The organism is Cryptocyanus atlanticus LEGE 06306 (assembly GCF_056633155.1).
This window is the reverse complement of sequence record NZ_JBSJOZ010000002.1, coordinates 1-222,048: the sequence shown is the minus strand read 5'-3', so window position 1 is coordinate 222,048 and position 222,048 is coordinate 1. Positions and strand designations below refer to the sequence as shown.

Annotated in this window: 213 protein-coding genes, 4 tRNA genes and 1 pseudogene (1 of these 218 only partly in view); 119 read left to right on the top strand and 99 right to left on the bottom strand. The window is 69.6% G+C overall.

Annotation, left to right across the window (positions count from 1 at the left end):
- From ACWJI7_RS03845 to ppc, 5 genes are all read left to right on the top strand, one after another.
- Positions 1–208: the 3' end of a sensor histidine kinase gene (locus tag ACWJI7_RS03845; RefSeq protein WP_479935512.1), read on the top strand. Its footprint begins 1,175 nt before the window's first position; the window shows 208 of its 1,383 coding nt (coding positions 1,176–1,383); the start codon falls outside the window, past its left edge; its stop codon occupies positions 206–208.
- Positions 209–324: 116 nt separating this feature from the next.
- Positions 325–756, top strand: a complete 432-nt coding sequence (gene psaD / locus ACWJI7_RS03840; RefSeq protein WP_479935510.1) for a photosystem I reaction center subunit II — start codon at positions 325–327, stop codon at positions 754–756.
- A gap of 121 nt (positions 757–877) precedes the next feature.
- Positions 878–2,401 carry an anthranilate synthase component I family protein gene (locus ACWJI7_RS03835; protein ID WP_479935508.1) on the top strand — a complete coding sequence of 508 codons (1,524 nt, stop codon included), beginning with the start codon at positions 878–880 and terminating at the stop codon, positions 2,399–2,401.
- Positions 2,398–3,549, top strand: a complete 1,152-nt coding sequence (gshA, locus tag ACWJI7_RS03830; RefSeq protein ID WP_479935506.1) for a glutamate--cysteine ligase — start codon at positions 2,398–2,400, stop codon at positions 3,547–3,549. The genes ACWJI7_RS03835 and gshA overlap by 4 nt, the downstream gene beginning before the upstream one ends.
- Entirely contained in the window at positions 3,546–6,581 is a 3,036-nt protein-coding gene (gene ppc, locus ACWJI7_RS03825; protein ID WP_479935504.1) for a phosphoenolpyruvate carboxylase, read from the top strand. The genes gshA and ppc overlap by 4 nt, the downstream gene beginning before the upstream one ends.
- Positions 6,582–7,066: 485 nt before the next feature.
- Here the strand turns inward: ppc and ACWJI7_RS03820 are convergent.
- Positions 7,067–7,140 (bottom strand) — tRNA-Arg (locus tag ACWJI7_RS03820).
- 76 nt (positions 7,141–7,216) lie between these two features.
- Between ACWJI7_RS03820 and recF the strand changes: the two genes are divergently transcribed.
- Together recF and speD are read left to right on the top strand one after the other, a co-directional pair.
- Positions 7,217–8,374, top strand: coding sequence for a DNA replication/repair protein RecF (gene recF / locus ACWJI7_RS03815; protein WP_479935632.1), 1,158 nt, complete (start codon positions 7,217–7,219; stop codon positions 8,372–8,374).
- A 26-nt stretch (positions 8,375–8,400) separates the two neighbouring features.
- Positions 8,401–8,889 carry an adenosylmethionine decarboxylase gene (gene speD, locus ACWJI7_RS03810; RefSeq protein ID WP_479935502.1) on the top strand — a complete coding sequence of 163 codons (489 nt, stop codon included), beginning with the start codon at positions 8,401–8,403 and terminating at the stop codon, positions 8,887–8,889.
- Positions 8,890–8,927: 38 nt separating this feature from the next.
- Here the strand turns inward: speD and larE are convergent, their stop codons facing one another.
- A complete protein-coding gene (larE, locus tag ACWJI7_RS03805) occupies positions 8,928–9,788 on the bottom strand; it encodes an ATP-dependent sacrificial sulfur transferase LarE (protein ID WP_479935500.1) in 861 nt (286 codons plus the stop codon).
- Positions 9,789–9,833: 45 nt separating this feature from the next.
- On the opposite strand from larE, the gene ACWJI7_RS03800 reads away from it, so the two are divergent.
- Positions 9,834–10,997 carry a cob(I)yrinic acid a,c-diamide adenosyltransferase gene (locus tag ACWJI7_RS03800; protein WP_479935498.1) on the top strand — a complete coding sequence of 388 codons (1,164 nt, stop codon included), beginning with the start codon at positions 9,834–9,836 and terminating at the stop codon, positions 10,995–10,997.
- An 18-nt stretch (positions 10,998–11,015) separates the two neighbouring features.
- Here the strand turns inward: ACWJI7_RS03800 and moeB are convergent, their stop codons facing one another.
- Together moeB and ACWJI7_RS03790 are read right to left on the bottom strand one after the other, a co-directional pair.
- A complete protein-coding gene (moeB, locus tag ACWJI7_RS03795; protein ID WP_479935496.1) occupies positions 11,016–12,185 on the bottom strand; it encodes a molybdopterin-synthase adenylyltransferase MoeB in 1,170 nt (389 codons plus the stop codon).
- A 49-nt stretch (positions 12,186–12,234) separates the two neighbouring features.
- Positions 12,235–12,747, bottom strand: a complete 513-nt coding sequence (locus tag ACWJI7_RS03790) for a M67 family metallopeptidase (RefSeq protein WP_479935495.1) — start codon at positions 12,745–12,747, stop codon at positions 12,235–12,237.
- Between the two features lie 46 nt (positions 12,748–12,793).
- On the opposite strand from ACWJI7_RS03790, the gene ACWJI7_RS03785 reads away from it, so the two are divergent.
- Entirely contained in the window at positions 12,794–13,177 is a 384-nt protein-coding gene (locus ACWJI7_RS03785) for a CAAD domain-containing protein (RefSeq protein ID WP_479935493.1), read from the top strand.
- Here ACWJI7_RS03785 and ACWJI7_RS03780 read toward each other — a convergent pair.
- The gene (locus ACWJI7_RS03780) at positions 13,174–14,088 is read right to left on the bottom strand and encodes a fructosamine kinase family protein (RefSeq protein ID WP_479935492.1); all 915 of its coding nucleotides are present in this window, start codon (positions 14,086–14,088) and stop codon (positions 13,174–13,176) included. The genes ACWJI7_RS03785 and ACWJI7_RS03780 overlap by 4 nt on opposite strands.
- Positions 14,089–14,123: 35 nt before the next feature.
- Here ACWJI7_RS03780 and crtD point away from each other — a divergent pair, with 35 nt between their 5' ends.
- Entirely contained in the window at positions 14,124–15,707 is a 1,584-nt protein-coding gene (crtD, locus tag ACWJI7_RS03775; protein WP_479935490.1) for a C-3',4' desaturase CrtD, read from the top strand.
- A 6-nt stretch (positions 15,708–15,713) separates the two neighbouring features.
- Here crtD and ACWJI7_RS03770 read toward each other — a convergent pair whose 3' ends face one another.
- Positions 15,714–16,577, bottom strand: a complete 864-nt coding sequence (locus ACWJI7_RS03770) for a prephenate/arogenate dehydrogenase (protein WP_479935488.1) — start codon at positions 16,575–16,577, stop codon at positions 15,714–15,716.
- A 42-nt stretch (positions 16,578–16,619) separates the two neighbouring features.
- Here ACWJI7_RS03770 and ACWJI7_RS03765 point away from each other — a divergent pair, with 42 nt between their 5' ends.
- From ACWJI7_RS03765 to ACWJI7_RS03755, 3 genes and pseudogenes are all read left to right on the top strand, one after another.
- A complete protein-coding gene (locus ACWJI7_RS03765; protein ID WP_479935487.1) occupies positions 16,620–18,050 on the top strand; it encodes a helicase in 1,431 nt (476 codons plus the stop codon).
- A gap of 51 nt (positions 18,051–18,101) precedes the next feature.
- Positions 18,102–18,350 (top strand): annotated as a pseudogene (locus ACWJI7_RS03760) (DUF2839 domain-containing protein); the annotation flags it as partial.
- Positions 18,351–18,475: 125 nt separating this feature from the next.
- Positions 18,476–18,844, top strand: coding sequence for a DUF1815 family protein (locus ACWJI7_RS03755; RefSeq protein WP_479935485.1), 369 nt, complete (start codon positions 18,476–18,478; stop codon positions 18,842–18,844).
- Positions 18,845–18,912: 68 nt separating this feature from the next.
- Here the strand turns inward: ACWJI7_RS03755 and recA are convergent, their stop codons facing one another.
- From recA to ACWJI7_RS03735, 4 genes are all read right to left on the bottom strand, one after another.
- Entirely contained in the window at positions 18,913–20,100 is a 1,188-nt protein-coding gene (gene recA, locus ACWJI7_RS03750) for a recombinase RecA (RefSeq protein WP_479935483.1), read from the bottom strand.
- A 217-nt stretch (positions 20,101–20,317) separates the two neighbouring features.
- Complete coding sequence (locus ACWJI7_RS03745; RefSeq protein ID WP_479935481.1) at positions 20,318–21,067, bottom strand: HAD family hydrolase; 750 nt, start codon at positions 21,065–21,067, stop codon at positions 20,318–20,320.
- 15 nt (positions 21,068–21,082) lie between these two features.
- Positions 21,083–21,154 (bottom strand) — tRNA-Gln (locus tag ACWJI7_RS03740).
- Between the two features lie 151 nt (positions 21,155–21,305).
- The gene (locus ACWJI7_RS03735) at positions 21,306–22,970 is read right to left on the bottom strand and encodes an AAA family ATPase (protein WP_479935479.1); all 1,665 of its coding nucleotides are present in this window, start codon (positions 22,968–22,970) and stop codon (positions 21,306–21,308) included.
- A gap of 189 nt (positions 22,971–23,159) precedes the next feature.
- Between ACWJI7_RS03735 and ACWJI7_RS03730 the strand changes: the two genes are divergently transcribed.
- Positions 23,160–25,511, top strand: a complete 2,352-nt coding sequence (locus ACWJI7_RS03730) for a fused MFS/spermidine synthase (protein ID WP_479935477.1) — start codon at positions 23,160–23,162, stop codon at positions 25,509–25,511.
- Here ACWJI7_RS03730 and ACWJI7_RS03725 read toward each other — a convergent pair.
- Both ACWJI7_RS03725 and ndhN read right to left on the bottom strand, forming a co-directional pair.
- Positions 25,485–26,564 (bottom strand): Light dependent period protein LdpA domain-containing protein, encoded by a 1,080-nt coding sequence (locus tag ACWJI7_RS03725; protein WP_479935475.1) that lies wholly within the window; start codon positions 26,562–26,564, stop codon positions 25,485–25,487. The genes ACWJI7_RS03730 and ACWJI7_RS03725 overlap by 27 nt on opposite strands.
- A complete protein-coding gene (gene ndhN / locus ACWJI7_RS03720; protein WP_479935473.1) occupies positions 26,554–27,018 on the bottom strand; it encodes an NAD(P)H-quinone oxidoreductase subunit N in 465 nt (154 codons plus the stop codon). Before ndhN ends, ACWJI7_RS03725 begins: the two co-directional genes overlap by 11 nt.
- A 431-nt stretch (positions 27,019–27,449) precedes the next feature.
- Here ndhN and rplC point away from each other — a divergent pair, with 431 nt between their 5' ends.
- From rplC to prfA, 30 genes are all read left to right on the top strand, one after another.
- Positions 27,450–28,097, top strand: coding sequence for a 50S ribosomal protein L3 (rplC, locus tag ACWJI7_RS03715; RefSeq protein ID WP_479935471.1), 648 nt, complete (start codon positions 27,450–27,452; stop codon positions 28,095–28,097).
- Between the two features lie 11 nt (positions 28,098–28,108).
- Positions 28,109–28,744, top strand: coding sequence for a 50S ribosomal protein L4 (gene rplD / locus ACWJI7_RS03710; RefSeq protein ID WP_479935470.1), 636 nt, complete (start codon positions 28,109–28,111; stop codon positions 28,742–28,744).
- Positions 28,737–29,039 carry a 50S ribosomal protein L23 gene (locus ACWJI7_RS03705; RefSeq protein ID WP_479935468.1) on the top strand — a complete coding sequence of 101 codons (303 nt, stop codon included), beginning with the start codon at positions 28,737–28,739 and terminating at the stop codon, positions 29,037–29,039. The genes rplD and ACWJI7_RS03705 overlap by 8 nt, the downstream gene beginning before the upstream one ends.
- Before the next feature lie 15 nt (positions 29,040–29,054).
- Entirely contained in the window at positions 29,055–29,918 is an 864-nt protein-coding gene (gene rplB, locus ACWJI7_RS03700) for a 50S ribosomal protein L2 (protein ID WP_479935466.1), read from the top strand.
- A 35-nt stretch (positions 29,919–29,953) separates the two neighbouring features.
- The gene (gene rpsS, locus ACWJI7_RS03695; RefSeq protein ID WP_479935464.1) at positions 29,954–30,229 is read left to right on the top strand and encodes a 30S ribosomal protein S19; all 276 of its coding nucleotides are present in this window, start codon (positions 29,954–29,956) and stop codon (positions 30,227–30,229) included.
- A 13-nt stretch (positions 30,230–30,242) separates the two neighbouring features.
- Positions 30,243–30,602: a 50S ribosomal protein L22 gene (gene rplV, locus ACWJI7_RS03690; protein ID WP_479935462.1), complete on the top strand. Its 360-nt coding sequence runs from the start codon at positions 30,243–30,245 to the stop codon at positions 30,600–30,602.
- Between the two features lie 19 nt (positions 30,603–30,621).
- Positions 30,622–31,350, top strand: coding sequence for a 30S ribosomal protein S3 (gene rpsC, locus ACWJI7_RS03685; RefSeq protein ID WP_479935460.1), 729 nt, complete (start codon positions 30,622–30,624; stop codon positions 31,348–31,350).
- Between the two features lie 16 nt (positions 31,351–31,366).
- Complete coding sequence (gene rplP, locus ACWJI7_RS03680) at positions 31,367–31,828, top strand: 50S ribosomal protein L16 (protein WP_479935458.1); 462 nt, start codon at positions 31,367–31,369, stop codon at positions 31,826–31,828.
- Positions 31,829–31,830: 2 nt separating this feature from the next.
- Entirely contained in the window at positions 31,831–32,046 is a 216-nt protein-coding gene (rpmC, locus tag ACWJI7_RS03675; protein WP_479935456.1) for a 50S ribosomal protein L29, read from the top strand.
- A gap of 15 nt (positions 32,047–32,061) precedes the next feature.
- On the top strand, positions 32,062–32,313 hold the full coding sequence (gene rpsQ, locus ACWJI7_RS03670) for a 30S ribosomal protein S17 (RefSeq protein ID WP_479935455.1): 252 nt from the start codon (positions 32,062–32,064) through the stop codon (positions 32,311–32,313).
- 12 nt (positions 32,314–32,325) lie between these two features.
- Positions 32,326–32,691 carry a 50S ribosomal protein L14 gene (gene rplN, locus ACWJI7_RS03665; protein ID WP_479935453.1) on the top strand — a complete coding sequence of 122 codons (366 nt, stop codon included), beginning with the start codon at positions 32,326–32,328 and terminating at the stop codon, positions 32,689–32,691.
- 1 nt (position 32,692) lies between these two features.
- Positions 32,693–33,049 carry a 50S ribosomal protein L24 gene (rplX, locus tag ACWJI7_RS03660; protein WP_479935452.1) on the top strand — a complete coding sequence of 119 codons (357 nt, stop codon included), beginning with the start codon at positions 32,693–32,695 and terminating at the stop codon, positions 33,047–33,049.
- Positions 33,050–33,132: 83 nt separating this feature from the next.
- Positions 33,133–33,672, top strand: coding sequence for a 50S ribosomal protein L5 (rplE, locus tag ACWJI7_RS03655; protein ID WP_479935450.1), 540 nt, complete (start codon positions 33,133–33,135; stop codon positions 33,670–33,672).
- Positions 33,673–33,691: 19 nt separating this feature from the next.
- Positions 33,692–34,093, top strand: coding sequence for a 30S ribosomal protein S8 (rpsH, locus tag ACWJI7_RS03650; protein ID WP_479935448.1), 402 nt, complete (start codon positions 33,692–33,694; stop codon positions 34,091–34,093).
- A 15-nt stretch (positions 34,094–34,108) separates the two neighbouring features.
- The gene (rplF, locus tag ACWJI7_RS03645) at positions 34,109–34,648 is read left to right on the top strand and encodes a 50S ribosomal protein L6 (RefSeq protein WP_479935446.1); all 540 of its coding nucleotides are present in this window, start codon (positions 34,109–34,111) and stop codon (positions 34,646–34,648) included.
- A 32-nt stretch (positions 34,649–34,680) separates the two neighbouring features.
- On the top strand, positions 34,681–35,046 hold the full coding sequence (gene rplR, locus ACWJI7_RS03640) for a 50S ribosomal protein L18 (protein ID WP_479935444.1): 366 nt from the start codon (positions 34,681–34,683) through the stop codon (positions 35,044–35,046).
- Positions 35,047–35,059: 13 nt separating this feature from the next.
- Entirely contained in the window at positions 35,060–35,722 is a 663-nt protein-coding gene (gene rpsE / locus ACWJI7_RS03635; protein ID WP_479935443.1) for a 30S ribosomal protein S5, read from the top strand.
- A gap of 8 nt (positions 35,723–35,730) precedes the next feature.
- Positions 35,731–36,183: a 50S ribosomal protein L15 gene (gene rplO / locus ACWJI7_RS03630; RefSeq protein ID WP_479935442.1), complete on the top strand. Its 453-nt coding sequence runs from the start codon at positions 35,731–35,733 to the stop codon at positions 36,181–36,183.
- 43 nt (positions 36,184–36,226) lie between these two features.
- Entirely contained in the window at positions 36,227–37,543 is a 1,317-nt protein-coding gene (secY, locus tag ACWJI7_RS03625) for a preprotein translocase subunit SecY (RefSeq protein WP_479935440.1), read from the top strand.
- 76 nt (positions 37,544–37,619) lie between these two features.
- Entirely contained in the window at positions 37,620–38,168 is a 549-nt protein-coding gene (locus tag ACWJI7_RS03620) for an adenylate kinase (RefSeq protein WP_479935438.1), read from the top strand.
- Between the two features lie 65 nt (positions 38,169–38,233).
- The gene (rpmJ, locus tag ACWJI7_RS03615; RefSeq protein ID WP_007100636.1) at positions 38,234–38,347 is read left to right on the top strand and encodes a 50S ribosomal protein L36; all 114 of its coding nucleotides are present in this window, start codon (positions 38,234–38,236) and stop codon (positions 38,345–38,347) included.
- A gap of 96 nt (positions 38,348–38,443) precedes the next feature.
- Positions 38,444–38,809, top strand: a complete 366-nt coding sequence (rpsM, locus tag ACWJI7_RS03610) for a 30S ribosomal protein S13 (protein ID WP_479935436.1) — start codon at positions 38,444–38,446, stop codon at positions 38,807–38,809.
- A gap of 72 nt (positions 38,810–38,881) precedes the next feature.
- Positions 38,882–39,274: a 30S ribosomal protein S11 gene (rpsK, locus tag ACWJI7_RS03605; protein ID WP_006173334.1), complete on the top strand. Its 393-nt coding sequence runs from the start codon at positions 38,882–38,884 to the stop codon at positions 39,272–39,274.
- Positions 39,275–39,330: 56 nt separating this feature from the next.
- Entirely contained in the window at positions 39,331–40,269 is a 939-nt protein-coding gene (locus tag ACWJI7_RS03600; RefSeq protein WP_479935434.1) for a DNA-directed RNA polymerase subunit alpha, read from the top strand.
- 40 nt (positions 40,270–40,309) lie between these two features.
- A complete protein-coding gene (rplQ, locus tag ACWJI7_RS03595; protein WP_479935432.1) occupies positions 40,310–40,660 on the top strand; it encodes a 50S ribosomal protein L17 in 351 nt (116 codons plus the stop codon).
- 37 nt (positions 40,661–40,697) lie between these two features.
- Positions 40,698–41,588, top strand: coding sequence for a tRNA pseudouridine(38-40) synthase TruA (truA, locus tag ACWJI7_RS03590; RefSeq protein ID WP_479935630.1), 891 nt, complete (start codon positions 40,698–40,700; stop codon positions 41,586–41,588).
- Between the two features lie 124 nt (positions 41,589–41,712).
- Positions 41,713–42,165, top strand: coding sequence for a 50S ribosomal protein L13 (gene rplM / locus ACWJI7_RS03585; RefSeq protein ID WP_479935430.1), 453 nt, complete (start codon positions 41,713–41,715; stop codon positions 42,163–42,165).
- Positions 42,162–42,569, top strand: a complete 408-nt coding sequence (gene rpsI, locus ACWJI7_RS03580) for a 30S ribosomal protein S9 (RefSeq protein ID WP_479935428.1) — start codon at positions 42,162–42,164, stop codon at positions 42,567–42,569. Before rplM ends, rpsI begins: the two co-directional genes overlap by 4 nt.
- 16 nt (positions 42,570–42,585) lie before the next feature.
- Complete coding sequence (rpmE, locus tag ACWJI7_RS03575) at positions 42,586–42,897, top strand: 50S ribosomal protein L31 (RefSeq protein WP_479935426.1); 312 nt, start codon at positions 42,586–42,588, stop codon at positions 42,895–42,897.
- Between the two features lie 135 nt (positions 42,898–43,032).
- Positions 43,033–44,133 carry a peptide chain release factor 1 gene (gene prfA / locus ACWJI7_RS03570; RefSeq protein WP_479935424.1) on the top strand — a complete coding sequence of 367 codons (1,101 nt, stop codon included), beginning with the start codon at positions 43,033–43,035 and terminating at the stop codon, positions 44,131–44,133.
- 19 nt (positions 44,134–44,152) lie between these two features.
- Here prfA and ACWJI7_RS03565 read toward each other — a convergent pair whose 3' ends face one another.
- A complete protein-coding gene (locus tag ACWJI7_RS03565) occupies positions 44,153–44,650 on the bottom strand; it encodes an HNH endonuclease (protein WP_479935422.1) in 498 nt (165 codons plus the stop codon).
- A 134-nt stretch (positions 44,651–44,784) separates the two neighbouring features.
- Between ACWJI7_RS03565 and alr the strand changes: the two genes are divergently transcribed.
- Positions 44,785–46,032 carry an alanine racemase gene (alr, locus tag ACWJI7_RS03560; protein WP_479935420.1) on the top strand — a complete coding sequence of 416 codons (1,248 nt, stop codon included), beginning with the start codon at positions 44,785–44,787 and terminating at the stop codon, positions 46,030–46,032.
- A gap of 19 nt (positions 46,033–46,051) precedes the next feature.
- A tRNA-Ser gene (locus ACWJI7_RS03555) sits at positions 46,052–46,140 on the top strand.
- A gap of 34 nt (positions 46,141–46,174) precedes the next feature.
- Here ACWJI7_RS03555 and ACWJI7_RS03550 read toward each other — a convergent pair.
- Positions 46,175–47,083, bottom strand: a complete 909-nt coding sequence (locus ACWJI7_RS03550) for a serine hydrolase (RefSeq protein WP_479935418.1) — start codon at positions 47,081–47,083, stop codon at positions 46,175–46,177.
- 17 nt (positions 47,084–47,100) lie between these two features.
- Here ACWJI7_RS03550 and ACWJI7_RS03545 point away from each other — a divergent pair, with 17 nt between their 5' ends.
- Both ACWJI7_RS03545 and ACWJI7_RS03540 read left to right on the top strand, forming a co-directional pair.
- Positions 47,101–47,838, top strand: coding sequence for a C40 family peptidase (locus ACWJI7_RS03545; protein ID WP_479935416.1), 738 nt, complete (start codon positions 47,101–47,103; stop codon positions 47,836–47,838).
- A 62-nt stretch (positions 47,839–47,900) separates the two neighbouring features.
- A complete protein-coding gene (locus tag ACWJI7_RS03540) occupies positions 47,901–48,872 on the top strand; it encodes a glycosyltransferase family 2 protein (RefSeq protein ID WP_479935414.1) in 972 nt (323 codons plus the stop codon).
- Here ACWJI7_RS03540 and ACWJI7_RS03535 read toward each other — a convergent pair.
- Positions 48,830–49,360, bottom strand: a complete 531-nt coding sequence (locus ACWJI7_RS03535; RefSeq protein ID WP_479935412.1) for a hypothetical protein — start codon at positions 49,358–49,360, stop codon at positions 48,830–48,832. The two genes, ACWJI7_RS03540 and ACWJI7_RS03535, sit on opposite strands and share 43 nt — an antisense overlap.
- Positions 49,361–49,453: 93 nt before the next feature.
- On the opposite strand from ACWJI7_RS03535, the gene ACWJI7_RS03530 reads away from it, so the two are divergent.
- The 3 genes from ACWJI7_RS03530 to ACWJI7_RS03520 all read left to right on the top strand — a co-directional run bounded on the left by ACWJI7_RS03530 (position 49,454) and on the right by ACWJI7_RS03520 (position 53,413).
- On the top strand, positions 49,454–49,570 hold the full coding sequence (locus ACWJI7_RS03530; protein ID WP_197162095.1) for a photosystem I reaction center subunit VIII: 117 nt from the start codon (positions 49,454–49,456) through the stop codon (positions 49,568–49,570).
- 50 nt (positions 49,571–49,620) lie between these two features.
- Entirely contained in the window at positions 49,621–50,112 is a 492-nt protein-coding gene (locus ACWJI7_RS03525; protein ID WP_479935410.1) for a photosystem I reaction center subunit XI, read from the top strand.
- A gap of 166 nt (positions 50,113–50,278) precedes the next feature.
- Positions 50,279–53,413 carry an efflux RND transporter permease subunit gene (locus tag ACWJI7_RS03520; protein WP_479935408.1) on the top strand — a complete coding sequence of 1,045 codons (3,135 nt, stop codon included), beginning with the start codon at positions 50,279–50,281 and terminating at the stop codon, positions 53,411–53,413.
- Between the two features lie 68 nt (positions 53,414–53,481).
- On the opposite strand, the gene psaB is transcribed toward ACWJI7_RS03520, so the two are convergent.
- Entirely contained in the window at positions 53,482–55,695 is a 2,214-nt protein-coding gene (psaB, locus tag ACWJI7_RS03515; RefSeq protein WP_479935406.1) for a photosystem I core protein PsaB, read from the bottom strand.
- 20 nt (positions 55,696–55,715) lie between these two features.
- Positions 55,716–58,019 (bottom strand): photosystem I core protein PsaA, encoded by a 2,304-nt coding sequence (psaA, locus tag ACWJI7_RS03510; RefSeq protein WP_479935404.1) that lies wholly within the window; start codon positions 58,017–58,019, stop codon positions 55,716–55,718.
- A gap of 439 nt (positions 58,020–58,458) precedes the next feature.
- Here psaA and ACWJI7_RS03505 point away from each other — a divergent pair, with 439 nt between their 5' ends.
- Together ACWJI7_RS03505 and cobJ are read left to right on the top strand one after the other, a co-directional pair.
- A complete protein-coding gene (locus tag ACWJI7_RS03505) occupies positions 58,459–59,916 on the top strand; it encodes a hypothetical protein (protein ID WP_479935403.1) in 1,458 nt (485 codons plus the stop codon).
- Positions 59,913–61,688 (top strand): precorrin-3B C(17)-methyltransferase, encoded by a 1,776-nt coding sequence (gene cobJ / locus ACWJI7_RS03500; protein WP_479935401.1) that lies wholly within the window; start codon positions 59,913–59,915, stop codon positions 61,686–61,688. The genes ACWJI7_RS03505 and cobJ overlap by 4 nt, the downstream gene beginning before the upstream one ends.
- A gap of 7 nt (positions 61,689–61,695) precedes the next feature.
- Here cobJ and ACWJI7_RS03495 read toward each other — a convergent pair.
- Positions 61,696–61,769: transfer RNA gene (locus tag ACWJI7_RS03495), tRNA-Pro, on the bottom strand.
- A gap of 83 nt (positions 61,770–61,852) precedes the next feature.
- On the opposite strand from ACWJI7_RS03495, the gene lipA reads away from it, so the two are divergent.
- Together lipA and ACWJI7_RS03485 are read left to right on the top strand one after the other, a co-directional pair.
- Complete coding sequence (gene lipA / locus ACWJI7_RS03490; protein WP_479935399.1) at positions 61,853–62,737, top strand: lipoyl synthase; 885 nt, start codon at positions 61,853–61,855, stop codon at positions 62,735–62,737.
- 150 nt (positions 62,738–62,887) lie between these two features.
- Complete coding sequence (locus ACWJI7_RS03485; RefSeq protein ID WP_479935397.1) at positions 62,888–63,517, top strand: hypothetical protein; 630 nt, start codon at positions 62,888–62,890, stop codon at positions 63,515–63,517.
- A 35-nt stretch (positions 63,518–63,552) separates the two neighbouring features.
- On the opposite strand, the gene ACWJI7_RS03480 is transcribed toward ACWJI7_RS03485, so the two are convergent.
- The 3 genes from ACWJI7_RS03480 to ACWJI7_RS03470 all read right to left on the bottom strand — a co-directional run bounded on the left by ACWJI7_RS03480 (position 63,553) and on the right by ACWJI7_RS03470 (position 66,035).
- Complete coding sequence (locus tag ACWJI7_RS03480) at positions 63,553–64,641, bottom strand: RluA family pseudouridine synthase (RefSeq protein WP_479935396.1); 1,089 nt, start codon at positions 64,639–64,641, stop codon at positions 63,553–63,555.
- Positions 64,634–65,404 carry a response regulator transcription factor gene (locus ACWJI7_RS03475; protein ID WP_479935394.1) on the bottom strand — a complete coding sequence of 257 codons (771 nt, stop codon included), beginning with the start codon at positions 65,402–65,404 and terminating at the stop codon, positions 64,634–64,636. The genes ACWJI7_RS03480 and ACWJI7_RS03475 overlap by 8 nt, the downstream gene beginning before the upstream one ends.
- Positions 65,405–65,471: 67 nt before the next feature.
- Positions 65,472–66,035 carry a hypothetical protein gene (locus ACWJI7_RS03470; protein ID WP_479935393.1) on the bottom strand — a complete coding sequence of 188 codons (564 nt, stop codon included), beginning with the start codon at positions 66,033–66,035 and terminating at the stop codon, positions 65,472–65,474.
- Positions 66,036–66,065: 30 nt separating this feature from the next.
- Here ACWJI7_RS03470 and ACWJI7_RS03465 point away from each other — a divergent pair, with 30 nt between their 5' ends.
- Entirely contained in the window at positions 66,066–67,208 is a 1,143-nt protein-coding gene (locus tag ACWJI7_RS03465; RefSeq protein ID WP_479935392.1) for a cysteine desulfurase family protein, read from the top strand.
- Here the strand turns inward: ACWJI7_RS03465 and ACWJI7_RS03460 are convergent.
- The gene (locus tag ACWJI7_RS03460; RefSeq protein ID WP_479935391.1) at positions 67,177–67,722 is read right to left on the bottom strand and encodes a DUF456 family protein; all 546 of its coding nucleotides are present in this window, start codon (positions 67,720–67,722) and stop codon (positions 67,177–67,179) included. The genes ACWJI7_RS03465 and ACWJI7_RS03460 overlap by 32 nt on opposite strands.
- Positions 67,723–67,726: 4 nt before the next feature.
- Complete coding sequence (gene rsmH / locus ACWJI7_RS03455; protein ID WP_479935389.1) at positions 67,727–68,644, bottom strand: 16S rRNA (cytosine(1402)-N(4))-methyltransferase RsmH; 918 nt, start codon at positions 68,642–68,644, stop codon at positions 67,727–67,729.
- Positions 68,645–68,690: 46 nt separating this feature from the next.
- Here rsmH and ACWJI7_RS03450 point away from each other — a divergent pair, with 46 nt between their 5' ends.
- Positions 68,691–69,875, top strand: coding sequence for an NAD(P)H-quinone oxidoreductase subunit H (locus ACWJI7_RS03450; RefSeq protein ID WP_479935388.1), 1,185 nt, complete (start codon positions 68,691–68,693; stop codon positions 69,873–69,875).
- Positions 69,876–69,888: 13 nt separating this feature from the next.
- Positions 69,889–70,332 carry a DUF2752 domain-containing protein gene (locus ACWJI7_RS03445; RefSeq protein ID WP_479935387.1) on the top strand — a complete coding sequence of 148 codons (444 nt, stop codon included), beginning with the start codon at positions 69,889–69,891 and terminating at the stop codon, positions 70,330–70,332.
- Here ACWJI7_RS03445 and ACWJI7_RS03440 read toward each other — a convergent pair.
- Positions 70,325–71,002: a hypothetical protein gene (locus ACWJI7_RS03440; RefSeq protein ID WP_479935628.1), complete on the bottom strand. Its 678-nt coding sequence runs from the start codon at positions 71,000–71,002 to the stop codon at positions 70,325–70,327. The genes ACWJI7_RS03445 and ACWJI7_RS03440 overlap by 8 nt on opposite strands.
- Positions 71,003–71,142: 140 nt before the next feature.
- Here ACWJI7_RS03440 and ACWJI7_RS03435 point away from each other — a divergent pair, with 140 nt between their 5' ends.
- Positions 71,143–71,619 (top strand): acyl-CoA thioesterase, encoded by a 477-nt coding sequence (locus ACWJI7_RS03435; protein WP_479935385.1) that lies wholly within the window; start codon positions 71,143–71,145, stop codon positions 71,617–71,619.
- Between the two features lie 135 nt (positions 71,620–71,754).
- Here the strand turns inward: ACWJI7_RS03435 and ACWJI7_RS03430 are convergent, their stop codons facing one another.
- From ACWJI7_RS03430 to menA, 5 genes are all read right to left on the bottom strand, one after another.
- A complete protein-coding gene (locus ACWJI7_RS03430) occupies positions 71,755–71,994 on the bottom strand; it encodes a TM2 domain-containing protein (protein WP_479935384.1) in 240 nt (79 codons plus the stop codon).
- Positions 71,995–72,099: 105 nt separating this feature from the next.
- The gene (locus ACWJI7_RS03425; RefSeq protein WP_479935382.1) at positions 72,100–73,353 is read right to left on the bottom strand and encodes an AMP-binding protein; all 1,254 of its coding nucleotides are present in this window, start codon (positions 73,351–73,353) and stop codon (positions 72,100–72,102) included.
- Between the two features lie 18 nt (positions 73,354–73,371).
- On the bottom strand, positions 73,372–73,677 hold the full coding sequence (locus tag ACWJI7_RS03420; RefSeq protein ID WP_479935381.1) for a hypothetical protein: 306 nt from the start codon (positions 73,675–73,677) through the stop codon (positions 73,372–73,374).
- Positions 73,674–74,708 (bottom strand): enolase C-terminal domain-like protein, encoded by a 1,035-nt coding sequence (locus tag ACWJI7_RS03415; RefSeq protein WP_479935379.1) that lies wholly within the window; start codon positions 74,706–74,708, stop codon positions 73,674–73,676. The genes ACWJI7_RS03420 and ACWJI7_RS03415 overlap by 4 nt, the downstream gene beginning before the upstream one ends.
- A 29-nt stretch (positions 74,709–74,737) precedes the next feature.
- Entirely contained in the window at positions 74,738–75,733 is a 996-nt protein-coding gene (menA, locus tag ACWJI7_RS03410) for a 2-carboxy-1,4-naphthoquinone phytyltransferase (protein WP_479935378.1), read from the bottom strand.
- A gap of 75 nt (positions 75,734–75,808) precedes the next feature.
- Here menA and ACWJI7_RS03405 point away from each other — a divergent pair, with 75 nt between their 5' ends.
- The gene (locus ACWJI7_RS03405) at positions 75,809–77,242 is read left to right on the top strand and encodes an isochorismate synthase (protein WP_479935376.1); all 1,434 of its coding nucleotides are present in this window, start codon (positions 75,809–75,811) and stop codon (positions 77,240–77,242) included.
- Positions 77,243–77,272: 30 nt separating this feature from the next.
- Positions 77,273–78,994: a patatin-like phospholipase family protein gene (locus ACWJI7_RS03400; RefSeq protein ID WP_479935374.1), complete on the top strand. Its 1,722-nt coding sequence runs from the start codon at positions 77,273–77,275 to the stop codon at positions 78,992–78,994.
- Positions 78,995–79,035: 41 nt separating this feature from the next.
- Here ACWJI7_RS03400 and gshB read toward each other — a convergent pair whose 3' ends face one another.
- Together gshB and grxC are read right to left on the bottom strand one after the other, a co-directional pair.
- On the bottom strand, positions 79,036–80,049 hold the full coding sequence (gshB, locus tag ACWJI7_RS03395) for a glutathione synthase (RefSeq protein ID WP_479935372.1): 1,014 nt from the start codon (positions 80,047–80,049) through the stop codon (positions 79,036–79,038).
- 2 nt (positions 80,050–80,051) lie between these two features.
- Entirely contained in the window at positions 80,052–80,315 is a 264-nt protein-coding gene (gene grxC, locus ACWJI7_RS03390) for a glutaredoxin 3 (RefSeq protein ID WP_479935626.1), read from the bottom strand.
- Positions 80,316–80,497: 182 nt separating this feature from the next.
- On the opposite strand from grxC, the gene prfB reads away from it, so the two are divergent.
- From prfB to ACWJI7_RS03360, 6 genes are all read left to right on the top strand, one after another.
- Positions 80,498–81,620 (top strand): peptide chain release factor 2 gene (prfB, locus tag ACWJI7_RS03385; RefSeq protein ID WP_479935370.1). Its coding sequence is split into 2 segments (ribosomal slippage): positions 80,498–80,572 and positions 80,574–81,620, totalling 1,122 coding nucleotides; the frame shifts between segments, so codons are not numbered across the junction.
- Between the two features lie 21 nt (positions 81,621–81,641).
- Positions 81,642–81,860 (top strand): DUF3285 domain-containing protein, encoded by a 219-nt coding sequence (locus tag ACWJI7_RS03380; RefSeq protein ID WP_479935368.1) that lies wholly within the window; start codon positions 81,642–81,644, stop codon positions 81,858–81,860.
- Positions 81,857–82,483 (top strand): rRNA maturation RNase YbeY, encoded by a 627-nt coding sequence (gene ybeY / locus ACWJI7_RS03375; protein WP_479935367.1) that lies wholly within the window; start codon positions 81,857–81,859, stop codon positions 82,481–82,483. Before ACWJI7_RS03380 ends, ybeY begins: the two co-directional genes overlap by 4 nt.
- 99 nt (positions 82,484–82,582) lie before the next feature.
- Complete coding sequence (locus ACWJI7_RS03370) at positions 82,583–83,005, top strand: diacylglycerol kinase family protein (RefSeq protein WP_479935366.1); 423 nt, start codon at positions 82,583–82,585, stop codon at positions 83,003–83,005.
- An 85-nt stretch (positions 83,006–83,090) separates the two neighbouring features.
- Positions 83,091–83,714 (top strand): anthranilate synthase component II, encoded by a 624-nt coding sequence (locus ACWJI7_RS03365; protein WP_479935624.1) that lies wholly within the window; start codon positions 83,091–83,093, stop codon positions 83,712–83,714.
- 63 nt (positions 83,715–83,777) lie between these two features.
- The gene (locus tag ACWJI7_RS03360; RefSeq protein WP_479935364.1) at positions 83,778–84,572 is read left to right on the top strand and encodes an MBL fold metallo-hydrolase; all 795 of its coding nucleotides are present in this window, start codon (positions 83,778–83,780) and stop codon (positions 84,570–84,572) included.
- 35 nt (positions 84,573–84,607) lie between these two features.
- Here ACWJI7_RS03360 and ACWJI7_RS03355 read toward each other — a convergent pair whose 3' ends face one another.
- From ACWJI7_RS03355 to mnmE, 5 genes are all read right to left on the bottom strand, one after another.
- Positions 84,608–85,756, bottom strand: coding sequence for a pyridoxal phosphate-dependent aminotransferase (locus ACWJI7_RS03355; protein ID WP_479935362.1), 1,149 nt, complete (start codon positions 85,754–85,756; stop codon positions 84,608–84,610).
- 26 nt (positions 85,757–85,782) lie between these two features.
- Positions 85,783–87,387, bottom strand: coding sequence for a hypothetical protein (locus ACWJI7_RS03350; RefSeq protein ID WP_479935361.1), 1,605 nt, complete (start codon positions 87,385–87,387; stop codon positions 85,783–85,785).
- Positions 87,388–87,413: 26 nt separating this feature from the next.
- Positions 87,414–89,213: an arginine--tRNA ligase gene (gene argS / locus ACWJI7_RS03345; RefSeq protein WP_479935359.1), complete on the bottom strand. Its 1,800-nt coding sequence runs from the start codon at positions 89,211–89,213 to the stop codon at positions 87,414–87,416.
- Between the two features lie 297 nt (positions 89,214–89,510).
- On the bottom strand, positions 89,511–90,398 hold the full coding sequence (nadC, locus tag ACWJI7_RS03340; RefSeq protein WP_479935357.1) for a carboxylating nicotinate-nucleotide diphosphorylase: 888 nt from the start codon (positions 90,396–90,398) through the stop codon (positions 89,511–89,513).
- 80 nt (positions 90,399–90,478) lie between these two features.
- Entirely contained in the window at positions 90,479–91,846 is a 1,368-nt protein-coding gene (gene mnmE / locus ACWJI7_RS03335; RefSeq protein ID WP_479935356.1) for a tRNA uridine-5-carboxymethylaminomethyl(34) synthesis GTPase MnmE, read from the bottom strand.
- Between mnmE and ACWJI7_RS03330 the strand changes: the two genes are divergently transcribed.
- A complete protein-coding gene (locus ACWJI7_RS03330; RefSeq protein ID WP_479935354.1) occupies positions 91,818–92,339 on the top strand; it encodes a DUF2062 domain-containing protein in 522 nt (173 codons plus the stop codon). The two genes, mnmE and ACWJI7_RS03330, sit on opposite strands and share 29 nt — an antisense overlap.
- Before the next feature lie 28 nt (positions 92,340–92,367).
- Here the strand turns inward: ACWJI7_RS03330 and ACWJI7_RS03325 are convergent, their stop codons facing one another.
- The 3 genes from ACWJI7_RS03325 to ACWJI7_RS03315 all read right to left on the bottom strand — a co-directional run bounded on the left by ACWJI7_RS03325 (position 92,368) and on the right by ACWJI7_RS03315 (position 96,594).
- Positions 92,368–92,556, bottom strand: coding sequence for a hypothetical protein (locus ACWJI7_RS03325; protein WP_479935352.1), 189 nt, complete (start codon positions 92,554–92,556; stop codon positions 92,368–92,370).
- 101 nt (positions 92,557–92,657) lie between these two features.
- The gene (locus ACWJI7_RS03320; RefSeq protein ID WP_479935623.1) at positions 92,658–94,130 is read right to left on the bottom strand and encodes a protein adenylyltransferase SelO; all 1,473 of its coding nucleotides are present in this window, start codon (positions 94,128–94,130) and stop codon (positions 92,658–92,660) included.
- A gap of 58 nt (positions 94,131–94,188) precedes the next feature.
- Positions 94,189–96,594 (bottom strand): RelA/SpoT family protein, encoded by a 2,406-nt coding sequence (locus ACWJI7_RS03315; RefSeq protein WP_479935351.1) that lies wholly within the window; start codon positions 96,592–96,594, stop codon positions 94,189–94,191.
- A 103-nt stretch (positions 96,595–96,697) separates the two neighbouring features.
- Between ACWJI7_RS03315 and ACWJI7_RS03310 the strand changes: the two genes are divergently transcribed.
- Positions 96,698–98,320, top strand: coding sequence for an ABC transporter ATP-binding protein (locus ACWJI7_RS03310; RefSeq protein WP_479935350.1), 1,623 nt, complete (start codon positions 96,698–96,700; stop codon positions 98,318–98,320).
- A 2-nt stretch (positions 98,321–98,322) separates the two neighbouring features.
- The gene (locus tag ACWJI7_RS03305; protein WP_479935349.1) at positions 98,323–99,642 is read left to right on the top strand and encodes a ClC family H(+)/Cl(-) exchange transporter; all 1,320 of its coding nucleotides are present in this window, start codon (positions 98,323–98,325) and stop codon (positions 99,640–99,642) included.
- Positions 99,643–99,669: 27 nt separating this feature from the next.
- Here the strand turns inward: ACWJI7_RS03305 and ACWJI7_RS03300 are convergent, their stop codons facing one another.
- Genes ACWJI7_RS03300 through ACWJI7_RS03290 form a run of 3 tightly spaced genes read right to left on the bottom strand, consistent with a single transcriptional unit; the run spans position 99,670 to position 101,941 of the window.
- Positions 99,670–100,617, bottom strand: a complete 948-nt coding sequence (locus ACWJI7_RS03300) for an RluA family pseudouridine synthase (RefSeq protein WP_479935347.1) — start codon at positions 100,615–100,617, stop codon at positions 99,670–99,672.
- Complete coding sequence (gene ylqF, locus ACWJI7_RS03295) at positions 100,614–101,555, bottom strand: ribosome biogenesis GTPase YlqF (RefSeq protein WP_479935346.1); 942 nt, start codon at positions 101,553–101,555, stop codon at positions 100,614–100,616. Before ylqF ends, ACWJI7_RS03300 begins: the two co-directional genes overlap by 4 nt.
- Complete coding sequence (locus ACWJI7_RS03290) at positions 101,555–101,941, bottom strand: universal stress protein (protein ID WP_479935344.1); 387 nt, start codon at positions 101,939–101,941, stop codon at positions 101,555–101,557. The genes ylqF and ACWJI7_RS03290 overlap by 1 nt, the downstream gene beginning before the upstream one ends.
- Positions 101,942–102,122: 181 nt before the next feature.
- On the opposite strand from ACWJI7_RS03290, the gene ACWJI7_RS03285 reads away from it, so the two are divergent.
- Positions 102,123–103,328 carry a phosphoglycerate kinase gene (locus ACWJI7_RS03285; protein ID WP_479935343.1) on the top strand — a complete coding sequence of 402 codons (1,206 nt, stop codon included), beginning with the start codon at positions 102,123–102,125 and terminating at the stop codon, positions 103,326–103,328.
- Positions 103,329–103,370: 42 nt separating this feature from the next.
- Here ACWJI7_RS03285 and ACWJI7_RS03280 read toward each other — a convergent pair whose 3' ends face one another.
- Together ACWJI7_RS03280 and ACWJI7_RS03275 are read right to left on the bottom strand one after the other, a co-directional pair.
- The gene (locus ACWJI7_RS03280) at positions 103,371–103,781 is read right to left on the bottom strand and encodes a hypothetical protein (RefSeq protein ID WP_479935341.1); all 411 of its coding nucleotides are present in this window, start codon (positions 103,779–103,781) and stop codon (positions 103,371–103,373) included.
- A 101-nt stretch (positions 103,782–103,882) separates the two neighbouring features.
- Positions 103,883–104,650 carry a hypothetical protein gene (locus tag ACWJI7_RS03275; RefSeq protein ID WP_479935339.1) on the bottom strand — a complete coding sequence of 256 codons (768 nt, stop codon included), beginning with the start codon at positions 104,648–104,650 and terminating at the stop codon, positions 103,883–103,885.
- A gap of 71 nt (positions 104,651–104,721) precedes the next feature.
- Between ACWJI7_RS03275 and ACWJI7_RS03270 the strand changes: the two genes are divergently transcribed.
- On the top strand, positions 104,722–105,801 hold the full coding sequence (locus tag ACWJI7_RS03270; RefSeq protein ID WP_479935337.1) for a UDP-N-acetylglucosamine--N-acetylmuramyl-(pentapeptide) pyrophosphoryl-undecaprenol N-acetylglucosamine transferase: 1,080 nt from the start codon (positions 104,722–104,724) through the stop codon (positions 105,799–105,801).
- On the opposite strand, the gene ACWJI7_RS03265 is transcribed toward ACWJI7_RS03270, so the two are convergent.
- Positions 105,788–106,954, bottom strand: coding sequence for a pyridoxal phosphate-dependent aminotransferase (locus tag ACWJI7_RS03265; RefSeq protein ID WP_479935336.1), 1,167 nt, complete (start codon positions 106,952–106,954; stop codon positions 105,788–105,790). The genes ACWJI7_RS03270 and ACWJI7_RS03265 overlap by 14 nt on opposite strands.
- Between ACWJI7_RS03265 and ACWJI7_RS03260 the strand changes: the two genes are divergently transcribed.
- The 7 genes from ACWJI7_RS03260 to ACWJI7_RS03230 all read left to right on the top strand — a co-directional run bounded on the left by ACWJI7_RS03260 (position 106,953) and on the right by ACWJI7_RS03230 (position 117,086).
- The gene (locus ACWJI7_RS03260; protein ID WP_479935334.1) at positions 106,953–107,975 is read left to right on the top strand and encodes an AAA family ATPase; all 1,023 of its coding nucleotides are present in this window, start codon (positions 106,953–106,955) and stop codon (positions 107,973–107,975) included. The two genes, ACWJI7_RS03265 and ACWJI7_RS03260, sit on opposite strands and share 2 nt — an antisense overlap.
- Positions 107,962–108,930 (top strand): DUF58 domain-containing protein, encoded by a 969-nt coding sequence (locus tag ACWJI7_RS03255; RefSeq protein WP_479935333.1) that lies wholly within the window; start codon positions 107,962–107,964, stop codon positions 108,928–108,930. The genes ACWJI7_RS03260 and ACWJI7_RS03255 overlap by 14 nt, the downstream gene beginning before the upstream one ends.
- A 26-nt stretch (positions 108,931–108,956) precedes the next feature.
- The gene (locus ACWJI7_RS03250; RefSeq protein ID WP_479935332.1) at positions 108,957–110,816 is read left to right on the top strand and encodes a transglutaminase TgpA family protein; all 1,860 of its coding nucleotides are present in this window, start codon (positions 108,957–108,959) and stop codon (positions 110,814–110,816) included.
- A gap of 28 nt (positions 110,817–110,844) precedes the next feature.
- Complete coding sequence (locus ACWJI7_RS03245; RefSeq protein WP_479935330.1) at positions 110,845–111,687, top strand: pentapeptide repeat-containing protein; 843 nt, start codon at positions 110,845–110,847, stop codon at positions 111,685–111,687.
- 187 nt (positions 111,688–111,874) lie between these two features.
- Complete coding sequence (locus tag ACWJI7_RS03240; protein ID WP_479935329.1) at positions 111,875–112,567, top strand: response regulator; 693 nt, start codon at positions 111,875–111,877, stop codon at positions 112,565–112,567.
- Between the two features lie 4 nt (positions 112,568–112,571).
- Positions 112,572–113,963, top strand: a complete 1,392-nt coding sequence (locus ACWJI7_RS03235) for a sensor histidine kinase (protein WP_479935327.1) — start codon at positions 112,572–112,574, stop codon at positions 113,961–113,963.
- Between the two features lie 720 nt (positions 113,964–114,683).
- Positions 114,684–117,086: a T3SS effector HopA1 family protein gene (locus ACWJI7_RS03230; RefSeq protein WP_479935325.1), complete on the top strand. Its 2,403-nt coding sequence runs from the start codon at positions 114,684–114,686 to the stop codon at positions 117,084–117,086.
- A gap of 96 nt (positions 117,087–117,182) precedes the next feature.
- Here ACWJI7_RS03230 and ACWJI7_RS03225 read toward each other — a convergent pair whose 3' ends face one another.
- The 6 genes from ACWJI7_RS03225 to ACWJI7_RS03200 all read right to left on the bottom strand — a co-directional run bounded on the left by ACWJI7_RS03225 (position 117,183) and on the right by ACWJI7_RS03200 (position 123,898).
- Entirely contained in the window at positions 117,183–119,405 is a 2,223-nt protein-coding gene (locus ACWJI7_RS03225) for a type II secretion system protein GspD (RefSeq protein ID WP_479935323.1), read from the bottom strand.
- A gap of 19 nt (positions 119,406–119,424) precedes the next feature.
- A complete protein-coding gene (locus ACWJI7_RS03220; RefSeq protein WP_479935321.1) occupies positions 119,425–120,183 on the bottom strand; it encodes a hypothetical protein in 759 nt (252 codons plus the stop codon).
- Complete coding sequence (locus tag ACWJI7_RS03215) at positions 120,180–120,893, bottom strand: PilN domain-containing protein (protein WP_479935319.1); 714 nt, start codon at positions 120,891–120,893, stop codon at positions 120,180–120,182. The genes ACWJI7_RS03220 and ACWJI7_RS03215 overlap by 4 nt, the downstream gene beginning before the upstream one ends.
- Positions 120,890–121,789 carry a type IV pilus biogenesis protein PilM gene (locus tag ACWJI7_RS03210; protein WP_479935317.1) on the bottom strand — a complete coding sequence of 300 codons (900 nt, stop codon included), beginning with the start codon at positions 121,787–121,789 and terminating at the stop codon, positions 120,890–120,892. The genes ACWJI7_RS03215 and ACWJI7_RS03210 overlap by 4 nt, the downstream gene beginning before the upstream one ends.
- 151 nt (positions 121,790–121,940) lie before the next feature.
- A complete protein-coding gene (locus ACWJI7_RS03205; RefSeq protein ID WP_479935315.1) occupies positions 121,941–123,110 on the bottom strand; it encodes a quinone-dependent dihydroorotate dehydrogenase in 1,170 nt (389 codons plus the stop codon).
- Complete coding sequence (locus ACWJI7_RS03200; RefSeq protein WP_479935313.1) at positions 123,107–123,898, bottom strand: ribonuclease H family protein; 792 nt, start codon at positions 123,896–123,898, stop codon at positions 123,107–123,109. Before ACWJI7_RS03200 ends, ACWJI7_RS03205 begins: the two co-directional genes overlap by 4 nt.
- 83 nt (positions 123,899–123,981) lie before the next feature.
- Here ACWJI7_RS03200 and ACWJI7_RS03195 point away from each other — a divergent pair, with 83 nt between their 5' ends.
- The gene (locus ACWJI7_RS03195) at positions 123,982–124,659 is read left to right on the top strand and encodes a DUF3747 domain-containing protein (protein WP_479935311.1); all 678 of its coding nucleotides are present in this window, start codon (positions 123,982–123,984) and stop codon (positions 124,657–124,659) included.
- Positions 124,660–124,916: 257 nt separating this feature from the next.
- Here ACWJI7_RS03195 and rplL read toward each other — a convergent pair whose 3' ends face one another.
- The 8 genes from rplL to gloA form a co-directional block, all read right to left on the bottom strand.
- Entirely contained in the window at positions 124,917–125,300 is a 384-nt protein-coding gene (rplL, locus tag ACWJI7_RS03190) for a 50S ribosomal protein L7/L12 (protein ID WP_479935310.1), read from the bottom strand.
- Between the two features lie 75 nt (positions 125,301–125,375).
- Positions 125,376–125,903, bottom strand: a complete 528-nt coding sequence (rplJ, locus tag ACWJI7_RS03185; RefSeq protein WP_479935308.1) for a 50S ribosomal protein L10 — start codon at positions 125,901–125,903, stop codon at positions 125,376–125,378.
- A gap of 280 nt (positions 125,904–126,183) precedes the next feature.
- Positions 126,184–126,891: a 50S ribosomal protein L1 gene (gene rplA / locus ACWJI7_RS03180; RefSeq protein ID WP_479935306.1), complete on the bottom strand. Its 708-nt coding sequence runs from the start codon at positions 126,889–126,891 to the stop codon at positions 126,184–126,186.
- Positions 126,892–127,018: 127 nt separating this feature from the next.
- Positions 127,019–127,444, bottom strand: coding sequence for a 50S ribosomal protein L11 (rplK, locus tag ACWJI7_RS03175; protein WP_479935304.1), 426 nt, complete (start codon positions 127,442–127,444; stop codon positions 127,019–127,021).
- Positions 127,445–127,568: 124 nt separating this feature from the next.
- On the bottom strand, positions 127,569–128,279 hold the full coding sequence (gene nusG / locus ACWJI7_RS03170) for a transcription termination/antitermination protein NusG (RefSeq protein ID WP_479935302.1): 711 nt from the start codon (positions 128,277–128,279) through the stop codon (positions 127,569–127,571).
- An 80-nt stretch (positions 128,280–128,359) separates the two neighbouring features.
- Entirely contained in the window at positions 128,360–128,569 is a 210-nt protein-coding gene (secE, locus tag ACWJI7_RS03165; protein ID WP_479935621.1) for a preprotein translocase subunit SecE, read from the bottom strand.
- 90 nt (positions 128,570–128,659) lie between these two features.
- Positions 128,660–131,473 (bottom strand): ATP-dependent Clp protease ATP-binding subunit, encoded by a 2,814-nt coding sequence (locus ACWJI7_RS03160; RefSeq protein WP_479935300.1) that lies wholly within the window; start codon positions 131,471–131,473, stop codon positions 128,660–128,662.
- Entirely contained in the window at positions 131,460–131,864 is a 405-nt protein-coding gene (gene gloA / locus ACWJI7_RS03155) for a lactoylglutathione lyase (RefSeq protein ID WP_479935298.1), read from the bottom strand. Before gloA ends, ACWJI7_RS03160 begins: the two co-directional genes overlap by 14 nt.
- Positions 131,865–132,042: 178 nt before the next feature.
- On the opposite strand from gloA, the gene eno reads away from it, so the two are divergent.
- Positions 132,043–133,338, top strand: a complete 1,296-nt coding sequence (eno, locus tag ACWJI7_RS03150; RefSeq protein WP_479935296.1) for a phosphopyruvate hydratase — start codon at positions 132,043–132,045, stop codon at positions 133,336–133,338.
- A gap of 246 nt (positions 133,339–133,584) precedes the next feature.
- Here the strand turns inward: eno and ACWJI7_RS03145 are convergent, their stop codons facing one another.
- From ACWJI7_RS03145 to argJ, 4 genes are read right to left on the bottom strand one after another with little or no spacing between them, the layout of a single operon-like run.
- The gene (locus ACWJI7_RS03145) at positions 133,585–135,258 is read right to left on the bottom strand and encodes an ABC1 kinase family protein (RefSeq protein WP_479935294.1); all 1,674 of its coding nucleotides are present in this window, start codon (positions 135,256–135,258) and stop codon (positions 133,585–133,587) included.
- Positions 135,258–135,581, bottom strand: coding sequence for a hypothetical protein (locus ACWJI7_RS03140; RefSeq protein WP_479935292.1), 324 nt, complete (start codon positions 135,579–135,581; stop codon positions 135,258–135,260). The genes ACWJI7_RS03145 and ACWJI7_RS03140 overlap by 1 nt, the downstream gene beginning before the upstream one ends.
- A 35-nt stretch (positions 135,582–135,616) precedes the next feature.
- Entirely contained in the window at positions 135,617–136,156 is a 540-nt protein-coding gene (locus ACWJI7_RS03135) for a hypothetical protein (protein ID WP_479935290.1), read from the bottom strand.
- A gap of 48 nt (positions 136,157–136,204) precedes the next feature.
- Positions 136,205–137,464: a bifunctional glutamate N-acetyltransferase/amino-acid acetyltransferase ArgJ gene (gene argJ, locus ACWJI7_RS03130; protein ID WP_479935289.1), complete on the bottom strand. Its 1,260-nt coding sequence runs from the start codon at positions 137,462–137,464 to the stop codon at positions 136,205–136,207.
- Between the two features lie 57 nt (positions 137,465–137,521).
- Here argJ and coaE point away from each other — a divergent pair, with 57 nt between their 5' ends.
- Positions 137,522–138,187: a dephospho-CoA kinase gene (gene coaE, locus ACWJI7_RS03125; protein ID WP_479935287.1), complete on the top strand. Its 666-nt coding sequence runs from the start codon at positions 137,522–137,524 to the stop codon at positions 138,185–138,187.
- A 122-nt stretch (positions 138,188–138,309) separates the two neighbouring features.
- On the opposite strand, the gene ACWJI7_RS03120 is transcribed toward coaE, so the two are convergent.
- The 4 genes from ACWJI7_RS03120 to ACWJI7_RS03105 all read right to left on the bottom strand — a co-directional run bounded on the left by ACWJI7_RS03120 (position 138,310) and on the right by ACWJI7_RS03105 (position 141,226).
- On the bottom strand, positions 138,310–138,579 hold the full coding sequence (locus tag ACWJI7_RS03120; RefSeq protein ID WP_479935285.1) for a hypothetical protein: 270 nt from the start codon (positions 138,577–138,579) through the stop codon (positions 138,310–138,312).
- Between the two features lie 169 nt (positions 138,580–138,748).
- Entirely contained in the window at positions 138,749–138,907 is a 159-nt protein-coding gene (locus tag ACWJI7_RS03115) for a hypothetical protein (protein WP_479935284.1), read from the bottom strand.
- 337 nt (positions 138,908–139,244) lie between these two features.
- Complete coding sequence (gene gatB / locus ACWJI7_RS03110; protein ID WP_479935283.1) at positions 139,245–140,726, bottom strand: Asp-tRNA(Asn)/Glu-tRNA(Gln) amidotransferase subunit GatB; 1,482 nt, start codon at positions 140,724–140,726, stop codon at positions 139,245–139,247.
- Between the two features lie 35 nt (positions 140,727–140,761).
- Positions 140,762–141,226 (bottom strand): PPC domain-containing DNA-binding protein, encoded by a 465-nt coding sequence (locus ACWJI7_RS03105; protein WP_479935281.1) that lies wholly within the window; start codon positions 141,224–141,226, stop codon positions 140,762–140,764.
- On the opposite strand from ACWJI7_RS03105, the gene thiO reads away from it, so the two are divergent.
- Positions 141,225–142,394, top strand: a complete 1,170-nt coding sequence (thiO, locus tag ACWJI7_RS03100) for a glycine oxidase ThiO (RefSeq protein ID WP_479935279.1) — start codon at positions 141,225–141,227, stop codon at positions 142,392–142,394. The genes ACWJI7_RS03105 and thiO overlap by 2 nt on opposite strands.
- Here thiO and ACWJI7_RS03095 read toward each other — a convergent pair.
- Genes ACWJI7_RS03095 through ndk form a run of 5 tightly spaced genes read right to left on the bottom strand, consistent with a single transcriptional unit; the run spans position 142,349 to position 148,112 of the window.
- Positions 142,349–144,238 carry a CHASE2 domain-containing protein gene (locus tag ACWJI7_RS03095; RefSeq protein ID WP_479935277.1) on the bottom strand — a complete coding sequence of 630 codons (1,890 nt, stop codon included), beginning with the start codon at positions 144,236–144,238 and terminating at the stop codon, positions 142,349–142,351. The genes thiO and ACWJI7_RS03095 overlap by 46 nt on opposite strands.
- 34 nt (positions 144,239–144,272) lie before the next feature.
- Positions 144,273–145,028, bottom strand: a complete 756-nt coding sequence (locus tag ACWJI7_RS03090; RefSeq protein WP_479935275.1) for a FecR family protein — start codon at positions 145,026–145,028, stop codon at positions 144,273–144,275.
- A 24-nt stretch (positions 145,029–145,052) separates the two neighbouring features.
- Positions 145,053–146,942 (bottom strand): CHASE2 domain-containing protein, encoded by a 1,890-nt coding sequence (locus ACWJI7_RS03085; protein ID WP_479935274.1) that lies wholly within the window; start codon positions 146,940–146,942, stop codon positions 145,053–145,055.
- The gene (locus tag ACWJI7_RS03080; RefSeq protein WP_479935272.1) at positions 146,939–147,619 is read right to left on the bottom strand and encodes a FecR domain-containing protein; all 681 of its coding nucleotides are present in this window, start codon (positions 147,617–147,619) and stop codon (positions 146,939–146,941) included. The genes ACWJI7_RS03085 and ACWJI7_RS03080 overlap by 4 nt, the downstream gene beginning before the upstream one ends.
- A 34-nt stretch (positions 147,620–147,653) precedes the next feature.
- Positions 147,654–148,112, bottom strand: a complete 459-nt coding sequence (ndk, locus tag ACWJI7_RS03075; protein ID WP_479935271.1) for a nucleoside-diphosphate kinase — start codon at positions 148,110–148,112, stop codon at positions 147,654–147,656.
- A gap of 118 nt (positions 148,113–148,230) precedes the next feature.
- Here ndk and speA point away from each other — a divergent pair, with 118 nt between their 5' ends.
- Both speA and ACWJI7_RS03065 read left to right on the top strand, forming a co-directional pair.
- Positions 148,231–150,183 (top strand): biosynthetic arginine decarboxylase, encoded by a 1,953-nt coding sequence (speA, locus tag ACWJI7_RS03070; protein ID WP_479935270.1) that lies wholly within the window; start codon positions 148,231–148,233, stop codon positions 150,181–150,183.
- A gap of 13 nt (positions 150,184–150,196) precedes the next feature.
- Positions 150,197–150,781 carry a cyclic nucleotide-binding domain-containing protein gene (locus ACWJI7_RS03065; protein ID WP_479935268.1) on the top strand — a complete coding sequence of 195 codons (585 nt, stop codon included), beginning with the start codon at positions 150,197–150,199 and terminating at the stop codon, positions 150,779–150,781.
- Between the two features lie 30 nt (positions 150,782–150,811).
- Here the strand turns inward: ACWJI7_RS03065 and ACWJI7_RS03060 are convergent, their stop codons facing one another.
- Both ACWJI7_RS03060 and ACWJI7_RS03055 read right to left on the bottom strand, forming a co-directional pair.
- Complete coding sequence (locus ACWJI7_RS03060; protein WP_479935266.1) at positions 150,812–151,201, bottom strand: DUF3307 domain-containing protein; 390 nt, start codon at positions 151,199–151,201, stop codon at positions 150,812–150,814.
- A 53-nt stretch (positions 151,202–151,254) separates the two neighbouring features.
- Positions 151,255–151,950, bottom strand: a complete 696-nt coding sequence (locus ACWJI7_RS03055) for an SIMPL domain-containing protein (RefSeq protein WP_479935264.1) — start codon at positions 151,948–151,950, stop codon at positions 151,255–151,257.
- A 153-nt stretch (positions 151,951–152,103) separates the two neighbouring features.
- Between ACWJI7_RS03055 and ACWJI7_RS03050 the strand changes: the two genes are divergently transcribed.
- The gene (locus ACWJI7_RS03050; RefSeq protein WP_479935262.1) at positions 152,104–153,582 is read left to right on the top strand and encodes a cyclic nucleotide-binding domain-containing protein; all 1,479 of its coding nucleotides are present in this window, start codon (positions 152,104–152,106) and stop codon (positions 153,580–153,582) included.
- Between the two features lie 24 nt (positions 153,583–153,606).
- Here the strand turns inward: ACWJI7_RS03050 and glsA are convergent, their stop codons facing one another.
- Positions 153,607–155,478, bottom strand: coding sequence for a glutaminase A (glsA, locus tag ACWJI7_RS03045; protein ID WP_479935260.1), 1,872 nt, complete (start codon positions 155,476–155,478; stop codon positions 153,607–153,609).
- The gene (gene alaS, locus ACWJI7_RS03040) at positions 155,471–158,212 is read right to left on the bottom strand and encodes an alanine--tRNA ligase (RefSeq protein ID WP_479935258.1); all 2,742 of its coding nucleotides are present in this window, start codon (positions 158,210–158,212) and stop codon (positions 155,471–155,473) included. The genes glsA and alaS overlap by 8 nt, the downstream gene beginning before the upstream one ends.
- A 97-nt stretch (positions 158,213–158,309) precedes the next feature.
- Between alaS and ACWJI7_RS03035 the strand changes: the two genes are divergently transcribed.
- The 8 genes from ACWJI7_RS03035 (at position 158,310) to ACWJI7_RS03000 (ending at position 167,692) form a co-directional block, all read left to right on the top strand.
- Positions 158,310–158,735: a hypothetical protein gene (locus tag ACWJI7_RS03035; RefSeq protein ID WP_479935256.1), complete on the top strand. Its 426-nt coding sequence runs from the start codon at positions 158,310–158,312 to the stop codon at positions 158,733–158,735.
- Positions 158,736–158,932: 197 nt separating this feature from the next.
- Positions 158,933–162,094: an SNF2-related protein gene (locus ACWJI7_RS03030; RefSeq protein WP_479935254.1), complete on the top strand. Its 3,162-nt coding sequence runs from the start codon at positions 158,933–158,935 to the stop codon at positions 162,092–162,094.
- Between the two features lie 76 nt (positions 162,095–162,170).
- On the top strand, positions 162,171–162,578 hold the full coding sequence (locus ACWJI7_RS03025) for a hypothetical protein (RefSeq protein ID WP_479935252.1): 408 nt from the start codon (positions 162,171–162,173) through the stop codon (positions 162,576–162,578).
- Positions 162,579–162,765: 187 nt separating this feature from the next.
- Positions 162,766–163,527, top strand: coding sequence for a proteasome-type protease (locus tag ACWJI7_RS03020; RefSeq protein WP_479935250.1), 762 nt, complete (start codon positions 162,766–162,768; stop codon positions 163,525–163,527).
- Positions 163,528–164,271: an alpha/beta hydrolase gene (locus tag ACWJI7_RS03015; RefSeq protein WP_479935248.1), complete on the top strand. Its 744-nt coding sequence runs from the start codon at positions 163,528–163,530 to the stop codon at positions 164,269–164,271.
- A 4-nt stretch (positions 164,272–164,275) separates the two neighbouring features.
- Entirely contained in the window at positions 164,276–164,893 is a 618-nt protein-coding gene (locus tag ACWJI7_RS03010) for a molybdenum cofactor guanylyltransferase (protein ID WP_479935246.1), read from the top strand.
- Positions 164,894–164,913: 20 nt separating this feature from the next.
- Positions 164,914–166,008, top strand: coding sequence for a GTP 3',8-cyclase MoaA (locus ACWJI7_RS03005; protein ID WP_479935244.1), 1,095 nt, complete (start codon positions 164,914–164,916; stop codon positions 166,006–166,008).
- 79 nt (positions 166,009–166,087) lie between these two features.
- Positions 166,088–167,692, top strand: coding sequence for a B12-binding domain-containing radical SAM protein (locus ACWJI7_RS03000; RefSeq protein ID WP_479935242.1), 1,605 nt, complete (start codon positions 166,088–166,090; stop codon positions 167,690–167,692).
- 43 nt (positions 167,693–167,735) lie between these two features.
- Here the strand turns inward: ACWJI7_RS03000 and ACWJI7_RS02995 are convergent, their stop codons facing one another.
- Complete coding sequence (locus ACWJI7_RS02995) at positions 167,736–168,308, bottom strand: cysteine hydrolase family protein (protein ID WP_479935240.1); 573 nt, start codon at positions 168,306–168,308, stop codon at positions 167,736–167,738.
- Between the two features lie 131 nt (positions 168,309–168,439).
- On the opposite strand from ACWJI7_RS02995, the gene ACWJI7_RS02990 reads away from it, so the two are divergent.
- Genes ACWJI7_RS02990 through ACWJI7_RS02980 form a run of 3 tightly spaced genes read left to right on the top strand, consistent with a single transcriptional unit; the run spans position 168,440 to position 171,770 of the window.
- Entirely contained in the window at positions 168,440–169,846 is a 1,407-nt protein-coding gene (locus ACWJI7_RS02990; protein WP_479935238.1) for a type I glutamate--ammonia ligase, read from the top strand.
- Positions 169,843–170,349 (top strand): GNAT family N-acetyltransferase, encoded by a 507-nt coding sequence (locus ACWJI7_RS02985; protein ID WP_479935236.1) that lies wholly within the window; start codon positions 169,843–169,845, stop codon positions 170,347–170,349. The genes ACWJI7_RS02990 and ACWJI7_RS02985 overlap by 4 nt, the downstream gene beginning before the upstream one ends.
- A 56-nt stretch (positions 170,350–170,405) precedes the next feature.
- Positions 170,406–171,770, top strand: a complete 1,365-nt coding sequence (locus tag ACWJI7_RS02980) for an APC family permease (RefSeq protein WP_479935234.1) — start codon at positions 170,406–170,408, stop codon at positions 171,768–171,770.
- Here the strand turns inward: ACWJI7_RS02980 and ACWJI7_RS02975 are convergent.
- From ACWJI7_RS02975 to ACWJI7_RS02965, 3 genes are all read right to left on the bottom strand, one after another.
- Positions 171,759–173,177 (bottom strand): adenylate/guanylate cyclase domain-containing protein, encoded by a 1,419-nt coding sequence (locus tag ACWJI7_RS02975; protein ID WP_479935232.1) that lies wholly within the window; start codon positions 173,175–173,177, stop codon positions 171,759–171,761. The genes ACWJI7_RS02980 and ACWJI7_RS02975 overlap by 12 nt on opposite strands.
- Positions 173,177–175,441: an FdhF/YdeP family oxidoreductase gene (locus ACWJI7_RS02970; RefSeq protein WP_479935230.1), complete on the bottom strand. Its 2,265-nt coding sequence runs from the start codon at positions 175,439–175,441 to the stop codon at positions 173,177–173,179. Before ACWJI7_RS02970 ends, ACWJI7_RS02975 begins: the two co-directional genes overlap by 1 nt.
- Before the next feature lie 125 nt (positions 175,442–175,566).
- Positions 175,567–176,784 (bottom strand): hypothetical protein, encoded by a 1,218-nt coding sequence (locus tag ACWJI7_RS02965; RefSeq protein WP_479935228.1) that lies wholly within the window; start codon positions 176,782–176,784, stop codon positions 175,567–175,569.
- A 113-nt stretch (positions 176,785–176,897) separates the two neighbouring features.
- On the opposite strand from ACWJI7_RS02965, the gene ACWJI7_RS02960 reads away from it, so the two are divergent.
- The 6 genes from ACWJI7_RS02960 (at position 176,898) to ACWJI7_RS02935 (ending at position 184,835) form a co-directional block, all read left to right on the top strand.
- Positions 176,898–178,538 (top strand): mechanosensitive ion channel family protein, encoded by a 1,641-nt coding sequence (locus tag ACWJI7_RS02960; protein WP_479935226.1) that lies wholly within the window; start codon positions 176,898–176,900, stop codon positions 178,536–178,538.
- A gap of 456 nt (positions 178,539–178,994) precedes the next feature.
- Positions 178,995–181,145, top strand: a complete 2,151-nt coding sequence (locus tag ACWJI7_RS02955) for an HAD-IIB family hydrolase (protein WP_479935224.1) — start codon at positions 178,995–178,997, stop codon at positions 181,143–181,145.
- A 57-nt stretch (positions 181,146–181,202) separates the two neighbouring features.
- Positions 181,203–182,042, top strand: a complete 840-nt coding sequence (locus ACWJI7_RS02950; RefSeq protein WP_479935222.1) for an HAD-IIB family hydrolase — start codon at positions 181,203–181,205, stop codon at positions 182,040–182,042.
- 54 nt (positions 182,043–182,096) lie between these two features.
- Complete coding sequence (locus ACWJI7_RS02945; protein WP_479935220.1) at positions 182,097–184,052, top strand: alpha-amylase family protein; 1,956 nt, start codon at positions 182,097–182,099, stop codon at positions 184,050–184,052.
- Between the two features lie 40 nt (positions 184,053–184,092).
- A complete protein-coding gene (locus ACWJI7_RS02940) occupies positions 184,093–184,449 on the top strand; it encodes a hypothetical protein (RefSeq protein WP_479935218.1) in 357 nt (118 codons plus the stop codon).
- Positions 184,446–184,835, top strand: a complete 390-nt coding sequence (locus ACWJI7_RS02935; RefSeq protein WP_479935216.1) for a DUF6596 domain-containing protein — start codon at positions 184,446–184,448, stop codon at positions 184,833–184,835. Before ACWJI7_RS02940 ends, ACWJI7_RS02935 begins: the two co-directional genes overlap by 4 nt.
- On the opposite strand, the gene ACWJI7_RS02930 is transcribed toward ACWJI7_RS02935, so the two are convergent.
- The gene (locus ACWJI7_RS02930; protein WP_479935214.1) at positions 184,792–185,757 is read right to left on the bottom strand and encodes an MOSC domain-containing protein; all 966 of its coding nucleotides are present in this window, start codon (positions 185,755–185,757) and stop codon (positions 184,792–184,794) included. The two genes, ACWJI7_RS02935 and ACWJI7_RS02930, sit on opposite strands and share 44 nt — an antisense overlap.
- A 20-nt stretch (positions 185,758–185,777) precedes the next feature.
- Here ACWJI7_RS02930 and ACWJI7_RS02925 point away from each other — a divergent pair, with 20 nt between their 5' ends.
- On the top strand, positions 185,778–186,329 hold the full coding sequence (locus tag ACWJI7_RS02925; RefSeq protein ID WP_479935212.1) for a pyridoxamine 5'-phosphate oxidase family protein: 552 nt from the start codon (positions 185,778–185,780) through the stop codon (positions 186,327–186,329).
- A 75-nt stretch (positions 186,330–186,404) separates the two neighbouring features.
- On the opposite strand, the gene ACWJI7_RS02920 is transcribed toward ACWJI7_RS02925, so the two are convergent.
- The 5 genes from ACWJI7_RS02920 to ACWJI7_RS02900 all read right to left on the bottom strand — a co-directional run bounded on the left by ACWJI7_RS02920 (position 186,405) and on the right by ACWJI7_RS02900 (position 191,879).
- Complete coding sequence (locus ACWJI7_RS02920) at positions 186,405–187,754, bottom strand: peroxidase family protein (RefSeq protein ID WP_479935210.1); 1,350 nt, start codon at positions 187,752–187,754, stop codon at positions 186,405–186,407.
- A 462-nt stretch (positions 187,755–188,216) separates the two neighbouring features.
- Positions 188,217–188,780, bottom strand: coding sequence for a hypothetical protein (locus tag ACWJI7_RS02915; protein ID WP_479935208.1), 564 nt, complete (start codon positions 188,778–188,780; stop codon positions 188,217–188,219).
- A gap of 56 nt (positions 188,781–188,836) precedes the next feature.
- Entirely contained in the window at positions 188,837–190,270 is a 1,434-nt protein-coding gene (gene dnaB / locus ACWJI7_RS02910) for a replicative DNA helicase (RefSeq protein WP_479935206.1), read from the bottom strand.
- A gap of 69 nt (positions 190,271–190,339) precedes the next feature.
- A complete protein-coding gene (gene rplI / locus ACWJI7_RS02905) occupies positions 190,340–190,798 on the bottom strand; it encodes a 50S ribosomal protein L9 (protein ID WP_479935204.1) in 459 nt (152 codons plus the stop codon).
- Positions 190,799–190,883: 85 nt separating this feature from the next.
- Positions 190,884–191,879: an acyl-CoA desaturase gene (locus tag ACWJI7_RS02900; RefSeq protein WP_479935202.1), complete on the bottom strand. Its 996-nt coding sequence runs from the start codon at positions 191,877–191,879 to the stop codon at positions 190,884–190,886.
- Positions 191,880–191,933: 54 nt separating this feature from the next.
- Here ACWJI7_RS02900 and ACWJI7_RS02895 point away from each other — a divergent pair, with 54 nt between their 5' ends.
- The gene (locus tag ACWJI7_RS02895; RefSeq protein WP_479935200.1) at positions 191,934–192,719 is read left to right on the top strand and encodes a hypothetical protein; all 786 of its coding nucleotides are present in this window, start codon (positions 191,934–191,936) and stop codon (positions 192,717–192,719) included.
- Here ACWJI7_RS02895 and ACWJI7_RS02890 read toward each other — a convergent pair.
- Positions 192,683–193,603, bottom strand: coding sequence for an acyl-CoA desaturase (locus ACWJI7_RS02890; RefSeq protein WP_479935619.1), 921 nt, complete (start codon positions 193,601–193,603; stop codon positions 192,683–192,685). The genes ACWJI7_RS02895 and ACWJI7_RS02890 overlap by 37 nt on opposite strands.
- Before the next feature lie 252 nt (positions 193,604–193,855).
- Here ACWJI7_RS02890 and ACWJI7_RS02885 point away from each other — a divergent pair, with 252 nt between their 5' ends.
- From ACWJI7_RS02885 to ACWJI7_RS02870, 4 genes are all read left to right on the top strand, one after another.
- Positions 193,856–195,133, top strand: a complete 1,278-nt coding sequence (locus ACWJI7_RS02885) for a methionine gamma-lyase family protein (protein ID WP_479935198.1) — start codon at positions 193,856–193,858, stop codon at positions 195,131–195,133.
- A 68-nt stretch (positions 195,134–195,201) separates the two neighbouring features.
- On the top strand, positions 195,202–195,591 hold the full coding sequence (gcvH, locus tag ACWJI7_RS02880) for a glycine cleavage system protein GcvH (RefSeq protein WP_479935196.1): 390 nt from the start codon (positions 195,202–195,204) through the stop codon (positions 195,589–195,591).
- 172 nt (positions 195,592–195,763) lie between these two features.
- Positions 195,764–198,709, top strand: a complete 2,946-nt coding sequence (gene gcvP / locus ACWJI7_RS02875; RefSeq protein ID WP_479935617.1) for an aminomethyl-transferring glycine dehydrogenase — start codon at positions 195,764–195,766, stop codon at positions 198,707–198,709.
- A gap of 255 nt (positions 198,710–198,964) precedes the next feature.
- Positions 198,965–199,207 (top strand): hypothetical protein, encoded by a 243-nt coding sequence (locus tag ACWJI7_RS02870; RefSeq protein ID WP_479935616.1) that lies wholly within the window; start codon positions 198,965–198,967, stop codon positions 199,205–199,207.
- On the opposite strand, the gene ACWJI7_RS02865 is transcribed toward ACWJI7_RS02870, so the two are convergent.
- The 3 genes from ACWJI7_RS02865 to ACWJI7_RS02855 all read right to left on the bottom strand — a co-directional run bounded on the left by ACWJI7_RS02865 (position 199,195) and on the right by ACWJI7_RS02855 (position 200,933).
- Positions 199,195–199,446, bottom strand: a complete 252-nt coding sequence (locus ACWJI7_RS02865) for a hypothetical protein (protein WP_479935646.1) — start codon at positions 199,444–199,446, stop codon at positions 199,195–199,197. The two genes, ACWJI7_RS02870 and ACWJI7_RS02865, sit on opposite strands and share 13 nt — an antisense overlap.
- A 108-nt stretch (positions 199,447–199,554) precedes the next feature.
- Positions 199,555–200,118, bottom strand: coding sequence for a DUF924 family protein (locus ACWJI7_RS02860; RefSeq protein WP_479935194.1), 564 nt, complete (start codon positions 200,116–200,118; stop codon positions 199,555–199,557).
- Positions 200,115–200,933 carry a pirin family protein gene (locus ACWJI7_RS02855; RefSeq protein ID WP_479935192.1) on the bottom strand — a complete coding sequence of 273 codons (819 nt, stop codon included), beginning with the start codon at positions 200,931–200,933 and terminating at the stop codon, positions 200,115–200,117. Before ACWJI7_RS02855 ends, ACWJI7_RS02860 begins: the two co-directional genes overlap by 4 nt.
- A 523-nt stretch (positions 200,934–201,456) precedes the next feature.
- Between ACWJI7_RS02855 and ACWJI7_RS02850 the strand changes: the two genes are divergently transcribed.
- On the top strand, positions 201,457–202,338 hold the full coding sequence (locus tag ACWJI7_RS02850) for a formate/nitrite transporter family protein (RefSeq protein WP_479935190.1): 882 nt from the start codon (positions 201,457–201,459) through the stop codon (positions 202,336–202,338).
- A 138-nt stretch (positions 202,339–202,476) separates the two neighbouring features.
- On the opposite strand, the gene cynS is transcribed toward ACWJI7_RS02850, so the two are convergent.
- From cynS to ACWJI7_RS02825, 5 genes are all read right to left on the bottom strand, one after another.
- Complete coding sequence (cynS, locus tag ACWJI7_RS02845; RefSeq protein ID WP_479935188.1) at positions 202,477–202,920, bottom strand: cyanase; 444 nt, start codon at positions 202,918–202,920, stop codon at positions 202,477–202,479.
- Between the two features lie 130 nt (positions 202,921–203,050).
- Positions 203,051–204,133, bottom strand: coding sequence for an alkene reductase (locus ACWJI7_RS02840; protein WP_479935186.1), 1,083 nt, complete (start codon positions 204,131–204,133; stop codon positions 203,051–203,053).
- A 6-nt stretch (positions 204,134–204,139) separates the two neighbouring features.
- Complete coding sequence (locus tag ACWJI7_RS02835) at positions 204,140–204,853, bottom strand: rubrerythrin family protein (RefSeq protein ID WP_479935184.1); 714 nt, start codon at positions 204,851–204,853, stop codon at positions 204,140–204,142.
- A 93-nt stretch (positions 204,854–204,946) separates the two neighbouring features.
- A complete protein-coding gene (locus ACWJI7_RS02830) occupies positions 204,947–206,761 on the bottom strand; it encodes a diflavin flavoprotein (RefSeq protein ID WP_479935182.1) in 1,815 nt (604 codons plus the stop codon).
- 3 nt (positions 206,762–206,764) lie between these two features.
- Positions 206,765–208,504, bottom strand: coding sequence for a diflavin flavoprotein (locus ACWJI7_RS02825; RefSeq protein WP_479935180.1), 1,740 nt, complete (start codon positions 208,502–208,504; stop codon positions 206,765–206,767).
- 919 nt (positions 208,505–209,423) lie between these two features.
- Here ACWJI7_RS02825 and ACWJI7_RS02820 point away from each other — a divergent pair.
- The 3 genes from ACWJI7_RS02820 (at position 209,424) to ACWJI7_RS02810 (ending at position 212,322) form a co-directional block, all read left to right on the top strand.
- The gene (locus ACWJI7_RS02820; RefSeq protein ID WP_479935179.1) at positions 209,424–210,422 is read left to right on the top strand and encodes a sodium-dependent bicarbonate transport family permease; all 999 of its coding nucleotides are present in this window, start codon (positions 209,424–209,426) and stop codon (positions 210,420–210,422) included.
- Between the two features lie 48 nt (positions 210,423–210,470).
- Complete coding sequence (locus ACWJI7_RS02815; RefSeq protein WP_479935177.1) at positions 210,471–210,785, top strand: P-II family nitrogen regulator; 315 nt, start codon at positions 210,471–210,473, stop codon at positions 210,783–210,785.
- A 241-nt stretch (positions 210,786–211,026) separates the two neighbouring features.
- On the top strand, positions 211,027–212,322 hold the full coding sequence (locus ACWJI7_RS02810) for an NRAMP family divalent metal transporter (RefSeq protein ID WP_479935175.1): 1,296 nt from the start codon (positions 211,027–211,029) through the stop codon (positions 212,320–212,322).
- A 16-nt stretch (positions 212,323–212,338) separates the two neighbouring features.
- On the opposite strand, the gene ACWJI7_RS02805 is transcribed toward ACWJI7_RS02810, so the two are convergent.
- Positions 212,339–213,205 carry a DUF6671 family protein gene (locus ACWJI7_RS02805; protein ID WP_479935173.1) on the bottom strand — a complete coding sequence of 289 codons (867 nt, stop codon included), beginning with the start codon at positions 213,203–213,205 and terminating at the stop codon, positions 212,339–212,341.
- A gap of 325 nt (positions 213,206–213,530) precedes the next feature.
- On the opposite strand from ACWJI7_RS02805, the gene ACWJI7_RS02800 reads away from it, so the two are divergent.
- The 4 genes from ACWJI7_RS02800 to ACWJI7_RS02785 all read left to right on the top strand — a co-directional run bounded on the left by ACWJI7_RS02800 (position 213,531) and on the right by ACWJI7_RS02785 (position 218,867).
- Positions 213,531–214,862 carry a CmpA/NrtA family ABC transporter substrate-binding protein gene (locus ACWJI7_RS02800; protein ID WP_479935171.1) on the top strand — a complete coding sequence of 444 codons (1,332 nt, stop codon included), beginning with the start codon at positions 213,531–213,533 and terminating at the stop codon, positions 214,860–214,862.
- 171 nt (positions 214,863–215,033) lie between these two features.
- Positions 215,034–215,810, top strand: a complete 777-nt coding sequence (ntrB, locus tag ACWJI7_RS02795) for a nitrate ABC transporter permease (RefSeq protein WP_479935614.1) — start codon at positions 215,034–215,036, stop codon at positions 215,808–215,810.
- Positions 215,811–215,939: 129 nt separating this feature from the next.
- Entirely contained in the window at positions 215,940–217,940 is a 2,001-nt protein-coding gene (locus tag ACWJI7_RS02790) for an ABC transporter ATP-binding/substrate-binding protein (RefSeq protein WP_479935169.1), read from the top strand.
- Positions 217,941–218,027: 87 nt separating this feature from the next.
- Entirely contained in the window at positions 218,028–218,867 is an 840-nt protein-coding gene (locus ACWJI7_RS02785) for a nitrate ABC transporter ATP-binding protein (protein ID WP_479935167.1), read from the top strand.
- Positions 218,868–218,940: 73 nt separating this feature from the next.
- On the opposite strand, the gene ACWJI7_RS02780 is transcribed toward ACWJI7_RS02785, so the two are convergent.
- From ACWJI7_RS02780 to ACWJI7_RS02770, 3 genes are all read right to left on the bottom strand, one after another.
- A complete protein-coding gene (locus ACWJI7_RS02780) occupies positions 218,941–219,363 on the bottom strand; it encodes an Hsp20/alpha crystallin family protein (protein ID WP_479935613.1) in 423 nt (140 codons plus the stop codon).
- Between the two features lie 164 nt (positions 219,364–219,527).
- Positions 219,528–220,013: an MEKHLA domain-containing protein gene (locus ACWJI7_RS02775; RefSeq protein WP_479935165.1), complete on the bottom strand. Its 486-nt coding sequence runs from the start codon at positions 220,011–220,013 to the stop codon at positions 219,528–219,530.
- Positions 220,006–220,890 (bottom strand): SWIM zinc finger family protein, encoded by an 885-nt coding sequence (locus ACWJI7_RS02770; protein ID WP_479935164.1) that lies wholly within the window; start codon positions 220,888–220,890, stop codon positions 220,006–220,008. The genes ACWJI7_RS02775 and ACWJI7_RS02770 overlap by 8 nt, the downstream gene beginning before the upstream one ends.
- A gap of 479 nt (positions 220,891–221,369) precedes the next feature.
- On the opposite strand from ACWJI7_RS02770, the gene ACWJI7_RS02765 reads away from it, so the two are divergent.
- Together ACWJI7_RS02765 and ACWJI7_RS02760 are read left to right on the top strand one after the other, a co-directional pair.
- On the top strand, positions 221,370–221,633 hold the full coding sequence (locus ACWJI7_RS02765; RefSeq protein WP_479935162.1) for a hypothetical protein: 264 nt from the start codon (positions 221,370–221,372) through the stop codon (positions 221,631–221,633).
- A 214-nt stretch (positions 221,634–221,847) separates the two neighbouring features.
- The coding region (locus ACWJI7_RS02760; RefSeq protein WP_479935161.1) for a hypothetical protein at positions 221,848–222,048 on the top strand (201 nt) is incomplete at its 3' end.

Below are 222,048 nucleotides of genomic sequence, written 5' to 3'. Positions count from 1 at the left end.
CCCGCCCGGAGAGGCTGGCGATGACGCCGTCCTCAGCCCGGTGCTGAGCTGGAATCCGCGCACCGGAAGCCTGCAGCTCAGCCGCCAGGCCACCCAGCGGCTGTTCCACAGCCTGGGGGGCCGCCTCACCGAACGCCACGGCAGTGGCCTGACGGTGTTCTTTCCCGTGGCGGAGAGCCCGGAGCCGCCGGGCGATCCGGTTTGTTGACGGGTGTGAAGAGAGCGCCGAAGCCCCAGGGCGGCCCCGAATCTCGGTGCTAGTTTCCAGCCGAAATGGTTCGCCGGCTCAGAGATGGGTCCGCCGACTCACCTCCCCCAACAGCCATGACAGCAACGGCGCTGAGCGGTCAACTTCCCAAGTCCATCGGCAGCACGGGCGGTCTGCTCAATTCCGCTGAAACCGAGGAGAAGTACGCCATCACCTGGACCAGCGGCAAGGCCCAGGTGTTTGAACTGCCCACGGGTGGCGCGGCCGAGATGAACGAGGGGGAGAACATCATGTACTTCGCCCGCAAGGAGCAGTGCCTGGCCCTGGGCACCCAACTGCGCACCAAGTTCAAGCCCCGGATCGAAGATTTCAAGATTTACCGGATCTTCCCGGGTGGTGACACGGAATATCTCCATCCCAAGGATGGGGTCTTCCCCGAAAAAGTGAACGAGGGTCGCCCGATCGTGGGGCACAATCCCCGTCGCATCGGCGAGAATCCCGACCCCTCCACTCTCAAGTTCTCCGGCCGCAACACCTACGATTCCTGAGCCCTGAGCGCTCCAGGATCCCCCCGGCTGCGCTGCCTCGCCAGCCCCTCGGACCGGGATCCTCCAACCTGTAGAAAGGCGGGGCCGGGAGCCCCGTTTTTTATGCCTGGCCGTTGCCGTGATGCCCTTTCCCGATCGCGACGCGTTCCTGGCACAGGCGGCGGCCGGCCACACCTTCATCCCGCTCACCCGCCGCTGGCCCGCCGATCTCGAGACTCCGCTCACGACCTGGTTGAAGGTGGGAGCCGGCGGCAGCCATGGCGTTCTGCTGGAGTCCGTGGAGGGCGGCGAACAGCTGGGTCGCTGGAGCTTCGTGGCCACCGATCCGCTCTGGACCCTCTCTGTCCGAGCTGACCGGGGCGAGCAGATCTGGCGCGACGGCCGCCGCCGGGAGCTTCGCGGCAACCCCTTCGATCTGCTGCGCGGCTGCCTGGAGGGCCTGCGCCCCGTCTCGATCCCAGGTCTGCCGGCGGTGGGGCAGCTGTTCGGCTTCTGGGGCTATGAGCTGATCCGCTGGATCGAACCACGGGTGCCTGTCCACCCCAACCTCCCCGACGCCCCCCCAGATGGCTGCTGGATGCTGACCGACAGCCTGCTGGTGTTCGACCAGGTGAAGCGGCAGATCACGGCCGTGGCCTACGCCGATCTGAGCGGCGGCGGCGATGCCCAGGAGGCCTACGCCGATGCCCAGGAGCGGATCGACAGCCTGGAGCGCCGGATGCAGGCCCCCCTGCCGGCGGGGGTCAGCCCCCTGCGCTGGGATCCGGAGCCGACCGTGGATCTGCCGACCACGAGCAACCGCAGCCGTGACGACTTCGAGGCGGCCGTCGGGGCGGCTCGGGAGCACATCGCCGCCGGAGACGTGTTCCAACTGGTGCTGAGCCAACGCTTGGAAACCCGGATCGCGCGCGATCCGTTCGAGCTCTACCGCAGCCTGCGGATGGTGAACCCGTCCCCCTACATGGCCTTCTTCAATTTCGGCGGCTGGTACCTGATCGGCTCCAGCCCCGAGGTGATGGTGAAGGCCGAACCGGTCGAGGGGGGCGTGCGAGCCTCGCTGCGGCCGATCGCCGGCACCCGGCCGCGGGGCCAGACCCGGGCGGAGGATCAGGCCCTGGAGCGGGACCTGCTCGCCGATCCGAAGGAACGGGCCGAGCACGTCATGCTGGTCGATCTGGGCCGCAACGACCTGGGCCGGGTCTGCCGGCCGGGCAGTGTGGCGGTCACGGAGCTGATGGTGATCGAGCGCTACTCGCACGTCATGCACATCGTCAGCCAGGTGGAAGGCCTGCTCGATGCGGACCATGACGTCTGGGACCTGCTGCAGGCCTCCTTCCCCGCCGGCACGGTCAGCGGAGCACCGAAGATCAGGGCGATGCAGCTGATCCACGCCCACGAACCCCAGGCCCGCGGCCCCTATTCGGGCGTCTACGGAGCCGTGGATCTCGGCGGCGCCCTCAACACCGCGATCACGATCCGCACCATGGTGGTGCTGCCCGATCCCGCCGGCGGCTGGCGGGTGCAGGTGCAGGCCGGCGCCGGGCTGGTGGCCGATTCCCAGCCGGCGGCCGAGTACCAGGAAACCCTCAACAAGGCCCGTGGCCTGCTCAAGGCCCTGGCCTGTCTCCAGGGAGAGCAGCCGTGAGGGGCTCGCTGCTGAAGGGATTCGAGGTGGAACTGTTCACCGGCAGGGCCGATGGCCGCGTGGTGGGGGTGGCGGAGCAGGCCGCCGCAGCCCTCGATGGCTTCGTGACCGAACCGGATCACCGCAACCTCGAATACATCACCCCTCCGGATGCCGACTACAACCGGCAGCTGCACCTGTTGCTCGAACCCCGGCGTCGGCTGCGGCGCTGGCTCGAGGAACGGGGGCTGACCCTGTTGCCGGGCAGCACCCTCAGCCTGGGCGACAGCCACCGCTTCGAGCGCTCCGATCCATCCAATCCATACCACGACTTCATCGAAGCCAGCTACGGCACCCGGGTGGTCACCGCCAGCGTCCACATCAACCTGGGGCTGACGGCCATGGATCCCCTGTTCGCGGGCTGCCGGCTGATCCGCTGCGAGGCCGCCCTGCTGCTGGCCCTGAGCGCCAGCTCCCCGTTTCTCGATGGCGTGGCCACGGGTGCCCATTCCCAACGCTGGCTCCAGTTCCCCCTGACCCCGAAGAAGGTGCCCCTCTTCCTCGACCATCGGCACTACATCGCCTGGATGGAGCAGCAGCTGACCGCCGGCACGATGCGGAACGTGCGCCACCTCTGGACCTCGGTGCGGCCGAACGGCCAGGACCGTCCCCACGATCTCAATCGCCTGGAGATCCGCATCTGCGATCTGATCAGTGATCCGAGGCTGCTGCTGGCGGTGACGGCCTTCACCGAGCTGCGGCTGCGGCAGGTGATCGCCGACCCGGGTGCCCACGACCCGCTGCGCGCCAGCAGCCTCAATCCCGGGCAGCTGGCCGAACTGGCCGACCGCAACGATCGGGAGGCCGCCCGCTCCAGCCTGGACGCGGTGCTGCACGACTGGAGGAGCGGAGTACCGCTGACGGCACGGGCCTGGATCCGGCGCGAGCTGGAGGCCCTGATGCCCCTGGCCGAGCAGGAGGGCCTCGCCCCCTGGCTGGCGCCGCTCGGGCCGGTGCTGGAACGGGGGAACCAGGCCATGCGCTGGCTGGAGGGACAGGCGGCGGGCGTCCCCATCCCCACGATCCTGGCGGAGGCGGCGGAGGCGATGCGCGCGAGCGAAGGCGATCCGGCACCGCTCAACACAGCCGTTGTGGACACTTTGGGATGATCATGGATCCTTCCTCCACCGCGCCGGCCCCCATGCGGCAGACCCTGCCTGCCACGCCAGCCGAGCTGGAACCCAGCCTTGAGGTGGTCCAGCCCGCACCGCGGGTCACCCGGCTGCTGGGGGAACGGCTCGAACTGGTCGAGGATCTCTGGCAGACCGTGCTGCGCAGCGAGTGTCCACCCGAGCAGACCGAGCGCCTGCTGCGGCTCAAGCGCCTGAGTGATCCCTGCGACGAGACTCTTCAGGAGCGGGACACCACCGCGGCGATCGTGGCGTTGATCCGGGAGATGGAGCTCTCCGAGGCGATCGCGGCCGCCCGGGCCTTCTCGCTCTATTTCCAGCTCGTCAACATCCTCGAGCAGCACATCGAAGAGGACAGCTATCTGGCCAGCCTGCAGGAGGGCACCACCCCGGCCGCTCCCGATCCCTTCGCCCCACCGCTGGCCAGCCAGACCGACCCGGCCACCTTCCGCGAACTGTTCACCCGCCTACGGGGCCTGAATGTCCCCCCGGGCCAGATCGAAACCCTGCTGAGGGAGCTGGACATCCGGCTGGTGTTCACCGCCCACCCCACCGAGATCGTGCGGCACACCGTGCGGCACAAGCAGCGGCGGGTGGCGGCCCTGATTCACCGCCTCCAGCAGGACAGCCCCACCGAACTGCAGGACGAGCGCAGCCTTCGGCTCCAGCTGGAGGAGGAGATCCGGCTCTGGTGGCGCACCGATGAGCTGCACCAGTTCAAGCCCTCGGTGCTCGATGAGGTGGATTACGCCCTGCACTATTTCCAGCAGGTGCTGTTCGATGCCATGCCGCTGCTGCGGCAGCGGATCCACACCGCCCTGCGCTGCAGCTATCCGGATGTGGCCCCACCCCGTGATGCCTTCTGCACCTTCGGCTCCTGGGTGGGCGCCGACCGGGATGGCAACCCCTCCGTCACCCCGGAGATCACCTGGCGCACCGCCTGCTTCCAGCGCCAGCTGATGATCGAGCGCTACATCGCCGCGGTGCAGGACCTGCGCGACCAGCTCAGCATCTCGATGCAATGGAGCCAGGTGAGCGCTCCGCTGCTGGAATCGCTCGAAATGGACCGGCTGCGCTTCCCGGAGATCTACGAGGAACGGGCGGCGCGCTACCGGCTCGAGCCCTACCGGCTCAAGCTCAGCTACATCGTGGAGCGCCTGCAGCTCACCCACCATCGCAATCAGCAGCTGGCCGAAGCCGGCTGGGAATCCCCCTGCGAAAGCGCCGGTCCCGCCGTGCTCATCCCCGGCACCGGCCCGATGGCCGCCGCCCCGCCCGAGCTGCACTACGGCTCGGTGGGTGAACTGCGCACAGACCTGGAGCTGCTGCGCGACAGCCTCGACACCACCGGTCTCAGCTGCGAGCCGTTGCTGAAACTGCTCAGCCAGGTGCACATCTTCGCCTTCTGCCTGGCCAGCCTCGACATCCGCCAGGAGAGCACCCGCCACAGTGATGCCCTTGACGAGCTCACCCGGTATCTGCAGCTGCCGGTGCCCTACGGCGAGATGGAGGAGGAGCAGCGAGTGGAGTGGCTCCTCCAGGAGCTGCAGACCCGCCGGCCCCTGTTGCCGCCCGCCGCCCGCTGGAGCGCCGCCACCACGGAAACCTTCGCGGTCTTCCGCATGCTGCAGCGGCTCCAGGAGGAATTCGGTGCACGCATCTGCCGCAGCTATGTCATCTCGATGGCCCACACGGTCTCCGACCTGCTCGAGGTGATGCTGCTGGCCAAGGAGGTGGGCCTGGTGGATCCGAAGGCGGTGCAGACCCAGCTCCTGGTGGTGCCGCTGTTCGAAACCGTGGAAGATCTGCAGCGCGCGCCGGCCGTGATGGAGCGCCTGTTCGCCGAGCCCTTCTACCTCGCCTTGCTGGCCAGCAGCGGCGATGCCGAGAAGCCTTTGCAGGAGGTGATGCTCGGCTATTCCGACAGCAACAAGGATTCCGGCTTTCTCTCCAGCAACTGGGAAATCCACAAGGCCCAGATCGCCCTGCAGCGCCTGGCCAGCCGCCACGATGTGGCCCTGCGCATTTTCCACGGGCGGGGCGGCTCGGTCGGACGGGGGGGCGGTCCGGCCTATCAGGCGATCCTGGCCCAGCCCAGCGGCACCCTCAACGGCCGCATCAAGATCACCGAGCAGGGGGAAGTGCTGGCCTCGAAGTACTCCCTGCCCGAGCTGGCCCTCTACAACCTGGAAACAGTCACCACCGCGGTTCTCCAGAACAGCCTGGTGAGCACCAGCGTCGACGACACCCCCAGCTGGAACGAACTGATGGGACGCCTCGGTGCCCGCTCCCGCCAGCACTACCGAACCCTGGTGCATGACAACCCCGACCTGGTTGAGTTCTTTCAGCAGGTCACCCCGATCGAGGAAATCAGCAAGCTGCAGATCTCCAGCCGGCCGGCCCGGCGCAAGAGCGGCGCCAAGGATCTCTCCAGCCTGCGGGCCATCCCCTGGGTGTTCGGCTGGACCCAGAGCCGTTTCCTGCTGCCCAGCTGGTTCGGCGTCGGCGCCGCCCTGCAGGAGGAACTCCAGCAGGACCCGGATCAGATCGAGCTGCTGAGGCTGCTCTACCAGCGCTGGCCCTTCTTCCGGATGCTGATCTCCAAGGTGGAGATGACCCTCTCGAAGGTGGATCTGGATCTGGCCCACCACTACGTGCAGGCCCTGGGACGGCCATCCCACCGCGAGGCATTCGAGCGCATCTTCGCGGTGATCGCCGCCGAGTTCGTGCTCACCCGTGACCTGGTGCTGACGATCTCGGGCCATACCCGGCTGCTGGACGGCGATCCGGCCCTGCAACTCTCGGTGGACCTGCGCAACCGCACCATCGTGCCGCTGGGCTTCCTGCAGGTGGCGCTGCTGCGCCGGCTCCGGGACCAGAACCGCCAGCCGCCGATGAGCGAGGCCATCGGCGACGGACACGATGGCCGCACCTACAGCCGCAGCGAACTGCTGCGCGGCGCCCTCCTCACCATCAACGGCATCGCTGCCGGGATGCGCAACACCGGCTGAGGAGCGCTTGATCCCCTTTCGCGTCCAACCTGCCGCTCCCCGCCTTCCGGAGGGCTACAGCCTGGAGAGCGCGCTGGCGCCGGAGCCCGGCGAACTCAACCGCCTGCTGGTGGCCTGCGGGGACATCGCCCGGCCGGAGCAGCGGATCCGGCTGATGCTGGAACGCAGCGCCTGGCAGCTGTCCGTGCGGGATCCCAGCGGGACCCTGGTGGGATTCGTGCGGGCCACGAGCGACCAGGCCCTCAACGCCAATCTCTGGGACCTGGCCGCGGCCCCCGAGGATCCCCAGCAGCAGGTGGTGCTGACGGTGCTGGTTCACGGAGCCCTGAGCCGGCTGCGCAAGGAACTCAGCGGCTGCAGCATTTCGGTGGCAGCACCCCCCGAAGCGGTGGCAGCCCTCCAGAAGCACGGGTTTCTGGTGGATCCGGGCGGGATCCGGGCGATGGGTCTGACCCTTGGGGCGCCCCTGGCACTGGTGGATGAAGCGAGCATGGAGGGACTCGAACCCCCGACATTCAGAACCGGAATCTGACGCTCTATCCAACTGAGCTACATGCCCGTGAGGCGGGGGGAACCCCTGTCCCAGCTCGCTTAGCTTAGCCGCACGCCGCCCCGGACCCATTCGGCTTCATCGCCTGGAGCTGCTGGACTTCCGGAACTACGGCCAGCTCGTGCTCGAGCTGGAGGCGCCGAGGCTGCTGGTGATCGGCGCGAACGGCGAAGGGAAATCCAACCTGCTTGAGGCGGTGGAACTGCTTGGCAGTCTCCGTTCCCATCGCACCGGCAGCGATCGGGACCTGATCCGCCATGGGGCCGCCACGGCGACCGTCCGGGGCTGGTGCCGGCCGAACGACCCCGGGGATCGGCTGGACGGCAGCGACCGGCTGGAGCTGGAGCTGCGCCGCTCGGGCGGCCGGCAGGCCCGGCGGAACGGGAGGACCCTGGAACGTCAGCATGATCTGATCGGTCCGCTGCGCTGCGTCGGCTTCAGCGCCCTCGATCTGGAGCTGGTCCGGGGCGAACCGGCCCTGCGGCGCCAGTGGCTGGACCGGGTCGTGCTGCAGCTCGAGCCGGTCTATGGCGAGCTGCTGGCCCGCTACGGCCGCCTGCTGCGGCAGCGGAGCCAGCTGCTGCGCCGGGGCCTGGCCCAGGGGCCTGGACAGCTCGACGCCCTTCAGGAGGCGTTCGACCAGCAGATGGCCCTGGTCGGCACGCGACTGCATCGCCGTCGCAGCCGAGCCCTGCGCCGCCTGGAGCCCCTGGCGGCGGCCTGGCAGGAGCGGCTGAGCGGTGGGCGGGAGCGGCTGGAGCTGCGCTATCGGGCCGGCACCCAACTGGAGGGGGACGAGGAGGAAGGCCCCTGGAGGGAGGCCCTGGCCGAGCAGTTGCACCGGCAACGGGCCGAGGAACGGCGGCTGGGCCAGTGCCTGGTGGGCCCCCATCGGGATGAGGTGGCTCTGCTGCTGGGGGACCAGCCAGCCCGGCGCTATGGATCGGCCGGCCAGCAGCGGACGCTGGTGCTGGCCTTGAAACTGGCGGAACTCGAGCTGGTGCGGCAGCTCTGGGGCCAGCCGCCCCTGCTCCTTCTGGACGACGTGCTGGCGGAACTGGACCCGCAGCGCCAGGGCCTGCTGCTCGATGCGGTGGGGGAGGGATACCAGTGTCTCGTGAGCGCCACCCACGTGGAGACGTTCCGGGGAGGGTGGCGGGGAGACGCCTCCCAGCTGGTGCGGATCCGGCAGGGACAGATGGAACCGGAGCACATGGAGGCGGAGGGGGTAGGGCCGCCTTAGGATGAAAGGCTGTTTGCCTGGATTCGATGACCCAGAGCCTGCCCTGCCTCCATCCCCACCCCGGATGGAACGGAGCCCAAAGCCAACCGAGCCCCAAGCCCCAACCTCCCAGTGCCACCGCCGACACCATGGTGGGCAAACACTGCATCCTCGAGCTTTACGACTGCGACACGCTCAAGCTCGACGACGAAGCCTTTCTCAGGGACGCCATCACGACCGCAGCGAAGCGTGCCGGCGCCACCCTCCTCAATCTGATCACCCACCGGTTCGAACCGCAGGGAGTGACGGGCCTGGCTCTATTGGCTGAATCGCACATCTCGATCCACACCTGGCCCGAATCGGGCTACGCGGCCGTGGATGTCTTCACCTGCGGTGACCACACCATGCCGGAGCTGGCCTGCCAGGTGCTGGCGGAGGAACTTGATGCCGGCCACCGCAAGCTCAAGAGCTTCCGGCGCGAAACCCCGGCCTCCGTGGCCGATCAGCTGCGGGAGCCCATCGGGCTGGCCGCCTGATCCAGCCAGTCCCGCTGACCCACCCCGCCGGCGCTGGGTCAGATCCGGTTGAGCTTGCCGCTCACCAGCCCCTCCAGATCCAGGCTCACGGCGGTGAATCCGAACCCTCGGAACACCGCCACCAACTCCTCACGGGGCAGCCGCTCGAGCCATGAGGCGACCTGATCGGCAGGAACCTCGATCCGGGCCGTCTCCCCCTGGCTGCGCACCCGCAGCTCCCGCACGCCGCGGCGCCGTAACCAGTCTTCGGCGGCGGCGACCCGCTCCAGGCGACTCGCCGTGACGGGTTCGCCGTAGGGGAACCGGGAGGCGAGACAGGGCTGGGCCGGTTTGTCCCACCAGGGGAAGCCCAGGGCCTTCGAGAGCTGGCGGACCGCCGGCTTGTCGATGCTCAGCTCGACGAGGGGGGAGCGCACTCCCCGTTCCCGGGCCGCCCGGATCCCGGGGCGATGGTCCCCCAGATCGTCCAGGTTGACCCCATCAACCACCTGGACCGGGGGCCGGAGCGCCTCCGGGGTCCCCTCCCGCGACAGGACCGCCAGCAGCCGATGCAACTCCCGCTTGCAGGCGTAGCAGCGGTCGATCGGGTTGGCGGCATAGGCCGGATCCTCCAGTTCACCGGTGGGAACTTCCCGGTGCCGGATCCCCATCCAGGCGGCCTGCTGGCGTGCTTCCCGCAGCAGATGGGGGGCCAGGGCAGGGGAGACCCCGGTGACCGCCACCGCCCCCTCCCCCAGTTGCTCGCTGGCGATGGCGGCCACCAGGGCACTGTCGACGCCCCCGGAGTAGGCCACCAGGACCGAACCGAACCGACCCAGGAGCTGGCGCAGGGATGCCAGCTGGCCGGCCAGCGCAGGCGACAGGCTGTCCACCTGGGGATGCAGGGCCTGGGGGGGCATCGCCTCGCGAGCAGCTCGTTAGCATCCAACCGTAGAAGGATCCCCATGGCGGCGCTCTCCACCTCGGCCTCCAGCGGATCCACCCGGGCGATCGGCATCCGCACCGCGGCAGGGGCGAACGAGCGCAACCTCGGCCAACTGCACGTCTACGACGGGGACGGCAAGGGCAAGAGTCAGGCGGCCCTGGGCGTGGTCCTGCGCACCATCGGGCTGGGGATCTGCGAGCAGAAGCGCACCCGGGTGCTGCTGCTGCGCTTCCTCAAGGGTCCCGGCCGCACCTACGACGAAGACGGGGCGATCGAGGCGCTGCAGCAGGGCTTCCCCCACCTGATCGACCAGGTGCGCACCGGCCGGGGCGAGTTCTTCAGCGCCGAAGAGGCCACCCGCTTCGATCGCCAGGAGGCCCAGCGCGGCTGGGACATCGCCCGGGGGGCACTCGCCAGCGCCCTTTACTCGGTGGTCGTGCTCGATGAGCTCAATCCGGTGCTGGACCTGGGCCTGCTCGACACCGACGAGGTGGTGCGCGGCCTGGCCAACCGGCCGGAGGGGATGGAGGTGATCGTCACCGGCCGTGGCGCCCCCCGCTCCCTGGTGCAGATGGCCGATCTCCACTCGGAAATGCGCGCCCACCGCCGCGCCGGCGCCGAGGCGGGCGGTCTCGAGGGCATCGAGATCTACACGGGCGAAGGCAAGGGCAAATCCACCAGTGCCCTGGGCAAGGCCCTGCAGGCGATCGGTCGCGGCATCAGCCAGGACAAGAGCCACCGGGTGCTGATCCTGCAGTGGCTCAAGGGGGGCAGCGGCTACACCGAGGATGCCGCGATTGCCGCCCTGCGGGAGAGCTACCCCCACCTGGTGGACCATCTGCGCTCGGGCCGCGACGCCATCGTCTGGCGCGGCCAGCAGCAACCGATCGACTATGTGGAGGCCGAGCGGGCCTGGGAGATCGCCCGCGCCGCCATCTCCAGTGGGCTCTACAAGACCGTGATTCTCGATGAGCTCAACCCCACCGTGGATCTGGAACTGCTTCCGGTGGAGCCGATCGTTCAGACCCTGCTGCGCAAGCCGGCCGAAACGGAGGTGATCATCACCGGGCGCTGCAAGAATCCACCGGCCTACTTCGATCTGGCCAGCGTCCACTCCGAGATGGTCTGCCACAAGCACTACGCTGAGCGGGGTGTGGACCTCAAGCGGGGCGTCGATTACTGATCGATCAACCGGGGCCGATCAGTAGAGGGGCACGGAAGGATCCACCTCTTCGCTCCAGGCGTTGATGCCTCCCGCCACGTTCACTCCTTCGATTCCATGGCGGCCCAGGGCGATCAGGGCCTTGGCGGATCGGCCGCCCATCTTGCAATGGACGTAGAGCGTCTTGCCACTGGCGAGTTCACGGATCTCGTCGACGGCCTCACCACTCTCAATCCGATCGAGGGGCACCAGTACCGAACCGGCGATGGTGGCGATCTCGGCTTCGGGAGGATTGCGCACGTCCAGCAGGATGAGACTCTCCTGGCGGAGATCGATCAGGGCCTTGAGTTCTGCCACGCTGATGCTCGCCAGGCTGCCGGATTCCTCCTGGCCCGGAGCGGTCCCACCGACGCCGCAGAACTCCTGGTAATCGATCAGCCCCTCGATCACGGGCCGCTCCAGACTCGGACGCAGTTTCAGCTCACGGAAGCGCATCCCCAGGGCATCGAACAGCAGCAGACGGCCGCTGAGGGTGGTGCCGATGCCCGTGATGATCTTGACGGCCTCGGTGGCCTGGATCACCCCGATGATGCCCGGCAGCACACCCACCACGCCCCCCTCGGCACAGGAGGGAACCATGCCCGGCGGCGGCGGCTCGGGGAACAGGTCGCGGTAGTTCGGCCCGTCGAGGTGGTTGAACACCGTGGCCTGGCCCTCGAATCGGAAGATCGAGCCGTACACGTTGGGCTTGCCCAGCAGGACGCAGGCGTCATTGACCAGGTAGCGGGTGGGGAAGTTATCGGTGCCGTCACAGACCAGGTCGTAGGGCTCGAAGATCGCCAGGGCGTTCTCGCTGGTGAGCGCGGTCTCGTAGAGATCCACCTGGCAATGGGGATTGATCTCGAGAATGCGGTGCTTCGCCGATTCGATCTTCGGCTTGCCCACCCAGCTGGTGCCGTGGATCACCTGGCGCTGGAGGTTGCTGGTGTCCACCACGTCGAAGTCGACGATGCCGATGCGGCCGACGCCGGCGGCGGCCAGGTAGAGCAGCAGAGGCGAACCCAGACCTCCGGTGCCGACGCAGAGCACGGAGGCGGCCTTCAGCCGTTTCTGGCCCTCCATGCCCACCTCCGGCAGGATCAGGTGGCGGGAGAAGCGCGCCACCTCGTCGGGGCTGAGCTGGATGCTGGTGGTATCAGGGGGAAGCATGGCAACAGGCCTCGGGCCGCGGTCGGGCCGATCGATGCGGCCTTCCCTCCTACTCTCCCAAATCCCCGGTGCTGTCCGCCGCCCCGTCCGGATCCGAAGTCCCGCCAGGCACCGAAGGGACGCGTATCGGCAGCTCCCTGACGGCAGCCCGGCGGGAGTCCGGCGGGCCCGGCTCGCTCAGCCACCAGGCCCTCAGGTCGCCGGCCACGCCCAGGATCAGCATCAAAGTGGGTGGGAACGCCCAGTCGCGATCGGTGGGCGAGGGCACCGCCGGCCCGGCCGGATGACTGTGGACCGTGCCGATCACCTGCCAGCCCCGCCGCCGGCCCCACTTCTGGGCCAGCAGCTGCTCCCGGGGATCGATGCTGAAGCGCCGGCCCCGCTCGGCCGGCGGCTCCCAGACATTGAGACAGGGCCAGAGCGCCCGGATCCGCAGGCGGGAGCCGCCATCCCCCAGCAGCAACGCGCAGCCCTCGGCCGGCTTCGCCGCCGCCATCAGGGCCCGCAGAACGGTCAGCCGATCCGAATCAACCTCGAGCCGCTCTGGCCAGCCGGATCCCATACCGATACCTTGAGCCCTTGACTCTCACACCTTCGCCCTTTCGTAGATGAGCGACGTAAGCACCCACGAACAGGAGCAGACGGCCCCCGAGAGCGTTCCGCCGATGGCCGACGGCGAGCCCGCCGCCGGTTTCAGCGAACGCTACGGGGACATCCTCACCAAGGTGAACCAGAGCCTCGATCAGGTCGACTGGTCGCAGATCAGCCGCATCGGCAAAGGGGTCGGCGTTCTGCTGGCGGTGATCGTGGCCCAGGTCCTGATCAAGGGTGTGCTGGACACGATCAACCTCCTGCCCGTGGTGCCCGGCCTGCTGGAGCTCCTCGGCCTGGTGGTGGTGGGCAACTGGAGCTGGCAGAACCTTTCCACCAGTGAGAAGCGCACCAGCGTGATGAACCGCCTCCAGGCGATCCGCCAGGAGTACCTGGGCTAGCGCTCGGCGGCGGCCCCTTTCCCCGCGAGCAACCCGTCGATGACGGCCTGGGCCTGATCCCCATAGCCGCCCCCGAACAGATTGGCATGGTTGAGCAGGTGATACAGGTTGTAGAGGTGGCTGCGAAACCGCCAGCCCTGCGGCAGGGGCCAGGTGTGCTCATATCCCCGGAACAGGGCGGGGGGCAGACCGCCGAACAGCCGGGCCATGGCCAGATCCACCTCCCGATCCCCGCGATACACGGCCGGATCGAACAGCGCAGCCCGCACCGGTCCCTGACCCAGCAGACCCGTGTTGCCGCTCCAGAGGTCCCCATGCACGAGGCAGGGATCGGCCCCGTGGCCATTCAGCCAGTCCGCCGTGCGGGCAAGCAGCCTCTCGGCCCCGCTGAAGCGGCGTCCACGGCCGCCCGCGATGCGCAGCTGCACCTCCAGCCGCTGTTCCGTGAAGAACCGCCCCCAGTCCTGGGACCAGCCGTTGGGCTGGGGACCTGAGCCGATGAAATTGTCCCGGCTCCAGCCGAAGGCGGGACCGGCGGGACACCACTCCAGGCTACGGCGATGCAGGCGGGCCAGGGCGGCGCCGGCTGCCTCCCAGGCTTCGCCGCCGGAGCGGGAGCCCAGATCCAGCCAGTCCATCGTCAGCAGGGCCGTGCCGTCCTCCAGGTCACAGTGCAATGGCGCCGGAATCACCAGTTCGCCGGCCGCCGCCCGACGCAGGGCCTCGAGGCCATCCACCTCCGCCTGAAGCAGCGGCAGGGCCACGGCGGTGTTGGTCTTGGCGAAGAGGCGCCGTCCATCGGCGAGCTCCAGGGCCCAGGCGGTGTGGATGCAGCCGCCGGCCACGGTCCGGCAGGCCAGCAGGTCCGTGCCGAGCCTCCGTCGCACCCAGATCTGGAGGGCGTTGCGCATCGGGGCCCGGCGGTTGTTGCCAGCATGCCGGCCCCATGGCGTTCCTCCCCTGCGTGGCCGACCCCCTGCCTGACCCTGCGGCAACCTGTGATGTGGCGGTGATCGGCGCCGGCATCGCAGGGCTGAGCGCCGCGGCGCTGCTGGCCCGCCACGGCCTGCGAGTCCAGCTGCTCGAGGCCCACCACCAGAGTGGCGGCTGTGCCGGCACCTTCCGGCGCGGCCCCTACGTCTTCGACGTGGGGGCCACCCAGGTGGCAGGCCTGGAGCCCGGCGGCATCCACAGCCGTCTGTTCCGGTCGCTCGACGTGCCACCGCCGCCGGCCACCCCCCTGGATCCCGGCTGCGTGGTGGATCTGGACGACGGGACCGCCCCGATCCGGCTCTGGCGCGATCCGGCTCGCTGGCGGGAGGAGCGGCAACGGCAGTTCCCGGGGAGCGAATCGTTCTGGCGGCTCTGCGCCGCCCTGCACCGGGCGAACTGGGCCTTCGCCGGCCGCGATCCGGTGCTGCCGCCACGCAGCGCCTGGGATCTGGGCCAACTGATCGGGGCGCTGCGGCCCGCCAATCTGCCGGGAGCCCTGCTGATCGGATCGAGCGTGGCCGACCTGCTGCGGTGCTGCGGCTGCGCCGCCGACCCCCGGCTGCGGCGCTTCCTGGATCTGCAGCTACGGCTGTACTCCCAGGAGCCAGCCGGCGGCACCGCGGCTCTCTACGGCGCCAGCGTGCTGGCGATGGCCCAGGAGCCCCTGGGCCTGTGGCACCTCCAGGGATCGATGCAGGCCCTCAGCCAGAGTCTGGAGCAGGCCCTTGCCTCCGGCGGCGGGCAGCTTCGCCTGCGGCACCGGGTGGTGAGCCTGTCCCCGGCGGACGGGGACGGGACGGCCGGCTGGCGGATCGAGGGGCTGGGGCCCGGGGGCGGGCCCTTCCGGCTCAGCTGCCGGGAGCTGATCGTCAGCCTGCCGCCGCAGGCCCTGCCGGGGCTGCTGGGGGCGGCCCTGCCGCCGGGCTACCGCCGCCGGCTCGAGCGCGGGCCCGATCCCAGCGGCGCCCTGGTGCTCTATGGCGCGGTGGAACGCCACGCCCTGCCGCCGGAGTGCCCGCCCCATCTCCAGATCGACTGGCCCGACCCCGGCTCCCTGTTCGTCTCGGTGAGCCGCGAGGGGGATGGGCGGGCGCCGGCCGGTCAGGCCACGGTGATCGCCAGCGTGTTCACCCCTGCGCGAGCCTGGTGTTCCCTGGAGGAGAGCGCCTACGCCGAGGCGAAACGGAGGGCGCGAACCGGCATCGAAGCCGGGCTGGAGCGGCTGCTGGGACTCACGGCCGCGGACTGGCGCCACGCCGAGCTCGCCACTCCCCGGGGCTTCGCCCGCTGGACCGGTCGGCCGTTCGGATTCGTGGGGGGGCTGGGCCAGCATCCCTCCCGCTTCGGGCCGTTCGGACTGGCCAGCCGCACTCCCCTGCCGGGGTTCTGGCTCTGTGGGGATGCCATCCATCCCGGGGAGGGCACGGCCGGGGTGACCCTCTCGGCCCTGATGACCTGCCGGCAGCTGCTGGCCGGGCGGGGCCAGGCCCTGAGCCTGGTCCGGGGGGACCCAGCCGGCCCGTCTGGGCCCCCCTGAGCCGGCTTAGAGAAACTCCGGCCGCAGTTCCCGGCTGCGCTCCAGCTCCGCCTGTAGGGCCGGCCCGTCCTCGCGCCGCAGGCAGCCCTCGATCTCCCCCAGGGAAGCGCGGTAGCAGGCCAGGGCCTGCAGCAGGGCATCCCGGTTGTGCAGGGCCATCAGGACGCCGAGCTCCGGGTTCCCTCCGCCGACGCGGGTGGTGTCGGCAAAGCCACTGGAGGCGAGGGCGCGAACCAGGGTGGGGTCCGCGGCCCCCGCCCCACCACTCCGGTCCACCGCCAGCAGCAGGGAAGCGCTCACCAGGACGGGCAGGTGGGAGATCAGGGCCACCGCCCGGTCATGGGCGCTCGGGTCACATTGCAGCCAGCGGGCCTCAAGGGCTTCGGCCAGGCTCCGCACCGTCGCCAGGGCCTCCGGATCAGTGTCCGCCGCGGGGGTCACCACCCAGGGGCGGCCCCGGAACAGATGGCGCTGGCCGGCCTCCACCCCGGCCGCCTCCGTCCCCGCCATCGGATGGCTGGCGACAAAACGGGGATGGAGGCCCTGCCACCGGGCCAGGACCGCCGCCTTGAGCGAGCCCACATCGGTGACCACGGCATCCCGCGGCAGGGCCTCCAGCAGGGCACCCGGCGGATCCAGCAGGCGATCGAGGGGAAGGGCCAGCACCACCAGGCCGCACCCGTCCAGCACCGCGGGGTCGGTGCTGGCCCGATGGGCCAGCCCCCGCTGGCAGCCACGCTCGGCGGTTCCCTGCCGGTGCACCAGGGCCCGCACCTCCAGATCCATGGCCCCCAGATCGAGGCCGATGGAGCCGCCGATCAGCCCGAGGCCCACGACCCCCACGGGTCGTTCACGCCAGAGGGATGTCATCGCTGGTACGGCCGCATCAACTCAGCTTCCTACGATTCGGCGATGTTGGAAGCCCGCGCCCACCAGCAGCTCAAACAGCTCCTGCGTCAGGAGGGTGGAATCCGCTGGCCCCATCACCTGACCCTGAGCCGTCTGGTGGCCCGCAGCCTTCGCCGGGCCGACCACACCCTCATCCGGCTCGCCCCCGGCAGTGATCCCGACTGGCTCGTGGGCATGTTGGTGCCCCTGGCCCTCAGCGACGCCCCGCTGGCCCTGGTGGTGAGCGATGCCCTGAGACAGCGGTTGCAGCGGGTGGAGCTGCCCCGGTTGCGGACGGTGGGCCTCCACCTGCCCTGCTGGGAGGGATCGATCGCTCCGGCCGAGGCCCGCCTCTGGTTGCTCAACCACCGGGAGCTGGCGGAGGCCTGGCGTGCCGGGCAGCTGGGCGCTCGCCAGCTCGTGGTACCGGAAGCGGAGCAGCTGGAGCCGATGCTGCGCCTGGCCCTCGACCGGCCGCTTGCCGGCCGTCACTGGGAACAGTTGCGCCGCAGCCTCCCCAGCGCCGACCCCAGCCTGCTGGCCCTGCATCACCGGCTCAGTCAGCGGATCCTCGGCCACCCCCCCAGCCCCTCCGGCCTGGTACCGGTCGAGCCGGAGGAAGAGGCCCCTCTGCGCCAGCTGCTGGCGTTGATCGCGCCGCTGCCGGAGCCCTGGGACCAGTGGCTGGCGGCCCAGGGCCAGAACTGGACCAGCTGGGCGGCCGTGGACCGTCAGCTGCTCCACTGGACCCTGCACCGGCAGCCCCTGGAACCGCTCAAGGTGATGGGCGGGCTGCTGGAGGGACGCGGGGCGGTGCTGGTGGGACAACTGGGCCCCGAAGACGGGGTCGCCGGGCTGGCGCCCCAGGTGACGGTGAACCTGGCCGATCCCCCCCTGGCCGATCCCCTGCCCCTGTATGCCCCCCTGCGACAGCCGCTCCCCAACAGCCCCCACTACGGCGATCACCTGCTCGATCACGGCCGCCGCCTGGTGTTGGGGCAGGCGGGTCTCAGCGTGGTGCTGGTGGACGATCCGGCCCTGCGCCTGCCCCTCGTCAGTGCCCTGGCGGCTGAATTCGGCAGTCGGGTCGGTCACCAGATCACGGCGCCCGAGAGCAACGGGGTGATCTGCTGTGGCTGGTCCTGGTGGCTGGCACACCAGGAGCGCCTGCCACTTCCCTGCCAGGTGATCCTCGGACCGCTGCCCATCGCCAGCCTGGAGGATCCGCTGACGGCCGCTCGGGTCGGTCGGCTGCGGCGAGAGGGTCGGGACTGGTTCCGGGAGCTGCTGCTGCCCGAAGCCCTGTTCCGGCTCCAGCACGGTCTGGCCGGGCTGCGGCGCAGCGGCGGGCGGGCGGCGGTGCTGGACGGCCGGCTGCATGGCCGCAGCTGGGGTCGCCAGGTGCTGCAGGCCCTTGAGCCCTGGGTGGCCCTGAAGCGACTGCTTCCGGGCTGAGGAACTCGATCCGAACTTCTAGCCTGGGTTGACCCCGGCTAAGTGAAGACGATGGGAGAGGCACGGCGCCGAGCGGAACAGGGTCTGCCGCCCCGCGAGAAGACGAGCATCCGGCCGGTGGCAACGGACACCTCCGGGAGGCTGGCGCCCTGGCTGCCGATCACCCGCCGTCAGGCCGATCGCTTCGTGTCGCTCACGACGCGCGGAGCCTGGTTCGGGATCGGGGCCCTGGTGCTCTTCTGGGTGACAGTGCGGTTCATCGGCCCCGCTCTCGGCTGGTGGACCCTGGCCGACGGCCCCTGGATCCCACCCGACGCCCCTGGGACCTGGCCGTCCCCAGACCCCGGCCTGGACCGGAGCTGAGTCTTTCTACTCACAACAATCGAAAGAAAAGCTTAGGATTGCGGCAACCATCGAGCCGTCCCATGTTTCCACGCCTCGCCGAGCACTACCGCTCCGTGGTGCAGGATCTGGTCATGAGCCTGCAGGCCCTGGCCAGCAGTCTTCAGCGCAAGGGGCTCGTGGCCACCTGCTATGTCTGCGGCGATGGTCGCGATGGTCATGGGGCCTCCTTCGTAGCCGACCTGGGCGACGGGCACATGGTGCGGTTTCTGGTCTCCGACTTCGGCATCAGCTGGGTCGAATCCCGCAATGGCCACGAACTGGTGAAGCTCGAGGGCGCCGATGCGATCCAGGAGCTCCAGCGTGTCGCCCTGTTCCTGCAGCAACCCAGGCCGCTGTCGCCGGAACGGAATGGGACCACCTCCAGCCGGCTGGAGGCTCCCGCCGCCTGAGCGGGAGCAGGGACGCCTGGCCAGTGAGTAGTTGCGCAGCCCAGTTCCACCACGCCAGCCAAGGCCACTCAGCCCAGCTCGGCCATGACCTCCGGGTCTGCTCCATCTGACGGTTCAGCCGACACGGCAGCCAACCGGGCAGCTGCGGCAGTGAGCGGCTTCATCGAATTGGCCGTCACATCGGCCCCTTCGGTGAGCTTGCGACGCACCTCGGCCTCGATCAGCTCCTTGCGCTCGGGGTTCTGCTCCAGCCAGGTGATCGTGTTGTCGCGGCCCTGGCCGATGTTGTCGCCCTCGTAGCTGTACCAGGCTCCCTTGCGGATCACCACGCCCGTCTCCTCGGCCAAATCGAGCACACAGCCGAGGGTGCTGATGCCGCGACCGAAGAGGATGTCGAACTCAGCGATGCGGAAGGGAGGCGCCACCTTGTTCTTCGCCACTTTCACCTTGGCCCGGATGCCGTATTCCTCCGTGCCGCGCTTGAGGGTCTGGATGCGACGGATGTCGAGCCGCACCGAGGCATAGAACTTGAGCGCGTTACCACCGGTGGTGGTTTCCGGGCTGCCGTAGGTGACCCCGATCTTCTGGCGCAGCTGGTTGAGGAAGATCACCGTGCAGCCCGACTTGCCGATGTTGCCGGTGATCTTGCGCATCGCCTGGCTCATCAGCCGGGCCTGGCTGCCCACGGCCAGATCCCCCATCTCTCCTTCGATCTCAGCGCGGGGTGTGAGAGCCGCCACCGAGTCGACCACGACGATGTCGACGGCGGCGGAGCGCACGAGCTGATCCACGATCTCCAGGGCCATTTCGCCGGTGTCCGGCTGGGACACCAGCAGGTTTTCGACGTCGACCCCCAGGGCCGCGGCATAGACGGGATCGAGGGCATGCTCGGCGTCCACGAAGGCGGCCACACCGCCGCGGCGCTGCGCCTCGGCGATGGCATGGAGAGTGAGGGTGGTCTTGCCGGAGCTCTCCGGGCCGTAGACCTCCACCACCCGGCCCTTGGGATAGCCGCCACCGAGGGCCAGATCGAGGGTGAGGGCACCGGTGGAAACGGTTTCGACCCGCATGCGGGACGCGTCACCGAGGCGCATGATCGAGCCCTTGCCGAAGTTGCGCTCGATCTGGCCGAGCACCAGATTCAGAGCCTTGTCGCGCTCGGCGGCTCCGGCGGCACCCGCACCACCCGCTGCACCGTTGGTGGAGGAGCGGGGGTGGGTGGTCCTGAGGTCGGTGCTCTTGTGATCGGCGGGCATGGGTCAGGGGATGGCGAAAGAATGGACCGGGGACGAACGGGCCCCGGACGGGACCGGCGGCGGCCTCACGGATCAGATGCCACCAAAGCCGGCCGGCGTACCAGTGGCGGCCGGCGTACCAGTGGCGGCCGGCATACCAGTGGCGGCCGGCATACCAGTGGCGGCCGGCCGGTGACCGGATGGCGGCTGGGAATTAGTACAGGCGTACGCTAGCGGATCAGGGCCAGTCCGCCAAGGGGGCCTCGAAGTGGGGGCGATCCAGCAGGGTGATGCCCTCCGGCAGGGCCACCGCGTCGTGGGGCCCCAGGTAGCCCCAGGACACCAGGAAGCAGCGAACGGCCTCCAGTCCCGGCGTGGCGCGCACCGCCTCAAGGGTGGCCCGCCTGTCCTCGATGAACCGGAGCGGACGCCCCAGCTCCCCCAACTGCAGCAGCACCTCCGGTTTGCTGCCCCGCTCGTGGCCGAACAGATCCAGGGGGATGAGCCCATGGGCCGCCAGGAGCTCCGCGGCGAAGGCCCCGCCCTTGGTGGTCAACACGACCCAGTCGGCCCCCTCGTCCTGCAGCGCCGTGAGGCGTTGGATCACACCCGGGTAGGGCCGGTGCAGACCCAGCCAGTGCCCTCGGTCGGTGGCGATGGCCTGGCGGCGCACCGCCTCCAGCGCCCCCTGAAGCGGCTCGGGCGACCAGCCCCAGATCCGCAGGGCCCCGACCAGGGCGGCGGGGTAATCATCCAGAGCGGCGGCGGGATCGAAGCCGCCACGGCCCAGCTCAGCGGCCAGCAGCACCATCTCCCAGCCCCTGTGGATCAACGGCCTCAGCCGGGCGAAGGCCGGCGGAGCCTGCTCGGGCAGCGTGAGGGTGGAGCTGAGCCCCAGGGCGGTCTGCCGGGCCGACCACCAGTACTCGGCCATGCCGTCCACCAGCACGCCGTCGAAATCGAAGACCAGCAGGGGGCCCGGTGGCACAAGAGGAGATCAGAACTGGGCCGCTAGGATTCGAACCTAGGAATGGCGGGACCAAAACCCGCTGCCTTACCACTTGGCGACGGCCCAACGCTCCAGCGGTGACCGTCAGGCGAGGGGCTGATCCAGGGACTGGATCAGCGATCCAGGGACTGGATCTCGGCCGGGACGGCACGGGGCCGGGTGCCCTGATAGTTACCCACAGCGGGCCGTCCTTCGTCAATCTCTCCGGCGGCGGGGCTCAGCGGGGAAAGACACGCAGCCGCTGGTGCTCGCCGCTGCCGAACTCGGCGCTGCTGAGGCCATACCGGCTCACCTGCTCCGCCTGGATGCGACGCACCCTGCCGCTGCGGGGAAGCAGCTCCACCGGCTGCCCCCTCGGCAACACCACCTGCTCCACCGCCAGCCGACATTCCTCCATCGCTCCATGGGCGTCATCGGGGGAGACCGGCGGCACCGGCCCCGCCTGCTCACGGCTCCGGCGCAGCAGACGCTCCACCCCCCGCTGGATCTGGGGAAGGGTGTCGGCCTTGATCACGAGGATGGGCACCCGGTGATCCCGGGCCAGTCGCCTCAGTTCAGGGTCACGGCCCAGCTGACGGCGCAGGCTGAGCACCGCATCGGCCTCGGCCACTGCCATCACCCGCTCCACCGGCAGCTGGCGGCCGCGGATCACCTGCTCGAGCAGCTGGGCCTTGACGCCGCAGCAGAACAGACGCAGCGGCGGCACCGGAGCCTCGACCTCAGGGCTCGGCCGCTCCCGGTGGGGAGACGGCTGGGCAGGGTCGAGCGGGGGCACCGGCGCCAGGTTCCCGGAATCGGGTGGGGGCGGAGCGGCTCGCGGCGGCGGCGGGTGGACAGGATGGCCTGGCCTGGGTCGGGAGACCGGCGGGATGGGCGAGGGGTCCTCGAGCCGCAGCCGTCCGTCCCCGTCGAGTGCCCGGGCCTGGGGGCGGGCCGGCAGTCCCCGCAGCTGCAGATCCACGCTGCGGGCCACGTCGCTGTGGACCAGCCAGCGGCCGCGGCTGTGGATCTCCACCGCCACCGAAAAGGTGGGTTCGGCGCAGCGTTCCAGCACCGACTTCTGCGAGCCGCGACGCCGGGCCTCCTCATCGCCGAGGGTCACCGACTGGATCCCCCCCACCAGATCGGCCAGAGTGGGATTCTTGATCAGGTTGGCGAGTTCATTGCCGTGGGCCGTGGCCACCAGCTGCACGCCCCGCTCGGCAATGGTGCGGGCCGCCAGAGCCTCGAGCTCCGTGCCGATCTCATCGATCACGATGACTTCGGGCATGTGGTTTTCCACCGCCTCGATCATCACTTGGTGCTGCAGTTCGGGTCTGGCCACCTGCATGCGCCGGGCCCGGCCGATGGCCGGGTGAGGAATGTCGCCATCGCCGGCGATCTCGTTGCTCGTGTCGATCACCACCACGCGGCGCTCCAGCTCATCGGCCAGCACCCGGGCGATCTCGCGCAGGGCGGTGGTCTTGCCGACCCCGGGCCGCCCCATCAGCAGCAGGGATCGGCCGCTGTCGAGCAGATCCCGCACCATCGCCACGGTGCCGTACACGGCCCGCCCCACCCGGCAGGTGAGCCCCACCACCTCGCCGGCCCGGTTGCGGATGGCGCTGATGCGGTGCAGGGTCCGTTCGATGCCAGCCCGGTTGTCGCCGCCGAAGGCCCCCAGCCGGGTCAACACCGCCGCCAGGTCGGAGCGCTCGATCACCCGCTCCGCCAGCAGAAGAGTCCGGCCCGGGAAGCGCGCCTCCGGGCGGCGGCCGAGATCGAGCACCACCTCCAGCAGCTGGTCCCGGGCCTCGATGGCCTCCAGGGCCTGACGCACCCCTTCGGGGAGAACCTCGAGCAGGAGGCGGAGGTCATCGGTGACGCGCTGAACGGAGGGCACCGGAGCGGGGGACCGGGGTGGAGCCTGGGGGAAGAACTGGGGCAGGGCGGGGGCGACGCAGGTTCAGATCCGGTCTAGCCGGGATGCCCGGACCAGGGAGCGATCCGGCGCGACGGGGCCATGGGGCCGGGGAGCCGCGGGTATGGTTTCCAGCGCGGTGCAGGGTCCCAGGGGGACAGCGAGGACCCGATGACAACAGAGCTTTCCGCCCCCTCTTCCCCGGGTTTCCGGCAGGCCGTGGGGTCCAGGGGTCTGCGCCGGCTGATGCTGGCCTTCTTCTGCTCAGGCTTCGGGTCCCTGCTCTGCCAGATCATCTGGCAACGCATGCTGGGGATCTTCGCCGGCTCGGACACGGTCAGTGCCGCCCTGGTGGTGGGAGCCTTCCTGGCCGGTCTGGGAGTCGGCTCGATCCTGGGCGCCAAGGTGGCCGACCGGGTCAGTCCCACCCAGGCCCTCACCTGGTTCGCCCTCTGCGAGATCGGTGTGGCGGTCTGCGCCCTGCTCTCAAAGCCCTTCCTCTACGACTGGCTGGCCATGGGCCTGGCCGGCCGGATCGACAGCCAGCTGGCCATCTTCGTCCTCTGCTTCCTCGGCCTGGTCATCCCCACCACCTTGATGGGCGCCTCACTGCCGCTGCTCTCCCGTGCCGTGGCCAGTTCCCTGGAGACGGTGGCGGAGCGGATCTCGCTCCTGTATGGCCTGAACACCCTGGGTGCTGGCCTGGGGGCCCTGCTCGGCGGCTTCCTGATCGTCGGTCGGATCGGGTTTGTGGCCTCACTTGTTCTGGCGGCGAGCCTGGATCTCGCCGCGGCTCTTCTGGCCCTGAGTCTGCGGGCCGGCCTGCGCCGGGCCGAGGCGGCCGGCCTCAGCCCCGGGGGCGTCGGGCAACCCACCGGGGCCGGGGGAGACGCGTCCCCCGCGCGGCAGCCCGAGGCGGGGCCGGCCGAGCCCTTCGGTGGTCTCAGGCTCTGGTGCGCGCTGGTCTTTCTCTCCGGTTACGTGATCGTGGCCCTGGAGATCGTCTGGCTGCGGGTGCTGGGCACCGCCGGGCAGTACCACGCCTACCTCTTCCCGACGGTGCTGGGCATCTTCCTGATTGCCGATGGCATCGGCATGGCCGTGGCGGCCCGGCTGGTCCGGAGGATGCGGGACCCCAGGCCGGCTTTCTTCATCACCCAGGGGGCCGGCTTCCTGGTGGCCATCGCCTTGATCCTGCTGCTGTGGCAGGCCCTCCCCTTCTGGCCCATGAGCGTGATCCTGCCCGGAGGCGGCGCCTACCTCAGCCCCGATCTGCTCTGGCCCCGCTTTGTGGTGGCGGTGCTCCTCGTCGGGCCGCCGGCCTTTCTGATCGGCATGACCTTTCCGTTCGTCCAGCGGGCGGTCCAACAGGATCTCCGGGATGTGGGGGCCCGGGTGGGCTGGGTGCAGCTGGCCAACATCGCCGGCAACGCGGCGGGATCAGTCCTCACGGGCCTGATCACGCTCCATGTGCTCGGAACGGCCGGCACCCTGCGGTTGCTGGCGGCCCTCTCCCTGGCCCTGCTGCTGGGCTGGCTGTGGCGGGGTGGTCGGGGACGCCGTCCCGAGATGGTGCTGGCCGCAGGGGCGGCGGCGGCCCTGTTCATTCCAGGCAACCAGGCGTTCTGGGATCGGGTGCATCGGCCGGCGCCCGGACAGGACGGGCTCTGGTCGGAGGACCGCAGCGGAGTGGCCTACTTCCGCGCCGATCCCACCGACGGCTACGGCAAGTTCGTCATCCAGGGCCATACCCAGGGAACGGTGCCCTTCTACCCGCTGCACACCCTGCTCGGCAGCCTGGGACCCCTGATCCATCCCGATCCGAAGCAGGTCCTCCTGGTGGGCGTGGGCAGCGGAGGCACCCCCTGGGGGGCCCTGGTGTCCGAGCGGACCGAGGAGGTGGTGGGCATCGAGCTGATCAAGCCGGTGCTTTCGGTTCTCGACCAGCTCGGGGCCACCCAACCCGATGGCCCCGTGGCCGCTCTGCTGGCCGATCCCCGCCTCCGCTTCGTCTACGCCGACGGCCGCCGCGAGCTGGCCAGGGACCCGAAGCGGTACGACGTGATCGAGGCCGACGCGGTCCTGCCGATGACCTCCCACTCCGGCCTCCTCTACAGCAGGGAATTCATGGAGCAGGTGCGCGCCCGCCTCAAACCGGGGGGCCTCTTCGTGCAGTGGGCCCCGACCGGCCGGGTGGTGAGCACCTTCATGGAGGTCTTCCCCTATGGGGTGATGCTGCAACCCGCCAACATCCTGATCGGCAGCAACGAACCGCTCGTCTTCGACGAACGCCGCCTGCTCGGCAGACTGCAATCGCCGGAGGTGGTCGCCCATTTCCGCCAGGGAACGCCGGAGTTCACCGCCGATCAGGCCCAGCAGGCGATCGCCGGGCCCCACCTGCGCTGGGATCCCTCCAGCCCACGCCAGGGAAGCGTGCTCACCGATCTGTTCCCACGCGACGAGTTTTTCATCAACCAGCCCGAGATACCGGTCGAGTCAGTCGTCAAGGCTCCCTCCCGCTGAAGTGCGCCGTGTCCGCCGCAACCAAGGCCCCACCAGCGTTCCCGCCAGGGTGAGGGCTTCCGGCCACAGATCCGGCAGTTCGAGCAGGCGCCGGCCCCGCCCCGCCGCCTGCTCCAGCAGGGGCGCCAGCAACTGCCGTGCGGCACCCCCGAACGCCACCCCCGCCACCCTGGCCCCAGCCCAGGCATCCCGTTCCAGCAGGGTGATCGTGCTGCCGTTGGTGCCCCCAGCCAGTTGCAACGGCCCGGGGGGCGCCAGCGGGATCAGCCGGGCGGCCAGACGCACCGCCGCCTGGGCCATGCCGGGCCCCACATCCCCACTCATCGGCCGCCCATCGAGCTGCCAGATCGGGCGGAACCCCTCCCGGAGCACCAGGGCCCGGCGAAGCCGGAGTTCGCCGGCCAGGGCGGCGGACGCCCCCGGCGAGTCCTCACCGCAGCTCACCGCCAGGCGCTTGAGTGGCACGCCGGAGGCCACCACCTGCTCCAGGCGGCGCGCGAAGGCGGCGACGCGGCCGGCCCGGGTGTGCAGCTCCACGGCGTCGGGTCGGAGGCGAGCCAGCAACGGGGCCACGGCCTCGGCGGCCAGCACCTGCCCCCGCTCCTCGATCAGCCCGTGGGGGCAGGCCGGCCGGCAGCGCCCGCAGCCATAGCAGCGCTCGGCCAGCACGCCCCCGTCCGGGGGGATGGCTTGGGCCGGACAGACCCGCTCACAGGGACGGGAACAACCGGGCGGGCAGACACGGGGATCGAACCAGGCCTTGCGGAAATGGGGATCCTCTCCATCGCTGAGGCTCACCATCAGCCAGGGAGCCGGCCGGCGTCCCCCCCCCTGGTCTCGAGCCCAGGCGAGGCCCCGCCGCGCCACCGCCACCACGGCGGGATCGGCCGCCACATCGATGCAATGGACCCCGGCCAGCGCATAGATGCCAACCAGATCCTCGATCGCGACCAGGTCCTGGTTGCTGGCGCCGCAGATGAGTTTGACCCAGCGACCCCGGGCCAGGGCCTGCTCGGCCGACAGCCGATCCGGCGAAGCCGGCTCATCCCCCAATCAGCGCCTCCAGGGGTTGCCAACGCAGGCTGCGTGAGCCGCCCATCTCGGCCACGATCCGAAGCCTGGGCTCCCGGCGGGTCAGCGCACAGAGCGAACCCAGCTCAGCCAGGGAGAGCACCTGGGCTTCGAGAAGCCAGAGCAGCATGGGCCGCGTTCCCTCCAGGAGGGCACCCAGCTGGGGCATCACCCGCTGCACCTCGCCGACCGCGGCTCCACTGCCTCCGATGCTGTGGTGCCCCAGATGGGGGGGGCGCACCCCGTGGGTCTGGAACAGGAACGCTTCCGGATCCCCCAGGCCCCGCGCCGAGGTGATCTGGGCTCCGTAACCCGCCGCTCGCATCCGGCGCAGCAGCCGGGTCTCGGCTCCCCCCTCCAGGGGGGCGTAGAGGGCGAGGGCGCCGGCCTGCTCCAGCTCCTGACGGAAACGACGACCGGTGAGCAGCAGGGGCATCGACGCCTCCGAATTCAGTCCGGCAAGTCTGGCAGGCGATGCCGGGGATGGGTGAAGGTCATGGGGTATGGTTGCCCCTTGTGCAACCGCTGTGTGCCCGTCCGCTAGCCGGGCCTCCAGAGCGCTGCACGGAGTCGTCGCTGGCGATGGCTCCTCCAGGCCAGTGCGGCCCGGCCGTCGTTCAGGGCCATCCCTGAACGACGGCCGCCAAGCCGCCGGGATACTGCCGCCCGATCCCGGATCGGAGCGGACAAGTCCCAGCCCGCTGTCTCGCCAACCGCTAGCCCAACCGCCATCGCCCTGACCCGTTCAGAGTGATGGGGAAGCCAGAGTCTCCCCTGGCCCAGCGCGTCTGATCGATACAGCCCCAGGCGGCCCGTGCCCCCTTCCCCGGGAGCCGTGCCGTAGTCCTGCTGGCGTTTCTTCCCCCCATGTCTTTCGGCATCCTCGGGACGAAACTGGGCATGTCCCAGTTCTTCGACCCGGCCGGCAAGTCCATCCCGGTCACTGTGATCGAGGCGGGCCCCTGCCGCATCACCCAACTGAAGACCCCCGCCACCGACGGCTACACCGCCGCCCAGATCGGTTTCGGCGAGATTCGCCAGAAACTCGTCAACCGGCCGGCCGCCGGCCACCTGGCCCGGTCCGGCGAAGAGCTTCTCCGTCATCTCCACGAGTACCGCCTCGAGTCCCTCGACGGCCTCGAACTCGGTGGCGCCATCACGGTCGAAGCCTTCGAGGCCGGCCAGAAGATCGACGTGAGCGGCGACACGATCGGCCGGGGGTTCTCCGGCTACCAGAAGCGCCACGGCTTCAGCCGCGGCCCGATGAGCCATGGTTCCAAGAACCATCGCGAGCCGGGTTCCACCGGCGCCGGCACCACCCCCGGCCGGGTCTACCCCGGTAAGCGGATGGCCGGACGCTACGGCGGCAAGCAGATCACCACCCGCGGGCTCACCATCTTGAAGGTGGACGTGGAGCGCAACCTGCTGGTGGTGAAGGGGTCGGTGCCCGGCAAGCCCGGGGCCCTGCTCTCGATCCGTCCCGCCCTGCGGGTCGGCGCCAAGGCCGCGAACTGAGGAGAACCGTCATGCTGCAATGTGTTGTTCGCGATTGGCAGGGGAACGAGGCCGGCACCGCCAGCCTTGACCTGAAGGTCGCCAAGGAATCCTCCGCCGCCGCCCTGGTGCACCGCGCCCTGGTGCGGCAGCAGGCCCATGCCCGTCAGGGCACCGCCAGCACCCTCACCCGGGCCGAGGTGCGGGGCGGCGGCCGCAAGCCCTACAAACAGAAAGGCACTGGACGGGCCCGTCAGGGTTCGATCCGAACACCCCTGCGCCCCGGTGGCGGTGTGGTGTTCGGGCCCAAGCCCCGCTCCTACGCCCTGAGCATGAACCGCAAGGAGCGGCGTCTGGCCCTGCGCACCGCCCTGGTCAGCCGCTCGGCCGATCTGGTCGTGGTCAGCGGCTTCGGTGCTGCTCTGGAGACCCCGAGCACCCGGGAAATCGTCGCCGCCCTGCAGCGCCTCGGCGTGGCGGCCGGCAGCAAGGTGCTGATCGTGCTTGATCAGCCCAGCGAGGTGGTGCGCCGCTCGGTGCGCAACCTCGAGACGGTCAAGCTGATCGCCGCCGATCAGCTCAATGTCTTCGATCTGCTCCACGCCAGCACCCTGGTGCTGAGCGATGAGGCCCTCGCGCGGATTCAGGAGGTCTACGGCGATGTCTGAACGTTTTGCTGGACGGCTCGCGGATGTGATCCGCCGGCCGTTGATCACCGAAAAGGCCACCCGGGCCCTGGAATTCAACCAGTACACCTTCGAAGTGGACCCCCGGGCCGCCAAACCCGAGATCAAGGCCGCGGTTGAGCACCTCTTCGAGGTGCGGGTCGTCGGGGTCAGCACCATGAACCCGCCGCGCCGCAGCCGGCGCGTCGGTCGCTTCGCCGGTAAGCGCGCCCAGGTGAAGAAGGCCGTGGTGCGTCTGGCCGAGGGCGATGCCATCCAGTTGTTCCCAGAGGCCTGAGGGGTCTGAATCGTCATGGCAATCCGCAACTACCGCCCCTACACCCCCGGCACCCGCGGCCGCGTCGCCAGCGACTTCACTGAAGTCACCGAGCGGCGGCCGGAACGGTCCCTGGTGGTCGCCAAGCACCGCCAGAAGGGCCGCAACAACCGTGGGGTCATCACCTGCCGCCACCGTGGCGGCGGTCACAAGCGCCGCTACCGCCTGGTCGACTTTCGCCGCGACAAGCACGGCGTGGTGGCCAAGGTGGCCGCCATCCACTACGACCCCCATCGCAACGCCCGCCTGGCGCTGCTCTTCTATGTCGATGGTGAGAAGCGTTACATCCTGGCCCCCGCCGGGGTCGCCGTCGGCCAGTCGGTCGTCTCGGGCCCCGAAGCCCCGATCGAAGTGGGCAATGCCCTGCCCCTCTCCTCGATCCCGCTCGGTTCCAGCGTCCACAACGTGGAGCTCTACGCCGGCCGGGGTGGCCAGATGGTCCGCACCGCCGGCGGCAGTGCCCAGGTGATGGCCAAGGAGGGTGATTACGTCGCCCTCAAGCTGCCCTCCACCGAGGTGCGCCTGGTGCGGCGGGAGTGCTACGCCACCCTCGGTGAGGTGGGCAATGCCGAAGTGCGCAACACCAGCCTGGGCAAGGCCGGCCGCAAGCGTTGGCTAGGCCGCCGCCCCCAGGTGCGCGGCAGCGTGATGAACCCCTGCGATCACCCCCATGGTGGTGGCGAGGGCCGCGCCCCGATCGGCCGCTCCGGACCGGTCACCCCCTGGGGGAAACCGGCCCTGGGCCTGAAAACGCGCAAGCGGAACAAACCCAGCAATCGGTTTGTGCTGCGGAAACGTCGCCGCACCTCCAAGCGGAGTCGCGGAGGACGGGATTCCTGATGTTCCACACCGATCTGCTGTCTGCTTAAACCACCATGGGACGCTCACTCAAGAAAGGACCCTTTGTCGCCGACCACCTTCTGCGCAAGGTCGAAGCGCAGAACAGCGCCGGCGACAAGACCGTGATCAAGACCTGGTCACGGGCCTCCACCATCCTGCCGATGATGATCGGCCACACGATTGCCGTTCACAACGGCAAGAGCCACGTGCCGGTGTATGTCACCGAGCAGATGGTGGGCCACAAGCTGGGGGAATTCGCCCCGACCCGCACCTTCCGCGGCCACATCAAGGACAAGAAAGGTTCCCGTTAAGGAGCGCATCACCATGGTCAACACCTCTCCCCCCAGCCAAGAAGCCCGCGCCCACGGCCGCTACATCCGCGGTTCCGTGTCCAAGGTCCGTCGCGTGCTCGATCAGATCCGCGGTCGTTCCTACCGCGAGGCCCTGATCCTCCTCGAGTTCATGCCTTACCGCTCCACAGGCCCCATCACGAAAGTGCTGCGCTCGGCGGTGGCGAACGCTGAGCACAACCTGGGCCTCGATCCCGCCACCCTCGTGATCAGCAACGCCATCGCCGACATGGGTCCGTCCCTGAAGCGATTCCGGCCCCGCGCCCAGGGCCGTGCCTACGCCATCAAAAAGCAAACCTGCCACATCAGCATCGCTGTGGCCCCTACCGCCTGACCCCCGAGGACACCGCCCGATGGGACACAAGATCCATCCAACCGGCCTGCGCCTGGGGATCACCCAGGACCACCGCTCCCGTTGGTACGCCCCCAGCAAGACCTACCCGATCCTTCTCCAGGAAGACGATCGGATCCGCCGCTTCATCCACAAGAAGTACGCCTCCGCCGGCATCAGCGACGTGCTGATCGCCCGCAAGGCCGACCAGCTGGAGGTGGAACTCAAGACCGCCCGCCCCGGTGTGCTGGTCGGTCGCCAGGGCAGTGGCATTGAGGAGCTCCGCTCCGGCATCCAGAACACCCTGCGTGATCGCGCCCGCCAGGTGCGCATCAACGTGGTCGAGGTGGAGCGTGTCGACGCCGACGCCTTCCTGCTGGCCGAGTACATCGCCCAGCAACTGGAGAAGCGGGTGGCGTTCCGCCGGGTCATGCGCATGACCGTGCAGCGCGCCCAGCGGGCCGGGGTGCTGGGGCTCAAGATCCAGGTGAGCGGACGCCTCAACGGCGCCGAGATCGCCCGGACCGAATGGACCCGGGAGGGGCGGGTGCCCCTGCACACCCTGCGCGCCGACATCGACTACGCCACCAAGGTGGCGTCCACCACCTACGGCGTGCTCGGCATCAAGGTGTGGGTGTTCAAGGGAGAGGTGCTCCCCGGGCAGAAGGAGCAACTGCCCGTCGGGGGTGCCCCGCGGCGCCGCGCCAACCGGCGGCCCCAACAGTTCGAAGACCGTTCGAACGACGAGTGATCTGGAGGCCTGAACCATGTTGAGTCCACGACGCGTCAAATTCCGCAAACAGCAGCGAGGCCGCATGAGCGGTGTCGCCACCCGGGGCAACACCATCGCCTTCGGTCAGTTTGCCTTGCAGGCCCAGGAATGCGGTTGGATCACCTCCCGCCAGATCGAGGCCAGCCGCCGGGCCATGACCCGCTATGTCAAGCGGGGCGGGAAGATCTGGATCCGGATCTTCCCCGACAAGCCCGTCACCATGCGCCCCGCCGAAACCCGGATGGGCTCCGGCAAGGGCAACCCCGAGTTCTGGGTGGCGGTGATCAAACCCGGCCGCATTCTCTTCGAGATGGGTGGGGCTGAGATCACCGAGACCATCGCCAAGGAGGCGATGCGGCTGGCCCAGTACAAGCTGCCGCTCAAGACCAAGTTTCTGGCCCTTCCCGACCAGGAGATCGAGGTCAGCCCCGAACTCGCCGTTCCTGTGGAGTCCTGACCATGGCCCGTCCCAACATCGCCGAGGTGCGCAAGCTCACCGACGCCGAACTCACCGAACAGATCGACGGCCTGCGCCGGGATCTGTTCGATCTCCGCTTCCAGCAGGCCACCCGCCGACTGGAGCAACCGCACCGCTTCCGGCTGAACCGCACCAAGCTGGCCCAGCTCAAGACGGTGCAGCAGGAGCGTCAGCGCTCCGCTCTAACCGCCTCCTGATCCCCCACATCATCCATGGCACTCAAGGAAAGGGTCGGCACCGTCGTCAGCGACAAGATGGACAAAACGGTGGTGGTGGCGGTGGAGAACCGCTTCCCCCATCCCATCTATCAGAAGACCGTCAGCCGCACCACCCGCTACAAAGCCCACGACGAAGACAACCGTTGCCGCGTGGGCGATCGGGTCCGCATCACCGAAACCCGCCCGCTCAGCCGCACCAAGCGCTGGGCCGTGGCCGAGGTTTTCAACCCATCCGGCGCGAGCTGAGGAGATCCCCCCATGATTCAGCAGGAAACCTTCCTGAACGTCGCTGACAACAGCGGCGCCAAGCGCATCCAGTGCATCCGGGTGCTGGGAACCAACCGTCGCTACGCCCACGTCGGCGATGTGATCGTCGCCGCCGTCAAGGACGCGATGCCCAACATGGGCGTGAAGAAATCGGATGTGGTCAAGGCGGTGGTGGTTCGCACCCGGGCCACCCTGCGCCGCAACACCGGCAACGCGATCCGCTTCGACGACAACGCCGCGGTGATCCTGGGTGCCGACAACAACCCGAAGGGCACCCGGGTGTTCGGTCCGGTGGCCCGCGAACTGCGGGAGCGCAACTTCACCAAAATCGTGTCCCTCGCTCCGGAGGTGATCTGACATGGCCACTGCCACCGCCAAGGCCAAGACCACCCAGCGCGTCAAGATGCGCGTCCGCAAAGGAGACACCGTCCGGGTGATCGCCGGCAAGGACAAGGGCAAGACCGGCGAGGTCCTGCGCACGCTTCCCGAGCTCAACCGGGTGATCGTGCAGGGGATCAACCTCCGCACCCGCCACGTCAAGCCCACCCAGGAGGGAGAAAGTGGCCGCATCGTCACCGAGGAGGCCTCCGTCCACGCCTCCAACGTGATGGTGTACTCCTCGGCCCAGAACGTGGCCAGCCGGGTGGAGCTGGTCGTCCAGGACGACGGCACCAAGCGGCGCCGCCTCAAGAAGACCGGCGAACTGCTCGACTGAGCACCCCTCCCCCGTCCTCTCTGTCCCCCTTCCTCCCGTCCGCCTTCTGACCACGCCCAGAAGCGCACACCCCCTCCTCCGCCATGTCACTCAAACAGCGCTACCGGGAGACGATCCAGCCCAAGCTGCTCAAGGATCTCAGTCTCTCGAACGTCCATGAAGTCCCCAAGGTGGTGAAAGTCACCCTCAACCGGGGGCTCGGTGAAGCCGCCCAGAACGCCAAGGCCCTTGAGGCCTCGATCGCCGAACTGGCCACGATCACCGGCCAGAAGGTGGTGGTGACCCGTGCGAAGAAGGCCATCGCCGGCTTCAAGATCCGCCAGGGCATGCCGATCGGGGTGGCGGTCACGCTGCGCGGTGAACGGATGTACGCGTTTCTCGAGCGTCTGATCAACCTGGCCCTGCCCCGCATCCGCGACTTCAGGGGGGTCAGCCCCAAGAGCTTCGATGGACGGGGCAACTACACCCTGGGGGTGAGGGAGCAGATCATCTTCCCCGAGATCTCCTACGACAAGATCGACGCCATTCGTGGCATGGACATCACCATCGTGACCAGCGCCCGCAACGACGAAGAGGGCCGGGCCCTCCTCCGCGAGATGGGAATGCCGTTCCGCAGCAACTGAGCCCTCCTCGGACCCAACCATGGCCAACCACGACCCCATTTCCGACATGCTCACCCGCATCCGCAATGCGAGTGAGAAGAAGCACCAGACCACCAGGGTGCCCGCGTCCCGTCTCTCCCACAGCATCGCCAAGGTGTTGCAGCGGGAGGGCTTCATCGCTGAGATCAGCGAAGAGGGCGAGGGGGTGCAGCGACACCTGGTCCTCGAGCTGAAATACAGCGGCAAGCACCGCCAGCCGACCATCCGCTCCGTCCAGCGGGTGAGCAAGCCGGGTCTGCGCATCTACAAGAACACCCGCCAGCTCCCCAAGGTCCTCGGTGGCCTCGGCGTGGCGATCATCTCCACCTCCCGGGGTGTGATGAGCGACCGTGACGCCCGCAAGCAGGGCGTGGGCGGCGAAGTGCTCTGCTACATCTACTGATCAGGGAGTCGATCCATGTCTCGTATTGGTAAAGCGCCGATCCCCATCCCCGACAAGGTGAGCATCACCCTGGACGGTCTGGCGGTCACGGTGAAGGGTCCCAGGGGCGAGCTCAGCCGCACCCTCCCCGACGGAGTGGTGGTGAGCCAGGCCGAGGGCACCATCGTGGTGGCCCCAGTGAGCGGCAGCCGCCGCTCCCGCGAGCGGCACGGCCTCTGCCGCACGCTCGTGGCCAACATGGTTGAGGGCGTCAGCACGGGCTTCACCCGCAAGCTCGAGATCATCGGCGTGGGCTACAGGGCCCAGGTCCAGGGCCGGAAGCTGGTGGTCAGCGCCGGCTACAGCCATCCGGTGGAGGTCAATCCTCCCGAAGGGATCAGCTTCTCGGTGGAGAGCAACACCCAGGTGCTGGTCTCCGGAGCGGACAAGGAACTGGTGGGCAACGAGGCCGCCAAGATCCGCGCCATCCGTCCTCCCGAGCCCTACAAGGGCAAGGGCATCAAGTATCAGGACGAGCGCATCCTGCGCAAGGCCGGCAAGACCGGCAAGAAATGAGGCCCGCCTGAGCGTCTCCCACCCGTACCGCCATGTCCTCCCTTCCCCGCAAGCAGCAGACCCAGAAACGGCACCGCCGCCTGCGTCGCCATCTCAACGGCACCACCGAGCGTCCCCGCCTGGCCGTGTTCCGCTCCAACAATCACATCTACGCCCAGCTCATCGACGACGACGCCCAGACCACCCTCTGCGCCGCGTCCACCCTGGACAAGGACCTGCGCACCAGCCTCGAGTCGAGCGCCAGTTGCGACGCCTCCGTGGCGGTGGGACAGCTGGTTGCCCAGCGGGCCATCGCCAAGGGCATCCAGCAGGTGGTGTTCGATCGCGGTGGCAAGCTCTATCACGGCCGGGTGAAGGCCCTTGCCGATGCCGCCCGGGATGCGGGCCTTCAGTTCTGAACCGGCTTCAACCATGATCGAAACCAACGACCAGATTCAGACCAGCGTCATCCCGGCGGCGGCCGACGTTCCTGCGGCGGCCGAAGGCCAGCAGGAACGGCGCGGCGGCGGCGGCCGTGGAGACAGCAAGGGAGGGGGTGACCGCCGCGGTGGAGGCGGCCGCCGCGGCGGCGATCGGCGCGGCCAGGAGCGCGACTCCGAATGGCAGGAGCGGGTGGTGCAGATCCGCCGTGTCTCCAAGACCGTCAAGGGCGGCAAGAAGATGAGCTTCCGGGCCATCGTGGTGGTCGGCAATGAGCGGGGCCAGGTGGGCGTTGGGGTCGGCAAGGCCGGCGATGTGATCGGCGCGGTCCGCAAGGGTGTCGCCGATGGCAAGAAGCACCTGGTCAAGGTGCCCCTCACCCGCACCAGCTCCATTCCCACCATCAGCACCGGCGCCGACGGGGCCGCCAGCGTGCTGATGCGTCCGGCAGCTCCGGGAACGGGTGTGATCGCCGGCGGTTCGATCCGCACCGTGCTCGAACTGGCCGGCATCAAGAACGTGCTGGCCAAGCGCCTGGGGAGCAAGACCCCCCTCAACAACGCCCGGGCCGCCATCCAGGCGCTCCAGGACCTCCGCACCCACAAGGAGACCGCCAAGGAGCGGGGCATCTCCCTTGAGCAGATCTACTCCTGAGCCTCCCCATGACCCTCTCACTCAGCACCCTCAAGCCCCAGGCCGGATCCCGGCAGCGGAAGCTGCGCAAGGGCCGGGGCATCGCGGCCGGTCAGGGCGCCAGCTGCGGCTTCGGCATGCGCGGCCAGAAGTCCCGCTCCGGCCGACCCACCCGGCCCGGCTTCGAGGGGGGACAGATGCCCCTCTACCGGCGGGTTCCCAAGCTCAAGCACTTCCCGCTGGTCAACCCGAGGCACTTCACGGTGCTCAACATCTCCAGGCTGGCCGACCTTGAGGCCGGCAGCAGCGTGACCCTGGAGTCCCTGGTCGCCGCCGGGATCGTGACCAGCCCCAAGCACCCCCTGAAGATCCTCGGCCAAGGTGAGCTCAGCGTGGCCCTGCGCGTGACGGCCTCGGCCTTCACGGCCTCGGCCCGGGCCAAGATCGAGGCGGCCGGTGGCAGCTGCGAGCTGATCGACTGATTGCCAACGGCCCTGCGGCCAGCCCTACTCGTCCGTTCTCACCATGCTCGTCAGCCGGGGGCGCAACCCCAGTGCCGGTGAAATCCTCACCCAGCTCGTCCAGTCCAAGGGATTGCGCGACCGGGTGCTCACCACCCTCGGCCTGCTGCTGCTGATCCGCCTCGGGATCTACATCCCGGTGCCCGGCATCGACCGGGTGGCCTTCCAGCAGTTCATCCAGCAGGGGGGGCAACTGATCGGCTTTCTCGACATCTTCACCGGCGGCGGCATCTCCACGCTCGGCGTATTCGCCCTCGGCATCCTGCCGTTCATCAACGCTTCGATCATCCTGCAGTTACTCACGGCGGCCCTGCCCCAGCTGGAGGACCTCCAGAAGAACGAAGGCGAGGCCGGACGGCGCAAGATCGCCCAGATCACCCGCTATGTGGCCCTCGGGTGGGGCCTGCTCCAGAGCACGGTCTTCGCGCTGATCCTGCGGCAATACGCCCTGCCCGGCCTGTCCGAGCCGGTGTTCGTGATCCAGACCACCCTGGCCCTCGTCACGGGCTCGATGGTGGTGATGTGGATCAGCGAGGTGATCACCGAGCGGGGCATCGGCCAGGGGGCGTCGCTGGTGATCTTCGTGAACATCGTGGCCACCCTGCCCCGGGCCCTGGGCTCCACCGTGCGACTGGCCGAAAGCGGCGACCGCGCCACCATCGGCGGCATCATTGTGCTGGTGCTGATCTTCCTGGTCACCATTGTCGGGATCATCTTCGTGCAGGAAGGCAGCCGCAGGATTCCGATCGTCAGCGCCAAGCGCCAGGTGGGCCAGGCCAATCTGGCGGCACGCCAGAGCTACCTGCCCCTGAAGCTCAACGCCGGCGGTGTGATGCCGATCATCTTCGCGTCGGCGGTGGTCTTCCTGCCACTGACCATCGCCAACATCACCCGGGCCCCCTGGCTGATCCAGCTGGCCGGCTATCTGAACCCCAACAGCAGCACCCCCTGGCTCTATGCCGTGGTGTTCTTCGCCCTGATCATCGGTTTCTCGCTCTTCTATGCCTCGCTGACGGTCAACCCGGTCGACATTGCCACCAACCTGAAGCGGGGAGGTGTCGCCATCCCCGGCATCCGGCCAGGCTCGGCCACGGCCGCCTACCTGAGCGGCGTTCAGAACCGGCTCACCCTGCTGGGGGGCCTCTTCCTCGGAGCCGTGGCGATCATCCCCTCGGCGATCGAAGGCGCCACCCAGGTCCGCACCTTCCAGGGGCTTGGGGCGACCTCCCTGCTGATCCTCGTCGGCGTCGCCATCGACACCGCCAAACAGGTGCAGACCTACGTGATCTCCCAGCGCTACGAGGGGATGGTGCGCCAGTAGCGTCACGCTTGCCTACCCACTCCCCAGCCCGCACCGCCGGCTTCCGGCCACTCTCCGGCCCCCGCCGACCCCCGCCATGAACGATCGTCTCCTCTTCCTCGGCCCCCCTGGTGTGGGCAAGGGCACCCAGGCCCAGCAGCTGGCCGGCCACCGGAATCTCCTGCACCTCTCCACCGGCGATCTGCTGCGGGCCGAAGTCCAGGCCGGCAGCCCCCTGGGGAAGCAGGCCGAGGCCGTGATGGCCCGGGGCGAGCTGGTGGGCGATGCCCTGGTGCTGGCGATCGTGAAAGCTCGCCTGGACAGCCATGACGGAGGCTGGCTGCTCGATGGCTTCCCCCGCAACCTCGCCCAGGCCGAAGCCCTGAGCGAGCTGCTCAAGACGCTGGAGCAGCCGATTCAGCATGTGATCCTGCTGCAACTCGACGACGAGACCCTGCTCCAGAGACTGCTCGCCCGCGGTCGACAGGACGACAACGAGGCGGTGATCCGCAACCGCCTTCAGGTGTATCGCCAGCAGACCGCCCCCCTGATCGCCCTCTACCGCGAGCACGGGTTGCTCCGCGAAGTGGAAGCGAGCGGCACGATTGAGGCCATCGCCAGCCGCATCGCCGGGATTCTGGTCTGAAGCCCTGAAGGGGCTTGAGCGCTGTGATACGTTAGCTGTTTGCAAAGAATGGAGAGTCGCCGCCCATGAAGGTGCGTGCCTCAGTCAAGAAGATGTGCGAGAAGTGCCGGGTGATTCGCCGGCACGGCCGGGTCATGGTGATCTGCACCAACCCCAAGCACAAGCAGCGCCAGGGCTGACCCGAGCGCCCCGTCTTCGCGTCCCCAGCCGCGCCCCCCGGGGCGCGCTCCGGCCCCAGGGCCAACCCTTCCTTACCCTCCTGATCGTTTTCCTTCGTGGCTCGGATTTCCGGTGTCGACATCCCTCGTGACAAGAGGGTCGAGATTGCTCTCACCTACGTGTATGGCATCGGGTTGACCCGTGCCCAGAAGATCCTGGCCAAAACGGGTGTCAACCCGGACATCCGGGTCAAGGATCTCGAGGATGTCGACGTGCAGAAACTGCGGGCGGCTGCCGAGAGCTTCACCCTCGAGGGGGATCTGCGCCGGCAGGAGGGCATGGCCCTCAAGCGCCTGCAGGACATCGGCTGCCTGCGGGGCCGCCGCCACCGCATGGGGCTTCCCGTGCGGGGCCAGCGCACCCGCACCAACGCCCGCACCCGCCGCGGCGCCCGCAAGACCGTGGCCGGCAAGAAGAAGTAAGCCCTCCTCCCCGCGTCCAACCGACCGCCTCTCCCCGGTCCTCCCACCCCATTCCCATCAGGCCCCCCGTCCATGGCGAAGCCAGCCAAGAAAACCGGCGCCAAGAAAACCAAGCGCAATGTGCCCAACGGCGTGGCACACATCCAGAGCACGTTCAACAACACCATCGTGTCGATCACCGACACGGCCGGTGAGGTGATCTCCTGGTCCTCGGCTGGCGCCAGCGGCTTCAAGGGCGCCCGCAAGGGCACCCCCTTCGCCGCCCAGACCGCCGCCGAAGCCGCCGGCCGACGGGCCCTCGAGCAGGGCATGCGGCAGATCGAAGTGCTGGTGCGCGGCCCTGGTTCGGGCCGGGAAACCGCCATTCGGGCCCTCCAGGTGGCCGGCCTCGAGATCACCCTGATCCGCGATGTCACCCCACTGCCCCACAACGGCTGCCGCCGCTCCAAGCGACGCCGGGTCTGAGTCGCCAGGCGCCAGTTCTCCAGCCTCCGGGCGTTCCTCTTCACCACCTTCAGGCCGTGCATCAGTATCAGATCGACCGGGTCGAACATCAGGTCGCCGACGACCGCTCCCAGACCGGAGTGTTTGTGATCGGTCCCCTCGACCGCGGTCAGGCCATCACCCTGGGCAACGCCCTCCGCCGTGTCCTGATGGGGGGCATGGAAGGCAGTGCCATCACGGCCGTTCGGATCGCCGGCGTCAACCATGAGTACGCCACCGTGCCCGGCGTCCGCGAAGACGTGCTCGACATCCTGCTCAACTGCAAGGAAGTGGTCGTCAACAGCCGCAGCCGTGAACAGGAGATCGGGCGACTGATCGTCAACGGCCCCGCCACCGTCACCGCCGCCGATCTGCAGTTCTCCTCCCAGGTGCAGGTGGTCGATCTGGACCGTCCGATCGCCACCGTGGCCGAAGGCCATTCCCTGGAACTGGAAGTGCACGTGGAGCGCGGCGTCGGCTACCGGCCGGTGGACCGCCATCATGAGGACACCAGCGCCATCGATCTCCTCCAGATCGACGCCGTGTTCATGCCGGTCCGACGGGTGAACTACACCGTCGACGAAACCGCCGTGGGCGAAGGGGGGTCGGCCCGGGAGCGGCTGCGGCTCGAGATCCTCACCAGCGGCTCGATCACCCCCGACGACGCCATGGCCCAGGCGGCCAATCAGCTGATCGCCCTGTTCCAGCCCCTGGCCAGCCTGACCATGGCCGATGAGCCGGGCCTGGAGCCCGAACCTTCGGCTGAAAGCCAGATTCCCCTCGAGGAACTGAACCTCTCGGTGAGGGCCTACAACTGCCTCAAGCGCGCCCAGGTCAACTCGGTCTCCGATCTGATGGGCTTCAGCTACGAAGACCTGCTCGAGATCAAGAATTTCGGCTCCAAATCGGCCGATGAGGTGATCGAAGCCCTGGAGCGCATCGGCATCTCCCTGCCCCAGAGCCGCACCACGGCCTGAGCAGTCCCGCTCTCCTTCTTCCACACCCCTCTCCGGAACCATGCGCCACCAGTGCCGCGTCCCCCTGCTCGGACGCCCCGCCGACCAACGGAAGGCCCTGCTTCGCGGCCTCACCACCCAGCTGATACGGGAAGGTCGTGTCACCACCACCAAGGCCCGCGCCAAGGCCCTGCGCGAGGAAGCCGAGCGCATGATCACCCTGGCGAAGGACGGCAGCCTGGCGGCCCGGCGCCGCGCCATCGGCTACATCTTCGACAAGCAGCTGGTCCACTCCCTGTTCGACAAGGCCCAGGAGCGCTACGGCGACCGCAACGGCGGCTACACCCGCATCATCCGCACCGTCCCCCGTCGTGGTGACAACGCCCAGATGGCGATCATCGAGCTGGTCTGATCCCGTCGCCGGCGGCGCCCAGGACGGCCGGCACCGGATCGCACTCTGTCTCCAGTACGACGGCGGCCCCTTCTGCGGCTGGCAGCGGCAACGGGGCCAGGCCAGCGTTCAGGCCACCCTGGAGCAGGCGCTCGAGGCCCTTGATCCCCATCGCCCGATCCGTACCATCGCCGCCGGTCGCACCGACAGGGGTGTGCACGCCGCCGGCCAGGTGGTCCATGTCGACACAAGCGGGCCCATCCCTCCCCAGCGCTGGCCCGCCGCCCTCAACGGTCGCCTGCCGGCCAGCATCCGGGTGCGGGCCGCGGCCACGGTGCACCACGGCTGGCACGCCTGCTTTTCGGCGATCTACCGCCGCTACCGGTACACGCTGTACAACGGCCGCCGGCCCAACCTGTTTCTGGCCCCCTGGAGCTGGCATCGCTATCGGCATCGGCTCGACGAGAGGGCGATGGCCGAGGCCCTGGGGGGTCTGCTCGGCCGCCACGACTTCCGGGCCTTCCGACGCGCCGGCAGCCACCGCGCCCACTCCTCCACCCAGGTGCAGGCCGTGAGCCTGGAGCGCTGCGGGGACCTGATCGTGACCGAAATCCAGGCCAGCGGCTTCCTCTACGGCATGGTGCGGCTGCTGATGGGCCAGCTGGTGGCCGTCGGGGAGGGCCGCCTCAACCGGGACGCGTTCACCCATCGCTGGCGCAGCGGCGCCCGCGAGGAGATCCGGGAGGCGGCCCCGCCGCAGGGACTCTGCCTGCTGCGGGTGGGCTACCCGAGCCCGGTGTTCCCCAGCTCGGCCTGGTATGATGGCCAACCGCGGTTCCAGCTGGAATGCCAGGATCCGCCGGAGCAACCTGATCGAAGCACCCCTGGGTTTTTCGGGGCTCACGAGCACTGGCCACCGGGTCCCCCCGGCGGCCCTCTCGAGGGGTGAGGCGGTCCAAGGTCTAGGCTCCACCAACGGGCTTCGGAGCACGGATGCGTCCGTGGCCGTGCCGTTCCCTGTCCAGCCCCATCCACCGGGATGGCGCCCTATTCCGATCCGGCCTGCCGGTGCGATGAACAAGACCCCCGTTCCCTCCGCTGATTCCCTCGTCCGCCAGTGGTATCTGGTGGACGCCGAGAATCAGACCCTCGGCCGCCTCGCCACTGAAGTGGCCAGCGTGCTGCGGGGCAAGAACAAGCCCACCTTCACCCCCCACCTCGACACGGGCGATTTCGTCATCGTCGTCAATGCCGAGAAGGTGAGGATCAGCGGCAACAAGTCCACCCAGAAGATCTACCGGCGCCACTCCGGCCGCCCCGGCGCCATGAAGACCGAAACCTTCGCCGCCCTCCAGGCCCGGCTCCCCGAGCGGATCGTCGAGAAGGCGATCAAGGGGATGCTGCCCCATAACGCGCTCGGACGTCAGCTGTTCCGCAAGCTCAAGGTCTACAAGGGCGCTGCCCATCCCCATGCCGCCCAGCAGCCCCAGGCTCTGGCCCTCGATCCTTCCGCCGCCGCCCAATGAGCACCGTTTCCAACCGCGTCGTCTACTGGGGCACGGGCCGCCGCAAAACGGCCGTGGCCCGCGTCCGGGTCGTGCCTGGCACAGGAGCGATCACGATCAATGGCCGCCCCGGCGACAACTACCTCAACTACAACCCCAGCTATCTCTCGGCGGTGAAGGCCCCCCTGGAAACCCTGGGTCTCGGCACCGAGTACGACCTGCTGGTCAACGTCAAGGGCGGTGGCCTCACCGGCCAGGCCGACGCGATCAAGCAGGGGGCCGCCCGGGCCCTCTGCGACCTCTCGACCGACAACCGCAAACCGCTCAAGACCGAAGGGCACCTCAGCCGCGACCCCCGCGCCAAGGAGCGCCGCAAGTACGGCCTGAAGAAAGCCCGCAAGGCTCCCCAGTTCTCCAAGCGCTGATCCCGCCACCCCAGCCATGCCCAAACCCAACATCCATCCCACCTGGTATCCCGACGCCAAGGTGATCTGCAATGGGGAAGTGGTGATGACCACAGGCTCCACCCAGCCCGAGCTCCACGTCGACGTCTGGAGCGGCAACCACCCCTTCTACACCGGAACCCAGAAGATCCTCGACACCGAAGGTCGGGTGGATCGCTTCATGCGGAAATACGGCATGGGCAGCGCCGACAGCGCCACCGCCGCAGCGGTGCGCCCCCAGGGCAATGGGGAATCCTCCACCGCCGAGGCGCCCGTGGCCGCCACCTCCGCCGGCACCGCTCCAGTCTGAACACCGCCGCGTCCTGCCGCGCCGCCTCTGCCTGAACACTCTCCGGACCGTTCCCAAAGCCGGATGCCCGTGGGCATCCGGCTTTGCTCTGGCCGGAGGTCCTGAGCCGATGCCCCTCCCGGATGCCCCCCGCCGATGGATGTCTCCTTTCTGAGCGAGCGCCTCGAGGCCGCCAGCCGCACGTTTCACACCCTCGAGCGCCAGCTGGCCGATCCCAACCTGGCGGGCAATCCGTCCCTGCGGCTGCGGATCACCCGGGAACGGGCCCGGCTAGAGCCGCTCGTGCATGGCTACGAGGAGCTTCGATCCCTGCGGGAGGATCTGGCCGATGCCCGACGGCTGCTGCGTGAAAGCCGGACCGACCCGGAGATGGAGGCCCTGGCCCAGGAGGAGATCGGCCGGCTCGGGGATCGCATCGAGGCCATCGAGGCCAGCCTGACCCTGGCCCTGCTCCCCAGCGACCCGAGGGATGGGCGCAGCGTGATGCTGGAGATCCGAGCCGGCGCCGGCGGCGACGAAGCCTCGCTCTGGGCGGGCGATCTGGCCCGGATGTACGAACGGTTCTCCCAGGCCACCGGCTGGAGAGTGGAACCCCTGAGTGCCTCCGAGGCCGATCTCGGCGGCTACAAGGAGCTGATCCTCTCGATCCGGGGAGAGGGCGTCTACAGCCGGCTGAAGTACGAGGCGGGCGTGCACCGGGTTCAGCGGGTTCCGGCCACGGAATCCCAGGGGCGGGTCCACACATCCACAGCCACCGTGGCAGTGATGCCGGAGGCCGATCCGGTCGAAGTGCAGCTCGATCCCGCCGATCTGGAGATCAGCACCGCCCGCTCCGGCGGCGCCGGGGGCCAGAACGTCAACAAGGTGGAAACCGCCGTGGACCTGCTCCACAAGCCCAGCGGCATCCGCGTCTTCTGCACCCAGCAACGCTCCCAGCTCCAGAACCGGGAGCGGGCCCTGGAGATCCTGCGGGCCAAACTGCTGGAACGGGAGCTGGCGGCCGCCGCCCTGGTCGAGAGTTCCGCCCGGCGGGCCCAGGTGGGCAGCGGCGATCGCAGTGAGAAGATCCGCACCTACAACGCCAAGGACAACCGGGTCACCGACCACCGACTCGGACGGAACTTCGCCCTTGAGCCCGTGCTGCAGGGCCAGCTGAGCGAACTGATCGGGGCCTGCGTCTCCGCCGACCAGCGCCGCCGGCTCGAGCAGCTCGCCCTCGACGCGGGCGGCGGCTGAGACGGCTCTCCAGAGTTGCTCAGGCTCCGATCACGTACTTGGCCCACTCCCGTCGCCCCGAGCGGATGTGACGGGTGGCCTCGAAGTAGAGGGTGCTGACCGGGCGACGGGGCACCCGGGCCAGGGGCATCGAGGCCTCCCGTGGCGTGCGGCTTCCCTTGCGCACATTGCAGCGCAGACAGGCCGTGGTCACATTCTCCCAGCTGTCGGTGCCACCCCGGCTGCGGGGGATCACATGGTCGATCGAGAGCTGGTCCCCCTGATACCCGCAGTACTGACAACTGTGGCCGTCCCGTTGAAAGATGTTGCGACGGGTGAGAGGCAACTGCTTGAACGGCACCCGCACGAACTGGCGGAGGCGGATCACCGAGGGTTGGAGGAACTCGCCGCGCAGGATGTGATCGGAATCATGCTCGAGGCCTTCCGCTTTGCCTTTCAGCACCATCACCGTGGCCCGGCGCCAACTGGTGATGTTCAGCGGTTCGTAGGAGGCATTCAGGACCAGAACCTGACTCATGGCGCGCTGACCAGCGGAGACGTGCCAGCTCCCCGGTTCAGCGGCATGTTACTAGGCAGAGCGCGCCGGATCGGCGCTACGTTCTACGGTTGGGCCGATCCCCCTTCAGCGTTCTCGCGCGTGGGAGCGCCGCGATGCCCGAGACCAGGCCCATCACCTCCTCGATCAGCTCGGTGCCCCCCCGGCGGGAGCCCCCCCGTCGAGCCCCGCTGACGCCACCGGCCGCCGGCCTCCATCCGCGGCAGCGGGCCTGGGTGGAGGTCGACGAGGCGGCGATCACCGGCAATGCCCGCCGTGTGAAGCGGTTTCTGTCGCCGGGAACGGAGTTGATGGCCGTGGTCAAGGCCGATGGGTACGGCCATGGCGCCCTGCCGGTAGCCCGGGCCGCCCTGGCGGGGGGGGCCACGGCGCTGGGGGTGGCCACCTTGCAGGAAGGGGTGGAGCTGCGGCAGGCCGGCATCCAGGACCCGGTGCTGGTGATGGGAAGCCTGATCCAGGTCGAGGAACTGCGCAGCTGTCTCGACTGGCAACTGATGCCCACGATCAGCGGCAGACGCGAAGCGCTGCTCTGCCAGAACCTCGCCAGCGGCAGCGGACGTCCCATGGCCCTCCATCTGAAACTGGACACGGGCATGGCCAGGCTCGGCGTCGACTGGCAGGAGGGCGTCCGCCTGCTGGAGGCCCTGCACGGGCTGAGGGCGGTTCGCCTCGCCGGCGTCTACTCCCACCTGGCCGATGCGGACAATCCCGATCCCGCCAACGGGGATCTCACCGCCGTGCAGCGGCAGCGCTTTGAGGCCGTCCTGGCCGGCGCGGCGGCGCTGGGTCTGGCCACCGGATGCCGCCATCTGGCCAACTCCGCCGGAGCCCTGCGGGCAGCCAGCCTCCACTACGACCTGGTGCGGGTCGGTCTGGCCCTGTACGGCCAGGCTCCCGCCCCCCACCTGGCCGGTGTCGTGCGGCTGGAGCCGGCCATGGCGGTGCGGGCCCGGGTCGGTCTGATCCGGGAGGTGGCCGCCGGGGTCGGGGTGAGTTACGGCCACCGCTATCGCACCCGGCGCCCCAGTCGCCTGGCCGTGGTCACGATCGGCTACGCCGACGGGGTGCCCCGGCTGCTCTCCAACCGGCTCCAGGTCCTGTTCGGCGGCCGTCGCCTGGAGCAGGTGGGAGCCATCACCATGGATCAGCTCCTGGTGGACGCCACCGACACCTCCGATCTGGAAGTGGGCTCGGTGGTGACACTGCTCGGCGAGGACGGCTCCGAGCGGATCGGGCCCCAGGACTGGGCCGAGGCCTGCGGCACCATCCCCTGGGAGATTCTCTGTGGCTTCAAGCATCGCCTGCCCCGCCTGGCGAGCGGCGAGGTCGACCCCCAGCGCTGATAAGCTCGGCTGGCCCCCTGGAGAGGTGGCTGAGTGGTTGAAAGCGGCTCCCTGCTAAGGAGTTACAGGAGGCAACTTCTGTCGAGGGTTCGAATCCCTCCCTCTCCGTTTCCCGTCCGCACCACCCCCTGCCGGGCCCGGCTCAGTCCGCCTCGCCGAGTTCCTTGCGACAGGCCTCGAGCAACAGCCGGGTGAGTTCGGGCATCAGCTGGTCATCGGCGGAGCGCTCCGTTCCCTCCATGAAGATGACCAGCAGAAACGGCCGAAGTCCGTCGAGTTCCACATAGGCGGCGTCATGGCGCGCCTGGCTCATCCAGCCGGCCTTGCTCCAGAGGCGGGCGCTCTCCGGCAGGCCGGCTCCGATGAAGCCATCCACCTGGTTCTCCGGATCCGCCGCCCGCCGCTGCGGATCCAGGGACCGGGCCAGCAGCTCCCGCATCCGGACACAGGCCGGAGGGGACACCAGCCCCCCCGTCACGATGGCGTCCAGCATCCGGGCCGTGGCGTCGGTGCTGAGGCGATTCCGGTTCTCCAGCTCCGGCCCGTAGAACTGACGCTCCCGGCCATAGGGGCCATCTCCCCAGGTCTTCTGGCAGACGTTGCAGCCCTCCAGCTCCGGCCACCCCAGGCTCGCCAGCCAGCGGTTCACCAGCTGGCGCTGGTTCTGCCAGGGTCCCAGCTGCTCCGGGGGCAGGTCGGGTCCACTGGTGGTGCCGCTGAGCAGATCCACGAGCAGGCTGGTGGCGTCGTTGCTCGAATCCCGAATCATGTCGGCCATCGCCCGCCGGAGCTCCGGTCCGTCCTCCAGCACCTGCCGTTGCAGCCAGGCCTCCACCGCCGCCAGGTAGACGAGCTTCACCACACTGGCGGGGTAGCGGGGGCGCCCCCCCGACCAGCTGGCTCCATCGGCGTCTTGCCCCGGGGGATGGGGGTAGCGCATCCAGGTGACCGACAGCTGGGAGGCGAGACCGGGACGGCCCTGCAAGCCCAGATGACGGATCCGATCGTCGAGGATCGCTCCCATCGCCGCGTCGGGGCGGTACAACGCCATCAGTTCCTGCGGCTGCCATGGCGAGATTAGGGACCCCGGTGGCGCCCGAACTGCTGCGGAGCGGTTCCTGCTGGCGGCTGCTGGCGTCCATCGATGGCTATGCCCGCTCGAGCGGTTCCTCCCTGGCCACCCAGGCCGGAGCGGGCCGACGCCTCGAGGTGCTGCAGCCGGGCGCGACGGCGGGCGGACGCCTGCGGGTCCGCCTGCTCGAGGACGGCTACCCCTGCTGGCTGGACCCCGCCGATCTCCTCGGCCAGGCGGTGCTGGACGCGCCTCCCCGGCCGCGGCTGCTCAACCGGCCGGCCATCGCCGGGCGGTTGCCGGCCGTGCTCGGATTCGCCGAGCGGGCCGCCGGCGTCCCGAACCGCTATCTCTGGGGAGGCTGCACCGGCCCGAACTACGACTGTTCGGGGTTCGTGCAGAGCGCCTTCGCCAGCGCCGGGATCTGGATCCCGAGGGACGCCTACCAGCAGGAGCGGTTCACCCAGCCGGTGGCCGTGCGGGCCGACACGTTCTGCCTGCTGAAGCCGGGAGACCTGATCTTCTTCGGGTCACCGCGGCGCTGCACCCACGTGGGTCTGCACCTGGGCGATGGACGCTACTGGCACAGCTCGGGCCGGGAGCATGGCCGCAATGGGCTGGGCCTCGACCAGCTCTGCCCCCATGACGATCACCCCGTCGCCCGGCACTACCGCGCCGAACTGCGCGGGGCCGGCCGGGTAATGCGCTGCCATGACGGCACCACCCTGGCCTGAAGGGACGGCGCAGGGGCTCCCCTAGGTTGCTCCCCATCCCCGTCTGCGTCCCTTCCTCCGCCATGAGCGAGTCGCCCGGACCCGAGCTCTCGGTGGTGATTCCCCTGTTCAACGAGGAGGAGAGCCTCGAGACCCTCGTGGCCCAGGTCCTCGCCAGCCTCCGTCCCCTCGGCCGGCGCTTCGAACTGGTGCTGGTGGACGACGGCTCCGGGGACGGCACCGCCGCCGCTCTTGAGGCGCTGGCCGGCAGGACCCCGGAGCTGGTGGTGGTGCTGCTGCGCCGGAACTACGGCCAGACGGCGGCGATGGCCGCCGGCTTCGACGCCAGCGGCGGCGCCCTGATCGTGACCCTCGACGGTGACCTGCAGAACGATCCAGGCGACATCCCGCTGCTGATCGAACGGCTCGAGGAGGGCTTCGATCTGGTCAGCGGCTGGCGGTACCAGCGTCAGGACGCGGCCCTGCAGCGCCTGCTGCCCTCCAAGATCGCCAACCGCCTGATCGCCCGGGTGACCGGGGTGCGCCTGCACGATTACGGCTGCTCGCTCAAGGCGTACCGCCGGGAAGTGGTGGAAGACATGAATCTCTATGGTGAACTCCACCGCTTTCTTCCGGCCCTGGCCTTCATCGAGGGGGCCCGCATCACCGAGGTGAAGGTGAACCATCACCCCCGGCGTTTCGGCCAGAGCAAATACGGCATCGACCGCACCTTCCGGGTGCTGATGGATCTGCTGACCGTCTGGTTCATGAAGCGGTTTCTCACGCGCCCGATGCATGGGTTCGGCTTCGTGGGTCTGGGCTGTCTGGCGATCGGCCTGCTGCTGAGCCTCATCCTGCTGGGGGAGAAGATTCTGCTGAACGCCGATGTGGGCGACCGGCCCCTGCTGCTGGTGGCCGTGCTGGCGATCGTGGCGGGGATCCAGCTCTTCTGCTTCGGCCTGCTGGCCGAGTTGCAGATGCGCACCTATCACGAAAGCCAGGGGCGACCCATCTATCGGGTGCGGGCCACATTGCGGGGCAGCCCGGGCCGCTGAGCCGCCCCGGGCCGGGGGGCCACCTGGAGGGTGGGACGGCCGCGGAACCGCTCCAGGCCGCGGGCCGCCAGCTCCGCCACCGGCAGGTGCGGGTCCCACCGCGCCCGTTGCAGCAAGGGAAGCGTGGCCCGGTCGCCCCAGAGCAGGCAGCGCGCCAAGGCGTCCAGGCGCTCCTCGGCGCCGGCGTCCCGGAGGGCCCCCTCGAGGGCCCGGAGCCGCTGACGTCGCGAGCGGGACCCCTCGTCCACTCCTTCGCCAGGGGCGGTCCCGGAGCTGGTGACGGTCAGGGGGAGGGTGGGGGAGGGAGCGGGAACTGAGTCGGCGCCAGGGTCCACCGTCCCGCTGACAAGCAGCCTGCCGATCCGGGCCTGGTTGAGGGCCGCCACCGCACGACCATCCGCCTCCGGCACCAGGGAAGCGGCGGGGCGTCGCATCAGCAGCCAGAGGACCAGGGCGACGAGCGCGGCGAGCGGAAGAACCTGCTGCATCGGATTGAACTTTTATGTCGTCAGCCCCGGCCGGAGGAAGCCCGCTCGAACCTGATCTTTACAGTACCGGCGGTTGCTGTATTGGCCCGCGCCATGACTGGAGAATTCGCCGCCGCCTGGCTGCCCTCGATGTTCGTACCCCTTGTGGGGATCCTCGGTCCAGCCGTGGCCATGGCCCTGCTGTTCAACGTGATCGAGGCGCGCGACTGAAGCGCCCCGCTCCCGTCCCCTGCCGTCCCTCCACCACCACGAGCCTGTCCATGACCGTGCATCCCGTGGCCGATCCCACCGTCGGCAACCTGGCCACCCCCGTCAACAGCAGTTACTTCACCAAGGCCTTTCTCAACGCCCTGCCGGCCTACCGCCCCGCCCTCTCGCCCAACCGACGCGGCCTCGAGGTGGGCATGGCCCACGGCTTCTTCCTCTACGGCCCCTTCGCCCTAACCGGTCCGCTGCGGCTCACCGAGTACGCCAACACCTCCGGGTTGCTGGCCACCATCGGTCTGGTCTCCATCCTCACCGTGTGCCTGTCGATCTACGGCACCGCGGGGAATGGGCCGAACGTGCAGCCGCCCGACGCCACGATTGACAACCCCCCCGCCGATCTGTTCACGAAGGCCGGCTGGGCTGAGTTCGCCAGCGGCTTCTGGCTCGGTGGCTGTGGTGGTGCCGCCTTCGCCTGGTTCCTGGCCGGCACGGCCCTGGTGTCCCCGATGGTCAATATCGCCGGCGGTGTCTGGAGCGTCAGCTGAGTCGGGCTGCCCGTCCCGGCGACCCCACCGTCGAATGACCCCAGCCCCGCTTCGGCGGGGTTTTTTCATGGGCACCCGGCTCGGGCACTCCCCCAGGGGGCGAGGTCCGCTCCGATCCCTGTAAAGATCTGTGGAGTCCAGGACCTCTCCTGCCAGGCGCCCCTCAATGTCGGTTTCAGATCCGTTCCTGCGGCGACCGGTCTTCACCCTGGTGGTGAGCCTGCTGATCGTGATCGCCGGTCTGGTGAGCCTGCCGGGGCTGCAGGTCGAGAACCTCCCCCCGATCGCGCCGGTACGGGTGACTGTCCGGGCCAGCTATCCCGGCGGCGGAGCCCTGGCCGTGGAGCAGGGGGTGACCACGCCCCTGGAGCGGCAGCTGAACGGGTTGGAGCGGCTGGAGAGCATCCGCTCCAACAGCACGGCCAACGGCAGCTCGATCACGCTCACCTTCGAAGGGGGCAACCCCGAACTCAACCAGATCAACGCCCAGAACGAGGCGGCCCTGGTGAACCGCCAGCTGCCCCCCCAGGTGGCCCGGCTGGGAGTTCAGGTGCGGCGCAGTTCGGATGACCTGCTGATGGTGATCAGCTTCAGCGCGCCGAAGGGGCTGTATACCCCGGCGTTTCTGAGCGGTTGGGTGGATCAGCGGCTGCGCGACACCCTGCAGCGGGTGCCGGGGGTGGGGAACGTCAATCTGGCCGGCGGGGGGCAGCTGGCCTTCCGACTCTGGCTCGATCCCCTGGCCCTGGAGAAGCGCCAGCTCACGATCACCGACGTGGAGGAGGCGCTGGAGGAACAGAACGTGCTGGCCGCCCTCGGCCAGGTCGGTGACGCCCCCAGTCCGGATGGTCAGGCCACCACTCTGCCGCTGGAGATGGAGGGCCGGCTGCGCAGCGTGCCGGAACTGGAGCGGCTGGTGGTGAGCCGCACGCCCGAGGGTGGTGTGGTGCTGCTGCGGGATGTGGGCCGGGTGAGCCTTGACGCCGAGAGTTTCGAGAGCTCGGCCATGAATCTGGCGGGCGATCCCACCCTGGCGGTGCTGATCTTCCAGCGCGACGGCAGCAACGCCCTGGCGGTGAGTGATGCGGTGAACCGGGCCCTGGGGGAGCTGGAGCCCGACTTCCCTCCGGGGGTGGAACTGCAGCGGATCGTGGATGTGGCCGATACCGTGCGGGAGAGCATCCAGCTCACCTGGACCAGCCTGCGCGATGCGGTGCTGCTGGTGCTGCTGGTGCTGCTGGTGACCCTCGGCAACAGCCGGCTGGCGCTGGTATCGGCCGTCGCCGTGCCGGTGGCGCTGGTGGGCAGCTTCACGGTGCTGCGGCTGAGCGGCGGCTCGATCAACACGCTCACCCTCTTCGGCATGGTGCTGGCCACCGGCCTGGTGGTGGATGACGCGATCGTGGTCAGCGAAGACATTGGACGGCGCCTGGAGAGTGGCGAATCGCCCCTGCTGGCAGCCCGCCAGGCCATGAACGAACTGGGCGGCGCCGTGATCGCCACCTCCCTGGTGCTCGTGGTGGTGTTCCTGCCCGTCCTGGCCATGCCCGGCAGCATCGGGCGGCTGTATCAGCCGATCGCCATCACGATCAGCGCCACGATCCTCTTCTCCACCATCAATGCACTGACCTTCACACCGGTGGCAGCCAGCTGGTTGCTGCGCAAGGGCTGGCAGGAGCCCCGCTGGTTGCTCCGGAGCCTGGCCGCACCACAGCGCTGGCTGGAGTGGCTCCGCCGCCGCTACGGCCAGGCGCTGGAGCACAGCTTCCGGCGGCGGCGACTCATCCTGCTGGCCGTGCTGGCCGGCCTGATTCTGACCGGCTGGGGCCTGGGGCAACTGCCGACGGGCTTCATCCCCCAGGAGGACGACAGCCAGGTGCGGGGGGTGGTGGTGCTGCCCGGCGGATCCTCGATCCAGGCCACCGAACAGGTGATCGATCGGGTCCGCCAGGTGGTGGAGCAGGACGAACTGGTGAGCATCGGCAACTTCTATGCCGGCCGCTCCTTCGGCGACAGCGGCCCCAACCGCGGTCAGTTCTTCCTGCGCCTGAAGCCCCTGAGCGAACGGGGGCCCGCCCGAACGAACAGCAGCACCGCCGTGGCCCGTCGGCTGAACCGGGAGCTGCGCAGGGCGATCCCGGAAGCCAGTGTTCAACTCAGCGTGCCGCCGACCGTGCGGGGCTTCAGCGGAGAGGGGGGGCTGGAACTGGAGCTGCTCGATCAGAGCAGCGGACGCCTCAGCCTCCAGGCCTTCGAGCAGGAGGTCCGCGCCTTCATCGCCGAGGCGGAGGCGACCGGTCAGTTCGAGCGGGTGAGCACCCGCTTCAGCGCCGACTCACCTGTGCTGCGACTGAACCCCGACCGGCTGCGGATGGCCTCGCTCGGAGTCGAGCTCGACACCATCGTGGACACACTCGGGGCGAGCTTCGGCAGCCTCTACGTCAACGACAGCTTCGAGGGAGACCGGGTGCGGCGGGTGGTGGTGCAGCTCGACGGGGCCAGCCGCCGCAGCGCCGCCGATGTGGAGGCGCTGCGGGTGCGCAACGCGGACGGCGATCTGATTCCCCTGCGGGAACTGCTGCAGATCGAACAGTCCAGTGGTCCCACCTCCATCAGTCACAGCCGCCTGGCCCGCTCGATCACGGTGCAGGCGATCCCGGCCAGCGGAGTCAGCACCGGTCAGGCGATCGCCACGCTGGAGAAGGTGCAGGGCCAGCGCAACAGCCCGGTCACCGCGCTGGAGTGGGTCGGTCTGGCCCGGGAAGAGCGCCAGTCCGGCGGCAAGACCCAGCAACTGTTCGCTCTCGGGATTCTGGTGGTGGTCCTGGTGCTGGCGGGGCTGTACGAAAGCTTCCTGGACCCGCTGATCATTCTGATCTCCGTTCCCCTGGCCCTGCTCGGGGCCCTGCTCGGCCTGGCCGGCCGGGGCCTCTTCCTCGACGTCTACGGCCAGGTGGGGCTGCTGGTGCTGGTGAGTCTGTCGGCCAAGAACGGCATCCTGATTGTGGAATTCGCCAACCAGCGGCTCCGGGAGGGGCTGGCGCTGCGGGAGGCGGTGGAGGAGGCGGCTCTGAACCGACTCCGGCCCATCCTGCTGACGGCGATCTCATCGCTGGCCGGCTTCCTGCCCCTGCTGCTGGCCAGCGGCGCCGGGGCCGCCAGCCGGGTCAGCATCGGAACCGTGGTGTTCTTCGGTCTGCTGGTCTCAACCGGGTTGACCCTGTTCGTGGTCCCCGTGGTGTATCTGGAGATGAAACTGCTGGAGGGACGCCGCTGGTGGCCGCGAGCGGAGCAGCCATGAAAAAACCCCCGGCCGGAACCGGGGGCGGAGATCGGAGGTGCGTCCCTCGAGGTGACTGATCCGAGGGATCAGCCGAACTTGCCGGAGGTCGAGGCGATCAGGAAGGCTGCATACGTGAGGATGTAGCCGATCGTGAAGTGGGCGAGACCCACCACACGAGCCTGAACGATCGAGAGGGCCACCGGCTTGTCGCGCCAGCCAACCAGGTTGGCCAGCGGCGTGCGCTGGTGGGCCCAGACGATGGTTTCGATCAGCTCCTGCCAGTACCCCCTCCAGGAGATGAGGAACATGAAGCCGGTGGCCCAGACCAGATGACCGAACAGGAACATCCAGGCCCAGACAGCCAGGTTGTTCGAGCCGAACGGGTTGTAGCCGTTGATCAACTGGGAGCTGTTCAGCCAGAGGTAATCGCGGAACCAGCCCATCAGATAGGTGCTGGATTCGTTGAACTGGGCCACGTTGCCCTGCCAGATGGCCAGGTGCTTCCAGTGCCAGTAGAAGGTCAGCCAGCCCACGGTGTTCAGGGCCCAGAAGACAGCCAGGTAGAAGGCGTCCCAGGCCGAGATGTCGCAGGTGCCGCCACGGCCAGGGCCGTCGCAGGGGAAGGAGTAGCCAAAGTCCTTTTTATCGGGCATCAGCTTGGAACCCCGGGCATCCAGGGCACCCTTCACCAGGATCAGCGTGGTGGTGTGCAGTCCCAGCGCGATGGCGTGGTGCACCAGGAAGTCACCAGGACCGATCTGGAGGAACACATCGGTGTTGCCGTTGATCGCATCCAGCCAGTAGTGGTCGCCAGGGATGTTGGCCGAAGCCAGGCTGGCGGCACTGGCCGGATTCGAGAGCAGCACATCAAAGCCATAGATGGCTTTGCCGCTGGCGGCCTGGATGAACTGGGCGAAGACCGGCTCCACGAGGATCTGCTTCTCGGGGGTGCCGAAGGCGACCACCACGTCGTTGTGGACGTAGAGACCGAGGGTGTGGAAACCGAGGAACAGGGAAACCCAGCTCAGATGGCTGATCAGCGCTTCCTTGTGCTCAAGCATCCGGGCCAGGACGTTGTCCTTGTTGGCCTCGGGGTCGTAATCGCGGATGAAGAAGATCGCACCGTGGGCGAACGCACCGCACATCAGGAAGATGGCGATGTACTGGTGGTGCGTGTACAGCGCAGCCTGCGTCGTGTAGTCCTTCGCGATGAACGCGTAGGACGGCATGGCATACATGTGCTGCGCCACCAGGCTCGTCACCACCCCCAGCGCAGCTAGGGCCAGACCGAGCTGGAAGTGGAGCGAGTTGTTGATGGTGTCGTACAGACCCTTATGGCCCGCGCCGAGGTCACCAGGGGTGCCCTTGGGGGGATTGTGGGCCTCGAGGATCTCCCGGATCGAGTGACCGATCCCGAAGTTGGTGCGGTACATGTGGCCGGCGATCACGAAGATCACCCCGATCGCCAGGTGGTGATGGGCGATGTCGGTGAGCCAGAGCGCCTCGGTCTGGGGGTGGAAGCCACCCAGGAAGGTGAGGATCGCGGTACCGGACCCCTCGGAGGTGCCGAACACCTGGTTGACGGTGTCGGGGTTCTGGGCGTAGACGCCCCAGTTGCCAGTGAAGAACGGAGCCAGTCCGGCCGGGTGAGGCAGCACGTTCAGGAAGTTGTCCCAACCGACGTGCTGACCCCGGGACTCGGGGATGGCCACGTGGACCAGGTGGCCGGTCCAGGCGATCGAACTGAAGCCGAACAGAACCGCCAGGTGGTGGTTGAGACGGGATTCAGCGTTCTTGAACCAGGCCAGGGACGGCCGGAACTTGGGTTGAAGGTGAAGCCAGCCGGCGAAGAGGGCCCAGGCCGAGAGGATCATCATGAAGATGGATCCCTGGTAGAGCTCGGCGTTGGTGGTCATCCCGATCGTGTACCACCAGTGGTACAAACCGGAATAGGCGATGTTCACCGGTGAGGTGGCGCCCGCCTGGGTGAAGGCGGTGATGGCGCCCTCGCCGAAGTGGGGATCCCAGATCGCGTGAGCGATGGGACGGACATGCAGAGGATCGGCGACCCACTGCTCGAAGTTGCCCTGCCAGGCGATATGGAACAGGTTGCCCGAAACCCAGAGGCCGATGATGGCCAGGTGACCGAAGTGGGTGGAGAAGAGCTTTTGGTAAAGCTTCTCCTCGGTCATTCCGTCATGGCTCTCGAAGTCGTGAGCCGTGGCGATGCCGTACCAGATACGGCGGGTTGTCGGGTCCTGTGCCAGACCCTGGCTGAACGAAGGAAATTTCGTTGCCATTGGGAAAGGTCAGGTGGAGGTCAGCCGACCGCGATGAGTCGGGCCAGGAAGAAGGACCAGGTGGTCGCGATGCCGCCCAGAAGATAGTGGGCGACGCCAACGGCACGGCCCTGGGTGATGCTCAGCGCACGGGGCTGGATGGCGGGAGCCACCTTCAGCTTGTTGTGAGCCCAGACGATGGACTCGATCAGCTCCTGCCAGTAGCCGCGGCCGCTGAACAGGAACATGAGGCTGAAGGCCCAGACGAAGTGGGCGCCGAGGAACATCAGGCCGTAAGCACTGGAGGAAGAGCCGTAGCTGTTGATCACCTGTGCGGCCTGAGCCCAGAGGAAATCGCGCAGCCAGCCATTGATGGTGATGGCGCTCTGGGCGAAGTTCCCGTTTGTGATGTGCTGAACGCTGCCGTCCGCATTCACGGTGCCCCACACATCGCTCTGCATCTTCCAGCTGAAGTGGAAGATCACGATGGACAGGGAGTTGTACATCCAGAAGAGGCCAAGGAACACGTGGTCCCAGGCCGACACCTGGCAGGTCCCGCCACGGCCGGGGCCGTCGCAGGGGAAGCGGAAGCCCAGGTTCGCCTTGTCGGGGATGAGCCTGGAGCTGCGGCTGTAGAGCACACCCTTCAGCAGAATCAGCACGGTGACGTGGATCGTGAAGGCGTGGATGTGGTGGACCATGAAGTCGGCCGTTCCCAGGGGGATCGGGCCGGCGGCCACCTTGCCACCCACGGCGACGACGGCACCGTTGAACACCTCGCTGACTCCGGCCAACGCGTTGGGAGCGGTGGAGCCGGCGGCGGCGGCGTGCAGACCCTGGACCCACTGGGCGAAGACGGGCTTCAGCTGAATGGCGGTGTCACTGAACATGTCCTGGGGACGACCCAGGGCACGCATGGTGTCGTTGTGGATGTAGAGGCCGAAGCTGTGGAAGCCGAGCCAGATGCACACCCAGTTGAGGTGACTGATCAGGGCATCACGGGCCTTCAGCACCCGGTCCAGCACATTGTCGACATGCAGGGCGGGATCGTAATCACGGATGAGCGCGATGGCGGCGTGGGCCCCTGCCCCGACGATGATGAAGCCGCCGATCCACATGTGGTGGGTGAAGATCGACAACTGGGTCGGGTAGTCGATGCCGATATAGGGATACGGAGGCATCGCATACATGTGGTGAGCCACGATGATGCTCAGGGAACCGAGCAGGGCCAGGTTCACGGCCAACTGGGCATGCCAGGAGGTGGTCATGAACTCGAACAGGCCGTCGTGACCCTTCGGAGCCGGAAACAGCAGGGGATCACCCTTCTGACCTTCAAGGATCTCCTTGAGGCTGTGGCCGATGCCCCAGTTGGTGCGGTACTGGTGGCCGGCCACGATGAACAGCACCGCGATCGCCAGGTGGTGATGGGCGATGTCCGTCATCCAGAGGCTGCCGGTGACGGGATTGAGCCCACCTTTAAAGGTGAGGAAATCGCCGTAGGCGGCCCAGTTGCCGGTGAAGAACGCCGAGAGGCCCGCGCCGAAGCCAGGGAACAACTGGGCGATCAGATCCTGGTTGATGAATTCGTGGGGCAGGGGAATGTCCGCCACCGAAGCGATGGTCTTGCCGTTGAGCACCAGCGGATTGCCGGCATCGATGGCATCCATCAACTGGGTCGTGGGCAGGGACACGTGCAGGAGGTGTCCTGTCCAGGAGAGGGATCCCAGACCCAGCAGACCCGCCAGGTGGTGGTTGAGCATGGACTCAACGTTCTGGAACCACTCCAGCTTCGGAGCTGCCTTGTGGTAGTGGAAAACACCGGCATTCAGCATCAGGCCGGCCATCACGAGGGCGCCGATGGCCGTGCAGAGAAGCTGGAACTCGCTGGTGAATCCCCAGGCTCTCCAGACATGGAAGAGGCCGGAGGTGATCTGGATGCCGTGGAAACCGGCACCCACATCGCCATTGAGAATTTCCTGGCCGAAGATCGGCCAGACCACCTGCGCACTGGGTTTGACGTGCAGGGGATCGGCCAGCCAGCCGGTGTAGTTGGAGAAGCGGGCACCGTGGTAGAAGGCGCCGCTCAGCCAGATGAAGATGACGGCCAGATGGCCGAAGTGAGCGCTGAAGATCTTCCGGGAGACTTCTTCGAGATCGCTTGTGTGGCTGTCGAAATCGTGAGCGTTGGCGTGGAGGTTCCAAACCCAGGTGGTGGTTTTGGGGCCTTTGGCGAGGGTGCGATCGAAGTGGCCGGGCTTGCCGAACAATTCGAAGGTGGCCGGGTTGTTCACCTGGTCGACCTGGGCCTTCGCCGTTTTCCCACGCTCTGGTGGGCTGATGGTCATCGAGACGTTCCTCGAGGGACGGAGTCGAGGTGGAGGTCCACCCCTCCGGTGTTGGCCGGAAGGCCGAACCGGTGGGCCTCACGGGACCACGGACCGAGATCCGTGGCGCCATGGGCACCAGCGCGGAGAGGGTCCGGGAAGGACCGAAACCCACTGCCACCACTGGAGCTGGGGCCCCAATGAGGGGACCGCTGGCGGCAGTATAGGGGCCAGTTTCAAGCCCCTTGGGCGGTCAGTAACAAAGGTTCAATCCAGCGGTTCTCCTGTCTGGGACAGGGCTCTGCCAGGGGGTACCTAACACTCACTCAGCTTGTTGTAGCGAGCTTGCTTTATCCAAACCTCCAGCAATCATGGCTGGTGTTCGGATTTACTTTGTGGTCTCGACGCACCGATCAGCAGAATGCGGAGCTGGGCCTCACTCATCAGGGGAGCGATTTGCATGCGGGCGGCCGGGCTTCGGGGGCTGGGAGTACTGCTGCTCTCTCTGACGGTGATGCTGAGCGGGGGCTGGAGCCTGCGGCCCGCCGCGACGGACGGAGGAATCGATCCTGCCGGCGTCGGGGGCTCCCTGCAGGAGGTGGCCCCGCCCGGAGGCGTGCGGCAGCTGCGGCAACAGCTGGAGCGGCATCAGCCGCGGCTGCGGATTCTCTCCCCGGCCGACGGGTCCCTCCTGCCGGCGGGCCCCTGGTCTCTGGTGGTGGAGCTGGAGGACTGGCCCCTGGCGGACGGGGGAACGCTGGGGCTGGGGCCCCATCTGGTGGTCCAGATCGACGGGGCGCCCCCGCTGCGGCTGGCCCAACGTCCTCCGGACCAGCCGCGGCGGATCGAGCTGCCGATGGAGCCGCTGAGCCCGGGCAGCCACCGGCTGACGGCCTATGCGGCACGCCCATGGGGGGAAGCCGTCAAGGATCACGCCGCCTGGCAGCAGATCCGCCTGCACCGGGTCAGCGCCAACCCCCTGACCCAGCCGGCGGCGGGAACCCCCCAGCTGATCAGCGCCACCCCCACCGACCTGATCCAGGCTGAACCGGTGCTGATCGACTGGCTGCTGGTGGATGCCCCCCTCCAGCATCTCGGCGACGAACCGCCCCGCTGGCGCCTGCGGATCAGCCTCAACGGCGACAGCGTGCTGGTGGACGAGCAGACTCCCCTCTGGCTGACGGGGCTACGGCGCGGCAGCAACGCGCTGCAGCTGGACCTGCTGGATGGCCTGGGCGAGCCTCTCAATCCCCCCTTCAACAGCCTGGTTCAGGAGATCGAGCTGATCCCCGGCGCCGCCCGGGTCTGGCAGGCGGCGAGTCTGTCGGCGGACAACCGGGACCGGTTGCTGGGACGGATCCCCGTGGGGGGGGAAGCGCCGCCGGGGATGGAGCCCTCGAGCGAGGTCAGCGGCGAAACGGAGACGGAGGGGGAATCGGATGGCCCTCCGGAGGCCGGCAGCGGCGGCGGTGGCGAGGGGGATGGGGAGGTGACCGCGCCAAACCCGATCCTTCCCGTCGATCCGGGCGCGGAACCGGTCAGGGAGCCCGAGCCCGAGACAGGGGGGGAGGCGAAGACGGAGACGGCGGCGGAGATGGAGGCGGAGGTTGTGGCAGAACCCGGGTCGGTGGCCGGCCAGGTCCGCGAGGGCAGCCGGGACGACGCTCCTGACTCGGCGCTCGACGCGGTGCCTGAGCCCGTGGGGGCGATGACGCCCCAGGCGCCGACGGTTCCCCGCCAGGGGACGGAAGTCGAGGAGAATGCGCCCGAGGTGGAGAGGAGCCGGGCTGGGGAGAGCCTCCTGGAGGGGAGCCGGGCCGAGGCCCTGGCTTCCCCTGGCCCTGCCGGAGACGGGGCGCCGATCGACGGGTCGTCGACCCGTGCCCTGAACGGGCTGCGTGCCAGGTTCGGACGATGAATGACTCCCGTGCCTGGGGGCTGGGGCTGAGCCCGGCCGGTCTACCCGTGCTGGAGCGTCTGCGGCAGGCCGGTCTGCTGCAGGGGGTGGCGCCCGGCGGCACCCCGGCCGGAGCATTCCTCGCCCAGCACTGGGACCGGGGCGGTGCCTTCGTGGTGGCGGGGGCCTGTGGGGCGATCACGCGGCTGGTGGCACCGCTGCTGACCGGCAAGCTGGTCGATCCAGCCGTGGTGGCGGTGGATCCGGCGGGTCGCTTCGCCGTCCCCCTCCTCGGTGGTCACGTCGCCGGGGCCGAGCGGCTGAGCCTGGAGGTGGCCGCGGTACTGGGGGGAGAAGCGGTGCTCACCGGCGCCAGCGGCGCCCGGGGCCGCCTGGCCCTGGACCACTTCGGTGACGGCTGGGGCTGGCGGCGTGGCGGCGGCGACTGGGATGCCCTGATGCAGGCCGCAGCCAGGGATGAACCGATCGACGTTCGGCAGGAGAGCGGTAGTGAGCTCTGGCGTGAGCTGGACGCGGCCCGGGCCTTGCCGGCGCCGGCAGCGGACCGGGCCGCGCAGGCGGCTCTGCTGATCAGCCATCGGTTGGGGGACGGCTGTCGCTGGCACCCCCCCATCCTCTGGCTGGGGCTCGGCTGTGAGCGGCACACCAGCCTCAGCCTGCTGGAGCGGGGTGTGGAGCGGACCCTGGCCGAACGGGGGCTCGCCGCCGCCGCCGTGGCCGGTCTGGCCAGCGCGGAGCGCAAGGGCGATGAGCCGGCCCTGCTCGCGCTGGCGGAACGCCGGGGCTGGCCGTTGCGGCTGTTCAGCGCCCGGGACCTGGCGGCTGTGGCAGTCCCGACGCCCTCGGCCGCGGTCCTGAGGGAGATGGGCACGGCCAGCGTGGCGGAGGCCGCAGCGCTGCTGGCGAGCGGCCCCGGGGGCTCCCTGCTGGTGAACAAGCGGATCGAGCGCGCCGGCGAGGGGGAACTCGGCGCGGCCACCCTGGCCGTGGGTTTGGCCCGAGCCCAGTGGGCGCCGGACCGGGGAGCGCTCCATCTGGTGGGCAGCGGGCCGGGCCGGCTGGATCTGCTCACCCCCGATGCCCGGAAGGCCCTGGCGGACAGCAGCGTCTGGGTGGGCTACGGGCTGTATCTGGATCTGCTGGAGCCGCTGCGACGGCCCGATCAGCTGCGCCGTGACGGCCGCCTCACCGAGGAGAGCGACCGCTGCCGAGTGGCGATCGAGCTCGCTGCGGCCGGGCTCAGCGTGTCGCTCGTCTCCTCCGGAGACAGTGGCATCTACGGCATGGCCGGCCTGGCCCTGGAGCAATGGCTCGACCTCGCCCCGGTCCTGCGGCCCGCCTTCACGGTCCACCCCGGCATTTCAGCTCTCCAGCTGGCGGCCGCCATGGTAGGGGCCCCGCTGATGCACGACCTCTGCACGATCAGCCTCAGTGATCGCCTCACGCCCTGGGACACGATCGAGCGGCGCCTGCGGGCTGCCAGCAGCGGCGATTTCGTGGTGGCGCTGTACAACCCGCGCTCCCAGGGCCGGGACTGGCAGCTGGGACGGGCCTGTGAGCTGCTGCTGGAGGGGCGGCCCGCCGACACACCCGTGGTGGTGGCACGCCAGCTGGGGCGAGCGGAGGAACGGGTGCGGCTGCACCGGCTGGCCGATCTGCCCCTGGAGGAGGTCGACATGCTCAGCCTGGTGCTGGTGGGCAACAGCACCACGCGGGCGGTGGAGGGTCGGGTGGTGACGCCCCGGGGTTACCCCGGGGCGTTGCTGAGCTGAGCGGCGATCGGGATGACAGGATTCGAACCTGCGGCCCCTTCGTCCCGAACGAAGTGCGCTACCAAGCTGCGCTACATCCCGCCAGATGGGAGTTTAGGGGATGGCCGTCTCCTCGTCCGGGCGGCAGGGGGTTTCTAGAGTCCGGTTCCAGCCGCCCCGCCACGATGGCCCCGGACGCCAGGCTCAAACCCGACTGGTTGCGGGTCAAGGCGCCCCAGCGGGAGCGGATCGGCGCCGTCGCCGACCTGCTGGTGGATCTGAAGCTCAACACCGTCTGCCAGGAGGCGAGCTGTCCCAACATCGGCGAATGCTTCGCCGGAGGCACCGCCACCTTTCTGATCATGGGGCCGGGCTGCACCCGGGCCTGCCCCTATTGCGACATCGACTTTGACCGCAGCATGCGGCCCCTCGACGCCAGCGAGCCGGCCCGCCTGGGGGAGGCGGTGGCCCGCCTGGGGCTCTCCCACGTGGTGATCACCTCGGTGAACCGCGATGACCTCGAAGATGGGGGAGCCAGCCAGTTCGTGGCCTGCATGGAGGAGGTGCGGCGTCGCTCCGCCGGCACCACAATCGAGCTGCTGATCCCGGACCTCTGCGGCAACTGGGACTCCCTGGCCGTCGTGATGGCCGGGGCGCCGGAGGTGCTCAACCACAACATCGAAACGGTGCCGCGGCTGTACCGGCAGGTGCGCCCCCAGGGCCTCTACCCGCGCTCGCTGGACCTGCTGCGCCGGGTCCACGAGCTCTGGCCGCGGACCTACACCAAATCGGGGCTCATGGTAGGTCTGGGCGAGACCGATGCCGAAGTCCTGGAGGTGATGGCGGATCTGCGCGCCCAGGCCGTCGACATCGTGACGATCGGTCAGTACCTCTCCCCCGGAGCGAAGCATCTGGCCGTCCAGCGCTTCGTGCCCCCGGACCGGTTCGATCACTACCGCCGCGAGGGCGAAGAGCGGCTGGGCTTCCTCCAGGTCGTCAGCTCCCCGCTCACCCGCAGCAGCTACCACGCCGGAGAGGTGCGGCGGCTGATGCGCACCCATCCGCGCTGAACCCAGCTCCCCCGCCCCGTCGCCTGGCTCGATCCGACTCCTCGGACCGTCGAAGGCGCATCCGGTCACATGTCCCACCGCGCCGGACATATCTCGGGCATCCGCAGGCGGGACACTGAAGCTTCCACAACCGGTTTCGGAGTTCTTCCGATGAAACCCCTCCTGCTGTCCCTGGCCACCCTGGGAGCCACCGCTCTTCTCATTCCTGTGGCCTCCGTTCCCGCCAGGGCCGACACCACCTTCACTGGGCGCGGCGACCGCACCATCACCCGCTCGGCCCGGCGCCAGCCCGGGGTCACCAACGCCCGCTGGACCGATCGGCAGGGCCGCACCTACACCCAGTCCTCCACCTACGGCGGCGGTGAAGGCAACACCACGATCACCGGTCCCGGCGGCCGCACCGTCACCCGCTCCGCCGACCGCAGCCGGAGGGGCACCGAAGTCGAGTGGACTGACCGGCAAGGGCGCACCTACACCCAGTCCTCCACCTACGGCGGCGGTGAAGGCAACACCACGATCACCGGTCCCGGCGGCCGCACCGTCACCCGCTCCGCCGACCGCAGCCGGAGGGGCACCGAAGTCGAGTGGACTGACCGGCAAGGGCGCACCACCTCCCGGGAAACCACCTACGGCCGGGGTGGAAACACCACGATCATCACTGGCCCCGGCGGGCGCTCCACCCAGCGTGTCGTCAAGCGCCAACCCGGCTCCACCCAGATCGGCTGGACCGGCCAGTCGCGCCGCAGCCACAGCCGGAACTCCACCTGGTCAGGCTGGTGAGCGGCTCCCGGCTGGTCCTCAGGCGCTGACCAGCGTCAGGCGTCGAACGGCCGACGGCGCAGCTCTTCCGGGCATGGGGCCTCGAGCTCCAGCTCCCCTCCATCGGGGAGGGGCAGCCTGAGCCGATGGGCGTGGAGGCGATACCCCCCGTCTCCGGGCAGGCGGCCCGGATGGGCATCGCCACCCGGCAGGAAGAGTGGGTCCCCCAGCAACGGGGCCCCGACACTGGCCAGATGGATCCGGATCTGATGGGGACGGCCCGTCCCGATCGTCACGGCCACCAGGCTGGAGTCGGCACGCCGCTCCAGCAGGGTGAGCCGGCTGATCGCCGCCAGGGGCCGGTCTGCGGCCTCGGGCTCCGAGGCCGCCCAGATCCGGCCCAGGAGCGGATGGGGGCGCCGGCCGATCGGAGTGGTGATCTCCAGGCTCTCCCCCGGGGCCAGCGCGAGCGGCAACGGAGCCGTCAGGGCCCGATAGGTCTTGCGGCCGCTCAGGTGAGGTTCGTCTGGCCGGCTCCCCTCCCCCGGGGGCGAGCGGCTCACGCCCCCGGCCCCACCCAGGGAAGCCGCCGTGCTCTCCCGCAGCAGGGCGCTCAACCAGGAACGCATCCCCGCCGTGCGGGCGCAGACCAGCAGGCCGGAGGTGTGGCGACCGAGCCGGTGAACCGGTCGCGGCACGCCGCCATGGACCGGCTCCCCACCGGGGCCCTCCAGGACCCGGCGCTCCAGCAGTCTCAGCACGGTGTGCTCCAGCCAGCCACCGCCGGGCAGAACCGGCAGACCGCTGGGCTTGTCAATCACGTGGAGGTCGCCATCGTCGAACACGACCCGCCACGTTCCCGGCACAGCCTCCTCCCGCCAGGGGGGGCGATGCCAGGTCAACCGGTCACCCACGCCCAGGGCCCCATCGGCCCGGAGCCCCTCGCCGTTGCGGCGGATCTCGCCGGCCTCGAGACGCCGCCTCCACGCCTCCCGATCGGAATGCCGGTAGCGGCGGGCATAGAACGCGCTCGGCTCGAGGGCGTGATCGTCCGGGCCGACCCTGTCGCGGTAGATCCAGCCGCCGTTGAGGGCCTCCGGCAACCAGCCCGGCGGGCCGGAGGATCCGGGCGGAGCGCTAGACAACCAGGCCGTTCTCGAGGGCATAGCGCACCAACTCGGTGCGGCTGGTGGTGCCGGTCTTGGTGAACAGGCGGCTGACGTACTTCTCGACGTTGCGGATCGAGGTCTCCAGCCGCCGGGCGATCTCCTTATTCATCAGCCCCTCCGCCACCAGCTGAAGCACGCTGGCCTCCCGCGGGGTGAAGCTGTGCCGCTCCGGACCAGCCGGCTTGCGGCTGCCGGTCTGCTGCAGCAGGGAGCGGATCTCGGTGATCTGCCTGGCCATCTGGCCGATGTCGGCGTCGGCGTAGCGGGCCGCCTCGGCCAGCAGCCGCTCCTGGCGCCGCACCACATTGCGGACCCGCGCCACCAGTTCGTCGGGGTCGAAGGGTTTGGGGATGTAGTCGTCAACGCCGGCCTGGAATCCCTCGATCCGGTCGGCGGTCATGCCCTTGGCCGTGAGGAAGATCACCGGGGTGCCGCCCAGCCGCTCGTCGGCTCTCAGGCGCTTGAGCAGGCCGTAGCCATCCAGGCGGGGCATCATCACGTCGCTGATCACCAGGTCGGGGATCAGCTCCTGGGCCGCCGTCCAGCCCTCCTCGCCGTCGTTGGCGGTGCGGACGTCGAATCCCTCGTCCTCGAGATAGGCCTGAACGGCGGAGCGCAGGCCCGGCTCATCATCGACGAGCAGCAGGCGGGCCGGCGCCGGCACCGCGGCCTGCTCCTGCTCCTGCTCCTGCTCGGCAAGGTCCCCCTGCGGCACGGGGGCTGGCACGTCCTGACTCATGGACCGGTTTCCGATGCGGGAAATCTATCCAGGTCACCGCCGACCCTCGCCCCGGGCGGCGGGAGGGTCACTGCGCGCCGGCGGGAACCACCTGCTCGCGCTCGACCCGGTTGCCGCCATAACCGAGCTCGCGGGCCAGGTCCCGCAGCTCGGAGGGCTCCCTGCCCGCCTGCTCCGGGAAGCAGGCGGCCCACCAGATCAGATGATCGAGCCGGTTGGCGATGGAGATGGCGCCACCCGGATTGAGCTCCCTGAGAATCAGGTTGCGGCCATCGTTGGTGACCCGCATCGCCCCTGTGGGGGAGCACTGGATCGTCTCGGAGCGCACCGTCACATCGTTGGGCAGTTCCTCCCACACCTTGATCCGCCGCAGCCCGGGCTGGCTGGGATCCTGGGTGACGGCAAAGACACCGAGGGCCTGCTTGCCCCCGACGATCTCCCGCTCGAGCAACAAGGCCATCCCGGCCGGCCGGTTCTGATCGGGTCGGCGGATCACCCCCTGGGAGCGGCTCTGGGCCTCGGCCGCAGGGGCCACGAGCAGGCAGGCCATCAGGGCCGCCCACGGGCCCAGGGGACCACGGATCGAGGGCGTGGCCATCGGCAGGAGGGTGGCGGCGGGCCTTGCCAGCATGGAACGGTTCGTGAGCGATGGAAAGGCCGGATGGCCCCCGCCTACCTCGACCACCAGGCGACCACCCCCTGCGACCCGGCCGTGATCGCGGCGATGGCGCCCTACTGGAGCGAGGGGTTCGCCAACCCCGCCAGCCGCTCGCACCGGCCCGGCCTGGAGGCGGCCGTCGCGGTGGAACAGGCCCGCTCCGCTGTGGCGGCCAGCCTGGGCGTGCGGCCGGATCAACTGGTGTTCACCAGCGGAGCCACCGAGGCCAACAACCTGGCCCTCAAGGGGCTGGCGGAAGCGCGCCTGGCGCGAGGCCGGCACCTGGTGACCGTGGCCACGGAGCACCGGGCCGTGCTGGATCCGCTGCGGTACCTGGAGCGGCATGGCTTTGAGCTCACGGTGCTGCCGGTGGAGGCCGACGGACGGCTGGATCCGGGGCGGCTGGAGGCGGCCCTGCGCCCCGACACCGTGCTGGCGAGCGTGATGGCGGCCAACAACGAAATCGGAGTGCTGCAGCCGCTGGCGGCCATCGGGGCACTCTGCCGCCGCCACGGCGTCCCCCTGCACTGCGATGGTGCCCAGGCCTTCGGGCATCTGGAGCTGCGGCCCCTGGACCTGGGCGTGGATCTGTTCAGCCTCAGCGGTCACAAGCTCTACGGGCCCAAGGGCATCGGCGCCCTGGTGCTGGCGGATGGGGTACGGCCGGAGGCCCAGCAGCACGGCGGCGGCCAGGAGGGGGAGTTGCGGGCCGGCACCCTGGCGGTGCCGCTGATCGTGGGCCTGGCCGCCGCCGCCAGGCTGGCGGCGGCCGATCTGGAGGCGCGCCGCCGGCGCCTGGGCGGCCTGCGGGACCGCCTGCTGGAGCAGGTGCTGGCGCTGGGGGGCGTGCGGGTCAACGGCAGCCTCGAGCATCGCCTCGCCCACAACCTCAACCTCAGCTTCGACGGCCTGGACGGGCCGGCCCTGCTGCGGGCCCTGCGCCCACACCTGGCGGTAAGCAGCGGCTCGGCCTGCAGCAGCGGCAGTCCCTCCCACGTGCTGGCCGCCCTGGGCCGCAGCCGCACCGAGGCGGCCGCCTCGATCCGCTTCGGCCTCGGCCGGGGCACCACCGCCGCGGAGATCGATCAGGCCGTGGCCCGCATCACCGAGGCCGTCACCAGCCTGCGGCGGGCAGCACCCGGCTGAGCAGCACGAAACCCAGCACCCCCGCCAGGGCCAGCAGCAGCTGGGCGAGACGGCTTACCAGCATCCCCACCACCACTGCCAGGCCCACCAGCAGGGCCTGGCGCAGCCGCGCCAGGCCCTGCGGACCCGAGGCCCCCAGCAGCTCCCCGATCGCCGCCCCCAGCAGCGGCCCGACCAGCGCTCCGAGCAGGGGCCCGCCCACCGGCAGCGCCGGCAGCAGCCCCAGCAGACCCACGAGCAGACCCAGGCCGGCCCCGACATAGGCCCAGCGGGTGGCCTGCAACCGCGCCGGGCCCAGCACCAGGGCAAGGGCGTCGGAGCCCCAGCCCAGCATCAGGACGAGCACGGCCAGCACCAGCTCCGGCCAGGCCGCCCCCCAGCCGGCGCCCGCCCCCCACAGCGCCGCCCCGAGCGGCAGGAACACCAGTCCCGGAAGCACCGGCAGCAGGGTGCCGGGGATGGCAAGCAGCTGCACCCCCAGGGCCAGCCACCAGATGGTCTCCAGCTGGCTCATCGGGTCAGGTCGATCCCACGGGGGCGGGGGAGGGTTGGCGCCGCCGGGCCAGTCTGAGCTTGGCCGAACGGCTGCGGGGATTGCTCTCCTGCTCCGCTGCGTCAGCCACCAGAGGTTTGCGGCTGAGGCGCTCCAGGCGCGGGTCGGCGGCGAAGGCGACCTTCACCCGCCGGTCTTCGAGGGAATGGAAGCTGATCAGCGCCAGCAGCCCCCCGGGTTCCAGCCATTCGGGGGCAAGCCGCAGCAGGCGATCGAGCGCCCCCAGCTCATCGTTGACCGCGATGCGCAGGGCCTGAAAGGTCCGGGTGGCCGCGTGGACGCGACCATGGCGGGTCTTGGGGGGGTAGCAACCGGCCACCAGGTAGGCCAGATCGGTGGTGCCGCGCCCGGAGCCCGCCCCGCCGGCCGGACTCCAGGGCCGACGCTCCACGATCCGGCGGGCGATCCGCCGCGAGAGTCGCTCCTCACCGAAGGCATAGATCAGATCGGCCAGCTCCTTCTCCGGCAGCCGGTCGATCAATTCGGCGGCGCTCTCCCCGCTGGTGGGGTTCATGCGCATGTCCAGCGGGCCCTCGGCACGGAAGCTGAAGCCGCGCTCGGCCCCATCAAGCTGGGGGCTGCTCACCCCCAGATCGGCCAGCACCCCCGCCAGGGGCTGGGGCGGGCGGAAGTCGGCAAAGTTGCCGGCCCGCAGCGTGACCCGTTCGCCGAAGGGGGCGAGACGCACGCGGGCCGCTTCAAGCGCGGCGGGATCCCGATCCAGCCCGACCAGGCGCAGCCCCGGGTGGGCCTCCAGCAGCAGGGCGCTGTGGCCGCCGCCGCCCACGGTGGCGTCCAGCAGCAGACCCGTGGCCGGCAGGGCCTGGAACGCCGCCAGCACGGGGGCGGCCAGCACGGGGTGGTGGAGGAACATCTGCGGCATGCCGTCCTTCCTAAGATCCGGGCGTTCGCCCGACCGGCACGGCTCCATGACCCAGCTCGAGACGCGCACCGAGCCGATGGTGGTCAACTTCGGCCCCCATCACCCCTCGATGCATGGGGTGCTGCGGCTGGTGGTGACCCTCGACGGCGAGGACGTGGTGGACTGCGAGCCAGTGATCGGCTACCTCCATCGCGGCATGGAGAAGATCGCCGAGAACCGCACGAACGTGATGTTCGTGCCCTATGTGAGCCGCTGGGACTACGCCGCCGGCATGTTCAACGAGGCGATCACGGTGAACGCCCCCGAGAAACTGGCCAGCATCCAGGTACCGAAGCGGGCCAGCCACATCCGGGTGCTGATGCTGGAGCTCAACCGCATCGCCAACCACCTGCTCTGGCTGGGCCCCTTCCTGGCTGACGTGGGCGCCCAGACCCCCTTCTTCTACATCTTTCGAGAGCGGGAGATGATCTACGACTTGTGGGAAGCGGCCACCGGCCAACGGCTGATCAACAACAACTACTTTCGAATCGGTGGCGTGGCAGCTGATCTGCCCTACGGCTGGCTGGAGAAATGTCTCGATTTCTGTGACTGGTTCGGCCCGAAAATCGATGAATACGAGAAGCTGATCACGAACAACCCGATCTTCAAGCGCCGCATCGAAGGCCTGGGGGTGATCAGCCGTGAAATGGCCATCAACTGGAGTCTCTCCGGGCCGATGCTGCGCGCCTCCGGAGTGCCCTGGGACCTGCGCAAGGTCGATCACTACGAGTGTTACGACGATTTTGAGTGGTCTGTGGCCTGGGAGAAGGAGGGCGATTGCTACGCCCGTTACCGGGTGCGGATCGAGGAGATGCGCCAGTCGCTGAAGATCCTGCGCCAGGCCTGCCGAGCGATCCCCGGCGGCCCCACCGAGAATCTGGAGGCGAAGCGGATGGCCGAAGGCCGCAAGAGCGAGTGGTTCGGTTTCGACTATCAATACGTGGCCAAGAAAGTAGCCCCCACTTTCAAGATTCCCGGAGGGGAGCTCTATGCCCGCGTGGAATCCGGAAAAGGTGAATTGGGCGTGTTCATCATGGGCAACGATGACGTCACCCCCTGGCGCTGGAAGATCCGGGCTGCCGACTTCAACAACCTGCAGATCCTTCCCCACATCCTCACCGGGGCGAAGGTGGCTGACATCATGGCGATCCTTGGCTCGATCGACGTGATCATGGGCTCGGTGGATCGCTGATTCCTCCCGTCCCGTGAGCAGGGCCGTGCCCGCTCGGCGCCGAGGCCACCTCTGGATGGAGCAGATGCGCCATTCGGGCTATCTCCTGCCGTCCGTGCTCACCGGGTACCTGTGGTGGAAGGGGCGCCACCCGGGCCTGCCGGGTCTGAGCTGTCCGCTGCGGGCCCTCACAGGCATCCCCTGCCCCACCTGCTTCCTCACCCGTTCCACGGCCGAGGCCCTCCAGGGGGATCTGGGACAGGCCTTCGTCCTGCACGCCTTCGGACCGCCGCTGGCGGCGATCCTGCTGATCTGGTCGGTGTGGGCGATCCGCCGGCGGCGGCTGGTGCCCCCAAGGCTGCCCGCCTGGCCCCTGGGCGCGGTGACGCTGGGCCTGCTGGCCTACTGGGGGCTGCGCCTGCTGCTCCAGTTCGGGCTGGGGACCCCGGCGTTTCCCGGACTGGCCGCGATCAGCTGAGCACCCCCTGGTGATAGGCGGAGTTCTGGATGTAGAAGGTGGCCACCGGCACCGCCACCAGGGCCCCCAGCCCACAGGTGCAGACGGACACCACCAGCACGAGTAACCAGGCCAGCAGTTCGATCCCCGCGAAGGAGCGGCCGCGGGGGGAGCGGTAGACCGCCTGGAAGGACGTGCTGAAGGCCTCCTGGATGGGCTGATCGGTGAGAAAAATCTTGTTGACAAAGACCGGCATCACCAGAGCCACGGCGATCCCGGGAAGGATGCACAGCAGGAAGCCGATCGCCGCGACGATCGAGAACAGCACACCGGCCAGGAGATAGCGGAGCGGGCGCTGCAGCAGGGCGCGAAAGGCCTGGTCCGTGGAGATGTTCTCCCCGCTTGCGTAGTGCATGGCAGGCACGGCCACGAAGAGCACGCCGACCAGATTGGAGAGGATCCCGAAGGGCAACTGGGCCAGATTTCCCAGCCCCGCCGCCAGGCTGGAGGCCAGGTCGGCATCGGCCCCGGTCCCGGCCACCTGCAGACCCACCAGGGTGACGAGCAGGGACACCCCGACACCCACCGCCGAGATGACCAGGCTGCTGACCCAGATCAGCAGGATGGTGGGGAGGTGGGCCACGAATGCCGTCCAGGCCTTGTTGATGCTCGGCTGGTCGTAGGCGAACACAGCGGCCAAGGCAGGGGAAGGCGAACTGGTCGGAACGTAATCGGTGCGACCGATGCCAGCAACGCCACCGCAACGGAACGTGCAGCTGGACCCGGTGGCAGCATGGCCTGGCGTCCGCTGACCCGAGGCGGGATCATCCCATGCCACCGCCGTCCGCCCCCCCCTCCGACTGGCTGCGGCTGCAGCGCACGGTGCGCTTCGGTGACACCGATGCCGCCGGGGTGATGCACTTTCACCAGCTCCTGCGCTGGTCCCACGAGGCCTGGGAAGAGAGCCTGGAACGGTTCGGCCTTCCCGCCGGACGGATCTTCCCGACCCCTGCCGGCCCCTCCAGGCCCCCCCTCCCCGTGGCGCTGCCGGTGGTCCACTGCGCCGCGGAGTACCACCAGCCGTTGGTCTGCGGCGATCGGCTGGCGATCGAACTGCATCCACGCCAGCTCGAGGGGGGGGGGTTCGAGGTGTGCTGCGTCTTCCTGTCCCAGGGCCGGAGTGCCGCCTGCGCCACCCTTCGCCATGTGGCCATCAACGCGGAACGCCGAGAGCGGTGCCCGCTGCCGGAGGCCCTGGTGCGCTGGCTGGACGCCTCGCGGCCGGCCGCGGGCCCGGGAGCCGGCTGAGCAGGAGCAGGGTGGCCACCAGGGCGAGGGGATGGAAGCCGTCCTCCACCGCCACCCCGGCCAGGCTGAAACTCACCAGCGCCGCCAGGGCCAGGATCAGCAGCAGGGATGGGGAGCCGGCTGACGGAACCATGCTCAGAACCACTCCTTGCTGGCATCGACGTAGGTGGCCTTGAAGTCGTCCGGGGTGGCCGTGAGGTAGATGATCCCCTCCACAACGCCAATCACTCCCATCACGAAGCTGGCGATGCCGCAGGTCACCACACCCCCGGCCACCGAGACCACCAGCATGATCACGCCGGCACGGGTGGAGCCCAGCACAAATTTGTGGATCCCGAAGGCGCCCAGAAACATGGCCACCAGCCCGGCGGCCATGTTTCTGTTGGCCAGCTCGGCGTCGGAGAGCTCGGTCCTGGGGCAGGCGCAGTGGACCAGCTCTAGCCGGTCGGGATCCGGCCGTCAGCCCATCGGGATCGACCGTCACAGGTCGCGCACCGCCCAGACTCGGCGGAGCCAGTCCCGCCAGCGGGCCCGCTCCCACTTGCCGAGTCCGTTCGGGGCCAGCGGAGGGCAAGGGAGCCAGCCCAGGGGGCGCTGGGCCGGAGGCAGCCGCTGGGCCAGGCGGCGGCAGCGCTCGATCAGGGCGTCGGCGTCGGCGCCGCCATCGTCCGGACGCACCAGGGCCACCAGGCGCTCCCCCCAGAGCGGATCGGGGCGGGGCACCAGCAGCAGATGCCTCAGGGGCAGTCCGTCCTGCCGCGCCCAGCCCAGCAGCCGGGCCTCCACCTGCTCGGGAAACACGGTTTCGCCACCGCTGCTGATCGCCCCGTCCAGCCGGCCGAGAATCTCGAGGCCGCCGGCGGCGAACGCGGCGGCGTCGCCACTGCGCCACCAGCCCCCGGCGCACCCCAGCGGCCGCAGCGCCCCCCCCTGCAGGTGGCCGGGGCTGATCCGGAGGGTGCGCACCAGCAACGCCCCCTGAGCATCGAGGCGCAGCTCCACATCGGGCAGGGCGTCTCCACAGCCCGCCCAGCCCGCCAGGAAGCGCTCCGGTGGCAGGGCCGTCACCATGGCGGCGGTTTCGGTGGCCCCATAGCAGGGTGACAGCCGGATCTCCTCCCGGCGCGCCCGCCGGGCCAGCTCGACCGGCAGGGCCCCGCCGCCGATCCAGACCAGGGCGCAGCCCCGCAACCAGGCCGCCCCCTCAGGGCACGCCAGCAGGCGCTCCAGCTGGGTGGGGACGAGGGAAAGCACCGCCGGGGGACCTTCGGCCAGGGGAAACGCCGCGGCCAGGGCCCGGGGCTGGCGCATCAGCTCGGGTGGCAGCCAGCGCAGCTCGGCGCCCCATTGACGGTGCCGCACCAGGGAGAGCAGTCCGCTGACGTGATGAAGGGGCAGGGGATTCAGCAGCAGGAGGCCGGAGGGATTCAGCCCGATGGATTGCAGCCACTGCCCCGTGGCCCGGGCGGACGCCCCCAGATGGGTGAGCGGCTGCAGGCACCAGCGGCGCCCACCGGCGCTGCCACCGCTGCCCACCACCACACCGGCTCCGCTCAGCGCGGACCCGGCCGGGTCGGCCTCAGCCGGTCCGGCGCCGGTGAGGGCGGAGGCGAGCAGCTCGCGCTCCTGGGGCGCACAGAGTCCCACCAGGGTGTTCTCACCCCAGGCCCGCTCCAGGCGCCGGGCGAGCGCCTCGGCCGGACCATCGCTGGGCAGCAGCAGGGGAGGGGCCATGGCGGAGCGGCGCCGGGCCTAGGCCTGACGGGCGCGGCGGGCGGTGAGTCCCGCCTCCGCCGCGGTTACGGCGGCCAGGAGGAGCAGACCGCCGAGGCCAACCAGCTGGTTGCCCGGATCCAGCTCGGCGCCGGGATCGAAGGCATCCCCCTGACCCAGCACCAGGCCGAGCGCGAACCAGCCGGTGCTCAGCGCCGAGGTGATCCAGTAGGCCCGCCAGCGCCGTTGGTAGATGTACCCCGTGCCCAGGCCAGGTACCACGTTCAGGACGACGGCCACCCAGGGCGCGGAGGCCGCCAGGGTGTCCTGCTTGCTGAAGGTCATGGCGGGGACGGAACGGTGCCCCCCGACTCTGGCGGCAGCGGGCGCCGGGCGGCTGCCGCGGCCCACACCCGCTCCGGATCGGCACTGGCGAGCGCCCCGGCAGCCCCCCAGCCCGGCGCCAGCCCCGGAGCGACGGGGGTGGGCCCCAGTGCCTGGAGAGCGGCGAGATGCTCGATCCAGCGGCGGCCGATCCCGGTTTCGAAGCCGGTGCTGACCATCAGGTGCGGCCGGCCGCCGGTCAGCAGGGCCAGCAGGGGCCGCGGGTCGCCGTCCTGGGAGGGACGCCGCACCTGCCAGCCGCCCCAGCGGCGGCGCAGGGCGGGATCCCGGACCAGCGACTCATCGAGGGCCACCGGCAGCGGCGGCGGCCCGGCGGCGAGGGCGACCAGACCCGGGTGATCCCGGGGATCCAGCGGCTGCTCCAGCCACTCCAGCCGGGCATCGCCGGCGAGCCGCGCCCCCCAGGCCGCGGCCGTGGCCCGGTCCCAGCCGCCGTTGGCGTCCAGCCGCAGACGCGCGCCGCTCGGCAGCCGCGCCAGCAGGTCTTCCAGCACCCGGCGCTCCAGGGCATCTCCGGCCACCGCCACCTTCCACTTGCAGCAGGGGGCCGGCCCGCCGGCAGCGGCTGGGGCGCCTGGGGTGACCGAGGGGCGGGCCCGTTCCAGGGCGGCGATAGCCGCCGCCCCCGCTGGCAGCAGCAGGGCGGCCGGTGGCGGCGCCAGCCAGCCGCCGGCCGCACCCACCAGGCCATCGGCCTCGGCCAGGGCCCCGCCGAGGGCGAAGGCGAGGCAGCCCGGCAGGACCGGCAGGCGGGCCTCCAGGGTGGTTCGATCGCAGGCCGTTCCCAGGGCGGCGATGGCGTTCCCCAGCTCCAAGAGGGCGGCGGGCCCCAGCCGCGGATCAGCGACAAGCGGCGCCGCTTCCCCCCAGCCGATCCGGTCGGGGCCCTCCCCTGGGCCGGGCTCGAGGCGCAGCAACCAGCCCCGTTTCTCCGCCAGCCGGCCCCGGGCGGTGATCAGGGGGTGGGGCAACGCCAGCCGGAACGGCCGCCAATGAAGCCTCACCAGCCCGCGAACCAGGGGCCGAGCGCCAGACCACAGGCCAACCCCGTCCCGTTGAGCGCCTGGAACCGCAGGGCCAGAAACTTGCTGCCGACCAGGCGCTCCGGGCTGCCGTGGTGATCGCGCAGCAGTCCGATCAACGCCCGGGCCGGCGGCAGACCGATCCCTCCCAGCAGGGCCGTGAGCGGCCAGCGGCCGAGCAGCACGGGCGCCCACTGGAGGGCGAGCGCCAGGGCGATGAACCAGGGCACCAGGGCCGCCGCCGCCGCCGGGCCCAGCCGCACCACCGGCGATCGCTTGCCGTGGGCGGCGTCCTCTTCCACCTGGTGGAAGTGGGAGCAGAACAGCACCAGGGTGGTGGCCAGGGCCGGCCCTGCCCCCAGCAGCAGGCCCGTGCGCCAGGGAATGGCGTCGGCGGCCCCGTCGGGGGTGAGGGCCAGCAGGGCGGCGGCGGTGGCCAGCGGGCCGAAGGCCAGCCAGCAGAGCGGCTCCCCCAGCCCCCGATATCCCAGGCGCAGCGGCGGCCCCTGGTAGGCGTACCCGAGGCCGCAGCAGGCCAGCACCAGGGCCAGCACCGCCGGACTGCTGCGGGCCGCCACCAGGGCGATCAGCAGCAGACCCGCCGCCAGACAGCCGTTGGCGAGCAGGGCGACCCGGTCGCGGCGACCGGTGAGGTTGACCAGGGAATGGGGCTTGCCGAGGCGGTCCACGCCGGTGTCGGCATCGAAGACATCATTGGCCAGATTCTCCCAGGCCAGAAGCAGCACGGCCGCCAGCAGAAAACCGAGCAGCTGCCCCCAGCGCGGCGTCAGCCCCCTGCCGAGCAGCCAGCCGGCGGCCAGCAGCACCGGCATCACCGCCACGGAGTACATGGGCCATTTGATCGCGGCCTTCCACAACCGGGAGCGGGCGCCATCCCCCCCGGGATCGGCATCCGGACCGCCGGCGGGGCGGATGGAGGCGTAACGGCTTGCGACGACCTCGGGGTCGGACATGGGCAGCGGGGACGTCGGAACCGGGAGGACCCATACATTTGAGCAGCTTCCCAGCCGCTCATCGCCCGTCCCCCGGTGCCGGTCGCCCCCTGTTTCACCGATCTGCTGGCCGCCGCCGCCGAGGGAGCCCGGTGGCTGGAGGAGGAGGGCGTGCTCAGCCTGGCCCTGCCGCTGGCCTGCCGGGACCCGCTGGCCCTGCTGCCCCACCTCGGCGACGGCGATGGATTCCGCTTCCTCTGGGACGGCGCTCCGGGCCTCTGCCTGGCCGCGAGCGGCACGGCCCATCGCCTGGAGCTGAGCGGCCCGCGCCGGTTCGAGTTGGCCCAGCGCTTCAGCGCCCTCAGCCTCAGCCGGCTGGTGCAGCGCCCCCAGGCCTGCCCCCCCCTGGCCCGGCCCCGGGTGCTGCTGGCCTTCTCCTTCTTCGACAGCCCGCTGCAGGAGGGCTGCGGCGGTGTTCCCGGCGTCCAGGCGGTGCTGCCGCGCTGGCAGCTGAGCCGGCAGGGCCGCCACTGCTGGCTGCGGCTCCAGCGCAGCCTCGGGGGAGCGGTCACCCCCCGCTCGGTGGCAGAGGAACTCTGGGAGCGGGCCCAGCGGCTGCAACGGCTGCCGATCGGTCCGGACGCCCACCCCTCCCAGCGGGTCCGCGTGGGTATCGCCAGCAGCTCTCCTTGGCAAGCCTCCTACCGGGAAGCCGTCACCCGGGCGCTGGACCTGGTGGAGGAGGGCACCCTGCGCAAGCTGGTGGTGGCGGTCCGTCAGCAGGTGCGGCTGGATCAGCCGCTCGATCCGCTGCAGCTGCTGGCCCATCTCCGGCGCCACCAACCCGGCAGCTGCCGTTTCCTCTGGCAGCAACGGCCGGGCGAGACCCTGATCGGGGCCTCCCCGGAGCGATTGCTGGCGGTGCGCCAGGGCCAGCTCCGCAGCGATGCCCTGGCGGGTACGGCTCCCTCCGGCGCCGCCGCCGACCAGCTCACCCACTCGCTCAAGGACCGGCATGAGCATGAGCTGGTGGTGGAAGCCATCACCCAGGTGCTGGGGGAGGCCGGGCTGATCCCGCGCCGCCCCCGCCGGCCGCAGCTGGCCCGGCATGGCCAGCTGGTGCATCTGCATACGCCGATCACTGCCGCCCTGGCGGAGCAGCAGCCCCTGGCCCTGGCGGCGGCCCTCCACCCCACCCCGGCCGTGGCAGGGCTACCACGCCGGGAGGCGATGGCCTGGTTGCGCAGTCTGGAACCGTTCGAGCGGGGCCATTACGCGGCGCCGATCGGCTGGATCGACAGTGCCGGCGATGCCGAACTGCGGGTGGCGATCCGCAGCGGGCGCCTGCGGGGCGACCAGCTCGAACTCACCGCCGGGGCCGGACTGGTCCGGGGCTCGGAGCCGGAACGGGAACTGCAGGAGGTGGCCCTGAAGCTGGGGGTGCTGCAGCAGCAGCTCAACCTGCCGGCGGACCCCCGGATCCAGTCGGAGACCACCCTCCCCGGCGAGCGACTGCCCCTGCAGGGATAATCGGCGGCAGGAGCCCCGCGAACGGACGGCATGACCAGACGGGAGCGGCTGCAGACGACCTTCGCCGCATCCCGCCTGTTCCGCAGCCTCCCGCCGGAGTGCATGGACAGCCTCAATCCCCGTCAGGGGCAGGTCCGGGAAGGGGATCTGCTGTTCGCGGAGGGGGATCCGGCCGCAACCGCCTACGTGATCGAGTCCGGCATCCTCGGTCTGTTCAATGGCGCCCTGGAGCCCTCCACCGCCTGGTTCCGGAAAGCGGTGCGGGGGGATCTGGTGGGGGAGTACGGGCTGCTCAGCGATGAACCGCGCTCCGCCTCGGCGATCGCCCTGACCGATCTCAGCTATTTCTGCCTCGAACCGGCTGATCTCCGCCAGCTGCTGGCCCAATCTCCCGAGCTGCAGAGGCGGCTGATCACTTCGCTGGCCGATGCGGCCTCGATCGGGCGCGACCCCCGCCGCTCCGCTCTGACCACCATCGCGATTCACAACGCGTCCCCGGAGTCCCCCCTCACCCGGCAGGTGCTGGCAGTGTTGTCGGAGCATCTGCTCAGCCAGGCGGCCGGTCAGATCGCGTTCAGCGACGCGGCGACGCTCCACCCAGCCCGCAGCGAGAGCGATCTGCATCAGCAGCTGACCGAGGCAACCGGGGCGGGCCGCACCCGGCTGTTCCTCACGGAGGCTCCCCAGGTGCTGAGCCGTCGCAATCAGAAGCTGATCGATCGGCTGCTGATCCTCACGGACGGCACGGCCGAACAGGTGACGCTGGGCGATCCGATCCCGGCGGACTGCATCCTCGTGCGGCTCTGGCCGCCGGAGCAGGTCCGCCCCGTCACCAAGCCCTGGAGCGGTTCACTGCAGCCAGCCTTCACGCTCAACATCCGGGCGTGCCTGGGCAGCCACCGGGACCGGCTGGCCCGCACGGTGCTGCGTCGCCAGACCGTGCTGGTCCTGGGCGGGGGAGGCGCCAGGGGGTTCGCCCATGTGGGGGCCATCGCGGCCCTGCAGGAACGGGGGCCCGATGACATCGACATGGTCATGGGGGTGAGCATCGGAGCGCTGGTGGCGTCCCTGGCGGCCTTCGATCTCCCCGCCGAAGAGATCCTCGGCCATCTCAAGCGGGTGATCATCGACGCCAGGCCGTACTCCCTCATCCTGTCGCGGGAGTCCCTTTTCTCCCTCGCCAATTCCCAGCGGGAGCTGGAGGCCTTCTTCGCGGACTCGCGCATCGAGGACAGCTGGCTGGCCCTGCAGTGCTTCTCCACCAATCTCTCCACCAATCGGCTGGAGGCCTGGACCAGCGGCGACATCCCCGCCGCGGTGGTCTCCAGCATGGCGGTGCCGGGCATCTTCCCCCCGGTGGAGGACTTCCAGGGTCACCTGCACGTGGATGGCGGAATCCTCAACAATCTCCCGGTCGCGCCGGCCCGTCAGCTCACTGACGGACGGATCATCGCCATCTCGCTCGATGGGGAGCCGGAGTCGTCCCCGGTTGCCGGGCCGGAGGGGCCGCCGCGCCGGCCGTCACTGGCCCGAACCCTCGTCGACGCGATGATGTGCGCCTCCCATGCCGTGTCCCAGTCGCAGGAGCGCCTGGCCGACCTCCTGCTGAAACCGGAGATCGGCCACATTCCCTTCCTGGACTGGAAGAGCTACAGCCAGAGCTTCGAGGCTGGCTACAACCACACCCGCCAACGGCTCCCCTCCAGAAGGGAAGCGGACAGGGAGCCGAAGGACGGGGAAGTCGCGCTCTGAATTCCGAGGCCGCCCGGCCGCTCGAACCGGGACCGGGTCGCTCAGCCCGCCAGCAACCGCTCCATGGCGAGGTCGGCCACGGGAATCCCCCCCAGTCGCTCGATCTCGCGGATGCCGGTGGGGCTTGTCACGTTGATCTCGCTGAGGCGATCGCCGATCACATCGATCCCCACAAAGAACAGCCCCGCCTGCCGCAGCGCTGGAGCCAGCTCGGCGCAGATTGCCGTTTCCGCGGCGGTGAGGGCGGTGGGTTCGGGCTCGCCCCCCACCGCCAGGTTGCTGCGGAACTCCCCAGGCAGCGGCCTGCGGTTGATCGCCCCCAGGGGCTCACCGTCCACCAGCAGGATGCGCTTGTCACCGGCGCTGACCGCCGGCAGGAAGGCCTGCGCCAGGACCGGCAGGGTCTGCTGCTGGGTGACCAGCTCCAGGAGGGCCCGCAGGCCCGGCGCGGCGCTGGCGCTTCGCACCACCCCCTGGCCGGCGCGGCCCCCCAGCGGTTTGAGCACCACCTCCGGGTGGTCGGCGGCGAAGGCCGCCAGCCGCTCCACATCAGCGCTCACCAGGGAGGGCGCCATCAGGTGGCTGAAGCGCAGGGAACCCAGCTTCTCGTTCCAGGCCAGCAGGGCCGCCGGTCGGTTGAGCACCCGAACACCCTGCTGTTCGGCCAGCTCCAGCAGCAGGGTGGCGTAGAGGTAGGGCTCATCGACGGGGGGATCCTTACGCATCCACACCCGGGGAAAGCTGGCCAGCGCCAGCCAACGGGAATCCCCCAGCTCCACCCAGGGATCGGGCACCTGCCAGCCCTCGGGGCCGGGGCGGATGTCGCCCAGGCGGGCAGGGCTGGCCTTGACCATCGGCGTGGCCCCCCCTCCGCCGGCGGCGGGTCGCTGACCCTCGACCGCCAGATCGGCCGGCGTACAGACCCACACCTGCTGACCGGCCCGCTGGGCCGCCTGCATCAGGGCCACGCTGGAATCCTTGGCGGGGCGCAGCCGCTGGATCGGATCGACGACGAACAGCTGGGCCTCCCCGCCCCCCACGGCGCTGGAGGACACCCTCAGCTCCCGTGCAGGAGCGGCTCGAGACGGCCGGAGCGCTCGAGGGAATGCAGTTCATCGCAGCCGCCGATCCCCTGGCCATCGATGAAGATCTGGGGAAGGCTGGTGCGCCCATCGGCGCGCACCGCCATGGCCGATCGCGCCGCCGTGTCGCCGTCGATGGCGAACTCCCGGTAGGCCACACCCTTGCGATCCAGCAGGGCCTTGGCCCGGATGCAGAAGGGGCAGAACCGCCAGGTGTAGATCTCGACGTCGGCGGCCATCGCTGGGCGGGGAAGGAAGCCCGATCCTAGAAGTCCCGCCGGATCCACCCCCCGTTCCGCCGCGGCCACCGGCGGAGATCCCCCCAGGGAGGCGCCGAAGCAGACGACCGGAGCGATGCCGTGGGAGCCCCCGCCGCGGAAGTTCGACTGATACGGTCGGAGCACCGCTGGGACCCCAACCGGTGCTCGATCTCACCGATTTCAAACGCGATCTCTCCGAGCTCACCGACCGCCTGGGCCATGCCCAGGACTGTCTTTGACGTCCCCGCTCTGACAGCACGACAGCGGGACCTGGAGCAGCTCGCCTCCCAGCCGGATTTCTGGGACGACCAGGCCCTGGCCCGCAAGAGGATGCGCCAGCTCGACGAGGTGAAGGCCCAGCTAGAGCAACTCGGACGCTGGCGGGCGGCGCTCACGGACGCCGAGGCCACCCTGGAGCTCCACGAGCTCGAACCCGACGAGGAGCTGCTGGGGGAGGCCAACGGCGGCCTGCAGACCCTGCGGGGCGATCTCGACCGCTGGGAGCTGGAGCGGCTGCTGAGCGGCCCCTATGACAAGGAGGGTGCCGTGATCTCGATCAACGCCGGTGCCGGCGGCACCGACGCCCAGGACTGGGCCCTGATGCTGATGCGCATGTACACGCGCTGGGCCGAGGACCACGGCATGACGGTGTCCGTGGACGAACTCTCGGAAGGGGAGGAGGCGGGCATCAAGAGCTGCACGATCGAGATCGACGGCCGCTACGCCTACGGCTACCTGCGCAACGAGAAGGGCACCCACCGGCTGGTGCGGATCTCGCCGTTCAACGCCAACGACAAGCGCCAGACCAGCTTCGCCGGCATCGAGGTGATGCCCAGGCTCGACGAGGACGTGAAGCTCGACATCCCCGACAAGGACCTGGAGGTCACCACCTCCCGCTCCGGTGGGGCCGGCGGCCAGAACGTCAACAAGGTGGAAACGGCGGTGCGCATCCTGCACGTGCCCACCGGCCTGGCGGTGCGCTGCACCCAGGAGCGCTCCCAGCTGCAGAACAAGGAGAAGGCGATGGCGCTGCTGATGGCCAAGCTGCTGGTGATCGCCCAGGAGCAGCGGGCCTCCGAGATCGCCGACATCCGTGGCGACATCGTGGAAGCCGCCTGGGGCAACCAGATCCGCAACTACGTCTTCCATCCCTATCAGATGGTCAAGGATCTGCGCACCGGGGAGGAAACGACGGATGTGCAGGGGGTGATGAACGGCGATCTCGACCCCTTCATCCAGGCGCTGCTGCGCCAGGGTGTGCTGATCGCCTCCGAAGCGGCCTGAGCCGTTTCCCCCTGCCGCCCCATGGCCGAGTCCGCCCCGCCCCAGCCCTCCGCCCCGCCCGAGGCCACGCCCGGGCGTGCCCAAACGAGCGGGCCACCGCCCAGCTTCGTGAAGCTGGCCATGCGCAACATGGTGCGCAAGGGCCGCCAGAGCCTGCTGCATTTCGGCCTCACCGCTGCGGGCTTCAGCGCCGTGCTGTTGCTGCTGGCCTGGTTCGGGCGCCCCAGCCTGCCCCAATGAACGGCGGCGACCTCGCCGGCGGGAGGGGACGGACCCGGCCGGACCCCGAGCTGGACCTGGCCTTCCGCGTGGCTGGGAGCGTGGCGCCGGCCCTGCTGGACCAGGCCGGTCCCTGGGCCGATCCGAAGCATGGCGAGGCGCTCTGGCGGGGCCGGCTGAGCGGCTGGCTGGCCGACCTGACCGCCGAGCTTCCCGCGGCGCTGCGCCGCGGGGCCTACAGCGCCGGCCTGGAGCTGTGTGATGACGCCACCATCGCCGAACTCAACGGGCAGTGGCGACTGATCAACGCCCCCACCGATGTGCTCGCCTTCGCGGCCCAGGAGGAAGGCGGCGAACCCGGCACGCCCCAGCCCCCTGCCGGCGGCCCGGACGACCCAGAGAGCGAACCGCTGGAACTCGGGGACATCGTGATCTCGATCGAGACCGCCGCCCGCCAGGCCATGGCGGCGGACGTGAGCCTGGCGCGGGAACTGGCCTGGCTGGCCAGCCACGGGCTGCTCCATCTGCTCGGCTGGGACCATCCCGATGAGTCCAGCCTGGAGGCGATGCTGCAGCGTCAGGACCAGCTGCTGGAGGATGGAAGCGGTGGCCGTCGTGACGGCCACCCTGGCCAGCAGCGGTAACGTTCAGGCCGACAGCATCCCGTCGCGTGGCCTCGGATGGTGATGTGGACGCGCCCAGGAGACCCGATGACCACCCTGGTACCTCTCGAACCCGTTCCGATGGCACCTGAGTCCTCGCGGCGGAGCCGGGGACAGCGGCCCGGGGCCTGGCGGGTGGCCGGGGATCTGCCCAACAGCTTCCGCTACGCCGCCCAGGGTCTGGCCTACGGCTTCAGCAGCCAGCGCAACTTCCGCGTGCATGTGATCACCGGGGTGGTGGTGTTCGCCCTGGCCCTCTGGCTGCAGCTGAGCCTCGACCGCCTGGCGGTGCTGGTACTCACGGTGGGGGCGGTGCTGGTGCTGGAGCTGGTGAACACGGCGATCGAGTCGGTGGTGGATCTGGCCATCGGCCGCCGCTTCCACCCCCTGGCACGCATCGCCAAGGACTGCGCCGCCGCCGCCGTGCTGGTGGCCGCCCTGGCCTCGATGCTGATCGCCCTGCTGTTGCTGCTGCCGCCCCTGCTGGAGCGGCTCGGGCTCTGAACCGCGGGCCCGGCCGTCAGGGCCGGGGGCGTTGAATGGGCCAGCGGTGCCCATGCGGGCGCCCATCCGCAATCCGGCCGACGGGATGCTCCTCGTTCTCGACAACTACGACAGCTTCACCTTCAACCTGGTGCAGTACCTGGGGGAATTGGCGGCGGAGCATCCCCTGGCCGCCGATCTGCGGGTGGAGCGCAACGACGCCCTCAGCGTGGAGCAGATCCGCGAGCTCGCCCCCCAAGCAATCCTGATCTCGCCGGGGCCCGGCGATCCCGACCAGGCGGGTGTGTGCCTGCCGGTGCTGGCCGAACTCGGCCCGAGCGTGCCGGTGCTGGGCGTCTGCCTCGGGCACCAGTGTCTGGCCCAGGTGTTCGGCGGGAAGGTGGTGCGGGCGGCCGAGCTGATGCACGGCAAGACCTCTCCGGTGCTCCATGACGGGGCGGGGGTGTTCCAGGGGCTACCCTGCCCGCTCACCGCCACCCGCTATCACAGCCTGATCGCCGAACGGGCCAGCCTGCCCGCCTGCCTGGAGATCACCGCCTGGCTGGAGGACGGCACGATCATGGGGCTGCGCCACCGTGACCATCCCCACCTGGAAGGGGTCCAGTTCCACCCGGAGAGCGTGCTCACAGAATCCGGTCATGCCCTGCTGGCCAATTTCCTGCGGATGGCTGCCGCCCGAACCGCCCCACCGGGAGCGGAGGCGGCCTGATCCCGGCGGAGGAACGCTGCTAGGTTCGCGCCATTGTCGGCGCCTGCGGCGCGCACTCCAGGCATGGCCACCGATCGAGCGCAAACGGCCCCGGTCCATCGCCCGGCGGCGTCAGCCCGGCGGCGGCGCCTCGGCGTCAGCCTCGGTGTGGGGGTGGGTGGTCTGGCCCTGATCGGCGGCCTGAGCGCCGGTCTCCCCGCCGCCCGGGCCGCCGGCGGCGTCACCGTGACCAGCTACGGGCACAGTGCCCTGATGATCCGCGGCGGGGGCGCCACGGTGCTGCTGAACCCCTTCAAAGCCGTGGGCTGCGCCGCCGGCCTGCCGGAACCGCGGGTGAGCGCCAATGTGATCCTGGCCAGCAGCCGGCTCCTCGATGAAGGGGCCCCGGTGGCCTCCGGCCGGATGCTGGTGGCCCCAGGGTCCTACCGGGTGGCGGGCCTCAAGCTGGAGGGCGCCTCCATCCCCCACGACCGCCTCGGTGGCCGCCGTTTCGGCCAGGCCACGCTCTGGCGCTGGAAGCAGGGGGGTCTGGAGATCGCCCATCTCGGCGGCACGGCCGCTGCCCTGCGCCCGGAGGACCGGGTGCTGATCGGCAAACCCGATCTCTTGATCATCGGTGTGGGTGGAGGCGCCAAGGTCTACGACGGGGCCGAAGCGGCCGCCGTGGTGCGGGACCTGGCCCCCCGGCGCGTGATCCCGGTGCAGTACGTGAGCGGCACGACCCCGGCCAACTGCGATCAGGGCGGCATTGAGCCCTTTCTGCAGGCGATGAGCGGCACCCCCGTGCAGCGACCCGGCCGCACGGTGAGCTTCGGGGCCCCGCTGAGTGAGGGCACCCAGATCATGGTGCTGCGCTGAGCGGGAACGCTGCACCGCGCACGGGGGTGCGCCCGTCAGGGGGCCGGTGGGGCCGACAGCTGGTCCACCCTCCGGTAGATCGTCCAGAACTGCCGCATCTGCTCGGTGGTGCCCAGGCTCACCCGCAGCGAACCCTCGATCAGGGGCTTGCCCGCCATCGAGCGCACCAGAATGCCGTTGGCGCGCAGCCCCCGCTCCACCTCCGGGGCCGGTAAGCGGGGCCAGATCAGCAGATAGTTGCCACCGGCGGCGTGGTGACGCACCCCGGCCGCCTGAAGTTCCCGCAGCAGCCAGCCGCGGGCCCGCAGCACCTCGGCCACGTAGGCATCCACATAGGCCTGGTCAGCCAGGGCCGCATGGGCGGCGGTCACCGCGAAACTATTGACGTCATAGGGACCACAGACCCGGCCCACCCGCTCCACCAGCGCCGGAGCGCCGATGGCGAAGCCGATGCGCAGCCCCGCCAGGCCAGCGGTCTTGGCGAGGGAACGCAGCACCAGCAGGTTGGGGAAGGAAGCGGCCCCGTGCTGGAGGAGCACCGGCAGCACGCTGTCGCCGCTGAAGGCGGCATAGAGCTCGTCGACCACCACCAGGCTGGCCGGAGCCTCCGCCGCCAACTCCAGGATCCGCGCGGGCGCCAGACAGGTGCCCGTGGGGTTGTTGGGGTTGCAGAGCAGCAGGATCCGTGGCGCCCGCTGCCGCAGGGCGGCCAGGGTCTCCTCCCAGGGGAAGGCGAACCCGGGGGAGCGGTAGGGAATCGCCTCGATCGTCATCCCCTGCATGCGGGCGCAGGGGGTGTAATAGCCGAAGGTGGGACTGGTGGTGAGCAGCCGCTCCCCCGGGGCACCAAAGGCGTGGAACACGGCGTGGAGGGCATCATCCACGCCGTTGAACAGACCGATGTGGGCCGGGGTGAGGGTGCCGGCCTCCCCAGGGGGCAGCGCCGCCTCGACCCGCAACGAGGCCACCACGGCCTCGCGCAGGCCGGCGTACTCGGGATAGATGGCGTAGTGGTCGGCGGGGATGGCCCGGATCGCCTCCACCACCCTGGGGCTGGGTCCCACGGTGTTCTCGTTGAAATCCAGCCGCAGCAAGCCTCGCCGTCCCTCCAACGGGGCGCTGTAGGCCTGCAGACTCTCGACCTCGGGCCGGGCGCTCGGGCAGGGGGGGGCCGGATCCGTCACGGGGGGCATCATCGGGCCTGAGGCTATTAGGGGAGCAGCTCCTTCAGGCTGCCTCGGGTCATCAGCTGGCGGGTCGGATCCCGCAGGCCCTCACGCCGGGCGGGTTCGATCGGGAAGGGGGGAGGAACCAGCAACGGGCGGTGCGCCGCACCAGGCCCCTGCAGCAGATCCGCATCCAGCAGCAGGCAGGGGGCATAGGGCGAATTCTCCACCCACTGGGGATCGAACAGCACGGCCCGATCGCCGCCGCCAGTCCGGTTGAAGCGATCGACCGCCCCGTAGAAACCGCTGAGGGCGGCCCCCTCCGCCGGCGGCGGCGTCCAGGCCAGCAGCGAGAGCCTCAGGGCATCCAGGAACGAGGCCAGCAGAAGGGCGGTGAGGGCCGCCGCGATGCTCCGGCGCCAGCGGGCGGGGACTCCCCGTGCGCTCAGGCCCTGCTGAAAGCGCTGCAGGAGCACCGCCGTGCCGATGGCCACCAGCGGCACCAGAAAGAGGACCGCATACTCATGGAAGACGATCAGATTGCGGAAGGCGATCAGCCAGCCGGCACTGGCAATCGCCACGGCACTGAGCAGATCGCCCGGCACCGCCCCGGCGTCGTGATCCCCCCGGGCCGCTGGGCGGATCAGGACGCCGGACCGGAGTGCCACCAGAGCCAACCCCAGAGCGATCGCCCCCACCAGGAGGATGCCAGGGCTGGGCAGCAGCCGGGCGATGGCCTCCACCATCTCTGCGGCGGCCTCGCCGGGCTGCAGCCGCGACTGGTTCCCGTCCGCCCAGAGGGCCCCCGGCAGCCCGAGGCGCCGGAGGGCGGACTGCACCACCGACACTTCGGCGAGGGGGACCCCGTTCAGGCGTGCTTCGACCCTCGCCGCCCAGGCCGCGGCGGCGAGGGGCACCGTCAGCGACAGCCCGCCGCCCGCGACCAGCAACGGCAGGGTGCCGCGCAGGGGCCGGCGCCAGAGGGACAGCAGTGCGCAGCCCAGCAGAAAGAAGCTCACGATGAAGGCGCGCCCCAGCAGGCTGGCCAGCAGAATCCCGACGAGAAACAGGACCCGGCGGGGCTGCCGGCCCGCCAGCAGGGGACGGCGCAGGCCGGCGAGATAGGCCCCGATCGCCAGGGCATAGCCGAGCAGGCCGGGCTGATCGAAGTGAAACATCGGCCGGTAGTGCAGCCACAGCGGCGAGGCGAGAATGGTCAGCAGGCCCATCGCCGAGGGCCAGATCCGCAGACCGGCCAGCCGCAGGCCTCCATAGAGCAGGCCGGCGGTCATGACGAAGATCCCGTTCATCAGATGCTTTGAGACCAGCAGCATCCGTTCGCTGCCATCGGAGAATGCGGAGAGCCACCCCTGCGACAGCAACGAGAAGACGATCGGGTAGCGGTTGAAGTAGTCAAAGCTGACGGATTGGCGTCCTTCGGAATCGATCGTCAGCAACCGACAGGCATAGCCCACCAGGCCTGTTTCGGCGTCGCCGTGTCGGCTGATGGCCAGGGAATGGAGGGGTACCCAGTTGAAGTGGGAGCCGCGAAGCAACGAGAAGACCGAAGGTTCCAGCAGCAGGAGTACGCACCAGCCCAGGATCACGATGGCCAGCACGGCCAGACCTTCCCGGCGCTGCATCTCCATGGCCGGGATCGTCTGCTGGCGGGAATCTACATGCGCTCCAGCACGGGAATTCCCAGCAGATTCAGTCCCAGCCTGAGGCTGTCGGCGCAGAGGCGACAGAGGGCCAGGCGGGAAGCACGTGCCGGCTCGTCGGCTTTGAGCACCGGCACCTGGTCGTAGAAGCGATTGAACGTCTGGCTGAGTTCGAACAGATAGGTGCAGAGGCGATTGGGCAGCAGTTCGTCCTCCACCTCGGCGATCACCGCGTCGAACTGGAGGAGCTGGCGCACCAGCGCCCACTCCTGCGGCGCGCTGAACGCCAGGGGATCCGGGAAGGCGGCACCACCGAGATCACCGCCTCGGCGCGCCAGCCCGGCGATCCGCACCACCGCATAGAGGAGATAGGGCGCCGTGTTGCCCTGCAGGGCCAGCATCCGATCGAAGCTGAACTGGTAATTCGTGGCCCGGTTCTGGCTCAGGTCGGCGTACTTCACCGCCGCCAGGCCCACGGTGGTGGCCACCTGATCGATGAAAGCGTCGCCTTCGCTGCGCTCCTCCTCCGCCAGGCGGCGGCGCAGGTCGGCCCCACAGCGCTCCACCGCCTCGTCGAGCAGATCCCTGAGCCGCACCGTGTCACCGGAGCGGGTCTTGAGCTTCTTGCCGTCCTCGCCCTGGACCAGACCGAAGGGCACATGCTCGAGCCGTGCCCCCGTCGGGATCCAGCCGGCGCGGCGGGCCACCTGGAACACGCCGGCGAAATGGCCGGCCTGGCCCGCGTCGGTGACGTAGATCACCCGGCGGGCGCCGTCCCCGGCCGGGGGGGGGGCGAAGCGGTAGCGGATCGCCGCCAGGTCGGTGGTGGCGTAGTTGAACCCGCCATCGCTCTTGCGCACGATCACCGGCTGGGGCTGGCCGTCCTTGCCGACCACCCCCTCGAGGAAGACGCAGCGGGCTCCCGCGTCGGTGACCAGCAGCCCGGCGGCGTCGAGATCGGCGACGACCGCCTCCAGGTGGGGGTTGTAAAACGATTCACCCCGCTCGCTCAGGCGGATGTCGAGGCGGTCGTAGATGCGCTGGAACTCGCGCCGCGACTGGTCACAGAGCAGCTGCCAGGCCCGGCGGGAGAGCGGGTCACCGCTCTGGAGCTTCACGACCTCTTCGCGGGAGGTGGCCTGGAAGCCCCCGTCCGCATCGAAGCGGGCCTTGGCCTGGCGGTAGAAGGCCACCAGATCGCCAAGATCCACCGCATCGGCCGTGGTGAGCGCCTCGGGAGCCACCTGCTTGAGATGGGTGATCAGCATGCCGAACTGGGTGCCCCAGTCCCCCACATGGTTGAGCCGCAGCACCGGATGGCCGCGGAACTCCAGCACCCGTGCCAGGCAGTCGCCGATGATCGTGGAGCGCAGGTGCCCCACGTGCATCTCCTTGGCGATGTTGGGGCTGGAGAAATCCACGATCACCGGGGACGGGGACGGGGCCCGGGGCACCCCCAGCCGGGGGTCCCCCAGGCGGGCCCTCACCTCCGCCGCCAGCCGCTGCGGCCGCAGGGTGAGGTTGATGAATCCGGGGCCGGCGATCCGGGGCGGTTCGCAGAGCTCGGCGAAGGCGGGATCGGTGTCCAGCTGCGCCACGATCGCGGCGGCGATGGCACGGGGGGCCTGCTGGAGGGGTCTGGCCAGGGGCAGGGCACCGTTGGCCTGGAAATCACCGAACTCGGGTTTGCTGGCGGGGACCAGCTGGGGGTCGAGGGGGGCGCCGGCCACACCGGCCGCCGCCGCCGCTTCAGGGAAGGCCCGCTCCAGGGCCGCCGCGAGCTGGCTGTGGAGGGCCTTCGAAACGGTCAGCATGGAGAACGGGTGCGGTGCGGAGGATCGGGTCCAGGGTCGATCATCCCTCTCCGGGGTTGGCGGAGCGGTCCCGATCCGTTCAGGGGCCCACGATCCCCCTGTCGCCGTGGCAGGCCATCGACGGAGGGAACATCCGGCACCCCCTCGCCACGGCTGAAACCGATGCACCAGGGCTGGGTTGTTGGGTCTGGATCGTGCCGGGCCACCCCGTCGCCCCCGGGGCCGGGATCCGTGGATGGCCCCAGCGCCCAGCTGCGCCTCCCGGTGGAAGCCTCCGGAGACCCGGGCCTCCTCCTCCTACCGGGCAGTCGCCTCGAATCGCATGCTCAGATCCAGCCAGGGGCTGCGGGTGACCGGTGCGCTGGTGGAGATCAGATCGATGCCGGTGGCGGCGTAGGCCCGCAGCTGCTCGGGTTGCACGCCGGAGGCCTCCAGTACCACCGGCTCCCCCCGGCCTCCCGCCAGCTCCCTGAGCCGGGGGACCAGGTCCCGGAGCCCGGCGGGGCTGAACCCATCGAGCAGCACCCCATCGGCGCCGGCGCGCACGGCGGATTCCGCCTCGGCGGCGGTTTCGGCCTCCACGATCAGCCGCGCCGGCCAGGGGGCGGCGGCACGCACGGCGGCCAGGGCCGGCTCCACCCCACCGGCCCAGGCGAGATGGTTCTCCTTGAGCATGGCGGCATCATCGAGGCCGAGGCGGTGGTTCAGCCCGCCGCCGCAGCGCACGGCGTATTTCTCCAGCAGCCGCAGGCCCGGGGTCGTCTTGCGGGTGTCGGCCAGGCCCACACCACTGCCCTCCAGCTGGGCCACCAGGGAGGCCGTGGCGGTGGCGATTCCGGAGAGCCGCATCGCCAGATTCAGGGCCGTGCGCTCCCCCGCCGCCAGGGCGCCGGCCGGACCGTCCAGCTCCAGCAGCCGCTGGTCCGCCGCGACCGGCTCCCCATCCGCCACCAGCAGGTGGACGGCCACGGCAGGATCCAGGAGCTGGAACAGGGGCTCCACCAGTACACCGCCGCAGAAGATCCCCGCACGGCGGGCCATCCAGCTGGCCCGGCCGGGTCGGCCCACCAGGGCGGCGGCGCTGAGGTCACCGCGACCGATGTCCTCCTCCAGCCAGGCCCGCAGCTGACCCTCCAGCCGGGGCTGACTCAGCAGAACGGCGGCGCCGGGCGGAGGGAGGGTCACGCTGAGAGGGACGCCGGGAAAGGGGGGCCAGCCGGGGCCCCATCCTGCCGGTGAGGCCGGCCGGCCGTCGCCGCCAGGCCCTACTTGCCGATGCAGAACCGGGCGAACACCCGATCGAGGACCGCCTCGCTCACCTCCTGGCCGGTGATTTCGCCGAGGGAACCCACGGCGGAGCGCAGATCGATGGTCCAGAAATCCCACGGCAACCCGGCCGCGGCCGCCTCCAGCACGCGCTCCAGGCTGGCGGCCGCCTCGGCCGCCAGATCCCGCTGGCGGGCGTTGAGCGCCACCTGCAGACCCTGGGCCACCCCGGCGCCGCAGCACTCCAGCAGCTGGCGGGCCAGGGCGTCGCGGCCGGCGCCGGTGAGGGCGCTGATCGCCACGGCACCATCCCCGCTCCCATCGGGGCGAACATCGGTGAGATCGGCCTTGTTGCCCACCAGCAGCAACGGCACCCCCGGCGGCACCTGATCGCGCAGTGCCTGGTCCGCCGCCGTCCAGCCGCTGCAGAGATCGAAGAGCAGCAGCACCACATCGGCGGACGCCAGCGCCGCGCGGCTGCGGGAGATGCCGAGCTGCTCGACCCGATCGTCGGTGTCACGGATGCCGGCGGTATCCAGCAGGGTGAGCGGCACGCCCTCAAGCACGAGCTCGCTCTCGAGCAGGTCACGGGTGGTGCCGGGCAGGTCGGTCACAATCGCCCGCTCCCGCTGGCTGAGCTGGTTGAGCAGGCTCGACTTGCCCACATTGGGCCGGCCCACGATCGCCACCCGCAGCCCCTCGCGCAGCACCGCCCCCTGGCGGGCCTCCGCCACCAGCCGCTCCAGCTCCCCCCCCACCCGAGCCAGCTCCGCCCGCAGGGTGCCGGCGTCGAGCGGCGGCAGATCCTCCTCGAAATCCACCCGGGCCTCGAGTTCGGCCAGTTGATCGAGCAGGCGGCCACGCAGCGCCTCGATCCGCCGTTGCAGGCCACCATCAAGCCCCGCCACCGCCAGTTGGGCGGCTCGGCGGCTGCGGGCTGTGATCAGCTCGCTGATCGCCTCGGCGCGGGTGAGATCGAGCCGACCATTGAGAAAGGCCCGCTGGCTGAATTCCCCCGGCTGGGCCCGGCGTGCGCCGGCGGCGAGCACCAGCTCCAGCACCCGCTGCACCGCCACCAGGCCGCCATGGCCCTGCAGCTCCACCACGGTCTCACGGGTGAAGCTGCGGGGGGCCCGCATCAGCAGCAGCAGGGCCTCATCGATCCGCTCGCCGCTGTCCGGGTCGACCACATGGCCGTAGAGCACCCGGTGGCTGTCCCAGACCTGCCGGCCCGGGGCCTCGAACAGGCGCCGGCCGATGGTCTCCGCCTCGGGACCGGAGATCCTTACGATCGCCACACTCCCCTGACCGGGCGCCACCGCCGTGGCGATCGCTGCAATGGTGTCGTCCCAGTCCAAGCATCCCAACGGGCGACGGCGCGTCCAGTCTCGGCTTCCCCGGTCCGTCAGGGGGGCCCTGCTGCGCCTGCGGCGCTGGATGGGCTGGCTCTGGCGCCAGGAGGGCAGCCCCGGCCAGCGGGCCCGGGGGCTGGCGGCTGGGATCTTCTGTGGCTGTTTCCCGTTCTTCGGGCTGCAGACCCTGCTCGGCATCGCCCTGGCCACGCTGCTGCGCGGCAACCACCTCCTGGCCGCGGCGGGCACCTGGATCAGCAATCCGATCACCTACCTGCCGCTCTACTGGTTCAACTACCAGGTGGGGTCCTGGCTGCTGGGGCCGAGCGTCCGGCCCGTGAGCATCACAGCCCTGCACCAGGAGGGGTTCTGGGAGATGGGCTGGGCCTTCTCCAGCCGCCTGCTGCTGGGCTCCAGCCTGGTGGGGATGGTGAGCTCCGTGGCCCTGGGCGCGCTCTACTGGCGCTGGCTGGAGCGCCACCCGAGGGTATCTGGGGCACCGGGCTGATCCATTGGGGGGAGGTCCGGCGAGGGGTCTAGCCGTGGCTGAAGCCCGGACAGAGCATCAGATCGATGTGGCCGCCACTGGGTTGGCGCCACTCACGGAACTCATCGGAGAGGGCCTTGTGATCACGACCCTTCTGGACGGCATCGAGGGCCTGCAGACGCTGGTGCACCAGATCAAGAGTGTCGTCGATCAGCTGAGCAGCCTGTTCGGAAGTCATGAGAGCTCATTCAGACAAGGGTCCGGTGAAGGAATTCAGACAGAATCGGGCCCCGCTGGTTGTAGCGGCCAACACCCGGCCTCGCCGGCGTCATCAGATCCTCAATCGGTCGCACGGCAGTCCTGGAGCCAGTCCTCCAGGGGGGACCAGTCGTCGCGCAGATCGATCGCCTCCCAGAGACGCTCGATCTCGGCGCGGACAGGGGTGAGCGGCAGATTCCAGCGGCGGAGGGTCGAGGCGATCGCCCCGGCGTCCTCGGCGGGGCTGGTCCGGCTCCAGGCCCACCAGGCGTCCCGCCAGGCCAGCCACTGCGGACGGGGCGGCGGCGTCGGATCCTCCAGACAGGGGACGAGGGCATCGGGCTCCTCGGGCAGGCCGCCCGAGCCGATGCGAGCGGCGAGCGCCGTGAAGAAGCTCCCGTAGCGCACCGGCCAGGCCGCGAGCAGCTGCAGGGTGAGGGGCACCAGATCCGGCAGCTGAGCCGCCGCGCCGGCCTCTGCGGGGGAGAGGAAGCCCAAGCGCCGCCGCAGCCGGGACCGGTAGTGGGCGTCGTAGGCGGGGGCGAAACGCTCGAGGGCCTCCTCCAGCTTCTGTCGCGGCAGCAGCATCGCCAGGGGCTCCTGCAGCCGCCGCAGGTTGTGGTGCACGATCATCGGCTGCTGGCCGTAGGCGTAGAGGCCACTGTGATCGAAATAGGCGGCGGTGAAGCCCGGATCCCACCCCTCCAGGAAGGCGAAGGGGCCGTAGTCGAAACTCTCGCCCGCCAGGGACATGTTGTCGGTGTTGAGCACCCCGTGGGTGAAGCCCGCCGCCATCCACTCGGCCGCCAGCCGCACCTGCCGATCCACCAGGGCGCCGTAGAACGCCAGCAGCTGGGGCTCCGCGCCGCCGGGCCCGTCAGCCGGATGGGCCGCCGCGACCTCCGGGTAGTAGAGCGCCACCCCATGGCGCAGCAACCGTTCCAGCGCCTGGGGCTGGCGCCGGTGCAGCAACCGTTCGCAGCTGCCGAACCGCAGGTGGGTCCGTGCCATCCGCACCATCACCGAACTGCGGGTGGGGGAGGGTTCATCACCACGCCAGAGGTCCTCCCCCGTTTCCACCAGGCTCAGGGTGCGGCTGGTGGTGACCCCGAGGCGATGCAGCGCCTCACTGGCGATCACCTCCCGCACCCCCCCCTTCAGGGTGAGGCGGCCGTCACCGCCCCGGCTCCAGGGGGTCGTGCCGGAGCCCTTGGTGCCCAGGTCCTGCCAGGCGCCATGGCGATCACGCAGCTGGCCGTAGAGGAAGCCGCGCCCATCGCCGAGAAACGGGTTGTAGGTGCCGAACTGGTAGCCGTGGTAGCGCAGGGCCAGCAGCGGGATGCGCCCCTCGAAGCGACCGAAGGCGGCCTCGAACTGGCCATCGCCGATGGCGGCCGGATCGAGGCCCAGCTGGCGCAGCAGGTCATCGTTGCGGAAGCGCAGGCGGGCCATCGGGAAGTGCGCCGCCTCCACCACGTCCCAGTAGTCGGACCCGAGTCCTTCGAGAGCGGCTTCGAAGGGCATCGCCAGCAGTGGATTGGCTACCGATGGCAGCACCCCAGGAACCCGTCGATCGCCGGCACCCTAGAAACCCCTCCGGGCACCGGTGCCCCTAGCCGATCCCGGTGCGGCAGAGATCAAGCACATCGGCCATGGAGCGGATCTGGTCCATGGTGGTGCGCAGCTGGCCGGCGCTGCCCAGCTCCACCTTCAGATCGATGCGGGCGGGTTTGCCGTAGGCCGTGCGCACCCGGGCGTCACTGACGTTGATGCGGCTGTCCGAGAGACGGGTGAGGATATCCTTGAGCACCCCGACCCGGTCGAGCACCTCGATGCGCAGCTGAACCGGATAGCGCCGCCGGTGCTGATCGGCGGCGGGGTTCCAGCGCACCGGCAAGCGGCGCTCCACGGGCACGGCCACCACATTGGCGCAGTCCTGGCGGTGGATCGTGATGCCGTGGTTGCCGAGGGCGACGCTGCCCAGGATCGCCTCGCCGGGCAGGGGACAGCAGCAGCCCCCCAGGCGATACTCCAGCCCCTCGAGCCCCAGAATCGGGCTGGCGGCATCGCCGGCCACGGCCGGAGCGGCCGGTTCTGCCTGGGCGGAGACACTGCGGGCCAACTCCTCATTGCTCAGCACCGGAGCGGAAGCCGCCGTGGCCAGCCGGATCTCCTCGCGCAGCCGGTTGAGCGCCTGCTGGAGAGTCACCCCTCCGAACCCGATCGAGGCCAGCAGATCCTCCGTGCCGACCAGATTGCAGCGGCGGGCCACCTTGGCGATGGCCTCTCCGTTGAGCAGGGCGTCGAAACCGTCGCGACCCAACTCCCGCTCGAGCATGGCGGTGCCCCGCTGCACGTTCTCGTGGCGATGGCTGCGCTTGTACCACTGGCGGATGCGGTTGCGCGCCGTGGGCGTGGCCACGAAATTGAGCCAGTCCAGGCTGGGGTGGGCCGTCTTGGCGGTGACGATCTGGACGAAATCCCCGTTCTGAAGGGGAGTGGCCAGGGGGGAGAGCCGGTCGTTGATGCGCACGCCCTGACAGTGATTGCCCACTTCGGAGTGGATCCTGTAGGCGAAGTCCACGGCGGTGGAACCCTTGCGCAGCCCCACCACATCACCCTGGGGGGTGAACACGAACACCTCCTCGTCGAACAGGTCCTCCTTGATCGAGGCCAGGTAATCGCTGCTGTCCTCACCGCCGCCGTCCTGCTGCCAGTCGACGAGCTGACGCAGCCAGTTGAAGCGATCGGCGGCGCCGCCGGACGCCGGCGAGCCCCCCTCCTTGTACTTCCAGTGGGCGGCGATGCCGTATTCCGCCACCTGATGCATTTCGGTGGTGCGGATCTGCACCTCGATCGGCCGGTGGCGGCCGATCACCGCCGTGTGCAGCGACTGGTAGCCATTGGGCTTGGGCAGGCCGATGTAGTCCTTGAAGCGGCCGGGAATGGGCCGGAAGGTGTCATGCACCACCGCCAGGGACCGGTAACAGCTCTCCAGATTGGGGGTGAGGATGCGCAGGGCCGCCACGTCGAAGATCTCGTGGAAGGCCTTCTGCTGGTGCTGCATCTTTGTCCAGATGCCATAGAGATGCTTGGGACGACCGCTCACCTCGCAATCGGCCAGGCCCGCCGCCGCCAACCGCCTGCGCAGCAGCTCCACGGTCACCCCCAGCCGTTCCTCCCGCTCACTGCGCTTGGTGGCCACCTGCTGCTTGATCTCCCGGTAAGCCTCCGGTTCGAGGATCTTGAAAGACAGATCCTCCAGCTCCCACTTGAAACGGCCGATGCCAAGCCGGTTGGCCAGCGGCGCGTAGATCTCGCGGGTTTCCCGGGCGATCCGCAGCTGCTTCTCGGGCTTGAGCGCCGCGAGGGTGCGCATGTTGTGCAGCCGGTCGGCCAGCTTCACCAGCACCACCCGGATGTCGCTGGCCATGGCCAGGAACATCCGGCGCAGGTTTTCCGCCTGGGCTTCGGTGTGGTTGGTGAAATGGATCCCCCCGAGCTTGGTGACCCCCTCCACCAGGGCGCGCACTTCGGCGCCGAAGTGTTCCTCGAGCTGATCGGCGCTCACCTCGGTGTCCTCCACCACGTCGTGCAGGAAGCCGGCGGCGATCACACCGGGGCTGGCACCGATGTCGCGCAGCAGATCGGCGACGGCGATCGGATGGATGATGTAGGGCTCCCCGGTGGCCCGCACCTGGCCGTCGTGGAGCTGGAAGGAGAAATCGAAGGCCGCCGCTAGCAGGGCTTCGCCGTCCCTGAGGCTGCGGCCGGGGGAGCCGTCCGAGGGGGGAGGGGCCTGCTCCAGGCAGGCGCGCAGCCAGCTGGGGAGGGGGACACCGTAGGCGTCGGGGGAGCGGCCCGGGCACCCGGCGGAGCCCAGGGGGCGGGGCGGGGCCGGCGGCGCCGCGGTGGGGCGGCTGATCTCGCCCTGGGCGCCCTCGCAGGGGGTGCCCAGGGGATCGACCCCGCTCGGCAGGGAAGGAGCGTCCCGACATCCAGCGGCCGTTTCAAGCATCACCGCCTCCCCGTGGTCCCATCGTATGCAGAAGGCGCAACAATGCTGCGACGGTTCAGGGCTCCGCACGGAAGCCAGGCCGGGTTCATCGACGTCGCACCCCATGGCCGCCACCTCGACCGCCGGCCCGGTGCTGCGCCTGCAGGACCTGATCGTGCGCTACCCGGGGACTGCCGGTCCACCCACCCTCGACGGCCTCGACCTGGAGCTCGCCCCCGGAGACACTCTGGCCCTGGTGGGTCCCTCCGGCTGCGGCAAGAGCACGGTGGCCCGCGCCGTCCTGCAGCTGCTGCCCGCCGGCAGCCGCTGTGACGGGGAGCTGCTGCTGGCGGGCCGGGATCCCCGCCGGCTGAGCCGGCCCCAGCTCCGCCACCTCCGCGGCGAGGCAGTGGGGCTGGTGTTTCAGGACCCGATGACCCGGCTGAACCCGCTGCTGCGGATCGGGGAGCATCTCAGCGACACCCTGGCCGCCCACCGCGGCGACTGGAACCGGCCCGAGCGCCGTCGGCGGGCCGAGCGGCTGCTGCAGCGGGTGGGGATCGGACCGGAGCGCTTCGGCAGCTATCCCCATGAATTCAGTGGCGGCATGCGCCAGCGGTTGGCCATCGCCCTGGCCATGGCCCTGGAGCCGGCCCTGGTGATCGCCGACGAACCCACCACCAGCCTGGATGTGGCGGTGGCCGCCCAGGTGATGGCCGAGCTCACCAGCCTCTGCCGGGAGAGCGGCAGCGCCCTGGTGCTGATCAGTCACGATCTGGCCCTGGCGGGCCGCTGGTGCGAACGGATCGCCGTGCTCGATCAGGGCCAGCTGGTGGAGGAGGCCCCCGCCACTGTGCTGCTCACCCGGCCCCGGGCGCCCCTGACCCGGCGGCTCGTGGCGGCCGCCCGCGCCCGCGAGGGCAGCGCCACCGCCGCGGCCGCGGGGCAGGAACCGCTGCTGCTGGAGATTGACCAGTTGCGCTGCTGGCATCCACTGCCCTCCCCCCCCTGGCGGCGGGCCTGGATCAAGGCCGTCGACGGCGTCAGCCTGCAGCTGCGGGAGGGCGAGACGGTGGGGGTGGTGGGGGCGTCCGGCTGCGGCAAGAGCACCCTCTGCCGTGCCCTGATGGGGCTGGCCCCCACACGGGGAGGATCGGTGCGGCTGCGGGGCCGCGACCTGCGCAGCCTGCGGGGCGGCGAGCTGCGCCGGGCCCGCCGTCGGATCCAGATGGTCTTCCAGGATCCACTGGCCTGCCTCAATCCGAGCATGACCGTGGGCGAGGCCGTGGCGGATCCCCTGCTGATCCACGGCCTGGCCAGCCGGAGTGAGGCCCGGGCGGCGGCCCGGCGGGGGCTGGCGGCGGTGGGGCTGGAGCCCCCGGAGCAGTTCGAGAACCGCCGGCCCCGCCAGCTCTCGGGCGGCCAGCAGCAGCGGGTGGCGATCGCCCGCGCCCTGGTGCTCGAACCCGCCGTGCTGCTCTGCGACGAAAGCGTGAGCATGCTGGACGCCGAGGTGCAGGCGGAGGTGCTGGCCCTGCTGCGTTCCCTGCAGGAGCGGCTGGGGCTGGGGCTGATCTTCATCACCCACGATCTCGCGGTGGCCGGTGGCTTCTGCCAGCGGGTGATCGTGCTCGACGGCGGCCGGATCGTGGAGGAAGGCCCCGGCGAACGGCTGCTCTCGGCGCCCCGCGCTGCGATCACCCGGCTGCTGGTGGAGGCCTGCCCGCGCCTGCCGGCGGTGGCCTGACGATGACGGTCTCTCCGAGCCAGCGGCTCCGCAAACTCCGCCGCCTGCTGATGCTGTTCCTGCTGGTGAACGCCATCGGGTTGGGCGTCGGGGTGGCGATCTGGGTCTATGCCCTCGAGATCGGGGCGGTGAACGACCTGCGGCTGGAGCTGGCCTCCCGCCTGCCCAGGCTGCTGGTGCTGCCGCTGATGGGGGCGCTCGGGGGCGGCATCGCCGGTGCGCTGATCAGCGGCGTCGAACCCGGCGCCAAGGGCTCGGGGATCATTCAGGTGATGGTCTGGCTTCGGGGACTGCCCGTGCCGATGGGCTGGAGGGTGGCCCTGGTGAAGCTGCTGGCCAGTGGTGTCGCCATCGGGGGCGGTCTGCCGGTGGGGCCGGAAGGTCCCTCGATCCAGATCGGGGCCTCCCTGGCCAAGGAATCCGCCGGAGTGGTGGGGGCCAAGGGCAGCACCCGCCGGGTGGCGGTGGCGATCGGCAGCGGCGCCGGCCTCGCCGCCATCTTCCACTCCCCCCTGGGCGGACTGGCCTACACCCTTGAGGAACTGCTCAAGAAGGCCGACATCCGCGTCAACGCGATCGCCACCTTCGCCACCTTCGCGACGGTGGCCTGGACCCGACTGCTCTCGTCGGCGCCCAGCTCACCGGCCTGGATGCGGAACCTGGCCCCGATCGTGGTCGACCCCAGCCGCATCGACACCTTTCGGCTGGTGGACATGCCCTTCCTGCTGCTGCTCGGAGTCCTGGCCGGGCTGCTGGCCATGCAGTACCAGCGCTGGGTGCTGCGGCTGCGGCTCGTCTTCCGTCGCTGGCGGTTGCCCCCCTGGCAGCTGCTGCCCCTGGTGGGTCTGCTGATCGGGGTGGGAGCGGCGGCACTGCCCTCCTCCTTCGACAGCCCCGACAAGCTCGGCTTCGACGCCCTGCTGGGCCTGACGACGCCGGTGATGGCCCTGCTGGCCCTGGTGGTGCAGGCCATCGGCACGGCCGTGGCGGTGGCGGCGGAGGCCCCTGGCGGCATCCTCGCCCCGGCGCTGGTGGTGGGGGCGTCCCTGGGGATGCTGCTGCGGGAATTCAGCCTGGAGGTCGTCCACTACGCCCCCGCCTCCCTCCTCTTTGCCGGTGGGGCCGCCTTTCTGGGGGCGCTCACCCGCACCCCCCTGACCGCGATCCTGCTCAGCTTTGAGCTCAGCAAGGATTACTCCCTGTTGCTGCCGATCGGCTTCGCCGTGCTGACCGCCATCGCCGTGGCCGATCTGTTCGAGCGCGAAACCCTCTTCGATCTGATGCGGGAGGAGGCGGAAGAGGCGCTGCGCCGGACCGGCTGATCCCGGCACCCAGCCGGTCCGGCCGACTCACCGGCGCTGGCGCAGCAGGCCGAGGAGGCGTTCGAACGGCTCCGGCAGCGGGGCCTCGAACTCCATCCGCTCGCCGCTGATCGGATGATCCAGCCCGAGCGCCACCGCATGCAGGGCCTGGCCATCGAGCGGTAGCGGCAGCCTGCGGCAACGGCTGTAGGTGGCATCCCCCACGATCGGGTGGCCGATGTGGGCGCAGTGGACCCGGATCTGGTGGGTGCGGCCGGTGTCGAGCCGGAAGCGCAGCAGGGAGTAATCGCCGAGGCGCTCGAGCAGGTCCCAGTGGGTGCAGGCATGACGGCCCTTCTCCAGCTCCACCACGGCGTACTTCTTGCGGTCGGCGGGGTGGCGGCCGATCGCCCCCACGATGGTGCCGCTGGCGGCGGCGGGGGCGCCATGCACCACCGCCAGATACTGCCGGGAGGCCACCCGTGTCTGGATCTGGCTCTGCAGGCGCACCAGGGCCACCTGACTCTTGGCGACCACGATGCAGCCGGTGGTGTCCTTGTCGAGGCGATGCACGATGCCGGGGCGCCGCTCCCCGCCGATGCCCGGCAGATCCGGGCAGTGGTGCAGCAGGCCGTTCACCAGGGTGCCGTCCCGGTTGCCCGGGGCCGGATGGACCGTCAGGCCGGCGGGCTTGTTGAGCACGATCAGGTGGGCGTCCTCGAACAGCACTTCGAGGGGGATCGGCTGGGGGATCAGGTACGGCAGGGGCTCGGGCGGCGGCACCCAGAGCTGCACCGCGTCCCCGTGGCGGAGGGGGGTCTTGGCCCGGCCCGTGACGCCGTTGACCCGGACATAGCCGGCCTCGATGAACTTCTGGATACGGGCCCGGCTCTGCTCGGGGCGCTGGGCCACCAGCCAGCGATCGAGCCGCATCGGCAGCGGTCGGGGGTACCGGAGCGTGACGAGATCCCCCTCTCCGTCCCCGAAACCGCTCATGCCGGTGGAGGCTCCGGCGGCGGCGGCAGTTCCAGGGCGATCGGCCCCAACACCGATCGGCGGAAGTCGTCAAGGAGGCGCTGGGCCATGCGGGCCGTGTCGCCACTGGTGTGCCGGGCGGCGGCACTCGCCAGCCAGCCCCAGGCGTCCACGGGGTCCTCGGCCGCCCCGAGCCGGGACATCGGCACCCCATAGCGTTTGTGCAACAGCCCGGAGGGAATGCCGGCTGACCCCAGGGGCTCCAGGTTGTCGATCAGCCGCAGGAAGGCGCAGGCCACCGCCTCACTGTCATAGGCCGCCTGACCGATGTCGTCGCAGAGGGCGAGCAGGAGGGCGGAGCGCTGGTCCTCCAGCCGCGACGGCAGCACGCCGGGGGCATCGAGCAGGTCGAGGGCCTGGCCCAGACGCACCCAGCGCAGGGTGCGGGTGACCCCGGCGCGGCGGGCGCTGTCCACCACTTTCTGGCGCACCAACCGATTGATCAGGGCGGATTTGCCCACGTTCGGGAAGCCGAGCATCAGGGCCCGCACCGGGCGGGGGCGCATGCCGCGGCCGGCGCGACGGGCGTTGAGTTGCTCCCCCGCCCGCACAGCCGCGTCCTGGAGCTGCTTGACACCGGTTCCGAGCTTGGCGTCACACCACCAGGGGGTCTCACCGCGCTCCCGCAGCCAGCGGTCCCAGGCGAGCCGGGCCCCCCCATTCACCATGTCGCGGCGGTTGAGGACCAGCAACCGCGGCTTGTCCTTCATCCAGCGCCGCAGGCGCGGGTGGGCGGTGGCCTGGGGGATGCGGGCATCGCGCACCTCGATCACCAGATCCACCTTGGCCAGCTGGCCCAGCAGCTGTCGCTCCGCCTTGGCGATGTGGCCGGGGTACCACTGGATCGCCGGCGCCGCCAGGCTGAGCCCCTGACCGGCCGGTCCGGCCACCAGGTCCATCAGGGCACCACCAGAACGGGACAGGGAGCCAGCTGGATCACTCGCGAGGCGGTGCTGGGCGCCGCCCCGTCGTCGAGGGAGAGCCCGCGGGTCCCCATCACGATCAGATCGGCCTCGATCTCATCGGCCACATCCCCGATCACGAAGGCGGGCCGGCCCTCCCGCTCGATCACCTCGCAGGCCACTCCGGCCTGCTGGAAGTGCCCCCGGGCCTGCTCAAGCAGCTGGGCCACGGCGGCGGCATCGTGCATCACCCCCTCCTCGGGCTCCACCACGGAAAGCACCACCAGGCGACTGCCGTGCTGCTGGGCCAGCTGCAGGGCGACGGCCGCCGTATCCATCGTCTGGCGGCTCTGATCGATCGGGAACAGAACAGTGCGGAACATCGTTCACTTTCCAGGCTGTTGGTGGCCAGGCTGACGTCCGCCAGGCTGACCCCGTCCGGGCGGATGGATCGGGCTGGCGGGCCGGAGGCGCAGCGCTCGGGCTCTTGTCCTAGCGCCCCGGCTGCCGGTCAGCCCAGGGCTGCAGGTTAACCTCGCCCATCGTTTTCCACTGTCCGATCCCATGGCGAAGCGCTCCCTGACCAGCCTCTCCGCCGACGACCTGCGCGGCAAGCGTGTCCTGGTGCGGGTCGACTTCAACGTACCGCTCGATGACGCCGGCGCCATCACCGACGACACCCGCATCCGCGCCGCCCTGCCCACGATCAACGACCTCACCGAAAAAGGCGCCAGGGTGATCCTGGCGGCCCACTTCGGTCGGCCCAAGGGCCAGGTGAACGAGGCCATGCGCCTCACCCCGGTGGCGGCGCGCCTCGCCGAGCTGCTGGGCCAGGCGGTGGTGAAGACCGACAGCTGCATTGGCCCCGACGCCGAGGCCAAGGTGGCCGCCATGGCCGATGGCGATGTGGTGCTGCTGGAGAACGTGCGCTTCTTCGCTGAGGAAGAAAAGAATGATCCTGGCTTCGCCGCCCAGCTCGCTGCCCTGGCCGATGTCTATGTGAACGACGCCTTCGGCGCCGCCCACCGGGCCCACGCCTCCACCGAGGGGGTCAGCAAGGCCCTGAGCCCCAGCGTGGCCGGCCACCTGATGGAGAAGGAGCTGCAGTACCTGCAGGGCGCCATCGACGAACCCAAGCGTCCCCTGGCGGCGATTGTGGGCGGCTCCAAGGTGAGCAGCAAGATCGGCGTGCTCGAGGCTCTGATCGACAAGTGCGACAAGGTGCTGATCGGCGGCGGCATGATCTTCACCTTCTACAAGGCCCGGGGCCTGGCGGTGGGCAAGAGTTTGGTGGAGGAGGACAAGCTCGAACTCGCCAAGGAGCTGGAGGCCAAGGCGGCCGCCAAGGGCGTGCAGCTGCTGCTGCCCACCGATGTGGTGCTGGCCGACGCCTTCGCCCCCGACGCCAACAGCCAGACCACCCCGATCGACGCCATTCCCGACGGCTGGATGGGCCTCGACATCGGTCCCGACGCCCTCAAGGCCTTCCAGGCGGCCCTGGCCGACTGCAAGACCGTGATCTGGAACGGCCCCATGGGCGTGTTCGAGTTCGACCAGTTCGCCGCCGGCACCAACGGCATCGCCCACACCCTGGCCGACCTCAGCGCCAAGGGCTGCTGCACGATCATCGGTGGCGGCGACTCCGTGGCCGCCGTGGAGAAGGTGGGCGTGGCCGAGAAGATGAGCCACATCTCCACCGGCGGTGGCGCCAGCCTGGAGCTGCTGGAGGGCAAGGTGCTGCCGGGGGTGGCTGCCCTTGACGAGGCCTGAGCGGATGCCCCGGCGGGCCCCGAACGGTGGCGCCCCCCTCAGCTAGCTGTCCTTGGCGCGGCGCTGGCCCTTCCGGCCCTCGGGGATGGGCAGCCCGAGCCGCTCGAAGACGGCGCGGGCCTCTTGGCGGTTCGCGTTGATCAGCTCGCGCCGGGCCTGACCTTCCTCCCTGCGGCAGAGCAGCAGGGCCTCGAGCTCGCGCGCGGCCCGGACACAGCGCTCACCCTTCTGAAGAATGGCCATCTGGCTGGTGTAGGTGCGCAGGGAGAGGTCGCGGCGGGCCCGGAACAGCTCCGCCTTCTGGGTTTCGCTGAGCTCGACAGGGGGACGGCGGGGGGCCGTGTCCGGCGCCGGACCGGTCTGGGCCTGCCCACCGCCCACCTGGAGCACCAGGGCCAGGGCGGCCGCCGCCGGTGGCAGCAGGACCCTCTGGATCATCGGGACAGTCGGCATGACTCAACGGTGGAGAGTATCCATGCTCGCCTGTCCAGGCGACGGAATCCCATCCGACGCCCCTCCAGAGATGACCGAATCTTGCCGAACGTCCTGGGGAGTCAGGGGGTGAGGGCCGCCCGATCGGCCACCACCCGCACCCGTTTGGTGGTGCTCACGATGCCCTTGGGGTGCACCAGCAGGACCGCCCAGGTCTGGCTGCCGGGGCTGAGAGGGGCCTGCACGGTCTTGAACAGGCCGCCGCCGCCCAGGGCGGCGAGTTCCAGGTCGGGGGTTTCCAGGGCGCTGATCTGGGACGGGGTGAGGGCGGCGATGCCGCCGGCCGCCACCTGACCATCGAGGGGGTCATCGAAGATCACATCCACGTCGTAGCGCTGGCCGGTGAGGACGGCATCGGGGATGAGGACGCTGATCGGCAGATCAACCTCACCGCTCCGCAGGGTGGTGGTCTCCCGGATCAGGTCCTGGCCATCGATCCGGTCGGACCGGCCGCTGAGCGCCAGCAGCTGTTCGGCATCGAGGCGATAGCGGAAGGGGCCCTCCTCCCGGGTGCCGACCACCGTGATGCGCACGGTGGACCGGCCATCTTTGAGGGTTTCGCCGGGGGTCACCTGCCAGCGGGCATCGGGGAAGCGGTCGCGAAGCAGCCCGTAGCGAGCCTCCAGATCGGAGGGATCGAGGCCCGGGCCGGCCACGACCAGGTTGCCCAGGCTGGCGGGATTCCCGCTGTTGAGGGCCGACTCCAGGCTCTGGAGCAGGGCCGGCGCGGGGGGCTCGGCCAGAGCGGCGGGAGCCGGGGAGAGAACGGGAGCTGCGGAGAGAACCGCCACCGTCAGCATCGCGGACAGGAACGGGCGGGTCAGCGGCATCGGGTGGGCCAGGGCTGTGCTTTTAAGTTAGGCCCGCCCTGGAGGCGCGCTCCGCGCGCCAGTGACGCCCCATGTCCCGGCTCCTGATCGCCGCCAGCGGCACCGGTGGCCATCTCTTCCCAGCCCTGGCTGTGGCGGAGGCCCTTCCCGAGTCCTGGTGCATCAGCTGGCTCGGTGTCCCCGACCGGCTGGAGCGGGATCTGGTGCCCAGCCGCTACCCCCTGCACACGATCCGGGCCGGAGGCCTGCACGGACCGGGATGGCGGAAGCTGTGCCAGCTGCTGCGCCTGATCGCCGCCAGCCGGGAGGTGCGGCGCCTGATCCGACGGGAGGGGATTGAGGTGGTGTTCAGCACCGGTGGCTACATCGCCGCACCGGCGATCCTGGCGGCCCGCTGGTGCGGCATTCCCGTGGTGCTGCACGAATCCAACGCCATCCCGGGCGGTGTGACCCGGCTGCTGGGTCGGCACTGCAGCCGGGTGGCGGTGGGCCTTCCCGAGGCGGCGCAGCGGCTGCCCCGCTGCCAGCCGCTGGTGACGGGAACCCCGGTGCGGTCCAGCTTTCTGGCGGAAGCGGCCCTGCCGGAATGGGTGCCCCCGGGGGAGGGTCCCCTGGTGCTGGTCATGGGCGGCAGCCAGGGGGCCGTCGGCTTGAACCGGATGGTGCGCCCCCTGGTGCCCCGGCTGGTGGCGGCGGGGTGCCGGGTGGTCCACCTGAGTGGCTCCAACGATCCGGAGCTGGGCAGCCTGCAGCTGCCGGGCTACGCGGAGCGACCCTTCAGCGATGAGCTGCCGGGGCTGCTGCAGCATGCCGACCTGGCGATCAGCCGGGCCGGGGCCGGCAGCCTGAGCGAACTGGCGGTCTGCGGCACCCCCGCCCTGCTGGTTCCCTTTCCCCAGGCGGCTGACGCCCACCAGGACGCCAACGCGGCCGCGGCCGTGGCCGTCGGCGCCGCCGTCCTGCTCCGCCAGCGGGCGGCGGACGACCCCACCCTGGAGCGCACGCTCCGGGCCCTGCTGGGCCCGCGGCTGGGACGGAGCGAGGGGAGCAGCGATCCGCTGCTCGGCCTGCGGGCCGGCATGGGGCGGCTGGCGGAGCGGGAAGCCGACCGTCGCTTGGCCCAGCTGCTGGTGGAGCTCAGCGCGGCCTGAGCGGGACCGGGCCGCCCGGGGCGGGGGCCAGTTCCCGCTGCAGGGCCCCCAGCAGGCGGCGGTTCCCGCCGCGGTCCTGCAGGGCGATGCGCAGCCAGTGGTCACCGAGGCCCTCGAAGGAGCGGCAATCCCGCAGCAGCACCCGCCGGTTGCACTCCAGCCGCTCGCGCAGCTCGAGCAGGGGACCATCCCCGCGCACCAACAGAAAGTTGGCGGCCGAAGGCAGCGGCGTGAGCCCGGGCAGCTGGGCCAGGCGGGCCTGCAGCCAGGGCCCTTCCTTGGCGACCCAGCCCTGCACGCGCGCCTGCCAGCGCCGGTCTCCCACCACCGCCTGGCCCACCAGGGCGGCCAGGCCGTTCACCGGCCAGGGATCGCGCCAGCGGGCCCAGCGCCGCAGGCGCTCGGGAGCCGCCAGGGCATAGCCCAGCCGCAGCCCGGCGATCGCCAGCAACTTGGTGAGGCTGCGGATCACCACGAGCTGGGGATGGTCGCTCAGCAAGGGAATCAGGGAGTGGCTCTCGCCGCCGGGCACCAGGGGCAGGAAGGCCTCATCGAGGATCACCAGATCGAACCGCTGCAGCAGGGGTTCGAGCGAGGCGCGGCTCCACAGCTGCCCGGTGGGGTTGTGGGGGTTGGTGATCCAGATCACCCGGGCCGCGGTGCAGCTGGCGGGGAGTCCCGGGAAGGGAGCGGCCGTGGCAAGGGTGGCGGCGGGATCCAGCCGCAGGGGGAGACGGGCGCCGCCCCAGCAGGCCAGGGCCCTGGCATGGTCGGCGAAACCGGGGCTGGGCAGCACGGTGGCGCCCGCCGCGGCCGCGTCCCGGGCGGCCCAGGTGAACAGTTCGGCGGCGCCGTTGCCGGGCAGCACGGCGGCGGGATCGAGCCCGTGCCGGGCGGCGATCGCCTGCCGCAGCCGCAGCTGGTCGCGGTCGGGGTAGTCCCGCAGCGGAGAGGGCCGGCCGGCCGGAATGCACAGCACGCCCGCCAGCAGGCGCCGCACGGAGGCCGGGGGACCGAAGGGCACCAGGGAGGCGCTGGCGTCGAGCAGGCTGCCGGGCGGACAGCCCAGCCGCCGGGCCGTGGCCTCCAGGTTGCCGCCATGGCGGAACGCTTCCGCGACGCCCTGCTCGTCCCCTACCGGCCGCTCGGGCATGTCCATCGCCGTGGAACTCCTAGCCTGGGCACCCCTGTCGCCCAATGTGGACCAGCCAGCTTCACCGCAGCGGGTGGTGGATCGCATCAGCCAGGTGCTGCTCGGCAAGGAGCGCCAGGTGAAGCTGGCCGTGTGCTGCCTGCTGGCCCGGGGCCACCTGCTGATCGAAGACCTGCCGGGCCTGGGGAAGACCACCCTGGCCGAAGCCCTGGCCCGGGGCTTTGGGCTCGACTTCCGACGGGTGCACTTCACCAGCGATCTCCTGCCGGCCGACCTCACCGGCATCGGCGTGCTGGAGGCCGGCGGTGGCGGCTTCCGCTTCCAGCCCGGCCCGCTGTTCAGCCAGGTGCTCCTGGCCGACGAGATCAACCGGGCCAGCCCCCGCACCCAGAGCGCCCTGCTGGAGGCCATGGCCAGTGGCCGGGTGAGCGTGGACGGCACCAGCCACGAGCTGCCGCAGCCGTTCTGCGTGATCGCCACCCAGAACGGACTGGGCCAGACCGGTACCGCTCCCCTACCCGAATCCCAGCTGGATCGTTTCCTGATGCGGCTCAGCCTCGGCTTCCCCTCCCGGGAGTCGGAGCTGGCCCTGCTGGCGGGGCAGGGGCTGCGGCCCGCCGCCCTCGAACCCGTGCTCACCGCCGCTGATCTGCTGGACCTGCAGGCGCGGGTGGCCGGCCTCCACGCCGCTCCGGAGCTGCTGGCCTATGTGCTGGATCTGGTCAGCCTCAGCCGGCAGAGCGGCTTCTGCCCCGCTCCCCTCTCGCCCCGGGCCGCCCAGGCCCTGCTGGCGGCGGCCCGGGCCTGGGCCCTGCTGGCTGGCCGCGACCACGTGATTCCGGCCGATGTGCAGGCGGTGCTGCCGGCGGTGGCGGAGCACCGTCTCGATGGTGGCCAGGGTGACGCCGGTGGCGGCGATCACGACCGTGGCGGGGGTGGCGACAACGGCCCTGGCGCAGGAGTCGGCACGGCGCAGGGGCACAGTGCCCGGCTGCTGGCCGGAGTCGATGGGCTCCGCTGAACTGTTCCGCGCCCAGCGGGGTCCGCGGCTGCGCCTCAGTCTGCGCCGGATCTTCATCCGGCCCACCGGTTTCGGCTGGCTGTGGCTGAGCGGCGCCGCCATGCTCCAGCTGGTGGGCCTCCAGCTGCAGAGCAACGGCGCCCTGCTGGTGTCATTTCTTCTGCTGGGTCTGTTCCTGCTGACGCTCCACCTCACCGCCTTCAACCTGCAGGGCCTCGAGCTCAGCTGCGGCGAGCCGGCGCCGGACTTCGCCGGCGGCAAGGTGTCCTATCCGGTCTGGGTCGTGAGCCGCTGCCGGCGGGTCCAGCTGGAGCTGGAGTTCCCGCGGGAGCGGCGCAGCTTCGGGCTGTTCCAGGGGGAGGGGGAGGCGCCCGGCCGGACGTTCCCCCCGGGGCGGCACCTGGTGGCGGTGCCCTGGACCCCGAGCCGGCGGGGGCTGCAGGGCCCCGGCCGGCTGCGGCTCCGCTCCAGCGCGCCGTTGGGGCTGCTGCGCTGCTGGAGCCTGTGGGATCCCACCATCCCCCAGCTGATCTACCCGGCCCGCCGCAGGGGGCCGGTGCTGGAGATGCCCGCCGTCGCCGACCCCTCCGCGACCCCGTGTCTCGCCCCCGACGCCGACGGGCCCGGCCCGGCCGGCACGGGCATGGGGGAGTGGCGCGACCTGCGCCCCCACCGGGCCGAGGACGGGGCGACGCGACGGGACTGGAAGGCCCTGGCACGGGGGCGCGGGTCCCACAGCAAGGTGTTCGCGGCCGCGGTGAGCGGCGAGCGCCTGCTGGCTCCGGTCCCCGACCTGCCCCGGGAGCTGGCCTATACCCATCTCAGTGAGCGGATCTGGAGCCTCGCCGCCTCCGGCGGTCGCTACGGCCTGCACTTGCCCGATCGCACGATCCCCCCCGCGGCGGGCCCCCAGCACCGGCAGCGCTGCCTGGCGGCCCTGGCCCTGGCGCCATGACCACACACCCCCCCACGACCATCCCCATGGCCCGCCAGGTGTGCGGACTGCAGGGACTGGCCCTGGCCCTGCTGGCCCTGCAGTTGCCCGGCCTCGACATCGGGCTGCCCCTGAGCTGGGCGGTGATCGCCCTGGTGGCCCTGACCGGGCTGAAGCTGGGGGAGGGCCGCACGCGCCGGGAGCTGCGGCTCACCAGCCTGCTGGTGCTGATCCTCACGGGCGTGCTCTCGGCCCTGAGGCCGGGACTGGCCCCTGCCCTGCTGCAGGGGCTGGCCACCACCCTGGCCCTGGCCGGGCTGCTGACGCTTGAGCACGGCGTGGGGGTGCCGGCCCGGGAGGTGCTGGGCCGCAGCCTGCGGCTGCTGGGGGCGGCCCTGCCCCTGGTGCTGGTGCTGTTTCTGTTGGTGCCGCGCCTCGGTCCGTTCTGGGAGGTTCCCCTCGGCCAGACCGCGCGCACCGGCCTGAGCGATCGGCTGGACCCGGGCTCCATCGCCCGGCTGGTGGCCAGCGACGCCCCGGCGGCCCGGATCGACTTCGGCGATGGGCCCCCGCCCCCCCCCCAGGAGCGCTACTGGCGGGTGCTGGTGCTGGATCGCTTCGACGGGCGGCGCTGGGAGCGGACGGGGCCGCTCGACCGCCCCGCCCCGGCCACCGGCGTTCGCGCTCCCCGGCCCAGCGGGCCGCCGCCCCGCCGAGACCAACTCTGGCTGGCGGAACCCTCCCGCCTGCCGCTGCTCCCCTGGGGCGGCCGCGGGGACCCGCTCGATCCGGCCCTGACCATCGACGCGGCCGGTGAGCTGCGCAACGACCGGCCGCCGATCGAGCGGCGGGGCTACGGCCTCGGAGGCACCGAGCGGCCGGCCGCCTGGGCGTTCAGGCCGGCCGGGGCCGAGGCCCTGGCCGTTCCGGCTGGATCGAACCCCCGTCTGGAGGCCCTCGGGGCCGGCTGGGCAGCCACCGATCTCCCCCCCCGGCGGCGGCTGGAGGCGGCGGAGCGCTGGTTCCGGAGCCAGCCCTTCCGCTACACCCTCCTGCCCGGCCCCCTGCCTGCCGAGGCCGGGTTCGACTGGTTCCTGTTCGAGTCGCGGGCGGGGTTCTGCGAGCACTACGCCGGCGCCTTCACGGCCCTGATGCGGGCGGCGGGTCTGCCGGCCCGGGTGGTGGTGGGCTACCAGGGGGGCCAGTGGGTCAGCCAGATCGGCGGAGGCGGCTACCTCGACCTGCGCCAGAGCGATGCCCATGCCTGGAGTGAGGTCTGGCTGCCGCTGGAAGGCTGGCGCCGGGTGGACCCCACCGCCTGGATCGCTCCGAGCCGGATCCGGCAGGGGCAGGCCGCCAGCCAGGGGCAGGCCCCCCGCGAGACCGGGTCCCTGGGCTGGCTGAACCAGCAGTGGCGGGGCCTCGACCTGCGCTGGACCGGCTGGGTTCTGGGCTTCGACCGCCGGGCCCAGGAGGCTCTGCTGGAGCGGCTGCTGGGGGAGCGGCGGGAGGTGCTGGGCCTGCTGGTGCTGGGGGGCGTGGGCCTGAGCCTGGCCCTGGTGCTGCCCCTGCTGCACTGGAGCCAGCGGCGCGAGGGCGGCGATCCCCTCCGCCGGGAGCTCGCCCAGTGCCTGCGGGGGCTGGACCGCCTCGGCCTCAGCCCCCGCCCCGGTGAGGATCTGGGGCGGTTCTACGCCCGGGCGGGGGAGTGCCGCCCGGAACTGCGGCCCGTGCTCAAGCCCCTGGCCGAGGCCTACCTGACCCTTCGCTTCGCCCCCCGCCAGCCCCCCCCGGCCCGTCGCCGGGCCCTCGCCTCACTCCGGGTGCTGCGCCGTCGCCTGGAGGCAACCCTGCAACGGTGTGCCCGGGCTGATCGAGGCTTCGACAGCGGGGCTGGTCCCCGGTAGAACAGCCGCAAGCGGTCCCCAACCACCCGTGTTCCAGCTCGCCCGCCACCATCCCCACCGGGCTCGCCCCAGGCGAGGTCTCCTCCTGGCCGGGGCCTGGGGCCTGGCCCTGCTCAGTGGGGCATCGACCTCGGCAGGCGCCAGCACGCTGCAGCCCCTGATCCAGCTGCTGGAGACGAAGCAGTGCAGCGGCTGCCAGCTCAGCGATGCGGATCTGGCCGGTGCCGACCTGCGGGACAGCGACCTGCGCGGCGCCCGGCTGGACCGGGCGAATCTGAGCCGGGCCCGGCTCGATGGCGCCCGGCTCGAGGGGGCCGATCTAAGCTTCACCAGCCTGCTCGGCGCCTCCCTGCGGGGCGCCGACCTGCGCGGAGCGCAGCTGAAGGGCACCGACCTGCGCCAGGCGGACCTCAGCGGCGCCCGCTTCGACCCCTCCGCGCTCTCGGGGACCCACTGGCAGGGCGCCACCGGCATCGATCCCGCCCAGCAGAGCTACGCGGAGCTCCACAACGCCGGTGTGGACGCGGCGCGGCAGGGGCGATTTCCAGATTCGGAGCGGTTCTTCGGCGAGGCCATCCGCAAGCAGCCCGACGCCGCCATCAGCTGGGTGGCGCGGGGGATCGCCCGCAGTGAGCAGGGCAAGACGGGGCTGGCGGCCCAGGATTTCGGCTACGCCGCCGGGCTCTACGAGCGGGGGGGAGAACCGGAGAACGCCGCCCAGCTGCGGGAGGCCTCCAGCCGCCTGCAGGCCAGTGCCACGGGGGCCAAGGGGGGAAACGGCATGGGCACCCAGTTGATGGGCGGCGCCATGGCGGTGTTCTCCTTCCTGGCACCGATCGCAGCCAAGGCCCTCATCCCGATGGCGCTGTGAACCCACCCGTGGCCGGCCGATCCCGGAGGCGCTGGGGTGGGCCGATGCTGAACCGTGGGGATTCAACCCCGAGGCGTGCGTTCGCTCCCGGCGCAGGGGGGAACATCAGCCCCTCCAAGCAAGGTAGCCTGGACCCCTTGGTGTGACGGCGGCCATGAATCCATTGGCAGACATGGACTAATCCAGCATGCGCATCTTAGTGGTGGAGGATGATTCCGGTATTTCCAGATTTATCCATCAAGGGCTCAGCGAAGCTGGCTATGCCATCGATCTGGCCTCCAATGGCCGTGAGGGGGTCGACTTTGCGATGGCCGCCGATTATGACGTGATCGTACTGGATGTCCTGCTGCCCGAGCTGGATGGATTGAGCGCCCTGAAGGAACTGCGGAAACAGGGATTACAGACGCCGGTGCTGCTGTTGACGGCACTGGACACGGTGCACGATCGCGTGCTGGGTCTGGATGCAGGGGCTGACGATTACCTGATCAAGCCATTTGATTTCACAGAACTGCTGGCTCGATTGCGGGCATTGCTGAGACGCCCCCCACTCCATACAGACGTGGTGCTCAAGGTGGGCAATCTGGAGATGGACACAGGCCAACGCAGCGTCAAGCGCGGGGATCGCCCCATTGATCTCAGTCCCCGTGAGTTTGCCCTTCTGGAGTACCTGATGCGCCATGCGGACCATGTGCTCAGTCGGACCCAGATTGCCCAGCATGTCTGGAGCTTTGACTTCTATGGAGATTTCAAGGTGATTGATGTGTATATCGGGTATCTCCGGCGAAAGATTGATCGGAAGGAGCCCTCTTCGCTGATCAAGACCGTGCGCGGTGTTGGATACTGCATCAAGCCAGACGACGACATTGCCCCTGGCGATTAGGCACATGACATACGTGAAGCCTTGGCAGAATCTGCGATTTCGCCTGGTTGCCTGGTACAGCCTGCTGGCAGGCCTGTCCATGCTTGCCTCCGACACGTTCATTTATTTTGAGTTCCGCCAGATCCTCTTGAGCCAGACCGACCGCTCCCTGTCCGTGAGTGCCATTCAGGCCCGAAAGAATCTGGATGATGAAGTTGACACCCTGGTATTTGATCCCCGCAAGGATGCACCGGTCTTAGCTGCGCTGCTCAACGAAGCTGGAGTTGAAATTTACCTGCTGGGGAGAGATGGATCCGTGAAAGAACGCTTTGGAGACTCACTCTCCCTGTCCAGACAACAGGATCTCAAGCCTGGTTTCCAGACTGTGGCCACGCGAGAGGGGCGCTGGCGGACCTTGACGAAAGAGGTTCTAGCTCCCGATGGCAGTCGATCCGGATGGCTGAAAGTCGCTCAGTCTTTGCAGTCCGTTGACGTCACCTTACGAAATCTGCTGCATCGCCACCTCCTGAAGATTCCCTTTCTGCTTGGCATGGTTGGGCTCGGCGGCCTGTTCCTAGCCAACAGGGCACTCAAGCCGATCGGGACAATCACGCGAACGACCGAACAGATCCGGGTCAGTGGCGATCTGACTCAACGGATTCACTATTCTGGCACAACAAATGATGAACTCGCACGGCTGGCCACTCTCTTTGATGAGATGCTCGACTCACTGGAGGACACCTTTGAATACGAAAGACGCTTCACAGCTGATGCTTCCCATGAACTCCGCACTCCCCTGACCGCCCTCAAAGGCCGTTTGCAAGTCACCCTGAGTCAACCCCGTAGCGCGGCGGCGTATGTGGAAACGCTGCAAACAATCGGGCAGGAAGTCGATCGCTTGATTCGCCTCAGCAGCGATCTGTTACTCCTCTCCCGGCTGGAGCAGAAACACGAGAATGGGCATCTGGAAAGGATTGATCTGAGTGATTTGCTGGAGGCGATCACCATGCAGATTCAACCCTTAGTCGATCTGCGGCACCTTGATTATTTCACCGATATTGAACCCGATCTCAAGATTCATGGAAGCCCGGATCATCTGATTCGGTTGTTTCTTAATCTTCTCGATAATGCCGTGAAACACACGCCCGCCCAGGGCAAGGTCACTCTGAGAGCGGTTGGTCAGCAGCACGATGTTCAAGTCACGGTCAGCAACACGGGAGCCGGAATCGCTCCAGACCATTTACCCCATTTGTTTGAACGCTTTTACCGCGTGGAGAAGTCGCGCTCCCGCAGCATGGGCGGCGCGGGCCTGGGCTTGGCCATCGCCCAGGAGATTGTGCACCGCCACCACGGGGCGATCTCCGTTGAAAGCCAGCCCGGACAGAGCACCACGTTCACCGTCAGCTTTCCCCGCTGAGACCCTCGGCCTGGCATGTCCCCGCAGGCGGGGTCCAGGCCCTGGCAGGGCTCTGTGCTGGCGGGCTCGGGTCCTGGAAGGGAACCGCGGACAGCCCAGCCAGCCGGCCCGATCGCACAACCCAACCGTAAGAGCATTCTTGCCAGCTTCGTACCGTTCTCTTACCAACCAGCTTTTACTCTTCCTGCAGTTCAGCCACCCGGGCTGAACCGATGGATCGAAGCGATGACCACCTGCGGCAGTCAATGCAGCATGGTGCCCCAATCACCGCTTCGATCCATCTTGACCCATGGTTTCTGGCCTGTGGCCAGCAAGGAGAATCACAGATGTCCAACGAATTCGCACGAGACAGCAAGCTGCTAGGACTGGATCTGCTTTCAGGGTCCGAGAGTTTCCTCAAGGATCTCAACCCCGAGGATGAATCATCGATCTCAGGGGGTAATCGCCGCCGCAGCCGCCGCAGCCGGATGAGCCGGATGAGCCGCCCTACCCGTCGCAGCCGCCGCAGCCGCCGGCGTGCTTTCGATTGAGCCCATGAACGGGGACCACCCGATCCCTGTTCAGCTCAGGGGCTGACCCCCCAACACCGGTTCGGACCTGTCGTGGTTTCGAGAAGGCCCTCCGGCCCTCTCGAAACCTTGGCGAAGGCTCGCCCGGAGTGCTCATCAGGACGTCTTGGAGGGTTGGACCGATGGACCATGACTGCGAACCAGGTTGACCATGCTTGTGCGCCTGGACGACACCACCATCCTGGATTATCTGGTTCAGCATGGCCGATGCCATGGCGAGGACACTCTTCTATCAGTCAAACCACTTCGGGGCAAAAATCACAACCTGCTGGTGAAATTAGCGACGGGAAAACCGACCAGCAACATCCCAACCAGCCTGCTGGTGAAGCAGCAGCCCCCTGATCGCACAGGGAATTCAAAATCTGATTTTCAACAAGAGTGGCGAATCCATACACTATTGAGCAACCATGAGGAATTGCGTTCCCTCCAGTCGCTGGTCTCCGCGTGGGTGGATTTTGATCCCGCCAACAGGATCCTGATCACAGCCTTCCTGGAGCACTACTCCGATCTAGGTGAGTTTTATCGAGATACCCATCAGTTCTCTACAACAATAGCTGCGGTTCTGGGGATCTCTCTCGCCACGCTTCACCAGGCCACTTTTCAACGGCAAGAGTACCGGCATGAATTAGATCCGGGAAAGGCTGGTCTTACCACAGATCACTACAACGTCCCAGATTTTCATGGAGAGCTGGAGAATCTGACCCCTGACCTGTTCAAGCGGATCTCTGTGGATGGCTTGATGTTCTACAAGCTGTACCAGCGCTCCGATCACTTGTCCCAGGCCATTGCCCAATTAGAAGCGGATTATGCACCCTGTTGTTTGATCCACAATGATTTGAAGTTCAACAATATCTTACTGCATCGGGATTGGCCACGCTGGCCAACCTCGCCCTTACCAGCTTCCCCGGCATCGCTTCACCTGCCGGACGGGCAGGGGATCATCCGCGTGATTGATTGGGAGCAATGGGCCTGGGGCGATCCAGCATTTGATGTGGGGGCTGTCGTTGCTGAATATCTGAGACTCTGGCTCCAGAGTCTCAGGCTGAGCCGGGATATTGATATCGCCGTGGCCCTACGGCTGGCCACCATACCCCTGGTCACCCTGCAACCCTCTCTGACGGAGTTCCTCCAGGCTTATCTCTCTCAGTTTCCTCGGATTGGAGTGAGGTTTCCTGATTTTGTGGACCGGGTCTTGCGCTTTGCCGGCCTAGGGCTGATTGAGGCCATTCAGGAACGATTGCATTACCGAGAGCCGTTTGGCAATCTGGAGATTGCCATGCTGCAGGTGGCTAAGTCCCTGTTGTGCCAACCTGAATCCGCCCGGATCACGGTGTTTGGATGCACAACATTCTCCTCCTGGGAGTTCCATCCCCACACCCAGATCACCGAGTCAATCGCTCCGATCCCGTCAACCCAGGGCCCGAACGAGCAACTGGCGAAGGCCTCCCCCCCCGGTTGGGTTGAACACTATTCCCGGGACAGTGCGCTGGCCGATCTGGTCAGAAATCTCCTGGTGGAGCCTCCACTGATCGAGCATCCGTCCTATCTCCCGCTCGATCTGACTCAACCATTGGGCGCTACTCCCTCTGGCAAGGATGAGCAACGTTACAGGTCCCTTTCGGAGGAACATCGGCAAGCTTACGTATTACGCCAGGTTAGAAATTACCTGTATGACATTTATTTCAGCGGTGAGCAGGAGAAGCGAACTTCTCCCCCTCCCCAGGACAGGGGCTCCAGGATCGATCCCGAAGGGACGATGCATTTCTTTGAGCAGATCCAGACGGCCAACAGTGGCACAGGTTTCCTGGATTCGGGCTGGGAGGTGATCCGAACGGAGGGCGATCGTGCTCATGTCGAAAAAGACGGTCTCCGACTCTGGGTCAATCCTTGCCTCGATGTAGCTCCGGTCACACCGCCAACAGCACAACACTTCGAAGGAGACCGGTTGCCGTCACTCCCAGTTGGCACTGCCGTGAGCCTGCGACTCCCGAATGCCTATCTGCTGGGGGAGTACTACATGGCGATTGGAAACGGGGGACAACCAGCGGCGGATCAGCCCTGCATGGACGTCTATTTCAATGTCAGCTCCAAGGGGGTGATTGTGTTGATGCACCTGCTCACCGAAGCCCTCAACCGCCTGGGTCATCCCTTCACTTTAAAAGCCCTGCATGAGCCCCTGAGCGATCGGCGATTTGACGCGACAATCCTCCACCTGGAGAGCCTCCACTACCCCGATCTTCATTCCGTCTTGCGGGACCATGCCGTCGAGCTGCAACCGTACCTGCGAGATCCGATTCCCCTGTTCACCGAGCCGCTTGCCCCCGGTATCGGAGTCGCCGAATCTCCGCACGATGAGATCAGTTTTGGCCTGGATCGCTGCCAGATTCTGGCCCAGGCACTCCTGGATTCCGGCCCTGACCCCGAATCACGGCACCGGAGCATCCGGCAACAGTTTGCCCAGAACAAGCTGAATTGGGAGCGTCCCCACCTCAATCCAGGATCAACCCGCCGCTATCCAGCACTGGGTCGAACTGTGCTCCATCCAAACGGCTGAGAACAGGATCCACTGGCTCAGAGCACGATCCATGCCCTGAGGGGGCTGACCGGTTCGCAGCCGGCTCAAGCCTGACATCTCAGCGGGCCGTGCCGCTCACTGGGGGGCCGAGAAGAACTGACGGGCGTCCTGGCTGGAGGGCTGGTAGCCATAGCCGAACAGGCCGCCTTCGTCGTCGTTGATGATCCTCGGGGTGACCATGATCACCAGCTCACGCTTCTGGCGGGAGTTCGTTGACCCCCGAAAGAACTGGCCCACCAGGGGCAGGTCGCCCAGGATCGGCCATTTCGAGACCTCCGCCACATCGAAGTCGGAAATCACACCCGTGAGGATCAGGGTCTGTCCGTCGCGTACCCGCAGCGCTCCCGTATCGAGCCGGCGCACGCTCAAGATGCTGATCTCCGACGTGCAGGTGGGGGGGCCCGGGATCGTGTCGGTCACGGCAGACACACTGGGGGAGAGGGAAAAGGTGACGAACCCGTTGTCGTCGATCTTCTCGATCCGGGCGCCGAGCACCAGGCCGGCGGTGGAGAGCTCCAGCTCGCACTGGGTGCCGCCGTTCTCCTGCTGGGTCACATCCACGTTGGTGACCACGTTGGTGCCGACCCGGACAGCGGCCTCGTTGGCCCGACGGCGGCCGATCGGTGAATCGATCGTGTAGGCATCGAGCCCCTGGTTGGAATCTCCATTGCCGCTGCCGTTACCGCCGCCGGAGGTTTCACGCAGCAGGGAGGGATTCTCCTGGAGGATCAGCGTGGGACTGGCCAGCAGCTTGGTGTTGCGCGACTGGATCTGGGCTCGCACGAAATCAAAGAAATTATCCCTGGGATACTGGAGGCCAGGATTCAGACCCGGAGCGAGCAGGCCCTGGGACTGAAGGGCGAATTCGGCAGCCGTGGGGGGAAGGTTGCGTCCAAACGCCCCGAGGAGCTGGCCCGCATCGTTGACAATGAAATTGTTCCCCCAGCGGAAGGCGAAACTGTTGGCAATCTCCTGATCATTCTCCAGGTTGACATCAAGAAGACGCACGGCCAGGGCCACCTGGCGCTGGCGCAGATCGAGCTGTTTCAGATAGGCTTCAGCCACCGACACCAGCGGCGGTTCCCCCACCAGGGTGATCGTGCCCAGCCGTGAGTCGGTGGTGCCGATCAGCCCCAGCAGGGGACCCTGGCTGGCGCCGAAGGAATTGATCTGGGTGGTGGTGGCCGTGGTGGCGGTGGAGGCCGCCGTGTTGTTGGCCGGAGTGCCGGTGGAGGTCACCTCCTGGGAGGTGGAGGTGGTGGTGAAGGTCTTGTTGATCGTGGCGCCGAGGCTGGCCAGGTAATCGGCGGCGGAACTGGCCGAGACCTGGTTCAACCGGTAGACCTTCGAGAGCTGGGTGCCGAAGGTTTTACTGAGCACGGTGGGGCCGGCCACGATCATGTTGCCTTCCAACTTGCCCTGCAGTCCTGCGGCCAGCAGCACGGCATTGATCGCCCGGGCGTAGCTCTCGCCCCGGAAGGCGATCGACACCGGCGGAGCCCCCTGGGGCAGCTGGCCGGCCGCGCCGGGGACGGGGTCCGCATCGACATAGACGAAGCCGTAGCCACCCAGCTGGGCGAGGGCCATCAGGGCGTCCCGGGGCGGGGCGTTGCGCAGGGTCATGGTCACCTGCGGCCCGCTGACGTTCACGAAGCTGCGGTTGCGCAGCACCATGCTTCCCACGGCCATGTCCCCGACCGGCGGAGCCGAGGCACGGGGCCTCAGGGGAGGGGCATAGGCGCTCTGGGGCACCCGGCCGGGGGTGTTCAGGTCCAGGCGTCCGCTCTGGAGCGAGACCTGGGCCGAGGCCGGGAAGGTCAGGATCAGATTGCGGCCGTCGGCACTCACCACCGGCCGGGGTACACGGCCTTCTGCCGAAGAGACCTGAAGGAAGAAGCTGGTGCCAGTCCCTTCCAGGCTGATGCGCTGCAGGCCGGCCTCCGGCAGGCTGATCCGCTGGGGTCCGAACCGGAGCACGGCCGGACGGGTGAGCGTCAGCTGCCCTTCCCAGCCACTGGAATTGGTGAACTGCTGCAATACGGGTCCGGGGCCGGTGCCCTCGATCACCAGCTCGACCGCATCGGGCAGGCGACGCGCCTTCAGCTGCACGGCAGCCGATCCGGCCGGGGGCTGGGTGGAGGCCCCCCCCTCCCGCCCCTCCCCCGCCGGCTCCGCCGTCACGGCGGCGGGCAGCCGGGGGGCGGCCAGGGCCGTGCCCACCGCCAACCACCAGGTCAGGGGCATCAGGGCGGCCACCGCCAGGGGAGGCCGGCGCAACCAGGGGACGATCCGGTTCATGTCGGGTGGGAGGGCGTGTCTACGGGGCGGGGGAGCTGGGCGGGGCGGCGGCGGCCGGTGGGGCCGGGTCAGGGGCCGATGGCTCGCCATAGAGAGCCAGGTTGAGCTTGAGCAGAACGCGGGGGATCGGCGCGGCAGGGGCTGGCTGGCCGGCGGCGGGCACCGGCTGGCCGGGGGTCTCGAGCTCGAGGTTCAGATCGCTCTGAGCCACAAGCAGGGACAATCGCTCCAGCCGGCGCAGGAAGGCCAGCAGGTTCGGATAGGTCCCCCTGGCGTTGAGCAGGACCGCGGTCTTGCTGAGTCCGGCGGCTTCCAGGGGATCCTGGGGCGGAGCCGGCTGGCCTTCGGCGGGCTGGCCCGGGGGCGGCGTGCCCGGGGGCGGGGCGGCCCCCGTGGCCGGAGCCACAGCTTCCAGCGGCTCGAACAGATCCAGCTGCACGCCGGTGGCCGTGGCCTCACGGTTCAACTGGGCGAGGAAGGTGTCGAGCTCGCCGCTGCCGGCGATCAGCTGGAGCAGGTCCCCCTGTTGCCGGTTCACACGCTCGAGCTCCTCGAGCTGGCGCAGCCGCTGGGCCCGCAGCAGCGGCAGTTGCTGCTCCAGCGCCCTGAGTTCATCGAGCTGCAGCTGATCGCGGCGCACCTGGGACCAGGGCTGGAGGACCCCCCCGACCAGGACGAGCGCGGCCACCAGCGCGCCGGCGGCGATCGGCACTCCGATCAGCAGACCGATACGGACGGTCTCGGAGCGGGGTTGGGCCCCTTCCTGCAGGTTGGTCATCGCAGCACCCCCTCGCTCCGGAGCCGTTCGAGCCGCAGCGCCATGCCCCCGGCCTCCAGCTGCCGCAGGAGCGTGAGCTGCTCCGACCAGGAGGGGGGCTCCCGGAAGGCCGCCCTCACGTCGAACTCCACCAGCCGCCGCCCGGGGCCCGGGGCCCGGTTGCCGGAGTCGGCCTCCGCGCGGATGGCGCGCACGAGCCTGACCGAGGCCGGATCCAGCAGCGGGGAGCTGCGCAGGCGCAGGACCAGGGCGTTGATCCGCTCGAACGCGCCGGGATCGCCGGTGCGCCCCTTCAGCTCCAGATCCTCCTGGGTGACCTGGGTGGCGGTGAGTTGCAGGGCCTGGGGGGTGCGCCCGACCAGGTCGGTCATCAGGGCGGACCCGGAGCGGACGGCCACCAGGCCGGCCGCCAGGGCATCGTTGGCGGCGCGGGCCGTATCGATCACCCTGGTGTCGCCCGCCAGCTGCTGGTTGAGCTGCTCGGCCTGGTCGCGCACCGGCGCCAGGCGAGCCAGCTCCTGGGCCATCAGGTGCTGCTGCAGGCGGAGCAGCAACGCGGCCCCCAGGGCCAGCACGGCCAGGCCGCCGCCGATGGCGGCACCGATCCACACCAGCCGTCGCGTGTTGAGGGGAGGGGCCGGCTCCGGGGGGAGACCCAGCTCCAGGCGCCGTTCGCGCAGCAGATCGACCGGGGGGAGAGAACCGCTCATCGGAGCGTCTCCACCTGGGCCAGCCCGCAGAGGCCGACCAGGGTGGGGCCGGCCACGGCCACGCTGTCAGGATCGCCCCCATCGGCCAGGGAGCCGGGATCGACCGCCAGCCAACCTTCGGCCAGGGGATCGAGCACCTCCACCCGCCAGTCCGGTCCGAGCGAGAGGGCCGGGGCGACCTCCGGCCGGACGACGCCCGGCCCGAAGGCGAGCACCCGCACCGAGCGCACCTGGGGATCGCGCCGGCGCCAGAAGGAGACGACCCGCTTCAGCTCATCGGCCAGATCCGCCACGGTGCCGGTCACTCCGCGGCCGTACTCGGGACAGCCCTCCTTGAGCAGGGTGAGGCGACCGCCGGCGGGCTGGACCTCCACCAGGGCCACGAGTTCGCTGGACTCGACCGCCTCCAGCAGGGGCGCCACCGCCCGCAGTTCACAGATCTGGGCCGCCTCCATCCGCTCGAGTTCGAGGCCGGCGATGTCAAAGACCTCGATCCAGGCCTGAACCAGTTGGTGGGGCGCGCTCACCAGCAGGGAGGTGAGCCCTGCGGCGGGCGAGCCGGGCAGCGGCACCAGCTGCAGATAGGCCTGGGAGAGGGCGTAGGGCAGACCCAGGTCGGGATCGATCTGCCGCAGCGCCTGCTCGGGCTCCTCGGGCCACTCCTCGAAGGGCCACTGCACCAGACGCCAGGCACAGGCGGCCGCGGGAAGGGCCACCTTGGCCACGGGACTGAGCAGACCCAGCTCGAGCAGCAGATCTCCGATCAGGTCGCCGAGGGCCGCCCGCTGGATGGGCAGACCCTCGACACAGACCCCGCGTGGGATCGGAACCGTCCGCAGCAGATCAGAGCGGACGGGGTGGCCGGGTCCGGGCCGGCCGTCCCCTGGACGAACCATCACGGTGATGGATCGATCCTCGAGCGCTAACAGGACCCTCGGCGGGAAGAGGCGGTTGATGAAGGGCTTCAGGCGCTCCTTCAGGCCACTGAGCGTCAAGCGTCGGGTCCAGAGGTGCGGGAATCGTATCCATCCTCAGGCCGTTGCGCTCTCATTGCCACGGAAGTCCACTGCCGACGGCCTCGCCGATCTGGCGGCAACCATGGCGATCCAGCTGCTGCTGCAGACCCTCGAGGATCTCCGGCACCAGGGCGGGGCCCTGATAGATCCAGCCGGTGTAGAGCTGAACCAGGGAGGCGCCGGCCGTGATTCTCTCCCAGGCCGACTGGGGAGAATCGATGCCCCCCACGCCGATCAGGGGCAGGGCTGGTCCCGCGGTGGCGCGCAGGCGCCGGATCACCTCCAGGGCCCGACCCCGCAGGGGGGCGCCGCTCAACCCCCCCGGCTCCTCGGCCAGAGTGAGTCCGCTGCCGGCCAGCCGCCGAGATTCCAGGCCGAATCGGTTCAGGCTCGTGTTGACCGCGATCACCCCGGCCAGCCCCTCCTCGTAGGCCAGACGGGCGATCGTGTCGATCGCCTCATCCTCAAGATCGGGAGCGATCTTGACCAGCAGCGGCGGACAGGCCGGCAAGCGCCGCAGGCGCTCCACCAGCCGCCGCAGTTGCACCGCATCCTGCAGCTCCCGGAGCCCGGGGGAGTTGGGGGAACTGACGTTGATGACGGCGTAATCCGCCAGCGGCGCCAGCAGCTCCAGCGAGGAGGCGTAGTCGTCGGGGGCGAGCTCCAGGGAGGTGATCCTGGATTTGCCCAGATTCAGGCCCAGCACCGCAGCCCGCTGGCCGGGCGGGGGGAGGCGCTGACGCTCCAGGGTGCGTTTCATCGCCAGGGCGCCGGCGTTGTTGAAACCCATGCGGTTGAGCGCCGCCCGCTCCTCGGCCAGACGGAACAGCCGTGGGCGCGGGTTCCCCGCCTGGGGGTGCCAGGTGACGGTGCCCAGTTCGGCGAACCCGAACCCGAACAGGGGCCAGATCGCCGCCGCGACCGCGTCCTTGTCGAATCCGGCGGCGAGACCGACCGGATTGGCGAACCGGCAGCCGAAGAGAGTCTGCTCCAGACGCAGGTCGCGGCGCTGCAACTCGGCGGCGAGCCCGCGCAGGCTGCCGGCCACCAGGGGCCAGTCCCGGCGCAGGGAGGCCTGACCCAGGGCGGTCAGGGTGAGACGGCTGAGCTGCTCGGCATCGGCCCCGTCATCGCGGGCGAGCAGGGGCCCCACCCAGCGCCGGTAGAGGGCGGCGCTGGCTGTCTCCCGCTCCGCTGTCATGGTGCCATCTCCGGCAGGAGTGCCGATCCTGCCGCCTCCCCCGGTCGGCCGCCGGCCGGCTCCGGGAGGCGTTCGAGCCGCCAGCGGCCGTCCTCAAGGCGATGGATCCGCCAGTCGCGCCAGGTCCAGCTGGCCGGCCGCTCCTGCAGGCGGGCGAGGGGGAGTTCCACGAGCTGGGCCAGTTCGGCCGCACTGAGCCCATAGGCGCCGGCGGCCAGACGATCGGCCAGCTCCAGGCGGGTGAGCAGGGCGACCAGGCCGGCCGGCGCCGGATCGGTGGTGGTGGCGGTGGGACCTGGCGAGCCTGGGGAGATCGCCCCCGGCGGCGCCCCGCCTCCGGGGGCCAGCAGGGGACGCCCTCCCCGGGCAAAGGCCACGGCAATCGCATCGCACCGCTCGTTGTCGGGGTCACCGCTGTGGCCGCGCACGTGCTCCAGGGCCAGGCCCGGAAGCCGGGAGCGATCCAGCGCCTCCCACAGATCGCGGTTGAGCACCGGGCCCCCGGAGGCGGTCCGCCAGCTGCGCCGCTTCCAGCCGGCCATCCATTTCTGGTAGCCATCGATCAGGTAGCGGCTGTCGGTGCGCAGGCGCAGGTCGGGATGGAGCGGCAGGTCCTTCAGGTGTTCCATCAGGGCCAGGGCTCCGGTCAGCTCCATGCGGTTGTTGGTGGTGTCGGCAGCGGCACCACCGAGTTCCCGCACCGATCCGTCCTCGAAACGGATCAGGCAGCCCCAGCCCCCGGGCCCCGGATTGCCGCTGCAGGCTCCGTCGCAGGTAGCCGCCACCACGCGCGACGGCTCAGCAGCCACTGGGCATCAGGGCAAAAGTTCGGTAGACATTGGTTCCGATTCCGGGCCGCGGAGACTTCCCCATGCAGCGAACCTACCTGGCCCTGGCAGGCCTTGGCCTGTCCGTGGCCAGCCTTCCCCTGATGGGTGCCCCCCTGGCACGGGCAGTGGGCGTGTTCGACAGTCAACCGCTCGACAGCGCCAACTTCGTGGTTCTGGGTCGGCCGATCGGGCAGTCCGACTGGTCGCTGGTGGTGCTGGAGCAACTCAAACCCCGGCCGCTGTGCTGGGAGAGCCGGGACGACGGCCTGATCGACGCGGCCCTCAACCGCTTCGACTTCACCGGAATCTGCAGCCGTTACATCGACAGCAACGGCTATTCCCTGCGGGTGGCCGATCAGGACCTGGCCAGCCGTTACCGGTTGCGCCTGCGCCAGGTGGGCGAGGAGTTGCAGTTGCAGGCCATGAGTCCGTTGGAAACCGCCACCCTGCTGGTGGGCCGCGGCACAGTGAGCCGACGGGACCGCGACGGCTTCGTGGCGATCAGCCTCGAACCGGACTGGCAGCTGAGCCGGCGGGTCTTCGGTGAGCAGACCCTCAGCCACGTCTATTTCGCCAACGCCACCCCCCTGGCCCAGTTGATCGCCCAGGCGGGTGGCGGCCAGCCGGGGGGCCTGGGGAACGGGGTCGTTGATGCGGCCGGGGGCGGAAAGCTCGGCTCGGGTCCGATCGCGCTGCAGGTGGTGCCCTTCCGGGAGTGACAGTCGAACCAGCGGCCCCACCCCCAACCGCTCCCCGGGATCCTCCCTTACCTTTCATTCGTGTGAGGAGTGCAGAACGCTCTTCCAGGGTCGAAACGAGGACAGACTCCCGGAATCGTTCCACCTCCGAACCCCCGCCTTCGGCGGGGGTTTTTTCTTGGGACCGGCCCAGGAAAAAGCCGGCCCCGAAGGGCCGGCGGGAGAGGGTCGGGATCGGAGGCCCCGGCAGGACGCTCCGGTTCGCCTTCAGCGCAGGCTCACTTGATGGAAACCTTACCGCCCACCTCTTCGATGGCCTTCTTGAGGGCCTCGGCCTCGTCCTTGGAGATGCCCTCCTTGACGGCCTTGGGGGCCGCTTCCACGAGGGCCTTGGCTTCGCCCAGGCCAAGGCCGGTGGCCTCGCGGACGGCCTTGAGCACCTTGATCTTCGAGGCGGCATCAAAGCCCTCGAGGATCAGATCGAATTCGGTCTGCTCTTCCACCGCCTCGGCGGCGGCGGCGGGAGCGGCGGCCATCACCACGCCGGCGGATGCGGCGGCGGAGACGCCGAAGGCCTCTTCGATCTGCTTGACGAGCTCGGAGGCCTCCAGCAGGGAGAGGGTCTTGAGCGAATCGAGAATGTCGTCGGTCTTGGTGGTCATGGTGGGTTGAGAATCAGCAACAGATCTGGGGGGTGGAAGGCGGTGCCGGGTGGAGGGGACAGCTGGGCGGTGAGCTCAGCTGCCTTCGCCGTCGGCGTGCTGCCGCAGGGCGCGGGCGAGACCGGAGGGAACCTCGTTGAGGCCAACCGCCAACTGGGTGGCCACGGCATGGATCGCACCGGCGATCTGGGCCATGAGTACCTCCTTGGAGGGAAGCTCCCCGATGGCCTTGATGTCGTCCTGGGTGAGGAGCTGGCCTTCGAACAGGCCACCTTTGACTTCGGACTTCTTCGTGTCCTTCTGGAAGGACTGAACGGCCTTCACCGCACCGCCCACATCGCCCTTGATCAGGACGAAGGCGTTGGTGCCGGTGAGCAGGGAATCGAGGTCGGACCAGGAGCTGTCGCCATCGATGGCCCGACGCATCAAGGTGTTCTTGGTCACCTTGCAGACGCCACTGGCGGCCTGCAGACGGGTCCGCAGGTCGGACATCTCCTTGATGGACAGGCCCTTGTAATCGAGGACCAGGGCCATCTCGGCCTCACCGAGGAGCCCCTTGAGCTCTTCGACGATCTGTTGCTTGCTCTCGAGAGTGCGGCCCATGGAAGTGGTACGGATCGAGGGAACAAGCCGGACACGCGACCCAGCCGGGAGCCGGCAGACACCGGAGCTCGGCGGAACGAGGCCGCGTGACGATCCGCCGCTGGGGGGTTGTGGACCCCCGTGGGCAAAAACCTTCGCGTACACCTCGGCAGGGTTTACGGCTGGACCCGCAGCCGCCGAATGGCGAGCGGAATCCGGACGGACCTGCTGTCTTGGGTTGGGCGCGTGCCCTCTGGCCGTAGCCAGTTCACCATCCTACAGAACGGCACTCCGGCCCCGCTCAGGACTCCTGCTTGATGTCCTGAAGGGCCGCGAAATCGACGGAGATCGACGGGCCCATCGAGGAGGTCACGTAGAGGCTGCGCCAGTAACGACCCTTGGCGCCACTGGGTTTCTGGCGATCGATCGTTTCCTGAAGGGCCTTGAGGTTCTCGAGCAGGGCCTCAACGCTGAAGCTGGCCTTGCCGAAGCGCACGTGCACGATGCCGGTGCGATCGGCACGGAACTCGAGCTTGCCCGCCTTGAACTCGTTGATGGCGGCCTCCAGATCGGTGGCCACGGTGCCGGCCTTGGGGTTGGGCATCAGGCCACGGGGGCCGAGCACCCGGCCCAGCTTGGCCACCTTCGGCATCATGTCGGGCGTGGCGATCAGCAGATCGAAGTCGATCTGACCGGAGGCGATCGTGTCGACGAGTTCATCATCGCCGGCCAGATCGGCGCCGGCGGCCTTGGCCGCGGCCACCTTCTCGCCCCGGGCGATCACGGCGATGCGGATCGACTGGCCGGTGCCGTTGGGCAGGGCGACGGTGGTGCGCAGCTGCTGGTCGGTGTATTTGGGATCGATGCCCAGGCGCACATGGGCTTCGATCGTTTCATCGAATCTGGCGTTGGCGTTGGCCTTCACCAGTTCGAGGGCTTCGAGCGGGGCGTAGGGACGGTCCTCGACCGTCTCGAGCAGGGCGGAGAAACGCTTGGAGGTCTTGGGCATGGTTGGGATCGGGGTGCGGACGACGGGGCTGGCACCGGCGGATGGCCGGTGGTGGTCCGTCTCCCCCGGAGAGGGTGAATGGAGGGCTGGACAGGACGCGGGCGGGGAGGGATGGCCCCCTGAAGCCTCAGTCGCTGATGGCGACGCCCATGTTGCGGGCGGTGCCTTCGATGATGCGCATGGCCGACTCAACGCTGGAGCAGTTGAGGTCGGGAAGCTTGGTGTTGGCGATCTCCTCGAGCTGGGCCCGGCTGATCGCTCCCACGCTTCCCTTGGCCGACGTGGCGGCCCCCTTCTCGATGCCGGCTGCTTTGGAAATCAGCACGGAGGCGGGGGGGGTCTTGGTGATGAAGGTGAAGCTGCGGTCTTCGAAGACCGAGATTTCCACCGGGATCACATAGCCGGCCTTGTCCTGGGTCCGAGCGTTGTACTCCTTGCAGAACGCCATGATGTTGACCCCGTGCTGACCGAGGGCAGGACCCACCGGAGGCGCGGGATTGGCTTTGCCGGCATTGAGCGCCAGCTTGATAACAGCAACGACTTTCTTGGCCATCGGCTGGACTACGGGACGGAGAGCTGCGGATCGCCACCACCCGGAGGGGGCGACGTGGGACGGGGGCACCGAAGCCGGTGCCCCCGTCGGGGGCCGCCCTCCGCAGGGAGGCGGCCGCTGGGGATCAGCTCTGTTTGCTGATCTGGGCGAACTCGAGTTCCACCGGGGTTTCGCGGCCGAAGATCGAGAGCAGGGCCTTCAGCTTGCTGCGCTCGCCGGAGACCTCGATCACCTCGCCCTGGAAGTCCTTGAACGGACCGGCGGTGACCAGGATCTGGTCCCCTTCAGCGATGTCGACCTTGACGACGGGCTTCTTCTCAGCCGCCCGCTTGAAGATGCGCTCCACTTCCGGACGGGAGAGGGGCCTCGGCCGGATGTGGCCCCGGGCGCGGCCGGTGGCGCGGCGCTCCTCCTGCCCGACGAAGTTGATCACGTTGGGGGTGCTGCGCACGGCCATCATCGTGTCCTCATCGAGGATCATCCGTACCAGCACGTAACCGGGGAAGACCTTCTCCTCGGTGGCCTGACGGCTGCCGTCCTTCTTGAGCTTCACCGCCGGGGTCTGGGGGATCTCGATCTCAAGGATCCGGTTGTCGACACCGAGGGTGATCGCCCGCTGCTCCAGGGTGGCCTTCACCTTCTTCTCGCAGCTGGAGGCCACCTGCACGGCGAACCAGCGGGCCACCTGGGGCTTGGCCGCCCCGTCCGCGGAGGGGTCCGCGGCGCCATCGGGGGCGCCATCGGGGGGCAGCGCCGTGAGATCGAGCACGGCCGGCTCCGGCCCGGGCTCCTCGGGGGCGTCGATGGCGGGGCTGGCGAGATCGGCTTCGGACACGGAATGGGGAGTGAGGGTGCTCAGGGAGGCGGGGGGAGGGAGCGGGGCGGGCGGGCTGGCGCGGGTGCGGATGACCGGATCTAGGGGAACACCTGGCTGGAGGCCCAGTTGTAGAAACGGTCGACCGCGGCGATGGTGGCGGCCGACAGGCTGACCATCAGGATCACCGCCACCGACTCACTGAACAGTTGCTGGCGGCTCGGCCAGACCACCTTGCGCAGTTCTTCGAGCGTGGACGCCACGAAACCGACCGGGCCAGCGGCCGCCGCAGGAGTGGGGTCCTGCGGCAGCGTGTCATCGGGGCTGGGGGGAGCGGGAGTGCGGCTGGGGGAGGTCACAGGGGCGGGCGCAGGGGTTCGCTCTGGCGTACCGGCAAACGATCACCCTACCGGAGCCCCATCGCCCCCCGGAGCGAGGGGGTCAAAGCGGAGGCCATCGCCGTCGCCCTCCAGGCTCACCCGCACGCCGCGGGCTGCCCGGAACTGGTCCTCCAGCAGCTCGGTCGCCAGCGGGTTCTCGATGCGGCGGCGCAGCACCCGCCGCAGGGGGCGAGCCCCGAATTCCGGTTCGTAGCCCAGCTCCGCCAGGCGCGAGACCACGGCGGCGTCCACCTCCAGCTCCAGCCGCTGCTCCCGCAGCAGGGCGGCCAGCTCGGCCACCTGCAGGCGCACGATGCGCTCCAGATCGGCCGGGGCCAGAGGCCGGAAGCGGATCACCTCGTCGATCCGGTTGAGGAACTCGGGCCTGAACTGGCCGGAGAGGGCGCGCTCCACCGCCGCCTCCAGACCGGAGTCATCCCCGCTGCGGGCGCTCTCGAGAATGGCCCGGCTGGCCAGGTTGCTGGTCATCACGACCACGGTGTGGCGGAAATCCACGGTGCGGCCCTGGGAATCGGTGAGGCGACCGTCGTCGAGCACCTGCAGGAGCAGGTTGAACACCTCGGGGTGGGCCTTCTCCACCTCATCGAGCAGCAGAACGGCGTAGGGGCGGCGGCGCACGGCCTCGGTGAGCTGGCCGCCCTCTTCGTACCCCACATACCCGGGGGGCGCCCCCACCAGCCGGGCCACGGCGTTGCGCTCCATGAATTCGCTCATGTCGAGCCGCACCAGGGCGTCCTCCTCATCGAACAGGGCGGCCGCCAGCGCCTTGGCCAGCTCGGTCTTGCCCACGCCGGTGGGACCAAGAAAGAGAAAGGAGCCCACCGGACGGCGCGGATCCTGCATGCCGGCCCGGGCCCGCCGGATCGAGGCCGCCACCGCCGCCACCGCCTCCGGCTGACCGATCACCCGCTCCCCCAGCCGGCTTTCCAGCTCCAGCAGCTTCTGGCGTTCCCCGGCCAGCAGCCGCTGCACGGGGATCCCGGTCCAGCGGGCGACGACGTCGGCGATGTCCCCCGGCTCCACCTGCTCCCGCAGCAGCGAAAGCCCCCCCCGCTGATCCTCCAGCAGCTCCTCCTCCAGCTGGGAGCGGCGTTGCTGCACCCCGTGCAGCTGATCGACCCGCAGCCGGGCCGCCTCCTCGAACTCGCCATCCCGCTCGGCTTCGGCGATGGCGAGCCGCAGCTCCTCGTCCTGCTGCAACAGCTCCCGCAGCTCGGCCAGCTGATCCCGCTCCGCCTGCCAGCGGCCCTGCAGCTCCTGCAGCCGCTCCAGGGCCGTGCGGCGCTGCTCCTGCAGGGTGAGCCGTTCCGGCAGGGGGGACGCCTCCGCCGCCAGCAGGGCCAGTTCCACCCGGCGCAGCTCCGTCTCGGCCGCCTCGACCGGCTGGGGTTTGGAAGTGACCTCCATGCGCAGCTGGGCCGCGGCTTCATCGATCAGATCGATCGCCTTGTCGGGCAGACAGCGATCGGCGATGTAGCGATCGGCCAGCCGCACCGCCGCCACCAGCGCCCCATCGGTGATCGTGACGCCGTGGTGGAGCTCGTAGCGCTCCTTGAGCCCCCGCAGGATCTCAATGCTCACTTCCCGGGCCGGTTCGCGGATCACCACCTGCTGGAAGCGCCGGTTCAGGGCCGGATCCTTCTCCACCGTTCGGCGGTAGTCCTCGGGGGTGGTGGCGCCGATGCAGCGCAGCTCGCCGCGGGCCAGGGCCGGTTTGAGGATGCTGCCGGCATCGGCATTGGAGCGGTCGGAGCTGACCACCGTGTGCAGTTCGTCGATGAACAGGATCACGCCGCCGCCATCCCCTCCATCGCCGCTGCGGCCCTCCGCCTCGCTCACCTCCTGCAGCACGCTGCGCAGGCGTTCCTCGAACTGACCGCGGAACTTGGCGCCGGCGATCAGGGCGCCGAGGTCGAGGGCGATCAGGCGCAGCCCCTTGAGGGCATCAGGCACCTCGCCGGCCACGATCCGCTGGGCCAGCCGTTCAGCGATGGCGGTCTTGCCCACGCCGGGTTCCCCGATCAGCACCGGATTGTTCTTGCCGCGGCGCGAGAGCACCTGGATCAGACGGCGGATCTCGGTGTCGCGGCCGATCACCGGATCGAGCAGGCCTGCGCGGGCGGCCGCGGTGAGGTCGCGGCCGTACTGGACGAGGGCCGACGGTTCGGCCTCCAGCCGCAGCTCGCTGGCGGCGGGCTCGGGGGGGGCGGAGCGGGCCGGACGGGACGGGGCGGGCGGGGATGGGGACGGGGACGGGATCGCCGAGCGGGCGGCGATGGGCGGGCCTGACGGGGTGGTGGATCGGACGGTGGCCTGGGCCGCGGGCCGTTCCGCCGAATCGATCCAGTCGTCCGTGGCCGAGGGGCGCAGCAGGCGCAGCAGCCGCTCCTCGCTGAGGCCCTGGTCGGCCAGCAGCTCCGCCCCGAGGCGGGGTTCGTCCAGCAGGGCCAGCAGCAGATGGGGGAGATCCACCAACCGCGACCCCCAGGCGGCCCGACGGCGGTCGGCGGACTCCAGCAGATCCTCCAGAGCGTCGCCGATGAACAGGTCGGAGGACGACGTGGACGGCTGCTCGGCGCAGAAGGTCTCCAGGCGATCGAGCAGGCGATCGCCGTCGATGGGCAGGCTCGCCAGCGGGCTCTCCGGGCGGGGGTCCTGGAACAGCGCCTGCAGCAGGTGCTCCACGTCCAGCTGGCCATGGCGCCAGCGGCGGGCATGGTCCTGACTGGCCAGCAGCAGATCCCAGGCCGCGTCGCTGAACCGGTCGGGTTCGCTGGTGAGGCTGCCCTGGGGCACTGGGTCAGGAGGCCGCATCGGCCCTCGAAGACAGCTGGATGAGCTCCACCTTGTAGCCGTCCGGGTCTTCCACGAAGGCGATCACGGTGCTGCCATGTTTCATCGGCCCCGGTTCGCGCACCACCCGTCCCCCCCGGGCGGCGATGCCGGCGCAGGTGGAATGGATGTCATCGACACCGAGGGCCAGGTGGCCGAAGCCCTCGCCCAGCTCATAGCGCTCGATGTCCCAGTTGTGGGTGAGCTCCAGCACGCTGGAGTCGCGTTCATCGCCATACCCCACAAACGCCAGGGTGAAGCGTCCGGCGGGGTACGCCTTGCGGCGCAGCAGGCGCATGCCCAGCACCTCGGTGTAGAAGGCGAGCGACCGCTCCAGATCCCCCACCCGGAGCATGGTGTGCAGCAATCGCATCGATGGGGGGTCCTGGAGTGATGGAACGATTCTGACCGTTGAGCTTTCGGGGGTGGGGACCCGCTGGAGTCGGGGCTGGCCGCCCACGGATCCGAACCCCGGACGGTGCCGAGGGCCACAACAGACCGGGCCGGGGCCGCCCATAAGATCCCAGCAAGCTTGAACGACCGGCACCTTCGTGATCGACACCCTCGACCTCGTGATCGATTCCATCGTGGCCCGTGAGGTGCTGGACTCCCGTGGCACCCCCACGGTGGAGGCGGAGGTGCGGCTTGAGGGCGGCGCCCAGGGTCACGCGATCGTGCCCAGCGGGGCCAGCACCGGCGCCCACGAGGCCCATGAGCTGCGCGATGGGGGCCACCGATTCGGCGGCAAGGGCGTGCAGAAGGCAGTGGCGAACATCGAGGAGAAGATCGCGCCGGCCCTCTGTGGCCTCAGTGCCCTCGAGCAGATCGCCGTGGACACGACCATGATCGAGTTGGACGGCAGCGACAACAAATCGGCCCTGGGCGCCAACGCCATTCTCGCGGTCAGCCTGGCGGTGGCGCGGGCCGCGGCCGATGGTGTCGGCCTTCCCCTCTACCGCTACCTGGGCGGACCGATGGCCACCCTGTTGCCGGTGCCGCTGATGAATGTGATCAACGGCGGGGCCCACGCCACCAACAACCTGGACTTCCAGGAGTTCATGCTGGTGCCCCACGGCGCCCCCAGTTTCAGCGAGGCCCTGCGCATGGGCACCGAAGTGTTCCAGACCCTCAAGGGCCTGCTCGGCGCCGAGGGTCTCTCGACCGCGGTGGGCGATGAGGGCGGGTTCGCCCCCGATCTGCACAGCAACGACGCGGCCGGCGATCTGCTGGTGGCGGCGATCGAGAAGGCCGGCTACCGGCCGGGGGAGCAGATCTCCCTCGCCCTCGACGTGGCCAGCACCGAGTTCTTCTCCGGCGGCCGCTACGCCTTCGGCGGCGGCAGCTACACCGCGGCCGAGATGGTGGACCAGCTGGCGGCGCTGGTCAGCAGGTACCCGATCGTCTCGATCGAAGATGGCCTGGCCGAAGACGACTGGGAGGGCTGGGCCCTGCTCACCGAGCGGCTCGGGGGCCGCGTGCAGCTGGTGGGCGACGACCTGTTCGTGACCAACACCACCCGCCTGCAGCGGGGCATCGAGGCGGGCACCGCCAACTCGATCCTGATCAAGGTGAACCAGATCGGCTCCCTCACCGAAACCCTGCAGGCGATCGATCTGGCCGGCCGGGCCGGCTACACCAGCGTGATCAGCCACCGCAGCGGCGAAACCGAGGACACCACCATCGCCGACCTGGCCGTGGCCACCCGCGCCGGCCAGATCAAGACGGGCTCCCTCAGCCGCAGCGAGCGGGTGGCCAAGTACAACCGTCTGCTGCGCATCGCAGACGAACTGGGCAGCCAGGCGCTCTATGCCGGAGCCGAAGGGCGGGGACCCCAGGGCAAGGGCTGAGCGCCCCGCTCCGGCTGGGTCGTGGGGATCGACGATCCTCGCTCCCTTGCATCGTGGACCAGCCCTTCAGCAGCTACCGCTTCTGCTTCCCAGCCACCTCCATCGACCTGGCCCGTGATCCGGTGCAGGGATGTACGCGTTTCTCCGACGGGAGCAGCCGGCGGCTGTTCAGCGAAACACTGACGCCCCCGCAAGGCACCGGCCGGATGAACGTCCGGATCGTCTCATCCAGCCAGCCTGGGGCGCTCAGCCCCCGGCCCCGGGCAGCTTCTCCAGGCGCGCCTCCCGCCGCTGACGCCCCTGGAGCTTGATCCAGCTCAGGCCCACCGGCAGTCCGGCCACCAGCGGAATCGCCGCCAGGGCCGGCTGGCTGCCGGCCCCCAGCACCGCAGCCGCCACGGTGAAAGCGCCCAGCACGATCGCCAGGCTGGTGCCCTGCTGGGCCAGGGCCAGGCGCCGCAGCAGCCGGTCGGTTTCACCGGCACGGATCTGCACCTGGAGATCGCCCTGCTCCACCCGGGCCAGGCTCTCCTCCAACCGGCGCGGCAGGCCCAGGGCGCGGCTGCCCACTTCCGCCGCCTGTCGGGAGAGTTCGCCGATGAAATCGTTGGGGCCATTCCCGCTGGCGGTCATGAGGGGCAGCAGATAGGGGCGGGCGATGGCGATCAGGCTAAAGCCGGGATCGAGGCTGCGGCCCACGCCCTCGAAGGTGGAGAGGGCCCGCATCACGAAGATCAGCTCGGCCGGCAGGCGGAAGGGCTGGCCGTACACCAGGTCGTAGAGATCACCCGAGAGCTTCTCCAGCACCGAAGCGGAGAAGGGGGGGGTGAGGGCATCGGCGAGCATGACCCGCACCAGCCGCCGCACCGGCCCGGGATCCACATCGGCGGCGATCACGCCCGCCCCCTGAAGTTCATCGACCAGGGCGGAGGCGTCGCGGGCAGCGGCGGCGCGCACCATCCGGCCCAGCCGGCTGCGCAGCCGCTGGGACAGCTGGCCCATCATCCCGAAGTCGTAGTAGATCAGGGCACCATCGGCGGCCACGGCCAGGTTGCCCGGGTGGGGATCGGCGTGGAAGAAGCCGAAGCGCACCAGCTGCTGCAGGTAGCTGGCGGCCCCCTTCTCCGCCACGGCCGAGGGATCGATGCCCGCCTCCAGCAGGGCGGCGCGGTCGGTGATCTTGATGCCGGGAAGGAAATCGAGGCAGAGCACCCGGCGGCTGCTCAGCTCCCAGACCACCGCCGGGATACGGATGCCGCTGTCGTCGAGAAACTGCTGACGGAAGCGGGCGGCGTGTTCGGCCTCGAGGCGAAAATCCAGCTCCCGCAACAGCACCCGGCGGCATTCCTGGGCGATCGAGACCCAGTCACGACCCTGGCCCCAGCGGGGATGGCGCTGCAGCACCGCCGCCACCTGCTGCATCACCTCCAGGTCGAGGCGAAACAGGCGCTCCAGTCCGGGGCGCTGGATCTTGAACACCACCTGGCGTCCGCTGCGCAGGCTGGCGCGATGCACCTGGGCGAGGCTGGCCGAGCCGAGCGGCTTGACCTCCAGATCAACGATCTCGGCGCAGCGCTCGCCGAGTTCCCGCTCCAGCAGCGTCTGCACGACCGGGAAGGGGAAGGCGGGCACGCTGTCCTGCAGACGGGCCAGTTCTTCGACGTAACCGGCGGGCAGCACATCGGGACGGGCTGAGAGCAGCTGGCCCAGCTTGATGAAGGCGGAACCGAGGCCGAGCAGTTCGGTGGTGAGCCAGCGGGCACGGGCCTGCTGACGTACGGCCCGGCGTTCGGCGGTGACCCCTCCGGGGTAGGTCCAGGTCCGGGCATCCCACCAGAGGCCGCCCAGCAACTGCAGCACCGCCCACCAGATCCGCAGCGAGCGGGCGAACCCTCGCCACCGTTGCACCAGAGCCCCCATCAGGCGCGGTCCTCGAGCCGTCGGGAGAGGGCAGCGACCCGGGCCCGCAGGTCATCGATCTGCTGCTGCGGGGCCGGGACCCGCCCGGGTGCGGCGGCGGAATCCTGGCCCCGGGCAGCGGACGGGTCGGCGGCGGCCTCGGTCTCGAGCCGGTCGGCCTCCTGCTCCACCTCATCCCAGAACAGACCCCACTCCCGCAGCAGGCGCTCGGGGGCCTCCTGAGCCAGCACGGCCAGGCTGGCGGCCGAATCGGCCAGGCCGCTGCCCAGACGGGCACCCAGCCGATTCAGGGCGGCCTGGACCAGGGATTGGGGGGCAGGCATCTCCGATCGGTCCAGGCTGGCCAAACTGTGGCAGATCAGGGCAGGTCGCCGGGGGCGGGGGGCGGCGCCGGAAAGGCGTCGCCAGCTTCCGCAGGCGGCTCGGGACGTCCGGGCGGAGCGGGATCCGGGGACCTGTCCTGCTCCAGGGCGGCGCGGCGCTCCTCGTCGGCACGGACCTCCTCCTCCTCCCGCTGCCGCTCGGCCCTGAGTCGCTCCTCCTCCTCCCGCTTCAGCCGCTCCTCCTCCTTCTGGCGCTCTTGCTCGAGCTCCTCCTGGCCCAGGTCGCCGCGGATCTCCTCCGGATCGGCGCCGAACTGCAACCGCAGGCTTTCGAGGCTGGTGCCGGGGAAGGGCTTGACCTCGAACCCCTCCCCGATCGGCACGCCTCCGGCGCGCAGGGCCAGCACCCGATCGGTCACGCCGTAGCCGAGGCCAAAGCACAGGCCAGCCACCAGCGGGAGCACCCAGGGCGCCAGGGGGGCCTGCGCCTTTGCCCTGGAACCGGCACCGGAGCCAGGGCCCGAGCCAGCGGCTGCGGGGCGGGGGGAACGGCGCCGGGCGCCAGGCTCGGGCATGGGGCTGGCTGCACGGGACGTCATCCATCCTCACCCCGGCGGCCACCCTCAGGTGGTGTAATCCGCGTTGATGCGCACGTACTGGTCCGAGAGGTCACAGCCCCAGGCCAGACCGTCGCCGGGCCCCGCGCCGAGCCGCAGCCGGATCGTCACCGTGTCGCCGCTCAGGTAAGGGCCCGCAGCCTGCTGACGGATGTAGGCGGCGGCGGCGGGGCGATCGAAGGCCAGGGGCTGTCCAGCCGCCATCAGTTCGTGAGGGCCCAGCGCGAGGCCCACGGCCTCCGGGTCGAAGGGCACGCCGGCCCGCCCGGCGGCGGCCACGATCCGCCCCCAGTTGGGATCCCGGCCGTGGATGGCGCACTTCACCAGGGAGGATCCGCAGATGGTGCGGGCGATGGTCCGGGCACCGGCCTCATCGGCCGCCCCCTCCACCCGCACCTCCAGCAGACAGGTGGCGCCTTCGCCATCACGGGCGATCGCCCGGGCCAGATGCTGGGCCACCGCCGTCAGGCCGGCCTCCAGGGCGGCCAGGTGCAGCGGCTCCAGGGGCTCGCCGGCGGTAAAGGCCAGGACCGTGTCGTTGGTGCTGGTGTCGCCATCCACCGTGATGGCATTGAAGGAGCGATCCACCGCTCGCTTCACCATGCCCTGCCACAGATCCGCCGGCACGCCGGCATCGCAGCTGAGGACCCCCAGCAGCGTGGCCATGGCTGGATGGATCATCCCCGAGCCCTTGGCCATGCCCCCGATCCGCACCCGTCGGCCGCCGAGATCGGCCTCGAGGGCGATCTGCTTGTCGACCAGGTCGGTGGTGAGGATGGCGGCGGCGGCGGCGGCACCCCCCTGGGGGCTGAGGGCCGCCACCAGGGGATCAAGCCCCGCCAGCAGGGTGTCCATCGGGATCGGCACGCCGATCACCCCGGTGGAGCCGATCAGCACCTCCTCCGGCTGGAGACCGAGCCGCCCTGCCAGGGCGGCGGTGGCGCGCAGGCTGTCCACCAGGCCCCGCTCGCCGGTGCAGGCGTTGGCCTGGCCGGAGTTGATCAGCACCGCGCGGGCGTGGCCGGCCCCGGCCGCCAGGCGCTCGGCGCAGAGGTCCACGCAGGCGGCCCGAACCCGGTTGGTGGTGAAGTTGCCGGCGCAGACGGCGCCCACCGGGGCCAGCAGCAGGGAGAGGTCGGGATTCCCAGAGGCCTTGAGGCCCGCGGTGATGCCGGCGGCCAGGAAACCGCGGGGGGCCGTCACGCCACCGGGCACGGGCCGCCAGGGGGGCACCGGGCTGGCGGCAGCGGAGCTGGGGTCGGACAACAACACAGCGGGACGGCTCGGGGCGATCGAGACTGCCATCCTCCTGCCCTCCGTGCCGTGAAGCCGAACCGCTGGCGGGGCCCCCAGCGCCGCATCGGCTTGACCGGCGGCATCGCCACCGGCAAGAGCCTTGTGGGCACGGCGCTGCGCGATCGCCACGGGCTGCCGCTGCTCGATGCCGACGTGTTCGCGCGGGAGGCCCTGGCACCCGGCACCGACGCCAGCGCCGCCGTGCTGGCCCGCTACGGCCCCAGGGTGCGCGCCGCGGCCGGTCCCGACGGCGGGGAGGGGGCCCTGGACGGGGCCATCGACCGCGCCGCCCTGGGCCGGATCATCTTTCCGCAGGCCGCCGAGCGGACCTGGCTCGAAGCCCTGGTGCATCCGCTGGTGCGGAAGCGCTTCGACCGTGAGCTGGCTGGTCTGGCCACGGCGCCGGCGGTGGTGCTGATGATCCCGCTGCTGTTCGAGGCGGGGCTGGAGAGCCTCTGCAGCGACATCTGGCTGGTGGACTGCGACGAGGGCCAGCAACGGCAGCGGCTGATGCGCCGCGACGGCCTCAGCGCAGCGGCGGCACAGGCCCGGATCGCCGCCCAGTGGCCCCTGGCGCGCAAGCGTGAGCTGGCCGATGGGGTGATCGACAACCGCCACAGCCCCGCCGAGACAGCGGAGCAGATCCGGCGGATCCTGGAGCCAGCGGATCCCGGAACCTCAGCGAGTTCCTGAGGTTCCGCTCGGCCGGCTGCCGGGCGGCCAACCCCGAACCTGGCGGAATCGACGGTCACGTCGACGCTGCAGCAGCTGAGGGCCACCCCCATGGCCTTTTCCGTGCCTCGCGGATTGCCAGGTCACAGGCTCATCCCCACCGTGAACACCCGCAGCCCGGCGACGACGGCTGGGGATCTGTCCATCATCCCTTGCTCATGCCGGACCAGGTGAACAATCACCGCGTTGCCGCCATCCACCAGCGTGCGCAGAAGAGGGGCCATGGGCTTGATCAGGCGCCGGACGACGGGTCCAAACGCGGGCCGCACATCCGGGGGCTCCCCCTCCGCGGACAACCGATGCATCGGCACGCCCTGGGCGGGGAAGTCATCGGTTTCGCCCTGCCGGGGCATGTCTGCCCCACGGAAGACCGAGGGGCCGCGAAGCAGAGCAGGTCGTCGAAGCCGAGGCCGAGATCGGGGTGCTCGATCCTCGCCTGCAGCCGATCCCCAGGCTTTCGCGGGTATGGCGTGCGTCCTTCGATTCGGCATTTCCAGCAGGATTGGGGTGCGGCACTCCGGCTCACTCCCTGGGTCTGAGGGAGCCGCCGTTGCAGAAGCGAGTCGCCCAGGCCTGATGCACCTCCTTGGTGTCACCCGTGCTGTTCCCGGCGTGCCCCTCGATGTGCCACCGCACGGAGGTGTCATGGCAGGCCCGCAGGAGTTTCGCCTGCCGGGCCATCGGAACCAGGGAGGCCGCGATAACGACAGCTCTGATGCTCGTGGCCAACTGAAGAACGATCCCCGCATGGGCCCGGACCCTCTCCCGTGGAGACAGGGTCTGGTCGCCGTGGTCGCCCTTGGGGTGGCCGGGTAATCCGGCCCCATTCCACCATTGATGATCCCTTTCAGACCTCCATGCCATCCCCGGATTCGCCTGGAGCGGGTGAACCTCACCGGGGGGCTGATGGGCGGCAGCGCCAGCACCAAAGTGCCGGCTTCAAACAGATGCTTCGGACGCCGTTTGGGCCGCACTCCACCGCCGGCCGCCACCGGGCGATGGAGAGCCGACGTCGACATCAGCCCTTCAGCTGCACGCTGAGGATCTGGTTCGCGAGCTTGGGGTCGGCCTTGCCGCCGGTGCGCTTCATCAGCTGCCCGACGAAGAAGCCCTGCAGCTTGGTCTTGCCGCCGCGGAAGGCGGCCACTTCCTCGGGGTGGGCCGCCAGCAGTTCGTCGACCACCGCCTGGATGACGGTGGGATCACTGATCATCCCCAGGACGCGCTCGGCCACGATCGCCTTGGCGGAGCCGCCCTGCTCCAGCAGCTCCGGCAGGATCTCCTTGGCGATCTTGCCGCTGATCGTGCCGACTTCGATCAACTGCACCAGTTCGGCCAGGGCCTCCGGCCGCAGCGGCAGCTCGGCGATCGACAGCCGGTTGGCGTTCACATGGGCGGCGATGTCCCCGGTCACCCAGTTCGCCACCCCCTTGGGATCGCCCCCGGCCGCCACGGCGGCCTCGAAGTATTCCGCCATGGTGCGCTCGTCGGTGAGCACCCGGGCGTCATAGATGGAGAGACCGAGCTGCTCGTGATAGCGGTGGCGTTTGGCGGCCGGCAGTTCCGGCAGTTCGGCGCGCCATCCCTCACGGCGGGGGCCGGTGACCTCGATCGGGCCGAGATCCGGTTCGGGGAAATAGCGATAGTCGCTGCTGCCCTCCTTGCTGCGCATGCTCCTGGTGAGCTGCTTGCTTTCATCCCAGAGGCGGGTTTCCTGGTGGATCGGCTCGCCAGCCTCAATCGCCTTGATCTGGCGGGCGATCTCGTGATCACAGGCCTTCTGGATCGCCGAGAAGGAGTTCATGTTCTTGATTTCCACCTTCACGCCGAAGGGATCGTCGGAGCTGCGCCGCACCGAGATGTTGACATCACAACGCAGGGATCCTTCCTGCATGTTGCCGTCACTCACGCCCAGATACCGCATGATCCGGCGGATCTCCGAGGCGTACTCGGCCGCCTCCCGGCCGGTGCGCAGATCCGGCTTGCTGACGATCTCGGCCAGGGCCACCCCGGCGCGGTTGTAATCCACCAGGGAGTGGGTGCTGCCGGCGAGCCGGTCACTGCCGGCGTGCACGAGCTTGCCGGCGTCCTCCTCCATGTGGAGCCTCTCGATTCCGATGCGCTTGGTGTAGGTCTCCTTGCCCTTTTCGGCCACCTCCACCTCGATCCAGCCGTCTTCGGCGATCGGTTGGTCGTACTGGGAGATCTGGTAGTTCTTGGGCAGATCCGGATAGAAGTACTGCTTGCGATCGAACTTGCTGTGCTCGGCGATCTGCAGGTTGAGCGCCAGGGCCGCCTTCACCGCATACTCGAGCACCTTCTCGTTCAGAACCGGCAGGGTGCCGGGAAGGCCCAGCACCACCGGGTCGATGTGGCTGTTGGGGGCGTCGCCGAAGCTCGTGGAGGCGGCGGTGAAGATCTTGCTGGCGGTTCCCAGCTGCACATGGGTCTCGAGGCCGATCACCGCCTCCCATCCCTCGTGACCGATGGCCGACGCCATACCGAAGTGCTCCCGCGGCTCCTGGGACGTCGATCCTAGGCAGCGGGATCCACCTGGAGCTCCCGATGGCCGGTGGCGGGATCCAGCCGGCGGTGCAGGACGTTGCCACCGGGCAGCAGCAGGGCGATCTCGGCGGTGGTTCGGATGCGGTTGCCGCCCAGCAGATGGCCGCCCCGGCAGTGTCCCGCCGCGTCGGCGACGGCCAGATGGAGATGCACGCCATCGCCGCCGAGACTTCCCTGCAGGCTCAGCAGCTCCCAGGGCCCCGGCAGCTCCAGGGCCTTCTCCTCCCCCGCCGGCCGGAGGCGCAGCGCTTCGAGGCTGCCGATGGCCGAACTCACCCAGGCGGCCTTCAGACCCCGTTCCAGCACCAGCTCCTCCAGGGAGCCGCGCAGATCGCGGCCGGCCGGCAGGCGCAGGCTCAGCAGGGCGACATCGCCGGGCCGGGTGACGATGGCCGAAGCTGAGGGACTCGCGGGCCTTGACTCGAACTCCGCCATGGACGGCGCCACCCCGGAACCTGTGCTCATCCTGGGCGGTGGCCTGATCGGGCTGGCGATTGCCCACCAGCTGGCCCGGCGGGGTGAGGCCGTGCTCGTGCTGAGCCGGCGGCGCAGCGAGGCAGCCGGTTTCGTGGCCGCCGGCATGCTCGCCCCCCACGCCGAGGGGCTGCGGGGCCCCCTGCTCGAGCTGGGCCGGCGCAGCCTGGCGGGCATCCCCGACTGGGTGGCGACGATCGAGGCCGATGGAGGCCTCCCCTGCGGTTTGCGGCCCTGCGGCATCGTGGTGCCCTTCACCACGGCGGCCGACCGGGACGCCTATCCCACGGCGCGCTTCGGCCAGCCCCTGGAGCGGGCCGCCCTGGAGCGGGAGATCCCGGGGCTGGCCCCGGCCTGGAGGGCGGGACTGCTGTTCGAGCAGGACGGTCAGATCGACAACCGCCGCCGGCTCATGCGGGCCCTGGAGCGGGCCTGCAGCGCCCTGGGGGTGCGCTTCCAGGAGGGGGCCCAGGTGGAGCAGCTGCTGGTGCGGAGTGGCCGGCTCGAGGGAGTGCGGCTGCGGCGTGCCGAGGGGGGCGAGACGGAGATCCCCGCCGGCCGGGCCGTGCTGGCCTGCGGCGCCTGGAGTGCGCGGCTCCTGAGCCAGCTGCCGGTGGTGCCCATCAAGGGGCAAATGCTGTCGCTGCAAGGACCCAGGCAGGCCCTGAGGCGCGTAGTGTTCGGCCCCGGCACCTACCTGGTGCCGAGGGAGGACGGGCTCCTGGTGGTGGGCGCCACCAGCGAGCCGGAGGCGGGCTTCCGCGAGGGACTGACACCCCAGGGACAGCGCCAGCTTCAGCACGGCCTGGCCAGCCTCCTCCCCGAGGCGGCCCACTGGCCGCCCATGGAGCGCTGGTGGGGCTTCCGCCCCGGGACCCCCGACGCGGCCCCGCTGCTGGGCCCGTCGCCGATCGCGGGGCTCAGCCTGGCCACCGGCCACTACCGCAACGGCGTCCTGCTGGCGGCGATCACGGCCGAGGCCATCGCCGCGGAAGTCTGCCGGGGCCTCGACGGGAACGGGGATGGGGACGGGGAGCTGGCCAGGCTGCTGCGGGCGTTCCGCTGGGACCGGTTCCCGGCGCCTCAGCCGGCGACACCGGCCAGCACCCCATCCTCCGCCAGGGTGTAGATCGGAATCGCCCCCAGCCCCTTCACCGGCCGCTCGCCCAGCCCCCGCACGGCCATCGCGTCTCCCACCAGATCAGCCGTGGCGGCATCGAACAGCACCGGCACCGCCGCCGTGCGGGTGAGGCCCTCCAGCCGGCTGGCCAGGTTCACCTTGTCGCCGATCACGGTGAAATCCAGGCGCTGGGGGCTGCCGATCTGACCGGCGATCACCTCCCCGCTGGCGAGGCCGATGCCGCTGTCGAACGGCTCGAGACCTTCCTCCGCCCAGGCGGCATTGAGCTCGGCCAGAGCCTGCCGCATTGCCCGGGCGCAGCGCAGGGCCGCCCGGGCCTCCTCGCCGGCGCCGCGGCCCAGCGGGGAACCGAACACCGCCATCACGGCATCGCCGATGAACTTGTCGACCGTGCCCCCATGGGCCGTGATCACCGCCACCATCGCCCCCAGATAGCGGTTGAGCTGGCGCACGTGCAGCTCGATCTGGCCGTCGGCGCTGCGGCGCTGGGTGAGCTGGGTGAAGCCCTTGAGATCCGAGAACAGCACGGTGACCGGCAACAGGCGGCCGCGCAGCATGCCCTCGGCCGCCTGCGGATCGGCCAGGATCTCAGCCACCAGGGAGGGGGCGACGTAGCGCTCGAAGGTGCGGCGCAGCCGCCGCCGCTCCCGCTCCTCGCTGAGGTAGGCGTCGCCGCCATAGAGCAGCCCCAGCAGCACCAGGCCGCTGGCCGGAGCCAGCAGCGGCAGCCAGAGGCGGGCCTGGCGCAGCACCACCACCCCGACCACGAGCTGCAGCACCAGCACACCGGCCACCAGGGCGAGCCGCCAGCCCAGAGCTGGCCGGGACAGGGCCAGGGCGGCGACCAGCAGCAACGGCGCCATCGCCAGCAGACCGCGGGGCAGGGGATCCAGGGGCCAGGCGGCCAGACCATCCCCTTGCAGGGAATTGGCGGTGGCCGTCGCCAGGGTCTCCAGGCCCGAGAGCGGACCGAAGGGGGAGGGGTTGCCCGTGTCGCCCTGGGAGACCACCGGCCCCACCAGCACGATGGCCCCCTGCACCGAGCCCCGGCGGGGATGGTCGCGCCAGCGTTCGGGGTCGAGCACCTCCCAGGCCGGCAACCGCGTGAAGCTGCCCTCCGGGCCGTAGAAATTGAGGGCGCGGCGGGGATCGTCCTGGCGGCTGCTCCGGCCCGCCAGGGTCAGGGCAGTGGCCGAGAGGGACGGGAACGGATCCACCTGGTTGTCCGGCAGCAGACCCCGGCCGTAGGCCTCGGGGTGGAGGGCCGGCTGGTCCGGCCGCTGGGGCAGGGTGTTGGTGAGGCCGAGCCGCGTCGGTCCGCCGATCGCCCCCAGCAGCAGTTCCGGACGCACCAGGGTGAGGCCTCCGACGGCCTGGTCGTCCTGCGGTTCGAGCATCTCGGCGGCCAGGGCGACCCGCCCCCGCTGGCGCTCCAGAAGCCGGTTGAAGGCCACATCATCGGCGGCCCCGAAGCTGCTGGGACCGGCGAAGACCACGTTGATCGCCACAGCCGAGGCCCCGGCCTCCCGCAGCCGGGAGGCCAGCAGGCCATAGGCGGCCCGGGGCCAGGGGAGAGTGCCGATCCCCCGGGCCCAGGGGGGGATCCGCTCGCGGTTCTGGCTGACGAACCAGCCGCCCTGCTGGAGGGTGGCATCGTCGATGGTGACCAGCACCACGCCGGGGGGCACGGGGCGGCTCCCCCGCAGCACCACCAGCTGCTGCTCCAGCCCCCGCTCCCAGCTGCGCCAGAGGGCAGGCGGCCAGCCGCTCAGGACGCCAGCCAGCACCGCCACCGCAAGGGAGCCGAGCACCGTGATCCCGCTGCGCCGCATCAGCACCTCTCAGTCAGGGGGAAGGAGCCGGGCATCAGAACAGGCGCGGCAGGCCGAAGGACGGGACCGACGGGGCCACCCGCAGGGAGGGAAGCGTGACCCCGGGCACCGAGGAGCGGATGTAGCTCTCCAGCGAGCCGAAGGCCGGAAGTGGCACCGAGTACCCCCGGAACAGCGGACCGCCCAGGATGGTGTTGTAGTCGCCGCTGGAGAGCTTCAGCACCGCCAGGATCACCCCGGCGGGGGAGAGCTGGAGCCGTTCCCCCGCCTGCACCGTGGTGGGGGCCGCTCCGGTGGGCTCCCCATCCTGCAGGGGTTCCACCTGCACCGATCCCTCCAGCACCGAGAGTTCCGACCCCCCGTCGTCCTTCACCTCCAGCAGGTAGTTGGTGCCCCGCACGCTCAGACGGGACGATCTGGTGCAACCACTCTGCTTCCCGGACACCAGCACCTGCCCCTTGCTGAGCAGGAAGCAGGTGCTGCCCAGCCGGATCTGGGAGAAGCGGTTGAGCCGGCCCGCCGCCCCCGAATCAAAGCTGAGCTGACCGCGGCTGTCCCGGGTGCTGATCTCCTGGGGCGAACGGGCCTTCTGTTTCACCTTGGCCTGACGGGAGTCGATGTAGAGCTCCTTGCCGTCGAGGATCTCCTGGACCGTGGCGGTTTCGGCCGCCCCGGCCGCTCCGGGCCCCAGGAGCACCGCCATGCAGGCGCCCAGACCCAGCAGGGCGGCGCCTGGGAGCGTGCCCCTGACGGACGAGGCGTGCGGAACGGGCAGCGGCGAATGCGGCATCGGGAGAAGGGGCGAACGGCGCTGTCACGCTCCCCCATCCGGTTCAAGCGACGGCGGGGCGCGACGGGCGCATTCTGGGCCGTCCGTGGGAGGGAGCACACCCCGCAGCCCGAATACCTTCAGGGGAGCGGGCCAGCCTTCGATCCGATGCGCCCCCAGCGCCTCGACCTCCACCTCTCCGCTCAGCAGGGCCAGCAGCTCAGCGCTGATCAGGATCGGGTGGCCGGGGAGGCGGCGGGTGAGGCCCTCCAGGCGGCTGGCCACATTCACGGTGGCCCCGACCACCGTGAACTCCAGCCGCTGGGACGCGCCCAAGTTGCCCGCGATCACCTCTCCCACGTGCAGACCGATGCCATGGCGCAGGGGCGGCCGGCCCGCCGCCGCCAGTTCCCCGTTGAGACCCTCCAGGCCCCGTTGCATCGCCAGGGCCGCCCGCACCGCCGCGCGGGCCTCCTCACGGTCGCCGCGGCTGCGGGGCACGCCGAATTCCGCCATCACCGCGTCGCCGATAAACTTGTCGAGTAGCCCCTGCTCGGCCAGCACGGCGGCGGCCATCAGCTCGAAATAGCGGTTGAGCAGGCTGAACAGCTCATCCGGGGGAAGGCTGGCGCTCAGCGGGGTGAACCCCACCAGATCACTGAACAGCACAACGCAGCGGGCCCGGCTGCCGCCGGCCTGGGTCCAGATCGGCCCGGGGTTTCGAAGGATGTCGCGCAGCAGGGTGGGGGAGACCCGCCGGGAGAGCAACTGGTGCAGGTAGGTCCTCTCCCGGCTCTCCACCAGCACCTGGCCCAGGGCCAGCGTCCCCCCGCCCGCCAGCGCGGCCAGCAGCGGGGCAGCCAGGGGAAGCCGCAGCAGGGCTCCGGCCCAGAGCCCCCAGCCGGCCAGGAGGGTGAACGCCAGCAGGGCCAGGAGCCGCAGCACCGTGCGGCCGGCGCTGCCGCCACGGCCCAGCCACCACCAGGCCCCCAGGCCCCAGGCCAGCAGCAGCAGCGGTTCCGCGGGCCCCGGCAGGGTTCCCAGCCCCCGGCCCTCGAGCACATTGGCGACGGCCACGCCCTGCACCTCAGTGCCGCTCTGGGGACCGAAGGGCGTTTCCTGCCGATCACCCAGCGCCAGGGAGGTGGCGCCGAACAGGACGGTGCGGCCGCGCCAGAAGCCGGCGGGGGTGTCCCGCACCTGCCAGGCCGGTACCGCGAGCAGGCTGCCGGCCGGACCGTGAAGATTCAGGCCCATCGGGGCCAGCGGCAGCGGACGCTCGGCGGCGAGGAAGGCCAGGGGGCGCGGCAGGGGACGCGGAAAGCCGGCCAGGTTGCGCTCCAGCCAGACCCGCCCCGGCACCGCCTCGGCGACCCCCTGGGGCGACAGCAGCAGGGTCGTCAGACCGGGGGGGGCGAGCCGATGGATCGGCTGGTCCAGCCGCACCTGCTCCAGCCCCTGCCGGTCGCGGACGCCATAGCGGATCGCCAGATGCACCCGGTCGCGCCAGGGGGCCAGGATCGCCGCAAAGGCGGCGTCGTCGGCCGCGCCGAACGGGCTGGGCTGGCTGTATTCGAGGTTGACCAGCACCCGGGCGGCCCCCTGCTCGAGCACGCTGGCCACCAGCCGTGCCTGCAGGGCCCTCGGCCAGGGCCAGGGCCCCATCTCCCGCCAGAGGGGGGAGGCCGCCCGTTCGCTCGGGCTGAGCAACTCGCCCAGCTCGAGCGAATCGGCATCGATGGCCAGGATCACCGGATCGGCCGGCGGAGGGCGAACGCCGCGCAGGCGGAAGAAGACTCCGTCCAGCTGGCTGTCCAGCTCCCGCAGCCCCTGCCCGAGGGTGGTGGTGGGCAGGCGGTCGAGCCCAGCGACCAGGGGAACGGCCAGGGCCAGCCCCCAGAGCTGCCGCCAGGGTCCGGGCCCGAACGGCCTCAAGGGTCCAGGCCCAGTTCGCGCTCGATCACCGGCAGCGTCGTCATCGGGGCGGTGAAGCCGTTCAACAGCACGCTCGTGCGCCGGCGCCGGCGCACCTCCCCGGAGCTCAGCTGGCGGGGGCCCACCCAGGTGCCCCCGGCAGTGGCGGCGAGCAGTTCTCCACTACGGAGTGTGAACCGCCGGCCATCCCGGGCCACCACCTCCACCTCCCCCTCCCAGCTCAGAAAGCGGACTTCGCCGGGGAGATCCTCGATGAACACGGTGGTGCCCTGAATCGAGGCCGTGCCCACCCGGGTGCGGATCCGCAGCGGGGGACGCCGGGCCGCCGTCGGATCGATCCAGGCGATGATCTGGCCCCGTGTTAGCTGCGGGCCGGAGGACTCGAGCCGCAGCAGGGAGTCGCCGCCGAGGCGGAACCCGCGGCCGTCGGCCAGCTGGACCTGCAGCCGGCCCGGCCGCTGGGTGCGCAGCTCGGTGAGGGGCGCCAGCACCTGGCCGGCGCTGGCCTGTTGTTCAGACCGGCCGGGAGGCCTGACGAAGGCGGGGCGCGAGGGGACGTCGATCACCCGAGGCAGCCGCGCCGCCGCCAGCACCATGCCGGAGAGCGCCACCACCACCGCCACGCTGGATCCGATCAGGAGACGGGTTGTCAGACCAGCCGCAACAGGTCGTGACATCGCGCGTGCGGGGCTGTGGCTCCAGGATGGAGGGTCAGGGCTCGACGCGCCACACCTGATCGGCGGGGGTCCAGACGCTCAGCTCGGAGGGATCGAACCAGAGGCCGATCTCGAACGCGGCGGTTTCGGGGGCGTCGGAGCCGTGGATCACGTTGCGGCCGATGTTCACCGCCAGATCACCGCGGATCGTGCCCGGCTCGGCCTCCAGGGGTTTGGTGGCCCCGATCAGCTTGCGGGCGCCGGCGATCACGCCCTCGCCTTCCCAGACCATCGCCACCACCGGGCCGCTGGTGATGAACGCCACGAGGCCGGCGAAGAAGGGGCGCTCCCGGTGCACGCCGTAGTGGCTCTCGGCCAGTTCACGGCTGGGCACCAGCTGCTTGAGGCCCACCAGCTTGAAGCCCTTGCGCTCGAAGCGACCCAGGATCTCCCCCACCAGCCCCCGCTGCACCCCATCGGGCTTGATGGCGAGGAAAGTGCGTTCGGTGGCCATGGAATGGGGCTTAGAGGAGCAGAGTCATCGTCCGCGCTGGGCCTGCCGGTTGGCAAGCAGCCCCGCCCAACCTGATTAGATTCCGCCGGACGGCCCCACCCCCGCCACCCCCGCTCCGATGCCTGCCGACACCGTCGCCGTGGCGCCTCCCGGCTCCGCCTGGACCGTGGCTGACGGGGCCGCCCTCTATGGCCTCGACCGCTGGGGCGAGCCCTACTTCTCCGTCAACGCCCGCGGCCACGTGATGGTGCAGCCCCGCGGTGACCGGGGCGGCTCCCTGGATCTGGTCGAGCTGGTGGAAGGGCTGCAAGGGCGTGACCTCTCCCTGCCCCTGCTGATCCGCTTCGATGACATCCTCGAGGACCGGCTGGAGCGCCTTCACGCCGCCTTCGAGCGGGCGATCGCCCAGTACGGCTACGCCGGCCGCTACCAAGGGGTCTTCCCGGTGAAGTGCAACCAGCAGCGCCACGTGGTGGAGCAGCTGGTGGAGAGCGGCCGCCGCTGGCATTTCGGCCTGGAGGCCGGCAGCAAGGCGGAGCTGCTGATCGCCCTCTCCCTGCTGGATGACCCCGAGGCGCTGCTGATCTGCAACGGCTACAAGGACCAGCGCTACATCGAGACGGCCATCCTGGCCCGGCGGCTGGGCCGGCAGCCGGTGGTGGTGATTGAGCAGGCCGACGAGGTGGGGCGGATCATCGCCGCCAGCCGTGAACTCGGAGCCCCTCCCCTGATCGGGGTGCGGGCCAAGCTCTCCAGCCGCAGCACCGGCCGCTGGGGCAGCTCGGTGGGGGAGCGGGCCAAGTTCGGCCTGTCGGTGCCGGACCTGCTGGCCACGGTGGAGGCCCTGCGCCAGGCCGATCTGCTCGGGGAGCTGCGGTTGCTCCATTTCCACGTGGGAAGCCAGATCAACGACATCGCCGTGCTCAAGGACGCCCTGCAGGAGGCGGGCCAGATCTACGTGCAGCTGGCGGGGCTCGGCGCCCCGATGGGCTACCTGGATGTGGGCGGCGGCCTGGGCATCGACTACGACGGCAGCCGAACCGCCACCGCCGCCTCCACCAATTACTCCCTGCAGAACTACGCCAACGACGTGGTGGCCACGGTGCGCGAGTGCTGCGAGCCCCATGCCCTCCCCCTGCCCACCCTGGTGAGCGAGAGCGGCCGGGCCATCGCCAGCCATTTCAGCGTGCTCGTCTTCGACGTGTTGGGCGCCGCTTCCCCGCCCGGGTCGGTGCCCGAGGCCCCAGCGGGCGAGCCGCTGATCGTGCGCAACCTGCGGGACACCCTGGCCACCATCCAGTCCAGCGCGGACGAAGGCACCGACCGGCTCCAGGAGGCCTGGAACGACGCGATCAAGTTCCGCGACGATGCCCTCTCCGCCTTCCGGCTGGGGTACCTGGGCCTGACCGACCGGGCCAGGGCCGAGCAGCTGCACTGGGCCTGCTGCCGTGCCATCGCCGAGCGGCTGGCCGCCCTGTCGCCGGAGCACGCCATCCCCGAGGATCTGCGCGCCCTGCCGGCGGCGCTGGCGGGCACGTACTACGCCAACCTCTCGGTGTTCCGCTCGGCGCCGGACACCTGGGCGATCGATCAGCTCTTCCCGGTGCTGCCGATCCACCGGCTCGATGAGCGCCCCGACAGGCTGGGCAGCTTCGCCGATCTCACCTGCGATTCCGACGGAAAGCTGGCCCGCTTCATCGGCTCCGGCCAGCCCAGACCCCTGCTGGAGCTCCATGGCCTGCGGGAGGGCGAGCCCTACTGGATCGGGCTGTTTCTCGCCGGAGCCTACCAGGAGGTGATGGGCAATCTGCACAACCTGTTCGGCAGCACCAATGCCGTTCACATCCGTCTGGGTGCCAATGGGCGCTACCGGGTCGACCATGTGGTGAGGGGCAACACCAACACCGAGGTGCTCGAGGCGATGGAACACGATCCCGATCTGCTGCTCGAGCGACTGCGCATGGCCAGTGAGGCCGCGATCAGCCGGGGGGACCTGCCGTTGCGGGATGCCCGCCGCCTGATGGCCCACCTGCGGACCAGCCTGCTCCAGACCACCTATCTGCAGACCTGAGAGGGAGACCGCCATGTGGGGAGACGAACCGGAGCTGGCCGTGGTCCGGGAGCGGATGAAGCTGCTGCTGGAGATCCACGCCGGCGAGCTGGAGCCGATCACCCGCGAGGCGCCGATGGGGGAGCTGCTGATGCGGCAGGGCGAACCCGCCGACAAGCTGATGCTGCTCACCCGGGGCAAGGTGGCGATCCAGATCCATCTGCTGGAGCCCCTGCCCCACACCTTCGCCGTGATCGAGGCGGAGGAGCTGCTGGGCGAGATGGGCCTCTTCGGCACCGGCCTCCACTCGGCCGACGTGCGGGTGGTGGACGGCCCGGCCCAGGTGGTGGAGGTCAGTGCCGACAGCGTGCTGAAGACGATCCTGTTCGATGTGGATCTGGCCATGGAGCTGCTGGCCCTGGTGAGCCACCGCTGCATGCGCAGCAACGAGGTGATCGGGCTCCTGCTCGACGGCATCGCGGCCGCCCACCGGGGCGACACCGCCCAGCTCGAGGCCATTGGCCGGGAGGTCCATCCCCTCCGGTATTGCCTCAGCAAGGGGATGGAGCGGCTGATGGCGATGGGGCGGACCGTGGCTGCGGCCCTCCCTCCCGGTTGAGCGCCCCCCGCCGCCACCCTCGAACCCGCCCTAGCCGCCGACCAGGGGCACCAGCGCCAGGGGCCGCCCGGACCCACCGGCCAGCAGGATCACCACCCAGAGCAGCTTGCAGCTCAGGTGCAGCAGCTGGTCGACCCCGAGTCCGTAGCGGTGCCGGCACTTGCCGAGGTCGATCAGCAGGTGAAAGCCCCACTCCAGCAGGCCCAGCCAGACATTGGCGCAGATCAGCGTCACGACGAAGGCATGGATGCCGGCATGGGCGGTGAGCCACCACTGCCAGGCCAGGGTTTCGTCCTTGCCGGGGCATTTCTCCACCGCCATCCGATCGCTCTGAAGCCCGAAATCGGCCAGGAAATGGCCCATGGCCAGCACGGCGAGGAGGCCGAACCCCGTGATGACCTGGGCGCCTGCGGACGACATCGGCTTGACCTGGGGCCCCATCAGCTTGCCGCCTGAAGCCGGGCAGGCGGCGATCAGCGGGCGCAGAACCGGACCAGCAGGGTGAGGCGATCGACGGGGGCGGCCAGTTCGGCCGGATCGAAGGGCGGCGGAGACGCCTCGGCCTGGGCCCGCATCAGGGCCGGCCGGGCGGACGATTCGATCTGCACTTCCAGGGGGATGGGAGCACCGAGGTCGATCGCCTCGGCCATCTCACGGGCCTGGCTGAGGGCATTCCGGTAGGCCGCCCCCAGCAGCTGGCGGCGCACGGCGGCATCCCCCCGACGATCGGCTTCGCTGGACACCGGCGCCAGCCGGACCCCCGGCAGCACCCCCACCTGGCGGATCAGCGCCTGCAGCGCGGCCGGAGCCAGTTCGCCGCTGACCGTCAGCCTGGCTTCCACGGCCGCAGGCCGCTCCCGGCTGACCGGCCGCTCCCAGGTGGAGGGGGAGCTCACCTCCAGGTCCTGAATCTGCAGACGCTGCAGCGCAGCCCGCACCGACGCCAGCCGCCGCTGCAGCTCACCCAGGGCCCCATCGGCATCGGCGGCCTCGGCCGAAAGCGCCAGGGAGATCCTCAGCTGATCGATGCTGCGCTTCTGTTCGGCGTTGCCGCGGGCCTCCAGCAGGGTGCCGTCGCAGCGGAGCTGCACCTGCTGGGCCAGGGCCGTCGGCGCGCCCAGCAGCGCCCCTAGGGGGAGGGCTAGGGCAAAGGGGTGCGGTCTGGGCATGGGGGGCGGGGGGAGCGCGGCAAGGGCGGGGGGAGGCAGACCAGGGGCGGATCGGAACCCACCGGGGGATCTAGGGTTTCGCCAACGCCCCTGACCCTGCTGCGGGGACCAGGGCAGTCTCGCCGTTCACCCGGTCTCACCGTTCTCCGAGCGATGCCCCTGCCGCAGGTCTGGTTGGTCGCCCTCCTCGTGGTGGTCGGGGCGGCCCTGTTCCGACGACCGCTCCGGCAGCACCGCCTTCCCCAGCTGCCCGAGCCCCTGATCCTGGGGGCCGTGCTGAGCTGGGCGATCCTGGCCAGCCTGCCGCTCGACCCCCTGCCGAACGGCTACCGCTCCTGGGTGCGCAGCCTCGACGATCTGCTGTTCAGCTACCTGGCGGTGCGGATGGTGCTGTGGGTGTTCCTGGAGCTGCCGGCCGCCCTGGGCTGGAGGAAGCAGCCACCCCGCATTCTGGTGCAGCTGCTGCTGCTGGCCGGCGGCACCCTGGCCACGGTGATCGTGGTCCAGGAGCAGGCCCGTTTCGATCTGGTCGGCCTGGTCACCACCTCGGCGGTGCTCACCGCCATGATCGGTCTGGCGGCCCAGGAGCCGCTCAAGGATCTGCTGGCCGGCCTGGAGCTCCAGTTCGACGACGTGTTCAAGGAAGGGGATTTCATCGACCTCGGGGACGGAACCGCGGGGATGGTGATGTCGATCAACTGGCGGGACACCTGCCTGAAGGACATCTGCGGCGCCCTGGTGGTGGTGCCCAACACCCGGGTCACCGAGGTGGTGATGCGGAACTACGGAACCTTCGGAACGATGGGGAACCGGTTCAGCCTCGGCCTCGATTACGCCCTGCCCCCGGCCCAGGCCCGGGCGCTCCTGCTGAGCGTGCTGCGCCAGCACCCGCTGGTGCTGGCCGAGCCGCCCCCCAGCGTGCGGGTGAAGGCCTTCGAGGACAGCGCCATCGCCTACGAGATCCTCGCCTTCCAGCCGCCCGGCTCCCTGGCGGCGATGCTGGAGCTGCGCAGCGACCTGCTCGAGCAGATCTGGTACGCCCTGGAGCGCATCGGCCAGAGCATTCCCTATCCAGTGCGGGAGCTCAGGCCCAAGCGGGCCAGCCTCGATCCGGCCCATCCCACCCACCACAGCCAGGAGGGTCGCGGCGCCCTGCTGGAGCGCAACCCCCTTTTCGTGGGCCTCAGCGCCGAGGAGAAGCTCAGCCTGGCGGCCCACACCTGCTGCCTGCGGTTCGCGCCCGGAGAGGTGGTGGTCCGCGAAGGGGCCCACGGGGATTCGCTCTTCCAGGTGGTCACCGGCAGCGTCGAGGTGCTCAAGGAACAGGCATCGGGTCCGGCCGTGCGGGTGGCCTGCCTCCACTCCGGCGAGCTGTTCGGTGAGATGTCCATGCTCACCGACTCCCCCCGCTCCGCCACGGTGCGGACCGTGGAGGAAAGCGTGCTGCTGGAGGTGTCCCGGCAGCAGCTCGCCCCGCTGCTGCAGCGCAACCCCCCCCTGATGGACCGCCTGGCCCATCTGGTGAGCGAGCGCCGCGGCCAGCTGGAGGGCCTGGCCCAGGAGAGGGTGGAGGTGCAGGAGAACCAGTTGCTGCGACGGATGCAGCAGCTGTTCGCCTCCCTGACCTGGTGAGGCCCCGGCCACGGCGGATGGGCCTCAGAGCTGCTCCATCCAGGTGAGCTGACGGCTGCTCAGGGCGAGCTTCTGGCCCAGGTCACGGCTGAGGCCCAGCAGCAGATCGGTGACCAGCTCCGGCTCCTGCTGACGCAGCCCGTCGAACCCGGCGCGACTCAGCACCCAGCAGCGACCCTCAAGATCCGCCGTCACATCGGCCGAATTCGCCTGAGCGGAGAGGAAGGCCACCTCCCCGAAGACCATACCCGCCTCGAAGGTGGCCAGCCGCGATGGGGCAGGCCGGCCCCGCTCCCCCGGCTCCCCGGCGGTGATGCTGAAGCGGCCCTCGATCACGACGAAGAGTTCCTGGCCGGGATCCCCCCGGCGGATCACCGCCTCTCCCTGACGGAACGTCCGCTCCCGCATCTGCTCCAGCAGCGCCCGGCGATGGTCGGGCCGCAGCAGGGCGAGAACCCCGGCCGCGGGCTTGTGGGCGGCTCCGCCGGGGAGCTGGGGCGGGGGGCCGAGCGCTTCAAGCAGCAGATCCTCGGCCCGCTCGATAGCGCGATCGAGCCGGTCGAAGCATTCCGGTCGGTCCTCCCCGTGCAGGGGCGCGACGCCGGGAGCGAGGCGATCGGCATGGGCCAGCAGAACGACCATCCCACGCCGGCGCAGGAGGCCCAGCTGCCTGGCCAGCAGCCGCCGGGAGCCGTCGGGGAGTTCGGTGACATGGGCGCCATCGAGAATGAGGATCGACACGTCGGCAGTGGCCCGGTTCAGCTCGCTCAGCAGCCGCTCGATCGCCGCGAACTCGAGCACGCCCTGCACATGCACGATCCAGATCCCCTCCCGGACCGACTGGAGCCGCTCGCTGTCGACGGCGGAGCGCCAGCGGCGCGACTGGCGCTCGGTGCCCCGGTAGGAGGCCCGGATCGTCGATCCCGTCTGGGGGTACTGGTCAAACAGGCTCAGGCCGAGCCCCTCGGCAAGGGCCCTGCAGACGGCCAGACCCCGCACGCTGGTGCCCAGCGCATCAAGGCGGGGCGAATAGGTGGCGATCCCGAGCCGGCCCGGCACCACGGCCAACAGGCCACCTCCCACCCCGCTCTTGGCCGGCATCCCCACGTCATGGAGCCACTGGCCGGCGAAGTCGTAGGTGCCGCAGGTGGCCATCACCGCCAGCATCTTTTCGGTCACGAGCTCCGACAGCGGCTGGGAGCCGGTGAAGGGATTGCGGCCCTGGCAGGCCAGCGTGGCGGCCATCACCGCCAGGTCGCGGCAGGTGAGCGAGAGGGCGCATTGCCGGAAGTAGAGCTCCAGGGCCCGTTCGGGGTCCTCCTCGAGGATGTTGACATTGCGCAGCAGATGGCCGATCGCCCGGTTGCGATGGCCGGAGGCCTGCTCGGAGCGGAACACCGCCTCGTCAACGGCGAGGGGATGCCCGCAGAGCTCGGCGAAGAACTCCAGGAGCAGTCGTTCCGATCCGGCCGGATCGTGGGCGTGGATCCGGGCCGTGGTGGCGATGGCGCCCGCGTTGATCATCGGATTCCTGGGGCGGCCCGTGACGGGATCGAGGCTGATGGCGTTGAAAGCCTCTCCGGACGGTTCCACCCCCACCGTGCGGGCCATCGACTCCTCCCCCAGCAGGGTGAGCGCCAGGCCATAGGCGAAGGGCTTCGAGATCGACTGGATGGTGAACGGCTTGTCCACATCGCCGACGGCATGGAGCCGGCCGTCCACCGTGGCGATGACGATGCCGAAGTCGGCGGGGTCAGCCCGGGCCAGCTCGGGGATGTAGGCGGCCGGGGCGCCGGCATCGAGGGACGCGAAACGCCCATGCAGGTCGTGCAGCAGGGCCTGGATCACGTTGTCGTCCGGGCCGGCCGGTGCCTGGGCGGGTGATCCCTCAGCCATCCTGGGGTTCGGCGCTCCCGAGGGTCCTGCGCAGGTCCGCCGCCGCCTGCTGCAGCGCCCCATCGAGGGCGGCCCCATCGCGGCCGCCGGCCTGGGCCAGGTTGGGTCGGCCGCCACCGCCGCCGCCGCAGGCCTTCGCCACCGCGCCGATGAAGGCTCCCGCCTTGGGGCCGGCGGCGACCACGGCAGGACCGAAGGCGGCCACCAGTACCACCTTGCTCAGGTCCGCCGGATCGGGCAGGCCACCGAGCACCACGGCGGCACCGTCGCCGAGCCGGGCGGCCAGGTCCTGGGCCGCCCCCTGCAGGCCGGTGCCATCGACACCGTCGAGACGCGTCACCAGCAGCCGGCAGCCCGGCTGATCCCCCTCGGCGCCCACGCGTTCGGCCTGCTGCACCAGGGCTGAGGCCTTGGCCACGGCCAGCTCGGCGCGGGCGGCCCCCAGGACCTTGCCGGCGCCTTTGAGCTCCTCCTGCAGGGCCGCCACCCGCTCCACGATCTCGCCCGGCTGGGCCTTGAGGCGTTCCCCCAGCTGGCGCACCACCGCATCGCGCTGCTTGAGGTAGGCCAGCGCCGCCGGACCGGCCACGGCCTCGATGCGGCGGATGCCGGCGGCCACGCCGCTCTCGGCCACGATCGTGAACAGGCCGATCTCCGTGGTGTTGGCCACGTGGGTGCCGCCGCACAGCTCCATCGACACACCGGGCACATCCACCACCCGCACCACGTCGCCGTACTTCTCGCCGAACATCGCCACGGCGCCGGCGGCGCGGGCCGCCTCGATCGCCATCTCCCGCACCTCCAGGCGGTGGGCCTCGCCGATCCAGCCGTTGATCAGCGCCTCCACCTGCTCCAGCTCCTCGGCCCGCAGGGCCCGGGCGCAGTGGAAATCGAAGCGCAGCCGCTCGAAGTCCACCAGGGAGCCGGCCTGGCTGATGGCCGGATCCACCACCTGCTTCAGCGCCGCCTGCAGCAGGTGGGTGGCGCTGTGGTGGGCCTGAACCCGCCGGCGGCAGGCCGGGTCCACCCGGGCCGTCACCAGATCCCCCACCGCCAGGCTGCCCCGCTCGACGCGGCCGTCGTGCACGAACACGCTGCGGTTGCGGCTCACCGAGGCGATGCTCACGATCACGCCGGCATCGGCGGCGGTCTGATCGCCACCGCCCAGCAGCAGGCCGCGGTCGCCCACCTGGCCGCCCCCCTCGCCGTAGAAGGGCGTGCCATCCAGCACGATCTGCACCCCATCCCCCGCCATGGCCCGCTCGGCCGGGGCGCCGTTCACCACCAGGGCCAGCACGCAGCTGGGGTGCTCCAGGGCCTCATAGCCCTTGAAGGCCGTGGGCTGCAGCGACGCCGCCAGCTGCTCGATGGCACCCTGCAGGGTGAGATCGAGGCTCACGGCCGCGGCCTTGGCCCGCTGGCGCTGGGCCTCCATGGCCACCTCGAAGCCCGGCAGATCCACCGTGAGCCCGTGCTCCTGGGCGATCTCCTCGGTGAGCTCCAGGGGGAAGCCGTAGGTGTCGTAGAGCTCGAAGGCCTGCTCGCCGCTGATCTGGCGGGGCCGGGCCGCCAGCACTTCAGCCAGCAGCTTCTCGCCCCGCTCGAGGGTGCCCAGGAAGCGGGCCTCCTCCCGCTCCAGCTCGCCGAGGATCAGCTCGCGGCGCTCCCGGAGCTGGGGGTAGGCCTGGCCCATCAGGGCGATCGACGCCTCGCCCATGGCCGCCAGGAAGGGCCGGTCGATGCCCAGCAAGCGGCCGTGGCGCACCACCCGCCGCAGCAGCCGGCGCAGGATGTAGCCGCGGCCCAGGTTGCTGGCGCTCACCCCATCGCCGATCAGCTGGGTGATGGCGCGGCTGTGGTCGGCGATCACCTTGAGGCTGGTCTTGCCCTTTTCGTCGAGGCTGGGGTAGGCCACGCCGGCCAGGCCCGCCGCCGATTCGATCAGCGGATAGATCAGATCGGTTTCGTAGTTGTTGGCCGCGCCCTGCAAAATCTGGGCCATGCGCTCCAGGCCCAGGCCGGTGTCGATGTTGCGGCTCGCCAGCGGCGTGAGGTTGCCGCCTGCGTCGCGGTTCGACTCCATGAACACCAGGTTGTAGAACTCGATGAAACGGCTGTCGTCCTCCAGATCGAGGCCCTCGTCGCCCCGTTCGGGCTGGAAGTCGTAGTAGATCTCCGAGCAGGGGCCGCAGGGGCCGGTGGGGCCGGAGGCCCAGAAGTTGTCGGCCTCATCCATGCGTATGATGCGCCTGGGGTTCACCCCCACGACGTCGCGCCAGATCGCCGCCGCTTCGTCGTCGTCGCGGAACACGCTCACCACCAGGTTCTGAGCTGAGAGACCGAACACCTCGGTGCTCAGCTCCCAGGCCCAGCGGATCGCCTGCTCCTTGAAGTAGTCGCCGAAGGAGAAGTTGCCCAGCATCTCGAAGAAGGTGTGGTGCCGCGCCGTGCGGCCCACGTTCTCGATGTCGTTGGTGCGGATGCACTTCTGGCTGCTGGTGGCCCTTGGCGCCGGCCGCGGCGCCTGGCCCAGGAACACCGGCTTGAAGGGCAGCATGCCGGCGATGGTGAGCAGCACCGTGGGGTCGTCGGGAATCAGCGAGGCGCTGGCCAGGCGCCGGTGGCCGCGCTGCTCGTAGAAATCGAGAAAGGCCGCGCGAATCTCGGCGCCGCTGCGGGGGCGGGGGGGGCCGCCGGAGGGGGAGGAGCGGCGGGAGGCGGAAGGAGCAGCCATGGCCGTCGGCGGATCATCAACCCTGGAGAAGGCATGATCGCCCAGCACCGGTCACGCCGCTTCCGCACCTCCCCCACCCCCCACCCCTGCTGTCCCCGTGCCAGAGCCGCACGCCCCCACCCCATCCCTGGCCAGCGCCGACCCGCGCGGCCTCCTGCGGCTGAAGTCGATCGCCTGGGCGCTGCTGGCCGGGGGGAGCGCCATGGCCCTGGCGCTGGTGGCCCTGGGCCTGGAGCCAGCGCTGCGGGCCGGGGGCTGCGGCCTCTTCTACGGCCTGCTGGCCTTCCACCTGCAACGGGTAGATCCGGATGACGGCCATCTCCAGGCCGGGCTGGTGGGCGCGGTCTGCGGGATTCGCAGCCTGGGGGCGAGTCTGCCCGGGCCGGAGCGGTCGATGCCCCTGCCCCTGCCGGCCGCCCTGGGGGAGCTTGTCCTCCTCTGGCTGCCGCTCTGGTGGCCGCTCTGCGGCAGCGCCCTGCTGCTGGCCGCCCTGCCGCGGCTGCTGCCGGGCCTGCGGCCCTGAACCACGACGGGACCAACGGAGGACCATCCGGCAGAGTGGGGGCGAGCAGGTCCTGGTCCTGGTCGCGTCGGGGCGAACCACCGCGCGAACGGTCCGCTTCCGGCTTGCCGCCGCGCTCTCACTTGGCCGTCCGCACCAATGATCCTGGCCAGCCAAACCGATGAACGCGTCCGATCCGCTCGAACCGAGCAGCCCCGATGAGCCTGCTGCACGCCACCTGGCTGCCCAGTGCCCTCGCCGGTCGCCCCGGCCTGCTCCTCTGGGCTGACACCTGGCGGGTGGCGGACCCCGTCTCGCCCCAGCTGGAGCCGCCCCCCCATCCGCTCAGCCTTGATCAGGATTCCTTCGGCGCCTGGCTCGAAGAGCACGAACTCTGGACGGAGGACTTCCGCCCGGCCGGCGCCACCGTGAGCCTGCCCAGCCGCAGCCAGAAGGCCCGCGGCCGCCGCAGCGGCGTCGGGGCCGGCGGGGGGGACGGGGCCTGGAGCGGTCTGCCGCTCCAGGCCGGCGAACCGATCCCGAAAACTGTGGAGTGGTGGCCCTGGAGGGTGGAGGGCTGGTGGCTGGAGCCCGGTGCGGCCGCCACCTGGCTGGGCCAGCTGCCCCTCTCAGGGGATCACCCCGATCTGGCCGACGAGCTGCGCTGGTGGAGTCACCTGCAGCGCTGGATGCTCAGCCTGGTGGCGCGCGGCCGCTGGTTGCCCCAGGTGGAGGGCGGCCGGGCCCGCTGGATTCCCCTGCTGAACCGGGAGGACGACCGGCGGCGGCTGGAGGATCTGGCCTCCCGCCTGCCCCTGGTGGCGCTAGCGGCGCTGGAGGCCGACGGGGCCCGCGCCGGCCAGGGCAATGGGGCCGCCCCGGGGCTGGGGGTGGCTCTGGGGGGGGCCGAACCGCCGATGCCCCTGGCCTGCTGGCGGCCGGGGTCGGGTCGTCGCCGTCTGGTCGGGATCCTCACCGACCTGCTCGACGCCAGGCTGCGGGCCGGATTCCAGCCGGATTCCCAGGGTCTCGATCCCCTGCTGACCGCCTGGCAGCGGGCCCTGGGTCCGGGGGATGGCCGGCTGGACCTCAATGACGAGGACACCGAGCGGCTGAGGATCGCCACCCATCACTGGCGGGAAGCCGTGGCCGGCCGCATGGCGCCGGCGCGGGCCTGCCTGGAGCTGGACACGCCGGAGGAGGGCGAGGAACTCTGGCCGCTGCGCTTCAGCCTGCAGGCGGAGGCCGACCCGAGCCTGAAGCTGCCGGCGGCCTCGGTCTGGGCGGCCGGTGACCGCCGCCTCCAGCTCGGGGAACAGGAACTCCAGCAGCCGGGCGAACTGCTGCTGGAGGGTCTGGGAAGGGCCCTGCAGGTGTTCGAGCCGATCGAGCGGGGCCTCGATCTCTCGACCCCGGAGCAGATGGCCCTGACGCCGGCGGAAGCCTTCGTGCTGGTGCGCACAGCCGCCAGCCGGCTGCGGGACGTGGGGGTGGGGGTCTCCCTGCCCCCCAGCCTGAGCGGGGGGCTGGCCAGCCGGCTCGGCCTCTCGGTGGAGGCCGATCTGCCCGAGAGCTCCCGGGGCTTCAGCCTCGGCGAAACCCTCCGCTGGCGCTGGGAGCTGATGATCGGCGGCGTGACCCTCAGCCTGCGGGACCTGGAAAAGCTCGCGGCCCGACGCAGCCCGCTGGTGCAGCACAAGGGCGCCTGGATCGAGCTGCGCCCCAGTGATCTCCGCAACGCCGAGAAGTTCTGCGCCCTCGATCCTCCGCTCAGCCTCGACGACGCCCTGCGCCTCACCGGCAACGAGGGGGAGACCCTGCATCGGCTGCCGGTGCACCGCTTCACGGCCGGGCCGCGTCTCCAGGCGGTGCTGGAGCAGTACCACCAGCAGAAGGCGCCCGATCCGCTGCCGGCTCCGGAAGGATTCGCCGGCCAGTTGCGCCCGTACCAGGAACGGGGCCTGGGCTGGCTGGCCTTTCTGCACCGCTTTGACCAGGGCGCCTGCCTGGCCGATGACATGGGCCTGGGCAAGACGATCCAGCTGCTGGCCTTCCTGCAGCACCTCAAGGTGGAGCAGGAGCTCAGGAAGCCGGTGCTGCTGGTGGCCCCCACCTCGGTGCTCACCAACTGGAAACGGGAGGCGGCGGGCTTCACGCCGGAGCTGGTGGTGGTGGAGCACTACGGCCCCCGCCGCGCCTCCAGCGAGGCGGCCCTGAAGAAGGCGCTCAAGGGCGTCAACCTGGTGCTCACCAGCTATGGGCTGCTGCAGCGTGACAGCGCGCTGCTGGAGCGCATCGACTGGCAGGGGCTGGTGATCGACGAAGCCCAGGCCATCAAGAACCCCTCGGCGAAGCAGAGCCAGGCGGCCCGTGCCCTGGCCCGCACCGGCAAGCACAGCCGCTTCCGCATCGCCCTCACCGGCACGCCGGTGGAGAACCGGGTCAGCGAACTGTGGGCCCTGATGGACTTCCTCAATCCGAAGGTGCTGGGGGAGGAGGAGTTCTTCCGCCAGCGCTACCGACTGCCGATCGAGCGGTACGGCGACACCGCTTCCCTGCGGGACCTGAAGGGGCGGGTGGGGCCATTCATCCTGCGGCGGCTCAAGACCGACCGCTCGATCATCTCCGACCTGCCCGAGAAGGTGGAGCTGTGCGAATGGGTGGGGCTTTCCCCCGAACAGGTCATCCTCTACCGCCGCACGGTGGACGAGACCCTCGAAGCCATCGCCCGGCTGCCGCTCGGCCAGAAGCACGGCCGGGTGCTGGGTCTGCTCACCCGCCTCAAGCAGGTCTGCAACCATCCGGCCCTGGCCCTTGGCGAACAGACGGTGGGCCAGGGCTTCGGGTCCCGCTCCGCCAAGCTGCAGCGGCTGGACGAGATCGTCGAGGAGGTGATCGAGGCGGGCGATCGCGCCCTCCTGTTCACCCAGTTCGCCGAGTGGGGGCACCTGCTCAAGGCGCACCTGCAGCAGCGGTTCCACCAGGACGTGCCCTTCCTCTACGGCAGCACGAGCAAGGGGGAGCGCCAGGCGATGGTGGATCGCTTCCAGGACGACCCCCGCGGTCCGCAGCTGTTCCTCCTCTCCCTCAAGGCCGGTGGTGTGGGCCTCAACCTCACCCGGGCCAGCCACGTGTTCCACATCGATCGCTGGTGGAACCCCGCGGTGGAGAACCAGGCCACCGACCGCGCCTATCGCATCGGCCAGACCAACCGCGTGATGGTTCACAAGTTCATCACCAGCGGTTCCGTGGAGGAGAAGATCGACCGCATGATCCGGGAGAAGGCCCGTCTGGCCGAGGACATCGTCGGCAGCGGCGAGGACTGGCTGGGAGGACTCGACCCCGGCCAGCTGCGGGATCTGGTGGCCCTCGAGGAGTAGGCGCCCGCGGGGCCGGCGGCTGGGCCGTTGCCGGCCGGCCCGGTCCGGGCCAGGTTGAAGCACCCGTCCCGAGCCGATGCCCTTCCGCCCCTGCCGCACCCTGGCCATGGCCCTTGTGCTTCTGGCCGCTCCGGCGGTGGCGGCCGAACGGCTCAGCACCGTTCCCGACCGGTTCCGGGGCATCTGGATGGCCGAGGCCCAGCACTGCTCGGCGGCGGCGACGGATGAGTCCTGGCTCCGCCTCGATGCCGAGGCGATCTCCTTCTACGAGAGCGGCGGCCCGCACCTGGCGATCGTGGGCGAAAGCCCGGTGCGGGCCGCCCAGCAGGCTGACCCGGACACCCTGGTGCTGGTCAGCCAGCTGGGCGGGGAAGGGACGACCTGGCTCGATCTGCGGGAGTTGACGCTCTCTCCCGATGGACGGGGGCTCACCATGCGGATGGTCGGGGTGGAAGGGGCGGTGCAGCGGGTGCGCTGCCCCTGAACGGGGCCCGGTCCCCGGCGGGGATGCCGCCGCTCTCACCCGCCGCCGCACGGGGGGAGGCTGGCGGCCAGAAAGGCCGGGCGGACGTCGTCACGCCGGACCGGCGCCAACATCCCCGCCCCGGAGTCGGCGGAGCATCGATCCGATGGGCACGAGCCTAACGTTGCCTGCCAGCCGCCCCCGAGGGATGACCTACTGCGTTGGAATCCTGCTGGCGGAGGGCCTGGTGCTGGCCTCCGACTCCCGCACCAACGCCGGGGTCGACAATTTCGCCACCTACAGCAAGATGGCCAGCTTCGAGCGGGCCGGCGATCGGGTGATCGTGCTGCTGAGTTCGGGCAATCTGGCCACCACCCAGGCGGTGATCAGCCTGCTCCGGCAACGGGGCGAAGCCGGGGGCGGGGCGGGCTCCGACCCGGAGGCGGACGCCGCCCCCCCCAGCCTCTGGAGCGCCCGAACCCTGTTCGATGCCGTGCTGCTGATCTCCGATGCCGTGCGGGACATCCACCGGCGGGACGCCCCCTATCTGGAGAGCAGCGCCACGGCCTTCAACGCCTCCTTCATCGTGGGCGGCCAGATCAGGGGCGAGGCGCCACGGCTGTTTCGCATCTATTCGGAAGGCAACTTCATCGAAGCCGGCGAGGACACCCCCTTCCTGCAGACCGGGGAGGCGAAGTACGGCAAGCCGATCATCGACCGGGTGCTCGACCCCGGCACCACCCTGGCGGAAGCCACCAAGTGCGTGCTCGTGTCCTTCGACTCCACGATGCGCAGCAACCTGTCGGTTGGCATGCCGATCGATCTGATCAGCTACGAGCGCGACAGCCTCCGGCTGAGCCGGAGGCGCCGCTTTCTCGAGGGGGACGCCTACGTGAGCAGTCTGAGCGCCGGTTGGAGCGCCGGGGTGCGCAGCGCCTTCCGCGATCTGCCCGATCTGGAGTGGGACTGAATGCCCGCCCGCCTCGGTGTTCTGCTCCTGCACGGCTTCACGGGCACTCCGGCCTCGTTCGACCGGCTCGAACCACCCCTGCGGCAGCTGGGTCTGCCCCTGGCGCTGCCGCTGCTGCGGGGCCACGGCGCCCCCTCCCCCGAGGCCCTGAGGGGGGTGGGGTGGACCGACTGGGTGGCGGACGGCGAGGCCGCGCTGACAGACCTGCAGCGCCAGGCGGAACGGGTGGTTGTGCTGGGCCACTCCATGGGTGCCCTGGTGGCCCTGACGCTGGCCGCCGACCATCCGCAGCGCATCGACAGCCTGGTGCTCGCGGCCGCCCCGATCCTGCTCGCCTCCCCCCTGGCTCCGGGGCGGCCGCTGCAGGCGCTCGCGCCACTGGTGCAGCGGCTGTGGGACAGCTGGTCGATTCCCAAGACCTATGCGGATCCGGCCCAGGGGGCCTGCGATCACAGCTACGCCTGGGCGCCCATGGACGCCGTCAGCACGATGCTGGAGTTCTCCCGCCGCAGCCGCAGCCGCCTGGGGGAGGTGCGCGCCCCGGCGCTGATCCTGGAGAGCCGCCGCGATGGGGTGGTTGCTCGCGGCAATGAACGGGCCCTCTGGAACGCACTCGGCACCCCGCCGGAGCAGAAACGCCTCGTCCGCCTCGAGCGCTCCCACCACGAACTCTTCCGGGACTGCGACCGGGGGGCCGCCATCGAGGCCGTGCTCGCCTTCGTGGGGGAGCGACTGAGAGCATGAGGGGATGACCCTCCCCCCATCGCTGCGGGCCTGCCTGCTGAGCGGCGGCGAGAGCCGACGCATGGGAACCGACAAGGCCCTGCTGCCCCACCCCGCCGGCGGAACCTGGCTGGAACAGACCCTGCGACAACTGGCGCCGCTGGGGGCGCCGATCACCCTGCTCAGCCGGCACCGGGGGCACGGGCGGCTGGCGGGGGAGCTGGGCCGGCGGGAGGGGCTGGATCTGGAGGTGATGCTGGAGCCGCCGCCGCAGCAGGGTCCGATGCTGGCCCTCACCCGTCTGATGGCCCGCCACCCCGGCGAGCTCCTGCTGCTGGCCCCGGTAGACATGCCCAGGCTACGCAGCGCCACGCTGCGGCAGCTGATCGCCGCGGCCGCCGGCAGCGTCGATCCGAACACGATCCACCTCGCCCACGACGGGGAGCGGCTGCAGCCCCTGCTCGGGCTCTACCCGGCCACCCCCACCAACCGGGCCGCCGCCGAGGTCTTCACCGGCCGCGGCGGCCGCAGCCTGCTGCGCTGGCTGGAGCAGACCCAGGGCTACGTCGCCGTGGGGCTCGATCCCGCCGAGATGGTGAACGCCAACACCCCCGACGACTGTCCGCCGCCTGCGCCAGGCTGAGCGCCTCGCGCCGGGCTGCCGTGCCCCTGAATGCCCCACCCCTGGATCGCCTCGGCCGGCCGACCGGGGTGCTGCGGCTGTCGCTGACCGCCCGCTGCAACCTGGCCTGCCCCTACTGCTGCCCCGACCTCGAAGATCCCCCCGAGCTGCTCACGGCCGGAGAACGCCTCCTGCTGGTGGACGCCGCGGCGGAACTGGGCTTTCGGCGGCTGCGCCTCACCGGCGGAGAACCCCTGCTGCACCGGGGCCTTGAGGCGCTGGTGGCCGGCCTCCGCTCCCGCCGGAACCCCGGCGAGTCGCCGGGCGCTGACCTCGAGGAGATCGCCCTCACCACCAACGGGGTGTTGCTGGACGCCGAGCGGGCCCGATCCCTGCGGGCGGCGGGGCTGGACCGGCTCACCGTGAGCCTCGATGGCACCGACGGGGCCAGCGTGGCGCGGATGGGTGGCCTGGCCGGGGGAGCCACCGCGGGTGAAGCGCTGCTGGCCCGGGTGCTGGCCGCCCTGGAGCACGCCCGCGCCGCCGGTTTCGATCCGGCGGCGGGCCAGCTCAAGCTCAACGCCGTGGTCGCCCGCGGCCGTAACGACGACCAGCTGCTGCCCCTGGCCGGGCTGGCCCGGCGGCTGGGGATCGAGCTGCGGCTGATCGAATTCATGGATGTGGGCAACCGCAACGGCTGGAACCTCGAGCAGGTGGTGCCGGCGGCCGAGATGCTGGGCCGGATCGGTGCGGTCTGGCCACTGGAGCCGGTGGGCCGGCCGAGCCACGGCACCGCCGGCCGCTGGCGGTACCGCGACGGGGGGGGGGCCGGCGGTCCCGGCGGGAGCCATCTGGCCGTGGTGGCCTCGATCAGCGCCCCCTTCTGTGGCGACTGCAACCGCCTGCGCATCACCGCCGACGGCGTGGCCTACACCTGCCTGTTCGCCGCCACCGGTCTCGATCTCAAGCCCTGGCTGCGGCCGCGGCCGGAACGGAACGCCCTGGTGGAGCGGATGGGCAGCCTGTGGCGGGAACGCCTGGATCGCTACAGCGAGGAGCGCCGCCCCGGGGCGGACCCACCCGGTCGGACCGCGCCGGCAGCGGCCCACGCCGAGATGGCCTACCTGGGCGGCTGAGCCCTGACAGCCGGGGCGGCTCTGGCTAGGGGTGAGAGGAGCACCATGCCCTGCCGGGGCCATCCCCCCGGAGCCCCCCATGCATGCTCTTCTCCTCTACCCCACCTTCCCCAAGACCTTCTGGAGCTTCGACACGGTTCTGGAGCTCGTGGGTCGCAAGGTTCTGCTCCCGCCCCTGGGCCTGATCACCGTGGCCGCCATGCTCCCCGAGGCCTGGGAGCTGAAGCTGGTCGATCACAACGTGCGCGAGATCAGCGCGGCCGAGTGGGACTGGGCCGATCTGGTCATCCTCTCGGCGATGCTCGTGCAGAAACGGGATCTGGCCGCCCTGGTCCATACCGCCAAGGAACGGGGGTTGCCCGTGGCCGTGGGCGGACCCTTCGCCAGCTCCACCCCCGACGCCCCCGAACTGGCCGAAGCTGATTATCTCGTGCTCGATGAAGGGGAGATCACCCTGCCGGCGTTCCTCGCGGCGCTCGAGCGGGGCGAGCGGGGCGGCCGGTTCAGCGCCGGGGGGGAGAAACCCGATGTCACCGGCACGCCGGTGCCGCGCTTCGACCTGCTCGAGCTCGGGGCCTACGACGCCATGGCGGTGCAGTTCTCGCGGGGCTGTCCGTTCCAGTGCGAGTTCTGCGACATCATCGTGCTCTACGGACGCCGGCCCCGCACCAAGACCCCCGAGCAGCTGCTGGGGGAACTGGATGCCCTGTACGGGCTGGGCTGGCGGGGGCAGGTGTTCCTGGTCGACGACAACTTCATCGGCAACAAGCGCAACGTGCACCGGCTGCTGCCGCCGCTGCTGGAGTGGCAACGCCGCCACGGCTTCGCCTTCTCCTTCCTGACCGAGGCTTCCGTCGATCTGGCCGCCGATCCGGTGCTGATGGAGCGGATGGCCGCCTGCCGGTTCCGGCGCGTCTTCCTGGGGATCGAAACGCCTGACACCACCAGCCTGACCACGGCCGGCAAGGTGCAGAACACCCGGGGCTCCCTCGAGGAGGCGGTGGCGACGATCACCGCCCACGGGCTGCAGGTGATGGCCGGCTTCATCCTCGGCTTCGACGGTGAACGGGCGGGAGCCGGGGATCGGATCGTGGGATTCGTGCGCGCCACCGGCATTCCGGTGGCGATGCTCGGGGTGCTGCAGGCCCTGCCCGGCACGGCCCTCTGGCACCGGCTGGAGCGGGAGGGCCGGCTGCTGAACGGGAGCGGGGACTTCGACGAAGGGGTCCAGACCCACCTGCTGAATTTCCGCCCCAGCCGGCCGATGCCGGAGATCGCAGCCGAGTTCGTATCGGCCTTCACCCGGCTCTACGAGCCCCGCCCCTATCTGGAGCGGGTCTTCGCCTACTGCCAGTCGCTGGGGCTGCCCCGCTGGCTGGAGGATCCGGCCTGCCCGCGGCGCTGGTGGACCCAGCTTCCCCGGCCCTCGGAAGCGACCGGGGTGCTGGTGCTGCTCTGGCGCCAGGGGGTGCGGCGCGAGAGCCGCTGGCTGTTCTGGCGCCAGCTGCTCCGCATGGCACGGCAGCGTCCCCAGCTGCTCGGCGACTACCTCAGCCTTCTGATGCTCAACGAGCACTTCCTCGATTATCGCGAGGTGGTGCGTGCCGACGTGGAGGCCCAGCTGCGCTGGAGCGACAGCCAGAGTGATGGCCAGCCGGCCCCCTCCCTCCTTTCGCTCGGCTGAATCCGCCGCTCGACCCCGTCCTCCGCTGCTCGGAATCCACCGTTCAGCCGAACGTCGCCGCCCAGGCCGCCACCTCCAGCTGCCGGCAGTAACCGCTGAAGCACTTCAGAGCCGCCCGGTGGCGCTCGAGCGTTTCGGCCATGCAGGCGTCGGTGAGGCAGGTCACGCAGTAGCCGCGATCCGCCGCGTCCTTGACGGTGTGATCGATGCACTGGTCGGTGAGGATGCCGGCCACGAGCAGCGCGTCGATGCCGAGGTTGCGCAGCAGGTAATCCAGGCTCGTGGAGCTGAACGGCGAGGAGGAACTCTTCGGCAGCACGAGTTCCTCCACCAACGGCGCCAGCGGATCGATCACCTGCGCCTCCCAGGAGCCGGGCGGGAAGCCCAGCCCACAGCGCTTGTAGTCGAGGCTCCGGTCCCGGCCGTCCGCCGTGAGGTTCTCGATCACGGTGTGGATCACCTCCACCCCAGCCGCGCGGCAGAGCCGCAGGGTGCGCTCAGCCTGGGGCAGGGTGCGCTCACGGAACAGGCGATCGAACTGGGGGCGCCGCAGGGCCTGGGCCGGGCCGCAGGTCCCGTTCTGAAGATCGACGAGCAGGAGGGCGGTGCCGGCCATGCTGTGATCCTCCCAGCCCCGGGCCCGATCGCGCCGGCACCGACCGACCGGCGGGCCGGGATGGTCCTGCCGACCCGCGCCACCCAGGGCGGACTCCGGCGATGATCCGCTGCACTCCCCACGGCCCGCCCGTGCCAATCCCGATCCACCGCCCCGACTCCGGCGAGGCCCCCGGCCAGCGCCAGGAGGAGGAACTCCAGGCCGCCGCCCTGGTGGCCACCCTGCTGGAGCAGGGCCTGCGCCGACTGGCGATCACCTTCGTGACCCATGGCGGCGCCGTGCTGGCCAAGGGGGTGCCGATCCAGCGGCTGCCGCAGGTGGCCCACGCCGGGGTGGGGTTCTCGCCGGTCTCCGACGCCTTCGGCGCCACCGGCGGGATCGATCCGCTCCAGTCGCTGGCCCGGCCGGACGGCGACCTGCGGCTGGTGCCGGATCTGGCCAGCCTGAGGGCCCTGGACCCCGGCCGGGGCTGGGCCTGGGCCGCCGGGGAGCGCCGCAGCCCGGATGGGGAGCCCTATGACCTGGATCAGCGCCGGTTCTGCCGGCGCTGGCAGCAGACCCTGATGGAGCAGGGGCTCGCCCCCCTGGCGGGCTTCGAGATCGAATGGATGGTGGGACGGCCCGACAGCGATGGCCTCTGGCAGGCCGCCGTGGCGGGTGGCCCCTATGGCGCCGACCGGCTGGTGGAGGGACTCGATTACCTCTCGGCCGTGGCGGACGCCCTCGACGGGGCCGGCCTCGACTGGCTCCAGCTCCACCCCGAGTACGGCGCCGGCCAGTTCGAGCTCTCCCTCGCCCCGGCCCGGCCCCTGGAGGCCGCCGACCGGCTGGTGGCCGCCCGGCTGGTGATCCAGCGGGTGAGCCAGCGCTTCGGCTGGCGCTGCAGCTTCAGCCCGCTGGTGGACCCCGAGTTGGTGGGCAACGGCGGTCACCTGCACCTGAGCCTGAAGCGGGACGGACGGCCCCTGCTCGGGGGCGGGATGGGGGTGGCCGGCCTGACTCCGGAGGGGGAAGCGCTGCTGGCGGGCCTGCTGGCGGAGCTGCCGGCGCTGCTGCCCCTGGCCTGCTCCCTGGCGGTGTCCTACCGGCGGCTGGCGCCCGGGCGCTGGGCGGCTCCGTTCCAGGTGTGGGGGGTGGAGAACCGGGAGGCGGCCCTGCGGCTGATTCCGGCCTCGGCGGCGGGGGAGCCCTCCCATCTGGAGCTCAAGGTGAGCGACCTCAGCGCCAACCCCTACCTGCTGCTCGGCGGCGTGATGGCGGTGATCGAGGCGGCGCTGCGGCGCCCCCGTCCCCTGCCACCGCCGGTGTCGGGAGATCCGGGTCGCGGCGAGGGCGCCGCCCCGCGGCTGCCGGTGGACCTGGCCGCCGCCACCGCGGCGTTCGAGGCCAGTGCCCTGCTGCGGGACGCGATGGGGGAGCGGCTGCACGGCACCGTGGCCGAGACCCGGCGCTCGGAGATCCGCCGCAGCCAGGGCCTGGACCAGAACGCCCTGATCGCCTCCACCCGCTGTTGGCCCCTGGGGGAGGTGGGGCCGTGACGACGCGGATCGCCCTGGTGGAGGTCGAGGCCCGGGCGATCGACGCCCTGCTGCCCTTCGTGCGCGACTTCTACAGCCATTTCGGCTACGCCTTCTCGGAGGCCCGCAAACGGGAGCTGCTGCTGGCCTTGCTCGACGATCCCGGCGCCGGCCGGCTCTGGTGGGTTGAGGTGGGCGGTGAACCGGTGGGCTACCTGCTGCTGGCCTTTTCCTTCAGCCTGGAGATGGACGGCCGCATCGCCTTCGTCGATGAGCTGTTCATCGCCCCCTCCGGCCGCTCCCGGGGCGCCGGCGCCCGAGCCCTGGCCCTCGCCGAAGCCGCCTGTCGCGCCCTCGGAATCGGCACCCTGCGGCTGGAGGCCGAAGCCGACAATCCCCGCGCCACCGCCCTTTACCTCCGCCAGGGCTACGGCGACCTGGGCCGGCGACTGCTGAGCAAGCCCCTGGCCCTGGATCCCCCCGGGCCCCCCGGTCGGGCGGATCCGGGCGAGCGATCCCCCTAGGCTCATGCCCGCCGCCGCCGCCTGTGGACCCCAGCCGGCCAGACCCGCAGCCGAGCGTGCCCGCGGAAGGCGGCCTGCTGAGCATCCTCGGCGTGAGCTTCGGCATCGCCGGGGCGGTGGGAGGCACGATCGGAGCCGGCATCCTGCGGACCCCGGGGCTGGTGGCGGCCGAGCTGGGCAATCCCGGGCTGATGCTGGCCGCCTGGCTGGCCGGCGGCCTCTATGCCCTGCTCGGCGCCGTGGTGGTGGCGGAACTCGCCGCCGCCCTGCCGAGCGCCGGGGGATGGTACGTCTACGCCCGGCGGGCGGGGGGGGATCGGGCCGGCTTCGCCGTGGGCTGGATCGACTGGCTGGGCCACTGCGCCGGCCTGGCCTGGGTGGCCGTGACAATCGGCGAATACACCCTGGCCCTGCTGCCGGGCCTGCCGATCGGCGGCAAGGCGATCGCCGTGCTCACCCTGGTGGGGTTCGCCCTGATCCAGCGCCAGGGGCTGGAGGCCGGCAGCCTCAGCCAGAAACTGCTGAGCACGGCCAAGGCCCTGGCCTTTCTGGCCCTGATCGGGGCCTGTTTCCTGCTCGGCCCGTCGCGGGGTCTGGAGGCCGCCGGGCTGGGCGGAGGCGGAGCGGTCCTGGCGGCGGCAACGGCCTCGCCGGCGGCGGCCCTCTCCTTCGCCGCCGCCGCGGTGCTGGCGCTCCAGGCGGTGATCACCACCTACGACGGTTGGCACAGCCCGATCTACTTCGCCGAGGAGTTCGCCACACCGGCCACCGACCTGCCGCGCTCCCTGATCGGCGGGGTGGTGGCGGTGATCGGGCTCTACTTCCTGGTGAACCTGGCCCTGCTCCAGGTGTTGCCGCTGGGGGCGATCGCCGCCTCCAGCCTGCCCCTGGCCGATGCCGCCCGGCTGCTGTTCGGTCCCCTCAGCGGCCAGCTGATCACCGCCCTGGCGCTGGTGTCCTGCTTCGGGCTGGTGAATGCGGTGATCATGGCGGCGCCGCGGGTGCTCTACGGCCTCAGCCGCGACGGTCTGCTTCTCCCCCCCCTGGCCCGGGTCAACGCCGGAGGGACCCCCATGCTCGCCCTGCTGGTCACCACGGCGGCCACGACCCTGCTGGTGGCCTTCGGCGCTTTCGGGGTGCTGCTGGGCCTCACCTCCTTCCTCTACGTACTCCTCTATCTCACCGGGATCGCCGCCCAGGTGGTGCTGCGCTGGCGGGAGCCCGAGCTGGAGCGCCCGTTCCGCGCCTGGGGCCACCCGCTGCCGGCGGCGATCGTGGGCCTGGGCTCGCTGGCCTTTCTGGTGGGGGCGGCGCTGAGCGACACGACCAACAGCCTCTGGGCCCTGGGCCTGATCGGCCTCAGCCTGCCGGCCTGGCTGCTGGCGCGCCGCTGGCAATCCACGCCGGACTCAGCCCCCTGAGGGCGGGGCGGGATCGCGCGGACCCTCCAGCCAGAAGGTGGCCATGGGGCCGACTCCCTTGATCGGCACCAGCCCGCGGGCCTCCAGGACGTAGCTCCCCCTGAGCTGATCGCAGACTGGGGTTGAGACCTGGATACGGCCGGGCAGGCCGCTCGACTCCATGCGGCTGGCGATGTTCACCGTTTCGCCCCAGAGGTCGTAGATGAATTTGTGCGTACCGATCACCCCGGCCACCACCGGCCCGGCGTGGATGCCGATGCGCAGGCGGAGCGGCTCGCCGAAGGGCGTGCTGACGGCGGCGATCACCCGCCGCATGTCCAGGGCCATGGCGGCGATCGCCTCGGTCTGGCCCGGCGTCGGCGTCGGCAGACCCCCCACCACCATGTAGTTGTCGCCGATGGTCTTGATCTTCTCGACCCCGTGGCGGTCGCTGAGCTGGTCGAACGCGGTGAACACCCGGTTGAGCAGATCGACCAGGGCATGGCAGGAGAGCCGGCCGCTCAGTTCGGTGAAGCCGACGATGTCGGCGAACAGCACGCTCACCTGGGGGTGGGTCTCGGCAATGGTGAGCTGCCCCTGTTTCATCTGCTCGGCGATCGGGGCCGGCAGGATGTTGAGCAGCAGCCCCTCGGCCCGGTCCCGCTCGCACTGGGCACTCCGCTCGGCCTCCTGGCGCCGCCCCATCTCGGCGCTCGTGCGCAGGACCGACTGGTTGAAGGCCTGCTCCACGTCCCCCACCTCGTCGTCGCGGCCGGCGGGCATCAGGTGCCGGGCGGGCTCAATGACGCCGCCCGCGCCCAGGGCCAGCCCCGCCTCCCGGAGGTGGTCGCGCAGATCCAGGATCCGGCCGATCACGAGCCGGTGCATCACCAGCATCGTGATCAGGGTAAGGAAGGCGGCGATCCCCAGCACGATCAGACAGATGTTGAGGATGTAGCCGAGCAGGCCCTCCCGCAGACCGGCAGCGTCGTGGCGGATCACCAGCAGATGGTCGCCCCCCAGGCTGGAGCTGGTCCAGACGGCGTCGTAGGTCCCCAGCAGGGGGAACCACCGGCCCCGGGCCCCGCTTCGGAGGGCTTCGGCGGAGGACAGACGGGGCGGTTGGCCGAAGGCCCCCAGCAACGCGCCGCTCGACTGGCGGTAAAGGGCGGCCCCTTCGATTCCCTGCAGCATGGCCGGGTCCTGCAGTTGCTTCACGCCGGTGAGCAGGGCGGCCGTGGAGGATCCCGCGCCGGTGGCCAGCAGCCATTCCACCTTGCCGTTGGTGACCGCCCGCAGCTGCTCGGAGAGCCGCTCGGCCTGGCGGAGCACCGAGGGCACCAGCACGATCGCCTCCACCACCAGGAAATTGAGGAAGATCCAGAAGGCGATCCGGCGCGAGAGGCGCGCCCGCAGCACCCCCGCCATCAGGCGCCGCGCACCAGCACCGGCGCCCGCTTGAAGGCCGGCGTGCCGCTGCGGGCATCGACGGGGGGCCGGATGATCGCGTTCACCTCCGGATAGAACATCAGCGCGGCGCCCTCGCGGATCTCGCCGGGGATGATCTCGATGGCCTCCAGCCGGCCGGCCTCGCCCTGCACCGTCACCCGCTGGTGGGCGGCCAGGCCGGAGCGGGCCAGGTCGGCCCGGTTCATCAGGATCGTCTGGCGGTGCGGCATGGCCCGGTAGGCGTCAGCGGCCTTGTACACCACGGTGTTGTGCTGGCCGTAGCTGCGGGCGGTGATCAGGGCCAGCACCAGACCGGATTCCCCCGGCGCCAGGCCGCCGAAGTGGGCCGGCTCCGGGAGCTCCAGCGCCGGCAGGGGTGTGGGCTCCATTCGTGCTTTCCCCGAGGGCGTGGGGAAGCTGGGCTGCTCGAACACCCGCCCCTCCACGCTGAACTCGCGCTGGGTGGCATCGATCTCCGCGATCGGGCCGTAGCCGGGCACGGTGCGGGCGATCAGCTCGCGGATGTAGGCGGGATCCTGCAGGCGGCCCCAGTCGATCGGATCGCTGCCCATCAGCCGCCGGGCCAGCTCGGCCAGGAAGCCCACCTCGCTGATCAGATCGGCCTGCTTGAGGTGGGTGCTGCCGGGCTCGTTGAGGCGCACGAAGTTGTTGCCCGATTCGGTGGTGGTGCGGTGGGGGGTCTCGAAGCGGTTGAACACCGGCAGCACCAGGGTCTGGCGGGCTGCCAGGCCGTGGAAGTGGCCCTGGTTGGGCTTGGTGGCCAGATACATCACCGTGTCGATGCGGCCCAGGGCGCGGCGGGCCTGCTGCGAATCGGGATTGGCGCCCCAGAGGTTGCCCCCCAGGCAGAGCAGGGTGTCCACCGATCCGGCTTCCGCCGCTTCGATCAGGGCGCGGGTGTCGTAGCCGGGCACGCGGCTGAGCGGGCGCCCCAGCAGGGCTTCGAGGGCCTGCTGCATCTCGGCGCGCAGCTTCACCGTGACGCCCATGGAGCCGAAGCCCTGCACGTTGGAGTGGCCGCGGATCGGCATCGTGCCGGCTCCGGGCCGGCCCACGTTGCCGCTGAGCAGGGCCGTGTTGGCGATGGCATGCACGTTGGCGGTGCCGTTGGCGTGGTGGGTGATCCCCATCGCCCAGGCGAACACCACCCCATCGGAGCGGGCGATCACGGCGGCGGCGTGCTCCAGTTCCTCGCGGCTGAGGCCGCAGCAGCCGCTGATCGCCTCCCAGCCGGTGCTGCGCACCTGCTCCAGCACCGCCTCGGCGCCTTTGGCGTGGGCCTTGAGGAACTCCGTCTGCACCTGGCCGGCCTCCAGCAGCGCCTTCTGAATCCCCACAAACACAGCGGTATCGCTGCCCGGCACGGGCTGCAGGAACAGCGAGGCGATCTCCGAACCGCGCAGCATCGACTTGATCGGAAAGGCGGGGGAGCCGAACTTGAGCAGGCCCACCTCCAGCACCGGATTGATCACGATCACACTGCCGCCGCGCTCGCGCAGGCGGATCAGCTCATTCATCAGCCGCGGGTGGTTGGCCGGCGCGTTGGAGCCCACCAGCACCACGCACTCCGCCTGCTGCAGGCTCTCCAGGCTCACCATCGAGGTGCCCGAGCCGAACACCTCGCCCAGCCCCACGGTGGAGGGGGCATGGCAGAGGTCGGAGCAGTCGGCCAGGTTGTTGGAGCCCAGGGCCCGCAGCAGCAACTGCAGCAGGTAGGCGGCCTCGTTGGAGGAACGGCCGGAGCTGTAGGAGGCCACCCGCTCCGGCGGACGGCGGAAGGCGGCCTCCGCCAGCTCGAACACGTCGTCCCAGCCGAGCCGCTCGTAGTGGCTGCGGCCCTCGCGCAGGATCAGGGGATGGCTGAGGCGGCCGAGGCGGTCGGCCTCCCGGGAGCTGAGCTGCTGCAGTTGCTCGATGCTGCGCTGGCCGAACACGGCCTCGGGCACCGCCGGCTGCAGTTCGGCGCCGATCGCCTCCACGCTCTTGAGGCAGCGCTGCAGGGGCTCGCCCAGCTCGTCGCGGAAGCCGCCGTTCTGGCCGCCGGTGCCCCAGGCGCAGGAGAGGCAGGCGCTCTTGTGCAGCAGCGTCTGCCAGAGCAGGGTCCCTTTCGGCGAGAGGGTGGCCCTGGCCCAGCCGTCGATCACCGGCCAGCCGCCGCCCACCCCAGGGGCGCCGGGATCAGCGGGGGAGGCGCCGGCGGCGCCGGGAACCCTGTCGCCCATGACCCGACCGGCAGAGGATTGTCACGTTAACGGAGGTACCGGGAAGGAGGCCGACGCAGGATCAGCTCGGGCCGCGAGCCCCGCCGGGCCGGGCCGGATGTCCCGGAACCGCCCGGGAGCCGCTGTCAGGACGCGCCGGGGGACGCAGCCGCCGCAGCCTGGGCCTGCCTCCGGACCTGCCGTTCCCGCCGGCTCACGGTGCAGGCCTTCCCCTTGGAGATCAGCCAGAGCTCCAGGTTCTGGCGCGGCACCGACTGGGCGTACTTCCAGCCGGAGAGATCCACCGCCTGGACCGACGGCTGCCGGTTGCCGCTGCCGCTGATCAGGGGGGCAACCCGGGCGTCCGCCTCCCGAATCCGCTCCAGGTCGGCGATCATGCCGGCGGCGAGAGCCTCGTCCGCCTTGTGGAAGAAGCGCACCGAGCTCGACTCCCCACAGCTCCGGGCCGTGGGCAACACCACCCTCGGGCTGGCCACCACGAACCAGCGGTCGGTGGACAGCTGCCCGGTGATCCGGCCCACCGCCTCGATCCGATCCGGCTTGGCGCTGTCGATGTGGACCACCACCACCGCTTTGGCCGGCTCCGCCGCCGGATCCCGGCGGGAGGCGGCATCGATCGAGGCGTTGGACAAATTGCTGAGCACCCTTGACTGGGCCACCACCCCTGCCGCCAGGGTCGAGAGGGCGGGATCACCGCCGCCGATCTCGGCCAGCTGGGAAGGGCTCACCAGATCACTGGAGGCGACCGAAAAGCCGAGCAGCTGCCGCACCAGGGTCTTGAAGGCGATGGCACTGCCGTCCCGGCATTCCGTCGGAGCGTCGGGGGGTGAGCTGTCCTCCGCGTTGCGGGGTTGGTTGGCCTTCGCACTGGTGATCGACTGGTAGTCGTAATAGCTGGTGAGGCAGGGCTCGTCGGTCTCGATGATGCGCCGCAGCACCTCGGTGGCCCGGTCGACGCTGCTGCTGAAGTGCTGCTGCTGCTGGGCGTCGGCACCGATCGGCCGCTCCTCGATCAGCAGGGCGGCGATCCGGGCCAGCAGCCGCTTGTCGAGCACACTCTGATTCACTGTCTGATCCACGTTGAGCGCGTGCTCTAGGGCCAGCAGGGAGATGTCTCGCCCCAGCTCCTGGGAAGTGAGCTTGGCGGTGAGGTTGCCCACCAGATCGGCGGCGCGGGCGTGCTGGCTGAGCTTGTTGATCCGGTTGGAGGTGATCGTGGAGATCACCACCGCCAGGACTCCGGTCAGGGCCGCCACGCCGGACATGATGTCGTTGAAGAATTTCAGCCGTCGGCTGAGTCCACCTTCAGCGGCTGGTTTCGGATCGGGCTCGGCATCGGGCATGGGGCATCGTCCGTGTCTCTCCATCCCTAGCCAGAACGGACGAACAGGACTCCAGAGATCGGCGCCGCACCCGGTACCACGCATCATGGGGCATCCCTGATTCCGGTTCCCCGATGATCCGAACTCCGGGCCGCATGCTGACGCTGTTGGCCCTGGCTCTTCTGTTGGCCGTCGCCCCCGGAGAGCATCTCCAGGCCAGCGAACAACCTTCGTCCGGCTGCGCCGATCCCCCCGCCTGGATCCGGCTGGGCGGCCGTCAGGTGCTGGAGATCCGGATGACGCCAGGGGCCCAGGATCTGCAGCAGTTCGTCCGTCGGGGCGACCGCCGACTGGCGCAGCTGGCCGACACCTATGCCGTCAAGCCGGAGCAGATCGTCGTGCGCGAGGAGCCGCCCTACTCGCTGCTGGGCATCGCCCAAGCCGACGGGAGCTTCCAGCAGGTGATGGCCGTGGATGATCGCGCCGGGGTCTGCTTCGGTGTGAGCCGCCAGGAGCTGGCCGGGCGCTATCGCGACCAGGTGGAAGCGGCCATCCGGACCTATCGCATCAACCAGACGCCGGCCTCCTGGCTGCGGGGCACGAGCCTTGCCCTGCTGGCCCTCGGGCTCTACGTGCTCTGGCTGCGGGGCCAGCTGGCGGGCAACAGCCGGGTCCGCCGCTGGATCGCCAATCCCGCCAATCCGATCATCGGCGGGGTGAGCATCGGCGGGAACCAGCTGCTGGAGAGCGGCCAGCTGCGCGGGGTGATCCAACTCGCCCGCAGTGCCATTCACTGGGGGCTGCTGGCCCTGATCAGCTATCTGCTGATTCCGCTGGTGCTGGGCTTCTTTCCTCCCACCCAGGAGCTGGCCGAGGGTCTGCGGGGCCAGATCCTGGCGCTGGTGCAGGGGTTCGTGCAGGGGGGGATCAACGCCATCCCCGACCTGCTCTCGATCCTGGTGATCCTGGGGCTGACCACCCTGCTGATCCGGGGCAGCAACGCCTGGTTCCGGGCGGTGAATCTGGGGCGTCTGAAAATTCCCGGCTTCTACCCCGAATGGGCCCAGCCCACGGCACGGCTGATCAACCTGGCCATCCTGCTGGGCGGCCTGGCGATCTCCTACCCCTACATCCCCGGCTCCGGCAGCAAGGCGTTCCAGGGGGCCGGTCTGTTCCTCGGCGTGCTGGCCGCGCTGGGATCGAGCGCCGTGGCCACCAACATCATCAGCGGCCTGATGCTGATCTACACGCGGGCGTTTCAGGTGGGTGACCGGGTGGAGATCAACGGCGTGGTGGGGGTGGTGCAGGACCGGGCCCTGCTCGTGACCCGGCTGCAGACCCCGCGCAACGAGCTGGTGAGCATCCCGAATGCCACGGTGATCAGCGCCTCGATCCTCAACTACAGCTTCTCCCGGCGGGAGATCCAGAGGCCCGTGGCCCTGGCCACCACGATCACGATCGGCTACGACGTGCCCTGGCGGCAGGTGCATGAGCTGATGTTGGCGGCGGCGGCGTCCACCCAGGGCATCACCCGGGAAGTGAAGCCCTTCGTGCTGCAGACCTCCCTCAACGATTTCCACATCAGCTACGAACTCAGCGCCTTCGTGGCGGATGCCAGCACCTACCGCGAGACCCTCTCGGAGCTGCTGGGGGCCATCCAGGACCAGTTCGCCGCCGCCGACATCGAGATTCTCTCGCCCGGCTATCACGCCATCCGCAACGGCAACCCCAGCACGGTGCCCAAGCCGGATGGGGCCCGCACCGGAGGGTCCTGAGAGGCCGCCGCCGCCAACGGACGCGACCCGAACGGGATGCCGACGAACAGACCGAATATCCCCGCCCCGGGGCGGGGTCGCAGGCCGGGCTGCGCGGGCTGGACTGCACGGGGCCATCAATAACGGAGCGGAAAGACTTGACAGAGAGCCATATTTATGCTAGATAACTGAATAGAATTGAACCATGCAGGCCTGAAACAAGCTTCGGCCAGAATAAAGTTCAGATCAAAAACTAGGCCTAGAGACACACCAATTCTGCCAAGGCAATTCAGCCAAGGAATTCAGCCTGAGAAGCGTTCCATTCAGCAAGATTGACAGCCCATCACGCCGTCCTCCATCGCCGCATCGACCGTGAACGTCCCCACGGCCCCACCTGGGCTCCGGGCTGGCGATCAGAGCAGTGGTTCTGGGTTGTGCCACCACCGACGGTCTCCACTCCCGAGCAGCAATTCCTGAATGGCTGACCAGACCCCACAGAGGCAGCTGTCGATCCTGCTGATCAGCGTTCATGGCCTGATCCGGGGGGAGAATCTTGAACTCGGCCGTGATGCCGACAATGGCGGACAGACGAAATATGTGGTGGAACTGACCCGGGCCCTCGCCCGGCAGGATGCCATCGAGAGGGTCGACCTGATCACACGGAGGGTGATCGATCCCGCGGTGAGCAGGGATTATGCCCAGCCCATCGAAATGCTGGCCGAGAAGGCCCGCATCGTGCGGATCGAAGCCGGCCCCGAGGCCTACATCGCCAAGGAAAACCTCTGGCCCCATCTCGACACCCTGGCTGACAACGTGCACGACTGGATGCAGAACCAGCCGCGCCTGCCGGACATCATTCACACCCACTACGCCGACGCGGGCTACGTGGGGGTCAGGCTGTCGCGGGCCACCGGCATCCCCCTGATCCACACCGGCCACTCCCTGGGCCGGGACAAGTGGCGGCGGCTGATGGCGATGGGCACCAGCAACGACCAAATCGAGGAGCTCTACCACATGGCCGAGCGATTCTCGGCCGAAGAAGACATCCTTGCCAATGCGGAACTGATCATCACCAGCACGCGCAACGAAGTGGAGGATCAATACGGCCTCTACGACTACTACGCCCCCGAGAAGATGGCGGTGATCCCTCCTGGCACCGATCTCGAGCTGTTTCATCCGGCCCCCAGGGGCGCGGCGGTCCCGGCCTCGTTCGGGTTCGCCTCCAGCTTGGAGCGCTACCTGAAGGAGCCGGCCAAACCGATGATCCTGGCGCTCTCCCGCCCGGACCCGCGCAAGAACATCCTCACCCTGGTGGAGGCCTATGGCGAATCTCCCAGCCTGCGGCAGCGGGCCAATCTCGTCATCGTGGCCGGAAACCGCGACGACATCCGCGACCTCAGTGACAACGCCCAGGGGGTATTCGCCGAACTGCTGCTGGCGATCGATCTGCACGAGCTCTATGGCCTGGTGGCGCTCCCCAAGCACCACAGTTCGGACGACGTTCCCGAGATCTACCGACAGGTCGCCGCCTCAGGGGGCGTCTTCGTCAATCCCGCCCTGACCGAACCCTTCGGTCTCACCCTGCTGGAGGCGGCCGCCAGCGGCCTGCCGCTGGTGGCCACGGAGAACGGCGGACCAGTCGACATCATCGGCAACTGCCGCAACGGGCTGCTGGTCGATCCCCTCGACAAGGGGGCGATCGCCGACGCCCTCGAGAAGCTGCTCACCGATCAGGAGCTCTGGCAACGCTGCGCCGCCAATGGCATCCGGAACGTCAAGACGCACTATTCCTGGGATGCCCATGCCACCGCCTACCTCCAGCGGATCCGCCCGATCACCGATCGCCATGAGGCGCTGAGCCCACCCCCCGCTCCGGCCCGCCGCACCGGGAGCGACCGCCGCCGGGCCCTGTTCACGGCGATCGACAACACGCTGCTGGGCGATGCCGAGGCCCTTCAGGAATTCATCACCACCGTGCGCCGCCACCGCCGGCAGTTCCTGTTCGGCATCGCCACCGGCCGGCGGCTCGATTCGGTCCTGAAACTGATCCGGGCCTATGGCATTCCCACCCCCGATGTGCTGATCACCAGCCTGGGAACGGAGATTCACTACTCGGCCCAGCTGATCGGCGACATCGCCTGGAGCCATCACATCGACCACGCCTGGACGCCCCAGGTGCTTCGGCGGGTGCTTGAGAGCGTGCCCGGCCTCAGGCCCCAGGGGAAAGAGGAGCAGAGCCGCTTCAAGCTCTCCTACTTCTATGACGCCGCCCTGGCCCCACCGTTAGTGGAGATTCAATCGATCCTGCGCCAGGAGGAACTCTCGGTGAACGCCATCCTCTCCTTCGGCCAGTATCTCGATGTGATTCCGGCCCGTGCCTCGAAAGGGCAGGCCCTGCGTTTCGTCGTCAATCAGCTGCGGATTCCCCTGGAGCGCAGCCTGGTCACCGGTGGTTCCGGCGGAGATGAGGACATGCTGCGGGGGAACACGCTTGGCGTCGTGGTGTCGAACCGGCACTGGGAGGAACTCTCCAACCTCAGTGAAAACGAGCGCGTGTACTTCGCCGCAGGGGCCCACTGCCGCGGCATTCTCGAAGCAATCGAGCATTACCACTTCTTCTCCAACTGATCCGGCGCAATCGCCGGCACTGCCCTGCGGACTACCCGCCCTCGCCCACCCCAGTCCATGCCGCGTTTCCTGCTCTGCACCGATCTCGATCGCACCCTGCTGCCCAATGGCGAGGCGGTGGAATCAGCGGAAGCCCGCCCCGGCGTGCGGCGTTTCGCCAGCCACCCAGGCGTCAGCCTGGCCTACGTGAGCGGCCGCGACCGGGGCCTGGTGCAGGAGGCGATCGGGCAGTACGGGCTGCCCCAGCCCGACTGGGTGATCAGCGATGTGGGCAGCTCCCTGCACCGGATCGAGGCGGGCCTCTGGAGCCGCAGTGACGCCTGGGAGGACCGGGTGGGGCAGCCCTGGGGCGGGCGCACGGCGGCCGATCTGGCCCCGCTGCTGGCCGGCCTCGACGGGATCGAGCAGCAGGAGCCGGCCAAACAGGGACGCCACAAACTCAGTTACTACCACCGGCTCGGCGTCGATGCGCAGGAGCTGGAGGCCCGGGTGCGGGGCACCCTGGAGGCCGCCGGCATCGGGGCCCATCTGAGTCTCAGCCTGGATGAGGCGGCCGGCGTGGGGCTGCTCGACATCCTGCCCAGCTCGGCGGGCAAGCTGCAGGCCGTGCGGTTTCTGATGGAGCAGCAGGGATTCGATCTGAGCAACACCCTGTTCGCCGGGGACAGCGGCAACGATCTGGAGATCCTGGTCAGCCCGGTGGCCAGTGTGATCGTGGCCAACGCCAGCTCCGAGCTGATCGCCACCGCCCAGCGGCTGGCCGCCAGCCAGGGCCAGGCCGAGCGGATCCACGTGGCCCGGGGGGGATTCCTGGGCATGAATGGTCACTACGGAGCCGGGATTCTCGAGGGGATCGGCCACTTCTATCCCGATCTGGTCCCGTGGATGCTCCCCTGAGCCGAACCCCTCTGCAGCGGCTGCGAGCACCCGACCCGATCTCCCCTTGCCTTGATGTACGAACAAGTTTCCCATTCCCTGCTGAACTCGATCCTCAATGATCTGAAGCCCGAAATCCGCCGTCAGGATCTGCGTCATTTCTACACACGACTGGGGGCCAACTTCTATGCGATTCACTCCCTGTTCAGCACTCTCTACGGCCATCGCGATGATTTCAACACCCAGATCCTGAAGCTGGTGGAAACGATGGCGCGGGGCTACATCCAGCGCAGCGCCGAGCTGGAGCAGCTCGACATGAACCGGGAGAGCGACCACAACTGGTTCCTCTCCCAGAAGTGGGTGGGCATGGCCCTGTACACCAATGGCTTTGCCGACAACCTGGAGGATCTGCTCCACAACAGGATCGGGTACCTGCAGGAGTTGGGCATCAACATGGTGCACATCATGCCGATCCTGAAGTGTCCGGTTGGGCAGAGTGATGGCGGCTATGCAGTGAGTGATTTCAGGCAGATCGATGAGCGTGTGGGCAGCCTGGAGACCTTCCGTCAGGTGGCCCAGGAGTTCCGCAAGCGGGACATCCTCCTGGTTCATGACATCATCTTGAATCACACTTCTGATGAGCACGACTGGGCCCTCAAGGCGAAGGCGGGGGACCCTCATTACCAAGACTACTACTTTACCTTCGAAGATCGCCGGGTTCCCGACATCTACGAGCAGAGCATGCCATCGGTGTTTCCAGGCACCGATCCGGGCAATTTCACCTGGAACGAGGAAATGCAGCGCTGGGTGATGAGCGTCTTCCACTGCTATCAGTGGGATCTCAATTACGCTAATCCCGAGGTTCTGATCCAAATCCTGGATATCATTCTGTTCTGGGCCAATCAGGGCGTGGATGTGTTGCGTCTCGATGCGGTGGCCTTTCTCTGGAAGCGGCTGGGAAGCCCCTGCCAGAACGAGCGAAACGCCCACCTGATCCTGCAGCTCCTCAAGGACTGCTGCCAGGTCACCGCCCCCAGTGTGCTGTTCATCGCCGAGGCGATCGTGGCACCGGTGGAGGTCACAAAATACTTCGGGGAGGATGCAATCGTCGCCAAGGAATGCGAGGTGGCCTACAACGCCACGATGATGGCCCTGCTCTGGGATGCGATCGCCACCAAGAACGCCAAACTGCTGTGCCAGGGTCTCAAGAGCCTGCCCTCGAAGTTAGAGCGGGCCACCTGGCTGAACTACGTTCGATGCCATGATGACATCGGCTTCGGCTTCGATGATCAGGACATCCGGGCCATTGGCTACGACCCCCGCGCCCACCGCCGCTTCCTCACCGATTACTTCACCGGCAGCTTCGACGGCCAGGCCAGGGGATTGCCCTTCAACCGCGATGACGCCACGGGCGATGCGCGGATCTGCGGCTCACTCGCCTCCCTGGCGGGGCTGGAAACGGCCCTCGAGACCAGGGATCCGACCCTGATCCAGGGCGCCATTGATCGGATCCTGCTCCTGCACAGCGTGATCCTGTCCTTCGGTGGGATCCCGTTGATCTACAACGGCGACGCGATCGGAACCCTCAACGACTACAGCTTCAGCGAGGATTCCAGCAAGAGCCATGACAACCGCTGGGTGCACCGCAACAAGATCGACTGGAGCCGGGCCGAGCGCCGCAACCAACCGGGAACGGAGGAGCACATCCTGTTTCGCTCCATGCAGAAGCTGATCGCCATTCGCAAGGAGATCCCCGCCTTCGCGGATTTCAACAATCGCGAGCTGCTCACCCTCGGCAATGATCATCTGCTCGGCATGCTGCGCTTCAATCCCCAGCGGCCCTCCGACACGGTGGTGGTGATCGCCAATTTCGATTCGCGTGCCCATGTGATCGACCTGCAGATGCTCTCCCGCCATGGGCTGAACCCCAGGCGGCGGTTGGTGGATCTCGCCAGTGGCCGCACCCCGATCCAGCAGGAGGGCCGCCTGGCCCTGGGGGGCCATCAGTTCCACTGGCTCACCGAAACCTGAGCCCCGAGGCTCGACAAAGCGGAACCCCGGCCGCGGATCGGTGTCGAAACGGGCGGCCGCCATTCGTCCTGGGGGTGGAGGCTCACCTGAGCCTGCACCAACCCACCGCACCAACGGCACCTACGCCGTGCTGATCTACGAAACCGAGCAGGACTTCGCCGACCGCCCCGAGCTGATGCCGGCCTATGCCGCCTACGGCCAGGCCCTGGAGCAGGCCAGTGCCCACAGGGGCGGGGAATGCCTGCTCCCCACCCACAGCGCCACCACGGTGCGCCAGCGTGAGGGGCAGCGGCTGGTGCGGGCCAAGGCGAAGATCCGTGATGCCCGCATCCCCATCGTGCTGCCGCCGGCGGCGGACTGGCGGAGGAAGCGATCGAGCTGGCCCGCCTCGGGGTGACCCTGGTGCCCGACGATCCGGAGGGCCTGGGTCTGCTGGCCCTGCTGCTGCACTGCCAGGCCCGCCGCAGGGCGCACCGCGATCCCCACGGCACCTACGTGCCCCTCGAGGAGCAGGCCACGCGCCTCTGGTCTCCGGCCCTCCAGGCCGAGGCCGAGGCGACGCTGAGGCAGGCGGGGGCGCTGGGCCGGCCAGGCCGCTTCCAGCTGGAGGCCGCCATCCAGTCGGTGGATGCGGCAAGGGCCGTGAGCGGCCGGGTGGACCGGGGGTGGGGGCCCGGGTGGGCCCTCACCCTGACGCAGGAGCCGGCGGTGGCCCGTTTTCTGCGGGAGCGGGCGGAGCTCAGCCAGGGGGCTCCAGCAGCAGCACCGGATCCCCCACGCTGACGGCCCCGGGCCTGCGCACCGAGAGCCGGATGCCCGCCTCCACCTTGTTGTGGCGCGCGGTGGCGCGCAGGATCTCCAGGTCCTCGGGCAGGCCACCCTGGGCCAGGGTGGTGACGACGCAGCGGGGGCAGGCGTCGTCGACCCGCAGCTCCAGCTCGGTGCCCAGCCGCAAGGTGCGGCCGATCCAGCCCGCCTCCACGAACCCCTCAGCGCCCCCCACCGGCTCGATCAGCAGGTTGGGGCGGAAGCGCTCCGGGGCGAAATCGAGCCCGGGAGCCAGGGCCCGCAACCGCTCCAGGCTGGCGGTGGTGAGGGCGTGGACCGGGCAGGAATCGAAGAAGGTGCCGCTCGGCAGAACCAGTTCGTTCACCACGTCCTGGAAGGCGCGCTCGGGCACGGCGGGCCAGTACTGATCGAGGCTGGCCCCCTCGGGCGGCCGGTCCAGCAGGCTCACCTGGCGCCCCAGCAGGGCGGAGAGCCGGCTGGAGAGCTCGGGATCGGAACTGCGCAGGTCTCCAGGGTCGGTGGCGCCGGCCGGGGTCCCGGCGGGGCTGATCGCCACCGGCGGGGGGGGCTCCCCGGGGGCGGGTTCGCTCAGAAAGCCGGCCCGCAGGGCCAGCAACTCCTTCCAGAGGCGCGGGTTCTTGGCGCTGGCCACCCGGGAGGTGGCGTGATCCCACAGGGCCCAGGCGCGGTCACCACAGACGCCGCGGAAGTCGACCGCGAACCGCTGCAGCGATTCCCCCAGCATCGACTTGACCGGATAGCGCCAGAGCGCCGCCACCTCTCCCACCACCTGACCCACGCCCTGACCCGACAGCTCGGCCGCCATCCAAACGCTGCCGGCGGCCCCGCAAGGTTCAGGGCAGACCACGGCACGGCTGGGTGTCAGGACGGCGGCACCGCCGGGCGGCAGGATCATGCCGGTGATCACGGGGCGGCATGGGTCAGCGCTTCTCCTCCCTCACGGGCGAGCAGATCCGCTTCATCGCGGCGCAGAAGCTGTTCGTGGTGGGCACGGCCCTGGCGGACGGGCACGTGAACGTGTCCCCCAAGGGGATGGATGCGCTGCGGATGCTGGGACCCGGGCGCCTGGTATGGCTGAACCTCACCGGCAGCGGCAACGAGACGGCCGCCCACGTGCTGCGGCAGTCCCGCATGACCCTGATGTTCTCCGCCTTCGAGGGGCCGCCCCAGATCCTGCGGGTCTACGGAACGGCCCGGGCCGTGCACCGTGGCGACGCCGCCTGGGGGGAGCTGGCCGGGCTGTTCCCACCGCTCCCCGGGGCCCGGCAGGTGTTCGACCTGGCGATCGAGCTGGTCCAGACCTCCTGCGGCATGGCCGTGCCCCGCTACGACTTCGTGGCCGAACGCCAGGATCTCTCCCGCTGGGCCCGGCGGAAAGGGGAAGAGGGGCTGCGCCGCTACTGGGCCAGCAAGAACGCCCGCAGCCTCGACGGACTGCCCACGGAGATCCGGAAGCGCAGCGATTGACGCGGTGGAGGGCCGCTGGAGTGGACTGGAGGGAGGGACTCTGACTCCGCCGGCGCTCCCAGGATCTGCCGCTGATCAGACCCCCAGACGGGCCAGCAGTGAGGAGCCTGCCGGCAGATTCCGGCGCACCAGTGCATCGATGCTGGTGGTTGTGCGGATCAGCTCCAGCCCATAGGGAGTGAGGGTCTCGGCGGTGTGGATCGCCGTGGAGAGGAGCGGATTGGTATAGATCTGGGTGAAGGCATCGTAGGCAACCATGGTGAGCATGAGACTTCCGAACAATGCACCGGGTTGGGGGTCTTCGGCAAACAGGCCGATCACCAGTTCAAGCTGATCGATCGTTCCATACAGCGCCTTCAGCTGTTGACACAGCGCCTGATCACGGGTGAGTTCCGTGAAGTCGCTGAGTCTGTTGAGGCCAAAGCATTCACGGTAATCGTTGTAGCCCTGCAACCTGAAGTCCCTACCCATCTTGATCGTCTGATATTCCGATTCCATCAGGAAGACCGGGTTGTTTCCCAGGCTGATGCGTCCCGCCGGCTGGGTCGAAGCGTTGCTGATGAGGCTGGCCAGCCCTGTTTCCTCCAGCAATGCATTGTTCCATCGGTAGAGCGAAGCCTGCACTTTTTTGTTGTCAACGAGCAAATAGTCAGGCACAAGTCCATGCCAGCGGTAGAGCAGGTTGAATTCCAGGGCGATCCAATTGGTTCGATACCAACGCTGTGCCTCTGCGAAGCCGGGATCCAGGCGAAACAGGGATTCTCCGGCGATATGATTGATGTAGTCGGTAACAGTGAGATTCAACAGCAGGCAGATGTTGATCATTCGAGCTGTCTGGAACAGGCGCTCATCATCATCCTTCCATTCTGGATGGCGGTGGCTGAGCTCCTGGCAGATGCGGTTGTGCTCCCGCAGGAAAACCAGGCTCAGGGCCGCATATCCCACCGAGGAGTTTCCCCGCTCCAGACCTGTGGCATAGAGCTTGTCAAGCCGGGCATCGCGTTGCTCCGCAGAGAGACTGCCCGGGGGAAAACTCCTCTCCAGAGCGTTCTTGACCCAGTCAGTGTTCCCATGGGGGAAGAGCCCCTTGCCGCTGACCACCTGCCCGTTGCAATCCAGACAGCTGTACTTCTTCTTGACACACCAGGACCCGTTGATCCGTTCTCCCAGGTAATCAGGGTACTCCTCGCCGTTGATCATCTGGGAGTGCAGCCGTCCCCCCTCCCCAAGGCGCAGACAACGGGCTTCGTGCTCGTAGAGCCCATAGATCTGGCAGAGATCCACATCATGGTTGGACGTGTTCTTGCGTCGATCATCGGGATCGACCCGCAGCACACTGTCGGTGAACCACTGGGCAAAAAACATGAACAGAACGGAGGAGCGATCCGTCTGCATCGACTCGCCTCGGGCAAACAGGGAGGTCACCGGACCCCAGCGCCCGGACCCACTCGGCGTATCATCCGGGAGCGCACTGACGTTGGCCTGCGGGGCCGGCGCCAGGTGACGGGCGGAAAACCGACGATCGGTGAGAGCGGGCCAGGAAGTGTAGTCCGAAACTGGTCCATTGGGCTCACCCGACACCACCGCCACAGGGGACCAGAGGCTGAACGGCCTGGGTCGGGGGGTGGTGGAGCCGGCAATCTGATTGGTGGCCAATCGATTGATCCACATCCCGAGCCAGGGAATCGAGGAGGCCCAGGCCAGCACCTGTCGCAGCAGCTGCATCCGCAGCAGAGCCGACAGAATCATTGCACCTCAAAATATAGTGACCGGACCCTATCCCTGTTGCCGACAGACCCGAAGAGGGCGACATCAAACGTTGCTGGGTGACCTTCATCGTTCGCATCGTCCTGCCTCGGATGAACCGCGATCACCGGCCGGCTCCGATCACAGGCCCAGCCGGATCCGCTCATGGGCGAGCGGGTGGGTGATGGTGGTGTCCACCTTGCCCTCCACCGTGGCCTCCACCGTGCCGCGCAGATCCGCCGACACATCTCCGCTCACCCGGGCCTCGACCGGACCCGCCACCCGGGCGGTCACCGGTCCGTCGACCCGGGCCTCAACCGGGCCATCTATCCTCACCCCGACCCCCCGGGCCAGTTCGGGCACGCTCACCGACAGGGAGGGGGCCAGGTCGATCGGATCCGCCACCTTCACCGTGGCCGAGATCGGAGCGGTCAGGATTGGATTGGTGCTGATCGGCTTCTCGATGCTGCTCACCACCAGGGGGGAGCGGATGCCACCCACATCCACCTGGCCCGCCACCGGCAAGGGGGTGTCCAGCACCAGCTGGATCCGGATGGGTCGCGCCAGCGCCTGCAGCAGCGCCGCCGCCACCAGCCCTGCGGCCAGCACGAGGGCAACGGGCCAGCGCAGGGCCAGGGTCAGCGCCAGGGCGGGGGGAACGCCCCGGGGCTGCGGGTCTCGTGGATCGGGGCTGGGCATGGTCATCGGCGGGCTCGGGCTCCAACCGCCATGCTGCTGCCGTCGGCACCGCCATGGCAGCCTCAGGGGGCGGCCAGATTGCGGAAGCGCGTGAACTGGGGTTCGAAGAGGAGTTTCACCACCCCCACCGGACCGTTGCGGTGCTTGGCCACGTGCACCTCGGTGATGCCCCGGTCGGCGGTGTCGGGGTTGTAGTACTCGTCGCGATAGATCATCAGCACCAGGTCGGCGTCCTGCTCGATCGAGCCCGATTCGCGCAGGTCGCTGAGCATCGGCCGCTTGTTGGTGCGACTCTCCACGCCGCGGCTGAGCTGGGAGAGGGCGATCACCGGCACGTTCAGCTCCCGCGCCATGCCCTTGAGACCCCGGGTGATGCGGGAAAGCTCCTGCACCCGGTTGTCGGGGGTGGAGCCCTCCATCAGCTGCAGGTAATCGATCACGATCAGCCCCAGTTCCTTGCCCTGCTCGGCCATCAGCCGGCGACAGAGGGAGCGCATCTCCAGCACCCCGGCGTTGGGCTTGTCATCAATGAACAACGGCAGCTGGCCCAGGGTGTTGATGCCCTGGCCCAGCAGCGGCCACTCCTCCTGCTGCAGCCGGCCGGTGCGCAGGCGGCCGCTTTCGATGCCCACCTCCATTGAGAGCAGCCGGTAGGTGAGCTGCTCCTTGCTCATCTCCAGGGAGAACACGCAGACCGGCAGCTGGTGGATCTGGGCCACGTTCTTGGCGATGTTGAGCACGATCGAGGTCTTGCCCATCGCCGGCCGGCCGGCCACGATGATCAGGTCACTCCGCTGCAGCCCCTGGGTGATGGCGTCGAGGTCGTAGAAGTTGACCGGAATCCCCGCCACCGAGGTGCCGAGGGAGCGGCTCTCGATCTCATTGAACGTGCTGGTGAGGATCTCGGCGGTGGGGGTCAGGCCGATCGAGGGTTTCTCCTGGCTGATCGCGAAGATCTGCTGCTCGGCCTCATCGAGCACCTGGTCCATCGGCTTGGACTGATCGAAGCCGAGCCGGATCACCTCGTTGCCCGAGCGGATCAGCTGCCGCCGCAGGTACTTGTCCATGACCAGGCGGGCCACCTGGTCGATCGAGGCGGTGCTGAGGGTGCGCTCCACCAGCTCCACCAGCCGGTTGCTGCCGCCCACCTTCTCCAGCTGACCCGTGTCGGCCAGCCAGGCGGCCATGGCGGTGAGGTCGGTGGGTTTGCCCTGGCTGTGCAGCATCAGGGCGGTGCGGTAGATCTCGCGGTGGGCGCCGAGGTAGAAGGCCTCGGGCCGCAGCAGATCGGCGATCCGCCCAAGAGCGTCGGGGTCGAGCAGGATGCCACCCAGCACCGCCTCCTCCGCCTCCAGGTTCTGGGGGGGCACCTGGTCGGGGAGCGCCTCGAAGCGGGCCTCCTCCTGGCCCTGGCCGCGCCGCCGGGTCACCGGGACCAGTCCAGGCCCTGACTCAGGTGTGGACTCCTCGGGCGCCGGAAGGGGAAGGCTGACCATCGGCCCAGATTAGGGGCCGAACTCCGGGGCGCCGGTGGCGATGGCGTCAGCCGAAGGGCTGCCGGAGCCTCAGTGGCTCACCACTTCCAGATTGATCTCCGCCACCACCTCGGGGTGCAGTTTGACCTGCACCTTGTAGGCGCCCGTGCGGTGGATCTCGGGCACGAGGATGTCACGGCGGTCGAGCTCCTGCTTGGTGGCCGCTTCGATCGCCTCGGCCACGTCACCGTTGGTGACGGTGCCGAACAGCACGTCGTCGCCGCCGGTCTGCTTCTTGACCGTGAAACGGCCGATCGTGACCAGGGCGGTGCGGAAGGCTTCGGCCTGGGCCTTCAGGGCCGCCTGGCGCTCGGCCTCCTTGGCCCGGCGGTGCTCCACCTGGCGCAGCACCGCCGGGGTCACCGGCACGGCCTTGCCCTGGGGCACCAGGAAGTTGCGGGCATAGCCGGGGGCCACATCCACCAGATCCCCGTTCTTGCCCAGGCTGAACACGTCCTCGCTGAGGACGACGGAGACGCGCTTGGCCATGGAGACAGAAACCGGGGGAATGGGGGATCGGGCGGGCGGCCGTCGGCGCGACGGGCCGCCCGCGGAAGCGATCAGTGATCCTAGATCAGCGCTGGCGGGCCCTTCCCTGGGGGAGACGCACCTGGGAGGCCAGCCCCAGGGCCCGCAGCAGGCGGATGTGCTGCCACGTGAGATCGAATTCGCGGCGGCCGAAGCCGTGGCGGGCTGAATGGGGGAAGGCGTGGTGGTTGTTGTGCCAGCCCTCACCGAAGGTGAGCGCCGCCACCCAGGGGTTGTTGCGCGACTGGTCACCGCTGGCGTGGCTGACGTAGCCCCAGCAATGGGTGGCGGAATTCACCAGCCAGGTGCAGTGGTAGAGCACCACCAGGCGCAGGGGGATGCCCCAGAGCACCAGGGCCCAGCCGCCGGCGCCGGTGACGGTGCCGATCCAGAACAGCAGCAGGCCCACCGGGATCTGGAGCAGCAGGAAGTTGGTGTTCAGCCAGCGGTAATAGGGGTCGCGGGCCAGATCGCCGGTGAGGCGGGGCACGGCGGCCATGGCCGGAATCTCCTCGAACATCCAGCCCATGTGGCTCCACCAGAAACCCCGGTGGCTGTTGTGATGATCCGCTTCCGTATCGGAGAACTTGTGATGGTGGCGGTGCAGCCCGGCCCAGTCGATCGGACCGTGCTGGCAGCTGAGCGCGCCACAGGTGGCGAAGAACCGCTCCAGCCAGTGGGGCACCCTCAGGGCCCGGTGGGCCAGCAGGCGGTGGTAGCCCAGGGTGACTCCAAGGCAGCCGGTGATCCAATAGAGGATCAACAGGCTGGCCGCGGCCGGCACGCTCCAGAACTGGGGCAACAGGGCCACCAGGGCCAGGGCATGGATCACGGCCATGAAGCCGATTGTGCCCCAGCGGGTGCCACCGGGCGCCTGCGGGGTGGGCTGTCCGGCCCGGGGGCGGTGCAGGGCCCGGGCCCGGTGGAGGGCGGCGCGGGCCGGAGCCAGGCTGGCCACGCCCGGCGCGCGGGTGGATGGGGTGGCGGCGGTGGCGCTGGCACCTGCCGGGAAGCGCGGGGGCCGGGCGGGGGTGACCGTCATGCGGGACGACTCCTGATCAATCCCTAGAATGGTAGCAGTACGAATCCATATCAAGTGGGATACCAGGCAGAAATCGAATCAGGTCGTGAAGCGTTTTCGCATCTGATCAGAGCCTGGCACGAGCGGAACGGCTGGTCCCACCGGGTCCTGCCCGGCCTGGCCGAGGTCCTCGACCTGGGCCGTGTCCACAATTCCCAGGTCTCGATGCTGCGCAACCGCAAGCTGGCCTCCCCCGGCCCCGAGGTGTTCCTGGCCCTCGGACGCATCAACCAGTGGCTGGCCGCCAGCGGTGGGGCCCATGCCGTGCCCCTGGCCGGCCATGACGACCTGGTCGAGGCCCTCGACCAGGGGGCACGCCCGCTGCTGAGCGACACCGGACAGCCCCTGGGACCCGGCGACCTGCTGGAGATCTTCGTGGGGATGCGCCAGCCGCCCCGGGCCTTCGACCTGCGCATCGCCGACACCGAGGCGGGCGCGCTCAGTTTCGCCCTGGCCGAACTGCTCACCGCCGGCCGGCCCTGGCGGCTCTGCCGGGACCCGGTGCTGGCCGCCTACCCGGTCGAGAAGGCCCAGCGGCGCGAACGGTTCGCCGCCGTGATGGCCGGCCAGCGGGACTTCACCGCCGCCGAACTGGACGGGGAACTGAGCGATCTCCGCCGCACCCTCGAGGCCCTCGGGGCGGGTGCCGAGCCGGACCTGAGCGCCGACCGTTTTCTGGAGGTGCTGCGGCGCAAGGCCCACCAGCAGATGCTGGCCCGGGGCGAGGAAACGGACGGGCCGGAGGTCCTGGCGGCGGCGATCCGTCAGGAACTGGTGGCCGAGGGCAACGGCTGTCCGTAGCGGGCGACGCGGATCCGCCTGGCCAGGCCCAGGGCGCGCAGCACCTTGATGTGCTGCCAGGTCATGTCGAACTCAAACCAGCGCAGGCCGTGGCGGGCGCTGGCCGGATGGGCGTGGTGGTTGTTGTGCCAGCCCTCCCCGAAGGAGAGGATCGCCACCCACCAGCAGTTGCGGGAGAGATCGGGGCTGTCGAAGTTGCGGTAGCCGAAGGCGTGGGTGGCGCTGTTCACCAGCCAGGTGACGTGATACACGATCGCCAGCCGCAGGGGGATGCCCCACAACACCAGGCCGAGGCCGCCGCCGGGCACTCCCGCACGCTCCCCGTACCACCACAGGGCTGCCCCGAGGGGGAGCTGAAGCAGCAGGAACCAGCGGTCGAGCCAGCGATAGAAGGGATCGCGCTGCAGATCACCGGTGAAGCGATCCAGCTGCCGCACCGCCGGAATGTCGTGCAGCATCCAGTCGCTGTGGCTCCACCAGAGGCCGCGGCCCGCGTCGTGGTGGTCGTTGGGCTGATCGGAATATTTGTGATGGTGGCGGTGCAGCCCCACCCACTCGATCGGACCGCTCTGGCAGGCCAGGCTGCCCATCAGCACCAGGGTGCGTTCCAGCCAGCGGGGGGCCACGAAGCTGCGGTGGGCCAGCAGGCGGTGCAACCCGAGGGTGACCCCGAGGACGGTAGTCCAGTAGAGGACCACCAGCACGGCCACGCCCTGCCAGCTCCAGAACCGGGGCAGCAGGGCCGCCACCGCCCCCACGTGGATGGCGAGCATGAAGCCGGTGGTGCCGAGCTTGTAGCGGCGCTGGCTCGGGGGCAGCGGAGCGCGGCGGGCGGCGACGGAGTCGCGGATCAGCGCCTCCTGTCGTTCGGCGGCGTGTCCGATGAGGGGACGGTCAACCTGGGGCAGGGCCGAGGTGGGATCTGAAGCAGCGACCAAATGAACTCTCGCGATGGTGGCGCAGGGTCGAGTCCGTCACCTCCACCACCACGGGGGAATCCCGAAGCGGAAAGCCCTTCGGGCCGAGCTGCGCACCTTGACCTGGGATGCCGGTCTGGTAGCCGATGCATCGAATGAAAATCTAGCGGCGCGGGGTCGACGCCCAGGCAGCATGGCCCCAGGCGCCGGGATTGGAGCATGGATGGCGGTGGCCATGGCGCGGCTGGGACCCCGCCGTCCTCAGCCTGGGCCCGGGAGCAGGTGGCGGCGGCCATCGTCCGGGCCGGTGCCGTGGCGGCCGTCCGCACCGCCGCTGTCAAGCCGGCCCTGGAGAGGGTTCTGGCCGCCTTCGCCGCCGAGCGGCTGGGCACCCATCACTTCGCCTCCGTCAGCGGCTATGGCCACGGCGACCAGGGCCGGGAGACCCTCGATCGCGTCTACGCCCGGGTGCTCGGCGCCGAGGCCGCGGCGGTGCGCCTCCAGTTCGTCAGCGGGACCCATGCCATCGCCGCCGCCCTGTTCGGGGTGCTGCGGCCGGGCGATCGGTTGCTGGCCCTCACCGGCCGCCCCTACGACACCCTCGAGGAGGTGATCGGCCTGCGGGGCAGCGGCCAGGGTTCTTTGGCCGAGTTCGGCATCACCTATGACGAATTGCCGCTGCTGGCCAACGGTGCGGTCGATGAGGCGGCCCTGGCCGATGCCCTCGCCCCGGCGACCCGCCTGGTGCTGATCCAGCGCAGCTGCGGCTACAGCTGGCGCCCCTCCCTGCCCGTGGAGGAGATCGGCCGGCTGGTGGAGCGGGTGAAGGCGCTGCAGCCCGGCTGCGTCTGCTTCGTGGACAACTGCTACGGGGAGTTCGTCGAGCCGCTCGAACCCCCGGCGGTGGGGGCCGATCTGATCGCGGGCTCCCTGATCAAGAACCCGGGCGGCACCCTGGCCCCCAGCGGCGGCTACGTGGCCGGCCGCACCGAGCTGGTGGAGCAGGCCTGCTGCCGGCTCACCGCACCGGGCATCGGCCGCGAGGGCGGCACCGGCTTCGACCTCTATCGCCTCCTCTTCCAGGGTCTGTTCCTGGCGCCGCAGATGGTGGCCGAGGCCCTGATCGCCGCGGAGGTCATCGCCACGGTCTTCGATGGCCTCGGCTATGCGGTGCAGCCCCGGCCGGGGGGCCATCGCAGCGACCTGATCCAGGCGGTGCGCTTCGGCGCCCCCGAGCCGCTGATCCGGGTGTGCCGCGCCTTCCAGGCCTGCTCCCCCGTGGGGTCCTATCTCGATCCCATCCCGGCCCCCATGCCCGGCTACGCCAGCGAGCTGGTGATGGCCGGCGGCAGCTTCATCGACGGCAGCACCAGCGAATTCTCCGCCGATGCCCCCCTGCGGGAGCCCTACGTGCTCTATGCCCAGGGAGGGACCCACCACGCCCATGCGGCCCTGGCGCTGGAGCGGGCCCTCACCGCCCTCGAGCCGGCCCGCTGATCCCGGCCCCGGCACGGCCCTCCGGCGCGGCGGCCGGCAGACTGGGGGTCCCCGAGCCTTCGCCGCCGATGGCGCTCCCCGTTCCCGACGACTGCCGTTTCGCCGACAGCCACGAGTACGCCCGCCAGGAAGGCGATCTGGTGCGGGTGGGGGTGAGCGCCTTCGCCGTCGATCAGCTCGGCGACATCGTGTTCGTGGAGCTGCCCGAGCCCGGCACCAGCCTCGAGAAAGGGGCCAGTTTCGGCACGGTCGAATCGGTGAAGGCGGTGGAGGAGGTGTACGCGCCAGTCAGCGGCACCGTGGAGGTGCGCAACGAGGCCGTGCTGGCCAGCCCCGAGGAACTGCAGAACGACCCCTACGGGGAGGGCTGGCTGCTGCTGGTGCGGCCCAGCGACCCGGCCGAGCTCTCCCAGCTGCTGGAGGCATCCACCTACCGGGCCAAGTTGGACGGCGCCTGATCCCGGCCGGACCCGGCGGGGCGGCGCCATTTCCCTAGGATCCACGGCCACCGCAGGGCGTTGCGCCGTGACCGTCGACAGCAGCCTGGGACGTTCCGCCGGCACCGGCTCGCCGGCCGACTCGCCATTCCTGCCGCGCCATCTCGGACCGTCGGCCGCCGAGCAGGACCGCATGCTCGAGCGGGTGGGGTCCGCCGACCTGGAGAGCTTCGTGGCCGAGGTGGTGCCGGCGGACATCCTGCTGCCCCCCGGGGCGGCCGAGGCGGGTCTGCCGGTGGGGGTGGGGGAGGCCCAGGCCCTGGCGGAGCTGCGAACGATCGCCGCAGCCAACCAGGTGCGCCGCAGCCTGATCGGCCTCGGCTACGCCGGCACGGCCACGCCGGCGCTGATCCAGCGTCATGTGCTGGAGAACCCCTGCTGGTACACGGCCTACACCCCGTACCAGGCGGAGATCGCCCAGGGGCGCCTAGAGGCACTGCTCAACTTCCAGACCCTGATCAGCGAGCTCACCGGCCTGCCCATCGCCAACGCCTCCCTGCTCGATGAGGCCACCGCCGCCGCCGAAGCCATGGCCCTCAGTGCCGGGGCCTGCCGCCGGCCGGGGGCACGCCGCTATCTGGTGGACCAGGACGTGTTCCCCCAGACCCTCGACGTGCTGCGCACCCGGGCCGAGCCCCTGGGACTGCGGGTCGAGTGCATCGATCCACGCCGCGCCGATGCGGCCACCGGGCTGGGCGACGACGTCTTCGGCCTGCTGCTGCAGCTGCCCGGGGCGAGCGGCGGCCTGGTCGACCCCCGGCCGCTGATCGCGGCGGCCCACGCCGCCGGGGCCCTGGTCACCGTGGCGGTGGATCCGCTGGCCCAGGTGCTGCTGGAGCCGGTGGGGGCCCTCGGCGCCGACATCGCCGTGGGCAGCAGCCAGCGGTTCGGCGTGCCGCTGGGGTTCGGCGGGCCCCATGCCGCGTTCTTCGCCACCACCGAGGCCCACAAACGCCAGATCCCCGGCCGGCTGGTGGGGAGCTCGCTCGATGCCGAGGGCCGGCCGGCCCTGCGGCTGGCCCTGCAGACCCGCGAGCAGCACATCCGCCGCGACAAGGCCACGAGCAACATCTGCACCGCCCAGGTGCTGCTCGCCGTGATGGCCGGTTTCTACGCGGTGCACCACGGCCCCGAGGGCCTCACGGCGATCGCCCGGGAGGTGCTGCGGCACCGGGCCGCCCTGGCCCTGGGCCTGGCTGGGCTCGGCTATGCCGTGGATCCCGGACCCGCCTTCGACACCCTCACCCTGCGCACCCCCGCCGCCACCGAGCTGCTGGAGCGGGCCGAGGCGGCGGGATTCAACTTGCGTCCCGTCCGCGAGGGCGGGGCGGAATCGGCCCCGCTCGCCCTGGCGATCAGCCTTGACGAACGCAGCGACTCGGCCGAACTCGACCGGCTGCTGGCGGTGTTCGCGGCCAGCGCCGGCGCCCCGACCCCCACCGGTGCACCCCGGGCCGCCGCGGCCGCACTCCTGGAGCGGGCCGGCGGCACGGAGCCGGAGCGGACCCTGATGGCCGGCCTGCCCCTGCGACGGGATCCCTGGCTGCGCCAGGAGGCGTTTCAGCGCTACCGCAGCGAATCGGAACTGCTCCGCTACATCCAGCGGCTGGCCAGCCGGGATCTCTCCCTGGTCCACGGCATGATCCCGCTCGGCAGCTGCACGATGAAGCTCAATGCCGCCGCCGAGCTGGCGCCGGTGAGCTGGCCGGAGTTCGCCGATCTCCATCCCTTCGCCCCGGCCGCTCAGACCCGCGGCTATGCCCGCCTGATCGCCGATCTGGAGGGCTGGCTGGGGGCGATCACCGGATTCGCCGGGGTGTCGCTGCAGCCCAACGCCGGATCCCAGGGGGAGTACGCCGGGCTGCTGGTGATCCGCGCCTGGCACCGCAGCCGCGGCGAAGGCCACCGCGACGTCTGCCTGATCCCCACCAGTGCCCACGGCACCAACCCCGCCAGCGCGGTGATGGCCGGCCTGCGCGTGGTGGCGGTCGCCTGCGACGCCCAGGGCAACATCGACCTGGCCGATCTGGAGAGCAAGGCCAGCACCCATGCCGCCGCCCTGGCCGCGGTGATGGTCACCTACCCCTCCACCCATGGGGTCTTTGAGCCCGGCATCCGCCATCTCTGCGGGGTGGTGCACCGCCATGGCGGCCAGGTCTATCTCGATGGCGCCAACCTCAACGCCCAGGTGGGGCTGGCCCAGCCGGGCCGCTACGGCGCCGACGTCTGCCATCTCAATCTTCACAAGACCTTCTGCATCCCCCACGGCGGCGGCGGCCCCGGCGTGGGACCGATCGGCGTGGCGGCCCACCTGGTGCCGTTCCTGCCTGGCCATCCCCTGGCCGATCCCGGCGGATCGGCCGCGATCGGCGCGGTGGCAGCGGCCCCCTGGGGCAGCGCCGGCATCCTGCCAATCAGCTGGATGTACATCCGCATGATGGGTGGCGCCGGCCTGCGACGGGCCAGTGCGGTGGCCCTTCTGGCCGCCAATGTGATCGCCCGACGGCTGGAGGCGCACTACCCGGTGCTCTTCCGCGGCGACGGCGGCCGGGTGGCCCACGAGTGCATCCTCGACCTGCGCCCGCTCAAGCGCAGTGCCGGCCTGGAGGTGGATGATCTGGCCAAGCGGTTGATGGACTACGGCTTCCACGCTCCCACCGTGAGCTGGCCGGTGGCGGGCACGGTGATGGTGGAGCCCACGGAGAGCGAGTCGCTGGCGGAGATCGACCGATTCTGCGATGCCATGCTGGCCATCCATGGGGAGGCTCAGGCGATCGCCGACGGGCGGGTGGATCCGCTCGACAACCCGCTCAAACGGGCCCCACACACCCTGGCGGCGGTCACCGCCGATCACTGGGAGCGGCCCTACAGCCGCAGCCAGGCGGCCTTCCCCGCCGGCGAATCCCAGCGGGCCGACAAGTTCTGGCCGGCGGTGGCCCGCATCGACAACGCCTACGGCGACCGCAACTTGATCTGCACCTGCCCGTCGGTGGAGGAGCTGGCCGCGGAGCCGGAGGAATCGGCGACGACGGCGGTGCCCCCGCGGGCGCAACTGGCCGGAATCGCCGGCGGCACCTGAGCACGGGCGGTTTCACCGAAAGGGCGGTACATTCCACCCATTGATGGCCAACGAAGGATTTTCTTCCGAAAATCCAGCGGACCATCGCCTATCACCTGCCGGAATTTCACGCGGCCCCATTGCCACTCAGGCGGTATCCGTTGTCTCCGTTCCGCAGTCTCGATCGGCCCAGTTTCGATTTCCGCAAGCACATAGGGGATCATGAACGGCAACGACGGCGACCACCCGGGCCCGACCTCTCCGGTCCGACTCACGATGAGCCGCGGCGCCGATGCCGGCGAGCGCCGGGAGCCGAGCCTGCCGCCTGGGCTGAGCGGTCTGGATGATTCCCACGCCCGCGGTGAAACCTTCCGGGTGGATGGCACCAACGTGGTCAGGGTGCCGTTCGGTGTGCGTCAACCACGCCGGAGGAGGCCCGAGCGCCCGGAGCGCTGGGCCACCCTGGTGCTTCCCTTTCAGGCCGGCGGGCCCAGCCCCACCCCTCCTCAGGCCGCCTGATTCAGGCGCCAGTCCACCAGCGCCTTCACATCCGCCAGGGAGCTGGCGGGTGTGCGGAAGGGCAACACCGGCATCGGGCTGCGCTCCGGCCGCACCAGCCAGGTGAGATCGCTCTGGGGCATGAGCACGAAACCGCGATAGCGGACGAACCAGCGCTTGGCGACCACCGGCGTGATCGGCCGGACCGGCTGGGGCAACAACACCGGACGGGCGGGGACGGGCGAATCCTGTGGGGCCATGGCCGCTGGCTGTCGGAAGGCTCAACCCAGTTGAGCGATTGGCCCTGGCCCGTGCAGCATCGCCCGCTTCTCTTTGCGGGCTCTTTAACGACACTTAATGGTTCAGGCTCAGAACCCGGATCCCGGCTGCTCCAGAAAGCGGCGTTCCTCCTCGGTGCCGGGGCGGCCCAGGGCCGCGTTGCGATGGGGAAAACGGCCGAACCGGGCGATCACATCGCGGTGGCGGCGGGCGAACTCGGCGGAATCGGCCCCGCAGAACCGCTCGAACAGGGAGGTGGCCCGCTCCTGAACCGTCCGTTCTTCGCTGTGCATCAGCGGCATCAGCCAGAACTGGCGGCGGCGGGGATCGGGCTCGGCCTCGATCCAGCCTGCCGCCAGCGCCGCCTGGGCCAGGGCCAGGGCGTCAGCATCCCCGGCGAAGCTGCGGGCCTGGCCGCGCCAGAGTTGGCGCGGAAACTGGTCGAGCAGGAGCACCAGGGCCAGGGCCGGGTCCGGCTCCCGCTCCCAGCCCTTCAGGTCCCCGGCCAGGGCACGCCCGGTGAGCACTCCGAACCGTTGGCGCACCAGGGCATCGAAGCCGGAATCCTTGCCGAACCACTGGGCCGGACGGGCCGTCTCGAACCAGAAGACCAGCACCTGGGCCGCCGGGTCCGGGGCCGCCGGGCTGCTCACGCGAGCTCGAACAGCAGCAGGTCGGCGCCGGAGGACCCGGCCGTGAGCCGGCCCCGGCCGGCGCCGTTCCCGGTTTCCGCGGCGAGAAGGCCGAGGCCGTCGCCCCGTTCCAGCCGCTGACGCCCCTCCGGCTGCGGAGACAGCTCCAGTTCGAGCCCCCCGTCGATCAGCTGCAGCCAGCCGGCGCGGCTGCTCTCCAGGGGCAACTCCAGCACCCCACCCGCCGCTGGCCGGGCCCGCCAGAGCCGCACCGGCCGTTGGATCGCCATCGCCTCCCCCCGGCGGCCGGGGTCGAGCAACAGGGTCCAGGTCTCGCCGATGGCGAAGGAGCGTTGCTCGTATTCGGGGGGGATGCCGCGGCGGTCCGGCTCGATCCAGATCTGCAGGAGCCGGCAGGGCCGTCCTCCCCGGTTGATCTCGCTGTGCACCACTCCGGTGCCGGCGCTCATCCGTTGCACCTCCCCCGCCACCAGCACGCGGCCATGGCCCAGGGAGTCGGTGTGGCTGAGTTCGCCCTGGAGCATCACCGTGAGGATCTCCATGTCGCGGTGGGGATGGGGGCCGAAACCGCTCCCGGCGGCGATCGTGTCCTCATTGATCACCCGCAGCGGTCCGAAGCCCATCCAGTCCGGATCGAAATGGTGGGAGAAGGAGAAGCTGTGCCAGCTCTCCAGCCAGGCGAGGCGGCTGTGGAACCGCTCTGGCGCCGGGCGAAGAACCGTCCGACGTGGAGCCGGCGTTACCGGAATGGTCGGGGGGCTGGCGGGGGCCGAGGGCCTGGCGGGGGCCGGGGTGGGTGCGTCGGAGGTGTCCATGGCTGGCGGGAGGGCTCAGGGCGGCGAAGGCCGCCGGTCGGGCCGGGGTCATTCGGTCTAATCGGCTGGCGGTCGGGTGTCGCGGCCGGGGGGAGAGTCCTGCCCAGGCCGACGGGGCGGTTGATGTCATCGTCTGCGCACGGCGTAACAGCGGTTACGGAAGCCATGCTGGCGCTGTGGATTAATGAAGCAATGCATGCGTGCTGTTGTTCTGAAGCGCTGCAAAATTATTGCGATCCGATGGTTTCACTCCGTGATGCCCATTCTGTGAACAGCCCCATGGCTTGATTCGCCTCAAGCCAAGATTGCTTCCTTGTGCAATCTCTTCCCTCCAGGGAAGGGCTGTCTGCCGACTGGCTGCGTCAGTGTCGCCGGTTTTCACTCCGTCCTACGACGGGGGCCAGGAATCCTTTTATCTGTCAGCGATCCAGTGTCCTGGACAAGACTTCACCTGAGCCATTGCGGCAATCCTCACATCTGCCGATCTCAAGCCCATCCACCCACACCCACCTACCAATCATCCATGGATTACGTCGTACCGAACGAACTCGTCGATGGCATGATTGCGGCGGGCGGGAAGAAATCCGGCGTCAGCATCAAGAATCTGCTGCTGCGTGGCTTCTACTCCGGCTCCGCCCTGGGCCTGGCCCTGTGCCTCGCCCTCACCATCATGGTTCATTCCGGGATTCCCTGGATCGGTTCCCTCATCTTTCCATTTGGATTCGCAAGCATCGTGCTGTTTGGCATGGAGCTGGTCACCGGCAACTTTGCCCTTCTTCCCATGGCGGTCTGGGCCGGGAAGACGACATGGAGCAAAACCTTCCGCAACTGGATCTGGGTCTGGATCGGTAACTTCCTCGGGACGGGCCTGGTCGGCATTCTGTTTGCCATCAGCCTGACCAGCGGTGGCACAGCAGACCTGGCCACCGGTTCAGGCGATTGGGTCGCCGTTGCCAACAAGATCATTGGCCTGAACAAAGCCAATGTGATCGTGAAGTATCAGTCGCTTGGAGCCATGGGCTTCTTTCTGGCGTTTATTCGCGGCCTCATCGCCAATTGGCTGGTCTGTCTAGGTGTCACTCTGGCCCTGGTCAGCAAGAGTGTTCCCGGAAAGATTCTTGCCTGCTGGCTGCCCATCACCGCTTTCCAGGCCCTCGGCATGGAGCACATCGTAGTCAATATGTTTTTGCACACCACCGACCCCCTGCTCGGCTCCGGCGTGAGCCTGGGACAGATCGCCTTCTGGAATTACCTTCCCGTGACGCTCGGCAACATTGTCGGCGGAATGGTGTTCATCGGCATGCTCTTCTACAGCACCCACCGTTCACCGATCAGCAATGTGCTACCTCCCCAGCATGACGACAAACTGGAGAGGGAGCTGGCCGCCGAACTTGGGGCCCGCTGAACGGGCTTCCCTCCTCCGGCAGTCCGTTCCCCATTCGGGACATGCCTGCGCCTACCCCCGGAGCAGGCATCACTCCACGCAGGAACGCCGGGCAGCCGCGCTGCCCGGCCCCAAGTGGGCCAGGCGGTGATCAACCCCCTACCACTTCCTGTAGGGCAACAATTTTCCTGACATGGTGATCCGCACCCGATCCCCGGCAGGATTCTCCTCTTGATCCACTTCAAGCGTGAAGTCGATGGCGCTCATAATGCCATCTCCATATTTCTCCTGGATCACATCTTTGAGAGGCATCTCATACACCTGCATAATTTCATAAAAGCGATAGATCGGCGGGTCGGTAGGGATCACTGGATCGAGTGATCCCTTGGTGGGATACTCCTGGATGGCCGCTGATGTGGCCGCATCCAGCTCAAGAATTTCGGCCAGTTGAGCTGCCTCCTCAGGCGAAGCTGATGCCTGCCCATGGAAGAGAGACGCAATCCAGACTTCATCACGTCCGATGGCCTGCTTGAGCTGGGCAAAACTCAAACCCTTGGCCTTTTTTGCCGCCATCAGCAGGGCAGATGATCGGGAAGCTGACATCTGGAACACAGGCGTAAAGATGACGCTTCAGTGTTGATGATCGAGGTCCAGCCGTGTGGAGCAACAGCTACGGAGTCACCGCTACGTCTGCATCGAACCTCCCGGCTCGGACGGGGCTGGCAGGGAGCCCTCAGATCGGCCTCGAGCTACCGTTCAGGCTGGGGTAGTCGGTGTAGCCGGCCGGTCCAGGCGTGTAGAACGTGGCGGGATCAGGGCTGTTGAGCGGAGCCCCCAGTTTCAGGCGCTCGGGCAGATCGGGGTTGGCCAGGAAGGCGGTGCCGAAGGCCACCGCGTCGAGGCCACCGGAGGCGATGGCCGCCTGGGCTTCGCGGCCGTCATATCCCATGTTGGCGATCAGGATCCCACCGAACCGCTGCCGGATCGGGGTGAGCAGATCGCCCTGCTGGTGGCCGAGTAGGTCGCCGCGCATCACATGGAGATAGGCGAGACCGGCGCCATCAAGCCGTTCCGCCAGCCAGCCGCTCAGACCCACGGGGTCGCTGTCGACCATGGCGTTGTAGCCGTTCAAGGGCGAGAGGCGCAGCCCCACGAGCTCCGCTTCCGCTCGTGCCGCCGCGATCACCTCCAGCAGCAGGCGGGCCCGGTTCTCGCGGGGGCCTCCATAGGGGCCCGCCCGGCGGTTGCTGCCATCGCGAAGAAACGAATCGAGCAGATAGCCGTTGGCGCCGTGCACCTCGACGCCATCGAAACCGGCGGCCATGGCGTGACGGGTGGCCTGCCGGAACCCCTCCACGATGGCGGGCAGTTCGTCGTCGGCCAGTTCCCGCGGCACCACGTAGGGCTTCTTGCCCTCGGGGGTGTGGATCTCATCGCCGCTGATGGCGATCGGGCTGGGGGCCACCGGCTGGAGCCCCCCGTTCAGCAGCGGGTGGCAGGCCCGGCCGCCATGCCAGATCTGCAGCACGATGCGGCCGCCGGCCGCATGCACCGCCTCGGTGGTGAGCCTCCAGCCCGCCACCTGGGCCTCCGAGTAAATGCCGGGCTCCCGGATGAAGGAGGAGTGGCCCTCCATCGCCATGGTGGCCTCGGCGATGATCAGCCCCGCGCTGGCGCGCTGGGCGTAGTACTCCGCCATCAGCGGACCGGGCACGTGGCCCTGCTCAGCCCGCGAGCGGGTGAGCGGGGCCATCAGCACCCGGTTGGGCAGCTCCAGGGAGCCCAGATGGAGCGGTGTGAACAGGTCGGCGGGCATGGCGGATCAGGCGGCGAGCAGCTCGGGTTCGCGGTAGGGCTCGAAGCTGGCCTTGCGGGCGCCGCAGATCGGGCATTCCCAGTCGTCGGGAATGGCTTCGAACGGGGTGCCGGCCACGATGCCCGAATCGGGATCCCCCACGGCGGGGTCGTAGATCATCGAGCACACCTTGCAGATCCACAGGCCGGCCACGGGCGTGGCGGCCTGGCCGGCCGTTCCCTGCCCTTCCAGGGCCCGCAGGGCGACGCCGTAACGGTCGGCATGGTGGTGCTCGATCGGGGTGAGGTGGCCGAAGGTGCTGGCGGCCTTGCGGAAGATGCCGGCATGCTCCCTGGATTCATCGATCTGCCCGTGGAACTCGGCAACCGCCCCGTCGTCCCGGTCGGCGGCGGCGGCGGCGGCGAATTCCGGATACATGGTGGTGTACTCGTAGGTTTCGCCCTCGATCGCAAGTTCGAGGCAGCGGCCCAGCACGGCCTGGGTCTGGTCGGGGGTGAGCGCGGCGGGATCCTCCACCACCAGTTCGGGGTGGAGCAGGCGGAAGTGGGCGAAGGCGTGCTCGGTTTCCTGGGCGGCGGTGTCGCGGAAGAGGCGGGCCAGCTCGGGATGGCCGAGCTGCTTAGCCACGTCGGCGAAGAAGAGGTACTTGCGGTTGGCCATGCTCTCGCCGCCGAAGGCGGCTTCGAGGTTGGCGAGGGTGGCTGGCTTGGAGAGATCCATCTCGGTGGGAAAGCGGTGCGGACTCAGGGACGCCCGGGGGCATCGGCTGAGCCAGAGCCTAACACTAAAGCGGAGTGAGTATGAGTTAGCCCTTCAGTAGCGGGCGCCGCTGCGGCGCTTGTGCACCGCCGTCGTGCCGGCCGCGTCCAGCACGGCGCCATGGGTGACCTCCGCGTAGAGCAGCCAGTGGTCGCCGCACTCCATCCGCTGGCTGACACGGGCCTCCAGCCAGGCCAGGGCTTCCGGCAGCACGGGCTGCCCCCCCGGGCTGCACTCCAGCTCCAGCCCTGCGAAGCGGTCGGCACCGGGCGGGAACGGCTGCAGGAACTGCTTCATCGGTCCGGCCTCCCGCCCCGCGGCCAGCACGTTGAGGGCGAAGTGGTCGCCCACATGCAGCAGGGCTTCCACGGCCCGGTCCTTGGCCACCGCCACAGTGAGACCGGGCGGCGAGAAACTGGCCTGGCTCACCCAGCTCGCCACCATGGCGCCATCGAGGGTCTCGGGACCCTCACCCTTGCGCGTCGTGAGCACACAGAGGGAGCCCACAACCCGGCCCAGGGCCAGCACGGCGGGGTTGCTGCGGCTCTCGCTGAGGCCGCCCCCGGTCACCCGCTGCTGGCGGTTCCGCCGCCGCAGCAGCTCCCGCCCCAGGGCGGTGCCGGTTTCCTCCAGCCGCTTGAGGGTGGGGGCATCCGGAGTGAACTTGACCCGGATCGGATCGAAGGCGAACTGGAAGCCGCCGTCCCGCAGCTTGCTCTCGAGCAGATCGATCGCCTCGCCGCTCCAGCCGTAGCTGCCGAACACTCCCACCGGCTTGTCCCGGTCGCCTTCGGCCAGCAGCGTGCCCAGGGCCGAGACGATCGGAGTGGGGGCGTGGCCCCCCAGGGTGGGGGAGCCGATCATCATCGCGTCGCAGCTCCGGATCGTCTGCAGCAGCTGCTCGGGCGGGGCGAACTCGCAGTTGAGGCTCTCCACCCGCACCCCCGTGCGGGCCACCCCCTGGGCGAGGGCGTCGGCGATGGTGGCGGTGTTGCCGTAGGCGCTGGCGTAGAGCAGCGCCACGGCCAGCTGGGCCTTCTCCTGGCTCTCGCCCCAGCGGCGGTAATCGGCCAGCAGGCTGCGCCAGCTCTCGCTGATGGCCGGGCCATGGCCGGGCGCGATCGTGCGGATCGAGAGTTCATCGAGGCGATCCACCACCGTCTCCACCTGGCGGGCCATCGGCGCCATCAGACAGTCGTAGAAGTAGCGCCGGTCTTCCTCGGTGCTGTCGCGGTTGGCCTCGGCCCACTCCTCGCTGCAGCGATGGGCGGCGAAGAACTTGCCGCTCATCAGCAGCCCGCTGCTCTCCTCGAAGGCCACCAGGGCGCTGGGCCAGCGGGGCGTGGGGGTGGGAATCAGGGTGAGCCGGTGGCCGCCGCCCAGTTCGCGGCTGGCCTCCTGTTTCACCACATCGAGGGGAGGCAAGGGGGGCAGGGGCGCCGGAGCGCCGCTCTCACCGGGCCTGGCGGCGGGCCGGATCTGGCTCCAGAGCTCCTCCAGCAGGCGGGCGCCGGCGTTGGAGGCCACCAGCATCAGGGACGGCCAGCCCGTCGCCAGCTCCCGCAGCAGGGCGACCCGGTTGGGGTTGAGGTGCCCCACCACCACCTTGAGCGCCGCCTCGGCGGGCACCAGCTCCGCGAGCCGCTCCAGGAACGGCTCCGCGAAGGACGCCCCCGGGGGATGGACCAGCACGGGGGGCACGGCCCCTCCGGCGGCGGTGGTGCCCGCCTCGAACAGAAAGCTGTTGGCGGTGGTGCCGCGCTCGAGTCCGTACTCGATCTCGAACCGCAGCCGGGTGGGGCTGAGTCCCCGCAGGCAGATCAGCCCCTCGTCGAGGGGCAGGGTGATGACACGACGGGACTGCTTCATCAATCAATAGTGGTTGCCCACCTTGCGGTGATGCACGGCGGTGGTGGCCTCACTGTCGGCCACGGTGCCCTGCTCCACTTCGGCGTAGATGATCCAGTGGTCGGGGCCCTCCATGCGCTGGACCACACGGCAGCCCAGGTAGGCCAGGGCATCCCCCAGCACGGGCCCGCCGACGGCCACCCCATCGAGGGTGCTCACGCCGGCGAAGCGATCGGCGCCGGGGGGGAAGCGCTTCAGGAAGTGCCGCAGCAGCTCCTGGTGGTTGTCCTCCCGGAGGATGTTGAGCACGAAGCGGTCCCCCACCTGCATCAGGGCTTCGATCGCCCGGTCCTTGGCCACGGCGATCGAGAGGCCGGGCGGATCGAAGCTGGCCTGGCTGACCCAGCTGGCCACCATGGCGCTGCTGCGCTCCTCCTGGCGGGCGGTGACGATGTAGAGGCCGCCGCTGAGGCGACCGAGCGCCTTGTCCAGATCGGCGTCGAGGGATTTCATCGCCGCGATCGTGCGGGCCCGGCCGAGCAGCTGGCCCAGGTCGGTGCCGGCCTCCTCACAGCGCTGGTAATCGTTGCCGTCGGGCACCTGACGCACGCGCAGGGGGGCGAAGGCCTCCTTCTGGCCCAGGCTGCGCAGCTGGGTGGCGACGCTGTCGATCGGCTGGTCGTTGCCGCCGTAGGCGTCGTAGACCGCCACCCACTGCTTCGGCTTGAGGGCGGCCAGCAGGGTGCCGATCGAGCGCTGCAGCTCGGCATCGGGGCTGGCCGGCCAGGTGGGCACCACCACGGCGCTGGCCTCGCCGATCAGGGCCGTGAGTTCCTGGGCGTCGGTGGCGCGCAGGTCGACCAGCTGCACCTGGGCCTCGGCCTTGCCGATGCCGCGGGCGATCGCCTGGCTGAGACGGTCACAGAAGCCGTACTGGCTCACGTAGCAGACGGCGGCGTAGGTGTCGCCGGCGCTGCGCTGGCTGCTCCAGTCGCGGTAGTCGCCGATCCAGAGGTTGAGGTGCTCCCGCAGCAGGGGTCCATGGCCGGTGGCGATCATGCCGATCGGCGGCAGGGCCTCCATCCGCTTGAGGGCCTGCAGCACGCTGCGGGCGTTGGGCCCCATCAGGCAGTCGTAATAGAAGCGGAAATCCGGGGCGATGGCGCCGGGATCGACGTCGAAGACGTCATTGCCGCAGTAATGGAGGCCGAAGGCATCACAGGTGAACAGGATGCCGCTGCCGTGATCGAAGGAGAAGATCGTGTCGGGCCAGTGCAGGTTCGGGGCGCTGAGGAACTCGAAGCGATGCTGCACGCCGCTCCCGGGGTTGGTGCCGAGATCGAGCTCGTCGCCGCTCTTCACCGCCCGGCTCCGGAACGGCCGGTGCAGCTGGTCGGCCAGGTAGGCGATCGCCACCTTCGAGCCGACGATCTCGATCTCCGGATTGCGCTCGAGTACGGCCCCGATCAGGCCGGAGTGGTCGGGTTCGGTGTGGGACACGATCAGGTGATCGATGGCCGCCGGATCGATCTGCTGCTCCAGCAGGGGCAGCCAGGTGTCAGCGAACTTGAGGTGGCTGGTGTCGATCAGGGCGGTGCGCTCGCCCCGCACCAGAAAGGCGTTGTAGGTGGTGCCGTTGCGCAGGCCGAACTCGATGTCGAAGCGGCTGCGGTCCCAGTCGAGGGAGCGGATCGTGGTGGTGTCGGCTCCGATCGCCTCGCACTGCAGGGAGAGGCGGGGCGGGGCCGTGGTGGCGACTGACATCGACGGTGGCTGCGAAGGGCTCAACTCTAGAAACGCCAGGGGATCTTCCTTGGCCGCCGGGCCCCCCGGGCCGGGCTGAGCCGATTCGGCCATCTGATGGCAGCCATAGGAGCGCCTTGGCCCCACGGCAACTCTCCAGGCCAGCCAGAGGGAGTTGGCGGAGCTGCGGCAGCGTCCAGTTCACGGCCCCTACCGCCGAGCCATCAGATAATCCGTGCTTATCGGTTGGATTTACGACTCTTTGCTGAAGCGGCACCCAACACCAGCGCAATGCAATTAAGGTCGGCCATCCTTTATGCCTGCCAACCATGTCTCCCTGCTGAGAGCTCTTGATCACTCTGTGGATTTGGCCTTCACGCTGCCATCCATACTTGAGATTCCTTTGCAATCTGCCCGCATTTTCATTGGCTGGCCAAGCATCTATCTCCTTTCCTTTCCTTTCCTCTTAAAACCGATGACACTTGACTGGAGAGAAATCACGATCTGACCTTCTTTCCCCGTTCTCAGCAGATTCGCCAGGCACCCCCAGTCCCCAGCAAACGTCTTTGGATTGGCGGGAAGCTCGTCACACTCGTTCGCTTGAATCAAGCGCGACTCCTCACGCTTGAGGATTCTCCTGCCCCAGGGCCCGGGGGCCACACCAAACAGCCCCACCGGCCGCCACGGCAGAGAGTCCGACACGATCAGTGACATTGGTTGACCTATTCGCAGCCTTGAGCCTCCTCCAGGCCGCACAGTCACGGCACGTGGTTTCATGCCGGATTGTGGTGATGACATCAGCCCTGGCATCCACCCTCGCGCTGGACGACCAATGACAAGCACGGAAATCCATCGATCTGGCCACAACCTTGTCTTCAATCGTCCAGTGAATCTTGATCCTTCAGCGATTTAAATTTCTAACACAACAAGAGGATTTGAATTGTCCGACTTTCTTGAGCTATTCATCAAGCAGCTTCAGTCTCCAACACTTGGCTTCTTGATCGGCGGCATCGTTGTCGCCTCGTTCGGCAGCCAACTGGCGATTCCGGATGCGATCTACAGGTTCATCACGTTCTTCTTGCTGTTGAAGATCGGGTTGAGCGGAGGCATTGCCATTCGCAATTCCAACCTGTCCGAGATCATTCTCCCCGCCTTGGCGGCCATGTTCATCGGCGTCCTGATCGTATTGATCAGTCGATACACGCTGGCACGAATGCCGGGGATCAAGCTCGTTGATGCCGTTGCAACGGGTGGCCTGTTCGGTGCCGTGAGTGGTTCCACCCTGGCGGCTGTACTGCCCCAGCTGGAGAACGCGGGCATCAAATATGAGGCGTGGGCAGCTGCTCTGTACCCCTTTATGGACATCCCGGCGCTGGTGACGGCGATCGTGGTAGCCAGCGTTTACACAAGTAAGACCAGTGGAGACACTTCCGAAAAACTTGAAATCTGGCCAATTGTCAAGGAAAGCCTGCAGAGCTCGGCTGTCACCGCGTTGCTGCTGGGTATTCTCCTTGGCATTGCCACGAAACCAGAATCTGTTTACGAAGGCTTTTTCGATCCGCTGTTCCGTGGTTTTCTCTCCATCCTGATGATCATCATGGGGATGGAGGCCGCCCAGCGCATGAATGAGCTGCGGAAAGTGGCCCAGTGGTTTGCGATCTACGCCTTTATCGCACCCCTGCTGCATGGATTTATCGCTTTCGGGATTGGCCTGATCATTCACAAGCTCACCGGGTTCAGCATCGGTGGTGCTGTGGTGCTGGCTGTGATCGCCGCTTCCAGTTCTGACATCTCCGGCCCGCCAACCCTTCGAGCCGGCATTCCTACCGCCAATCCTTCCGCCTACATCGGTGCCTCCACCGCCATCGGAACGCCGGTGGCGATCGCCATCGGCATCCCGCTGTTCATGGGGCTCGCCGAGGTCATGCTGGGCAAATAGGGTTCTTGATACCATTGTTGAACACACGTCCAAACAGAGGTCATTTCCATGAGCCAGCCAGTCTGCAAATTGGTGATCATCACAGAAGAAATTCTGCTGAAGAAGATCGCCAAGATCATCAAAGAAGCCGGTGCTTCCGGATACACTGTTTTAGCGGCGGCCGGCGAAGGCAGCCGCAATGTTCGCTCCACCGGAGAGCCCAGTGTGTCCCATGCCTTCTCCAACATCAAATTTGAAGTTTTAACCTCCAGCCGCGAATTGGCAGATGCCATTCAAAACAAGGTGGTGGCCAAGTATTTTGACAACTATTCATGCATCACTTACATTTCCACCGTGGAGGCATTGCGGGCACATAAGTTCTGACCCAATCTGATCTGACATCAACCCGTCCTGATCCCATCTGCTCCCGGCTGTGTACCCGTTGCATGGCCGGGCTTTTTCTCTCTGTCGCCGAGCGATGTCCTCCACCACCCCCCCGGGCCGGCTGTCGCGGGCGCAGGAAGCCGCCAACGACGTCCGGGCTCCGCGGATGGCCCAGCCTGGGGCTGGAGTTCAGATGCGGCTTCCCTGCGATTGATCAAACTGTTGGCTGCCCTCGGCCGCCATGAGTTCCAACGCCGTTTCCACCCGCCTCAGCCTGGCCGGGCTGCGCCAGAGCCTCGGACCCGGCGTCCTGCTGGCCGGTGCCGCGATCGGGGGGTCCCACCTGGTGGCCTCCACCCAGGCGGGGGCGCGCTACGGCCTGGGACTGGTGGGGCTGGTGCTGCTGATCAACCTGATCAAGTACCCCTTTCTGCTGGTGGGCACCCGCTTCACCGCCGCCACCGGCCTCAGCCTGCTCGAGGGGTATCAGCGCCAGGAGCGCTGGTATCTGCCCCTGTTCCTGCTGATCACCGCCGCCACCGGTGTGGCCAACATCGCGGCGGTGGCGGCCGTCTGCGGCAGCCTGGCCACCAATCTCCTGCCCGCTCCGATCGGGGCGTGGCTGCCGCCCACCAGCCTGGCCGTGCTGCTGCTGGCCTTCTGCCTGGTGCTGTTGCTCTGGGGGCACTACCGGAGCCTGGATCGGTTCAGCAAGGGGGTGGTGGCGATCCTGGTGGTGAGCACCTCCGTGGCCACCCTGGCCGCCCTGCTCAGGGGGCCGGTGTCCGGGGAGCCGATCGGTGCCATGTTCAGCCCCAGCCCCTGGACCCTGCCGGCCCTGCCGTTCCTGATCGCCCTGATGGGCTGGATGCCCTGCCCGCTCGATCTGGCGGCCTGGTCATCGCTGTGGATCTTCGCCCGCCGCGAGGATTCCGGCCACCGCGGCAGCCGGGCCGAGCTCGAGGCCGACTTCAACATCGGCTACGGCGCCACCGTGGTGACGGCGGTGCTCTTCCTCCTGCTGGGGGCCTGGGTGATGCACGGCACCGGCCGCAGCTTCTCGCCGGCCGGTGCCGTCTTCGCCCGGCAGCTGATCGATCTCTACACGGCCAGCCTCGGCAGCTGGGCCTACCCCCTGATCGCCCTGGCGGCCTTCACCGCCATGTTCAGCACCACCCTCACCTGCCTGGATGGCTATCCCCGTTCGCTCTCGGCCGGCCTGCGGTTGCTGCGGGGGTTCCGGGGCCGCGACGTTCAGAACAGCACCGAGCACGGCCTGTGGATCGGCCTGCATGGCCTGGCCGCCGCCTTGATCCTGGTCCTCTCCGCCAGCTCGATGGGCGCCCTGGTGCAGCTGGCCATGGTGGTGGCGTTCGTGACCACACCGCTGCTGGGCTGGATGAATCTGCAGGTGATCCAGGGCCGCCAGGTGCCCCCGGATGGGCGGCTGGGGCCACCCCTGGGGGCCATTGCCCGGGTGGGCCTGGTGCTCCTGGGCGGCTTCGTGGTGCTGTTCCTTCTGAGCCTGAGCCGCTGAGGCAGCGGACAGCCGATCAGGGATTGCAGAACGGGCAGTACTGGGGATCGGCCCCGGTCCGTCCGTCGGCGCGGGGACGCTCCTCGCTGGCGGAGCAACCGACGCAGCCCCAGCGCTCGCGGTGCACCAGCGCCGTCGGTGTGCCGCACCAACGGCAGGGCAGACCCGGCAGCAGCTCCACCCGTCCCCAGCCCGGGGCGGAGCAGGATGGGCAGGGGGTCCCGATCCGGCGCACCAGCTTGAAGGCCAGGGCCCGGATCGAGGCCATCCGGGTGGGATTCCGGTCGGCCCGCATGTCGGTTTCGACCAGGGCGAGGCCGTCGGCGGAGGCGGCGGCGGCCGCCGCGATCGCCGCCGCCAGGTGCTGGCGGCCGTGCAGCCCCTTGGCCACCGCTACGCCCACTTCGCCCCGCTGGGGACGAACGGTCAGGGCATGGGACGGAAAGTTCACTCGCTGGGGCCAGTCGGCGAGGGCCTCGAGACTGGCGGTGGGACGCTGGTCGAAGTTGGTGCGGCGTGCGATCAGCCGCTCCGTGATCACCAGATTCCGGCTCCGATCCACCAGGGTGATCAGCTCCTGCCCGACGGCCAGACAGGGCAACTGCGGATGGGGCCCGAAACTTCCCTCGCTGGCCAGCCCCAGGGGGAGGCCGGTTTGGTCCATGCCCAGTTCAGCCTTGCGCCGGCAGGCCTCTTCGGCGCTGCCCTCCCGGGGAACGGTGCCACAGAAGCTGCCGAACGCATCGGTGTCGAGGCCCGGCGGAATCCGCAGGTCCACTCCCAGGGCCACCCGAAAGGGTCGGGAGAGGGCGCGCTCCTTGCCGTGCATGGTGGCGAGGGCGGCGGAGCATCCGGCGTAGGGATGGCTGAGGGGAACGGACAAACCAAGCCCGGCGGGGAAGTCAGAAGGTCCAGAGCCTAGCTTTGGCGGCCCATTTCTGAATTCGGCGCTGAAGAATCTGCGATCGATTGTCCGGGCTTATGGCAGGTATACGCGATCCTTCGCAATGGACCCATTCGGCCAATCCAATCGGCATTAAGGTCTCTCAGCCGCCGCAACGGTAACCCATGCCCCAACCCTAAGGCACCTTGATTGGGCGTTCGCAGTTCTCATTTGTAGATCGAGTCTCATCGCCCGCTTCACAGCAGTTTCTCACCATATAGACGACACAAGTTGTCGTCTATCTCGTTCTCCTGCCACCACAATCATGTCGAATCGTCGTCAGTTTCTTTCCCTGTTCAGCGCCGCCCTGGCCAGCACGCTGGTGCTCCAGTCCTGCGGGAATCCACCCGACAAGGGAGGAGGGGCCGATGGGGGCCCAGCCTCGGCTCCGGTGGCCGATGCCAATCTCGAAACCAAGTCGATCACGATCGGGTATGTGCCGATCCTGGAGGCCGCCGCCCTGGTGGCCGGGGTGGAGAACGGTTTCTTCGCCAAGCATGGCCTCGAGGTGAAGCTGGCCAAGCAGGCCAGCTGGCCCGCCGCCCGCGACAACGTGGTGATCGGCTCCGCCGGCGGCGGCATCGACGGCGGCCAGTGGCAACTGCCGATGCCCCATCTGATCAGCGAGGGCATCATCACCAACGGCAACAAGGTGCCGATGTATGTGCTGGCGCAGCTCAGCAGCCAGGGCAATGGCATCGCCGTGTCCAACTCCCTCAAGGATGCCAATCTGCGGGTCAATCTCACCCCCGCAGCCCCCACTATCCTCGGCTTCCCCAAGACCGAAGGCCGCAAGTTCCGGGCCGCCCACACTTTCCCCAATGCCAACCAGGACCTTTGGATCCGCTACTGGCTCGGCGCCGGCGGCATCGACCCCGACCAGGACATTGAGCTGCTGACCGTGCCCTCCACCGAGACATTGCAGGGGATGCGCAACGGCACGATGGAGGCCTTCAGCACGGGGGATCCCTGGCCGTTCCGGATCGTGGCCGACAACATCGGCTACATGGCCGCCCTCACCGCCGAGATCTGGCCGGTGCACCCGGAGGAGTTCCTGGGGGTGAGGGCCGACTGGGTCGACAAGCACCCCAAGGCCACCCAGGCCCTGCTCAAGGGGCTGATCGAAGCCCAGCAGTGGGCCGACAAGCCGGAGAACAAGATGGCCCTGGCCCAGATGCTCAGCTCCCGCGCCTACTTCAACACGCCGGTGTCGGTGCTGGAACCGGCCCTCAAGGCTGAGTACAAGCTGGGGGCCGATCTGAAGCCCTCCAATGATCCCAAGCTCGGCCCCCTGTACTGGGCCAGTGATCGCGGCGTGATTTCCTACCCCTACAAGAGCCTCAACCTCTGGTTCCTGGTGGAATCGATCCGCTGGAAGTTCCACCCCGGCCAGCTCGACACGATCGAGCAGGCCCAGGCCATCGTGGACAGGGTGGTGCGGGAGGATCTCTGGAGGCAGGCAGCCACCGAGCTGGGTGTTCCCGCCGCTGACATCCCCACCGGCTCCTCGCGTGGCAAGGAGACCTTCTTCGACGGCATCGTCTTCGATCCGGAGAACCCCCAGGCCTACCTCGACAGCCTGAAGATCAAGCGCTGAGCGCCGGCCATCGCCTCCGGTGCTGCTTGCGGTGCCGGAGTTTTGCTCCACCAGCCGGGGAATTCCCCGGCTGCATCCTTCCTTTCCTGTCGTCCTCACCGGGGCGAGCGTTCCATGGTTTCCATTCCTCAGCCCCATTCCGGATCCAGCAGGAATCCCATCCGTTGGCTGATGCTCAACCGCAGCACCTGGCTCTATCCCCTGCTGGGGATCGGTGGGTTTCTGGTGGTCTGGCAACTCAGCGCCAGCCTCAACCTCACCCGCCTACCGGGCCCGTTGAGCCTCTGGACCAATGAGCGCACCCGGGAACTGCTGATGTATCCCTTCTACGACCGCGGTGGCCTCGACAAGGGCCTGTTCTGGCAGACACTGGCGAGCCTGACCCGGGTCGCCCAGGGCTATCTGCTGGCCGCCGCCGTGGGGATCGCCGCAGGGATCACCGTGGGCCTCAGTTCGGCGCTGAACCGGGCCTTCGATCCACTCTTCCAGTTCCTGCGCATGGTGGCGCCCCTGGCCTGGGTGCCGATCGCCCTGGTGGTGTTTCAGAAGAACCAGCCGGCGGCGATCTTCGTGATCTTCATCACCGCCATCTGGCCGATCCTGATCAACACCGCCGAAGGGGTGCGCCAGATCCCCCAGGACTACCGCAACGTGGCCCTGGTGCTGCAGATGTCGAAGGGACGGTTCTTCACCAAGGTGCTGCTTCCCTCCGCCCTTCCTTACATCTTCACGGGTCTGCGCATCTCGATCGGCCTGGCCTGGTTGGCGATCATCGCCGCCGAGATCGTCATGTCCGGCATCGTCGGCATCGGTTTCTTCATCTGGGATTCCTACCAGCAGAACTACGTCAGCGACATCGTGCTGGCCGTGATCTGGATCGGCGCGGTAGGTCTGCTGCTCGACCGAGCCATGGCCTGGCTGCAGAGCCGCCTCACCCCCGGCCAGTGAGGGTGTAACGGCCGACGTCTCGACTCGCTTTCTCGGCGATTGATCGTTTCCTCGATTGGCTTTCTCCACGCTTGACCGGCTTCCCGCCCACGCTCCAGCCCACGCTCACTCCCTTTCGAGTTCCCCACGATGACCGCACTGGTTGATGTCCGCGCCATCGAGAAACGCTTTGCCCTGCGCGGCGGTGGCCACTATCTGGCCCTGAAGGGCATCGATCTGGAGATCCGCAGGGGGGAGTTCATCTCCCTGATCGGTCACTCCGGTTGTGGCAAGTCCACCCTGCTGAACATGATCGCCGGGCTCGATCTGCCCAGCGAAGGCACGGTGCTGCTGGATGGCGAAGCCATCCAGCGCCCCGGCCCCGACAAGATGGTGGTGTTTCAGAACTATTCCCTGCTGCCCTGGCTCTCTGTGCGCGAGAACATCGCCCTGGCGGTGGATGAAGTGATGGGCAAGATCGCTCGCCGCGAGCGGGATGCCCTGGTGCAGGAACACATCGACATGGTGGGGCTCGGCCCGGCGGCCACCAAGCTGCCCCTGCAGCTCTCCGGCGGCATGCGCCAGCGGGTGGCCATCGCCAGGGCCCTGGCCATTCGCCCCAAGTTGCTGCTGCTGGATGAACCCTTCGGGGCGCTCGATGCGCTCACCCGGGGAAATCTGCAGGAGAAGTTGATGCAGATCTGCAATGAGCATGAGCTCACCGCGGTGATGGTGACCCACGACGTGGACGAGGCGGTGCTGCTCTCGGATCGGATCGTGATGCTCACCAACGGCCCCGGCTCGGGGATCGGCGGCATTCTCGAGGTGGACATCCCCCGCCCCCGGGCCCGCCTGGAGGTGGTGCACCACCCCAGCTACTACAGCCTGCGCTCGGAGATCATTTATTTCCTCAACCGCCAGAAGCGGGTGAAGCAGTGGCGCTCCAGGCCCCACCAGGTGGTGGCCAGCCATGGCCTTGAGAAAGTGAACCTGGATCTGGGTTTTCTGCCCCTGGCCGCCAGTGCCCCCCTGGCCGTGGCGGAAGCCCACGGGCTCTTTGCCAAACACGGTCTCGACGAGGTGAGCCTGATCCGGGAAACCAGCTGGCGCGGCATTGTCGACGGGCTGGTGGATGGCACCCTCGATGCCTCGCTGATGCCGGCGGGGATGCCCACCTGGATGACGGCCGGCGGCCACGGCGGCACGCCGTTGCCGATCGTGACGCCGCTCACCCTCAGCCGCAACGGCAATGGCATCACCCTGGGCCGCCGCCTGGCGGAGCAGGGGGTGCGCACGGTGGAGGACTACCACGCCTATCTGAAGAGCCACGGGCGGGAGCCCCACACCATGGGGATCGTGCATGAGGCCTCGATGCACAACCTGCTGCTGCGTTACTGGCTGGCGGCCAACGGCATCGATCCCGACCACGACGTGCACCTGCAGGCCCTGCCACCGGCCCAGATGCTGGCCGACCTCAAGGACGGCAGCATCGACGGCTATTGCGTGGGCGCCCCCTGGCTCGACCGGGCCATCCGGGATGGCCACGGCATCGCTGTGGCGGGCGATCTGGCGATCTGGCCGGGCCACCCCGCCAAGGTGCTGGGCCTGCGGGAAGACTGGGCCGTGGCCTACCCCAACACCCACATCGCCCTCACCAAGGCGTTGCTGGAGGCCTGCCGCTATTGCGCCGATCCGGCCCACTGGGCTGAGCTCAGCGAGCTGCTCAGCGACCGCCGTTACCTGGGCATCCAGCCGGAGCTGATCCGCTTCAGCGAGGCCAGCGCCGATGGGGACCGGGGCGGGCCGGAGAGCGAAGCAGCGGTGCCGCATCACCTGTTCTTCGGGGAGGGGCTGAACCGGCCCAGCCGCACCGAACACCTCTGGATGCTCACCCAGATGGCCCGTTGGGCGGAGATTCCCCTGCCGCGCAACTGGGTGGAGATCCTCGAGCGGGTCTGTCAGGTGGGGGTGTTCAGCACCGCCGCCCGGGAGCTCGGCCTTGAGGCGATCAGCTACCAGCGCCAGGGCATTGCGCTTTTCGATGGCCAGGTGTTCAACGCCGACGACCCGATCGGCTACCTCAACAGCCAGACGATCAAGCGTGATTTCAGCATCGCTGAAATCCCCCTGGCTCCACCCCGGCGCGCCTGATGGCCGGGAGCGCCACGCTCCGCCCTGTCACAAGCTTCCTCAGCCCAGTTCCTGTTCCCAAGCCCACCTCCCTCAGCGAGATTCCCGATGGCCACGATGCTTCAGCCCCCGGCCGCAGACCTGGCGATCCCGCCGGGCGAGGCCTTCCTGCGCTTCGAGAACGTCAGCAAGGTGTACCCCACCCCCACGGGTCCCTATCCCGTGCTGGAGGGCATCGATCTGGACGTGAACCAGGGGGAATTCCTCTGCGTGATCGGCCACTCCGGTTGCGGCAAATCCACCCTGCTGAACATGGTGTCGGGCTTTTCGACCCCCAGTGAGGGCCGGGTGGTTCTCCACGGCCACACGATCACCAAGCCCGGCCCCGACCGGATGGTGGTGTTCCAGGGCTATGCGCTGCTGCCCTGGTTCAGCGCCTACGAGAACGTGTATCTGGCCATCGATTCGGTGAAGCCCAACCTGCCCACCCTGGAGAAGAAAGAAATCACCCGCGAGCACCTGGCCATGGTGGGGCTCACCGAGGCGGCGGAGAAGAAGATCAACCAGCTCTCCGGCGGCATGAAACAGCGGGTGGCGATCGCCCGGGCCCTGGCGATCCGGCCGGAGGTGCTGATCCTCGATGAACCCTTCGGAGCTCTTGATGCCATCACCAAGGAGGAATTGCAGGAGGAGCTGCTGACGATCTGGAACACCCAGAAGTGCACGGTGTTGATGATCACCCACGACATCGACGAGGCATTGTTTCTCGCCGATCGCCTGGTGATGATGACCAACGGACCGGCCGCCAGGATCGGCGAGATCGTGGAGATCAACTTCCCGCGGCCGCGCAACCGCGAGGAGATCATGGAGGACCCGATCTACTACGGCATGCGCAACCAGGCGCTGGAGTTCCTCTACAGCCGCTTCGCCCACGACGACACGGCGTGAGTCAACAAAAAGCCCCGGCCTGATGGCCGGGGCAAGGGTCCTCGTGTCTCGATCACGGCCGGGCGCGTTGTACTCAGCCTTCCACTTTCACCACAACGGTGCTGTGGGTCTGGGCCTTGGGGGCCGTGACGGTGAGCAGGCCATCGCGGTAGCGGGCTTCGATGCCCTCCCGCTCCAGGCTGGCGCCAAAACGGAAGCTGCGGCTCCAGGTGCCGTAGCGGAACTCGCTGTGGATGGGACCGTCCGCCTTGGCGTCCTCGTCGTTGGCGTCCCTGGGGCCGCTGCTGGCAAAGGAGCGCCGCTCGGCTGAGATCAGCAGGGAGCGGTCGGTGGCCTTCACTTCGATCGAGTCCTTGTCGACGCCGGGCAGTTCCAGCACCACGACGTAGGCCTGGTCGGTTTCGTGCACTTCGGCGGCTGGCACTCGCTCGGCCTGATGGACCTGTTGCTCCAGACGCTCGAGCAGATCGTAGGGGGAATGGCGCAGGGTCAGCATGGTGATGTCCTCCACGGTTGGGATGATTCGGGTGGTATCCAGATCACCCGCTCAGCCAATGTGACGCGTTTTGGTGCCAGCGAAGCTGGCGAAAACCGATCCCTTCCGTACGGCCTTCACGCCTCGGGCGGTCTCCCCTACCGCTGGAGCGGAGAACCGAACGATCAGGCCAGCCACCACCAGCGGGCAAAGGCGGCCGCCTGGCCGCGGGGATGGCCGTCCGGGTCGCGCAGGGTCCAGAGGCGGGCCCCGCTGATGGCGAAACGCCGTCCGGAGCTGTCGATGCGGATGCCGTGGTAGCCGCTGATCGCCTCCTGCCTCCAGGCGCTGGCCAGCAGCCGGGCCCGCTCGGGGCGCTCGGCCGGCTCGGCCGTGAGCCGCGAGGGCATCCCCACCATCTGGGCCCAGGACCTGCGCCAGAGGCGCAGCGCCGCGGCGTTGGCATAGGTCAGCAGGGGGTCGTGGACATCGCCGTCATGGGCGAGCACCACCACCGAAGCGACGAACAATTCCTGGGCCGGCGGCCCCGCGGCGACGATCAGCGGCCTGCCGTAGGCGGACCGGTGGCTCGCGAGCAGCCACCCCGCCCGCTCGATCAGCCCGGGCTGGAGCCAGGGGGGGGCGAGTGGAGGCGTGGTGGCCTCAACCACCGGGGCCCATCGCCTGGGCCATGGCCAGCTGGGCCATCCGGGTGCCCTGGTCACGGAGGCGCTCCAGGAAGAGACGGTTGGCCTCCGGGAAGCGGGGTTCGGCGGCCAGCGGCAGCTCACCGGCCTCATCGAGCCCGGTGTCGCCCTCCATGGCCGGAGTGATCACCACCAGATCCGGATCGAGGGCGGCGGTGTAGCTCCACCAGCGGCCCGGGTCGCTCACGGCGGGGTGCACCGGGTGCGGCACGTGGCGGGCGGCCGGGCGCGAGCCCCCCCCGGCGGCGGCCAGCTGCTTTCTCCGCTGCACGGCCAGATCGGCCAGCAGCTGGTCGCGGGAGCGGCCGCGCAGCTGGAACAGCACGAAGGGGTCTTCGCTGAAGCGATCCCCCATCAGGTAGTAGACGGCGCTGGTGTGCTTGCAGGGGTTGGCCTTGTCGGGGCAGCTGCATTCGCTGCGCACCTCCTGCAGCTTGAAGGGAAACAGGCGCCGGCCACTGGCGGCGAAGGCGCGCTCGATGTCCTGGGGCATCAGGCCGGCCAGCAGCTGGGCCGACCAGCGGGCCTTCTGGCCGAGGGCCTCGAGCACGTAGCCCCAGTCTTCATCGCTGAGCACATCGAGCCAGAGCTTCACCTTGTAGGGCTCGGCCTCGGTGCCCTGCACCCGGGCATGGACCCGGCGCCCCTCGAAGCGAATCGAGATCACGTTGCCGGAGCGGGCGTAGGCCCAGGCGCGCTCGAGCCGCTTCTTGTAGCGGTAGGAGTTGATCAGCTCCATCCACTGCTCCACCCACCAGGGCTGCTGCCCCAGGCCCTGCTGGCCCAGCTGGGTGGTGATCGGGTTGCCGCCCAGGGCGGAACCGGAGCCGGAAACGGTCATGCTGAAAGTATGACGAGCCGCCGGCGAGCGGTGATGGCGTTTGGCCACCCATGGGGGCGTCCCCTTCTGCGTGGATACCCGCTGCATCGACCGCGGCACCTGCTGGCAGTTCGATCCGGCCCACTTCGCCCCCACCGGCCGCACCTCGCACGGGTGGGCCCAGCCGCAGGGGGCAGTGCACTCCTGCGGCTGGGCGTTACGCCGGAGCTTCGGGGCGAGCAGCTGGCTGATCACCCGAAGGCGGTCCGACGGACGCCCCGACAACGTGTTGATCGACTCCCCCCGCTGGAGCGGGGCGCTGGCCCGCCGGATCGATGCCCTGGGCGGTAGGGCCCCCATCTGCTCAGGCACCGCGCCGATGCCGACGCAGCTCCTGAGGCGGAGCATCCCTTCGAGGGACGCGAGCCCCTGCCGCTCGATGCTGATCTGCTGGTGGTGCTGTTCGCCAGGCAGGTGTGTCTCAGCGGCGATCACCTCTGGTGGGGCCTGGATCCACCGGGAGTGGTGGCCCCCACCGGGTCTGCTGGTGGAACTGGGAGGAGCAGCTGCGGTCCGTGGAGCGGCTGCTCGATCTGGACGTGCGCTGGCTCTTGCCCGGCAACGGCCGCTGGCATGCCTTCGCGGCTGGGGAGCGGCTGCGAGAGCTGGAACGCTTGCTGGAGCGGGGGCAACCCATGGGGCTGGGGGAGACAGAGCACGGATTTGCCGGGGTCGCATGGGGTTGTCTGCTGGCCCACGCCTGATGGATCGCCACCGCAAGGAGCTGCCGGATGTGCGCGATGCGGAGGAGGGCAGCGCGGCGCTGGTTCGGCGCCCCTGTGTCGAGAAACTCTCGGCACAGGGGTGGCATGGCACCTGTCTGCAGCTGATCGAAACGTTCTCGACGCCCCGGGGGAGTGACGAGCCCAGCGGACTGCCTGTCACCCAGCGGACAACTGGTTCTCGGACCCGTCTAAGTTGCTGCCTCAGGTCGGGCATGACGAGTTCAGTCGTTCTGCTGCAGGAGCTTTCACTGCCGACGAACGGAGCCTCAATGGTCTTATGCAGCCGGAAGGACTGGACGGGAATGGATCGCGGATGCGGCGAAATACAGTTGAACTAAACCGCTTCGCGGCAGGTTCCAAGAATAATCATAGCCAACTTTTGTCGATTCAAGGC

What these genes read in the sequence shown, in the direction of transcription:
- grxC (WP_479935626.1), bottom strand. Translation starts at nt 80,315, where the DNA reads ATGGCCGCCGACGTCGAGATCTACACCTGGCGGTTCTGCCCCTTCTGC.
- ACWJI7_RS02830 (WP_479935182.1), bottom strand. Translation starts at nt 206,761, where the DNA reads ATGAAGCAGTCCCGTCGTGTCATCACCCTGCCCCTCGACGAGGGGCTG.
- ACWJI7_RS03270 (WP_479935337.1), top strand. Translation starts at nt 104,722, where the DNA reads ATGTCCCGGCTCCTGATCGCCGCCAGCGGCACCGGTGGCCATCTCTTC.
- ACWJI7_RS03765 (WP_479935487.1), top strand. Translation starts at nt 16,620, where the DNA reads ATGTTGGAAGCCCGCGCCCACCAGCAGCTCAAACAGCTCCTGCGTCAG.
- ACWJI7_RS02885 (WP_479935198.1), top strand. Translation starts at nt 193,856, where the DNA reads ATGGATGGCGGTGGCCATGGCGCGGCTGGGACCCCGCCGTCCTCAGCC.
- rpsQ (WP_479935455.1), top strand. Translation starts at nt 32,062, where the DNA reads ATGGCACTCAAGGAAAGGGTCGGCACCGTCGTCAGCGACAAGATGGAC.
- rplF (WP_479935446.1), top strand. Translation starts at nt 34,109, where the DNA reads ATGTCTCGTATTGGTAAAGCGCCGATCCCCATCCCCGACAAGGTGAGC.
- ACWJI7_RS02850 (WP_479935190.1), top strand. Translation starts at nt 201,457, where the DNA reads ATGGATTACGTCGTACCGAACGAACTCGTCGATGGCATGATTGCGGCG.
- ACWJI7_RS03250 (WP_479935332.1), top strand. Translation starts at nt 108,957, where the DNA reads ATGGCCCGCCAGGTGTGCGGACTGCAGGGACTGGCCCTGGCCCTGCTG.
- ACWJI7_RS03030 (WP_479935254.1), top strand. Translation starts at nt 158,933, where the DNA reads ATGAGCCTGCTGCACGCCACCTGGCTGCCCAGTGCCCTCGCCGGTCGC.
- alr (WP_479935420.1), top strand. Translation starts at nt 44,785, where the DNA reads ATGCCCGAGACCAGGCCCATCACCTCCTCGATCAGCTCGGTGCCCCCC.
- ACWJI7_RS03305 (WP_479935349.1), top strand. Translation starts at nt 98,323, where the DNA reads ATGACGGTCTCTCCGAGCCAGCGGCTCCGCAAACTCCGCCGCCTGCTG.
- rplO (WP_479935442.1), top strand. Translation starts at nt 35,731, where the DNA reads ATGACCCTCTCACTCAGCACCCTCAAGCCCCAGGCCGGATCCCGGCAG.
- ACWJI7_RS03285 (WP_479935343.1), top strand. Translation starts at nt 102,123, where the DNA reads ATGGCGAAGCGCTCCCTGACCAGCCTCTCCGCCGACGACCTGCGCGGC.
- ACWJI7_RS03520 (WP_479935408.1), top strand. Translation starts at nt 50,279, where the DNA reads ATGTCGGTTTCAGATCCGTTCCTGCGGCGACCGGTCTTCACCCTGGTG.
- rplX (WP_479935452.1), top strand. Translation starts at nt 32,693, where the DNA reads ATGGCCACTGCCACCGCCAAGGCCAAGACCACCCAGCGCGTCAAGATG.
- secY (WP_479935440.1), top strand. Translation starts at nt 36,227, where the DNA reads ATGCTCGTCAGCCGGGGGCGCAACCCCAGTGCCGGTGAAATCCTCACC.
- ACWJI7_RS03425 (WP_479935382.1), bottom strand. Translation starts at nt 73,353, where the DNA reads ATGGCCCCTCCCCTGCTGCTGCCCAGCGATGGTCCGGCCGAGGCGCTC.
- ACWJI7_RS03565 (WP_479935422.1), bottom strand. Translation starts at nt 44,650, where the DNA reads ATGAGTCAGGTTCTGGTCCTGAATGCCTCCTACGAACCGCTGAACATC.
- ACWJI7_RS03400 (WP_479935374.1), top strand. Translation starts at nt 77,273, where the DNA reads ATGACCAGACGGGAGCGGCTGCAGACGACCTTCGCCGCATCCCGCCTG.
- ACWJI7_RS03010 (WP_479935246.1), top strand. Translation starts at nt 164,276, where the DNA reads ATGACCCTCCCCCCATCGCTGCGGGCCTGCCTGCTGAGCGGCGGCGAG.
- rpsS (WP_479935464.1), top strand. Translation starts at nt 29,954, where the DNA reads ATGGGACGCTCACTCAAGAAAGGACCCTTTGTCGCCGACCACCTTCTG.
- dnaB (WP_479935206.1), bottom strand. Translation starts at nt 190,270, where the DNA reads ATGGTCAGCCTTCCCCTTCCGGCGCCCGAGGAGTCCACACCTGAGTCA.
- ACWJI7_RS03290 (WP_479935344.1), bottom strand. Translation starts at nt 101,941, where the DNA reads ATGTTCCGCACTGTTCTGTTCCCGATCGATCAGAGCCGCCAGACGATG.
- gcvP (WP_479935617.1), top strand. Translation starts at nt 195,764, where the DNA reads ATGCTCGAGCGGGTGGGGTCCGCCGACCTGGAGAGCTTCGTGGCCGAG.
- ACWJI7_RS03450 (WP_479935388.1), top strand. Translation starts at nt 68,691, where the DNA reads ATGACCCAGCTCGAGACGCGCACCGAGCCGATGGTGGTCAACTTCGGC.
- ACWJI7_RS02975 (WP_479935232.1), bottom strand. Translation starts at nt 173,177, where the DNA reads ATGGCGGGGGTGCTGCGGGCGCGCCTCTCGCGCCGGATCGCCTTCTGG.
- ACWJI7_RS02815 (WP_479935177.1), top strand. Translation starts at nt 210,471, where the DNA reads ATGAGCCAGCCAGTCTGCAAATTGGTGATCATCACAGAAGAAATTCTG.
- ACWJI7_RS03380 (WP_479935368.1), top strand. Translation starts at nt 81,642, where the DNA reads ATGGCCGAGTCCGCCCCGCCCCAGCCCTCCGCCCCGCCCGAGGCCACG.
- ACWJI7_RS03460 (WP_479935391.1), bottom strand. Translation starts at nt 67,722, where the DNA reads ATGAGCCAGCTGGAGACCATCTGGTGGCTGGCCCTGGGGGTGCAGCTG.
- ACWJI7_RS03370 (WP_479935366.1), top strand. Translation starts at nt 82,583, where the DNA reads ATGGCACCTGAGTCCTCGCGGCGGAGCCGGGGACAGCGGCCCGGGGCC.
- ACWJI7_RS02915 (WP_479935208.1), bottom strand. Translation starts at nt 188,780, where the DNA reads ATGACCATGCCCAGCCCCGATCCACGAGACCCGCAGCCCCGGGGCGTT.
- ACWJI7_RS03025 (WP_479935252.1), top strand. Translation starts at nt 162,171, where the DNA reads ATGCCCTTCCGCCCCTGCCGCACCCTGGCCATGGCCCTTGTGCTTCTG.
- menA (WP_479935378.1), bottom strand. Translation starts at nt 75,733, where the DNA reads ATGTCCGACCCCGAGGTCGTCGCAAGCCGTTACGCCTCCATCCGCCCC.
- ACWJI7_RS03105 (WP_479935281.1), bottom strand. Translation starts at nt 141,226, where the DNA reads ATGGCGGAGTTCGAGTCAAGGCCCGCGAGTCCCTCAGCTTCGGCCATC.
- rplK (WP_479935304.1), bottom strand. Translation starts at nt 127,444, where the DNA reads ATGGCCAAGAAAGTCGTTGCTGTTATCAAGCTGGCGCTCAATGCCGGC.
- rplV (WP_479935462.1), top strand. Translation starts at nt 30,243, where the DNA reads ATGGTCAACACCTCTCCCCCCAGCCAAGAAGCCCGCGCCCACGGCCGC.
- ACWJI7_RS03205 (WP_479935315.1), bottom strand. Translation starts at nt 123,110, where the DNA reads ATGACAGCGGAGCGGGAGACAGCCAGCGCCGCCCTCTACCGGCGCTGG.
- rplQ (WP_479935432.1), top strand. Translation starts at nt 40,310, where the DNA reads ATGCGCCACCAGTGCCGCGTCCCCCTGCTCGGACGCCCCGCCGACCAA.
- ACWJI7_RS03220 (WP_479935321.1), bottom strand. Translation starts at nt 120,183, where the DNA reads ATGACCAACCTGCAGGAAGGGGCCCAACCCCGCTCCGAGACCGTCCGT.
- ACWJI7_RS03420 (WP_479935381.1), bottom strand. Translation starts at nt 73,677, where the DNA reads ATGACCTTCAGCAAGCAGGACACCCTGGCGGCCTCCGCGCCCTGGGTG.
- gcvH (WP_479935196.1), top strand. Translation starts at nt 195,202, where the DNA reads ATGGCGCTCCCCGTTCCCGACGACTGCCGTTTCGCCGACAGCCACGAG.
- rplL (WP_479935310.1), bottom strand. Translation starts at nt 125,300, where the DNA reads ATGACCACCAAGACCGACGACATTCTCGATTCGCTCAAGACCCTCTCC.
- ACWJI7_RS03145 (WP_479935294.1), bottom strand. Translation starts at nt 135,258, where the DNA reads ATGGGGGCTCTGGTGCAACGGTGGCGAGGGTTCGCCCGCTCGCTGCGG.
- ACWJI7_RS03770 (WP_479935488.1), bottom strand. Translation starts at nt 16,577, where the DNA reads ATGACATCCCTCTGGCGTGAACGACCCGTGGGGGTCGTGGGCCTCGGG.
- cobJ (WP_479935401.1), top strand. Translation starts at nt 59,913, where the DNA reads ATGAATGACTCCCGTGCCTGGGGGCTGGGGCTGAGCCCGGCCGGTCTA.
- ACWJI7_RS03535 (WP_479935412.1), bottom strand. Translation starts at nt 49,360, where the DNA reads ATGCAGCAGGTTCTTCCGCTCGCCGCGCTCGTCGCCCTGGTCCTCTGG.
- ACWJI7_RS02865 (WP_479935646.1), bottom strand. Translation starts at nt 199,446, where the DNA reads ATGGCCCCACAGGATTCGCCCGTCCCCGCCCGTCCGGTGTTGTTGCCC.
- ACWJI7_RS03800 (WP_479935498.1), top strand. Translation starts at nt 9,834, where the DNA reads ATGGCGGCGCTCTCCACCTCGGCCTCCAGCGGATCCACCCGGGCGATC.
- ACWJI7_RS02770 (WP_479935164.1), bottom strand. Translation starts at nt 220,890, where the DNA reads ATGACCGTTTCCGGCTCCGGTTCCGCCCTGGGCGGCAACCCGATCACC.
- ACWJI7_RS03705 (WP_479935468.1), top strand. Translation starts at nt 28,737, where the DNA reads ATGTCTGAACGTTTTGCTGGACGGCTCGCGGATGTGATCCGCCGGCCG.
- ACWJI7_RS03080 (WP_479935272.1), bottom strand. Translation starts at nt 147,619, where the DNA reads ATGTCACGACCTGTTGCGGCTGGTCTGACAACCCGTCTCCTGATCGGA.
- ACWJI7_RS03325 (WP_479935352.1), bottom strand. Translation starts at nt 92,556, where the DNA reads ATGACTTCCGAACAGGCTGCTCAGCTGATCGACGACACTCTTGATCTG.
- gloA (WP_479935298.1), bottom strand. Translation starts at nt 131,864, where the DNA reads ATGCGATTGCTGCACACCATGCTCCGGGTGGGGGATCTGGAGCGGTCG.
- ACWJI7_RS02945 (WP_479935220.1), top strand. Translation starts at nt 182,097, where the DNA reads ATGTACGAACAAGTTTCCCATTCCCTGCTGAACTCGATCCTCAATGAT.
- ACWJI7_RS02950 (WP_479935222.1), top strand. Translation starts at nt 181,203, where the DNA reads ATGCCGCGTTTCCTGCTCTGCACCGATCTCGATCGCACCCTGCTGCCC.
- ACWJI7_RS02785 (WP_479935167.1), top strand. Translation starts at nt 218,028, where the DNA reads ATGGCCACGATGCTTCAGCCCCCGGCCGCAGACCTGGCGATCCCGCCG.
- ACWJI7_RS03210 (WP_479935317.1), bottom strand. Translation starts at nt 121,789, where the DNA reads ATGGTTCGTCCAGGGGACGGCCGGCCCGGACCCGGCCACCCCGTCCGC.
- ACWJI7_RS03540 (WP_479935414.1), top strand. Translation starts at nt 47,901, where the DNA reads ATGAGCGAGTCGCCCGGACCCGAGCTCTCGGTGGTGATTCCCCTGTTC.
- ACWJI7_RS03060 (WP_479935266.1), bottom strand. Translation starts at nt 151,201, where the DNA reads ATGTCGTCCGCAGGCGCCCAGGTCATCACGGGGTTCGGCCTCCTCGCC.
- ACWJI7_RS03300 (WP_479935347.1), bottom strand. Translation starts at nt 100,617, where the DNA reads ATGAGCGGTTTCGGGGACGGAGAGGGGGATCTCGTCACGCTCCGGTAC.
- ACWJI7_RS03020 (WP_479935250.1), top strand. Translation starts at nt 162,766, where the DNA reads ATGACCTACTGCGTTGGAATCCTGCTGGCGGAGGGCCTGGTGCTGGCC.
- rpsI (WP_479935428.1), top strand. Translation starts at nt 42,162, where the DNA reads ATGAGCACCGTTTCCAACCGCGTCGTCTACTGGGGCACGGGCCGCCGC.
- ACWJI7_RS03230 (WP_479935325.1), top strand. Translation starts at nt 114,684, where the DNA reads ATGCTTGTGCGCCTGGACGACACCACCATCCTGGATTATCTGGTTCAG.
- ACWJI7_RS03195 (WP_479935311.1), top strand. Translation starts at nt 123,982, where the DNA reads ATGCAGCGAACCTACCTGGCCCTGGCAGGCCTTGGCCTGTCCGTGGCC.
- recA (WP_479935483.1), bottom strand. Translation starts at nt 20,100, where the DNA reads ATGCCCGCCGATCACAAGAGCACCGACCTCAGGACCACCCACCCCCGC.
- ACWJI7_RS03235 (WP_479935327.1), top strand. Translation starts at nt 112,572, where the DNA reads ATGACATACGTGAAGCCTTGGCAGAATCTGCGATTTCGCCTGGTTGCC.
- ACWJI7_RS03255 (WP_479935333.1), top strand. Translation starts at nt 107,962, where the DNA reads ATGGGCTCCGCTGAACTGTTCCGCGCCCAGCGGGGTCCGCGGCTGCGC.
- ACWJI7_RS02955 (WP_479935224.1), top strand. Translation starts at nt 178,995, where the DNA reads ATGGCTGACCAGACCCCACAGAGGCAGCTGTCGATCCTGCTGATCAGC.
- ACWJI7_RS02960 (WP_479935226.1), top strand. Translation starts at nt 176,898, where the DNA reads ATGATCCGAACTCCGGGCCGCATGCTGACGCTGTTGGCCCTGGCTCTT.
- ntrB (WP_479935614.1), top strand. Translation starts at nt 215,034, where the DNA reads ATGCTCAACCGCAGCACCTGGCTCTATCCCCTGCTGGGGATCGGTGGG.
- ybeY (WP_479935367.1), top strand. Translation starts at nt 81,857, where the DNA reads ATGAACGGCGGCGACCTCGCCGGCGGGAGGGGACGGACCCGGCCGGAC.
- ACWJI7_RS02835 (WP_479935184.1), bottom strand. Translation starts at nt 204,853, where the DNA reads ATGGATCTCTCCAAGCCAGCCACCCTCGCCAACCTCGAAGCCGCCTTC.
- alaS (WP_479935258.1), bottom strand. Translation starts at nt 158,212, where the DNA reads ATGGCTGCTCCTTCCGCCTCCCGCCGCTCCTCCCCCTCCGGCGGCCCC.
- ACWJI7_RS03240 (WP_479935329.1), top strand. Translation starts at nt 111,875, where the DNA reads ATGCGCATCTTAGTGGTGGAGGATGATTCCGGTATTTCCAGATTTATC.
- ACWJI7_RS03315 (WP_479935351.1), bottom strand. Translation starts at nt 96,594, where the DNA reads ATGCTTGAAACGGCCGCTGGATGTCGGGACGCTCCTTCCCTGCCGAGC.
- prfA (WP_479935424.1), top strand. Translation starts at nt 43,033, where the DNA reads ATGGATGTCTCCTTTCTGAGCGAGCGCCTCGAGGCCGCCAGCCGCACG.
- ACWJI7_RS03330 (WP_479935354.1), top strand. Translation starts at nt 91,818, where the DNA reads ATGGTGTCGTCCCAGTCCAAGCATCCCAACGGGCGACGGCGCGTCCAG.
- ACWJI7_RS03160 (WP_479935300.1), bottom strand. Translation starts at nt 131,473, where the DNA reads ATGCGGCCTCCTGACCCAGTGCCCCAGGGCAGCCTCACCAGCGAACCC.
- rsmH (WP_479935389.1), bottom strand. Translation starts at nt 68,644, where the DNA reads ATGCCGCAGATGTTCCTCCACCACCCCGTGCTGGCCGCCCCCGTGCTG.
- ACWJI7_RS03090 (WP_479935275.1), bottom strand. Translation starts at nt 145,028, where the DNA reads ATGCCGCATTCGCCGCTGCCCGTTCCGCACGCCTCGTCCGTCAGGGGC.
- ACWJI7_RS03835 (WP_479935508.1), top strand. Translation starts at nt 878, where the DNA reads ATGCCCTTTCCCGATCGCGACGCGTTCCTGGCACAGGCGGCGGCCGGC.
- ACWJI7_RS03525 (WP_479935410.1), top strand. Translation starts at nt 49,621, where the DNA reads ATGACCGTGCATCCCGTGGCCGATCCCACCGTCGGCAACCTGGCCACC.
- ACWJI7_RS03115 (WP_479935284.1), bottom strand. Translation starts at nt 138,907, where the DNA reads ATGGCCCGGCAGGCGAAACTCCTGCGGGCCTGCCATGACACCTCCGTG.
- ACWJI7_RS03550 (WP_479935418.1), bottom strand. Translation starts at nt 47,083, where the DNA reads ATGGCGTTGTACCGCCCCGACGCGGCGATGGGAGCGATCCTCGACGAT.
- gatB (WP_479935283.1), bottom strand. Translation starts at nt 140,726, where the DNA reads ATGGCGTCGGCCATCGGTCACGAGGGATGGGAGGCGGTGATCGGCCTC.
- rplI (WP_479935204.1), bottom strand. Translation starts at nt 190,798, where the DNA reads ATGGCCAAGCGCGTCTCCGTCGTCCTCAGCGAGGACGTGTTCAGCCTG.
- rplA (WP_479935306.1), bottom strand. Translation starts at nt 126,891, where the DNA reads ATGCCCAAGACCTCCAAGCGTTTCTCCGCCCTGCTCGAGACGGTCGAG.
- rpsK (WP_006173334.1), top strand. Translation starts at nt 38,882, where the DNA reads ATGGCGAAGCCAGCCAAGAAAACCGGCGCCAAGAAAACCAAGCGCAAT.
- argS (WP_479935359.1), bottom strand. Translation starts at nt 89,213, where the DNA reads ATGCTGACCGTTTCGAAGGCCCTCCACAGCCAGCTCGCGGCGGCCCTG.
- ACWJI7_RS03785 (WP_479935493.1), top strand. Translation starts at nt 12,794, where the DNA reads ATGAGCGACGTAAGCACCCACGAACAGGAGCAGACGGCCCCCGAGAGC.
- speD (WP_479935502.1), top strand. Translation starts at nt 8,401, where the DNA reads ATGACCCAGAGCCTGCCCTGCCTCCATCCCCACCCCGGATGGAACGGA.
- ACWJI7_RS03055 (WP_479935264.1), bottom strand. Translation starts at nt 151,950, where the DNA reads ATGCCCAGACCGCACCCCTTTGCCCTAGCCCTCCCCCTAGGGGCGCTG.
- ACWJI7_RS03065 (WP_479935268.1), top strand. Translation starts at nt 150,197, where the DNA reads ATGTGGGGAGACGAACCGGAGCTGGCCGTGGTCCGGGAGCGGATGAAG.
- ACWJI7_RS03470 (WP_479935393.1), bottom strand. Translation starts at nt 66,035, where the DNA reads ATGCTGGCAAGGCCCGCCGCCACCCTCCTGCCGATGGCCACGCCCTCG.
- ACWJI7_RS03265 (WP_479935336.1), bottom strand. Translation starts at nt 106,954, where the DNA reads ATGCCCGAGCGGCCGGTAGGGGACGAGCAGGGCGTCGCGGAAGCGTTC.
- ACWJI7_RS02825 (WP_479935180.1), bottom strand. Translation starts at nt 208,504, where the DNA reads ATGTCAGTCGCCACCACGGCCCCGCCCCGCCTCTCCCTGCAGTGCGAG.
- ACWJI7_RS03095 (WP_479935277.1), bottom strand. Translation starts at nt 144,238, where the DNA reads ATGCGGCGCAGCGGGATCACGGTGCTCGGCTCCCTTGCGGTGGCGGTG.
- ACWJI7_RS03545 (WP_479935416.1), top strand. Translation starts at nt 47,101, where the DNA reads ATGGCGAGATTAGGGACCCCGGTGGCGCCCGAACTGCTGCGGAGCGGT.
- ACWJI7_RS02870 (WP_479935616.1), top strand. Translation starts at nt 198,965, where the DNA reads ATGAGCCGCGGCGCCGATGCCGGCGAGCGCCGGGAGCCGAGCCTGCCG.
- rplE (WP_479935450.1), top strand. Translation starts at nt 33,133, where the DNA reads ATGTCACTCAAACAGCGCTACCGGGAGACGATCCAGCCCAAGCTGCTC.
- thiO (WP_479935279.1), top strand. Translation starts at nt 141,225, where the DNA reads ATGGACGGCGCCACCCCGGAACCTGTGCTCATCCTGGGCGGTGGCCTG.
- ACWJI7_RS03485 (WP_479935397.1), top strand. Translation starts at nt 62,888, where the DNA reads ATGAAACCCCTCCTGCTGTCCCTGGCCACCCTGGGAGCCACCGCTCTT.
- rplC (WP_479935471.1), top strand. Translation starts at nt 27,450, where the DNA reads ATGTCTTTCGGCATCCTCGGGACGAAACTGGGCATGTCCCAGTTCTTC.
- ACWJI7_RS03000 (WP_479935242.1), top strand. Translation starts at nt 166,088, where the DNA reads ATGCATGCTCTTCTCCTCTACCCCACCTTCCCCAAGACCTTCTGGAGC.
- psaB (WP_479935406.1), bottom strand. Translation starts at nt 55,695, where the DNA reads ATGGCAACGAAATTTCCTTCGTTCAGCCAGGGTCTGGCACAGGACCCG.
- rpsH (WP_479935448.1), top strand. Translation starts at nt 33,692, where the DNA reads ATGGCCAACCACGACCCCATTTCCGACATGCTCACCCGCATCCGCAAT.
- ACWJI7_RS03135 (WP_479935290.1), bottom strand. Translation starts at nt 136,156, where the DNA reads ATGCCCGAGCCTGGCGCCCGGCGCCGTTCCCCCCGCCCCGCAGCCGCT.
- glsA (WP_479935260.1), bottom strand. Translation starts at nt 155,478, where the DNA reads ATGGCTGAGGGATCACCCGCCCAGGCACCGGCCGGCCCGGACGACAAC.
- ACWJI7_RS02855 (WP_479935192.1), bottom strand. Translation starts at nt 200,933, where the DNA reads ATGGACACCTCCGACGCACCCACCCCGGCCCCCGCCAGGCCCTCGGCC.
- ACWJI7_RS03790 (WP_479935495.1), bottom strand. Translation starts at nt 12,747, where the DNA reads ATGGGATCCGGCTGGCCAGAGCGGCTCGAGGTTGATTCGGATCGGCTG.
- speA (WP_479935270.1), top strand. Translation starts at nt 148,231, where the DNA reads ATGCCTGCCGACACCGTCGCCGTGGCGCCTCCCGGCTCCGCCTGGACC.
- ACWJI7_RS03475 (WP_479935394.1), bottom strand. Translation starts at nt 65,404, where the DNA reads ATGAGTCAGGACGTGCCAGCCCCCGTGCCGCAGGGGGACCTTGCCGAG.
- ACWJI7_RS02925 (WP_479935212.1), top strand. Translation starts at nt 185,778, where the DNA reads ATGGGTCAGCGCTTCTCCTCCCTCACGGGCGAGCAGATCCGCTTCATC.
- rplP (WP_479935458.1), top strand. Translation starts at nt 31,367, where the DNA reads ATGTTGAGTCCACGACGCGTCAAATTCCGCAAACAGCAGCGAGGCCGC.
- rplN (WP_479935453.1), top strand. Translation starts at nt 32,326, where the DNA reads ATGATTCAGCAGGAAACCTTCCTGAACGTCGCTGACAACAGCGGCGCC.
- ACWJI7_RS02900 (WP_479935202.1), bottom strand. Translation starts at nt 191,879, where the DNA reads ATGACGGTCACCCCCGCCCGGCCCCCGCGCTTCCCGGCAGGTGCCAGC.
- ACWJI7_RS02800 (WP_479935171.1), top strand. Translation starts at nt 213,531, where the DNA reads ATGTCGAATCGTCGTCAGTTTCTTTCCCTGTTCAGCGCCGCCCTGGCC.
- cynS (WP_479935188.1), bottom strand. Translation starts at nt 202,920, where the DNA reads ATGTCAGCTTCCCGATCATCTGCCCTGCTGATGGCGGCAAAAAAGGCC.
- ACWJI7_RS03140 (WP_479935292.1), bottom strand. Translation starts at nt 135,581, where the DNA reads ATGCCTGCCCCCCAATCCCTGGTCCAGGCCGCCCTGAATCGGCTGGGT.
- rplM (WP_479935430.1), top strand. Translation starts at nt 41,713, where the DNA reads ATGAACAAGACCCCCGTTCCCTCCGCTGATTCCCTCGTCCGCCAGTGG.
- rpmJ (WP_007100636.1), top strand. Translation starts at nt 38,234, where the DNA reads ATGAAGGTGCGTGCCTCAGTCAAGAAGATGTGCGAGAAGTGCCGGGTG.
- ACWJI7_RS02840 (WP_479935186.1), bottom strand. Translation starts at nt 204,133, where the DNA reads ATGCCCGCCGACCTGTTCACACCGCTCCATCTGGGCTCCCTGGAGCTG.
- psaD (WP_479935510.1), top strand. Translation starts at nt 325, where the DNA reads ATGACAGCAACGGCGCTGAGCGGTCAACTTCCCAAGTCCATCGGCAGC.
- ACWJI7_RS02970 (WP_479935230.1), bottom strand. Translation starts at nt 175,441, where the DNA reads ATGGGCGACAGGGTTCCCGGCGCCGCCGGCGCCTCCCCCGCTGATCCC.
- ndhN (WP_479935473.1), bottom strand. Translation starts at nt 27,018, where the DNA reads ATGCCCCTGCTGCTCACCGGTCGTCGTTTCCGTCAGGAGCTGGAGCAG.
- rplJ (WP_479935308.1), bottom strand. Translation starts at nt 125,903, where the DNA reads ATGGGCCGCACTCTCGAGAGCAAGCAACAGATCGTCGAAGAGCTCAAG.
- crtD (WP_479935490.1), top strand. Translation starts at nt 14,124, where the DNA reads ATGGCGTTCCTCCCCTGCGTGGCCGACCCCCTGCCTGACCCTGCGGCA.
- ACWJI7_RS03350 (WP_479935361.1), bottom strand. Translation starts at nt 87,387, where the DNA reads ATGGAGATGCAGCGCCGGGAAGGTCTGGCCGTGCTGGCCATCGTGATC.
- rplB (WP_479935466.1), top strand. Translation starts at nt 29,055, where the DNA reads ATGGCAATCCGCAACTACCGCCCCTACACCCCCGGCACCCGCGGCCGC.
- ACWJI7_RS03225 (WP_479935323.1), bottom strand. Translation starts at nt 119,405, where the DNA reads ATGAACCGGATCGTCCCCTGGTTGCGCCGGCCTCCCCTGGCGGTGGCC.
- ACWJI7_RS03435 (WP_479935385.1), top strand. Translation starts at nt 71,143, where the DNA reads ATGCCACCGCCGTCCGCCCCCCCCTCCGACTGGCTGCGGCTGCAGCGC.
- rpsC (WP_479935460.1), top strand. Translation starts at nt 30,622, where the DNA reads ATGGGACACAAGATCCATCCAACCGGCCTGCGCCTGGGGATCACCCAG.
- psaA (WP_479935404.1), bottom strand. Translation starts at nt 58,019, where the DNA reads ATGACCATCAGCCCACCAGAGCGTGGGAAAACGGCGAAGGCCCAGGTC.
- ACWJI7_RS03050 (WP_479935262.1), top strand. Translation starts at nt 152,104, where the DNA reads ATGCCCCTGCCGCAGGTCTGGTTGGTCGCCCTCCTCGTGGTGGTCGGG.
- ACWJI7_RS02965 (WP_479935228.1), bottom strand. Translation starts at nt 176,784, where the DNA reads ATGCCCGATGCCGAGCCCGATCCGAAACCAGCCGCTGAAGGTGGACTC.
- ACWJI7_RS03280 (WP_479935341.1), bottom strand. Translation starts at nt 103,781, where the DNA reads ATGCCGACTGTCCCGATGATCCAGAGGGTCCTGCTGCCACCGGCGGCG.
- ACWJI7_RS03365 (WP_479935624.1), top strand. Translation starts at nt 83,091, where the DNA reads ATGCTCCTCGTTCTCGACAACTACGACAGCTTCACCTTCAACCTGGTG.
- ACWJI7_RS03505 (WP_479935403.1), top strand. Translation starts at nt 58,459, where the DNA reads ATGCGGGCGGCCGGGCTTCGGGGGCTGGGAGTACTGCTGCTCTCTCTG.
- ACWJI7_RS03730 (WP_479935477.1), top strand. Translation starts at nt 23,160, where the DNA reads ATGACAACAGAGCTTTCCGCCCCCTCTTCCCCGGGTTTCCGGCAGGCC.
- ACWJI7_RS02810 (WP_479935175.1), top strand. Translation starts at nt 211,027, where the DNA reads ATGAGTTCCAACGCCGTTTCCACCCGCCTCAGCCTGGCCGGGCTGCGC.
- ACWJI7_RS03260 (WP_479935334.1), top strand. Translation starts at nt 106,953, where the DNA reads ATGTCCATCGCCGTGGAACTCCTAGCCTGGGCACCCCTGTCGCCCAAT.
- ylqF (WP_479935346.1), bottom strand. Translation starts at nt 101,555, where the DNA reads ATGGACCTGGTGGCCGGACCGGCCGGTCAGGGGCTCAGCCTGGCGGCG.
- ACWJI7_RS02780 (WP_479935613.1), bottom strand. Translation starts at nt 219,363, where the DNA reads ATGCTGACCCTGCGCCATTCCCCCTACGATCTGCTCGAGCGTCTGGAG.
- ACWJI7_RS03015 (WP_479935248.1), top strand. Translation starts at nt 163,528, where the DNA reads ATGCCCGCCCGCCTCGGTGTTCTGCTCCTGCACGGCTTCACGGGCACT.
- ACWJI7_RS03215 (WP_479935319.1), bottom strand. Translation starts at nt 120,893, where the DNA reads ATGAGCGGTTCTCTCCCCCCGGTCGATCTGCTGCGCGAACGGCGCCTG.
- ACWJI7_RS03465 (WP_479935392.1), top strand. Translation starts at nt 66,066, where the DNA reads ATGGCCCCCGCCTACCTCGACCACCAGGCGACCACCCCCTGCGACCCG.
- ppc (WP_479935504.1), top strand. Translation starts at nt 3,546, where the DNA reads ATGATCATGGATCCTTCCTCCACCGCGCCGGCCCCCATGCGGCAGACC.
- ACWJI7_RS03360 (WP_479935364.1), top strand. Translation starts at nt 83,778, where the DNA reads ATGGCCACCGATCGAGCGCAAACGGCCCCGGTCCATCGCCCGGCGGCG.
- ACWJI7_RS03275 (WP_479935339.1), bottom strand. Translation starts at nt 104,650, where the DNA reads ATGCCGCTGACCCGCCCGTTCCTGTCCGCGATGCTGACGGTGGCGGTT.
- moeB (WP_479935496.1), bottom strand. Translation starts at nt 12,185, where the DNA reads ATGCTTCCCCCTGATACCACCAGCATCCAGCTCAGCCCCGACGAGGTG.
- ACWJI7_RS03310 (WP_479935350.1), top strand. Translation starts at nt 96,698, where the DNA reads ATGGCCGCCACCTCGACCGCCGGCCCGGTGCTGCGCCTGCAGGACCTG.
- ACWJI7_RS03120 (WP_479935285.1), bottom strand. Translation starts at nt 138,579, where the DNA reads ATGCCCCGGCAGGGCGAAACCGATGACTTCCCCGCCCAGGGCGTGCCG.
- ACWJI7_RS03430 (WP_479935384.1), bottom strand. Translation starts at nt 71,994, where the DNA reads ATGGCCGCCGGGCTGGTGGCCATGTTTCTGGGCGCCTTCGGGATCCAC.
- lipA (WP_479935399.1), top strand. Translation starts at nt 61,853, where the DNA reads ATGGCCCCGGACGCCAGGCTCAAACCCGACTGGTTGCGGGTCAAGGCG.
- larE (WP_479935500.1), bottom strand. Translation starts at nt 9,788, where the DNA reads ATGCCCCCCCAGGCCCTGCATCCCCAGGTGGACAGCCTGTCGCCTGCG.
- rplR (WP_479935444.1), top strand. Translation starts at nt 34,681, where the DNA reads ATGTCCTCCCTTCCCCGCAAGCAGCAGACCCAGAAACGGCACCGCCGC.
- ACWJI7_RS02995 (WP_479935240.1), bottom strand. Translation starts at nt 168,308, where the DNA reads ATGGCCGGCACCGCCCTCCTGCTCGTCGATCTTCAGAACGGGACCTGC.
- ACWJI7_RS03780 (WP_479935492.1), bottom strand. Translation starts at nt 14,088, where the DNA reads ATGCGCAACGCCCTCCAGATCTGGGTGCGACGGAGGCTCGGCACGGAC.
- rpmE (WP_479935426.1), top strand. Translation starts at nt 42,586, where the DNA reads ATGCCCAAACCCAACATCCATCCCACCTGGTATCCCGACGCCAAGGTG.
- rpsE (WP_479935443.1), top strand. Translation starts at nt 35,060, where the DNA reads ATGATCGAAACCAACGACCAGATTCAGACCAGCGTCATCCCGGCGGCG.
- ACWJI7_RS03530 (WP_197162095.1), top strand. Translation starts at nt 49,454, where the DNA reads ATGACTGGAGAATTCGCCGCCGCCTGGCTGCCCTCGATGTTCGTACCC.
- ACWJI7_RS03755 (WP_479935485.1), top strand. Translation starts at nt 18,476, where the DNA reads ATGTTTCCACGCCTCGCCGAGCACTACCGCTCCGTGGTGCAGGATCTG.
- ACWJI7_RS03620 (WP_479935438.1), top strand. Translation starts at nt 37,620, where the DNA reads ATGAACGATCGTCTCCTCTTCCTCGGCCCCCCTGGTGTGGGCAAGGGC.
- ndk (WP_479935271.1), bottom strand. Translation starts at nt 148,112, where the DNA reads ATGGCCACCGAACGCACTTTCCTCGCCATCAAGCCCGATGGGGTGCAG.
- ACWJI7_RS02790 (WP_479935169.1), top strand. Translation starts at nt 215,940, where the DNA reads ATGACCGCACTGGTTGATGTCCGCGCCATCGAGAAACGCTTTGCCCTG.
- rpmC (WP_479935456.1), top strand. Translation starts at nt 31,831, where the DNA reads ATGGCCCGTCCCAACATCGCCGAGGTGCGCAAGCTCACCGACGCCGAA.
- ACWJI7_RS02930 (WP_479935214.1), bottom strand. Translation starts at nt 185,757, where the DNA reads ATGATCCTGCCGCCCGGCGGTGCCGCCGTCCTGACACCCAGCCGTGCC.
- rplD (WP_479935470.1), top strand. Translation starts at nt 28,109, where the DNA reads ATGCTGCAATGTGTTGTTCGCGATTGGCAGGGGAACGAGGCCGGCACC.